Source organism: Magnetococcus marinus MC-1 (genome assembly GCF_000014865.1).
In the GTDB taxonomy this organism is placed as follows: Bacteria; Pseudomonadota; Magnetococcia; order Magnetococcales; family Magnetococcaceae; genus Magnetococcus; species Magnetococcus marinus.
In genome coordinates this window covers 3,375,001-3,599,900 of the sequence record NC_008576.1, presented here as the reverse complement: position 1 = coordinate 3,599,900, position 224,900 = coordinate 3,375,001, and the positions used below count along the sequence as shown (strand labels likewise).

228 protein-coding genes and 8 pseudogenes (1 of these 236 running past the window's edge) are annotated in these 224,900 nt (G+C 54.5%); 166 read left to right on the top strand and 70 right to left on the bottom strand.

Annotated features, from left to right (window positions below):
• The 3 genes in view from MMC1_RS14860 to MMC1_RS14850 are tightly spaced (at most 53 nt apart) and all read left to right on the top strand, a layout consistent with a single transcriptional unit that may run on beyond the window.
• Positions 1 to 349, top strand: the 3' portion of a protein-coding gene (locus MMC1_RS14860) for a site-specific DNA-methyltransferase (RefSeq protein ID WP_011714463.1). The gene continues 986 nt to the left of window position 1, outside the view; the window shows 349 of its 1,335 coding nt (coding positions 987–1,335); its start codon lies off the left edge, out of view; it ends in the stop codon at positions 347 to 349.
• A 53-nt stretch (positions 350 to 402) separates the two neighbouring features.
• The gene (locus MMC1_RS14855) at positions 403 to 618 is read left to right on the top strand and encodes a cold-shock protein (RefSeq protein WP_011714462.1); all 216 of its coding nucleotides are present in this window, start codon (positions 403 to 405) and stop codon (positions 616 to 618) included.
• Positions 619 to 647: 29 nt separating this feature from the next.
• A complete protein-coding gene (locus tag MMC1_RS14850) occupies positions 648 to 923 on the top strand; it encodes an HU family DNA-binding protein (protein ID WP_011712917.1) in 276 nt (91 codons plus the stop codon).
• Between the two features lie 54 nt (positions 924 to 977).
• Here MMC1_RS14850 and MMC1_RS20430 read toward each other — a convergent pair whose 3' ends face one another.
• Positions 978 to 1,655, bottom strand: a complete 678-nt coding sequence (locus MMC1_RS20430; RefSeq protein WP_011714461.1) for a DUF3489 domain-containing protein — start codon at positions 1,653 to 1,655, stop codon at positions 978 to 980.
• Positions 1,656 to 1,666: 11 nt separating this feature from the next.
• The gene (locus MMC1_RS14840; RefSeq protein WP_011714460.1) at positions 1,667 to 1,864 is read right to left on the bottom strand and encodes a hypothetical protein; all 198 of its coding nucleotides are present in this window, start codon (positions 1,862 to 1,864) and stop codon (positions 1,667 to 1,669) included.
• Between the two features lie 96 nt (positions 1,865 to 1,960).
• Between MMC1_RS14840 and MMC1_RS14835 the strand changes: the two genes are divergently transcribed.
• The 4 genes from MMC1_RS14835 to MMC1_RS14820 are packed head-to-tail and all read left to right on the top strand — an operon-like array spanning position 1,961 to position 6,041.
• On the top strand, positions 1,961 to 2,485 hold the full coding sequence (locus MMC1_RS14835) for a hypothetical protein (RefSeq protein WP_011714459.1): 525 nt from the start codon (positions 1,961 to 1,963) through the stop codon (positions 2,483 to 2,485).
• On the top strand, positions 2,482 to 4,338 hold the full coding sequence (locus MMC1_RS14830) for a phage terminase large subunit family protein (RefSeq protein WP_011714458.1): 1,857 nt from the start codon (positions 2,482 to 2,484) through the stop codon (positions 4,336 to 4,338). Before MMC1_RS14835 ends, MMC1_RS14830 begins: the two co-directional genes overlap by 4 nt.
• A 3-nt stretch (positions 4,339 to 4,341) precedes the next feature.
• On the top strand, positions 4,342 to 4,557 hold the full coding sequence (locus MMC1_RS14825) for a phage head-tail joining protein (protein ID WP_011714457.1): 216 nt from the start codon (positions 4,342 to 4,344) through the stop codon (positions 4,555 to 4,557).
• Complete coding sequence (locus MMC1_RS14820; RefSeq protein WP_011714456.1) at positions 4,557 to 6,041, top strand: phage portal protein; 1,485 nt, start codon at positions 4,557 to 4,559, stop codon at positions 6,039 to 6,041. The genes MMC1_RS14825 and MMC1_RS14820 overlap by 1 nt, the downstream gene beginning before the upstream one ends.
• 19 nt (positions 6,042 to 6,060) lie before the next feature.
• Here the strand turns inward: MMC1_RS14820 and MMC1_RS14815 are convergent, their stop codons facing one another.
• Together MMC1_RS14815 and MMC1_RS14810 are read right to left on the bottom strand one after the other, a co-directional pair.
• Positions 6,061 to 6,348: a HigA family addiction module antitoxin gene (locus MMC1_RS14815; protein ID WP_011714455.1), complete on the bottom strand. Its 288-nt coding sequence runs from the start codon at positions 6,346 to 6,348 to the stop codon at positions 6,061 to 6,063.
• Between the two features lie 12 nt (positions 6,349 to 6,360).
• Complete coding sequence (locus tag MMC1_RS14810; RefSeq protein ID WP_011714454.1) at positions 6,361 to 6,639, bottom strand: type II toxin-antitoxin system RelE/ParE family toxin; 279 nt, start codon at positions 6,637 to 6,639, stop codon at positions 6,361 to 6,363.
• A gap of 42 nt (positions 6,640 to 6,681) precedes the next feature.
• Here MMC1_RS14810 and MMC1_RS14805 point away from each other — a divergent pair, with 42 nt between their 5' ends.
• From MMC1_RS14805 to MMC1_RS14760, 10 genes are read left to right on the top strand one after another with little or no spacing between them, the layout of a single operon-like run.
• Positions 6,682 to 7,914 carry a S49 family peptidase gene (locus MMC1_RS14805; protein ID WP_041641268.1) on the top strand — a complete coding sequence of 411 codons (1,233 nt, stop codon included), beginning with the start codon at positions 6,682 to 6,684 and terminating at the stop codon, positions 7,912 to 7,914.
• Positions 7,915 to 7,928: 14 nt separating this feature from the next.
• Entirely contained in the window at positions 7,929 to 8,594 is a 666-nt protein-coding gene (locus MMC1_RS20425) for a head decoration protein (RefSeq protein WP_011714452.1), read from the top strand.
• A gap of 2 nt (positions 8,595 to 8,596) precedes the next feature.
• Positions 8,597 to 9,610, top strand: coding sequence for a major capsid protein (locus MMC1_RS14795; RefSeq protein ID WP_011714451.1), 1,014 nt, complete (start codon positions 8,597 to 8,599; stop codon positions 9,608 to 9,610).
• A gap of 2 nt (positions 9,611 to 9,612) precedes the next feature.
• Entirely contained in the window at positions 9,613 to 9,930 is a 318-nt protein-coding gene (locus MMC1_RS14790) for a head-tail joining protein (RefSeq protein ID WP_011714450.1), read from the top strand.
• On the top strand, positions 9,930 to 10,190 hold the full coding sequence (locus tag MMC1_RS14785; protein WP_041640933.1) for a hypothetical protein: 261 nt from the start codon (positions 9,930 to 9,932) through the stop codon (positions 10,188 to 10,190). The genes MMC1_RS14790 and MMC1_RS14785 overlap by 1 nt, the downstream gene beginning before the upstream one ends.
• An 11-nt stretch (positions 10,191 to 10,201) precedes the next feature.
• Positions 10,202 to 11,119 carry a hypothetical protein gene (locus tag MMC1_RS14780; RefSeq protein WP_011714449.1) on the top strand — a complete coding sequence of 306 codons (918 nt, stop codon included), beginning with the start codon at positions 10,202 to 10,204 and terminating at the stop codon, positions 11,117 to 11,119.
• Positions 11,120 to 11,121: 2 nt separating this feature from the next.
• Entirely contained in the window at positions 11,122 to 11,493 is a 372-nt protein-coding gene (locus tag MMC1_RS14775; protein WP_011714448.1) for a hypothetical protein, read from the top strand.
• A 1-nt stretch (position 11,494) separates the two neighbouring features.
• Positions 11,495 to 11,905: a phage tail terminator protein gene (locus MMC1_RS14770; RefSeq protein ID WP_011714447.1), complete on the top strand. Its 411-nt coding sequence runs from the start codon at positions 11,495 to 11,497 to the stop codon at positions 11,903 to 11,905.
• A gap of 5 nt (positions 11,906 to 11,910) precedes the next feature.
• Positions 11,911 to 12,651 carry a phage tail tube protein gene (locus MMC1_RS14765; protein WP_011714446.1) on the top strand — a complete coding sequence of 247 codons (741 nt, stop codon included), beginning with the start codon at positions 11,911 to 11,913 and terminating at the stop codon, positions 12,649 to 12,651.
• Positions 12,652 to 12,656: 5 nt separating this feature from the next.
• Entirely contained in the window at positions 12,657 to 13,049 is a 393-nt protein-coding gene (locus tag MMC1_RS14760; RefSeq protein ID WP_011714445.1) for a hypothetical protein, read from the top strand.
• Between the two features lie 68 nt (positions 13,050 to 13,117).
• Here the strand turns inward: MMC1_RS14760 and MMC1_RS14755 are convergent, their stop codons facing one another.
• Both MMC1_RS14755 and MMC1_RS14750 read right to left on the bottom strand, forming a co-directional pair.
• Complete coding sequence (locus MMC1_RS14755) at positions 13,118 to 13,348, bottom strand: toxin-antitoxin system HicB family antitoxin (RefSeq protein ID WP_011714444.1); 231 nt, start codon at positions 13,346 to 13,348, stop codon at positions 13,118 to 13,120.
• Positions 13,336 to 13,770, bottom strand: a complete 435-nt coding sequence (locus tag MMC1_RS14750; RefSeq protein WP_011714443.1) for a putative toxin-antitoxin system toxin component, PIN family — start codon at positions 13,768 to 13,770, stop codon at positions 13,336 to 13,338. Before MMC1_RS14750 ends, MMC1_RS14755 begins: the two co-directional genes overlap by 13 nt.
• Before the next feature lie 104 nt (positions 13,771 to 13,874).
• Between MMC1_RS14750 and MMC1_RS14745 the strand changes: the two genes are divergently transcribed.
• The 8 genes from MMC1_RS14745 (at position 13,875) to MMC1_RS14710 (ending at position 23,223) form a co-directional block, all read left to right on the top strand.
• Complete coding sequence (locus MMC1_RS14745; protein ID WP_011714442.1) at positions 13,875 to 17,426, top strand: phage tail tape measure protein; 3,552 nt, start codon at positions 13,875 to 13,877, stop codon at positions 17,424 to 17,426.
• Positions 17,427 to 17,433: 7 nt separating this feature from the next.
• Positions 17,434 to 17,799 (top strand): hypothetical protein, encoded by a 366-nt coding sequence (locus MMC1_RS14740; RefSeq protein WP_011714441.1) that lies wholly within the window; start codon positions 17,434 to 17,436, stop codon positions 17,797 to 17,799.
• Between the two features lie 2 nt (positions 17,800 to 17,801).
• Positions 17,802 to 18,836, top strand: coding sequence for a hypothetical protein (locus tag MMC1_RS14735; RefSeq protein ID WP_011714440.1), 1,035 nt, complete (start codon positions 17,802 to 17,804; stop codon positions 18,834 to 18,836).
• Positions 18,837 to 18,841: 5 nt separating this feature from the next.
• Positions 18,842 to 19,816: a hypothetical protein gene (locus MMC1_RS14730; RefSeq protein ID WP_011714439.1), complete on the top strand. Its 975-nt coding sequence runs from the start codon at positions 18,842 to 18,844 to the stop codon at positions 19,814 to 19,816.
• Positions 19,791 to 20,312 carry a hypothetical protein gene (locus tag MMC1_RS14725; RefSeq protein WP_011714438.1) on the top strand — a complete coding sequence of 174 codons (522 nt, stop codon included), beginning with the start codon at positions 19,791 to 19,793 and terminating at the stop codon, positions 20,310 to 20,312. The genes MMC1_RS14730 and MMC1_RS14725 overlap by 26 nt, the downstream gene beginning before the upstream one ends.
• 11 nt (positions 20,313 to 20,323) lie before the next feature.
• Positions 20,324 to 20,710 carry a hypothetical protein gene (locus MMC1_RS14720; protein ID WP_011714437.1) on the top strand — a complete coding sequence of 129 codons (387 nt, stop codon included), beginning with the start codon at positions 20,324 to 20,326 and terminating at the stop codon, positions 20,708 to 20,710.
• 147 nt (positions 20,711 to 20,857) lie between these two features.
• The gene (locus MMC1_RS14715) at positions 20,858 to 21,850 is read left to right on the top strand and encodes a hypothetical protein (RefSeq protein ID WP_227665260.1); all 993 of its coding nucleotides are present in this window, start codon (positions 20,858 to 20,860) and stop codon (positions 21,848 to 21,850) included.
• Entirely contained in the window at positions 21,847 to 23,223 is a 1,377-nt protein-coding gene (locus tag MMC1_RS14710) for a hypothetical protein (protein ID WP_011714435.1), read from the top strand. Before MMC1_RS14715 ends, MMC1_RS14710 begins: the two co-directional genes overlap by 4 nt.
• Before the next feature lie 358 nt (positions 23,224 to 23,581).
• Here MMC1_RS14710 and MMC1_RS22250 read toward each other — a convergent pair.
• Positions 23,582 to 24,159: pseudogene (locus tag MMC1_RS22250) on the bottom strand (transposase family protein); the annotation flags it as partial.
• Between the two features lie 582 nt (positions 24,160 to 24,741).
• On the opposite strand from MMC1_RS22250, the gene MMC1_RS14700 reads away from it, so the two are divergent.
• From MMC1_RS14700 to MMC1_RS14675, 5 genes and pseudogenes are all read left to right on the top strand, one after another.
• On the top strand, positions 24,742 to 25,809 hold the full coding sequence (locus MMC1_RS14700) for an NAD-dependent epimerase/dehydratase family protein (protein WP_011714433.1): 1,068 nt from the start codon (positions 24,742 to 24,744) through the stop codon (positions 25,807 to 25,809).
• 26 nt (positions 25,810 to 25,835) lie between these two features.
• Positions 25,836 to 26,894: an NAD-dependent epimerase/dehydratase family protein gene (locus MMC1_RS14695; RefSeq protein WP_011714432.1), complete on the top strand. Its 1,059-nt coding sequence runs from the start codon at positions 25,836 to 25,838 to the stop codon at positions 26,892 to 26,894.
• Between the two features lie 328 nt (positions 26,895 to 27,222).
• Complete coding sequence (locus tag MMC1_RS14685) at positions 27,223 to 28,041, top strand: glycosyltransferase family 2 protein (protein ID WP_011714430.1); 819 nt, start codon at positions 27,223 to 27,225, stop codon at positions 28,039 to 28,041.
• 521 nt (positions 28,042 to 28,562) lie between these two features.
• Positions 28,563 to 30,161, top strand: a pseudogene (locus tag MMC1_RS14680) (IS66-like element ISMasp5 family transposase).
• Between the two features lie 96 nt (positions 30,162 to 30,257).
• Positions 30,258 to 31,712, top strand: a complete 1,455-nt coding sequence (locus MMC1_RS14675) for a glycosyl transferase (protein ID WP_011714427.1) — start codon at positions 30,258 to 30,260, stop codon at positions 31,710 to 31,712.
• A 173-nt stretch (positions 31,713 to 31,885) separates the two neighbouring features.
• On the opposite strand, the gene MMC1_RS14670 is transcribed toward MMC1_RS14675, so the two are convergent.
• Positions 31,886 to 32,911 (bottom strand): integrase core domain-containing protein, encoded by a 1,026-nt coding sequence (locus MMC1_RS14670; RefSeq protein ID WP_011714426.1) that lies wholly within the window; start codon positions 32,909 to 32,911, stop codon positions 31,886 to 31,888.
• A 43-nt stretch (positions 32,912 to 32,954) separates the two neighbouring features.
• Between MMC1_RS14670 and MMC1_RS14665 the strand changes: the two genes are divergently transcribed.
• A complete protein-coding gene (locus MMC1_RS14665; protein ID WP_011714425.1) occupies positions 32,955 to 33,923 on the top strand; it encodes an Rpn family recombination-promoting nuclease/putative transposase in 969 nt (322 codons plus the stop codon).
• 429 nt (positions 33,924 to 34,352) lie between these two features.
• On the opposite strand, the gene MMC1_RS14660 is transcribed toward MMC1_RS14665, so the two are convergent.
• The 4 genes from MMC1_RS14660 to MMC1_RS21480 form a co-directional block, all read right to left on the bottom strand.
• On the bottom strand, positions 34,353 to 35,480 hold the full coding sequence (locus tag MMC1_RS14660; RefSeq protein ID WP_011714424.1) for an IS91 family transposase: 1,128 nt from the start codon (positions 35,478 to 35,480) through the stop codon (positions 34,353 to 34,355).
• Positions 35,481 to 35,495: 15 nt separating this feature from the next.
• Positions 35,496 to 36,089 (bottom strand): tyrosine-type recombinase/integrase, encoded by a 594-nt coding sequence (locus tag MMC1_RS14655; protein ID WP_081436302.1) that lies wholly within the window; start codon positions 36,087 to 36,089, stop codon positions 35,496 to 35,498.
• Positions 36,026 to 36,340, bottom strand: coding sequence for a site-specific integrase (locus MMC1_RS14650; protein WP_011714422.1), 315 nt, complete (start codon positions 36,338 to 36,340; stop codon positions 36,026 to 36,028). The genes MMC1_RS14655 and MMC1_RS14650 overlap by 64 nt, the downstream gene beginning before the upstream one ends.
• A 535-nt stretch (positions 36,341 to 36,875) precedes the next feature.
• A complete protein-coding gene (locus MMC1_RS21480) occupies positions 36,876 to 37,625 on the bottom strand; it encodes a UPF0149 family protein (RefSeq protein ID WP_011714421.1) in 750 nt (249 codons plus the stop codon).
• A gap of 16 nt (positions 37,626 to 37,641) precedes the next feature.
• Here MMC1_RS21480 and MMC1_RS14640 point away from each other — a divergent pair, with 16 nt between their 5' ends.
• Entirely contained in the window at positions 37,642 to 38,223 is a 582-nt protein-coding gene (locus MMC1_RS14640; protein ID WP_049757696.1) for a hypothetical protein, read from the top strand.
• Here the strand turns inward: MMC1_RS14640 and MMC1_RS14635 are convergent.
• From MMC1_RS14635 to MMC1_RS14620, 4 genes are read right to left on the bottom strand one after another with little or no spacing between them, the layout of a single operon-like run.
• The gene (locus tag MMC1_RS14635) at positions 38,211 to 38,627 is read right to left on the bottom strand and encodes a hypothetical protein (RefSeq protein WP_011714420.1); all 417 of its coding nucleotides are present in this window, start codon (positions 38,625 to 38,627) and stop codon (positions 38,211 to 38,213) included. The two genes, MMC1_RS14640 and MMC1_RS14635, sit on opposite strands and share 13 nt — an antisense overlap.
• A complete protein-coding gene (locus tag MMC1_RS14630; RefSeq protein WP_011714419.1) occupies positions 38,627 to 39,964 on the bottom strand; it encodes a recombinase family protein in 1,338 nt (445 codons plus the stop codon). The genes MMC1_RS14635 and MMC1_RS14630 overlap by 1 nt, the downstream gene beginning before the upstream one ends.
• Positions 39,961 to 40,395: a DUF2924 domain-containing protein gene (locus MMC1_RS14625; protein WP_011714418.1), complete on the bottom strand. Its 435-nt coding sequence runs from the start codon at positions 40,393 to 40,395 to the stop codon at positions 39,961 to 39,963. The genes MMC1_RS14630 and MMC1_RS14625 overlap by 4 nt, the downstream gene beginning before the upstream one ends.
• Positions 40,385 to 40,600: a hypothetical protein gene (locus tag MMC1_RS14620; RefSeq protein WP_011714219.1), complete on the bottom strand. Its 216-nt coding sequence runs from the start codon at positions 40,598 to 40,600 to the stop codon at positions 40,385 to 40,387. The genes MMC1_RS14625 and MMC1_RS14620 overlap by 11 nt, the downstream gene beginning before the upstream one ends.
• A gap of 178 nt (positions 40,601 to 40,778) precedes the next feature.
• Between MMC1_RS14620 and MMC1_RS14615 the strand changes: the two genes are divergently transcribed.
• From MMC1_RS14615 to MMC1_RS14520, 20 genes are all read left to right on the top strand, one after another.
• Positions 40,779 to 41,165 (top strand): helix-turn-helix domain-containing protein, encoded by a 387-nt coding sequence (locus MMC1_RS14615; protein ID WP_011714417.1) that lies wholly within the window; start codon positions 40,779 to 40,781, stop codon positions 41,163 to 41,165.
• Position 41,166: 1 nt separating this feature from the next.
• Positions 41,167 to 41,817, top strand: coding sequence for an ImmA/IrrE family metallo-endopeptidase (locus MMC1_RS14610; protein ID WP_011714416.1), 651 nt, complete (start codon positions 41,167 to 41,169; stop codon positions 41,815 to 41,817).
• A gap of 74 nt (positions 41,818 to 41,891) precedes the next feature.
• Entirely contained in the window at positions 41,892 to 43,133 is a 1,242-nt protein-coding gene (locus tag MMC1_RS14605; RefSeq protein WP_011714415.1) for a hypothetical protein, read from the top strand.
• Positions 43,130 to 44,239: a hypothetical protein gene (locus tag MMC1_RS14600; RefSeq protein ID WP_011714414.1), complete on the top strand. Its 1,110-nt coding sequence runs from the start codon at positions 43,130 to 43,132 to the stop codon at positions 44,237 to 44,239. Before MMC1_RS14605 ends, MMC1_RS14600 begins: the two co-directional genes overlap by 4 nt.
• Positions 44,240 to 44,502: 263 nt before the next feature.
• Positions 44,503 to 45,156: a sigma-70 RNA polymerase sigma factor region 4 domain-containing protein gene (locus tag MMC1_RS14595; protein ID WP_011714413.1), complete on the top strand. Its 654-nt coding sequence runs from the start codon at positions 44,503 to 44,505 to the stop codon at positions 45,154 to 45,156.
• Positions 45,140 to 45,943: a hypothetical protein gene (locus MMC1_RS22040; protein ID WP_011714412.1), complete on the top strand. Its 804-nt coding sequence runs from the start codon at positions 45,140 to 45,142 to the stop codon at positions 45,941 to 45,943. Before MMC1_RS14595 ends, MMC1_RS22040 begins: the two co-directional genes overlap by 17 nt.
• On the top strand, positions 45,940 to 46,842 hold the full coding sequence (locus tag MMC1_RS14585; protein ID WP_011714348.1) for an ATP-binding protein: 903 nt from the start codon (positions 45,940 to 45,942) through the stop codon (positions 46,840 to 46,842). The genes MMC1_RS22040 and MMC1_RS14585 overlap by 4 nt, the downstream gene beginning before the upstream one ends.
• 5 nt (positions 46,843 to 46,847) lie before the next feature.
• The gene (locus MMC1_RS14580) at positions 46,848 to 47,492 is read left to right on the top strand and encodes a hypothetical protein (protein WP_011714411.1); all 645 of its coding nucleotides are present in this window, start codon (positions 46,848 to 46,850) and stop codon (positions 47,490 to 47,492) included.
• Positions 47,493 to 47,503: 11 nt separating this feature from the next.
• A complete protein-coding gene (locus MMC1_RS20415; protein ID WP_011714410.1) occupies positions 47,504 to 48,166 on the top strand; it encodes a hypothetical protein in 663 nt (220 codons plus the stop codon).
• Positions 48,163 to 49,845: a DEAD/DEAH box helicase gene (locus MMC1_RS14570; protein WP_011714409.1), complete on the top strand. Its 1,683-nt coding sequence runs from the start codon at positions 48,163 to 48,165 to the stop codon at positions 49,843 to 49,845. Before MMC1_RS20415 ends, MMC1_RS14570 begins: the two co-directional genes overlap by 4 nt.
• Positions 49,845 to 50,270, top strand: a complete 426-nt coding sequence (locus tag MMC1_RS14565; protein ID WP_011714408.1) for a DUF6511 domain-containing protein — start codon at positions 49,845 to 49,847, stop codon at positions 50,268 to 50,270. The genes MMC1_RS14570 and MMC1_RS14565 overlap by 1 nt, the downstream gene beginning before the upstream one ends.
• Before the next feature lie 14 nt (positions 50,271 to 50,284).
• Positions 50,285 to 51,007 carry an ORF6N domain-containing protein gene (locus MMC1_RS20410; protein WP_011714407.1) on the top strand — a complete coding sequence of 241 codons (723 nt, stop codon included), beginning with the start codon at positions 50,285 to 50,287 and terminating at the stop codon, positions 51,005 to 51,007.
• The gene (locus MMC1_RS14555) at positions 51,004 to 51,780 is read left to right on the top strand and encodes a PD-(D/E)XK nuclease family protein (protein WP_011714406.1); all 777 of its coding nucleotides are present in this window, start codon (positions 51,004 to 51,006) and stop codon (positions 51,778 to 51,780) included. The genes MMC1_RS20410 and MMC1_RS14555 overlap by 4 nt, the downstream gene beginning before the upstream one ends.
• The gene (locus MMC1_RS14550; protein WP_011714405.1) at positions 51,777 to 53,915 is read left to right on the top strand and encodes an AAA family ATPase; all 2,139 of its coding nucleotides are present in this window, start codon (positions 51,777 to 51,779) and stop codon (positions 53,913 to 53,915) included. The genes MMC1_RS14555 and MMC1_RS14550 overlap by 4 nt, the downstream gene beginning before the upstream one ends.
• A 352-nt stretch (positions 53,916 to 54,267) precedes the next feature.
• On the top strand, positions 54,268 to 54,768 hold the full coding sequence (locus MMC1_RS14545; RefSeq protein WP_011714404.1) for a crossover junction endodeoxyribonuclease RuvC: 501 nt from the start codon (positions 54,268 to 54,270) through the stop codon (positions 54,766 to 54,768).
• The gene (locus MMC1_RS14540) at positions 54,765 to 54,980 is read left to right on the top strand and encodes a hypothetical protein (protein WP_011714403.1); all 216 of its coding nucleotides are present in this window, start codon (positions 54,765 to 54,767) and stop codon (positions 54,978 to 54,980) included. Before MMC1_RS14545 ends, MMC1_RS14540 begins: the two co-directional genes overlap by 4 nt.
• Complete coding sequence (locus MMC1_RS14535; protein ID WP_011714402.1) at positions 54,973 to 55,371, top strand: DUF6362 family protein; 399 nt, start codon at positions 54,973 to 54,975, stop codon at positions 55,369 to 55,371. Before MMC1_RS14540 ends, MMC1_RS14535 begins: the two co-directional genes overlap by 8 nt.
• A 134-nt stretch (positions 55,372 to 55,505) precedes the next feature.
• Complete coding sequence (locus MMC1_RS14530) at positions 55,506 to 55,796, top strand: integration host factor subunit alpha (RefSeq protein WP_011712974.1); 291 nt, start codon at positions 55,506 to 55,508, stop codon at positions 55,794 to 55,796.
• A gap of 226 nt (positions 55,797 to 56,022) precedes the next feature.
• Positions 56,023 to 57,432, top strand: coding sequence for a transposase (locus MMC1_RS14525; RefSeq protein WP_011711816.1), 1,410 nt, complete (start codon positions 56,023 to 56,025; stop codon positions 57,430 to 57,432).
• 68 nt (positions 57,433 to 57,500) lie between these two features.
• Positions 57,501 to 58,190: an endonuclease gene (locus MMC1_RS14520; RefSeq protein ID WP_011714401.1), complete on the top strand. Its 690-nt coding sequence runs from the start codon at positions 57,501 to 57,503 to the stop codon at positions 58,188 to 58,190.
• A 72-nt stretch (positions 58,191 to 58,262) separates the two neighbouring features.
• Here the strand turns inward: MMC1_RS14520 and MMC1_RS14515 are convergent, their stop codons facing one another.
• Both MMC1_RS14515 and MMC1_RS14510 read right to left on the bottom strand, forming a co-directional pair.
• The gene (locus tag MMC1_RS14515; RefSeq protein WP_041641264.1) at positions 58,263 to 58,493 is read right to left on the bottom strand and encodes a hypothetical protein; all 231 of its coding nucleotides are present in this window, start codon (positions 58,491 to 58,493) and stop codon (positions 58,263 to 58,265) included.
• Between the two features lie 150 nt (positions 58,494 to 58,643).
• Positions 58,644 to 59,393 (bottom strand): hemerythrin domain-containing protein, encoded by a 750-nt coding sequence (locus MMC1_RS14510; RefSeq protein ID WP_011714400.1) that lies wholly within the window; start codon positions 59,391 to 59,393, stop codon positions 58,644 to 58,646.
• Positions 59,394 to 59,769: 376 nt separating this feature from the next.
• Here MMC1_RS14510 and MMC1_RS22400 point away from each other — a divergent pair, with 376 nt between their 5' ends.
• The 5 genes from MMC1_RS22400 to MMC1_RS14490 all read left to right on the top strand — a co-directional run bounded on the left by MMC1_RS22400 (position 59,770) and on the right by MMC1_RS14490 (position 62,085).
• Complete coding sequence (locus MMC1_RS22400; RefSeq protein WP_265101278.1) at positions 59,770 to 59,892, top strand: hypothetical protein; 123 nt, start codon at positions 59,770 to 59,772, stop codon at positions 59,890 to 59,892.
• Positions 59,885 to 60,277, top strand: coding sequence for a D-Ala-D-Ala carboxypeptidase family metallohydrolase (locus tag MMC1_RS14505; protein WP_173361576.1), 393 nt, complete (start codon positions 59,885 to 59,887; stop codon positions 60,275 to 60,277). Before MMC1_RS22400 ends, MMC1_RS14505 begins: the two co-directional genes overlap by 8 nt.
• Positions 60,278 to 60,279: 2 nt before the next feature.
• On the top strand, positions 60,280 to 60,468 hold the full coding sequence (locus MMC1_RS14500; protein WP_011712977.1) for a hypothetical protein: 189 nt from the start codon (positions 60,280 to 60,282) through the stop codon (positions 60,466 to 60,468).
• Positions 60,465 to 60,764, top strand: coding sequence for a hypothetical protein (locus tag MMC1_RS14495; RefSeq protein ID WP_011712978.1), 300 nt, complete (start codon positions 60,465 to 60,467; stop codon positions 60,762 to 60,764). The genes MMC1_RS14500 and MMC1_RS14495 overlap by 4 nt, the downstream gene beginning before the upstream one ends.
• Positions 60,765 to 61,485: 721 nt before the next feature.
• Entirely contained in the window at positions 61,486 to 62,085 is a 600-nt protein-coding gene (locus MMC1_RS14490) for a hypothetical protein (protein WP_011712979.1), read from the top strand.
• A gap of 1 nt (position 62,086) precedes the next feature.
• Here the strand turns inward: MMC1_RS14490 and MMC1_RS14485 are convergent, their stop codons facing one another.
• Entirely contained in the window at positions 62,087 to 62,395 is a 309-nt protein-coding gene (locus tag MMC1_RS14485) for a type II toxin-antitoxin system RelE/ParE family toxin (protein WP_011712980.1), read from the bottom strand.
• Entirely contained in the window at positions 62,392 to 62,643 is a 252-nt protein-coding gene (locus MMC1_RS14480) for a type II toxin-antitoxin system ParD family antitoxin (protein WP_011712981.1), read from the bottom strand. The genes MMC1_RS14485 and MMC1_RS14480 overlap by 4 nt, the downstream gene beginning before the upstream one ends.
• A gap of 131 nt (positions 62,644 to 62,774) precedes the next feature.
• On the opposite strand from MMC1_RS14480, the gene MMC1_RS20405 reads away from it, so the two are divergent.
• The 4 genes from MMC1_RS20405 to MMC1_RS14460 all read left to right on the top strand — a co-directional run bounded on the left by MMC1_RS20405 (position 62,775) and on the right by MMC1_RS14460 (position 66,003).
• Positions 62,775 to 63,653 carry an HNH endonuclease gene (locus MMC1_RS20405; RefSeq protein ID WP_011714399.1) on the top strand — a complete coding sequence of 293 codons (879 nt, stop codon included), beginning with the start codon at positions 62,775 to 62,777 and terminating at the stop codon, positions 63,651 to 63,653.
• 91 nt (positions 63,654 to 63,744) lie between these two features.
• Entirely contained in the window at positions 63,745 to 64,296 is a 552-nt protein-coding gene (locus MMC1_RS14470) for a hypothetical protein (RefSeq protein ID WP_011714398.1), read from the top strand.
• Positions 64,289 to 65,635 (top strand): site-specific DNA-methyltransferase, encoded by a 1,347-nt coding sequence (locus MMC1_RS14465; RefSeq protein WP_011714397.1) that lies wholly within the window; start codon positions 64,289 to 64,291, stop codon positions 65,633 to 65,635. Before MMC1_RS14470 ends, MMC1_RS14465 begins: the two co-directional genes overlap by 8 nt.
• Before the next feature lie 92 nt (positions 65,636 to 65,727).
• Positions 65,728 to 66,003 (top strand): HU family DNA-binding protein, encoded by a 276-nt coding sequence (locus MMC1_RS14460; RefSeq protein WP_011713686.1) that lies wholly within the window; start codon positions 65,728 to 65,730, stop codon positions 66,001 to 66,003.
• 63 nt (positions 66,004 to 66,066) lie between these two features.
• Here MMC1_RS14460 and MMC1_RS20400 read toward each other — a convergent pair whose 3' ends face one another.
• The 3 genes from MMC1_RS20400 to MMC1_RS14445 are packed head-to-tail and all read right to left on the bottom strand — an operon-like array spanning position 66,067 to position 67,425.
• Positions 66,067 to 66,765, bottom strand: coding sequence for a DUF3489 domain-containing protein (locus tag MMC1_RS20400; RefSeq protein WP_011714396.1), 699 nt, complete (start codon positions 66,763 to 66,765; stop codon positions 66,067 to 66,069).
• A 52-nt stretch (positions 66,766 to 66,817) separates the two neighbouring features.
• Positions 66,818 to 67,201, bottom strand: a complete 384-nt coding sequence (locus MMC1_RS14450) for a hypothetical protein (RefSeq protein ID WP_011714395.1) — start codon at positions 67,199 to 67,201, stop codon at positions 66,818 to 66,820.
• Between the two features lie 26 nt (positions 67,202 to 67,227).
• Complete coding sequence (locus MMC1_RS14445) at positions 67,228 to 67,425, bottom strand: hypothetical protein (RefSeq protein WP_011714328.1); 198 nt, start codon at positions 67,423 to 67,425, stop codon at positions 67,228 to 67,230.
• A gap of 96 nt (positions 67,426 to 67,521) precedes the next feature.
• On the opposite strand from MMC1_RS14445, the gene MMC1_RS14440 reads away from it, so the two are divergent.
• Entirely contained in the window at positions 67,522 to 69,378 is a 1,857-nt protein-coding gene (locus tag MMC1_RS14440) for a phage terminase large subunit family protein (protein ID WP_011714394.1), read from the top strand.
• On the opposite strand, the gene MMC1_RS14435 is transcribed toward MMC1_RS14440, so the two are convergent.
• A complete protein-coding gene (locus MMC1_RS14435) occupies positions 69,379 to 69,606 on the bottom strand; it encodes a hypothetical protein (protein WP_041641154.1) in 228 nt (75 codons plus the stop codon).
• A gap of 94 nt (positions 69,607 to 69,700) precedes the next feature.
• On the opposite strand from MMC1_RS14435, the gene MMC1_RS14430 reads away from it, so the two are divergent.
• Positions 69,701 to 69,913, top strand: a complete 213-nt coding sequence (locus MMC1_RS14430) for a phage head-tail joining protein (protein ID WP_011714393.1) — start codon at positions 69,701 to 69,703, stop codon at positions 69,911 to 69,913.
• Positions 69,913 to 71,397 carry a phage portal protein gene (locus tag MMC1_RS14425; protein ID WP_011714392.1) on the top strand — a complete coding sequence of 495 codons (1,485 nt, stop codon included), beginning with the start codon at positions 69,913 to 69,915 and terminating at the stop codon, positions 71,395 to 71,397. The genes MMC1_RS14430 and MMC1_RS14425 overlap by 1 nt, the downstream gene beginning before the upstream one ends.
• A 66-nt stretch (positions 71,398 to 71,463) precedes the next feature.
• On the opposite strand, the gene MMC1_RS14420 is transcribed toward MMC1_RS14425, so the two are convergent.
• Positions 71,464 to 71,859, bottom strand: a complete 396-nt coding sequence (locus tag MMC1_RS14420; RefSeq protein WP_041642833.1) for a response regulator — start codon at positions 71,857 to 71,859, stop codon at positions 71,464 to 71,466.
• Positions 71,860 to 71,992: 133 nt separating this feature from the next.
• Between MMC1_RS14420 and MMC1_RS14415 the strand changes: the two genes are divergently transcribed.
• Genes MMC1_RS14415 through MMC1_RS14375 form a run of 8 tightly spaced genes read left to right on the top strand, consistent with a single transcriptional unit; the run spans position 71,993 to position 77,282 of the window.
• Complete coding sequence (locus MMC1_RS14415) at positions 71,993 to 73,294, top strand: S49 family peptidase (RefSeq protein ID WP_011714390.1); 1,302 nt, start codon at positions 71,993 to 71,995, stop codon at positions 73,292 to 73,294.
• Positions 73,295 to 73,311: 17 nt separating this feature from the next.
• Positions 73,312 to 73,977: a head decoration protein gene (locus MMC1_RS20395; RefSeq protein WP_011714389.1), complete on the top strand. Its 666-nt coding sequence runs from the start codon at positions 73,312 to 73,314 to the stop codon at positions 73,975 to 73,977.
• Between the two features lie 2 nt (positions 73,978 to 73,979).
• Complete coding sequence (locus MMC1_RS14400) at positions 73,980 to 74,993, top strand: major capsid protein (protein WP_011714388.1); 1,014 nt, start codon at positions 73,980 to 73,982, stop codon at positions 74,991 to 74,993.
• Positions 74,994 to 74,995: 2 nt separating this feature from the next.
• Positions 74,996 to 75,313, top strand: a complete 318-nt coding sequence (locus MMC1_RS14395; RefSeq protein ID WP_011714387.1) for a head-tail joining protein — start codon at positions 74,996 to 74,998, stop codon at positions 75,311 to 75,313.
• Positions 75,313 to 75,573 carry a hypothetical protein gene (locus MMC1_RS14390; RefSeq protein WP_041641263.1) on the top strand — a complete coding sequence of 87 codons (261 nt, stop codon included), beginning with the start codon at positions 75,313 to 75,315 and terminating at the stop codon, positions 75,571 to 75,573. Before MMC1_RS14395 ends, MMC1_RS14390 begins: the two co-directional genes overlap by 1 nt.
• An 11-nt stretch (positions 75,574 to 75,584) precedes the next feature.
• A complete protein-coding gene (locus MMC1_RS14385) occupies positions 75,585 to 76,502 on the top strand; it encodes a hypothetical protein (protein ID WP_011714385.1) in 918 nt (305 codons plus the stop codon).
• A 2-nt stretch (positions 76,503 to 76,504) separates the two neighbouring features.
• Positions 76,505 to 76,876, top strand: a complete 372-nt coding sequence (locus MMC1_RS14380; protein WP_011714384.1) for a hypothetical protein — start codon at positions 76,505 to 76,507, stop codon at positions 76,874 to 76,876.
• Position 76,877: 1 nt separating this feature from the next.
• Positions 76,878 to 77,282, top strand: coding sequence for a phage tail terminator protein (locus tag MMC1_RS14375; protein ID WP_011714383.1), 405 nt, complete (start codon positions 76,878 to 76,880; stop codon positions 77,280 to 77,282).
• Here MMC1_RS14375 and MMC1_RS14370 read toward each other — a convergent pair.
• The gene (locus MMC1_RS14370) at positions 77,255 to 77,452 is read right to left on the bottom strand and encodes a hypothetical protein (protein WP_041640935.1); all 198 of its coding nucleotides are present in this window, start codon (positions 77,450 to 77,452) and stop codon (positions 77,255 to 77,257) included. The genes MMC1_RS14375 and MMC1_RS14370 overlap by 28 nt on opposite strands.
• 65 nt (positions 77,453 to 77,517) lie before the next feature.
• Here MMC1_RS14370 and MMC1_RS20390 point away from each other — a divergent pair, with 65 nt between their 5' ends.
• The gene (locus MMC1_RS20390; RefSeq protein WP_011714382.1) at positions 77,518 to 78,258 is read left to right on the top strand and encodes a phage tail tube protein; all 741 of its coding nucleotides are present in this window, start codon (positions 77,518 to 77,520) and stop codon (positions 78,256 to 78,258) included.
• A gap of 5 nt (positions 78,259 to 78,263) precedes the next feature.
• Positions 78,264 to 78,632, top strand: coding sequence for a hypothetical protein (locus MMC1_RS14360; protein ID WP_011714381.1), 369 nt, complete (start codon positions 78,264 to 78,266; stop codon positions 78,630 to 78,632).
• A gap of 95 nt (positions 78,633 to 78,727) precedes the next feature.
• Here MMC1_RS14360 and MMC1_RS14355 read toward each other — a convergent pair whose 3' ends face one another.
• On the bottom strand, positions 78,728 to 79,282 hold the full coding sequence (locus MMC1_RS14355; RefSeq protein WP_011712937.1) for a 3'-5' exoribonuclease: 555 nt from the start codon (positions 79,280 to 79,282) through the stop codon (positions 78,728 to 78,730).
• Positions 79,283 to 79,362: 80 nt separating this feature from the next.
• Between MMC1_RS14355 and MMC1_RS14350 the strand changes: the two genes are divergently transcribed.
• The 16 genes and pseudogenes from MMC1_RS14350 to MMC1_RS20380 all read left to right on the top strand — a co-directional run bounded on the left by MMC1_RS14350 (position 79,363) and on the right by MMC1_RS20380 (position 99,432).
• Positions 79,363 to 82,914, top strand: coding sequence for a phage tail tape measure protein (locus MMC1_RS14350; RefSeq protein ID WP_011714380.1), 3,552 nt, complete (start codon positions 79,363 to 79,365; stop codon positions 82,912 to 82,914).
• A 7-nt stretch (positions 82,915 to 82,921) separates the two neighbouring features.
• Positions 82,922 to 83,287, top strand: coding sequence for a hypothetical protein (locus MMC1_RS14345; protein ID WP_011714379.1), 366 nt, complete (start codon positions 82,922 to 82,924; stop codon positions 83,285 to 83,287).
• A 5-nt stretch (positions 83,288 to 83,292) separates the two neighbouring features.
• Positions 83,293 to 84,327 carry a hypothetical protein gene (locus MMC1_RS14340; RefSeq protein ID WP_011714378.1) on the top strand — a complete coding sequence of 345 codons (1,035 nt, stop codon included), beginning with the start codon at positions 83,293 to 83,295 and terminating at the stop codon, positions 84,325 to 84,327.
• Positions 84,328 to 84,332: 5 nt separating this feature from the next.
• Entirely contained in the window at positions 84,333 to 85,307 is a 975-nt protein-coding gene (locus MMC1_RS14335) for a hypothetical protein (RefSeq protein WP_011714377.1), read from the top strand.
• Positions 85,282 to 85,803 (top strand): hypothetical protein, encoded by a 522-nt coding sequence (locus MMC1_RS14330; protein ID WP_011714376.1) that lies wholly within the window; start codon positions 85,282 to 85,284, stop codon positions 85,801 to 85,803. The genes MMC1_RS14335 and MMC1_RS14330 overlap by 26 nt, the downstream gene beginning before the upstream one ends.
• A gap of 11 nt (positions 85,804 to 85,814) precedes the next feature.
• The gene (locus MMC1_RS14325) at positions 85,815 to 86,201 is read left to right on the top strand and encodes a hypothetical protein (protein WP_011714375.1); all 387 of its coding nucleotides are present in this window, start codon (positions 85,815 to 85,817) and stop codon (positions 86,199 to 86,201) included.
• Positions 86,202 to 86,204: 3 nt separating this feature from the next.
• Positions 86,205 to 87,341, top strand: coding sequence for a hypothetical protein (locus tag MMC1_RS14320; RefSeq protein WP_011714374.1), 1,137 nt, complete (start codon positions 86,205 to 86,207; stop codon positions 87,339 to 87,341).
• On the top strand, positions 87,338 to 88,714 hold the full coding sequence (locus MMC1_RS14315) for a hypothetical protein (protein WP_011714373.1): 1,377 nt from the start codon (positions 87,338 to 87,340) through the stop codon (positions 88,712 to 88,714). The genes MMC1_RS14320 and MMC1_RS14315 overlap by 4 nt, the downstream gene beginning before the upstream one ends.
• Positions 88,715 to 89,451: 737 nt before the next feature.
• Positions 89,452 to 91,050 carry an IS66-like element ISMasp5 family transposase gene (locus tag MMC1_RS14305; protein WP_011714370.1) on the top strand — a complete coding sequence of 533 codons (1,599 nt, stop codon included), beginning with the start codon at positions 89,452 to 89,454 and terminating at the stop codon, positions 91,048 to 91,050.
• A gap of 281 nt (positions 91,051 to 91,331) precedes the next feature.
• Positions 91,332 to 93,347: an SPOR domain-containing protein gene (locus MMC1_RS14300; protein ID WP_011714369.1), complete on the top strand. Its 2,016-nt coding sequence runs from the start codon at positions 91,332 to 91,334 to the stop codon at positions 93,345 to 93,347.
• Between the two features lie 384 nt (positions 93,348 to 93,731).
• Positions 93,732 to 94,355: a penicillin-binding protein activator LpoB gene (locus MMC1_RS20385; protein WP_011714367.1), complete on the top strand. Its 624-nt coding sequence runs from the start codon at positions 93,732 to 93,734 to the stop codon at positions 94,353 to 94,355.
• A gap of 5 nt (positions 94,356 to 94,360) precedes the next feature.
• Positions 94,361 to 95,722 carry a DUF6844 domain-containing protein gene (locus tag MMC1_RS14285; RefSeq protein WP_011714366.1) on the top strand — a complete coding sequence of 454 codons (1,362 nt, stop codon included), beginning with the start codon at positions 94,361 to 94,363 and terminating at the stop codon, positions 95,720 to 95,722.
• Positions 95,706 to 96,947: a hypothetical protein gene (locus MMC1_RS14280; protein ID WP_011714365.1), complete on the top strand. Its 1,242-nt coding sequence runs from the start codon at positions 95,706 to 95,708 to the stop codon at positions 96,945 to 96,947. The genes MMC1_RS14285 and MMC1_RS14280 overlap by 17 nt, the downstream gene beginning before the upstream one ends.
• A gap of 97 nt (positions 96,948 to 97,044) precedes the next feature.
• Positions 97,045 to 97,997, top strand: a pseudogene (locus tag MMC1_RS14275) (IS5 family transposase).
• A gap of 94 nt (positions 97,998 to 98,091) precedes the next feature.
• Positions 98,092 to 98,436 (top strand): annotated as a pseudogene (locus MMC1_RS22555) (lysozyme inhibitor LprI family protein); the annotation flags it as partial.
• Between the two features lie 63 nt (positions 98,437 to 98,499).
• Complete coding sequence (locus MMC1_RS20380) at positions 98,500 to 99,432, top strand: SUMF1/EgtB/PvdO family nonheme iron enzyme (protein WP_227665329.1); 933 nt, start codon at positions 98,500 to 98,502, stop codon at positions 99,430 to 99,432.
• A gap of 347 nt (positions 99,433 to 99,779) precedes the next feature.
• Here the strand turns inward: MMC1_RS20380 and MMC1_RS22240 are convergent, their stop codons facing one another.
• A complete protein-coding gene (locus MMC1_RS22240; RefSeq protein ID WP_265101277.1) occupies positions 99,780 to 100,010 on the bottom strand; it encodes an integrase in 231 nt (76 codons plus the stop codon).
• Positions 99,979 to 100,806, bottom strand: a complete 828-nt coding sequence (locus MMC1_RS21725; protein ID WP_227665344.1) for a hypothetical protein — start codon at positions 100,804 to 100,806, stop codon at positions 99,979 to 99,981. Before MMC1_RS21725 ends, MMC1_RS22240 begins: the two co-directional genes overlap by 32 nt.
• A 39-nt stretch (positions 100,807 to 100,845) precedes the next feature.
• On the opposite strand from MMC1_RS21725, the gene MMC1_RS20370 reads away from it, so the two are divergent.
• The 4 genes and pseudogenes from MMC1_RS20370 (at position 100,846) to MMC1_RS14240 (ending at position 102,925) form a co-directional block, all read left to right on the top strand.
• A complete protein-coding gene (locus MMC1_RS20370) occupies positions 100,846 to 101,778 on the top strand; it encodes an Rpn family recombination-promoting nuclease/putative transposase (protein WP_011714360.1) in 933 nt (310 codons plus the stop codon).
• Positions 101,775 to 101,951: pseudogene (locus tag MMC1_RS22235) on the top strand (hypothetical protein); the annotation flags it as partial. The gene MMC1_RS20370 and the pseudogene MMC1_RS22235, both read left to right, overlap by 4 nt.
• Positions 101,952 to 102,040: 89 nt before the next feature.
• A complete protein-coding gene (locus MMC1_RS21330) occupies positions 102,041 to 102,526 on the top strand; it encodes an IS5 family transposase (RefSeq protein ID WP_227665247.1) in 486 nt (161 codons plus the stop codon).
• 132 nt (positions 102,527 to 102,658) lie between these two features.
• A complete protein-coding gene (locus tag MMC1_RS14240) occupies positions 102,659 to 102,925 on the top strand; it encodes a hypothetical protein (RefSeq protein WP_041641261.1) in 267 nt (88 codons plus the stop codon).
• A 323-nt stretch (positions 102,926 to 103,248) separates the two neighbouring features.
• Here the strand turns inward: MMC1_RS14240 and MMC1_RS14235 are convergent, their stop codons facing one another.
• A complete protein-coding gene (locus MMC1_RS14235) occupies positions 103,249 to 104,274 on the bottom strand; it encodes an integrase core domain-containing protein (protein ID WP_011714358.1) in 1,026 nt (341 codons plus the stop codon).
• A 42-nt stretch (positions 104,275 to 104,316) separates the two neighbouring features.
• On the opposite strand from MMC1_RS14235, the gene MMC1_RS14230 reads away from it, so the two are divergent.
• Entirely contained in the window at positions 104,317 to 105,261 is a 945-nt protein-coding gene (locus MMC1_RS14230; RefSeq protein WP_011714357.1) for an Rpn family recombination-promoting nuclease/putative transposase, read from the top strand.
• Positions 105,262 to 105,822: 561 nt separating this feature from the next.
• Here the strand turns inward: MMC1_RS14230 and MMC1_RS22230 are convergent.
• The 6 genes from MMC1_RS22230 to MMC1_RS20365 all read right to left on the bottom strand — a co-directional run bounded on the left by MMC1_RS22230 (position 105,823) and on the right by MMC1_RS20365 (position 110,302).
• The gene (locus tag MMC1_RS22230) at positions 105,823 to 106,698 is read right to left on the bottom strand and encodes an SEC-C metal-binding domain-containing protein (protein WP_011714356.1); all 876 of its coding nucleotides are present in this window, start codon (positions 106,696 to 106,698) and stop codon (positions 105,823 to 105,825) included.
• Positions 106,699 to 106,700: 2 nt separating this feature from the next.
• Positions 106,701 to 106,976, bottom strand: coding sequence for a hypothetical protein (locus tag MMC1_RS14220; RefSeq protein ID WP_011714355.1), 276 nt, complete (start codon positions 106,974 to 106,976; stop codon positions 106,701 to 106,703).
• Between the two features lie 116 nt (positions 106,977 to 107,092).
• The gene (locus tag MMC1_RS14215; protein ID WP_011714354.1) at positions 107,093 to 107,512 is read right to left on the bottom strand and encodes a hypothetical protein; all 420 of its coding nucleotides are present in this window, start codon (positions 107,510 to 107,512) and stop codon (positions 107,093 to 107,095) included.
• Entirely contained in the window at positions 107,512 to 108,837 is a 1,326-nt protein-coding gene (locus tag MMC1_RS14210) for a recombinase family protein (protein ID WP_011714353.1), read from the bottom strand. The genes MMC1_RS14215 and MMC1_RS14210 overlap by 1 nt, the downstream gene beginning before the upstream one ends.
• A 2-nt stretch (positions 108,838 to 108,839) precedes the next feature.
• A complete protein-coding gene (locus tag MMC1_RS14205; protein ID WP_011714352.1) occupies positions 108,840 to 109,265 on the bottom strand; it encodes a DUF2924 domain-containing protein in 426 nt (141 codons plus the stop codon).
• Positions 109,266 to 109,594: 329 nt separating this feature from the next.
• The gene (locus MMC1_RS20365; RefSeq protein ID WP_049757694.1) at positions 109,595 to 110,302 is read right to left on the bottom strand and encodes an XRE family transcriptional regulator; all 708 of its coding nucleotides are present in this window, start codon (positions 110,300 to 110,302) and stop codon (positions 109,595 to 109,597) included.
• A gap of 136 nt (positions 110,303 to 110,438) precedes the next feature.
• On the opposite strand from MMC1_RS20365, the gene MMC1_RS14190 reads away from it, so the two are divergent.
• The 15 genes from MMC1_RS14190 to MMC1_RS14125 all read left to right on the top strand — a co-directional run bounded on the left by MMC1_RS14190 (position 110,439) and on the right by MMC1_RS14125 (position 122,103).
• Positions 110,439 to 111,158, top strand: a complete 720-nt coding sequence (locus MMC1_RS14190; protein ID WP_011714350.1) for a hypothetical protein — start codon at positions 110,439 to 110,441, stop codon at positions 111,156 to 111,158.
• A gap of 430 nt (positions 111,159 to 111,588) precedes the next feature.
• Positions 111,589 to 111,828: a helix-turn-helix domain-containing protein gene (locus MMC1_RS20360; protein ID WP_049757693.1), complete on the top strand. Its 240-nt coding sequence runs from the start codon at positions 111,589 to 111,591 to the stop codon at positions 111,826 to 111,828.
• Positions 111,829 to 112,172: 344 nt separating this feature from the next.
• Positions 112,173 to 112,667 (top strand): hypothetical protein, encoded by a 495-nt coding sequence (locus MMC1_RS22225; RefSeq protein ID WP_041642810.1) that lies wholly within the window; start codon positions 112,173 to 112,175, stop codon positions 112,665 to 112,667.
• Positions 112,664 to 113,566: an ATP-binding protein gene (locus tag MMC1_RS14175; RefSeq protein ID WP_011714348.1), complete on the top strand. Its 903-nt coding sequence runs from the start codon at positions 112,664 to 112,666 to the stop codon at positions 113,564 to 113,566. Before MMC1_RS22225 ends, MMC1_RS14175 begins: the two co-directional genes overlap by 4 nt.
• A 5-nt stretch (positions 113,567 to 113,571) precedes the next feature.
• Positions 113,572 to 114,213, top strand: a complete 642-nt coding sequence (locus MMC1_RS14170; RefSeq protein WP_011714347.1) for a hypothetical protein — start codon at positions 113,572 to 113,574, stop codon at positions 114,211 to 114,213.
• Positions 114,214 to 114,224: 11 nt separating this feature from the next.
• Entirely contained in the window at positions 114,225 to 115,907 is a 1,683-nt protein-coding gene (locus MMC1_RS14165; protein WP_011714346.1) for a DEAD/DEAH box helicase, read from the top strand.
• Positions 115,907 to 116,332: a DUF6511 domain-containing protein gene (locus tag MMC1_RS14160; protein ID WP_011714345.1), complete on the top strand. Its 426-nt coding sequence runs from the start codon at positions 115,907 to 115,909 to the stop codon at positions 116,330 to 116,332. The genes MMC1_RS14165 and MMC1_RS14160 overlap by 1 nt, the downstream gene beginning before the upstream one ends.
• A 10-nt stretch (positions 116,333 to 116,342) precedes the next feature.
• A complete protein-coding gene (locus MMC1_RS14155; RefSeq protein WP_011714344.1) occupies positions 116,343 to 117,056 on the top strand; it encodes an ORF6N domain-containing protein in 714 nt (237 codons plus the stop codon).
• Entirely contained in the window at positions 117,053 to 117,829 is a 777-nt protein-coding gene (locus MMC1_RS14150) for a PD-(D/E)XK nuclease family protein (protein WP_011714343.1), read from the top strand. Before MMC1_RS14155 ends, MMC1_RS14150 begins: the two co-directional genes overlap by 4 nt.
• Positions 117,826 to 119,988, top strand: a complete 2,163-nt coding sequence (locus tag MMC1_RS14145) for an AAA family ATPase (RefSeq protein ID WP_011714342.1) — start codon at positions 117,826 to 117,828, stop codon at positions 119,986 to 119,988. The genes MMC1_RS14150 and MMC1_RS14145 overlap by 4 nt, the downstream gene beginning before the upstream one ends.
• A gap of 361 nt (positions 119,989 to 120,349) precedes the next feature.
• Positions 120,350 to 120,850, top strand: a complete 501-nt coding sequence (locus MMC1_RS14140; RefSeq protein ID WP_011714341.1) for a crossover junction endodeoxyribonuclease RuvC — start codon at positions 120,350 to 120,352, stop codon at positions 120,848 to 120,850.
• Entirely contained in the window at positions 120,847 to 121,065 is a 219-nt protein-coding gene (locus MMC1_RS14135) for a hypothetical protein (protein ID WP_011714340.1), read from the top strand. Before MMC1_RS14140 ends, MMC1_RS14135 begins: the two co-directional genes overlap by 4 nt.
• Complete coding sequence (locus tag MMC1_RS14130; RefSeq protein WP_011714339.1) at positions 121,058 to 121,465, top strand: DUF6362 family protein; 408 nt, start codon at positions 121,058 to 121,060, stop codon at positions 121,463 to 121,465. Before MMC1_RS14135 ends, MMC1_RS14130 begins: the two co-directional genes overlap by 8 nt.
• Before the next feature lie 130 nt (positions 121,466 to 121,595).
• A complete protein-coding gene (locus MMC1_RS22395) occupies positions 121,596 to 121,718 on the top strand; it encodes a hypothetical protein (protein ID WP_265101276.1) in 123 nt (40 codons plus the stop codon).
• Positions 121,711 to 122,103 (top strand): D-Ala-D-Ala carboxypeptidase family metallohydrolase, encoded by a 393-nt coding sequence (locus MMC1_RS14125; RefSeq protein WP_011714338.1) that lies wholly within the window; start codon positions 121,711 to 121,713, stop codon positions 122,101 to 122,103. The genes MMC1_RS22395 and MMC1_RS14125 overlap by 8 nt, the downstream gene beginning before the upstream one ends.
• Positions 122,104 to 122,105: 2 nt before the next feature.
• Here the strand turns inward: MMC1_RS14125 and MMC1_RS14120 are convergent, their stop codons facing one another.
• Positions 122,106 to 122,381, bottom strand: coding sequence for an HU family DNA-binding protein (locus MMC1_RS14120; protein WP_011714337.1), 276 nt, complete (start codon positions 122,379 to 122,381; stop codon positions 122,106 to 122,108).
• A 102-nt stretch (positions 122,382 to 122,483) separates the two neighbouring features.
• On the opposite strand from MMC1_RS14120, the gene MMC1_RS14115 reads away from it, so the two are divergent.
• Genes MMC1_RS14115 through MMC1_RS14105 form a run of 3 tightly spaced genes read left to right on the top strand, consistent with a single transcriptional unit; the run spans position 122,484 to position 123,558 of the window.
• Positions 122,484 to 122,672 carry a hypothetical protein gene (locus MMC1_RS14115; RefSeq protein ID WP_011712911.1) on the top strand — a complete coding sequence of 63 codons (189 nt, stop codon included), beginning with the start codon at positions 122,484 to 122,486 and terminating at the stop codon, positions 122,670 to 122,672.
• Positions 122,669 to 122,965 carry a hypothetical protein gene (locus tag MMC1_RS14110; RefSeq protein WP_011714336.1) on the top strand — a complete coding sequence of 99 codons (297 nt, stop codon included), beginning with the start codon at positions 122,669 to 122,671 and terminating at the stop codon, positions 122,963 to 122,965. Before MMC1_RS14115 ends, MMC1_RS14110 begins: the two co-directional genes overlap by 4 nt.
• On the top strand, positions 122,962 to 123,558 hold the full coding sequence (locus tag MMC1_RS14105) for a hypothetical protein (protein ID WP_011714335.1): 597 nt from the start codon (positions 122,962 to 122,964) through the stop codon (positions 123,556 to 123,558). Before MMC1_RS14110 ends, MMC1_RS14105 begins: the two co-directional genes overlap by 4 nt.
• A 1-nt stretch (position 123,559) precedes the next feature.
• On the opposite strand, the gene MMC1_RS14100 is transcribed toward MMC1_RS14105, so the two are convergent.
• Together MMC1_RS14100 and MMC1_RS14095 are read right to left on the bottom strand one after the other, a co-directional pair.
• Positions 123,560 to 123,868, bottom strand: a complete 309-nt coding sequence (locus tag MMC1_RS14100; protein WP_011713690.1) for a type II toxin-antitoxin system RelE/ParE family toxin — start codon at positions 123,866 to 123,868, stop codon at positions 123,560 to 123,562.
• Positions 123,865 to 124,116: a type II toxin-antitoxin system ParD family antitoxin gene (locus MMC1_RS14095; protein WP_011712981.1), complete on the bottom strand. Its 252-nt coding sequence runs from the start codon at positions 124,114 to 124,116 to the stop codon at positions 123,865 to 123,867. Before MMC1_RS14095 ends, MMC1_RS14100 begins: the two co-directional genes overlap by 4 nt.
• A gap of 131 nt (positions 124,117 to 124,247) precedes the next feature.
• Here MMC1_RS14095 and MMC1_RS20355 point away from each other — a divergent pair, with 131 nt between their 5' ends.
• The 3 genes from MMC1_RS20355 (at position 124,248) to MMC1_RS14080 (ending at position 127,132) form a co-directional block, all read left to right on the top strand.
• Positions 124,248 to 125,126: an HNH endonuclease gene (locus MMC1_RS20355; RefSeq protein ID WP_011714334.1), complete on the top strand. Its 879-nt coding sequence runs from the start codon at positions 124,248 to 124,250 to the stop codon at positions 125,124 to 125,126.
• Positions 125,127 to 125,217: 91 nt separating this feature from the next.
• A complete protein-coding gene (locus MMC1_RS14085; protein ID WP_011714333.1) occupies positions 125,218 to 125,781 on the top strand; it encodes a hypothetical protein in 564 nt (187 codons plus the stop codon).
• Positions 125,774 to 127,132, top strand: coding sequence for a site-specific DNA-methyltransferase (locus MMC1_RS14080; protein WP_011714332.1), 1,359 nt, complete (start codon positions 125,774 to 125,776; stop codon positions 127,130 to 127,132). Before MMC1_RS14085 ends, MMC1_RS14080 begins: the two co-directional genes overlap by 8 nt.
• A 33-nt stretch (positions 127,133 to 127,165) precedes the next feature.
• Here MMC1_RS14080 and MMC1_RS14075 read toward each other — a convergent pair whose 3' ends face one another.
• The 4 genes from MMC1_RS14075 to MMC1_RS14060 form a co-directional block, all read right to left on the bottom strand.
• Positions 127,166 to 127,354, bottom strand: coding sequence for a hypothetical protein (locus MMC1_RS14075; protein WP_011714331.1), 189 nt, complete (start codon positions 127,352 to 127,354; stop codon positions 127,166 to 127,168).
• Between the two features lie 99 nt (positions 127,355 to 127,453).
• Positions 127,454 to 128,131: a DUF3489 domain-containing protein gene (locus tag MMC1_RS20350; RefSeq protein WP_011714330.1), complete on the bottom strand. Its 678-nt coding sequence runs from the start codon at positions 128,129 to 128,131 to the stop codon at positions 127,454 to 127,456.
• A gap of 52 nt (positions 128,132 to 128,183) precedes the next feature.
• Positions 128,184 to 128,567, bottom strand: a complete 384-nt coding sequence (locus MMC1_RS14065; RefSeq protein WP_011714329.1) for a hypothetical protein — start codon at positions 128,565 to 128,567, stop codon at positions 128,184 to 128,186.
• 26 nt (positions 128,568 to 128,593) lie between these two features.
• On the bottom strand, positions 128,594 to 128,791 hold the full coding sequence (locus tag MMC1_RS14060; protein ID WP_011714328.1) for a hypothetical protein: 198 nt from the start codon (positions 128,789 to 128,791) through the stop codon (positions 128,594 to 128,596).
• Positions 128,792 to 128,887: 96 nt separating this feature from the next.
• On the opposite strand from MMC1_RS14060, the gene MMC1_RS14055 reads away from it, so the two are divergent.
• Genes MMC1_RS14055 through MMC1_RS14045 form a run of 3 tightly spaced genes read left to right on the top strand, consistent with a single transcriptional unit; the run spans position 128,888 to position 132,447 of the window.
• Positions 128,888 to 130,744: a phage terminase large subunit family protein gene (locus MMC1_RS14055; RefSeq protein WP_011714327.1), complete on the top strand. Its 1,857-nt coding sequence runs from the start codon at positions 128,888 to 128,890 to the stop codon at positions 130,742 to 130,744.
• Positions 130,745 to 130,747: 3 nt separating this feature from the next.
• A complete protein-coding gene (locus MMC1_RS14050; protein WP_011714326.1) occupies positions 130,748 to 130,963 on the top strand; it encodes a phage head-tail joining protein in 216 nt (71 codons plus the stop codon).
• Complete coding sequence (locus MMC1_RS14045; RefSeq protein ID WP_011712990.1) at positions 130,963 to 132,447, top strand: phage portal protein; 1,485 nt, start codon at positions 130,963 to 130,965, stop codon at positions 132,445 to 132,447. Before MMC1_RS14050 ends, MMC1_RS14045 begins: the two co-directional genes overlap by 1 nt.
• Before the next feature lies 1 nt (position 132,448).
• Here the strand turns inward: MMC1_RS14045 and MMC1_RS14040 are convergent, their stop codons facing one another.
• Entirely contained in the window at positions 132,449 to 132,778 is a 330-nt protein-coding gene (locus MMC1_RS14040) for a hypothetical protein (RefSeq protein WP_041640931.1), read from the bottom strand.
• Positions 132,779 to 132,869: 91 nt separating this feature from the next.
• On the opposite strand from MMC1_RS14040, the gene MMC1_RS14035 reads away from it, so the two are divergent.
• From MMC1_RS14035 to MMC1_RS13985, 10 genes are read left to right on the top strand one after another with little or no spacing between them, the layout of a single operon-like run.
• The gene (locus tag MMC1_RS14035) at positions 132,870 to 134,102 is read left to right on the top strand and encodes a S49 family peptidase (RefSeq protein WP_011714325.1); all 1,233 of its coding nucleotides are present in this window, start codon (positions 132,870 to 132,872) and stop codon (positions 134,100 to 134,102) included.
• Positions 134,103 to 134,116: 14 nt separating this feature from the next.
• Complete coding sequence (locus tag MMC1_RS20345; RefSeq protein ID WP_011714324.1) at positions 134,117 to 134,782, top strand: head decoration protein; 666 nt, start codon at positions 134,117 to 134,119, stop codon at positions 134,780 to 134,782.
• A 2-nt stretch (positions 134,783 to 134,784) separates the two neighbouring features.
• On the top strand, positions 134,785 to 135,798 hold the full coding sequence (locus tag MMC1_RS14020; protein ID WP_011714323.1) for a major capsid protein: 1,014 nt from the start codon (positions 134,785 to 134,787) through the stop codon (positions 135,796 to 135,798).
• Between the two features lie 2 nt (positions 135,799 to 135,800).
• Complete coding sequence (locus MMC1_RS14015) at positions 135,801 to 136,118, top strand: head-tail joining protein (RefSeq protein WP_011714322.1); 318 nt, start codon at positions 135,801 to 135,803, stop codon at positions 136,116 to 136,118.
• Positions 136,118 to 136,378 (top strand): hypothetical protein, encoded by a 261-nt coding sequence (locus tag MMC1_RS14010; protein WP_041641259.1) that lies wholly within the window; start codon positions 136,118 to 136,120, stop codon positions 136,376 to 136,378. The genes MMC1_RS14015 and MMC1_RS14010 overlap by 1 nt, the downstream gene beginning before the upstream one ends.
• A gap of 11 nt (positions 136,379 to 136,389) precedes the next feature.
• Positions 136,390 to 137,307 (top strand): hypothetical protein, encoded by a 918-nt coding sequence (locus MMC1_RS14005; protein ID WP_011714320.1) that lies wholly within the window; start codon positions 136,390 to 136,392, stop codon positions 137,305 to 137,307.
• A 2-nt stretch (positions 137,308 to 137,309) separates the two neighbouring features.
• Positions 137,310 to 137,681 carry a hypothetical protein gene (locus MMC1_RS14000; RefSeq protein ID WP_011714319.1) on the top strand — a complete coding sequence of 124 codons (372 nt, stop codon included), beginning with the start codon at positions 137,310 to 137,312 and terminating at the stop codon, positions 137,679 to 137,681.
• A 1-nt stretch (position 137,682) separates the two neighbouring features.
• Positions 137,683 to 138,093 (top strand): phage tail terminator protein, encoded by a 411-nt coding sequence (locus MMC1_RS13995; protein WP_011714318.1) that lies wholly within the window; start codon positions 137,683 to 137,685, stop codon positions 138,091 to 138,093.
• Positions 138,094 to 138,098: 5 nt separating this feature from the next.
• A complete protein-coding gene (locus MMC1_RS20340) occupies positions 138,099 to 138,839 on the top strand; it encodes a phage tail tube protein (protein WP_011714317.1) in 741 nt (246 codons plus the stop codon).
• Positions 138,840 to 138,844: 5 nt separating this feature from the next.
• Positions 138,845 to 139,237, top strand: a complete 393-nt coding sequence (locus MMC1_RS13985; protein WP_011714316.1) for a hypothetical protein — start codon at positions 138,845 to 138,847, stop codon at positions 139,235 to 139,237.
• Positions 139,238 to 139,305: 68 nt separating this feature from the next.
• Here the strand turns inward: MMC1_RS13985 and MMC1_RS13980 are convergent, their stop codons facing one another.
• Positions 139,306 to 139,620 (bottom strand): helix-turn-helix domain-containing protein, encoded by a 315-nt coding sequence (locus MMC1_RS13980; RefSeq protein ID WP_011713001.1) that lies wholly within the window; start codon positions 139,618 to 139,620, stop codon positions 139,306 to 139,308.
• Positions 139,613 to 139,939 carry a type II toxin-antitoxin system RelE/ParE family toxin gene (locus MMC1_RS13975; protein WP_011714315.1) on the bottom strand — a complete coding sequence of 109 codons (327 nt, stop codon included), beginning with the start codon at positions 139,937 to 139,939 and terminating at the stop codon, positions 139,613 to 139,615. The genes MMC1_RS13980 and MMC1_RS13975 overlap by 8 nt, the downstream gene beginning before the upstream one ends.
• Before the next feature lie 46 nt (positions 139,940 to 139,985).
• Between MMC1_RS13975 and MMC1_RS13970 the strand changes: the two genes are divergently transcribed.
• From MMC1_RS13970 to MMC1_RS13925, 10 genes are all read left to right on the top strand, one after another.
• Positions 139,986 to 143,537, top strand: coding sequence for a phage tail tape measure protein (locus tag MMC1_RS13970; RefSeq protein ID WP_011714314.1), 3,552 nt, complete (start codon positions 139,986 to 139,988; stop codon positions 143,535 to 143,537).
• 7 nt (positions 143,538 to 143,544) lie between these two features.
• Positions 143,545 to 143,910, top strand: a complete 366-nt coding sequence (locus MMC1_RS20335) for a hypothetical protein (protein WP_011714313.1) — start codon at positions 143,545 to 143,547, stop codon at positions 143,908 to 143,910.
• 2 nt (positions 143,911 to 143,912) lie between these two features.
• Entirely contained in the window at positions 143,913 to 144,947 is a 1,035-nt protein-coding gene (locus MMC1_RS13960) for a hypothetical protein (protein WP_011713664.1), read from the top strand.
• Complete coding sequence (locus MMC1_RS13955) at positions 144,947 to 145,921, top strand: hypothetical protein (protein WP_011713006.1); 975 nt, start codon at positions 144,947 to 144,949, stop codon at positions 145,919 to 145,921. Before MMC1_RS13960 ends, MMC1_RS13955 begins: the two co-directional genes overlap by 1 nt.
• The gene (locus MMC1_RS13950) at positions 145,896 to 146,417 is read left to right on the top strand and encodes a hypothetical protein (RefSeq protein ID WP_011713007.1); all 522 of its coding nucleotides are present in this window, start codon (positions 145,896 to 145,898) and stop codon (positions 146,415 to 146,417) included. The genes MMC1_RS13955 and MMC1_RS13950 overlap by 26 nt, the downstream gene beginning before the upstream one ends.
• An 11-nt stretch (positions 146,418 to 146,428) precedes the next feature.
• Entirely contained in the window at positions 146,429 to 146,815 is a 387-nt protein-coding gene (locus tag MMC1_RS13945; RefSeq protein ID WP_011713008.1) for a hypothetical protein, read from the top strand.
• A 3-nt stretch (positions 146,816 to 146,818) separates the two neighbouring features.
• Complete coding sequence (locus MMC1_RS13940; RefSeq protein ID WP_011714312.1) at positions 146,819 to 147,955, top strand: hypothetical protein; 1,137 nt, start codon at positions 146,819 to 146,821, stop codon at positions 147,953 to 147,955.
• A complete protein-coding gene (locus tag MMC1_RS13935) occupies positions 147,952 to 149,328 on the top strand; it encodes a hypothetical protein (protein ID WP_011714311.1) in 1,377 nt (458 codons plus the stop codon). The genes MMC1_RS13940 and MMC1_RS13935 overlap by 4 nt, the downstream gene beginning before the upstream one ends.
• The gene (locus MMC1_RS13930; RefSeq protein ID WP_011714310.1) at positions 149,309 to 149,530 is read left to right on the top strand and encodes a hypothetical protein; all 222 of its coding nucleotides are present in this window, start codon (positions 149,309 to 149,311) and stop codon (positions 149,528 to 149,530) included. The genes MMC1_RS13935 and MMC1_RS13930 overlap by 20 nt, the downstream gene beginning before the upstream one ends.
• Before the next feature lie 161 nt (positions 149,531 to 149,691).
• A complete protein-coding gene (locus tag MMC1_RS13925) occupies positions 149,692 to 151,155 on the top strand; it encodes an IS4-like element ISMasp2 family transposase (RefSeq protein WP_011711719.1) in 1,464 nt (487 codons plus the stop codon).
• 93 nt (positions 151,156 to 151,248) lie between these two features.
• Here the strand turns inward: MMC1_RS13925 and tnpA are convergent, their stop codons facing one another.
• Complete coding sequence (tnpA, locus tag MMC1_RS13920; protein ID WP_041641258.1) at positions 151,249 to 151,545, bottom strand: IS200/IS605 family transposase; 297 nt, start codon at positions 151,543 to 151,545, stop codon at positions 151,249 to 151,251.
• Between tnpA and MMC1_RS13915 the strand changes: the two are divergent.
• Both MMC1_RS13915 and MMC1_RS13910 read left to right on the top strand, forming a co-directional pair.
• A pseudogene (locus MMC1_RS13915) lies at positions 151,544 to 151,927 on the top strand (IS3 family transposase); the annotation flags it as partial. The gene tnpA and the pseudogene MMC1_RS13915 overlap by 2 nt on opposite strands.
• A 29-nt stretch (positions 151,928 to 151,956) precedes the next feature.
• Positions 151,957 to 152,331: pseudogene (locus MMC1_RS13910) on the top strand (ATP-binding protein); the annotation flags it as partial.
• Between the two features lie 86 nt (positions 152,332 to 152,417).
• Here the strand turns inward: MMC1_RS13910 and MMC1_RS13905 are convergent.
• The 5 genes from MMC1_RS13905 to MMC1_RS13885 are packed head-to-tail and all read right to left on the bottom strand — an operon-like array spanning position 152,418 to position 165,963.
• On the bottom strand, positions 152,418 to 155,264 hold the full coding sequence (locus MMC1_RS13905) for an ATP-binding protein (protein ID WP_011714306.1): 2,847 nt from the start codon (positions 155,262 to 155,264) through the stop codon (positions 152,418 to 152,420).
• A 10-nt stretch (positions 155,265 to 155,274) separates the two neighbouring features.
• The gene (locus MMC1_RS13900; RefSeq protein WP_011714305.1) at positions 155,275 to 158,172 is read right to left on the bottom strand and encodes a DUF1156 domain-containing protein; all 2,898 of its coding nucleotides are present in this window, start codon (positions 158,170 to 158,172) and stop codon (positions 155,275 to 155,277) included.
• Positions 158,173 to 158,183: 11 nt separating this feature from the next.
• Positions 158,184 to 161,696: a helicase-related protein gene (locus MMC1_RS13895; protein WP_011714304.1), complete on the bottom strand. Its 3,513-nt coding sequence runs from the start codon at positions 161,694 to 161,696 to the stop codon at positions 158,184 to 158,186.
• Entirely contained in the window at positions 161,690 to 165,070 is a 3,381-nt protein-coding gene (locus MMC1_RS13890) for a TM0106 family RecB-like putative nuclease (RefSeq protein ID WP_011714303.1), read from the bottom strand. The genes MMC1_RS13895 and MMC1_RS13890 overlap by 7 nt, the downstream gene beginning before the upstream one ends.
• On the bottom strand, positions 165,067 to 165,963 hold the full coding sequence (locus MMC1_RS13885; RefSeq protein ID WP_011714302.1) for a helix-turn-helix transcriptional regulator: 897 nt from the start codon (positions 165,961 to 165,963) through the stop codon (positions 165,067 to 165,069). Before MMC1_RS13885 ends, MMC1_RS13890 begins: the two co-directional genes overlap by 4 nt.
• 478 nt (positions 165,964 to 166,441) lie before the next feature.
• Here MMC1_RS13885 and MMC1_RS13880 point away from each other — a divergent pair, with 478 nt between their 5' ends.
• The 3 genes from MMC1_RS13880 to MMC1_RS13870 are packed head-to-tail and all read left to right on the top strand — an operon-like array spanning position 166,442 to position 170,327.
• On the top strand, positions 166,442 to 168,253 hold the full coding sequence (locus tag MMC1_RS13880; protein WP_407081014.1) for an AAA family ATPase: 1,812 nt from the start codon (positions 166,442 to 166,444) through the stop codon (positions 168,251 to 168,253).
• 2 nt (positions 168,254 to 168,255) lie between these two features.
• The gene (locus MMC1_RS13875; RefSeq protein WP_011714300.1) at positions 168,256 to 169,392 is read left to right on the top strand and encodes a sensor histidine kinase; all 1,137 of its coding nucleotides are present in this window, start codon (positions 168,256 to 168,258) and stop codon (positions 169,390 to 169,392) included.
• Positions 169,386 to 170,327 carry a response regulator transcription factor gene (locus tag MMC1_RS13870; RefSeq protein WP_011714299.1) on the top strand — a complete coding sequence of 314 codons (942 nt, stop codon included), beginning with the start codon at positions 169,386 to 169,388 and terminating at the stop codon, positions 170,325 to 170,327. The genes MMC1_RS13875 and MMC1_RS13870 overlap by 7 nt, the downstream gene beginning before the upstream one ends.
• Before the next feature lie 69 nt (positions 170,328 to 170,396).
• Here MMC1_RS13870 and MMC1_RS13865 read toward each other — a convergent pair whose 3' ends face one another.
• Entirely contained in the window at positions 170,397 to 171,860 is a 1,464-nt protein-coding gene (locus MMC1_RS13865; protein ID WP_011714298.1) for an IS4-like element ISMasp2 family transposase, read from the bottom strand.
• A gap of 391 nt (positions 171,861 to 172,251) precedes the next feature.
• On the opposite strand from MMC1_RS13865, the gene MMC1_RS13860 reads away from it, so the two are divergent.
• From MMC1_RS13860 to MMC1_RS20330, 3 genes are all read left to right on the top strand, one after another.
• Positions 172,252 to 173,073, top strand: a complete 822-nt coding sequence (locus MMC1_RS13860) for a hypothetical protein (RefSeq protein ID WP_011713026.1) — start codon at positions 172,252 to 172,254, stop codon at positions 173,071 to 173,073.
• Between the two features lie 58 nt (positions 173,074 to 173,131).
• The gene (locus tag MMC1_RS13855; protein ID WP_011713027.1) at positions 173,132 to 174,547 is read left to right on the top strand and encodes a hypothetical protein; all 1,416 of its coding nucleotides are present in this window, start codon (positions 173,132 to 173,134) and stop codon (positions 174,545 to 174,547) included.
• 321 nt (positions 174,548 to 174,868) lie between these two features.
• Positions 174,869 to 176,065, top strand: coding sequence for a sigma 54-interacting transcriptional regulator (locus MMC1_RS20330; RefSeq protein WP_011714297.1), 1,197 nt, complete (start codon positions 174,869 to 174,871; stop codon positions 176,063 to 176,065).
• 187 nt (positions 176,066 to 176,252) lie between these two features.
• Here the strand turns inward: MMC1_RS20330 and MMC1_RS13840 are convergent, their stop codons facing one another.
• From MMC1_RS13840 to MMC1_RS22210, 9 genes and pseudogenes are all read right to left on the bottom strand, one after another.
• Positions 176,253 to 176,744 carry a hypothetical protein gene (locus MMC1_RS13840; RefSeq protein WP_041641255.1) on the bottom strand — a complete coding sequence of 164 codons (492 nt, stop codon included), beginning with the start codon at positions 176,742 to 176,744 and terminating at the stop codon, positions 176,253 to 176,255.
• Positions 176,745 to 176,781: 37 nt separating this feature from the next.
• Positions 176,782 to 177,117: a hypothetical protein gene (locus MMC1_RS13835; RefSeq protein WP_011713031.1), complete on the bottom strand. Its 336-nt coding sequence runs from the start codon at positions 177,115 to 177,117 to the stop codon at positions 176,782 to 176,784.
• A gap of 44 nt (positions 177,118 to 177,161) precedes the next feature.
• Positions 177,162 to 177,707, bottom strand: a complete 546-nt coding sequence (locus MMC1_RS13830) for an integrase core domain-containing protein (protein WP_011714295.1) — start codon at positions 177,705 to 177,707, stop codon at positions 177,162 to 177,164.
• Positions 177,708 to 177,773: 66 nt separating this feature from the next.
• Positions 177,774 to 179,285 (bottom strand): group II intron reverse transcriptase/maturase, encoded by a 1,512-nt coding sequence (ltrA, locus tag MMC1_RS13825; RefSeq protein WP_011714294.1) that lies wholly within the window; start codon positions 179,283 to 179,285, stop codon positions 177,774 to 177,776.
• Positions 179,286 to 179,941: 656 nt separating this feature from the next.
• Positions 179,942 to 180,508 (bottom strand): group II intron maturase-specific domain-containing protein, encoded by a 567-nt coding sequence (locus tag MMC1_RS22220; protein WP_227665239.1) that lies wholly within the window; start codon positions 180,506 to 180,508, stop codon positions 179,942 to 179,944.
• Entirely contained in the window at positions 180,509 to 181,315 is an 807-nt protein-coding gene (locus tag MMC1_RS22215; protein WP_407081013.1) for a reverse transcriptase domain-containing protein, read from the bottom strand.
• Between the two features lie 701 nt (positions 181,316 to 182,016).
• A complete protein-coding gene (locus MMC1_RS13815) occupies positions 182,017 to 182,556 on the bottom strand; it encodes a helix-turn-helix domain-containing protein (RefSeq protein WP_081436301.1) in 540 nt (179 codons plus the stop codon).
• Between the two features lie 390 nt (positions 182,557 to 182,946).
• Positions 182,947 to 183,225, bottom strand: a pseudogene (locus MMC1_RS13810) (transposase); the annotation flags it as partial.
• Positions 183,226 to 183,698: 473 nt separating this feature from the next.
• Complete coding sequence (locus tag MMC1_RS22210) at positions 183,699 to 184,154, bottom strand: integrase core domain-containing protein (protein ID WP_227665234.1); 456 nt, start codon at positions 184,152 to 184,154, stop codon at positions 183,699 to 183,701.
• 527 nt (positions 184,155 to 184,681) lie between these two features.
• Here MMC1_RS22210 and MMC1_RS13795 point away from each other — a divergent pair.
• The 5 genes from MMC1_RS13795 (at position 184,682) to MMC1_RS13770 (ending at position 201,210) form a co-directional block, all read left to right on the top strand.
• Positions 184,682 to 185,638, top strand: a complete 957-nt coding sequence (locus tag MMC1_RS13795; protein WP_011714292.1) for an Rpn family recombination-promoting nuclease/putative transposase — start codon at positions 184,682 to 184,684, stop codon at positions 185,636 to 185,638.
• A 474-nt stretch (positions 185,639 to 186,112) separates the two neighbouring features.
• Complete coding sequence (istB, locus tag MMC1_RS13790; protein ID WP_011714291.1) at positions 186,113 to 186,832, top strand: IS21-like element helper ATPase IstB; 720 nt, start codon at positions 186,113 to 186,115, stop codon at positions 186,830 to 186,832.
• Between the two features lie 411 nt (positions 186,833 to 187,243).
• The gene (locus MMC1_RS13780) at positions 187,244 to 188,977 is read left to right on the top strand and encodes a ShlB/FhaC/HecB family hemolysin secretion/activation protein (RefSeq protein ID WP_160162719.1); all 1,734 of its coding nucleotides are present in this window, start codon (positions 187,244 to 187,246) and stop codon (positions 188,975 to 188,977) included.
• Positions 188,978 to 189,159: 182 nt separating this feature from the next.
• Positions 189,160 to 199,797, top strand: coding sequence for a beta strand repeat-containing protein (locus MMC1_RS13775; protein WP_041641252.1), 10,638 nt, complete (start codon positions 189,160 to 189,162; stop codon positions 199,795 to 199,797).
• 225 nt (positions 199,798 to 200,022) lie between these two features.
• Complete coding sequence (locus tag MMC1_RS13770) at positions 200,023 to 201,210, top strand: response regulator (protein ID WP_143711435.1); 1,188 nt, start codon at positions 200,023 to 200,025, stop codon at positions 201,208 to 201,210.
• A gap of 1 nt (position 201,211) precedes the next feature.
• Here the strand turns inward: MMC1_RS13770 and MMC1_RS13765 are convergent, their stop codons facing one another.
• Positions 201,212 to 203,758 carry a response regulator gene (locus tag MMC1_RS13765; protein ID WP_041641250.1) on the bottom strand — a complete coding sequence of 849 codons (2,547 nt, stop codon included), beginning with the start codon at positions 203,756 to 203,758 and terminating at the stop codon, positions 201,212 to 201,214.
• Here MMC1_RS13765 and MMC1_RS13760 point away from each other — a divergent pair, their 5' ends adjacent.
• A complete protein-coding gene (locus MMC1_RS13760; RefSeq protein WP_011714286.1) occupies positions 203,759 to 204,562 on the top strand; it encodes a response regulator transcription factor in 804 nt (267 codons plus the stop codon).
• 573 nt (positions 204,563 to 205,135) lie between these two features.
• Complete coding sequence (locus MMC1_RS13755) at positions 205,136 to 205,801, top strand: cytochrome b/b6 domain-containing protein (RefSeq protein WP_011714285.1); 666 nt, start codon at positions 205,136 to 205,138, stop codon at positions 205,799 to 205,801.
• On the opposite strand, the gene MMC1_RS13750 is transcribed toward MMC1_RS13755, so the two are convergent.
• Positions 205,787 to 206,761 carry a DUF3592 domain-containing protein gene (locus MMC1_RS13750; RefSeq protein ID WP_041641249.1) on the bottom strand — a complete coding sequence of 325 codons (975 nt, stop codon included), beginning with the start codon at positions 206,759 to 206,761 and terminating at the stop codon, positions 205,787 to 205,789. The genes MMC1_RS13755 and MMC1_RS13750 overlap by 15 nt on opposite strands.
• Before the next feature lie 355 nt (positions 206,762 to 207,116).
• On the opposite strand from MMC1_RS13750, the gene MMC1_RS13745 reads away from it, so the two are divergent.
• From MMC1_RS13745 to MMC1_RS13730, 4 genes are all read left to right on the top strand, one after another.
• Positions 207,117 to 207,281 carry a rubredoxin gene (locus tag MMC1_RS13745; RefSeq protein WP_011714283.1) on the top strand — a complete coding sequence of 55 codons (165 nt, stop codon included), beginning with the start codon at positions 207,117 to 207,119 and terminating at the stop codon, positions 207,279 to 207,281.
• 135 nt (positions 207,282 to 207,416) lie between these two features.
• A complete protein-coding gene (locus MMC1_RS13740) occupies positions 207,417 to 208,304 on the top strand; it encodes a DMT family transporter (RefSeq protein ID WP_011714282.1) in 888 nt (295 codons plus the stop codon).
• Between the two features lie 64 nt (positions 208,305 to 208,368).
• Positions 208,369 to 208,695, top strand: a complete 327-nt coding sequence (locus MMC1_RS13735; protein ID WP_011714281.1) for a hypothetical protein — start codon at positions 208,369 to 208,371, stop codon at positions 208,693 to 208,695.
• 190 nt (positions 208,696 to 208,885) lie between these two features.
• Positions 208,886 to 212,167, top strand: coding sequence for an ATP-binding protein (locus MMC1_RS13730; protein ID WP_011714280.1), 3,282 nt, complete (start codon positions 208,886 to 208,888; stop codon positions 212,165 to 212,167).
• Positions 212,168 to 212,312: 145 nt separating this feature from the next.
• Here MMC1_RS13730 and MMC1_RS13725 read toward each other — a convergent pair whose 3' ends face one another.
• The gene (locus MMC1_RS13725) at positions 212,313 to 212,864 is read right to left on the bottom strand and encodes a GNAT family N-acetyltransferase (protein WP_011714279.1); all 552 of its coding nucleotides are present in this window, start codon (positions 212,862 to 212,864) and stop codon (positions 212,313 to 212,315) included.
• Positions 212,865 to 213,125: 261 nt separating this feature from the next.
• Positions 213,126 to 213,983 carry a DUF4197 domain-containing protein gene (locus MMC1_RS13720; RefSeq protein ID WP_011714278.1) on the bottom strand — a complete coding sequence of 286 codons (858 nt, stop codon included), beginning with the start codon at positions 213,981 to 213,983 and terminating at the stop codon, positions 213,126 to 213,128.
• Positions 213,984 to 214,107: 124 nt separating this feature from the next.
• Between MMC1_RS13720 and MMC1_RS13715 the strand changes: the two genes are divergently transcribed.
• The 4 genes from MMC1_RS13715 to MMC1_RS13700 all read left to right on the top strand — a co-directional run bounded on the left by MMC1_RS13715 (position 214,108) and on the right by MMC1_RS13700 (position 217,178).
• The gene (locus MMC1_RS13715; protein ID WP_011714277.1) at positions 214,108 to 214,752 is read left to right on the top strand and encodes a histidine phosphatase family protein; all 645 of its coding nucleotides are present in this window, start codon (positions 214,108 to 214,110) and stop codon (positions 214,750 to 214,752) included.
• 222 nt (positions 214,753 to 214,974) lie between these two features.
• Positions 214,975 to 215,631: a DUF502 domain-containing protein gene (locus MMC1_RS13710; RefSeq protein WP_041642779.1), complete on the top strand. Its 657-nt coding sequence runs from the start codon at positions 214,975 to 214,977 to the stop codon at positions 215,629 to 215,631.
• Positions 215,625 to 216,824: a potassium channel family protein gene (locus MMC1_RS13705; RefSeq protein WP_041641248.1), complete on the top strand. Its 1,200-nt coding sequence runs from the start codon at positions 215,625 to 215,627 to the stop codon at positions 216,822 to 216,824. The genes MMC1_RS13710 and MMC1_RS13705 overlap by 7 nt, the downstream gene beginning before the upstream one ends.
• A gap of 3 nt (positions 216,825 to 216,827) precedes the next feature.
• A complete protein-coding gene (locus tag MMC1_RS13700) occupies positions 216,828 to 217,178 on the top strand; it encodes a DUF6394 family protein (protein WP_011714274.1) in 351 nt (116 codons plus the stop codon).
• Between the two features lie 141 nt (positions 217,179 to 217,319).
• On the opposite strand, the gene lptG is transcribed toward MMC1_RS13700, so the two are convergent.
• Together lptG and lptF are read right to left on the bottom strand one after the other, a co-directional pair.
• Complete coding sequence (lptG, locus tag MMC1_RS13695; RefSeq protein WP_011714273.1) at positions 217,320 to 218,435, bottom strand: LPS export ABC transporter permease LptG; 1,116 nt, start codon at positions 218,433 to 218,435, stop codon at positions 217,320 to 217,322.
• 2 nt (positions 218,436 to 218,437) lie between these two features.
• Entirely contained in the window at positions 218,438 to 219,616 is a 1,179-nt protein-coding gene (gene lptF / locus MMC1_RS13690) for an LPS export ABC transporter permease LptF (protein ID WP_011714272.1), read from the bottom strand.
• Between the two features lie 196 nt (positions 219,617 to 219,812).
• Between lptF and MMC1_RS13685 the strand changes: the two genes are divergently transcribed.
• From MMC1_RS13685 to MMC1_RS21715, 3 genes are all read left to right on the top strand, one after another.
• On the top strand, positions 219,813 to 221,348 hold the full coding sequence (locus MMC1_RS13685) for a leucyl aminopeptidase (protein WP_011714271.1): 1,536 nt from the start codon (positions 219,813 to 219,815) through the stop codon (positions 221,346 to 221,348).
• Positions 221,349 to 221,355: 7 nt separating this feature from the next.
• The gene (locus tag MMC1_RS13680) at positions 221,356 to 221,829 is read left to right on the top strand and encodes a DNA polymerase III subunit chi (protein WP_011714270.1); all 474 of its coding nucleotides are present in this window, start codon (positions 221,356 to 221,358) and stop codon (positions 221,827 to 221,829) included.
• A 246-nt stretch (positions 221,830 to 222,075) separates the two neighbouring features.
• Positions 222,076 to 222,612, top strand: coding sequence for a hypothetical protein (locus MMC1_RS21715; RefSeq protein ID WP_011714269.1), 537 nt, complete (start codon positions 222,076 to 222,078; stop codon positions 222,610 to 222,612).
• A 128-nt stretch (positions 222,613 to 222,740) separates the two neighbouring features.
• Here MMC1_RS21715 and ispF read toward each other — a convergent pair whose 3' ends face one another.
• Together ispF and ispD are read right to left on the bottom strand one after the other, a co-directional pair.
• Positions 222,741 to 223,220, bottom strand: a complete 480-nt coding sequence (gene ispF, locus MMC1_RS13670) for a 2-C-methyl-D-erythritol 2,4-cyclodiphosphate synthase (protein WP_011714268.1) — start codon at positions 223,218 to 223,220, stop codon at positions 222,741 to 222,743.
• Complete coding sequence (ispD, locus tag MMC1_RS13665) at positions 223,217 to 223,945, bottom strand: 2-C-methyl-D-erythritol 4-phosphate cytidylyltransferase (RefSeq protein ID WP_011714267.1); 729 nt, start codon at positions 223,943 to 223,945, stop codon at positions 223,217 to 223,219. The genes ispF and ispD overlap by 4 nt, the downstream gene beginning before the upstream one ends.
• Before the next feature lie 82 nt (positions 223,946 to 224,027).
• Between ispD and MMC1_RS13660 the strand changes: the two genes are divergently transcribed.
• On the top strand, positions 224,028 to 224,852 hold the full coding sequence (locus MMC1_RS13660; protein ID WP_011714266.1) for a cytochrome C assembly family protein: 825 nt from the start codon (positions 224,028 to 224,030) through the stop codon (positions 224,850 to 224,852).
• Positions 224,853 to 224,900: the final 48 nt, after the last annotated feature.

Genomic DNA, 224,900 nt, shown 5'->3' with positions numbered 1-224,900 from the left:
AGATGGAGCAGAGTTTCTCTCCACCGTATGGGATATCCAGGGACTCTCCGGTGACGAACGGCCCGACCATCCCACCCCCAAGCCTCTGGACTGTTTCGCCATTCCCATGCGCCAGCATGTGGAACGGGGCGGCCTCTGTTATGAGCCCTTCAGCGGTTCCGGCTCTCAGATCATGGCTGGGGAGATGACAGGACGGCGGGTGCATGCCATGGAGATCTCACCGGTCTACGTAGATGTGGCGGTGAAACGGTTTATCCGGGCGACGGGGAAGGTCGTCTATCTGGATGGTTCAGGTGGGAAGAGCTTCGAGGATGTGGCGGCGGATCGTGGAATTGAATTGGAGAGGTGATTACGTTTGATGTTAAGATGCGTCCCTCTTTCAATCCTCATGGAGTAGTACGCATGGCTGATCGCATTACCGGTACAGTGAAATGGTTTAATAATGACAAGGGGTTCGGTTTTATCGCCCCTGATAATGGTTCCAAGGATGTTTTTGCTCATTTTTCTGAGATATCTTCTGGCAGTGGGTTTAAGTCTCTTGAAGAGGGACAAAAAGTTGAATTCAACGTGGAACCAGGGGATAAAGGTCCGAAGGCCGTGAAAATCACCTCTCTTTGAACCAAAGGGGTTCCTTTAGGAGCAAATGGATGAAGATGGCAGAGTTGAAGAAAGCCGTAGCTGAAAAAGCTGAAATGAGTCAGTCAGATGCTAATCAGGTGATCAAGGCGTGTTTTGAAGCCATTTCAGATGCACTGGGTAATGGTGAAACAGTGCAACTTCCTGGTTTTGGAACATTTTCCCTTGGTGAACGTGCTGCACGCACAGGCCGTAATCCTCAGACAGGTGCTGAGATTCAGATAGCGGCATCCAAGAGCGTGAAGTTTAAAGCGGGCAAGGCTTTGAAGGACTCTCTGAACGGCTGATCTTAAGTGGCCGTTGAACCGCCCGGTCTTTGCCGGGCCGGTTCTCCATCAACCTCATTTGATAAAGTAGGTGCTCACTCCGTCGATCTTTTCACGGGTTACATCAAGGCCCAGTTTCCTTTTTAGGATGCCAGAAATCGAGCCTCTGATTGTGTTGGATCCCCAGCCCGTCTCAGTAGATAGTTGCTCCAACGTCGCTCCGCCGGGCCGCTGCATCATCTCAATCATTTTGGCCTGTTTTGAATTCGCCCTGGTCCCTCTGGATCGGGGCGTTTTGCGTTGAGCTGTTTCAATACCAGCTTGATAAGCGGCTTCCAAAGCGCTCTGGACGCCCCAGACGCTGACGTTGTGGAAGTCGAGGCTGTCAGCATTGCGGGTCTCCAGCGTATCGATGAAAAGGTGATCCAGGGCGATCTTGCTAAAGATCTCTGCCTTAGGGTCCTCCGGGAGATCTGTTTCCTCAGGCATGGCATCGATGATCTGATTTTCGGCAGAAGATGGGGCAGGAGGCTCCTGGCCAATAGCCTGGTATGCGGCGCTGGTAAGGACCCAGTTGGGGTAGGGAGGGTTGTTGCTTACGTTTTCGATTAACCCTTTGGCTTCAAGGGCGTTGATTACCTTGCCTTGCGCTCCTCCCCGAATGCGTTTCGGTAGGGGATTAATGGAACCGCCCTGGCGTTGTGCAGCAGCCTTAAGAATGGTTCGTTGGGTTTCGGTAAGTTGGATGATCATCGTGACGCTCCTTACAGCCAGTTGTCGCTAATGCGGGGAAGAAGGTCTCCTTCGTTCCCTATGAAGTATTCGATCCCCTCAAAAGCCTCCGGTTGGTCGATGATCACCCCGCCGGTAACGCGCAGTGCCACCCCGTGTTTGCGGGTGAGTTCAGCTAACCCTTCGGCAAAGGCTTCAAGGCGCTGCTCTTGGTTCAGTTTCTCGTTCATAATCAATCTCCTGTGCGATTTGCTTTGGTGATTACATGAAGCCATACAGCTACCCTCTTATCCAGTAGAATCTGCATCAAAAACAATCGAGTAGATATGCTTCTGAGCCAGTCGGAATGGGCGCGTCAGCAGGGCTTTTCGCGCCAATATGTCAGCAAGCTGGTGAAGAAGGGGGTGGTGCGACTGGTCGATGGCAAGGTGGACCCTGTACAAGCTTCGCAGGGCCTTGAGTCGGTCCGAGAGCCTGCACGACCTGTCCAGCGGAAGGTGATGGAGAGTCGGGGACCTGTATCGGCAGTGAGTAGTGCAGATGAGGGCGCTGACCTGTTACCCCAGGGGGGCCATGCCGGACTGCCCACCATGCTGCTAAAAGCGCGGATACGCAGTGAGTTGAAGCGCGGCAGCCTGCTGGAGATCAAGGAGAAGATTGAAGCTGGCAAGTACGTGGAAGCCGATGAGGTGAAGATAGCAGCCTTCAATCGGGCACGTCTGGTTAGGGATCAGCTTTTGAAACTGCCTGATCGTTTGGCCGCTGAGCTTGCTGCAGAGGCTAACGCCTCTGTGGTGCACGGGACTTTGGTCAAAGAGATCCGCGCAGCGCTGGAGGGGATTGACGAATGATGCCCTCAGCAAAACAGATCTATGACGATGCGTTTATGCAGGGTCTCAAACCGGATCCTCTGCTGACAGTCTCAGAGTGGGCAGATGCCAATAGAATGCTCTCCTCGGTGGCCTCGGGTGAACCAGGGCCATGGCGCACAAGCCGCACCCCGTATCTAAAAGAGATCATGGATTGTCTCTCACCCTCCTCATCTGTGGAGCGGGTGGTGTTTATGAAGGGGGCTCAACTGGGGGGCACAGAAGCTGGGCTTAATTGGATTGGCTATGTGATCCAACAGGCCCCAGGGCCCATGCTGTTGGTACAGCCCACGGTTGAAACCGCCAAGCGGAATTCAAAACAGCGTATTGATCCCTTGATTGAGGGAAGCGCTGCCCTTCGGCAGATCGTCAAGGATCCCCGATCCAGGGACTCTGGCAATACCGTGCTCTCAAAGGAGTTCCCAGGGGGGATTCTGATGATGACCGGTGCCAACAGTGCGGTTGGTCTCCGTTCCATGCCCATCCGCTTTCTGTTCATGGATGAGATTGATGGGTATCCAGGGGATGCTGATGGGGAAGGGGATCCCGTAGCGCTGGCGGTTCAGCGTACCGTTACCTTTGCCAACCGCAAAATTCTGATGGTCTCGACACCGACTATCAAAGGCTATTCAAGGATAGAAGCAGCCTATGCTGAAAGTGATCAGCGTAAGTTCTACGTACCATGCCCCCACTGTGGTGAGTTTCAGGTGCTGGTCTGGGCTCAGGTGAAATGGAACAAGGGTGAGCGGCAGGCTGCATTTTATGAGTGTGAATTCTGTCATGCCCCCATCCAGGATTACCAGAAAAGCCAGATGTTTCGTGAGGGGGTATGGTTGGCTGAAGGGGATGGTGATGGGAGAACGGCAGGGTTTCACCTTTCATCTCTCTATTCCCCTCATGGATGGACCTCATGGGGGGATGTGGCGGTAGAGCATGGTCAAGTCTATAAAGATCCGCCCCGCTTGAAAACATGGACCAACACCAAGCTGGGCGAGACCTGGGAAGAGGATGCAGATCGTGTCGATGGTGAAGGGCTCATGGCGCGCCGAGAGGCATGGGGTGAACTGCTCCCTGCTGATGTGGCTGTGCTCACAGCTGGTGTGGATGTTCAGGATGATCGTCTTGAAATTGAAATCGTAGGTTGGGGACGGGATGAAGAGTCCTGGTCCATCGATTACCGGGTACTGTGGGGGGATCCCTCTTCCCCAGCGGTGTGGGAGGATCTGGATAATCTGCTCCGATATCCACGCCCACATAGTCGGCAACTACCGGATATGACCATCCGGGCCGCTGCCATTGATACCGGTGGTCACCATACCCTGAAATCCTATGCCTTCTGCCGATCTCGACAAGGAAGGCGGATCTGGGCCATCAAGGGACGTGGAGGAATGGGCGTGCCCATCTGGCCCCGCAAGCCCTCCACCAAGAACAAGGGCAAGGTGCCCCTTTTCATCGTGGGCGTGGATGCCTGCAAAGAGGCGATCCTCTCCCGCTTACGCATTGAAGAGCCAGGACCGGGCTTTCTGCACTTTCCCATGCAAAGGGATGCCGACTATTTCAAGCAACTCACCGCTGAATCGGTGGTAACCCGTTATCATAAGGGTCGCCCCATCCGGGAGTGGAAGAAGCGGGACTCTGACCGCAACGAGGCCCTGGATTGTCGTGTCTATGCCATGGCGGCTTTGCAGGGGTTGATTGCCATGGGGTTTCGACTGAACCGGGATGTTGAAAAGCTTGCGGAACACCCGTTGAAGAATGCCATAGCCGAGTCGGGTGCCTCACAGCCCAAACGCATCAAACCGAAACGACGGGTCATTCAATCGAGTTGGATGTGAATCATGGCGACAATTGCAGAACTACAGATCCGCCGGGACAAGCTTTTGGAACGGCTAGAATCTCTCCAGACCCGCGTCAGCCATGGGGATAAGACCGTACAGTTTGACCTCAGCCAAGCCCGTGAAGCGTTGGATCTATTGGACCGAGAGATTGCCCGTAATGGTGGTAGCCGTCGTATCGCCCGACACCTGCGTGTGCGCAGCAATAAGGATCTGTAATGAAGCTGTTTAAGCGCCTGTTTGGTGGTCCTCCCAAGCGCCGGGCAGGATATGAGGGTGCAGCATCGGGTCGGCGGTTGGGCAATTGGCAGCCCGAAGAGTCTGGGGTCAATGCCCTGCTGTTTCGGGATGCGACGCTCATGCGCTCCCGGTCACGGGATCTTATTCGCCGTAATGCCTGGGCGGCCAATGCGGTGGACTCCCTGGTGGGGAACCTGGTGGGCACCGGTATCAAGCCCCAATCCACGGTAGAAAATCCTCAGATTAAAGCGCAGATCCAAGCATTATGGCTCGCCTGGACCCGTGAGGCTGATGCCCACGGCATGCTGGGCTTTTATGGCCTCCAGGCTTTGATTGCCCGCGCTATGATCGAGGGGGGCGAGGTGCTGGTACGGCTGCGCAATCGGGATACCCGCGATGGCCTCATTGTACCACTACAGTTGCAACTCTTGGAACCAGAGCATCTCCCCGCCAGCGATAGCCGGGATCTACCCAATGGTCACCGGGTAAGGGCTGGGATCGAATTCGACAAGATCGGTCGCCGGGTCGCTTACCACCTGTTTCGGGAACACCCCGGTGAGCAGCCCATGCTGTTCAAAGCGGGAGATGTGGCCCGCGTGCCTAGCTCAGAGGTGTGTCACATTTTCAAACCTCTGCGCCCCGGTCAGCTAAGAGGAGAACCCTGGATGGCTCAGGCGCTGGTTCGCCTCCATGAGTTGGATCAGTACGACGATGCGGAGCTGGTGCGGAAAAAGACCGCCGCGCTCATCGCCGGCTTCATCACCAAACCTGACCCCGAGTTGGGCGTTGGCGGTGAGGATGGTCAGGATCCTGATGAACAGGGGGCCGTCCCCGTCACCTGGGCTCCCGGTACCATGCAGGTACTCTTGCCTGGTGAGGATGTAAAGTTCTCTGACCCAGCCGATGTGGGTGGTCAGTATGGAGAGTTTATGCGCACCCAACTGCGCGCTGTAGCTGTGGGGCTGGGTCTGACCTATGAACAGCTCACCGGGGATCTCAGTGGGGTCAACTACAGCAGTATTCGCGCCGGTATGGTGGAATTTCGCCGCCGAATGGAGCAGATCCAGCGCATGGTATTGATCCATCAGTTTTGCCGTCCGGTATGGGAGCGATGGATGGATCAGGCTGTTCTGTCAGGCGCACTTCAGCTTCCCGATTACAGCAAACGCCGTCGTGAATATCAGGCGGTAAAATGGATTCCCCAGGGATGGCAGTGGGTGGATCCTCAGAAAGAGTTCAATGCCATCATCTGGGCCATCCGCGCTGGTCTGCTCAGTCGGGCCGAAGCGGTCTCCACCTACGGCTATGACATTGAGGAGATTGACCGGGAGATCGTAGCCGATAACAAGCGTGCCGATGAACTGGGGCTTGTGTTTGACTCTGATTCCCGACGAACTTCCCGGTCGGGAGTATCACGGGATAAGAATCAGAGTGATAAAGATCTGGTGGACCTGGAAACGTAGACGAGTTGGAACCCTTACCTTAGGCGGCATGAGGAGCGATCTCATTTGAGATGGACTCGCCTACAGATGTTTCTGCAAGAGATAGATCATAGGCCTGTTGCAGGTTCATCCAAAACTGGGGTGTTGTACCAAAATATCGTGCTAACCGCAGCGCTGTCTCAGCGCTGATGCCTCGCCGTCCACGAATAATTTCACTGATTCGGGTAGCGGGGACACGCAACGCAATGGAAAGCGCATTGGCACTCATGCCCATGGGTACAAGGAACTCCTCTTTGAGGATTTCACCAGGGTGGGTTTTGACGCGCATGGCAAACCTCACTTAGTGGTAGTCAACAATCTCAACTTGGTGTGCGCCATCATCTTTCCAAACAAAGCAGATGCGCCACTGATCATTGATGCGGATCGAGTGCTGTCCCACCCGATCATGCTTCAACGCTTCCAATCGGTTCCCGGGTGGAATACGCAGGTCATTCAGTTGCACCGCAGCATCCAACATATCCAGCTTGCGTAAGGCAATTTTGGAGAAGGCAACAAACTTCTTCACCCTTTCCCCTGCATAGAGCGACTCAGTCGCTTTGTCTCGGAAGCTAATGATCATGCTTATACCTTATAACGGACAACGTTAAACGGCAACAGTTCAATGAATCAGACACTACTACCCCAATTCGCATCCCGAATCCTCGGGACGCCGCTTATGGTCGACCGTGCCCGCTTGGAGACTATCCTCTCGGTGATCGGTCCCCGCATCGGCTTGGAGCCAACGGCCATGCCCAGCGGCTTTGAGCCCAAGGACCATAGCTCTGATTTGATGGTCACCCCCAATGGAATCGCCGTCGTGCCTATCCACGGCACCCTGGTAAAACGGGCGGGGGCCATTGAGGCGGCATCGGGGCTCATGTCCTACGCCTCCATTGAAGAGAAGCTGCTGGATGCCGCTACCGACCCAGCCGTGCGAGCAATCCTGATGGATATCGACTCCCCTGGTGGTGAAGTGGGTGGGGTGTTTGATCTGGCCGCCATGATCAGCGAAGCGGGGCAGGGCAAGCCCATCTGGGCGCTGGCCGATGACGCTTTCTCTGCTGCCTATCTTATCGCCTCCCAGGCGCACAGGATCATCGTGCCCCAGACAGCTGGGGTGGGCTCCATCGGCGTCATAGCTGCTCATGTGGATGAGTCGGAGAAGGATGCCAAAGAGGGGCGCAGCTACACCACCGTGTTTGCTGGAGCCCGTAAAAATGACTTTTCCACCCACGCCCCGCTGTCGGATGCGGCCCGTTCGAACCTGCAACAGGAGGTAGACCGTCTCTACGGCATGTTCACCGGCATGGTGGCATCGGGGCGGGGCATGCCAGAGGCTGTGGTCAGGGCCACAGAGGCCGGACTCTTCTTTGGCGACAATGCCGTTAAAGCTGGCTTGGCTGACCAAGTTGGCACCATCCGCGATGCTTTGGCGGGGCTCACCGCCCTTATTGAATCTCCCAAACGAACATTCATGCACAAATTGGAGGCCCCTATGCCCACCGATGATACCCCTGTGTTGGATCAGCCCATGGCTATCACCACCCCACCTGAACCCCCATCCAACGTGGTCGACCTGGACCAGGTCCGTGCCGAACACGGCAAACAGATGCGCGATGAGGCTCAGGCCATTGTGGATCTCTGTGCCCTGGCGGGCATGCCCCACTTGGCAGGTGGTTACATCGCCGAAGGTACCGCTGCTGAGGCGGTACGCAAAGAGCTACTGGCCAAACGGGCTGAGGCTGAAGAGATCCATTCCGAGGTGATGCCCGGTGATGGCACCCGTATGCAGCCCAGCCAGAGTCTTGAAACCAACCCGGTGGTGGCCTCCTGCCGCAAACTCGCCGGTCAATAAGGAGGTAATCAACCATGCCTGCGATTCAACAAGCCAACAATCTTGGGGATGTGCTCAAGTTTGAAGCCCCCAACCTTTATTCCCGAGAGACCGTCACCGTGCTGGGCGGGGTGGGTACCGAACGGGTGCTGCCTGTGGGCACCGTGATTGGTCGCCGTACCAAATCCGAGGTAGCCGCTGCGGCCGATGCGGGTAACTCCGGGGATGGCACCATCGGGACCGTTACCCTGGGATCCCAGGCCGTGCCCGGTGTCTACAGCCTCACCTGCATCATCGCCAGCGCTGACAGCGGCACCTTCCAGGTAGTGGATCCCAATGGTCACCGCCTGCCCGATGTGACCGTGGGTGTGGCTTATGACACCTCCCACCTGAAATTCACCATCGATGATGGGGCTACGGATTTCGTGGTGGGGGATCACTTCACCGTGCTGATCACCGGGGATAGCAACGTGGTGGCCATGGACCCCGCAGCGGTGGATGGAAGCGCTGATCCCATCGGCATCATCGCCCAGCGTGTGGTTGCCCCAGTGGGTCAGAATGTGCCAGAGGTGGCCATCCTTCGCTACGCCATCCTGGCTGACCATGCTGTGGTCTGGCCCGACACCATCAACGAAACCCAGAAACTGGAAGCTATCGCAGCCCTTGAGGCCCGTGGCATCCTCATCCGTCAGGGAGTATGATCATGGCTCTTGCCGCAAATCCATTCAATAATGATGCGTTCGGTACCGTCGCCCTGACGGCAGCCATCAACATCCTACCCAATCGCTATGGCAAACTGGATGGCATGGGCATCATGCCCGCCCGTCCTGTGCGCCTGCGTCAGATTGCCATTGAAGAGCGCAATGGAGTGCTCTCCCTGCTGCCTACCGCAGCAGTAGGATCCCCTGGAAGTACCGGTAAGCGCGGAAAACGGCGTATCCGCTCCTTTGTTATTCCCCATATCCCCCATGATGATGTGGTGCTCCCTGAAGAGATTGCCGGGGTGCGTGCCTTCGGCAGTGAAGGGGAGCTTGAGGCGGTCTCCGATGTGCTGGCCATGCATCTGCAATCCATGCGGGATAAACATGCCATCACTCTTGAGCACCTGCGTATGGGGGCTTTGAAGGGAGAGATACTCGATGCCGATGGCTCGGTAATCTACAACCTCTTTGATGAGTTCCAAATCAGCCCTAAAACCATCAACTTTGAGTTAGACGATGCCACCACCGATGTAAAGGCCAAATGCCTGGAACTGAAACGCTATCTGGAGGATAACCTCCGAGGTGAATTCATGACCGGGATCCATGTGCTGGTTTCTCCAGAGTTTATGGATGCCCTGACCGGCCATGCCCGCGTCGAAAGCGCCTATCAGCTGTGGCAGCAGGGGGTGATGCTGCGTAGTGACATGCGCCATGGGTTTGAGTTTGGAGGCGTTGTGTTCGAAGAGTATCGGGGCCAAGCGACGGATCCCGGTGGGACTGTGCGGCGCTTTATCGCTGCAGGGGAGGGGCATGCCTTCCCCGTAGGAACCGCCCAAACCTTCTGCACCTATTTTGCCCCTGGCGATTTCAATGAGAGCGTCAACACCCTGGGGCAGCCGCTCTATGCCAAGCAGGAGCCCCGTAAGTTTGAACGGGGCTCTGATCTGCACACCCAGTCCAACCCGCTGCCCATGTGCCACCGCCCTGGCGTGCTGGTCAAACTGACCGCCAGTTGATCATGGCTGCCTGGGATGACGGGCTGAATGGTCTCAATGCAGCCTGTATTGAGGTCTTTGGCCAAGCCATCATCCACACCCCCGCTGGCGGGGAGCCATCTGAGCTCTCCGCCATTTTTGATTCCAGCCGTGAGATCACCACCATTGATGCCGTTGGGGTGCCGGTACAGAGCTATCGACCGGTCATTGAGGGGCGAGAGGCCGACTTTGCCACACGTCCTGCGGTGGGTGATGGGGTGGCTGTCGGTGGGATCAACTACCGCGTCATGGATGTGCAACCCCGTGGGGATGGCTGGTTGGTACTGATTCTTCGGAGGTAATGGTGTCTCTGTTTAAGAAGGTGTTTCCCGAACTGGTGCATGAGGCGGAGAGCCTGCTCATCCGCCGTATCGCCTATGACCTGGATGGCAACCCTGAATACATCGGGCAGGCCAATCCAGGGGCCCTGGATGCTGATGACGCATGGTTTGTCCGCCGCATCGCCTATGAGGGGGGCAATCCGGTCTCCATCCTGTTTGCCGAAGGCTCCACCAAGTTTAACAAGCGCTGGGATCTGCGTGGATCCTATGACTATCGATAGGAGCAACCATTGTGTACGCACGTTATGATTACAACGCTGGAGCCAGCATCAGCAACCTGCTGTCGGATATTGTGGCGCTGCTGACCGGCACCACCGATAAGGCGACGTTGTCGGCATCCTGCAATCAGGCCTCTACCCAGATTATCTCTCAGGTGGCCGCCGGATGGACCCTGCATGATGCCAGCGCCGGAACCAACATGCAGTGCCTGAAGGCCCCGCTGGCGGATGATGCCAGCGCCTTCAAATATCTGTGTGTGGATCTGAACACCACCGGCTATCTGTTTCCCAAGGTGTATGAAGCGTGGGATGCAACGGGTCATGCTGGGACCAATATGGCGAGCACCAGTGACAGCACCAGCTACAACCAACGCATCGATACGAGCAATGGCGGGTCGCTCTATATCTGGGCCTCAGCACGGTTTGTCATGTTTGCAAGCCAGACGGCAGCAGGGTGGGCCAGTACCACCAAACCTGGTCCATCCGGTATTGTGGAACGAACCCGATACTTGCCCTGGGATACCCCCGCAGCCGGGTGGCCACCCTTTTTGTGGTGCAACCTCGGATATGCCATGTATGGCACTTTGGGTTATTCACCCCGACAGATGCAGAAGGATGAAACACCTGTCACAGGTAATGCTTCCTCACTAACCGCTGGAACGGTCTGTTTCTCAACATTGGCCATGCCTTCGGGCAGTGACCAGAAGGTACCGGATGGTGCCGGTGGTTCCACCATCCCAGCCTGGCCTTTGATGGGCCACAACGTTAACCAAATGCCCCTGATGTACGGTGAGATCTCCTCGCTGTGCGATATCTGGGTGATCCCCGACAATATGGCGGCAACCCACGATGTGCTCTCCATGGATGGCAAGCAGTACTCGGTGGTGCAGACCAACGGAACCACCGAATCCATGATCATTCGTAAGGGCTGATCATGGCTGATCTGAATGATCCCGGTTTTGCCCTGGATGGGGCCTATTGGCCTCTCCCATCTGTGGGTGGTGTTCTTGAGCGATACGGCAGCCATTCTACGCTTCTGGATCAGGTCATCTCCTATGTGGGAGGCCATCTTGAGCCCAGGGCAACCTCAAGTATCGCCTATCCATCAGGCATTCCCCTGATCAGTCTGCTCAACGTACCCATTCCTCCGGCCAGTCACTGTCAGATTTTGACCCAGATTACCCCTGCCTTTCCTCATCGGTTTGGCCCCAATGATTGCTTGGGTGATGTTAGCGCTACAACCCCCAGCATAGGTCCATGTAAGCCACCGCTGATCTCTGTGCTTCCCCCGCTGATAAGGATCTGAGGTGCAAAATTATTTGCAGGTTGAAGGGCTGATCGTTCAGCGGTTGAAGGATCAGCTTGAAGGGATCCGTGTGCTCTCATCCTGGGGTGTGCCAGTGATCAGGGAAGAGCCGGATCTTCCGCCCACGGTGATCATCTTTCTGGAAGAGGACAAGCCGGGGCCAATCCAGGGTAATCAGCAGAAGGTTGAGCAGACCTGGCTCTGTCTGGTGGTGGTGCGGGATGCAGAAACCGATGCGGGCGCATTGATCAGTCGGGTGATCAATACGGTGGTGGGTTGGACTCCGGATAGAACCCTCTTCAAACCCTTTCAGCGGACAGCCTCGGCTTATTCACCGGACTACTCACCCAATGGAATCTTCTACTTTCCGTTGGCGTTTGAGACATCGTTTCTATTCAAAACAACGGAGTAAAGACTGTGGGCAAAAAAACACATACCCTCATCGGCGGTGGAGAATGCTTCATCGGCCCCTTTGGTGGCGGCGCGGGCATGCGCTTTTTGGGCGAGGCTTCAAAAGTCGAGTTGAGTTTCAGTGAGGAGAAGAAAACTCTCAAAAACTACTCCACCCCTGGCGGCGGCACCGCCGACACCGTCTCCCTCATCACCGATGTGCAGCTTGTAATCACCGCCCACGGCTTTGATGTGGACTCCCTGGCCATGGCCACCTTTGGTGAGTCGGGATCCATTGCCGGAGGCACCGTCACTGATGAATCCCACGTCGCCTATCGGGGTGGGTACCTCCGTGCCAAGGAGGGCGTGGACCTCTCTGCGGTTTCTCTTACCAATGACGCTGTACCCCTGGTGGAGGGTACCGATTATGAGGTCAAAGGGGGTGGTGTGCGTATTCTGGAGGGGGCCACCAATGTGGTGGATGGGGACACGGTCCTTATGACCTATACCCACGCCTCCTCGGCCAGCGTTGAGGCGATCCTCAATGCCGGTAAGGAGTACATCATGGCGTTCGATGGTTTTAACCAGGCCTTTGATGGCAAACCGGTGGTGCTGGATGTCTATCGAGTGAAGAACACCCCATCCTCCCTGGGACTGGTCACCGACGACTTTGGCAGCATTGAATTTACGTTCGACGTGCTCAAAGACGACGGCAAAATCGGTGCAGGCGTCTCTCAGTTCTTCAAACTGATGCAGATTGAGGGGTGATGGCCATGGGACGTCTGATTGCCAAAACGGCAGGTGAACTCGCTTATCACGTTCGAAAGTTTACTGTGGGTGAGATCTACGAGTTCTTTAACAAGGCTGTCGATGCCCAGGCCACAGAGCCCGACTGGGTAGGTAACGTGCTGTTTGAAGAGGTCACCATCCAAGATATCCTCACCTTCAGCGATCTGACCACAGAGCAGATCCATGCGATGGAACCGGAGGTGTTGGAGACCATCATCACGGCGATCAAGGAGGAGAACCCCCATTTTTTTGCCGCCTGCCAGCGTCTGGAAGAAGCCGGGAAGCGGCTCAATCAGGTGCTGACGACAGCAAGCGAAGAGTCGGACAGTTCAAGCGGGCCATCTTCACCCTCATCAAACTCGGACACCCCGGTGTGATGGATTACACCTGGGAGATGTTCCTGGATGCGCTGGACTTTGAAGCGAACCTCCAACGATAACAAGAGCTACTTGGACTGCTTTGTAAACGCGCGGTCTAACTTGTCCAGGATGGATAGACCTGCATCAACAGAGCCTCTGGCAGCCATGACACGAAAACGTGACTCCAGGTCAAACTGTGCCAAGGCAACCGTTGAAAACTCTTCCATTAACTTGTTGAGGCTGACATTTCTCTGCTTAGCCAGCTCTTTCAAGCGTTGATGTTTATCATCAGGCAAACGGATGGTTAATGTTCCCATGAGGCGTTCCTCCGGAGTAGTTCAGCAGGTGTCACAATCTGCAGGTGGGGGAATTGCAACTCGGGTGCTGCAAAATCCTTGATATTGTGGGTCACGATCATGGATGCACCACCTGCCAAAGCCAGTTCAATGATGTGATTGTCTCCCTCATCTTTAAGGTTGGGTCGCCATCCAAAATAGATGTTTGTCCAACGGGAGACACCCATAAGAGCTTCTAAAAGTGCCTTTCGTTCCTGAGGCAAAACCGGGCATTTTTCGAACAGTTCCTCCCGACCCAAGAGCGACTCATATTCTGCAAACAGTGCTGCGCCCATGATTGGGTAGTAGTGCCTTTGTAAACATCCTCGCAGAACAGCTCTGCTAGCCCCTTTTGGGCTGAGTAATGCGGCGACAAAAACGCTGGTATCCAAAATAATATCCATACCTAGATGATAGCGTATATGCTGTCGCTTAGTCCAGCACGGTTCCAGTTGACGATTCAGGCTTAAGCCATACAGGTTGTCTTACAAGAGGATATTTGTAGCTCATGGCCAGAACTACTGCCGCCTTGTCGTTCGTTATCCGAGCCAACGATGATGAACTGCGTTCTGCTGTCACCCGTATGCAAAGCGACTTCCGTCAGGGCGTGCAGTCCATGGCCTCGGCTGCCCAGACCCAGGCGCAGCGTATCAATGGGGCACTGTCGGACATCGATGGTTTTCGCAATCTGAAACGGCAGATCCAGGAGAGTGAAGATCAATGGCAGGCGGCCACCCGTGAGGTGGCCCGTCTTGCGGTGCAGATGCAAGAGACTGAAACCCCCACCCGCGCCATGACCCGTGCCTTTGAGCAGGCCAAGCGTAATGCCCGTGCTCTTAAGGATCAGCTGGATGCCCAGCGGGAATCCCTCCATGCTTTGCGGGGTAACTTGCGTCAGGCCGGAGTAGACACCAGCCGTCTCAGTGAAAGCCAGGAACGCCTCCAGCGGGATCTGCGATCGGCTACCCGTGAGGTTCAAGCGCAGAGCCGCGTGAACCGCGCCTTTGCCACCATCGGCGTGCGCTCCATGCGCGAGGTAGAGAGCGAAGTCCAGCGGCTGGAAAACGCCTATCGGGAACTGGCCCGCTCCGGTCGGGTTTCTGCGGCGGATCTAAATCGTGCTCATCAGCAGATGCAGAGCCGGGTGCGGACCCTGCGCGGTGAGATGCATGGCCTGAACAGTACCATGGGCGGCATGGCCGGTACGGTACGGAATCTGGTAGCGGCCTACGCAGGGTTTGAATCTATCCGAGCGGCCTTCGGCTTTATCAAGGATTCCATCCTTACCTATGCCGCCTTCGATGACACCATGAGGCAGGTGGCGGCGACGTCGGGCGCAACGGCAGAAGAGCTCACCCTATTGACCGAGCTGGCCAAGGAGATGGGCTCCTCCACCCGTTTCTCGGCCACTCAGGCAGCGGGTGGTCTGAAAGCCATGTCCCTGGCGGGGCTCTCGGCATCCCAACAGCTTCAAGCTCTACCAAAAGTTTTGGAGCTCGCTGCTGCGGGTTCGGTTGATCTGGAGACCGCAGCGGGGATCGCTACCGCCTCCATGGCCCAGTTTTGGTTGCAGGCCGGTGAGCTTGGGCATGTAAATGACATCCTGGTCACTGCCTTCACCAACTCCGCCACCAACATCCAGGATCTGGGGCTGGCGCTGCAATATGCGGGACCGGTAGCCAAAGCTGCGGGGAACAGCTTTGAAGAGACCGCCACCGTTCTGGCCCTGCTGGCCAAGAACGGCTTCTCTGGGGAAAAAGCGGGTACCGCCCTGCGTGCTGCCTATGCTCGTCTGCTGGCCCCGGTGGATAAAGCCCAAGAGGCCATCAACCGTATGGGCCTTCAGACCCATGATGCCACCGGCCAACTGCTGCCCATGACTGGTGTGCTGCGCAACCTGAAGGTAAGTGGGGCCGATGCCGCCGACATGATCCAGATCTTCGGGGTGGAAGCCGCGCCTGCGTTGACCGCTGCCGTAGGCATGTCCTCCCAGGCCTTTGAGGCGTTGGTGGCCAAGTTTAATGAAGTGGGTGGCGTCGCCGGACGTGTAGCTACCGAGATGGAAGCGGGCATGGGCGGGTCCATCCGTTCCCTGGAGTCCGCATGGGAGGGGGTGAAGATTGCGGTTGGTGAGGCCATAGACAAACACAGTTCATTGAATCTCCAGGATCTCACCGCTGCCATCAATGAAAACAAGGATGCCATCGTCGAACTGGCCCTGGCTGGTGTGGATCTGGCTGCCATGCTGGGTCGAGTGGCTCTGATGGTTGGCGAGTTCATCCTAGCGTGGAAAGAGGTCATCGGCGTGCTGGGTGGGGCGTATCTGGCCATCAAAACCCTGCGTGTGGCCATGGCAGCACTCACTGCACTTCAGACCGCTCAGTGGTTTCTAACCGTTACCCGTGCTGCCTCTGGCTTGGTAGCCGTGGTAGGCGCTCAGGGATTGGTTGGCGCATTGGCGCTGGCCCGCACCCGTCTGCTCTCTCTTATCTCCATCAATCTGGCCGGGTTCTTTATCCGGGGTGCTGCCGCTGTTGGCAGTCTACTCGCCGTGCTTACCGGTCCGGTGGGGCTTGTAGCTGGCGCTACCGCTGCTGTGGGGGCTCTGGGCTATATGGCCTACTCCTGGTTGAAAACCAAGGATGCCCAGGATGAGGCGGTTGCATCGGGTCAAGCAGCGGTTGAAACCCAAAAGCAGGTAGCGGATCGCCTCAAACAGATCGGCCAGCAGCTAGGGATCAATATCCCCGATATGGAGACCTTCAACCGTCTACAGCGGGAAGGCACCATCATCGCCGACAAAAGCACCGGGGGATGGCGCTTGGCGGCACAGGCTGCCTCGGAGGCAATCCAGACCCAACGGCGTGCAGCCCAGGAAGCGGCCAACCAGCTATCCAACTTGACCCGCCAGCGGACATCTGCCCAGCGCAAACTGGCTGCTTTGGAGCAGCAGCTGGCTGAAGAGCAGAAGCGTCAGGCCCGTGAGGTGCTTACCGAGAAGATCCGTACTGCTGAACAGTCGGTCCAGGCCACCGAGCGTGCCCTGCAACAGAGCCTGACTGCTGAGAAGCGATTGGCCGATCAGATCCAGGGCATCGAAGAGAAAAAGCGCAACGCCCGTATCTCCACCGAGGATAAGGTGCGCTCGCTGTTGGAACGCAACATGTCCGACCGGGAGAAAGAGACCTCCCGCGCTGCAGCCGCTTCCCAAAAACTGGCTGAAGCTCAGAGGCTTCTTTCCCAAACAACGCTTTCCGAGCAGGACATTAAATGGGCCGAATCCCTGGCCCGTGGGGCCCAGGATGCCTTCTCCAGTTTGAATGATACCTCCACCGCCATCCGGGGTGTGCAGGATGCCGGGGATGTGCTGGATCAACTCTATCAGCGCCAGGAGGAGAGTGCACGAAAAGCGCTTTCTACCCAGAAAGATCAGACCACATCTCTTACCGAGCAGTTGGAAACAGCACGTGGTCAGGTGGATCTGCTCAAACAGGCTATGGAAGCCCTTCCTGACCGGGTCACCAAATCAGTCGAGCTTCAGGCCCAGGTTGAGCAGGCCCAATCTGCACTCTCAGCCATCGAAAAGCAGATGGCGGCGTTAAAAGACAAGACCATCACCGTAACCGTGCAAACGGTAGAGGCCAGACAGGCAGGGGGTATGATCGGTCTGAACCGGGGTGGTCGTCTCCCCGGCTATGGGGGTGGGGATCGGATTCACGCCTTGTTGGAAGCCGGTGAGATTGTCATTCGCAAAGAACGCTCCCGGGTCTTCCGTGATCTACTGCTGATCATCAACTCCGCGCCCATGGATACGGTGCGGCGCATCCTGCCCAACCTTCCCAGGTTTCAAACCGGGGGGATGGTGGGGCTTCCGGAGATCCCAGCGCTTCCTCAGCTCTCCTTTGCTGGAGCCGGTGGAAATCAACAGCCCTCAGTAGAGGGGATCGTTCAGCTTGATCTGACCATGAACAGCAGACCAGCGGCCTCCATCACTAGCCCCCGGCAACAGGTGCGGCAACTGGTAGATGCCCTCAAGGAACTGCAGCGCGGTACCTTCTGATATCCCGATGAAACAACTTGGTGATTTAACACTACCTGAGTCGATCCAGTGGAGCGACCGTCGGGCATGGGCCCCTGTTTCTATGGAGACAGCCCGCACCCTGGGCGGCACCCCTGTGCTCTGGTCCCAACCCCTGATCAAAGGCAGGCCCATCACCCTGGAGGCCGCAGATGGGGTGACCTGGCTGGATCAATCCACCGTGATGGCCATTGAGGCCATGGCTGCGCAATCCGGGGCGGTTTTCCCGCTTATCTGGAGGGCAGAGAGCTATCAGGTGATGTTCCGCCATCACGAACCACCGGCCATCCAGTTCCAACCCCTCTGGCCGCACCATGATCTCTACACCGGTACCATCAAGTTAATGGAGATTTGAAATTGCCCATCCAAACATCAGAACTACGCTTCTACAAATCCACCACCGTCAGCGATACCACCAGCAATGGGGGCCGCATCTCCGCCAGTGAGATCGCCGATGGGGTGAAGAACAATGTCTGGCCCGACGTGCCACAAGGGGAACGACTGGCCGGATCCACCAAATACCGCAAGGTGTTCTTCAAAGTCGCCAACGATGCTGATATCAAGCTGATTGATCCGCGCATCTATGTGGAGACAGCCACCCCAGGGGATGACCGCATTCTGATCTTTCCCGGCACCCAAACCGATACCCAGGGGATGCTCACCGGATCAGAGCGGCTCTATGGGGCAGGAACGCTGGATGCCAATGTCTCCATCGGGGCCACCAGTATCGATGTCAACACCGAGTCGGCCACCGATGCCATCTTCCAGAACGGGGACCTGATCCGCATCTCCGATCAGGACCATGTGGATGATGCCTCCGGTAACGTCGAGTTTATCCGTCTGGCCAGCAGCGGTGGGGTGACCTGGAATGGGGACAAAGCCACGCTGACCTTTGAGGCCGGACAGAGCTTGCAGAGCGCCTATGCCTCCAGCAATACCCGCGTTGCTTCAGTCATTGAGCCCGAGGATATCGAGGCAACCTGGGGTAGCTGGACCGGATCCACCGTTGCGGGTACATACGACGGATCCGGTCCAACGACAGCGCCCACCAATATTATACCGATTCTCGATTCAATCGGCAGCATTGAACAGACCTGGACCCTGACCTTCAGCGATGCCAACAGCTTTAGCTGCGTGGGGGATACGCTGGGTAGTGTGGGCAGCGGCTCCATCTCTGGGGGTGATTTTGCTCCCAATAACCCTGATTTCAGCCGTCCCTATTTTACGCTGCCTGTGGCGGGTTGGGGCGGGGCTTGGTCCAGTGGGGAAACCATCACTTTCAAAACCCATCCCGCAGCCGTGCCCATCTGGTGGAAACGTATTGTCCCCGCCGGGGCCAATAGCTTATCAGCGGACAAGGTGGTGGTCGCCATTACGGGCGAGAGTGCGTAATCGCCATGGGTGAAATCAGCACTTCGCTTACGATTCAGTTTTCAGCGCCTGAACTGGATGAGCCCTTTGAACTGGTGGTCAACGATGATGACCAAGGGGGCTCTGCGCCAGTTCAGGTGGCTTTCAGCCGTCTAACCTCAGGCGTCTGTGGCTGGGGGCGTATCTGCTATAGCATGAGTCAGATCACGCCCCTTGAGGTGATAGAGCCTGGCAAAAAGCGCGTAAAGCTCTACTGCTCCAAGCGCGTGGCGGCTACTGCCCGGCTCATCATCAGCGGGGGTGAGGCGCGTCTGATCGGGCGTCGTTCTGAAACGGTGGTGGAAACCATCACCTGGTCCAAAGAGCATACCAAGAAACTGCGCTGGCTCTATGACCACCCGGTGTTGGAAATCATCGAGCAGACCTCCTTTCGCAACAAGCAGGGGGATCTGGTCACACCACCCCGCTATGACCGCCAAAGGGGCGCGTTTCATGCCGCCCAAGAGGTGATCGGGGCTCTGGTGGTGCGCTACACCGTAGGTTTTTCCCTCTACGAAATCACCTATGGCAATGGAGAGGAGAGCGTCTCAACGGCTCAGTTTGTTGAAATGCAGAATGCCTGGCAATCCGGCAACGTGGAATCGGCAGAGGTCCCACCGGTACGCATCATCGCCCTGTCCGACTGGCATGCCACCCAGGTATCCTTCCCTCGTAAGTTTTGGCCCTCGGGAGCCCCCAGTGTCAGCCTGCGCCAGGCTTCCCCCTCGGGTAGTAGCGATAAGGACGAACTCGCAGAGGAAGAGGAGCCCAGCAGCGAGGGGTTCTACCAGGAGGTTCCGGGGACCCGTCAAACGGTGCTGGAGAAGATCTATCACCCGGATGATCCCGAGCAGTTTATTGAGGTGAAAAAGACCCTCTATCTGGAGGCGCGGGATACGGTTACCGGCAAGGCGCTTAAAATCAGGTTTCTCAATCATGCCTCTTCAACCACCAGCCCTTGATCTGGGCTTTCTGGATGAGCTGTCGGCCTTCCGATGGGTCAGCGCCAATATCTGCATCACCATCATTGATGAATCCTCGCCCTATGCAGGGATGCAGCTTCAAACCTTCAACGAAGATTTAACCTTGTTGAGACATGCGCTATCAACCTCCAACGCCCAGGTGGGGTGTATGGAGTTAAAGTTCAGGCCCTCATCCCTATTGATCCCTGTTGGGGCCGATTTTCCCCCCGAGGTGCATCGGCTGATTCGCGAAAGACCAACGCTGGAGGATTGGAATGCGTTGATACAGAGCATGACACCCACGCCTAAGCGGGTGGTGATCTCCTGTGATGCCTCAGGATCCACCAACGGATTTGGCGATGTCCGGATCCGAGACAGCCTGTCCGCATGGATTGCCCAGCTGGAAAACAGGGGGGTGACGGTGATCACCCGTGAATACCGTGGTGAGCGGTGGTTGCTCCAGCTCATCGAAGATATGTCAGCCTTGACCGCATAAAGGAGAGTCTTATGGCCCTGCGTTTTAACGATACCCTGCGCAACTCGCTTATGAATAATCTGAAGAGCTACATCGATGGGATCTGCTTTGTCTATCCTGGCACCCGCCCGCCCAATCCCGATTTCCCCACATCGGAGTTGCCCCTGGTGCGTTTTACGCTGCAGTATAATAGCGCCACCGACGGAATGATCAGCTTGAGCAACGCACCGGTAGCCAGTGAGGTTGAAGGGACCGGCACCGCTACCTGGTTTCGGCTGGAGGATGGCAACTACAAGATTGATGGGGATGTCTCTGTTGAGGGGGGCAGTGGTGATGCCATCCTGGATAATGTGGGGCTGACCGCTGGGGAGATGGTAACCCTTAAGCAGATGGATTTCTCCATTCCCAACCCTGCCTGATCCATGCCCCTCTCTGCTGCTGTCCAGTGCCCGTGGTCCATCCTTCAAGAAAAGGCCCTTGATGCGCCCTATGGTTTGACCTTGGGCCGATCCCTCTCAACATCCTGGTCTATCCAGGTTTCCCATGGGGTAGGGGGGTGGTCATCGTTGCTACTGTCCCGGCAGCTTGAAGCCGCCTTCGATTATCTACCTCCATCATTTGCGCTCAACACCCAACTGCCCATTGCCCTGACAGCCGATCTAAACCGGGCCAGGCGCTTTACGCTTGGGCATGAGCTTAAGCTCGCCTTAAGCAGCCGCCTCAGTGCCAGGGTACAGGATGCCCGGGCAAGTTTCACACTCCCCATAGAGCGCACAATACGCCTTCAGGCGGATGCCTATGGCATGCGCTGTTCGGTGGCGTTGGGGTTTTCCCTCACGGCCCGTGCCGAGAACGGCAGCCGGGACATCTCCGTCACCGGCGAGATCCCCCTCTCCCTCAGCAGCACCATCACGGCAGCGCGACATACAGCCCGGGCCTCTGGCGTCGTCACCATTGAATCCCCTGCTATCCTCTTTACCGCCCAAAGTAGCACTCTGCAAGCTGCACCGGCACTTCCCATCCAGTTGAAGGGGCATATCTCCTTTGCCCCTAAATCCAGGCAGGTGACCAGCCTCTATGCCATACGCTTTCCCGTTACGCGTTATTTGGCCGCAGGGTATCGGTGTGGAACGTTCATTGAACAACACCTGGAAGCTTCGTGGGTCATTCAGGTCACGGGCTCATGTCGCACGCCATGGGCGCTGGGTGAATTTGTTTGGCCGCAGTCCCTTACCGCTTTGTGGAAGGTTCAGGTTGGGCGGGGGTTGGATGCCCGTTACGGTGCCCCTATCGACCGCGCGCTCTCTGCCCCCTATCAGGATGCTCTGCTCAAGACCTTACAAGCGGGCTATGCGCTCATGGGACCGGTGCAGCAAAGTTTGGCTTGCCAATGGTCTGCTACCCAGCCGGTGCATGCATCTCTCACAACGGGCTATCAGCTTCAAGCGCGGGACTCAGCTCATAGGGCTATGACCGCATGGTGGGATCTGCTGGCGGATCAGCCTCCTGTGCAGACCTCCTCGGGTGTCCGAGCCTATCATTTAGGTTTGCCCTTATGACAATTCTTTCCGCATCCCTAGCCATTGCCGAGGGGGACTACGCCTGGACAGGCACCATGGAGCTGGCGGATCCCGCCTCATTCCAGCGTATTCAGATCGATGATCCGGTAACCCTGGAACTGGGTGGTGAGATCTTCCAGATGATGGTGGATAATAAGACTCTCTCTCGTGATGGGGTGAGTCGTCCCAGGTTGGTTGTGTCGCTGATTAGCCCCACGGCTCGTTTTACTATGCCAAGAGCCATGCCCATGGAAGGGATGTGGGAGAGCCCTGTTTCTGCCCGTGTGGCCGCCGAAGAGGCCGTAGGAAAATCCATTCTATGGGATCTGGTGGACTGGACCATTCCCGGTGGGCGGTTGGCAGTCTATGATGCTGCGCCCTTAGATGTGGTGCGCACGATTGCAGAGGCGGCTGGTGGGGTGGTGGAGACTACGCCCGGAGGTATTCTGCGGGTCCGTCACCGCTTTCCGGTGGCGGTTCCCCAGTGGGGCCGGGTCACTCCGGACCACATTCTCACCGACTCTGCCGATAATCTCTCCTGCAGAGAGTCCCACCGTGCCCGCTACCGTGTGAATCGGGTCACAGTACGCGGGTGGTTGCCCAGCGGTGGTCATCTCTCTGCTGAGCTGGATCGACGGGTGGATGGGCTTAATCAGGGGCACACCACCTTTCACTCCGGCGGATCTGCCCACCTGTTGGTAAACCATGGGCCCAAGACCAGCATACAGAGCATTTCAGCCTCATCAGGCGCACTGCTTCCCAATGCGGATCAATCCTACACCATCAGTGAAGATCTCATGTTTGATGGGTCCAATAGCGCCACGCTCTCCCAACCCGCACAGTCCATCCAATCGGTGATTTGGTTGGGCAATGATCTGGGTGCTCTGACACTGGCTACAGATGGTATGGCCGTTACGGCGGCCAGTTCAGGTGTTGCTATAGCTAGGGTGACCTTCACCGTGCGTTCCCGATCTTGGAGCCTTACGGCCCCAGAAGTCGTAGCTGGCTTGGACTCTTTTCCCGTGCAGGTGCGCATCACTGGCCAGTCTGGTGATCAGGTAGGGGATGGAGAGATCGTCTGCCAGCGGGGCGATGGTGAACACCCCGGCGAAGATATCTCCGATCCGCTATTGGCTACCACTGAGGCCAAACTCTCCCGAGGCCGGGCTGAGATTGATGCAGGTGAGGATCTTCAGGAGATCTCACTGACCTGCGTTCACCGACCTGGTGTTATGCCTGGTCAGATCATTGAAGTGCATGATGCCCTGATGGGCCGATCCTGGCGGGGCAAGGTAACCGGCGTTGCCCATGAGGCCATCGGCCCGCGCATCACCACGTCCCTGGAGGTTCAACGTGTCGCACCCAGTGCATGATCTTCGACACCTTATCGCCAGCAAGCGGTCCGTATCCGGGCGAGTGGTGGCCGTCACCGGCGGCATGGTCCGCGTGGCTACCGCACGTGGAGTTGTTCAAGTAATGGGGCGTGACCTTGCTGTGGGTGACCGTGTTCTGGTGGAAAATGGCATTACACGGCCAGTTTCCCAATCAACACAACAGGTCACCCACAAGGTTTAACCACATGCCGGAGCCAGCTCGTACCTGTTGGGGAGCTCTGTGTCCGGGGGTGGGTATCTCGATTGTGAAAGAGCAAATTTTTCCGAAGGCCAGCATATCACGCTGATGGGAAAATAGCTGTTATTTCAAAGAGGGTGATGTTTTTGGGAGGGACAGGGCTTTTGCCGTCAGGCGTTTGAGAAAACCAGTAGCACTCTTGGCGGATTTATCATCACACACCTCCAGATAGACCCAGCGGCTGGCTCGGTCTATGGCGACGAACAGATAGCGACGAGAGGATTCATTTGGCATCTGAGGGAGGTGTTTATAATCCACATGGACGTAGCCTGGCTCATAATCCTTGAAAGTTTTTATGGGTTTCTTCTCACCTTCAGGTTGAGGAATCAGGTCTCGTAAGCGTGAGACGCCATGGCGACGAAGGCATCGGTCCAGACCTGAGCGGCTAACATCGGGATTGACGAATTCACGCATAACGACCAAAAGATCATCCAGGGGAAGAAGGAATGTTTGACGCAGCTCACAGCTATCGCTTCCTGTTCGGGTGACAAGGTAGTCTGCAAATGATGAGGCGTGTGGGATCGATCCTCCGTGTCGGTTCGCCCCTTCCAACGCCGCACAGTATCCGTTGTGATACCAAGCTCTGAAGCAAGCACGGTAACCGGCAGTGTTGAATCCTGAATTTGCTTACGTGTCCTTGGTGTCGTTGTCGCGTTGGCGTGTAATCGGATGTTCATGACTGTTTCCCTCTGATAGCTCCTGATCCCAGCGCTGCCATGAAGGCTCGAGCTTGGAATAAAGGATAGCTCAGATAGTAAATGGAATCATCCGGGATTTTGCATCTACCCACAAATCAGCAGGGACATAAATTTTGTTTTTCCGATACATGAACCCCGTACCACCGTTACCGGCCCAGTAGCCGCTTGATACCGGGGTCTCTGAACGGTTACACTTGCAGAATCAGTCGTAAGCAGGGATTGTGTCCAAACAATCGGGTGCGGTACATATCTTGCTAAGGTGATTGCTGAACGGAGAAAGGGAAACCCCGTACCACCGTTACCGGCTCCAGTAGCCGCTTGATATCGGGGTCTCTGAACGGTTACTGGAGGATTGTCTTAAGAGTGATGCGGTTACTGGAAATGCTCTCCATAGTAGAGAATATGATAGAGGCAAATCAGCTTGAAGTCAGCAGAGATCAGAAGGTGTTTTTTTTGTTTCTCTCGCCCATAGGGCGTAACGTTACTGAATGCCGCTTCACTACCCTTGACTGGTCCGATCAGTTCTGATGAGGATCTTTTGGTCGGAAAGCGCCTTAATATATGTTTAGAACCCTTTTTATACCCGGCGGTGCAGGGTTTGTTGGATCCAATCTGGCCATCCTGTTTAAGCAGGCCTATCCGGATCGTCACGTGGTGGTGATGGATAATCTCAAGCGTCGTGGGAGTGAATTGACGCTGCCGCGTCTGGCCGAACACGGGGTTACGTTCCTACATGGAGATGTCCGGGTTAAAGAGGATGTCGAGGCAGTCGGCCCGTTTGACCTGCTCATTGAGTGCTCTGCCGAGCCCTCAGTCCATGCCGGTTATGGGGAGTCTCCGGCCTATTTATTGAGCACCAACCTGACTGGCGGACTCAACTGTTTTGAGGCGGCCCGTCAACATCAGGCTGCGGTGCTGTTTCTCTCTACCAGCCGGATTTATCCCATAACCCCCATGCGCGCCCTGCCCCTGAAACCCATGCAGACCCGCCTGTATCTACCCCAAGGCGTGACCGGTACAGGCTGGTCTGATCAGGGCATTGCCGAGGATTTTTCACTGGCAGGCGCCCGCTCTCTGTACGGCGCCAGCAAGCTCAGTTGTGAAACCGTACTGATGGAGTACGCCGAGGCCTATCAGCTGCCCGCTCTGGTCTACCGCTGCGGCGTGCTGGCCGGTCCTTGGCAGATGGGAAAAGTGGACCAGGGTTTTGTTACCCACTGGGTAAGCCGTCACCATTATGGCACCCCCTTATCCTATGTGGGGTTTGGCGGCGAGGGGCTCCAGGTGCGTGATCTTTTACACATTGCCGATCTGTTCGAACTGATACACCTGCACCTGCCCAAGCTGGAATCCGGCACATGCCCGATCTTTAATGTTGGTGGCGGGGTGGATGTCAGCGCATCACTGCAGGAGATGACGACCATTTGCCAAAACCAAACCGGCAAAGAGATCGTCATAGGCCGACAACCGGAAACCCGCGATGCGGATATCCCATATTATGTAAGCGACACCCGCAAGATTAAGGAAATCCTGGGGTGGCAGCCCAAAAGGTCTGTCGAGACCATCGTGGCGGATATCCATCAGTGGATCTGTAGCCACGAAAAGCAGTTGAGTCAAATCTTTCTTTAAAAAAAACAGTAAATAAAGGGAGTTCCATGTCAGTTATCTTGATTACCGGATCCGCTGGCCTGATCGGCTCTGAGGCCGTGCGCTTTTTTTCTAGCCAAGGCTTTGAAGTGGTGGGTATCGACAATGATATGCGTCAATACTTCTTCGGTTCCGAAGCCAGTACACGCTGGTCCCAGGAAAAACTTCAGGCCAGCGTACCCCGTTATCAACATGAGTCGCTGGATATCCGCAACTATGAGGCCCTGGAACAGCTGTTTGCCCGCTACGGAGATAATATTTCCGGCATCATCCACACCGCGGCGCAACCATCCCACGACTGGGCCGCAAGGGAGCCTTTGACCGATTTTTCCGTCAATGCCGTGGGTACCCTGAATCTGTTGGAGTTAACCCGTCTGCACTGTCCCAAAGCTGTGTTTATTTTTACCAGCACCAACAAGGTCTATGGCGACACCCCCAACCGCCTGCCTCTGGTGGAGGAAGAGACCCGCTGGACCATCCGCGACACCCACCCCTACGCAAAAGATGGCATTGATGAACTGATGAGCATCGACCAGAGCACCCACAGCGTTTTCGGGGCCTCCAAAGTGGCGGCGGATGTGATGGTGCAGGAGTATGGCCGCAATTTTGGCCTCGCTACTGGCTCCTTCCGGGGCGGCTGTTTAACAGGCTCGGGGCACTCGGGGGCAGAGTTGCATGGCTTTTTGGCCTATTTGATGAAGTGCGCCATGGAAAAGCGCCCCTATACCATCTTTGGTTACAAGGGCAAACAGGTGCGCGACAACATTCACTCTAGCGACCTGATTCACGGCTTTTGGCACTTTTTTCAAAACCCACGCCCCGGCGAGGTTTACAACATGGGGGGCGGGATGGATTCCAACTGCTCCATGCTAGAAGCCATTGAGTTATGCCAACAGATTACCGGCAATATCCTGGATTTCAGATACAGCGAAACCAATCGAACCGGTGACCATATCTGGTGGATTTCTGACCTGAAAAAGTTCAAGGATCACTATCCCCAGTGGCAACTTGAATTCAACGTAGAGCACATTCTTCGCGAGATTGAAGGGGGCTTGAAAACACGCTGAGGAGAGTGGCCCGCCACCCTCATGCCCAACCTTAACCCGAGACAAACGCCTGCCGCATGCCGGGTTGCGATGGCCCATGACCGAGAACATGCAGCGGCCTGCTTGGTCAAGGGCAAATGGCTGCAAAAGGCCAAAGCGGGCGGTCCTCCCCTGGATCTGGGCCAGAGCCCCCCCGCCAGGATGCCCAGTGTTGGATTCGTGCCATCAAGGGTGACGCCACATCCTGGGCCATGGTTGCTGCCACCTGCTCTGCGCCCCCTGTGGCGTGCGCCTTGGCTGTTTGGTAAGCAGAAAAACACTATGAAAACCATGCTTTAGGAGAAGTGTAATGCCTGTTCAGGTGCAATACCGTAAGGAGTGGGAGGAAGCAGGGATTACGGACATGCTCTCTGTGATCATTCCCACCCATAATGAGGAAGGGTGCATTCAATCCACGGTGGAAAAGCTGATTGCCGTTCTGCAGGCTGAATCCATTGCCCATGAAATTCTGGTGATCAACGATAATAGCAGCGACCGCACCGGGGAGATTCTTGTGGCCATGACCCCCTACTGCCCCACCATGCGGGTCATCAACAACACCCCACCCAATGGTTTCGGTTTTGCCATTCGTCAGGGCTTGTTGGCCTTCAATGGCGAAGCGGTGGCCCTCTACATGGCAGATGCCTCTGACGCCCCGGAGGATCTGGTGCGCTTTTACCGCAAGCTGCAAGAGGGTTACGACTGCGTGTTTGGCAACCGCTTCACCAAAGGTGGCCGGGTCTACAACTACCCCTGGCCAAAGCTGGTATTAAACCGGCTGGGCAACCTGTTTATTCGCCTGTTGCTGCGCACCGGCTACAACGATACCAGCAACGCCTTTAAGCTTTATCGCCGCCATGTGATTGCCGGGCTGCATCCGCTGCTCTCCTATCAGTTCAACATCACCATTGAACTGCCCCTTAAAGCGATCATCCGGGGCTACAGCTTTGCGGTTGTTCCCAACTCCTGGGAGAACCGCAGCCATGGCATCTCCAAATTTAAAATCAAGGAGATGGGATCCCGCTACCTGTTCATCGTGTTTTACTGCCTGATTGAAAAGATTTTCATGCAGGGAGAGTTCTCCAATCTGCCGACTGAATCCGAACAGTGCCAAAATTGGACTAAGTGACGCCATGAATGTTGCCCCATCACTTCTGGGTAGCCCCAAGGCTCTGAGTAAAGCGGTAGCAACACGTTTGGCCCCCTGTCCGGGCTTTGTTTATGGGAGCTTCAAGAGTTTATGGGCGCTACAACCTTGGCCAAAATATCACTTCTAAAAACAATCTGAGGCCGCGTAAGATGAATCGTAACCGTTCAGAGACCCCTCGTTCAGTGAGGATGTTCACCGTCTGAGAAGGAATTAACTGCTGGGGCTGGCACCAATTTTGTTTGATCTTGGCAAAGAATATCCTTGACACGATTTTCGTCGAAAACGTGAAATTTCAAAAGGAGAGTGCGATCCGATCTGTTTTGCCCATCAAAGCCTTGAGGGGGAATTGTGGCGGGTTTCAGCTGTAGGCCAACCCCGGAGACGAGCGTATTTTTACACTGGCTCCAATGGGGCGCAGAAGCTCAAAAATCTCTTCCTGGAAACTCGTGTTATCATGTTCATGTTGATTCATTCACCGGCGATGATATGGCGCACGAACTATGAAGCTTTCGGATCACGACCTGCTCCAGATTGATGAGGAATATCTCTCCTCGCTATCGTCTGCAGAATTGCTGGCCGTCAGCCGGAAAATGTTGGAGGATCTTAAGGAATCTCGTGAGCGTTTGAACCGGACACCTGATAACAGCTCCCAGCCGCCCAGCAGTCGTCCGGCGTACCTTGGAATTCCAGTTGAGGAGGATGAAGCGCATCTGGATGAGGATAAGGAAGACGCTTCGCCGGATAAAAAGAAGGGGGCCGATGATGAGGGTGGAGATGATTCACCAGGGCCTTCCGGTAATTCTACTCCCCCTGCTCCAGGAAAGGGCAAGCCGGATTCTTCAAGCGAGAAGCCGAAAGGTAGGGCTGGGAAGCCGATCGGCGCCAAAGGCTTCGGCCGTACCCAAACAATTCCGATTCGGAGTACCGTGGTTCATCGAGCGGAAACGTGTGCTGCCTGCGATGCCGCTCTTCCCTTGGATGCTCGATTTATAGCTCGAATCGGCTATGTGACCATCGATCTGATAAGGGGTGGCCCGGATCAGCCTGGATTGAGGCTGGAGGGAACCAAGCACCTTTTTGGGGAAATTGCCTGTAGATGCGGCCATATTTCATGTACCGGGCCCGGCACAGGGGATCGACTTGAGATTGCAGGACGCAAAACTGCCACCAGTTTGAGTGAATGGCGTATTGTCGGCCCCATGTTGGCAGCTTTCATTGTTGCGCTCGCAAAACGGATGCGGTTGTCTCGCTCCAAGGTCCAGGAGTTTTTAATCGATTGGTTCGGCCTGGAGTTGAGTGTCGGGACCATCGACAATTGCATACGTGAAGTCGGGCTGGCTGCCAACCCTGTTCAGGATGAACTGATTGCTGAACTTCGTGCATCTGCTCTGGCTCATGTAGACGAAACGCCTTGGAAGCAAAAAGGTCAAGCTTTGTGGCTTTGGGTTTTCGCGACGGCCAATACAGTCTTGTTTTGTGTGGGACCTCGGACACGGCAAATGGTCATGGATATCCTGACCGAGGAATTCGCGGGCTGGCTGATGAGCGACGGACTCATGAACTACCGGACTTTTTCAAAGCGGCTGCGTTGCTGGGCACATCTGATCCGGAAGGCCAAAGGGTTGTCGGTAAGCCTGGATAAAGAGACCAAGCGATTCGGCTCCAGGGTATTGGAAGTCCTGGAATACATGGTCGAAGAGGTCAAAGACGGATCGGATCCGCCTGCTGCCGCGTCGATTTTGGAAGATTTCCAGGGATACTGCGAAATGTACAGAGATTATCCCCCGTCCGAAAAGGTTCGCAGTCTTTCCGTTGAGCTTCTCAATGACTGGGATGTCATCTGGCTACCCTAGAGATCTCCGGGGTTGCCACTGACAAACAATGATGCTGAACGTGCGCTGCGCCACTGGGTCATCGCGCGTTTGATCAGCCACGGAACTCGTACGGCAGAAGGGAGCCAAGTATTGGGTGTGCTGGCTAGCGTCATCGAAACTTGTCGATTGCGGAACGTGTCCCCCTGGGACTATCTTGCTAAGGTGATTGCTGAACGGAGAAAGGGAAACCCCGTACCACCGTTACCGGCTCCAGTAGCCGCTTGATATCGGGGTCTCTGAACGGTTACGATGAATCAGACGTCCACCAGAATTTCAACAGAGCTTGGGACATCCCCACTTATCAGATGAGGATAAATCTCGATGGGAATCACTCAGAAGAATTCTTTACAGGAAAAGGTCTTATGGGCTCTGTTAGCCGCTTCGTTATTACATGCTTTTTATGTTCTTTATTTAGGATTTGAACTTCCCATCTTAGGGTTGCACGGCTTTCGTCAGACTCAAACAGCTATTTCTGCATACTATATGGTTCATGAAGGGGCCTGGCTGCCCTACATGACCCCTATACTCGGAACGCCTTGGATGATTCCGTTAGAGTTTCCTCTTTATCAATGGATCGTTGCTGTTTTGCACATCGTTAGCGGCATTGAAATGGATCAAGCAGGTCGACTTGTCAGCTTTTTCTTTTTCCTTCTTATTCCTCTCCCCGTCATTACGATCTCTCGCTATTTGAACTTTCCCAAACAATTTCCGCTTTTGTTTGCCATATTTTTCTATTTCACCCCCCTTTATCTCTTTTGGGGGCGGACATTTTTGATCGAAGTTCATGCCGTTTTTCTAGCAGTGTTATGGTTGGCGGCTCTGACGAGATATCTTGATCAAAGAACGCTGTTTCGTTTGCTGATTGTGATCGTTGTTGGTATCTTGGGTGGCTTGGTCAAGGTGACGACCTTTGCCGCATTTGCTTTATTTGGAGCGGCTCTGTGCTTGCATTATCTCATCAAAAAAAGTTTTCTGAAAAAACCTATTCAAACGCTCATTTCACACTGGCCGCTTATTGTGATTTTTGCATCGCAACTGGTTGCGATTCTTGTTTGGGTATCTTGGTCTGATTCGATCAAGGTTCAAGGGGAAATCACCAAAGCCTTAACCAGTGACCTGCTGACGGCATGGAATTTTGGCAGTTGGGAACAGCGTACAGAGTTGCAAAATTGGTATGAGGTGTTGATCCGAAGAACAGTTCGTTCAACGATTGGGTGGGGTGTTTTATTGGTTCCCCTGCTTGTTCTTCCAATTGTTTTCCAACGTCGAGTGATTATGGGAGTTGCTGTTACTCTGCTTCTCTATATCACTCCGTTTTTAATTTTTACCAATCTCCATATTGAGCATACCTACTATCAGGTGGCCAATGCTCTTTTTCTCGTCGCAACTCTCGCTGTGTTGATAGCCTATCTTTCAACCGATCCAAAACATCAACGTTTATTTCTGGCTGCTTTAGTGGTTGTGGTTGGATCTCAGATTCATAGTTTTTATTCAAGCCAATTCTACCGAGCGATGAATGTGGAAGAAAGTCACTACTATGAGAAGGAGATCGGTGACTATCTAAAAGATCATACCCCTAAGGACTCAGTTATCGTGATCCACGGTACAGCTTGGACTTCTGCAATTCCCTACTACTCTGAACGTAAAGGGATTATTTTTGTCGCTTGGATATCTGATGAACTCATAGTCGATTTTCACCAAGATTCATCTATTTTGGCAGGAGAGTTCCCTGTCCCTCGCGTAAATGTTATCTGCACCCAAATTGGCCTTGGCTGATGCATCGATGGAGCGATTTTTCTGGTCTGGTGGAACAAAACCTGGGAGAATCGACGGGGTATAAGGTGCTTGAAAGTGCCTGGATTCTGCTGAATTTTGGATCTCAGGCATAGGACATTGGAACGCCAGGTCAATGCGCTCTTTGAAAATCAGGAACCGATAGCTGGCAGATGTCAGGCAGCGATGCGTTCGTATCGGTGGTGCAGACCGCCGAGAACAGGGAATACGATAACGTCGCCTGACTCTTTGTGCTGAATCGGACGGTGAACCGGGGAATCTTTGGCCAAACCCAAATGGGTCCGCTGGTGGTAATAATCCACATACTCCCCAAGCCGCTGTCGCAGGTGTTCTTCGTTGAGCACGATGATGTGGTCAAAGCACTCTCTACGACAACTACCGATCATCCGTTCTGCGATGGCATTTTGCCAAGGCGATCCTGGGGCTGTGATCAGCGTTTCGATCCCCATGGCTTTGAGTGAGTGCTGACTGGCCATGAAGAGTGGATCGCGATCATGCAGCAGGAAACGCGGGGCTGAATCCCAGGGAAACGCTTCGCAGATTTGTTGAACCACCCAAGCTGACGTTGGATTGGTTGTAACATTGAAATGGATAATCCGGCGGCGATCGTGGTCGATCAGAATGAGGACGTGCAGCACCTTGAAAAAGATTGTCGGTATGGTGAAGAAGTCCATGGCCACGATCTGATTTACGTGGTTATCAAGGAAGGTCCTCCAGGTCTGTGAAGGGGGCTTGTCAGGTTTGAGCATGTACTTTGAGACTGATGTCTCTCCTATATCGTAGCCCAATTTCAGTAACTCACCATGTATGCGTGGTGCACCCCAAAGTGGATTCTCCCGACTCATCTTACGGATCAGATCACGCACCTCCTTCGGAATACGAGGACGACCAGGGCGTTTAGGTTGCGATTTCCATTTCCAGTAGAGCTTAAAGCCCTGTTTGTGCCACTTGACCACGGTTGCTGGCTTAATGATCACGAGGGCACTCTTCCAACCCGACCACCGCCGAGAAAGCCAGACCCAGAACAACTTATCCCGACGTGAAAACGTTGGCCGCTTTGGTTTTTGTCGTTGAAGAATATTGATTTGGTGGCGAAGAGCCAGAATCTCCAGTTGTAGGGCTGCACTAGACCTGAACAATCCCGTGATGATGTGGATGAGTTCTGTTAATGTGCTGAGCATATGTAGCTCCTTGATATAATGCCCTGAATGGAACACTTCCCGCATGACGAAGATAACTCAGCCGCACGATCGGTTTCTGAAGGCATTGTTGAGTGATCCAGATAAGACTGGAACTTTGCTTCGGGAGCGTCTGCCAAAGGAAGTAGCAGAGTTACTGTCATCAGAGCCGCCTGTCTTGGTGGATGGGACCTTCATCGATGGTGAGTTTCGGGAGCATTTAACGGACCGGCTTTTCAAGGTTAAGACTCAAGAGGGGAAGGCGGCATACATTTACGCGCTGATTGAGCACAAGAGCTATGCAGACGAATGGGTTGCCTTCCAACTTTTGCGCTATATGGTCAGGATCTGGGAGCGGTTTCTGAAAGAAGGGCAGCAGAAGCTACCTCCGATTGTGCCTCTGGTGGTTTATCATGGGGCTCGTGAGTGGACGGTCCCAAACCAGTTTTCAGCATTGCTTGAAGCAGATAAGGGTTTGTTACACCATCTGCTTGATTTCAGCTTTGCGGTGACGGATTTAGGGCGCATCGCGGATGATGACCTGTCTCAGGATACTCATTTGCGAGCTGCTCTGATGGCGATGAAGTATGCGTTTCAGGGTGCCGAAGGTGTGGTTGTGATTCCACAGATAGGGAAGGGTGCCCAAGGGGATCCTGAGTTTGCCAAGTTGGTGTTGAGATATCTGATTCAGACGTACAGGGGAATGACAATGGCAGATGTACAGGCATATGCGGAAGAGGCTTTTCCTGGAGAAGCGGAGCACTATGCATCGCAGTTTGCGCGTGAGATGATGTCTAAGGGCCGTCAAGAGGGCCGTCAAGAGGGCCGTCGAGAGGGTCGTCAAGAGGGTCGTCAAGAGGGTGAATCTTCACTTCTTCTTCGCCTGCTTCATCGCCGTTTTGGAGACGTGCCTTCTTGGGCGGAGTTAAAAGTAGCGAATGCTACAATTGATGAACTGGAGACCTGGGGTGAGCAAATTTTTGATGCGGAGACGCTGGAAGCCGTATTCAAGTAGGGTCAGGGCTCGTGAATTTATTTGATCGGGCGAGCGAACCTTTAAAGCAAACTTTTAGAGGTCGAATTGGAAGCTGTATTTGATGTTTTGTTCATAAATATCAATGCGATGTAACGAATTAAGGCTTTTTGCGGCGCGCAGCCGACGCAAAAACCTGGTTGGACTGAACGCGGTCCTGGGATAAAAGGTCTTATGGAGTTTTTACCGGCAGCGTAGATGTAGCGGAGGTCAGAGCTGGCCTATTGTGGTGGCGGTGGAATACCACGCGGTCTGTATGATCTGCCCACGAGACCTGTTTTCTACCTGAAAAGGCAACGTGAAGACGTGTAGCAGCAAGGGGCGTGGAGCTACAGGCATAGATTCCCCGTCTCTTCGGTCAGCGGGAAGAGTGGGAAGTTCCTGCAGTTGCTGTTTGGCCCACAAGGCTGATCAGGGAGATCTGGACTGCCTATTGATGCGCTGCAGAAGAACCAATCTCCCTTGATTACAGGCCGGGCAAACGGCATCGGCATGGACCCGGTTGGGTTTTTGATCCGGTGCTGCGTCAGAACGGATTTCAGGATCAGCCTCTTGGGCCTTTTGCACAGGGACAGAATGTTCGAGTTCAAGGAGAAGGCGAACTCTTTTAGCGGCGGAACGCTTAGAGGGATGCCAAAGGCCGAAGTATCGTATTTTATGGAATCCTCTGGGAAGTACATGCTGCAGAAATCGACGCAGGAATTCCTGCCCGGGGATGTCGCAGTATCGCCAACGCCGCTGCTTTCGGTCTTTATAGCGGATGGTAACGGTCTGTTCGTTGAAAGCAACGATGCGCTCCCTGTTGATGGCAATGCGGAAAGCGTATCGGGCGAGATAGTCAACAATAGCCTGTTCACCGGTTCCCCATGGGGTACAATGGACGACCCAATCCTGTTGCCACGCCTGTTGTGGCCAAGCTATGTCCGGACGTATCATTTTGAAGGTGCTCATGACCTTACCCCTGATCATGCGGGCCAGAGCCTTGGTAGGGATCAGAAATCCATTTTTGGCGGCGTACCAAGTTGCGCCGTCCTCTGAGAGTCCACCACCAGTTACCAGGCAATGGGCATGAGGATGGTAGATAAGTTGCTGTGTCCAGGTGTGTAAAAGAGCGAGCACTCCGACAGTACCACCCACATGTTTTGGATCTTTGGCCAGTTCGATGATAGCCTCGGCGGCGGCTTTCAAGAGGATGGCGTAGCAGTCGGTCTGGTTGGCCCTAAAAATAGCCCTCAGCGGTTCAGGTACGGTAACCGTGATGTGGAAATATGGGATGGGCAGCATTTCAGCCCGGCGCTTATCGAGCCACTGACGGGTTTGGTTGCCATGGCACTTTGGGCAGTGCCTGTTCTTGCAGGAGTGATAGGCGTAGATTTTTGTACCGCAAGAATCACAGCTGAACAGATGTCCTCCAAGAGCCTCGGTCCGGCAAGAGGTGATATCGTCGAGGGTACGGTGGTGTGAGGGGAGCATTGTAGCGCCATGGACAGCCCGGTAATCCCCTTCGAAATGACGAATGACGTCGGCGAGTTCGATCATGATCGTTCCTCCGCATCAAAGGTCGGCCATGATGGTATCAAGGGTAGAGCGCAGCTTCTTACGTGTCGGTTCAGTCAGATGGGAATAGATGAGTGTGGATTTGATACTGGAATGCCCCATAAGGATCTGAGTTGTACGCAGATCCACGTCATTTTCCATCAAACGTGTAGCGTAGCTGTGACGCAGGACGTGAGGGGTGATTTCTGATGGGAGGCCGGCCTCACGCAAAGCATCCTTGAACGTCCGGTACAGAACGCAGGAGTGAACAGCGTTGGTCCCTCCTTTGTTGGGGAACAGGAATCGTGGATGACGATGCTCCCTCCAGAGGGAACGCAATCCATACAGAGTAGAGGTGGGTAGAGGGATTAACCGTTCCTTGTTCCCTTTACCGATGATGCGCAGAAGCTGTTTTTGGCCATCAATGGATGAAACCTCAAGCGGGCGGACCTCGTTGATACGTAGCCCACAGGCGTACATCAGGGAAAAACATCCGCGTTGAACTGGACTGTGGATGGCAGCCAGAAGGAGCAGGACCTGATTATGGGTCAGAACTTGGGGAAGTCGCTTTTGTCGGGGTTGTCGGATCTTTTTTTTCCGAACAGAGGCCAATCCCGGCCAAGGGTCTGTTCATAGAGGAATTTGACACCATGCCAATTGGTTTTGAAGGTCCCTTTGGCAACACCGCTTTCCCGTAAATCCATAAGGTAGGTGCGGATCTCTTCCTCGGTAAGTTCCTCAACACCCTTCCAGGTCCGCGCAACCAGACGGTCAACGGCCTTCATATAGGTCTCACGGGAACGGTCCGTCAATCCGGCCATTTCCAGATCATCAATCATGCGCTGGCGGAGTGATTTCGTCATGGTCGTATCCTTCCATCAATTTGGTGAGACTGGCAGAGCCAGTTGATGAAAGGAATTTTACGGCATATGCTTGATGGGTGGGGAAAAGATGATCAGGCAGGAGGTTTTGCTACGGTGAAGCCGTTCAGTCCAACTTGTTTTTGCTAGAGTTCTCGGGTAGCGAGAGTGACCCTCTTGCGAAACAAAAATGCCTAAAAAATAGGCGGAGAAGGTTTGCTAAAGGGTGGCGTTTGGTCAACCAAAAAACCCTCATCCAAATGGATCGAGGGTTTTTTGTTGCCTAAATATCCGTAATAAATTCAATACTTAGCGATGGTTTACGTTCCTCTGTTTCTCCTCTCTCTGATCCGATATTCTCTCTTCTCCGCCATATTCTCCAAAAGCCGAGGACTTTGACAGGTCGGTCTTCAGATCTGAGGACCTCAGAGAATCAATGCTTTACGCGCCACTGAGCTGAGGACTTTTCAAAAAACACTCTCTATGCAAGTAACACTTGACCGCAGAATAAGTGGCGCTACTGGGTTGCTGTGTAAGGTTAGTGGACTGAATTTGCAGGGTTTCCACAGCATTTCTTGAACTTCTTTCCACTGCCACACGGGCATGGCTCATTGCGCCCGACCTTATTGCTGCGTACAGGCTTCTGTGGCTCATGCCCTCCAAGCCCAAAACGTGACTTTTTTTGCGCCAATTCTGCCAGGGATTCTAAAGAGGGGCCCAGTAGGGCAATGGGGCCAGCGATGATAAATTCATCACGGCTGATGTCACTGTCCACCGTAGCTTTTCCTGGAGGGGCCTCTGAAAAAATCTCTTTGGCAAGTTCTGTATCAGAAGCAGCCTGGATCATGCCGATACAGGATTCAATCTCCTCCTGATCATCATCATCAATATTGGGATCATTATCGTTGAGCCAAAAGTCCGCACGCATACTCAACGCCATGGAGACACCGTGGGCCCACTCACGGAGTAGCCAGATATCCTCTTCATCAATTTCATCGAATTCAAAGGGGAAAATGAGATTGCCTTCGTTATACTGTCGCATGATGTCATTATAGGACTCTACTACCAATTTAACGAACTGGCTTAACTGATTGTCTGAAGCTGCTGTGGGTTGCTCTTTACCGAAGATGTACGGGAGCCACTCATTTGGCATGAACACATCTGGTGTGATGGCCATGCCATAAAGAAGGCCATGGATGCCAAATTCTGTGAGCATATCCTCTGCGGAGTCGATCAATAGATCCACGGCCTGCTCTAGTTTTTCTGTTTTACCTGTGAAACCTTGCATCAAACGGACTCCTATTATGGACTATTCACAAATCATCGCTGCGTTGAAAGAGGCAAGCCTGTTTGACCTTTATAGGCTTTCAGCTGGTATCAACGCCATGATGGACGACCCAATGCGTATCAGGGCTGTCAAACGAAACCTTCGGTCAGGTCAGGTAATACATTATTACCTCGATAACGATAATATGGAAGTGGCCGCTCGTGTGTTGGAGGTTTCACGGAACAAGGTAAAGGTCGAAGACCTTGAGGGAGGGAAGCGCTGGGCCATTCCTTTCTACATGATCAATCTGCAGGGTGCAGATACTGAAATCCGTACCTGTGGGCCGGACGTGAAGCTGGATAAGAATCACCTAAAAACGGGAGAGTTTGTTGGGTTTCGTGACAATCAGGAGCAGGAGCGTTACGGACGCATTATCCGCAGAAATCAAAAGACGGTGACACTGGAAACGGATGATAGTGGTCAGTGGCGTGTTCCGTACTCACGGCTTTTTAAAGTGGTGGATGGTGATGCAGCATCAATGGAAGCCCCAAATCTGATTGAGGGTGAGGTTGTCTCTGATGCGCCTCACCCTATGCAGAGCTTCTTTCAGGATGAGTGAGGGAATGAAAAACCCAATGCCTCACGCTGTAGTGGCCATTCATCGGAGAAGCCTCGCATAAGATCTGAAAGGGCCAGTGATTTTGGCTGACGGCCTTCTGTAATGGCTTCCACGATGTCGGGTGCCAGTTGCGTCAATCGAATGGTTTTGTTCATAAAGGCTGGGTCGATTTTTTCACGAGAAGCCAGCTCTTTGGCAGAGCGTACCTTGCCAGTCTCAATCTCTTTCTGCCATTTGAAAGCACGGGCCAGGGCGCGGACCATCGCTTCATCCTGCTTTGGTTTGGAAAAGGGTAGCTTCACGCCATCGGGGATAATAATCTGCCGACGTGATCCTCGACGCTTGAGATCAATGGGCATGGTGACAATGATGGTCTTTTTGTCGTCTGTGAGCGTCATATCCATTATGCGGCTTCCTGTGTGTTGAGTTCATCTACCAAGCTGGAGAGCCCTTCCACCCGGAGGTGCACCTGAAGCTGCTCGTTTGAGAGCATTACCTTCCGGACCAGCAACTGTAGAAGCCGAGCCTGTTCCAGGGGGAATAGCTCCTCCCACACCGGCTCCAGACTTTGAAGGGTGTTGATGATGCTGTTCTCAGTGCAATTGGACTCTGCGGTGTCGTTGGCAGTTTGCCAAGTTTTGGCGACCAACTCCGGTGAGCGGATCATGTTCTCGATATGGCCCAGCACCAGTTCCTCGATCTCACCAGCGGCGATGTTGCCCATGGGGCAGGCGTCGTAGCTTTTCTTGATGGCAGTGGTGCAGGTGTAGTAGCGGTACATCTTCCCCTTCTTGCGGGTGTAGGTAGTGGTCATGGCCCGACCACAATGTTCACAAGTAATGATGCCCTTGAGGGGGAAGGGGGTGTCGGCGCGGGTTTTGGTTGAGCGGGGCCGCTTGTTCTGGTTCAATACTGATTGCGCTTTCTCCCATTGGCGCAGGGTGATAATAGGATCGTGCTCACCGGGGTAGGTCTCCCCTTTAGTAACGACTTCCCCCAGGTAGGTGCGGTTGCCCAGAATGCGGTAGAGGTAGCCCTTGTCGATAGGTTTTCCTTCACGGATCCGCCCCGATTTTGCGGTGTAAGATTTGGTGTGCCGCCCTTGCTCACCAAGCTCTTTGACCAGCAGGGTGGTGGAGCCTGTTTTGGCGAAGCGATCGAAGATGTGCCTGACCAGGTCCGCCTCCTGCGGGTTGATTACCAGCTTGCGGTTCTCAACGTCATAGCCCAGGGGAGGGTGGCCACCCATCCACATGCCTTTTTTGCGGGAAGCCGCCAGTTTGTCCCGGATCCGCTCGGATGCTACCTCCCGTTCAAACTGCGCAAACGATAAAAGCACATTAAGCGTCAGCCGCCCCATGGAGGTGGTGGTGTTGAAGGATTGTGTGATGGAAACGAAGGTGACACCGTGCTGATCAAAGAGCTCCACCATCTTGGTGAAATCCACCAGAGAGCGGGAAAGCCTATCTATTTTGTACACGCAAACACAGTCAATGCGGCCAGCTTTGATGTCGTTCAATAGCTGATTGAGGGCAGGGCGGTTCATATTCCCGCCGGAGAAACCTCCATCGGAGTAGTGGTCCGTAACCAGCGTCCAACCCTCAGCTTTCTGAGAGATTATATAGCTCTCGCAACTTTCACGCTGTGCGTCCAAGCTATTGAATTGATGATCTAATCCTTCTTCTGTGCTCTTGCGGGTATAGATAGCGCAGCGGATCTTTTTGGTTGGTTTATTCTTCATTTCTTGCCTCCAAGCCAGAAAATCTTCCCGTTCCACCGGGTGCCAGTAACGGCCCGGGCTGCTGCGGAGAGGCTCTTGAACTTGCGCCCCTGATATTCAAAGCCATCATCAAGAACCGTACAGCTGTGCTCCACCCCCTTCCACTCCCTGACCAGCCGGGTGCCAGCCACCGGCAGGCCGTCATTGCGTATGGGGTTGGGGGTTCGGTCCATGGTCTTCTCTTCAGCAGCCTGTGCCTCCAGTTTGGCCTTGGTAGTTTCGGACAGTCCGCCCCAAGCCAGCTCCTGGATGCGGTAAGCCAACCCCCGGATCAGATAGGTGCGGTTATAAGGTGGGGCGCTGCTCTGACAGAGGTTCTGCCACATCTCCTTGAGCTCATCGGTGGACTTCTCCGGGAGCGCTGCCACCCGCTTCAAAACGTCACTGGTCATGGTGTTCATCTCCTTGTTTTTGTGGGATGCTTTGGTCACCATATACGCTCTGTTCGGAAACGGAATCCAGAGGTTTCTGCTGTTTATTCAAGGATGTGCGACTGTTTCTTTTCTCCAAGAAACGCAGTACGCCGTTGGCTAAAATTTCTGCGATTTCGTCCAAGCGTTCTTCCGCTGTTAGGAGGTCTGGATGGATGCCCCTCATGCTTTATCTCCCGGAATATTCAGGTGGGGACGATCAAAGCCCCTTTCTCATATATACTCCGAAAAATCTGCAATCGTCCCATGCCTGGGCAATTTTCACTTTGTGATTGACAGCAGATAGTCGTGATGTTTACCATAAACTAAACGAAAGCACATTGAAGTGCATTGGGAGAAGTTACATGCCAGGAAACCCACAGTTCGGAATGTTCATTAGAAGCATGCGTGAGGAGAAGAAAAAGCGAGACCCCGCTTACTCCTTACGCAAGTTTGCAGAAGCCGCTGGAATCAGCGCCACCTTTATGAGCAAGGTGGAGAATGGTGAATTTGATCCGCCTGCACCGGATAAAATCAAAAAGATGGCGGAGCTTCTGGAGGTTAATTCTGATGAGCTCCTGGCAATGGCCGGGAAGGTAGATCCTGACCTGTCGGGTATTATTCGTGATCAGCCCAGAGCGATGGCAGACTTTTTAAGGACTGCACGAGATCTGAATCTTGGCCGAAAAGAGATAGAGGCGTTAACAGATAAGCTTCGTGCAGAGCGAGGCCTGGATCCAAGCGAGGAGTAGGATGAGGGTTCCTTATCTTCATAAGGCGGATATTGAGGCGGCAGCCAATGAGTTGCTTATGAGCTACCATTACAAGTTTGGAATGGAAGAGGCTCCGCCTGTGCCTGTAGAGGAAATCCTAGAATCCTTGTTGGGGTTGGCTTTGGAGTTTGGCGATCTTGATGCCCTGCTTAATAAAAAGGGGGTGCTGGGTGCGACTTGGGTGAATGAGCGTCGTGTGGTGATCAATGAGATGTTGGATCCAACAGAGGATCCCTCTGTGGAGGGGCGCTACCGTTTCACTCTGGCCCATGAACTGGGTCACTGGCAGTTGCATCGCCACCTGAGTTTTGGTGAGGATGGGCAGACCATTTTATGCCGTTCGAAATCCAAGAAGGATCCCATGGAGTGGCAAGCGGACTGTTTTGCTGGCTATCTGCTGATGCCCAAGAAGGATGTGATCCGTTCATGGGAGGAAGTGTTTGGTACCCATGAACCTTATGATGCATCGGATGAGCTCTACAATATGCAGAGCCGCTTTGATGAGGCTGGTGAAGCGTCAGAGGCGGGGTTAGTGGTTGATCTGGCCAGGGATCTGGCCGAGGTGTTTCAGGTATCCGGTTTGGCGATGCAGATTCGCCTCGTTGATATGGGGTTGCTGAAGCTGCGATAGGGCACACATATATTTTTTGTTTGCGAGGTTTAGTGTTCATTAAACAATAATAAAAGCAGAGATAGGAGAGGTCCATGGGCACCATAGAGGAAGTGCTTGAGCGGGCGGCTGCACCTAAAGTAGAGTTTTGGGATGATGAGCTGGAGATCGGTCTGCAGCACTTGCTCCCCGAATTGGAATCTGAACGGTCCATGGCGGAGTGGGTGGACAAACTAACTGGGCGTCAACTTGCCATGCTGTGTCGCTGCACCCATACCATCACCAGGGACTCGTTACCTGATCGTCGAGAGGCGCTGAAGGCTCTGGGTGAGGTGTTATCCCCTTACCGGCTAGTTGATCACTTTGCCTACCGCAAATCTAAGGCGGCCATTACCGAGTATGCCATGGCGACGTTAGATCAGCGAACCCTTCGTGACTGCCAGATCAACGATACCACGTATGACACCAAATCGCTGCTGTTTGCGCTATTTAGCCAGAATCCCAATGGGCTTAAGGATGTGTTCCTACTGGATAAACTGCAGAAAAGTGGCTTTGCCTGTATGCAGTTGTCTGGTCCAACGGATTGTAAGAATGATATGCCGTTTGAAGGGTTTCTGCAGCCAGAGCGTATCTGTGAGATTCTGACTGAATACGACCTCAAGAAGGATGATCAGCGTACTTGTGACTTTAAGGGCATGCTGGTAGAGGATGGCCGCCCCATGCTGTTCATCCGCCGTGCTGAAAAGCCAAGCAAGATTGTGCAGAAGGTGGGCATTGTCCACGGCTTTCATCCAGAATGGATCATCCTGGATTTTGAAGCCAGCGCCCGTGGGGTAAGGATATCATCCTCCAGTCCTTCTGTTCCCCTTGAGATCGCCAATAGGATCGCGACCGCCTATTTCAGACAAGGTTGTAAATATGAGAACTTGAGGCTGGGCGACGACGTAAGCCAGATTAAACGCTTTTTTGAGCAGTTGGTAAGGGGTACCCCCTATGGGCTGTCATTGGTTGAACTTCAGCTGCAAGCCTCTCCCTTCAAAGGGGAGGGTAAGCTGCGTTTGCGGGATGACAAATCCATCAGCCGCCCTGTAGCGCATCTTCAACATGTGTTCGGAAATATCTTTACCCCCTTTGAGAATATTGACTATATCCAGGTGCTCTATCAGGGTAAACGGGTGCGGATGCAGTTTGAACCGATTCTGGGGTGTGATGACATGTTCACTGTGCGCTATTCGGATCAGCCCCTGTCCATCCGTGAACGGATCGCTTTTGAAAAATTGCTCTCTTCACGTTTTGGCTTCCACATGGTCTCCATTGAGAAGAAGCACAGATCATGAAGATGCTGATGCTTGAAAGCGGCTGGAGTGTGGATCGCCCATCGGACGCGCTTTTATTGGAAGTGGCCAAGTTGGAAGAGATGGGGGTGATCACATCAGATCTTTACACCTACGTCCTCTGTTCCAATCCTGAGGATCGTGACTACCCCCCGCCAAATCATCTATGTAGTGGCAGAGTCCGCTTGGTGGATAGCCTGGATGAGGGGGCAGATGATTACCGCTGCCCGGAGTGCAATCATCCGGTCTATCCTGAGTATGACGAGAAACAGACCTTTCAGGAGCTGTGCTATCGGGTGGATCAGGAGGGAGCACTCTCCTTTCTGCAAGAAGAGATTGAGGCCATCGGCTCCATGCGTGCCCTGACGGACGGAGTCTATCGATGTGACCATGCCGATGGTGAGGTGATCATCTGTGTAGTCGAGGTGTGTGAGCATCCCAAGTACCTGTCACGGGACTATGTGGCCTCGACACCGACGGTGGTGGTTGCTCTGCATGACCGCAATGCTGAGCTGCGGCTTCTTGAAGATCCGTGGTTGATCAAGACATCACTATCACAGTTGATACGAGGGGATCAGGACCTTGCCTCATTGATGCGTGATGCCTTGCATGCGCAGCCACCTGTGTTGACGCATACCTCGGTGCCGATCTACAACAAAGTGATTACACCCCTTTATCATCATCAAGCGGAGCAGGTCGAGCCGGAGGTTGTATACCAAGTCCAATACAGGCCTGATGAGATACGGGTCAATGGTCAGATGGTAGTCGGTCTAAAAGCAGCAGCACAGATCAGGGTTTTTGAAATCCTATGGAAACAGTTCCTCAAGGGGATGTTAGAGGGAAAGCTGGTTGATGATTTCAAAATCATGACCCTCGAGAAGATCACCGATGCTGTGCAACTCAAAGTTCCTGAAGAGGTGGTGGATGCCGTTATTGTCAGACGATCTATCAACCGCCTGCGCAACATGATGATGGATGCAGTGAAAAAACAACAGGGACTCCCCATCCAACAAGATAGCATAATTGAGAATATAAAAACGGCACGGGGGGCTCAGGGGTACCGAATCAATCCGCTATTGGTCCTACCCAGGGCATCACAGACCTCCTAAACGTTTTTTATTGTCAGTTGAGCTACCCCATAACCCCGGCCATTTGGTCGGGGTTTTTTCATGCCGTGGCCAGAGTCCCAAAATCCGTGTTTTTTGGTCAACTGACTCGCAAATTTTCCAACTGACTCGCGATGGTCTATAAGGCATTGAAAAATAGAGGGCGAAAAACCGCAACTGTCTCGCAAAAATTTCAAGTGACCTCAAAAAACAGTTTCCAACACGGGATAATTGTCTCCAACAGCAACGCAGAAACGGAGGCGACCATGTTATCCAACAACAGCTACAACGGCCTGGATCCGCAAGCGATCAAGCTGATCCGCTACAAGGCCAATCAATTGGCAGAGATGCCCTGCTTCAGAGCTTGGGACGCAGAAGATGTCGAGCAGGAACTGGCAATCGCATCTCATCTGAGTGAATCAAATTTTGATGCCGATCTCAGCACCAAACGGACATTCCTGAACAAGGTGATACAAAACCGCTGCGCAACCATGGTGAACAAGGCATCTGCCCCCCACCGATTTCCAGGTGATGACTCACTCTCGTGGGAGACCCTGACCGATCTGGATCGTGAAGGGGCTATCGGTCATGTGGGAAGCCTCGAGGGTCCAGAAGCGGTAGAGATCCGCCTCGATTTTCACCATCACTACCAGCGCCTACCTGATGTGCAGAAGCGTCTGTGCAATCTGCTTCCCTATTACGGTACCCACGTGCTTTCAAAAAAGATGGGGTGCAGTAAAACCACATTATATCGGCATATTGCCGACCTGAGACGCTCGTTCTGTCAGTTTGGTTTTCCAAAAAAAGCGCGGCCTCGTGGGACGATTTCAACAAGAGCTGAGTATATATCAGATAAAGGGGTGCGTCACAAAAAACACACCACACAAACGGGGGGACAGGGCCATGGAAGCGGAAATTGATCTTTGGCGTGCGGTATTGGCTCAAGCCATCAGCGACACCACCAAGCTTCTGGAAAAAGGGAAGAAGAAGCCAAAGCTTTGGAACAACCACCTGTTTCGACAGGATGTCATCCATCTGTGCAGGTGGTTTAGAAGTCGGTCGAGGCATCCTGGCAGTTTCAGGTTCATCTGCGAGGTGGTGGAGCTCGATCCAGAACAGGCGCTGAACAGAGTTGAAGTTCACTTTTTACAGCACATGGTGCTTCCACGGTGGAAGCCCGAACCCAAAGAAGAAAAGAAGGAGAAAACAGTCATGAAAACAGAGATGAATCCCACTTTGAGTGAGTTACGCAGCATGCCCATAGGCGAACTGGCAGAACTCTCTCCTGAACAGTTGGCCAATCTGCAACAACAGGCGGCAAAAGCTGTGGAGTCGGCCAAGTTGACCAAGGAGTTTCTAGAAGGCGTCATCTCACGTCGTTACGCAGATAAAGCTGATCTTCTGCGCAAAGAGGCTGGTAAGGACTTTGGCACGGTGCGCTTTATCGACGGCGATGTGCAGGTAACGGCAGAGCTTCCAAAGCGCCCGCATTGGGATCAGAAGCGCCTTTCAGATTTGTTTGACCGGATCCGCAAGGCGGGTGAAGACCCCAACGAGTACATGGATGTCGACTACAAGGTGCCCGAGACCAAGTTCAAAGCCTGGCCTTCCCAGATTCGCAGCGCTTTTGAAGGGGCACGCACCGTCAAGGCTGGCAAGCCCACATTCAAGCTGTCTTTGAGGAATGAGCAGGAGGCTACGGTATGAGCGGCCTCCCCATCATCAGCGCCGACCAGCGCATGGCAGAGCAACGGGGCATCAAGGGGGTAATTCTAGGCCCCAGCGGCATTGGCAAGACATCTTTGCTGTGGTCCGTCGATCCGAATTCCACCCTGTTTTTTGACCTAGAGGCCGGCGACCTGGCCGTGGAGGGGTGGCCCGGGGATACCATCCGCCCACGCACCTGGGACGAGTGCCGCAACTTTGCAGTGTTCATTGGCGGCCCCAACCCTGCGCTGAGGGATGATCAGCACTACAGTCAGGCGCACTACAACGCTGTTTTACAGAAGTATGGCGACCCCGGGGTCATGGCCAAGTACCAGAGCATTTTCGTGGACAGCATCACCGTGGCTGGACGGCTCTGCTTCCAATGGTGCAAGGGACAGCCCCAGGCGTTCTCGGAGAAAACCGGAAAACCAGATTTGCGGGGCGCTTACGGGCTGCACGGCCAGGAGATGATCGCCTGGATCACCCACCTCCAGCATACCCGGGGCAAGAACGTCTGGTTCGTCGGCATCCTTGATGAGAAGACCGACGACTTCAATCGGCGTTACTACACCCCGCAGATTGAAGGATCAAAAACCGGTCTGGAACTGCCCGGTATTGTAGATCAGGTGATCAGCATGGTGGAGGTCAAACCCGAGGAGGGTCCGTCTTATCGAGCCTTCATCTGCCAGACACTCAATCCATGGGGATACCCGGCTAAAGACAGAAGTGGTCGCCTCACCATGGTGGAGGAGCCCCATCTGGGTCGCCTCATGGAGAAAATACATCAACCCGGCAAACCGGCAGCGGAAAGGCTTAGCTTCGAACGCCCTGAGAAAGTGACCGAAGCCGCCCCCGCCACCGGCGCCCCCGTCGACATGGCAATGAACACAGGAGCATGACCATCATGGATAACAACTGGAACGATTTCAACAACGCTGAGAGTCAGCAAAGTTTTGACCTGATTCCCAAAGGGACCATTGCGCCGGTGCGCATGACCATCAAGCCAGGCGGTTATGATGACCCCAACCGGGGTTGGACAGGTGGGTATGCTACGCGTAATGCCGACACTGGGGCTGTTTTCCTCAAGGTAGAATATGTCATCACTGAGGGCAAATACGCCAAACGGAAGGTGTGGAGCAACATCGGCCTATTCAGCCAGAAAGGCCCAGAATGGGGCAATATGGGACGCTCCTTTATTCGCGGGATCCTCAACTCTTCCCGTGGCCTCAAGGATAAGGACAACACCCCTCAAGCCCAACAGGCCCGGCGCATTAATGGACTGGCAGATTTAGATGGGATTGAGTTCTTGGCCAAAATCGACGTGGAAAAGGATCAGAGGGACGATTCGGATAAGAATACCATCAAGTTTGCCATCACTCCTGATCACAAGGAGTACCAGGGATTCAGCGGTGGCGGTTCATCCGCACCGGTAGCGCCTCCTGCACCGGCCAACCAGGGGTGGCAGCCCAATGCGCAACAGCCCCAGTCTGCCCCTCTGCAGCAAACGGCCCCTGCGGCTCCGACCCAAACGCCAAGTTGGGCGCAGTGAGGGGGTGAAAGATGGCTAAGCTAAATATGGTGGGAAAAGTGATCGGGCGTCTTGTCGTCCTTTCACCTTTCAACACTTCCAAGCCAGGAAGGCATTGGAAATGCCGTTGTGAGTGTGGATTTGAAACCATCCAAAGCACTTCGAAGCTAAACGAAGCCGTAAAGAAAGGAAAGAATATCGGCTGTAAGTGTGCGAGAGAGGCTTCCATTCTCAAGGCAGCAAAAGCAGCCGTTCAAATACTTCGAAAACACGGTTTGAACCATTCCAAACTTCATTGGATGTACGACAACATGATGAAACGGTGTTATCGGCCAGAGACAAATCGCTATGAGCGATATGGCGGGCGCGGCATCGGTGTGTGTCAAGAGTGGCGTGATGACCGTTCTGCTTTTTATACCTGGGCACTAGAACAAGGATGGGAAGTAGGGCTCTCTATCGACCGAATCGATGTGGACGGTGATTACACTCCTACAAACTGCCGTTTCATTCCAATCGAAAGGCAAGCCAGCAATACGTCCAGGAATCGTTATTTGGAGTGGAATGGTAAGCGTCAAACCGTTTCTGACTGGGCGCGGGAACTTGGGGTTCGACCTCAGGCATTGCAACACCGCGTTGATCGTGGCTGGAACCTTCATCGCATGTTTACACAGCCATTCAGGAGGATCCATCAATGATCCTTCGCCCTCGACAGGAGACTTTTGTCCGCAGATCGGTCGATGCCCTTTACGAACATGGTGACACATTGGCTGTTGGTCCTACCGGCATGGGCAAGAGCATATGCCTTTCAGCTGTTGTTGGTCGTGTGATTTCCAAAAGTGGTGGGAAAGCCTGTGTCTTGGCTCATCGGGACGAACTTACCCAGCAGAATGTGATGAAATTCACTAAGGTTAATCCAGGGCTTTCCACCTCTGTAGTGGATGCCCGTGGCAAATCGTGGCGCGGGCGCGCCACCTTTGCCATGGTGCCCACTCTTGCCCGGCAGAAAAATCTGGATGCCATGCCAGATCTGGATTTGCTGGTAATTGATGAGGCCCACCATGCGGTGGCCAACAGTTACACCCGCATTATTGATTCGGCTAGAGGAATAAACCCAAACTGCATGATTTATGGTCTGACTGCCACCAGTGGTCGTGGTGATAAAAAGGCTCTCAGACCGATCTTTTCTAATGTTGCTGACCAAGTGCGGCTTGGAGAATTGATCCAGTCTGGCCATCTGGTTAAACCCCGTACATTCGTTGTCGATGTAGGCACTCAGGATGCGTTGAAAAGCGTACGGAAGACAGCAGACGACTTTGATATGGCCGAGGTGTCCCAGATCATGAACAAGGCCCCGGTCACCGAGGCTGTCATCAAACATTGGAAGGAAAAAGCCGGCACCCGAAAGACCATCGTATTCTGCTCCACCGTGGATCATGCCCAGAACGTCACAGATGCTTTCAACAATGCGGATGTTGAAGCCGTGATGATTCATGGCGAGCTGTCCCCGGCAGAACGGAAAGCCAACCTGGCCCGATTCGAAAAAGGCTCAGCCATGGTAGTGGTCAACGTGGCTGTGTTGACTGAGGGCTACGATCATCCACCTACATCCTGCGTAGTTCTGCTTCGGCCAAGCTCGTACAAATCCACCATGATCCAGATGGTGGGACGCGGGCTGCGCACCGTAGATCCTGCCCTGTTTCCTGGGCTGGTCAAGACCGACTGTATTGTCCTGGATTTCGGCACTTCATCTATCCTTCACGGCTCCCTGGAGCAGGACGTTAACCTGGATGGAAAGGAGATCCTGGGAGCGGCTCCCACCAAGGAGTGTCCCGAATGTCAGGCTATCGTGCCCTTGGCAGTCAGGGAGTGCTCTCTTTGTGGGTATGTGTGGGAATCGGAAGTTACTGGAGAAGGGCCGGAATCCATCACCGACTTCATCATGTCCGAGGTGGACCTGCTCAAACGCTCCAGCTTCCGCTGGGTTGACCTGTTCGGAGATGATGCCGCCATGGTGGCCAACGGCTTCCACGCCTGGGGTGGGATCTTCTTCCTCAATGGCAACTGGCACGCTGTGGGTGGAGCCAAGGGCCAGCCCACCAAGTTGCTCTCTATCGGTGAACGTACCATCTGTCTTGCTGCCGCCGATGACTGGCTCAATGAGAGCGAAACCGATGAGTCGGCACATAAAACCAAATCCTGGCTCAACCAACCCCCAACGGATAAGCAGCTTCAATATCTGCCACCAGCCATGCGCATGGATATGGGGCTGACCCGTTACCACGCATCAGCGCTGCTGACCTTCCGTTTCAATAAAGCTGCCATTCGCAGTTTGATATTTGAAGCGGACCGACAGGCGCTGGCGGAGGTGGCGTGATGGCCATGGCATGGACACGCCGAAAGAGCACCTGGCACGACCCGGATTGGGGATGGATCAAGTTGCCGCCTGGTTTGCGCACCCGCCGGGTAGGGCTGGCAGCCTTGAACTGTAAGGAGCGGTCACTCTTTCAGCGTCATTTAAAACGTCACTCCTCACACGTTCTGATCTGGCTGTTACGCAAGGTTAGAGCTGTGCCGGAGGATCTGATTTTGGAGGTTCACAACATGGTGGATGCCACTGAGTTGGAAAAAGCTGCCATGGCCGCCGCACTCCCCTCTCTTGGGGAGTATGTGGCCAGCATTGGTATGCAGCGCCCTTTGGCGGAGTACAGCAAAGAGGAAGTGCTCACGATGGTGGAGGTGGTTATCACTGCCTACCAAGATTACATGGCCAGCGCCAAGCCGGATGAGATTCCGTTTTAACCGAAGGAGACCCGATGATGACGATTCAAAACGAAATGCAGATGGTAACCGTCGGTGAAACAGCTCTATCGGTTATCGAATATAAAGGCAGCCGTGTTGTCACCTTTGCCATGGTGGATCAGGTTCATCAGCGGCCAGAAGGGACGGCCAAACGCAACTTTCACGACAACCGTCCTCGATTTGAAGAGAACGTTGATTTTGCCAAAATATCGAAGGACGAATTTCGTACCGACCTATGGGAATCCTTTGGATTCAGCAAGTTTGCATCTTCTGGAATTCTCCTGACCCAGACAGGCTACCTCATGCTGGTAAAATCCTTCACGGACGACTTGGCATGGCAGGTCCAGCGAGAACTGGTAAATCGCTACTTTCAGGCGGCACCCACCTCCACGGCCCACCAGCTCTATCTGATGGCCAAGGCCAACTGGGAACAGGAGCAGAGACTGAGCCAGATTGCGGAGCTGCAGCATAATCAACAGCAGCAGTTGGATGCATTGGCGCAACGCCAATCAGACATGGACGGCGATACCGGGTATATGACCGCATTGGCCTATTGCCGCAAAGAGAGTATCCCTGCACCTCTCGCTTATGCCAAGCAACTGGGCATAAAGGCATCTGAGATGTGTCGGAACCTCGCCATTCGTATGGGACAGGTCCCCGATGAGCGCTGGGGGTCGGTCAATAGTTATCCCATAGAGATCCTCCGTGAATGCCACCAGGGTATGAAAGGGGCATGACCATGTTGGATTATAACCACAATGGAGGAGAGTTCGCCTCTGCCATCAATCACCTGATCGATGTCGCTCTGGAAGACGAAAACCACCAACAGACACCTCGCACCTACCTGGGCGCATCCCGTTTAGGAGTGGCTTGTGAACGGGCGCTGCAGTTTGAGTACGCCCATGCTCCCAAGGATACGGGGAAGGATTTTGATGGGCAGCTCCTGCGCATTTTCGCCGCTGGACACCTGTTTGAGGATATGGCGATTCGCTGGCTGCGCATGGCTGGATTCGAGCTCTTCACCACCAAGGGTAATCGCCCTAATGGCGAGCAGTTCGGCTTCGAAGCCGCTGGCGGTCGGATTCAGGGCCACGTAGACGGGATCATCGTGTCTGGCCCAAACAGCATCACCATGGGTTACCCCTGTCTATGGGAGTGCAAGTCCCTCAACAATAAATCCTGGAATGACACTGTAAAGCGCGGGTTGGCCCTCTCCAAGCCGGTATACGCAGCCCAGGTCGCCATCTATCAGGCATATATGGAGCCCCAGGTAGGGGGCATCTCGGCCAACCCGGCGCTGTTCACCGCCATCAACAAGGATACGTCCGAAATCCATCACGAACTGGTGCCTTTTGATGCCCCACTTGCGCAGAAGATGTCCGATCGCGCTGTGCGCATTATCAAAGCCACAGAGGCCCATGAGCTACTACCCCGGATCAGCCGGGAATCGACACACTTCCAGTGCCGTATGTGTAGCTGGGCAGATCGCTGCTGGAGTCTATCAGCATGAATAATGGGGCTCCATATCTCGATTTCAATGATGCCGGTGGGCAACAGGAGTTTTCCTCTGTTGCAGAACAGCATCATGAAAAGGAGGAGATCAAAGCACGTTTGCAGAGCCAGATTGAGTCGGTGCTGTATCACCTTCTGCCTGCCGGGAAGGTTCGTCATGGGCAGTTCTTCATCGGCGATGTGGAGGGCAACCCCGGTGAAAGTATGAAGGTAGAACTGACCGGCGAAAAGGCTGGGGTCTGGTACGACCATGCCGCAGGTTCGGGTGGCGACATCCTGGACCTGTGGGCCCGGTCACGAGGCATGGACACCCGCACCCAGTTCCGTGACGTCATGGATGATGTGCGCGGCTGGCTGGGAGAGTCCGTGAGATTACCACCTGTTTCGATGCAACCAACTCAACGGCGTGAACCCCCCATGGATGAGCTGGGGCCCCATACCGGTAAGTGGGACTATTTCGATACCAATGGCCAACTACTGGTCTGTGTCTACCGTTACGATCCTCCGGGCCGCCGAAAGCAGTTCCGCCCTCTGGATGTGCGCACCGGCAAGTGGCAGTCGCCAGCGGTGACGCCCCTCTACAACCTACCTGGAATCATGCAAGCCGCTGAGGTGGTGCTGGTCGAAGGGGAAAAGAGCGCCCAGGCGCTCATCGAAGCGGGAATCCCGGCCACCACCTCCATGGGCTCCAAGGGACAGATCAACCGTGCCGATTGGAGTGTTCTCCAGGGAAAGCGGGTAATCATCTGGCCCGACCGGGACAAGGCAGGATGGGAGTACGCCCAATTGGCTTCACAGGCCGCCAGAAACGCGGGTGTTCGGGAAGTATCCATTCTCACTCCACCGGAGGAGAAACCTGAAAAATGGGATGCCGCTGATGCCATGGCTGAAGGGATGGATGTGCGTGCTTTCATCCATGGAACACCACGTCAGAAACCACAGACCCGGAAACGCCGCATCCGACTGATGGATTGGACCTTCGACCGTTATGACGGCCCACCCCCGCCACGGGAGTGGTTGGTTGAGGGTGTTCTTCCCCTCGGAGTGCCCGGCATGGTCGCCGCCATCGGTGGAGCAGGAAAAAGCATGCTGTTGTTGGACCTTTGCATCAAGGTGGCTCAGATACATACAGGGAATCCCATTCCCACAGAGGCGCTGGGAGGTCCTTTGGTCCCTATTGAAGGTACAGCGGTCATGCTCACCGCTGAGGACGATCAAGATGAGATCCACAGACGACTCAATCTGCTTGTTGGAGATCTTCCAGATCCCAGAAGGCTGATTGTGATTCCACTGCCCAATGCAGGTGGTGCTATGCCCCTTGTCGCCATGGGTCGTGAAGGCCCTGTACTCACTGATGCCTACGAGGAGATGCGTCAGGAGCTATTGGAAATCCCAGACCTGCGATTAGTGGTCATCGATCCACTCCAAAGCTTTGCAGGCGGAGATGTCAATAGTGACCCCGCCGCAGGGTCCATGTTCTTTGCTGGGTTGGGCCGCATTGCTGCTGAAACAGGGGCAACCACATTAGTAGCGCACCATTTCAAGAAAGTGGGTAGCAAACCCATTCACAGCGCCAGTGAAGCCAGAGAAGCAATCCGTGGCACCACTGCCCTAGTTGACGGTGGGCGCTGGTCTTACGCCCTATGGGAAGCCTCACAGGATGAATCCATCAAGATCTGCACCCAATTGCAACGCAGTTATGAACGTGACTCTGTGTTCAATGGTGCGGTGGTCAAAAGCAACTGGCCAGTTGATAAAGCAGTTAGGGTCTATGTTCGCGAATCATCGACAGGGTTACTACAAGATCGTTCAGTTGACCTCGCTATGCGCATCAGTGGCAATGAAGATTTAAGTAAAAGTCTTGTCATGGCTCTGGGTAAAGCAGCATCCAATGGCCAACCATTCACGAAAACTGGCGGCAATGGTGTCTTTGAACGCAGATCAGAGCTTCCAGGCGACTTACAGGCGTTTTCCAAGCATAAGATAGCAGAGTTGATTGACTCCTTATTGCGAACAGGACGGCTAGTGCAGTGCGTAGCACCGGGTAGTCATATCAAAAAATGGCTCGATGTTCCGGGGGGTGAGTTTGCACTTGGCGTCGGTGAATTTCAGCTGGGATCTGGAGCTGAATGATGAGGAAAAATGCGTTCCCGGAACCTACCCATTCCCGGAAAAATCCGGGAACCGGGAACGTTAACATATTGAATTGTATAGGGTACACCGTTCCCGCCGGGAACGTTCCCGGCCATTCCGGGAAGATGTTTAACTTATTGATTACTTAAGGAGAAATCAGCTCGTTCCCGGTTCCCGGCTTTCCCTATATATAAATATATAGATGGGGGTGGTATGGAAACCCACCCCCCATCATGAATGACTGTTCAACAATTCCGCAGCCCGGCAAAGGGAGCGGATTCAAATCGGACGGTGGTGAGCTCCGCCAAGACCTGCACCACCGTCCTGACCACATCAGCCAATGGAGGAAGATATGGCTACTCAGAGTTTGCCCCATCGGGGCACAGATGAAAACAGGACAGTGTTGGCCCTGGATCTTGGTACCCAGTTGGGGTGGGCGCTGCACCACCCCGATGGGACCATCACCAGCGGCACGGTGTCGTTCAAGCTGGGCAGGTTTGAAGGGGGCGGTATGCAGTGGGTCAGGTTCAAAGCCTGGCTAGATGAGATGCACTTCACCAGCGATGTAGGACAGATCCTGTTTGAGGAGGTGCGCAGGCATATCGGAACGACAGCAGCCCATGTGTATGGCGGGTTCCTGGCCCATCTCACAGCCTGGGCAGAGCACCACGAGGTGCCCTACATGGGGGTACCCGTGGGCAGCATCAAAAAATCTGCTACGGGCAAAGGCAACGCCAGCAAGGAGCAGGTTATCCATGCCATGAAGCATCTGGGCTATGCTCCGGAGGATGACAACGAGGCCGACGCTTTGGCCCTGCTGCATTGGCAGATCGACCAGGGAGGTGCGCGATGAACGGCGGACCCAACCAACCCCGCAGCCCCTTGGCCCGGTTTCAGAGCAGCCAGGTGGATGTGGATGAGCAGAAGCGATATGGTTGGAATCGTCATGGAATCCTGGTGATCTCCGAGGATGACAACCGCCTGACCTGGCCAGAGCGGGAGCTGGTCAAGCAGCTGGGGGATCGCCTCTACGGGCATCGCCGTAAGGGGGTGTGCCATGCCTAAGAGGAAGTGGGATGCGCCTGCTGTGGCCAAACGGATGGAAGAGGCTGCCAACACCATGAAACGCCTGCCGGAGGATGGGGTGCGTCCCCGTGGGCACAGCTCCTCTTGGCCTCCCTTCTTGCGTGAGTATTGGGAAAGCTATGGAATGCAGGACGTGAAGGTTCGTCTGGGGCCGCCCACCCCAGACGCCATCGACCGCATGGATGAAGCTCTGTCGTGGCTGCACACTCTGGAGCCAGATCAGGCCAAGTTGGTGTGGTTGCGGGCTGAAAAGGTGCCGTGGAAGTTCATCATGGCTCAGCTCGGTGTCTGCAGGGAGACTGCGCGTCAGCGCTACTTGATCGCCATGGCCACTCTTTCAGCCAAACTCAATCAACAAAAAAATGCCTAGGCATTTTAGTGGGTAGGCCACATTGGCAATATTTGCTATAGTTCACATCATAATCGGGGGCGTATGCGGAAACGCTACCCTCCGATATTTTTTTGAGATTTCACCTCTACGAAGAAAACGCGGGAGAATTAGCCGTGACCATGACCAAAGCGGATATCGTTCAGACTGTTTACCATCGGCTTGGTCTGTCCAAGAAAGAGTCTGCTGACGTCGTGGAGTCGGTTTTTGAGCTTATCCGCAGCCAACTGGAAAGTGGTGAGCCTGTTAAGATCTCCGGCTTTGGTGGCTTCAGTATACGGGATAAAAAACCCCGCCAGGGTCGCAACCCAAAAACAGGGGAAGATGTGGAGATATCAGCGCGCCGCGTTGTAACTTTCAAGGCCAGCCAGATCCTGTTGGATCGTGTGAATAAGGGCCCGAGCTGAAGAGCCGGTTTTATCGCATGGGAAAACCTGGATTTATACTCGATGTTCAAGTTTTCTGCGCTTGACATCTGAGGGGAAAAGGGCAGCAGTGTCATCCCGTCGGACTCTGGATCAAGATTCAATCGAGACCCTTCATTATCTGACGGGCTGGCCTGCTGCCCCTGCTTTATTTTACACTTTCCTCCAGGGATGAACCAATGTCCCGTTTTCCATGGAGGGAAGACGGATGATTTTCAATCGACCTCTGCCATTTATCAGCGCCTTTGTTGAAGAGATTGATGGAGCCCTGCGGGAGCAGCATACGCATTCGGTTGGGATGAGCGTCTGCCAGCGGAGCTGGTTTGGTTTCTGCATCATGGCGATCATGCTGACCAACTCGATCTGCTGGGCACAGTTTGAGCGGGCTGGGTTGGGACGCTACGGCCTCGGGGCACTGGCTTGGATGTTTCGGAGTTCCAAGATTCCCTGGGAGCGGCTGTTTCAGATGAGCGTTCGGGTTGTTTTGCGTCGCCATGGGATCACGCATGGTGTGCTGGTGGTCGATGACACGGACAAAAGGCGGGCCAAGGTCACGACCCGCATCTCACATGTCCACAAGATGAGGGACAAGAGCAGCGGCGGTTATCTTTTTGGCCAGCAAATTGTCTTTTTGCTTTTGGTGGCCGACATGGTGACGATTCCGGTCGGGTTTGCGTTTTATCGTCCAGACCCGGCACGGACGGTTTGGCGCAAGGAAGTCAAAGCGCAGAAGCGCAAAGGGATTCTGAAAAGCAAGCGCCCAGTTGAACCGGCCAGGAACCCGGACTATCCGACAAAACCAGAATTGGCACTGCGATTGTTGCGGCAGTTCAAGCAGTGGCATGCTGTGGTGCAGGTCAAGGCGATCCTGGCTGATGCACTTTATGGAGCTGCTGATTTTGTAGACCAAGGGTCATCCCTGTATGCTGGCATCCAATGCGTCAGTCAGTTGAGGAAGAACCAGAAGGTCCGTTTCCTGAGCCGGGATCTGACTGTTGAGGAATTTTTCCAGCGCTATCCCGGTGTAACGGGGAGGCTCCCGGTCCGAGGTGGAGAGAACAGGGCCATCGTGTTTCGCAGCGCCCGCATCCATGTGAAAGCACATGGCGTGAAGCGCTTTGTTATTGCATTGAAATATGACGGAGAACAAGATTATCGATACCTGTTTGCCTCCGACTTGACGTGGCGAACGGAAGATATCCTGAAGGTGTTCACCTTGAGGTGGCTGATCGAGGTGTTTTTCCAGGACTGGAAGGCCCACGAGGGCTGGGGGAATCTGACCAAGCTTCAAGGTGACGAAGGATCAAGCCAAGGCCTGATCCTGAGCCTGATGGTTGATCATTGTCTCCTGGTCCAACCAGACCAACTGGCCCAGTTGAAACACAAACAACCCGCGTTCACTGTGGGAAGCCTGATCAATCACATCAAGGCCGACAACCTAGTGGCACTCATTCACGATCTATTGAACGCAAATGCACCAGAGCAGGAATTGACCCAATTGGCCGACGTACTGGCTAAACAGTTCAGGCTGAACCTCTCGGAAAAACACATGGTTGGGCGTGATCTGGGGCGGCAGGCCCCATCAGCGTCGCTCAAGTATAAAACTGCGTTGGCGTGACACCTTGAACGGCTGTCAAGCGCTGAAAACTTGAACATCGAGTTATAGCTTTGACACTCTCACTGCTGATGACCATCTCGGCCATCGCCCAAGCTGCTGATCCTCAAATCCCCCATCGCATTGCTTCGTTCAGCGAAGCTAAAAAGCTTCTCCCCAAAGTCTTTGAAGGCCACCGCACTACATTTTACTGCGGCTGTAGCTATACCAAGCATAAGGAAGTTCGGTCGGGAGCATGCGGCTATCAGCCCCGCAAAAATCCTAAGCGGGGTAGTCGCATTGAATGGGAACACGTTGTTCCTGCTCACGCCTTTGGCCATACCCGTCAGTGCTGGCGAGAGCCAATCTGTACAACCAAAAAAAGCAAAGCTTACAAAGGCCGTAGATGCTGCGCCAAGGTTGATCCCGTCTTTGAAGCGATGGAGTCTGATCTCCACAATCTGGTCCCTGCAGTAGGCGAACTCAACGGCGACCGCAGCAACCGGTCATTTTCTATGGTCGCAGGTGAGCCCAGAGCCTACGGAGCCTGTGATTTTGAGATCGACTGGGACACCGACCGTGTTGAGCCCCGCCCCGAAGTGCGTGGTGATATTGCTCGGACCTATTTCTACATGAATGCCTCATACGGGCTGCCAATCAGCAAAAAGCAGAGGCGGCTCTTTGACGTTTGGAACAGGGAAGATCCAGTCGATGACTGGGAACGTGAACGGAATCGTAGGATAGAACGGATACAGGGTAACGCAAATCCCTTTATCCAGTAGTCAGCAAGAGCACACTGCACATTAGCCCGCCCCAGGGCAATTTGGAGGTGGGTTTTCTGATCGAAGAGGGGTTTAATAATCAGGTTCAATCTTGAAAAGACGATGGAAATTAGCAGTTTGCATCACTTTGAAATTGATATCATCTAATACTTTAATCTTGATTGATCCTTGTTTTTTCGCAACTTTCTCGCGGAGCAGAAGTAACTGGCCAAGTGTTGAGCTGTCTAGAAGGTCGGAGTAGCCTCCGATTTTGATCAGTATTGTGCTGCCATTGTGAACAGCATCTGAGATTTCGTCCAGCATGTTGATGTTGAAAGCGGATAACTTTCCAGGGATGGTGAGTGTTAAGTTCTCTTACTCCCAGGAGGCTTGATTTTGGCTATCCGTAGTAGTCTTTCACACAAATGAGTTTTGCCAAAGATGATTGAGCAACAGAAGTATCAGGACGTTCATCTATGGAGTTTGCTGTGCGATTTGGTAAATATTAGATGTTGAAAGTTGGCCAGTAATCTCTAAGGCGATACCTCTTTCTGGCTCAATCCGTATAACAGTGCAAGGGCGGCTGTTTTTCTGATCCAGTGGCATGAGTTGAATTTTGGCTTTGGTTTTTTCCTTAATCCAAGCAGGTATCGGCGGAGGAATATGCAAGAACAAGCTTGACTGGCTAATGTTTTCTAATCTGCCTGTCATGCCCCCCCCTCCCTCAAATTCGATTAATGCTCGGCCTGATAACTTAAACCTAGCATTCCTTGGCTTAGGGGCTACTTCATTAGAAGTCATGAAATCAACAGCCATGCGATCCACTCTCAAAATATGGTCGCTTAGCCACTCTGTAAGCATATCAAATAGTTTTGGTGCCTGCTTAATGCAAGTACCCGCAGAACAGCTTTCTAATGACTTTTGCAATTCGCTGTTCGTTTTTACAAACCGCGAATGGGCTAATTTGTGGCTATTGAGCTGAGGATAATTATTGCTGGCTAATAGCCTTTCTTCAAAACTAAGATGTTCTTGAACATATGCCTCTAGCTCAAGTGCACTGACTCTAATGCTTTCTTCGTCTGCGCCAGCTTGAATTGCATGACTAACCCCAATTGCCAACAGAAAAAGCTGTTCGTGCTGCTTGTCAATGCTAGGGACGTTTAATTTCAAATCTTGTTCAAAATTAAGCGTGCCAGATTTACATGGGATAATGAGATCAGACATTTTGAAACCTGTTAAGATCTTCGAGCTAAACGCAATAGGGCAACAGTGCGCATCATATCAATTTTTTCTTACATAAGTGTATTGAATCTTTATTCAAGGCCAATCAGCCGGTCTTATTTTTTTATGTCTACCAGATGCGGCACGCCCTAACGCACATCCATTCACTTGAACTCTAATTGAGAGGAAGTGCGGGGAACCGCAAAAAAAAAGTGCAAATAGAAAAGATCCTATTGACCACTGGAAACGTGACTGGAATCGACAAATCGATCAGAGTTGAGGGGAAAGCAACTTCCTTTGGCCAGCAATTAATACGAGCACACTGCACATTAGCCCGCCCGGGGAAACTCGAGGCGGGCTTTTTGTGGGGAGAATCTGAATGGGTACATCACTGTTGATGGGTGGGTCACTGATCGCATCATTGATCTTTGGATTGATTGCTGTGGCTATCCTCGGGGTGATGTTACGCATGCTGGTTGGCGGAGTAGATGATCATGTCTGAACAAAGTTGGCCCCATTTCAGTCACACAGAGCTTGAATGTCACTGCGGCTGCGGCTCCCAAGAGATGGACCCAGAATTTATGGAGCGCCTGGAGGATCTGCGGGGGGCATACGACAAGCCCATGCCCGTCACCAGCGCATACCGTTGTCCCAATCATAACGCCTCCGTTTCCAAAACTGGCCCCAGCGGTCCCCACACTACCGGGATGGCTGTGGATATTCAGGTTGCCGGTGAGGATGCCCACAAGCTGATGACCTTGGCCCTTTACCACGGATTCACAGGGGTGGGCGTTCGGCAAAGAGGCCCTCATCAAGCCCGCTTCCTCCACCTGGATACTCTGGAAGCCGATACCAACCGCCCCCGTCCTACGATCTGGAGTTATTAATCATGCCCATTCAGCAAATGATCAACACCATTCTCAACCGGGTGCGTGAGCCCTCCTCTTGGGGTGGCTTCGCAATCTTACTGGCCATGTTTGGTCTATCCCAAGAGGAGACCAGCGCTATTACCGAATTGCTGGCTGCTGCTGCTGCTCTTGGGTCGGTGTTTATTTCTGAAAAAGGGGATCGTTCGTGAGCCCACAAGAAGTGACGGTTGAACGCCGTCGTGGCCTGGAACGGCATGTCCAGACCGTGTTGACCATGGGTGTCGCTGCACTGATGGCATGGCAGTTGAGCACCATCGAGCAGATGCGTGTTGAACTCGCTATCCTCAGTGGTCGGGTGGATGCTCTGGCAGCGCGGGTGGACGAGGCGTCCTATGAGCGCTATCGGGCCACTGATGCTCACCGCGACTTTGCCCTGCGTGACCAAGCCATCAAGGCGCTGGAGGGGCGGGTGGATCTGGTTGAAGAGATTTGTGACGGCAAATAGATTCTGGATCTCGTAGTCGCCGCTGGCCCGACCATGTAAGCCTCGTTGCACCAATTAACACAGCTTCAGAGAGACTTTTACAAAGTTCTCTTAGTTCTCCTTACCCGTATATGCCCAGCAAGAGTAGCACAGTACAGAAAAGATAGATGCCCAAGTCGATAGTTAAGGAGTAGCGAAGTTGCACCATGGCGCTTGACCCTTAAACATTAACAGCTTCTTACAGTTGACCAAATAGAGTTCGGATCCCGCGAACGCCGTGACTCTGACCACGGAAGCCCCATCTGTTTTACTGGACCTGAGGATTGATAGAAGGCGGTGGCAAAACTGAATGTGGGTTGAGGTGAAATGCCTTCTCACCAATCCAGATTATAATAAACAGGTCCTCCGTTCTTTCCATACATGGGCTTGGGTACACAGAGTTCACGCACGCTGCAGGATCCAACCTCGGCTATGTAAACCAGCAAGCGCCGTGGGTCAGGACCGTCAGAGCCCCTTTACACGTAATGGATTCAGGGAGGTAGGAGCAGACATCTAGCGGTGCTATGGAGACCCTTCGATTAATGTCCACGCCCAGCCAGCCAACAGTCCCTGTTCCTGTCGAATTACTCATGTGGGCCTAGGAACGTGGCCTCACGCGCGCTGCAGGGTAAGCTCTATCTAGGTGCGTTGTATTAGCAATACAAGGTTAGAACCAACTTTTTTTTGAGAAAATTCAGAAGCGATGGATTTAAATATAGAAATTAACAGAGGACAGGTTGATAGGGCTACGACCAACTTAGCCAAACAGGCTTGCTACGCCACCGCCCTAGCTCTGACCCGCACAGCACAAGATGCTCAAGCAGAGGTACGCCGCCGTCTGCCAGAGCGCTTCACCATCCGCACCGGATGGGTAGCTAAAGGCATCCGGATCAAACCGGCCAAGAAGAGTGATCTGCAGGCCTCTGTTCGGGTGCTGGATCCTTTCATGGCACTCCAGGAGACCGGTGGGGCCAAACGCTCCCAATCTGGGGATTCGCTGGCCATCCCATATGGTGCCCGTCCCAATCCCAAGTCCGTGACCCGGCCAGGGAAGTTTCCTGGTGCTCTGCTGAAGAAGCCCAATCACTTCATCGCGCCCTTGCATGATGATCCCTCTACCCACGCTGTGTGGCGTCGTAGAGGTCGTAAGGGGCGTAAGCTGAAGATGATGTACCGCTTTGTGGATCGAGTTGAGATCAAGCCCCGCTTTGGATTCATGGATACGGTCAAGGGTGTGGTTGAGTCGCGTTTTCAAAAGAACTTCAACGAAGCCATCACCGAGGCCATGGCTTCAGCCCATTAACTTAGCGATCCTCATCCAATATGGCATTCAGATCCCGTTTGGTATGCAGCACACGTTGAATTTCTGCTGGTGAAGGGTAGGGGTCATAAACGATCACATATTCAAACCCATGGACGACTAAAAACCTCACATCGCGGGAAGTGATATCGGTACGCTCTTGACCCGCGAATGGATATTCACCAAGTAGCCGGGTTGCCTTTTTAATAGCCTCTCGTAGCGCTCGAGCAGCCATGGGGTTTTCATTTCCAAGATCTTTGGCGGCCCCTTGAAGATCTCGCCGTCCTTGAGGAGTAAAAACGGCAGGCTTCATTTTGAAACACGATCAATAATTTCATCCATTTCTTCCAGAACCTGATCTGCCGTATAGGTCCCTTCACGTTGGGCCTCTTCTTTAACGGCATCAAGCATGGCATCAAACTTGGTGCGGCGTTCCTCATCCTCTTTAAGGCGACGTAGGGCCTGGCGTACTACCTCGCTGACGCTATTGAAACGACCGCTCTCGACACAAGAGCGGGCGAAGGATTCCAGTTCGGGGGTCAAACTAACGTTGGTGGCCATGAACACCTCCTATGTCAAAGTTTGACACTAGGGTACAAGAAACAGTCTCCAATATCCAGATTCATTCAAGTTCAACCTGATCCAGGCCTCGTAGAGAAATTTACGGGGCATTTTTGTATTGGGGGAAGCTCATGAACGAAGAGAAACCAGCACGCAAGGTCTGTAAAAAGTGTGGCAAAGATAAGCCCATTGCTGACTTCCCGTCGCGTTTCTACAAAGACAAGCAGAAACTTTATATCAGTGGGCATTGTGCTGAGTGTGAACTCGAAAGGTGCAGGCTTAAGAGTAGAAAGCGCACAAAGGTGCAACGGCAGGCAGAACGGCGCCGGATCAATGAGAACAAAGGCCGACAATATCATACTATTGACGAGGTCCAGGCAGAAGCATTAGAGCGGCAAGAAGCCAGACATGCCAAACGGGATGCGACTGAGGCTTGGAACCGCTGGGTATATCAGACAGCTCCAGATTGGTGGCTGAACGCCTTCTATGCGTCGAAGGGTACTCCCTGGTCGGATCATCGTTTATCTGTCGCAGATCGATATCGGATTCGCTATCAAAGAGATCCTGAGTTCAGAACCAATGAACGTGTACGTAGTCAGGCTTACAAGCATGACAACCCAGAGAGAGTATCGCAGTGGAGCGGTGGTCAAAGCCGTGTGATGGATCAACATGACGGTACCATGGAGAAAGGGTCTGCCATGGCATTGCTGAAAGAGTTTGATGAGTGTCCATACTGCGGTGAGGATTTAATAGCTTCAAATAGCACGCTTGACCATATGGATCCCATTGCAAGTGGTGGTATCCATGGTGTGAGTAACTTGGTTGTGGCATGTGACCAGTGCAATAGATCAAAAGGATCCACACCCTTTATGGATTGGGTCGAGACGCTTTCACAACCCTATCGAGATAATGCCTTGATGACCTATTGGCAGAAGCAATTGTTGGCCCCTGGAAAAATCGCACGGGACCTGGAACGCTGTAAAATCGATGGGTTCCGTGTGAGCGCTTGAGTTGCCTAGCGACAGTAATAAAAACGGGTTCGCGGTTCGCACTTAGGTTCGCACCCATCCACCACAGCACTGAGGAATAGATGAGAGCGCAATGGGCGTTTCCATTCGGCAGTACGCCAAATTGCGCGGCGTCTCTGATGCCGCTGTACGTAAGGCGATCAAGGCCGGGCGCATCAGCAAGGAGCCGGATGGCACGGTAGATCCGGCCAAAGCAGACGCGGCCTGGGAACGGAACACCAACCCCGCTCAACAGCGCGAACCTCCTGCGAGCCAAGTTGCGAACCCCAATGCGAACCCGGGGTACGCACCCCCTGCGAACCCGCCCCAGAGGTTCGCATCCCAAACACCACCGTCACCACCTCTGAAACAGGGGGCTCCGGACTACCAGACCAGCCGGGCCATTCGGGAGGCCTACAGCGCCCGCTTGGTCAAACTGGATTTTGAGGAGCGCTCGGAACAGCTGGTCAGCAGTGACGAGGTGAAGGTATCCGCATTCAATCTGGCCCGCCGGGTTCGGGATCGGCTCTTTACCATCCCCCACCGGCTCTCCTCCGTGCTGGCATCCGAAAATGATGCCGGGGTGATTGAGGAGAGGTTGGATCAGGAACTGAGAAAAGCCCTTGAGGAATTGAAGCATGAATGAGATCCCTGCCATGGCCGAACGGATTGAACTGTGGCCAACGGATCGGCTGTTGCCCTATGCGGGCAACGCCCGTACCCACAGTGATGAGCAGGTCGCCAAGGTGGCGGCCAGCATGGTGGAGTTTGGCTTTACCAACCCCATCCTGGTGGACGGTAAGGATGGCATCATTGCCGGTCACTGCCGTCTCTCTGCCGCCCAGCGCATTGGCCTAGCACAGGTGCCAGTTGTGGTGTTGGATCATCTCTCTGATGCTCAGCGCCGTGCCTATATCCTGGCGGACAATAGGCTGGCGCTGGATGGTGGCTGGGATGAGTCGATCCTGGCGGCAGAGCTTGCTCGGCTTCAGGAGGATGAATTCAATCTCTCCCTGGTGGGATTCACCGATGAAGAGATGCGGGACCTGCTGGACGGCTTTGCAGATGATATGGATGGTGATGGCAGTGGGACTGCTGCGGGGGCCGATGAGGTAGTTCCTGAGCCTCCAGCCAACCCGGTTTCCAAAACCGGGGATCTGTGGATCCTTGGGGAGCATCGCCTCCTATGCGGTAGCAGCCTCAATCCCGATGATGTGATTCGGTTGATGAACGGTGAGCGGGCCATCCTCTTCGCCACGGATCCTCCCTATCTGGTGGATTACGATGGTACCAATCATCCCGGTTCCAAAGAGAGCCGTAAGCGGGAATCCCTCAATAAGGACTGGTCGGATAGCTACGGCGTGACTTGGGATGACTCCTCCCAAGGGCCTGAGCTCTATGAGGGGTTTATCCGCGCCGCCATCGACCACGCCATTGAGCCCAACGCGGCTTGGTACTGCTGGCATGCATCTAAACGGCAGGCAATGCTGGAAGCGGTATGGGAAAAGATGGGTGCCTTTCAGCACCAGCAGATCATCTGGAACAAGGAGAAAGGTGTCCTCACCCGCTCCAAGTACCTGTGGAAGCACGAGCCCTGCTTGATGGGCTGGATCAAGGGCAACATGCCGCCCAAGATCAACGGCGCCGAGTTCCTTTCCACCGTCTGGGACATTCGTGGGCTCTCCGGTGAGGAGCGACCTGACCATCCCACGCCCAAACCACTGGACTGTTTCGCCATTCCCATGCGTCAGCATGTGGAACGAGGCGGCCTCTGCTACGAGCCCTTCAGCGGATCTGGTTCCCAGATCATGGCCGGGGAGATGACTGGGCGGAGGGTGCATGCCATGGAGATCTCACCGGTCTATGTGGATGTGGCGGTAAAGCGGTTCATTCAAGCCACGGGGAAGATCGTCTACCTGGATGGTTCCGGCGGGGAAAGTTTTGATGAGATCGCCGCCCAGCGCGGTATCGATCTGGACCCCTGATTCAACAGCTCTTTTCAGATAATGATGGAAAACGTAAAGTGGATCGATTGAGTTTATCCATCCGAACCACTCTTTCCCCCAGGGAGAGCCCCATGAATCTGACTGAACTGAAGAAGGCTGTTGCTGAATCCTCCGGCCTGAGCCAGGCCAATGCCGACAAGGCGATCAAAGCCACCTTTGCCGCTATGACCGATGCACTGAAGGGCGGTGATGGTGTGAGCATTTCCGGCTTTGGCGCGTTCCAAATCGATGAGCGGGCTGCTCGCACAGGTCGGAACCCTAAAACCGGGCAAGAGATTAAGATCGCGGCCTCGAAGAATGTGAAGTTCAAAGCCGGCAAGGTGCTCAAAGATGCCGTAAACGGCTGACCGGCGTAGTAGCAGAACCGCCCGGTCGATGCCGGGTGGGTTCTGGTGGTATTCGGTTGGAGTTCAGCCAATATGGTAGGTGGTCCCCCCATCGACCTTGTCGCGGCTGACATCAAGGCCCAACTTCTTCTTCAGGGTGCCGGAGATCGCGCCCCTGATCGTACTTTTATTCCATCCCGTCTCGGCGGCGATTTGCTCCAATGTGGCTCCGCCAGGCCGCTGCATCATCTCAATCATTCTGGCCTGTTTCGAGTTCGCCCTGGTCCCTCTAGATTGGGGCGTTTTGCGTTGTGCTGCTTCAACCCCAGCCTGGAAGGCGGCTTCCAAAGCGCTCTGGACGCCCCAGACGCTGACGTTGTGGAAGTCGAGGCTGTCGGATTTGCGGGTTTCCAGCGTGTCGATGAAAAGGTAATCCAGGGCGATCCTGCTGAAAATCCCAGCCTCAGGATCATTCGGGGTCTCTGTTTCCTCGGGCTTCTCTCCTGCTGTTTCCTCAGTCATGGCGTCGATGATCTGGTTCTCGACGGGAGGTAGAGCAGGAGGCTCCTGGCCAATAGCCTGGTATGCAGCGCTGGTAAGGACCCAGTTGGGGTAGGGTGGGTTGATGCTTACGTTCTCGATCAAGCCTTTGGCTTCCAAGGCGTTGATCACCTTTACCGATGCGCCCCCTTTGATCCGTTCTGGTAAAGGATTGATCGACCCGTCTGGGCGCTGGGCAGCGGCTTTAAGAATGGTCTGTTGAGTATGAGTGAGGTTAATCATCTCTCTTCTCCTGTTTGTTTTGGCCTGGTTTGTCGCTGAAGACCACTTCTCTTCATCGAGTGGGGTGCTGGATCGCATGCACGGCGTCGTCAATCCAGCTTTTATAGCTTCTGTTTGCCATTCTCTTGGCCAGATGGTCGGTAATGGCTTCAGGGGTAGCTGGCCCGCCCTCAATGAAGCTTAGGTCATCGGCAAGGTGGCGTCCGAAAACGCTGTCCAGAAGGTCTCTGGTATCCTGTGCGTCGAGATTGTAGCTGTTTGCAAAGAAGTGGCTGGCGGCCAGCCAAGTCATCTCTTGGTCATAGCCGTTATGTCTGGATGTCCCCCAGAATCCCCAACTTGGATTGTTGGTAGGTAGAGGCATGATCTGGAGATTGTCCCGGTTGGCTGCCGTTTCAAGGATGGTCCGTTGGGTCGGGCTCAGTTGGATGGTCATGTTCGTTCTCCGTTGTGAGGTTGGTCTCAAAGCCAGTTGTCGCCAATGTGGGGAAGTAGGTCCCCCTCGTTTGCTGTGAAGTATTCGATCTCCTCGAAAGCCTCTGGTTGGTCGATGATCACTCCGCCGGTGACGCTGACGGCTACTCCGTACTTGCGGGTGAGTTCTGCCAACTCTTTGGCAAAGGCTTCAAGGCGTTGCTCATGATTCAGTTTCTCGTTCATTTTCAAGCTCCTAGATGTTCGCTTTTGTAGGATCTATATAGCCATAGATCCAAAGCCTCTATCCAGCATAAAACGATGCAATTTCAATAAACTAAGATGGCTATCTCAGCGGCAAGGATCTACGAGGATGCATTCCTTCAGGGGTTGATGCCCGATCCGCATCTGACGGTCTCTGAATGGGCTGATGAACACCGCATGCTCTCTTCGGTGGCCTCGGGTGAACCGGGGCCATGGCGTACCGATCGCACCCCCTATCTGCAAGAGGTGATGGACTCTCTTTCACCCAGCTCACCCATTGAGCGGGTGGTGGCGATGTTTGGCAGTCAGCTGGGCAAAACCGAGTGTGGCCTGAACTGGGTGGGTTATGTGATCCACCATGCACCAGGGCCCATGCTGATGGTTCAGCCCACGGTAGAGATGGCTAAGCGCTACTCCAAACAGCGGGTGGGACCGCTGATCGAATCAAGTTCTGAGATCCGTGAGCGGGTAAAACCGGCTCGGTCACGGGATTCCGGCAACACGGTGCTCTCCAAGGAGTTCCCCGGTGGAATCCTGTTGATGACCGGAGCCAACAGCGCGGTGGGGCTCTCTTCCGCGCCCATCCGTTACCTGTTTATGGATGAGGTGGATCGCTTTCCGGGTGATGCCGATGGCGAAGGGGATCCGGTGGCGCTGGCCATTCAGCGCACGGCGAACTTCTCCAACCGCAAGGTGCTGCTCACCAGCACACCCACCATCAAAGGATTCAGCCGCATTGAAGCGGCCTATGCCGAGAGCGATCAGCGTCAGTTCTGGGTACCCTGCCCAGAGTGTGGTGAGTTTCAAGTGCTGACATGGGCCCAGGTGAAATGGCCTCATGGGGAACGCAAGCTGGCGTATTACCTCTGTCCACACTGTGAATCACAGCTGGCTGACCATCAAAAGGGCTGGATGCTGGAAAACGGCGTCTGGCGAGCGGCGGCTGCTGGGGATGGGAAAACCGCAGGCTTTCACCTCTCCTCCCTCTATAGCCCCCATGGCTGGACCTCCTGGGGGGATATTGCGGTGGAGCATGGTCTGGTGCACAAGGATCCATCTCGATTAAAGACCTGGGTCAACACTAAAATGGGGCAGTGTTGGGAGGAGCAAGGTGACCGTATCGATGACGAAGGGCTCATGGAGCGTCGAGAGGCGTGGGGTGCACTGCTCCCTGCTGATGTGGCTGTGCTCACAGCTGGTGTGGATGTGCAGGATGATCGTCTTGAAATTGAAATCGTAGGTTGGGGACGGGATGAAGAGTCCTGGTCCATCGACTACCGGGTGCTGTGGGGGGATCCCTCTTCCCCAGCGGTGTGGGAAGATCTGGATAATCTGCTCCGATATCCACGCCCACATAGTCGGCAACTACCGGATATGACGATCCGGGCCGCTGCCATTGATACCGGTGGTCACCATACCCTGAAGTCCTATGCCTTCTGCCGATCCAGGCAGGGCCGAAGGATCTGGGCCATCAAGGGGCGTGGTGGTCAGGGAGTACCCATCTGGCCCCGCAAGCCCTCCACCAAGAATAAGGGCAAAGTACCCCTTTTCATCGTGGGTGTAGATGCCTGCAAAGAGGCGATCCTCTCCCGTCTACGCATTGAAGAGCCAGGTCCCGGCTATCTGCACTTTCCCATGCAACGGGATGGGGACTACTTCAAACAGCTCACTGCCGAATCGGTGGTGACCCGTTATCACAAGGGCCGCCCCATTCGGGAGTGGAAGAAGCGGGATTCCGATCGCAACGAGGCCCTGGATTGCCGAGTGTACGCCATGGCGGCACTACAGGGGCTGATTGCCATGGGGTTTCGGCTCAACATGGCGGTTGAGAAGATCGCTGAACACCCTCTTAAAGATGCGATGCCTGAGCCCGGCAAAGTGCAGCAAAAGAAGATCAAACCTAAACGCCGGGTTATTCAATCCAGTTGGGTCTAATCAATGTTTCCGGTAGGCCGAAAGAGCACGCTCAAGAGGTCCGGGTGATGTGGTTGACTTTTCTTTCTCTTCCGTCGGAGGTTTTGTCGTTGGCTTGGAAAAGGCTGCGCCCAGAGCGGCTAAAGGTAACTTGGCCTCTTGCTGGTTCAGAGGAATAGGCTGAATGCCGCTCTGCTTGCGGAGTTGACTAAGCAGTGTAGTTAGATTGGATTTGGCTGACTTTGTCATGGTGGTGTTCCTCGTAGTCTGTTTTTCATACTTATCGGCAGCTAAAAGCGTTTTCAAAGAAATCTGTTCATAGAATTGTGGAAGGCTAATAAATATGGCTGACGTAGATGAACTACAGATCCGCCGGGACAGGCTCTTGGAGCGGTTGGAGTCCCTTCAAACCCGCGTCAGTCATGGGGATAAGACGGTTCAATATGATCTGACCCAGGCCCGTGAGGCGTTGGATCTTCTGGATCGGGAAATCAATCGCAGCAGTGGTCGTCGTGTCGCCCGACACCTGCGCGTGCGCAGCAATAAGGATCTCTAATGAAGCTGTTTAAGCGCCTGTTTGGTGGTCCTCCCAAACGCCGGGCAGGATATGAAGGGGCCGCATCTGGTCGGCGGCTGGGCAATTGGCAACCGGAAGAGGCCGGGATCAATGCCCTGCTGTTTCGCGATGTCACCCTTATGCGTGCACGCTCACGAGACTTGGTGCGCCGTAATGCCTGGGCATCCAACGCTGTAGACTCTCTGGTTGGGAGCCTTGTGGGTACCGGCATCAAGCCTCAATCCACGGTGAAAGACCCCCAGATCAAAGCCCAGATTCAGTCTCTATGGCTGGCCTGGACAAAAGAGGCCGATGCCCACGGCATGTTGGGCTTCTATGGCCTTCAGGCTTTGATTGCCCGCGCTATGATCGAGGGGGGCGAGGTGCTGGTACGGCTGCGCAATCGGGATGCCCGTGATGGCTTGTTAGTCCCCCTTCAACTCCAGGTGTTGGAGCCCGAACATCTCCCTGCCAGTGACAGCCGGGATCTGCCCAATGGCCACCGAGTCAGGGCTGGGATTGAGTTCGACAAAATAGGTCGCCGTGTCGCTTACCATCTGTTTAGGGAACACCCCGGTGAACAGCCCATGCTGTTCAAAGCGGGGGATATGGTCCGGGTGCCAGGCTCAGAAGTGTGCCACATCTTTAAACCGCTACGCCCTGGTCAGCTTCGGGGTGAACCCTGGATGGCTCAGGCGCTGGTGCGACTCCACGAACTGGATCAGTACGATGATGCGGAGTTGGTACGCAAAAAGACCGCCGCGCTCATCGCCGGCTTCATCACCAAACCTGACCCCGAGTTGGGCGTCGGCGGTGAGGACGGTCAGGATCCCGATGAGAACGGATCTGTCCCGGTCACCTGGGCTCCCGGCACCATGCAGGTACTCTTACCCGGTGAGGATGTGAAGTTCTCAGACCCTGCCGACGTGGGCGGTCAATACGGGGAGTTCATGCGCACCCAACTCCGCGCTGTGGCGGTGGGCTTGGGATTGACCTATGAACAACTCACCGGCGACCTCACTGGGGTGAACTACTCCTCCATCCGTGCTGGCATGGTGGAGTTTCGCCGTCGTATGGAACAGATCCAGCGCATGGTCTTGATCCATCAGCTTTGCCGCCCTGTATGGGAACGGTGGATGGATCAGGCTGTTTTGTCGGGTGCTTTGCAGCTTCCCGAGTACAGCAAACGCCGCCGTGAATATCTGGCGGTGAAGTGGATACCCCAAGGGTGGACCTGGGTGGATCCACAAAAAGAGATGAACTCCATCATCTGGGCGATCCGGGCTGGTCTGCTCAGTCGGGCTGAAGCAGTCTCTACCTACGGCTATGACATCGAAGAGATCGACCGGGAGATCGTAGCCGATAACAAGCGTGCCGATGAACTGGGGCTGGTGTTTGACTCTGACTCACGGCGTACTTCCCGGTCGGGAGTATCACGGGACAGCAAGCAGAGTGATAAGGAGTTGGTAGATCTTACCGAATAAGCTCTGTCAATAAAAGTGACTGGCGGTGCCCCCAGGCCCCACAAACGATCATCGCCCAGTATTAGCTCAGTAGGTTTCCTGTTGAATTTCAGAGTCTAAGACGGATCGTATGGTTTTGAGCAAGTTGTCCGAATCAATAGGCTTTACAATAGAAGCTACAGCACCAAAATCCTTGGCTGTTTGCAGATAGTCGGGACCACCTGAAAATGAGCCTCCTGTTGACATGGCAATGACCTTAAGGTGAGGCCATCGCCACTTGGTCTCTCGAATGAGTTGAAGACCTTCCTTTTCAGGCATGATGATGTCTGTAAGTACAAGATCAAAATGATTGTGCTCCATCATTTTCGTGCCTTCATTCCCATCGGAGGCGGTGAAAACGAAGAAACCATAATCTTCAAGCATGTCTTTGAGGAGCGTTTGGGTGATGAGGTCATCCTCAATGAGAAGAATGTTTTTTTCCATGATCGAATCCTTAAATAGCTGATTTTCTATATGCCTTATCAGCAGAACGTAAAGTATTTGAAAGCAGGTTTGCAACACAAATGTTCAATCCTTAACCCCGCTCTGGCGGGGTTTTCTGTTTGTAGAGGTTATCATGACCAATCTATCCCATATGGCATCCCGAATCCTCGGGACACCGCTCATGGTCGATCGCGCCCGCTTGGAGACTATTCTCTCGGTCATTGGTCCCCGCGTCGGCTTGGAGCCAACGGCCATGCCCAGCGGCTTTGAGCCCAAGGATCACAGCTCTGATTTGATGGTCACGCCTAATGGAATCGCCATCGTGCCCATCCACGGCACCCTGGTGAAACGGGTGGGGGCCGTCGAGGCTGCTTCGGGGCTCATGTCCTACGCATCCATTGAAGAAAAACTGCTGGATGCCGCCACCGACCCAGCCGTGCGAGCAATCCTAATGGATATCGACTCCCCTGGTGGTGAGGTTGGGGGCGTGTTCGATCTGGCCGCCATGATCCAGGAGGCGGGGCAGGGCAAGCCCATCTGGGCGCTGGCGGATGATGCTTTTTCCGCCGCCTATCTCATCGCTTCCCAGGCTCATCGCATTATTGTGCCCCAGACTGCGGGGGTGGGCTCCATCGGCGTCATAGCTGCTCATGTGGATGAGTCGGAGAAGGATGCCAAAGAGGGGCGCAGCTACACCACGGTGTTTGCTGGGGCCCGCAAGAATGACTTCTCCAGCCACGCTCCGCTGTCGGATGCAGCTCGCTTCAACCTGCAACAGGAGGTCGACCGCCTCTACGGCATGTTCACCGGCATGGTGGCATCAGGGCGGGGTATGCCAGAGGCTGCGGTCAGAGCCACTGAAGCGGGACTCTTCTTTGGAAGTAACGCTGTGAGCTCTGGTCTGGCCGATCAGGTCGGCACCATCCGGGATGCCCTGGCTGGCCTGTCAATAACTATTGATGCGTCCAAAAAGACCCATTCTCACCGAGCGGCACTGCCGCGGGAACCTGTGTATATGGAGGAAACCATGCCCATGGAAGAAAATCCGGCGGCTGAAACATCTGTTGTCACGTCACGACAATCCAAACCTGACCTTCACGCCAAATCCGACATAATGTCGGATTTGACTGACCAATCTGCGGTATCCAACGTTGTGGACCTAGACAAGGTCCGTGCCGAGCATGGCAAACAGATGCGCAATGAGGCTCAGGCCATTGTCGATCTCTGTGCCCTGGCGGGCATGCCTCACTTGGCAGGCGGCTATATCGCCGAAGGAACCTCTGCTGAAGTGGTGCGCAAAGAGCTACTAGCCAAACGGGCCGATGCTGAGGAGATCCACTCCGAGGTGATGCCTGGCGATGGCACCCGTATGCAGCCCAGACAGAGTCTTGAAACCAACCCGGTTGTGGCCTCCTGCCGCAAACTCGCCGGTTAATAAGGAGGTAATCAACCATGCCTGCGATTCAACAAGCCAACAATCTTGGGGATGTGCTCAAGTTTGAAGCCCCCAACCTTTATTCCCGAGAGACCGTCACCGTGCTGGGTGGGGTGGGGACCGAACGGGTGCTGCCTGTAGGTACCGTGATTGGTCGCCGTACCAAATCCGAGGTAGCCGCTGCGGCCGATGCGGGTAACTCCGGGGATGGCACCATCGGGACCGTTACCCTGGGATCCCAGGCCGTGCCCGGTGTCTACAGTCTCACCTGCATCATCGCCAGCGCTGACAGCGGCACCTTTCAGGTAGTGGATCCCAATGGTCACCGCCTGCCCGATGTGACGGTCGGAGTGGCCTACGATACCTCCCACCTGAAATTCACCATTACAGATGGTGCTACCGACTTTGTGGTGGGGGATTACTTCACCGTGCTGGTCACCGGGGATGGCAACGTAGTGGCCATGGACCCCGCAGCGGTGGATGGAAGCGCTGATCCCATCGGCATCATCGCCCAGCGGGTAGTGGCCCCAGTGGGTCAGGATGTGCCCGAAGTGGCGATCCTTCGTCACGCCATCCTGGCTGACCATGCTGTGGTCTGGCCTGAATCCATCAATGAAACACAGAAACTGGAAGCCACGGCGGCCCTTGAGGCCCGGGGCATCCTTATCCGTTTGGGAGTATGATCATGGCTCTTGCCGCAAATCCATTCAATAATGATGCGTTCGGTACCGTCGCCCTGACGGCAGCCATCAACATCCTACCCAATCGCTATGGCAAACTGGATGGCATGGGCATCATGCCCGCCCGTCCTGTGCGCCAGCGTCAGATTGCCATTGAAGAGCGCAATGGAGTGCTCTCCCTGCTGCCTACCGCAGCGGTAGGATCCCCTGGAAGTACCGGTAAGCGCGGAAAACGGCGTATCCGCTCCTTTGTTATTCCCCATATCCCCCATGATGATGTGGTGCTCCCTGAAGAGATTGCCGGGGTGCGTGCCTTCGGCAGTGAAGGGGAGCTTGAGGCGGTCTCCGACGTACTGGCCATGCACCTGCAATCCATGCGGGATAAACATGCCATCACCCTGGAGCACCTGCGTATGGGGGCTTTGAAGGGAGAGATACTCGATGCCGATGGCTCGGTAATCTACAACCTCTTTGATGAGTTCCAGATCATCCCCAAGACCATCAACTTTGAGTTGGATGACGCCACCACCGATGTGAAGGCCAAGTGCCTGGAGCTGAAACGCTATCTGGAGGATAACCTCCGGGGTGAGTTTATGACCGGGATCCATGTACTGGTCTCTCCAGAGTTTATGGATGCCCTGACCGGGCATGCCCGCGTCGAAAGCGCCTATCAGCTTTGGCAGCAAGGTCTGATGTTGCGTAGTGATATGCGTCATGGGTTTGAGTTTGGCGGAATCCTGTTTGAAGAGTATCGGGGCCAAGCTACCGATCCCGGTGGGACTGTGCGACGCTTTATCGCTGAGAGTGAAGGGCATGCGTTTCCTACAGGGACCAGCCAGACATTCTGTACCTATTTTGCCCCGGCTGACTTCAATGAGTCGGTTAACACCCTGGGGCAGCCGCTCTATGCCAAGCAGGAGCCCCGTAAGTTTGAACGGGGCACCGACCTGCACACCCAGTCCAACCCGCTGCCCATGTGCCACCGCCCTGGCGTGCTGGTCAAACTGACCGCCAGCTGATCATGGCCATCTGGGATGACGGGCTGAATGATCTAAACGCAGCCTGTATCGAGGTCTTTGGTCAAGCCATCATCCACACCCCCGCTGGCGGGGAGCCTTCCGAGCTCTCCGCCATTTTTGATTCCAGCCGTGAGATCACCACCATCGATGCCGTTGGGGTGCCGGTGCAGAGCTATCGACCGGTCATTGAGGGGCGAGAGGCCGACTTCCTTTCTCGTCCTGCGGTGGGTGATGGGGTAGCGGTCGGTGGGATCAACTACCGCGTCATGGATGTGCAACCCCGTGGGGATGGTTGGTTGGCGCTAATTCTTCGGAGGTAATGGTGTCTCTGTTCAAGAAGGTGTTTCCCGAACTGGTGCATGAGGCGGAGAGCCTGCTCATCCGCCGTATCGCCTATGACCTGGATGGCAACCCTGAATACATCGGGCAGGCCAATCCAGGGGCCCTGGATACCGATGAAGCATGGTTTGTCCGGCGCATCGCCTATGAGGGGGGCAATCCGGTCTCCATCCTGTTTGCCGAAGGCTCCACCAAGTTTAATAAGCGCTGGGATCTGCGTGGATCCTATGACTATCGATAGGAGCAACCATCGTGTACGCACGTTATGATTACAACGCTGGAGCCAGCATCAGCAACATGCTGTCGGATATTGTCTCGCTGCTGACCGGCACCACCGATAAGGCGACCTTGTCGGCATCCTGCAATCAGGCCTCTACCCAGATTATCTCTCAGGTGGCAGCCGGATGGACCCTGCATGATGCCAGCGCCGGAACCAACATGCAGTGTCTGAAGGCCCCGCTGGCGGATGATGCCAGCGCCTTCAAATATCTGTGTGTGGATCTGAACACCACCGGCTATCTGTTTCCCAAGGTGTATGAAGCATGGGATGCAACGGGTCACGCTGGGACCAATATGGCGAGCACCAGTGACAGCACCAGCTACAACCAACGCATCGATACGAGCAATGGGGGGTCGCTTTATATCTGGGCCTCAGCACGGTTTGTCATGTTTGCCAGCCAGACGGCAGCAGGGTGGGCCAGTACCATCAAACCTGGTCCATCCGGTATTGTGGAACGAACCCGATACTTGCCCTGGGATACCCCGGCCGCCGGGTGGCCGCCGTTTCTGTGGTGCAACCTCGGATATGCCATGTATGGCACTTTGGGTTATTCACCCCGACAGATGCAGAAAGACGAGACCCCTGTCACAGGCACATCAGCGTCACTAACCGCTGGAACGGTCTGTTTCTCAACATTGGCCATGCCTTCGGGCAGTGACCAGAAGGTACCGGATGGTGCCGGTGGTTCCACCATCCCAGCCTGGCCTTTGATGGGCCACAACGTTAACCATATGCCCCTGATGTACGGAGAGATCTCCTCGCTGTGCGATATCTGGGTGATCCCCGACAATATGGCGGCAACCCACGATGTGCTCTCCATGGATGGCAAGCAGTACTCGGTGGTGCAGACCAACGGACCCACCGAATCCATGATCATTCGTAAGGGCTGATCATGGCTGATCTGAATGATCCCGGTTTTGCCCTGGAGGGTGCCTATTGGCCTCTCCCATCTGTGGGTGGTGTTCTTGAGCGATACGGCAGCCATGCGGCACTTCTGGACCAGGCCGTCTCCTATATGGGAGGCTATCTGGAGCCAAGGGCAACCTCCAGCATCGCCTATCCATCAGGTATCCCCCTGGTTGGTCTTCTCAACGTACCCATTCCTCCGGCCAGTCACTGTCAGGTATTGACCCAGATTACCCCTGCCTTTCCCCATCGGTTTGGCCCCAGTGACTGCGCCGATGGCGTTGGTGCGGCAATCCCCAGCATAGGTCCATGTAAGCCACCGCTGATCTCTGTGTTACCGCCGTTGATAAGGATCTGAGGTGCAAAATTATTTGCAGGTTGAAGGGCTGATCGTTCAGCGGTTGAAGGATCAGCTTGAGGAGATCCGCGTGCTCTCATCCTGGGGCACGCCGGTGATTCATGAAGAGGCAGAATTACCCCCTACGGTGATCATCTTTCTGGAAGAGGACAAGCCGGGGCCAGTCCAGGGTAATCAGCAGAAGGTTGAGCAGACCTGGCTCTGTCTGGTGGTGGTGCGGGATGCCGAGAGTGATGCCGGGGCACTGATCAGCCGGGTGATCAACACAGTGGTGGGGTGGACGCCCGATAGAGCAACGTTCAAACCGTTTCAGCGGACACAGTCGGTTTATTCACCAGACTATTCGCCCAACGGGATCTTCTACTTCCCGTTGGCCTTTCAAACCTCTTTCATCTTCAAAAACTGATGCTGCAGTAGCTCAAAAAAGGCATCGCCCCAATCCTTGCGGAAATCGGGGCGATGTTTGGGCTTCTGCTGCTTTTTCTTGTTGGGGATCATCTGCTGCGGGATCTGGGTGACCACCCGCGCGATGGCATTTCGCCGCTTGGGCGGTTCAGGCTTTGGCGTCTTGGCCATGGTCTTTCTCCTATGAATATGTGGAATGGCTCCTATGGCCACCACAATACACAAAGGTTGGAAAAATGAGCAAAAAAACGCACACACTCATCGGCGGCGGCGAATGCTTCATCGGCCCCTTTGGTGGCGGCGCAGGCATGCGCTTTTTGGGCGAAGCTTCCAAAGTCGAACTCAGTTTCAGTGAGGAGAAGAAAACTCTCAAAAACTACTCCACTCCCGGTGGGGGTACCGCCGACACCGTCTCCCTCATCACCGATGTGCAGTTGGTGATTACGGCCCATGGCTTTGATACCGAATCCCTGGCCATGGCCACCTTTGGTGAGTCTGGGTCTGTTACGGGCGGTACCGTTACGGATGAATCCCATGTGGCCTATCGGGGTGGGTATCTCCGGGCCAAAGAGGGGGTGGATCTCTCTGCCGTCTCCCTCACCAATGGCGGTACACCCCTGGTCGAGGGTACTGACTATGAGGTCAAAGGGGGTGGGGTTCGGATTCTAGAGGCCGCTGAAAATGTGGTGGATGGGGATACGGTACTCATGACCTACACCCATGCCTCCTCGGCCACGGTTGAGGCAATCCTCAATGCCGGTAAAGAGTACATCATGGCGTTCGACGGATTCAACCAAGCCTTCGATGGCAAGCCTGTGGTGTTGGATGTCTATCGGGTGAAGAACACTCCATCCTCCCTGGGGCTGGTCACCGACGACTTTGGCAGCATTGAATTTACCTTCGACGTATTGAAAGACGACGGCAAAACTGGCGCAGGCGTCTCCCAGTTCTTCAAACTGATGCAGATTGAAGGGTGAAGACCATGGGACGTCTGATTGCCAAGACAGCAGGGGATCTCACCTACCATGTGCGCAAGTTTACCGTGGGTGAGATCTACGAGTTCTTCAGCAAAGCGGTGGATGGGCAGTCTGCAGAGCCTGACTGGGTGGGCAACGTATTGTTTGAAGAGGTCACCATCCAAGATATTCGCACCTTTACCGATCTGACCAAAGAGCAGATCCACGCTATGGAGCCAGAAGTTCTGGAGACCATCATCACGGCCATCAAGGAGGAGAACCCCCATTTTTTCGCCGCCTGCCAGCGTCTGGAGGAGGCCGGGAAGCGGCTCAATCAGGTGCTGACGACACCAAGCGAAGAGTCGGTCAGTTCAAACGGGCCATCTTTACCCTGATAAAACTGGGACACCCCGGTGTGATGGATTACACCTGGGAGATGTTCCTGGATGCACTCTCCTTTGAATCCTCACTCTCAGATAGTTAGCGTGATTCAACTGTTCATATTCTCTTGAAGCATGTTGCAAAACATAGCGCCTTGTCCAATGGCATCATCAAGGGCGATGTGGGTATGAGGGATGGGATCAAACCATTGCTGTGGGATGGTTTTCTTGTTGATTTGTCGAAAGGGCTGTTTTGTTACTGCCATGGTGTAGGTCTTAATGTCCAGTGCGGCATGCGAAAAGGGGCATTCTCCTGTGAACTGTACCAGGTACCAGTATACAAACATGAAATCATAACTAGCTGGGTATGCAACAAAAACTGGTTTGCCAGGTAACGATTTTAGCCATGCCACATACTCAGGCATGGCCTTTTCAGGTTTCTGTAAATTTGTTCGGCAGGCAGCCCATGCTTTTGGCTGGCTTTTCCACCAATCCATGGTTTTAGGGTGTTCTTGAGCGTCGGGAAGAGTTTCCAAGTTTGCTGAAAAGGTTCCTACTAATGTTTTGTCCGCAAGGTATGCTGCAGACCCAAAGCTAAGCATTGAGTATGAACCAGGAATGGGGCCATCAGCCTCAATATCTGTACTGACATAAACCTCTTGCATATCTGCATTCTCCTCTTAGTCGACAGCTAACCGCTAACTATAGCTGTTAATAGTTCCTAAGGCTATCTAAGGTCAGAAAAATGGCGCGTACCCAGGAGGCTCTTGAATTCATCATCAGAGCTAATGATGATGAACTGCGTTCTGCGGTCTCACGTATGCAGAGCGACTTTCGTCAGGGTGTGCAGTCCATGGCCTCGGCTGCCCAGACCCAGGCGCAGCGTATCAATGGGGCACTGTCGGACATCGATGGTTTTCGCAATCTGAAACGGCAGATCCGGGAGAGTGAAGATCAATGGCAGGCCGCCACCCGTGAGGTGGCCCGGCTTGCGGTGCAGATGCGGGAGACCGAAACACCCACCCGTGCCATGACCCGCGCCTTTGAGCAGGCCAAGCGTAATGCCCGTGCTCTTAAGGATCAACTGGATGCCCAGCGGGAATCCCTGCATGGTCTGCGGGGTGATCTGCGTCAGGCTGGGGTGGATACCAGCCGCCTCAGTGAAAGCCAGGAGCAACTCCAGCGGGATCTGCGCGCCTCTACCCGTGAGGTGCAGGCCCAAAGCCGCGTGAACCGCGCCTTTGCTGCTATTGGCGTGCGCTCCATGCGGGAGGTGGAGTCTGAGGTCCAGCGGCTGGAGAATGCCTATCGGGAGCTCTCCCGTTCAGGGCGGGTGTCTGCGGCAGATCTGAACCGCGCCCACCAACAGATGCAGAGCCGTGTCCGCACCCTGCGCGGTGAGATGCAGGGGTTGAAAGGTGCCATGACCGGAATGGTGGGTACCGTGCGCAATCTGGCAGCAGCGTATGCCGGGTTTGAATCTATCCGAGCGGCCTCCGGCTTTATCAAAGATTCCATCCTCACTTATGCCGCCTTTGACGACACCATGAGGCAGGTGGCGGCGACGTCGGGGGCAACGGCAGAAGAGCTCACCCTATTGACCGAGCTGGCCAAGGATATGGGATCTTCCACTCGCTTTTCTGCCAGTCAAGCGGCCGGTGGTCTCAAGGCCATGTCTCTGGCTGGTTTGACGGCATCTCAGCAACTGCAAGCCCTACCAAAAGTTTTGGAGCTGGCGGCAGCCGGTTCGGTGGATCTGGAAACCGCAGCGGGGATCGCCACCGCCTCCATGGCTCAGTTTGGGCTACAGGCCCGTGATCTGGGCAATGTAAACGACATCTTGGTCACCGCCTTTACCAACTCGGCAACCGATATTCAGGATCTGGGGCTGGCCCTGCAATACGCCGGTCCCGTGGCCCGTGCGGCTGGAAACAGCTTTGAAGAGACCGCCACCGTGCTGGCCCTGCTGGCCAAGAACGGCTTCTCTGGGGAAAAAGCAGGGACCGCGTTGCGAGCCGCTTATGCCCGTCTATTGGCCCCTGTGGATAAAGCCCAAGAGGCGATCAACCGTTTGGGCTTGCAGACCCGTGATGCCACTGGTCTGCTTCTACCCATGACCCAGGTACTGCGTAACCTCCGTGCAAGTGGTGCCGATGCGGCTGACATGATCCAGATCTTTGGGGTGGAAGCGGCTCCTGCGCTTACTGCTGCGGTGGGTATGTCTTCCCAGGCGTTCGTGGAGCTGGTCGCCAAGTTCAGCGAGGTCGGTGGTGTGGCTGCCCGGGTGGCCACCGAGATGGAAGCGGGCATGGGCGGCTCGATCCGTTCCCTGGAGTCTGCCTGGGAGGGGGTGAAGATTGCCGTTGGTGAGGCCATCGACAAGCACAGCAGCCTCAATTTTCAAGAGCTCACCTCCGCTATCAATGAAAACAAGGATGCCATCGTCGAACTGGCCCTGGCCGGAGTGGATCTGGCCGTCATGCTGGGGCGTGTGGCCCTGATGGTTGGCGAGTTCATCCTGGAGTGGAAAGAGGTCATTGGTGTGCTGGGTGGGGCGTATCTGGCCATCAAAACACTGCGTGTGGCCATGGCAGCACTCACAGCACTACAGACCGCTCAGTGGTTTCTAACTACCACCCGTGCCGCGTCTGGCTTGGTAGCCGTGGTAGGCGCTCAGGGATTGGTTGGCGCATTGGCGCTGGTCCGCACCCGTCTGCTTTCTCTTATCTCAATCAATCTGGCCGGGTTCTTTATCCGGGGTGCTGCCGCTGTTGGAAGCCTGCTCGCCGTGCTCACAGGCCCTGTTGGGCTTATAGCTGGGGCGACGGCGGCTGTGGGCGCACTAGGCTACATGGCTTACTCCTGGTTGAAAACCAAGGATGCCCAGGATGAAGCCGTAGCATCGGGACAGGCAGCCGTTGAAACTCAGCAGCAGTTGGCGGCACGCCTTAAGCAGATCGGTCAGCAGCTGGGGGTCAACATCCCCGATATGGAGACCTTCAACCGTTTGCAACGGGAAGGCATCATCATCGCCGATAAAAGCACCGGGGGGTGGCGCTTGGCGGCACAGGCTGCCTCGGAGGCAATCCAGACCCAACGTCGCGCAGCCCAAGAAGCGGCCAACCAGCTATCCAACCTGACCCGCCAGCGGACATCTGCCCAGCGTAAACTGGCTGCTCTGGAGCAGCAACTGGTCGAAGAGCAGAAGCGCCAGGCCCGTGAGGTACTCATCGAGAAGATCCGTACTGCTGAACAGTCCGTTCAGGCCACGGAACGCGCCCTGCAACAGAGCCTGACTGCTGAGAAACGACTGGCCGATCAGATCCAGGGCATCGAAGAGAAAAAGCGCAACGCCCGTATCTCCACCGAGGACAAAGTGCGCTCGCTGCTGGAACGCAACATGTCCGACCGGGAGAAAGAGACCTCCCGCGCCGCCGCAGCTTCCCAAAAGTTGGCTGAGGCCCAACAGCTGCTCTCCAAAACAACCCTCTCCGAGCAGGACATCAAGTGGGCCGAATCCCTGGCCCGAGGGGCTCAGGATGCCTTCTCCAGTTTGAATGATACCTCCACCGCCATCCGGGGTGTGCAGGATGCGGGGGATGTACTGGATCAACTCTATCAGCGCCAGGAGGAGAGTGCCCGAAAGGCGCTTTCTACCCAGAAAGATCAGACCACATCTCTTACCAAGCAGTTGGAAACAGCACGTGGTCAGGTGGATCTGCTCAAACAGGCTATGGAAGCCCTTCCTGACCGGGCCACCAAATCAGTTGAGTTGCAAGCCCAGGTTGAGCAAGCCCAATCAGCACTCTCAGCCATCGAAAAACAGATGGCGGCGTTAAAAGACAAGACCATCACCGTAACCGTGCAAACGGTAGAGGCCAGACAGGCAGGAGGTATGATCGGCCTGCAACGGGGTGGACGACTCCCCGGCTATGGGGGTGGTGACCGCATCCATGCCCTATTGGAAGCCGGTGAAATCGTCATTCGCAAAGAGCGCTCACGCATTTTCAAGGATCTGCTGTTGACCATCAACTCCGCCCCCATGGATACCGTGCGGCGCATCCTGCCCAACCTTCCCAGGTTTCAAACCGGGGGGATGGTGGGATTGCCGAAGATTCCAGCACTTCCGCAACTCTCTTTTGCTGGAGCCGGTGGAAATCAGCAGCCCCCAGTAGAGGGGATCGTTCAGCTTGATCTGACCATGAACGGCAGACCAGCCGCCTCCATCACCAGCCCCCGGCAACAGGTGCGGCAACTGGTAGATGCCCTCAAGGAACTGCAGCGCGGTACCTTCTGATATCCCGATGAAACAACTTGGTGATTTAACACTACCTGAGTCGATCCAGTGGAGCGACCGTCGGGCGTGGTCTCCTGTGGCCATGGAGACAGCCCGCACCCTGGGGGGCACCCCTGTGCTCTGGTCCCAACCCCTGGTGAAAGGCAGACCCATCACCCTGGAGGCCGCAGATGGGGTGACATGGTTGGATCAAGCCACCGTGATGGCCATTGAGGCCATGGCCGCCCAGTCCGGGGCGGTTTTCCCGCTTATCTGGAGGGCAGAGAGCTATAAGGTGATGTTCCGCCATCACGAACCACCGGCCATCCAGTTCCAACCCATCTGGCCGCACCATGATCTCTACACCGGTACCATCAAACTCTTTGAGGTGTAAGCGCAATGCCCATACAGACTTCAGAACTTCGTTTCTACAAATCCACCACCGTCAGCGATACTACCAGCAATGGAGGCCGCATCTCCGCCAGTGAGATCGCCGATGGGGTAAAGAACAACGTCTGGCCCGACGTGCCACAAGGGGAACGACTGGCCGGATCCACCAAATACCGCAAGGTGTTCTTCAAAGTCGCCAATGATGCGGATATCAAGCTGATTGACCCGCGCATCTATGTGGAGACCGCAACTCCAGGGGATGATCGCATTCTGATCTTTCCCGGCACCCAAACCGATACCCAGGGGGCGCTCACCGGATCAGAGCGGCTCTATGGGTCAGGAAGGCTGGATGCTAGCACCTCCATCGGGGTCACCAGTATCGATGTCAACACCGAGTCGGCCACCGATGCCATCTTCCAGAACGGGGACTTGATCCGCATCTCCGATCAGGACCATGTGGATGATGTCTCCGGTAACGTCGAGTTTATCCGTCTGGCCAGCAGTGGTGGGGTGACCTGGAATGGGGATAAAGCCACGCTGACCTTTGAGGCCGGACAGAGCTTGCAGAGCGCCTATGCCTCCAGCAATACCCGCGTTGCTTCAGTCATTGAGCCCGAGGATATCGAGGCAACCTGGGGTAGCTGGACCGGATCCACCGTTGCGGGTACATACGACGGATCCGGTCCAACGATAGCGCCCACCAATATTATACCGATTCTCGACTTTATCGGCAGCATTGAGCAGACCTGGACCCTGACCTTCAGCGATGCCAACAGCTTTAGCTGCGTGGGGGATACGCTGGGCAGTGTGGGCAGTGGCTCCATCTCTGGGGGTGATTTTGCCCCCAATAACCCTGATTTCAGCCGTCCCTATTTCACCCTGCCTGTGGCGGGCTGGGGCGGGGCTTGGTCCAGTGGAGAAACCATCACCTTCAAAACCCATCCCGCAGCCGTGCCCATCTGGTGGAAACGTATTGTCCCCGCCGGGGCCAATAGCTTATCAGCGGACAAGGTGGTGGTCGCCATTACGGGCGAGAGTGCGTAATCGCCATGGGTGAAATCAGCACTTCGCTTACGATTCAGTTTTCAGCGCCTGAACTGGATGAGCCCTTTGAACTGGTGGTCAACGATGATGACCAAGGGGGCTCGGCACCAGTGCAGGTGGCTTTCAGTCGTCTAACCTCGGGTGTCTGTGGTTGGGGGCGTATCTGCTATAGCATGAGTCAGATCACGCCCCTTGAGGTGATAGAGCCCGGCAAAAAGCGCGTAAAGCTCTACTGCTCCAAGCGCGTGGCGGCCACCGCCCGGCTCATCATCAGCGGGGGTGAGGCGCGCCTGATCGGGCGTCGTTCTGAAACGGTGGTGGAAACCATTACCTGGTCCAAAGAGCATACCAAGCAGCTGCGCTGGCTCTATGACCACCCGGTGTTGGAGATCATCGAGCAGACCTTCTTTCGCAACAAGCAGGGGGATCTGGTCACACCACCCCGCTATGACCGCCAAAGGGGTGCGTTTCATGCCTCCCAAGAGGTGATCGGGGCCCTGGTGGTGCGCTACACCGTAGGCTTCTCCCTCTACGAAATCACCTATGGCAATGGAGAGGAGAGCGTTTCAGCCGCTCAGTTCGTGGAGATGCAGAATGCCTGGCAATCCGGCAACGTGGAATCAGCAGAGGTCCCCCCTGTACGCATCATAGCCCTGTCCGACTGGCATGCCACCCAAGCCTCCTTCCCCCGCAAGTTTTGGCCCTCGGGAGCCCCCAGCGTCAGCCTGCGCCAAGCTTCCCCCTCAGGTAGTAGCGATGAGGACGCCCCCGCAGAGGAAGAGGAGCCCACCAGCGAGGGGTTCTATCAGGAGGTTCCAGGTACCCGTCAAACGGTGCTGGAGAAGATCTATCACCCGGATGATCCCGAGCAGTTTATTGAGGTGAAAAAGACCCTTTATCTGGAAGCGCGGGATACGGTTACCGGAAAGGCCCTCAAAATCAGGTTTCTCAATCATGCCTCTTCAACCACCAGCGCTTGACCTGGGTTTTCTGGATGAGCTGTCGGCCTTTCGGTGGGTCAGCGCCAATATCTGCATCACCATCATTGATGAATCCTCCCTCTATGCAAGAATGCAGACTCAAACATTCAACGAAGATCTGGTCCTGTTGAGACATGCGCTATCAACCTCCAACGCCCAGGTGGGGTGTATGGAGTTAAAGTTCATGCCTTCATCCCTATTGATCCCTGTTGGGGCCGAATTTCCCCAGGAGGTGCATCGTCTGATCCGCGAAAGGCCAACGCTGGAGGATTGGGAGGCGTTGCTACAGAGCATGACACCCACGCCTAAGCGGGTGGTGATCTCCTGTGATGCCTCAGGTTCCACCAATGGATTTGGCGATGTCCGGATCCGGGATGGCCTGTCGGCATGGATGGCCCAGCTGGAAAACAGGGGGGTGACGGTGATTACCCGTGAATACCGTGGTGAGCGGTGGTTGCTCCAGCTCATCGAAGATATGTCAGTCTTGACCGCATAAAGGAGAGTCTTATGGCCCTGCGTTTTAACGATACCCTGCGCAACTCCCTGATGAATAATCTGAGAAGCTACATCGATGGGATCTGCTTTGTCTATCCTGGCACCCGCCCGCCCAATCCTGACTTTCCCACATCAGAGCTGCCCTTGGTGCGTTTTACGCTGCAGTATAACAGCGCCGCCAACGGCGCAATCACACTGAGTAACTCTCCGGTGGCCAGTGAGGTGGAAGCGACGGGCACCGCTACCTGGTTTCGGTTGGAGGATGGCAACTATAAGATTGATGGGGATGTCTCTGTCGAGGGGGGCAGTGGAGATGCCATCCTGGATAATGTGGGGCTGACCGCTGGGGAGATGGTAACCCTCAAGCAGATGGATTTCTCCATTCCCAACCCTGCCTGATCCATGCCCCTCTCTGCTGCTATCCAGTGCCCGTGGTCCATCCTTCAAGAAAAGGCCCTTGGTGCGCCCTACAGCTTGACCTTGGACCAAACCCTTTCAACCTCCTGGTCCATTCAGGTTTCCCGTGGGGTAGGGGGGTGGGCACCGTTACTGCTGTCCCGGCAGCTTGAAGCCTCCTTCGATTATCTACCTCCATCGTTTGCGCTCAACACCCAACTGCCCATTGCCCTGACAGCCGATCTAAACCGGGCCAGGCGTTTTACGCTTGAGCATGAGCTTAAGCTTGCCTTGAGCAGCCGCCTCAGTGCCAGGGTGCAGGATGCCCGGGCCAGCTTTGTATTGCCCGTTGAGAGCACAACACGCCTTCAGGCGGATGCCTATGGTATGCGCTGTTCGGCGGCATTGGAGTTTTCCCTCACCTCCCTGGCTGAACACGGTAGCCGGGACATAGTTGTCATGGGAGAGATCCCCCTATCTCTCAGCGGCACCATTAAGGCAGCGCGACATACAGTCCGGGCCTCTGGCGTCATCACCGTTGAATCCCCTGCTATCCTCTTTACCGCCCAAAGTAGCACTCTGCAAGCTGCACCGGCACTTCCCATCCAGTTGCAGGGGCATATCTCCTTTGCCCCCAAATCCAGGCAGGTGACCACTCCCTATGCCATACGCTTTCCCGTTACGCGCCCTTTGGTCGCAGGGTATCGGTGTGGAGCATTCATCGAACAACACCTGGAAGCTTCGTGGGGCATACAGGTCACGGGCTCATGTCGCATGCCCTGGGCGCTGGGTGAATTTGTTTGGCCGCACTCTCTTACCGCTTCGTGGAAGATTCAGGTTGGGCGAGGAGCGGAGGCCCGTTACGGTGCTCCCGTTGATCGTGCGCTTTCGGCTCCCTACCAGGATGCTCTCCTCACGACACTACAGGCGGGCTATGCGCTGATGGGTCCGGTGCAGCAAAGTTTGACTTGCCAATGGTCTGCTACCCAGCCGGTGCAGGCATCTCTCACAACGGGCTATCAACTTCAAGCGCGGGACTCAGCTCATAGGGCTATGACCGCATGGTGGGATCTGCTGGTGGACCAGCCTCCCGTGCTCGCCTCTTCTGGCGTGCGCGCCATCCACTTTGGGTTGCCGCTATGAGCGTGATCTCTGCATCCCTGGCCATCGCCGAAGGGGACTACGCCTGGACTGGCACCATGGAGCTGGCGGATCCCGCCTCTTTCCAGCGCATCCGCATTGATGATCCGGTAACCCTGGAGTTGGGTGGGGAAACCTTCCAGATGATGGTGGATAACAAGACCCTCTCCCGGGATGGGGTGAGCCGTCCGCGCCTGACCGTCTCTCTCATCAGCCCAACGGCCCGCTTTGCCGCGCCCCGGGCCACGCCCATGGAGCGTGCCTGGGACGCTGCCATCCGCGCCCGAGAGGCCGCCGAGGAGGCGGTGGGCGAAGCCATTCAGTGGGATCTGGTGAACTGGGTCATTCCCGCCGGACGGCTTGCGGTCTATGACGCCGCGCCGTTGGATGTGGTCCGGACCATTGCCGAGGCCGTCGGCGGGGTGGTGGAGACCACGCCCGGGGGCATTCTCCGCGTCCGGCATCGTTTCCCGACGGCGGTTCCCCAGTGGAGCCGGGTCACCCCGGATCACATCCTCACCGACGCCGCCGACAACCTCTCCTGCCGAGAGTCCCATCGCGCCCGTTATCGGGTAAACCGGGTAACGGTACGGGGATGGCTGCCCAGCGGTGGCCACCTTTCTGCTGAAGTGGATCGACGGGTGGATGGGCTAAACCAGGGGCGTACCAGCTTTCATTCCGGCGGCACCGCCCATCTGCTGGTGAACAACGGATCCGAGACCGACATCCAGGGCATCAGCGCATCCGCCGGCACGCTCCTGACGAACGCCGATCAATCCTTCACCATCGCCGAGGATGTCACCTTCGACGGAACCAACAGCGCCACGCTCTCCCAGCCGGCCCGGGCCATCCAGTCGGTGATCTGGCTGGGCAACGACCTGGGCGCGGTCACCCTGGCCCCGGACGGCATGACGCTCCTGGCCAGCCGCGCCGGCATTGCCATCGCCCGCATCACCTTCACCGTGCGCGCCCGATCCTGGCGGCTCTCAGCTCCCAGCCGGGTGGCGGGGCTGGACTCCTTCCCGGTACAGGTGCGCATCACCGGTACGTCCGGCGACCCAGTGGGCGACGGCGAGATCATCTGCCAGCGCGGCGACGGGGAGTTTCCGGGCGAGGACATCTCCGATCCGCTCTTGGCCACCACTGAGGCCAAGCTCTCCCGGGGCCGGGCCGAAATCGACGCCGGCGAGGACCTGCAGGAGGTATTGCTCACCTGTGTTCACCGCCCCGGGGTGAGCCCTGGCCAGATCATCGAGATCCACGACGCCCTCATGGGTCGCTCCTGGCGGGGCAAGGTTACGGGCGTTGCCCACGAAGCAATCGGCCCCCGCATCACCACGTCCCTGGAGGTAGCTCGTGTCCCAGCCCGTTCATGATCTGCAACAACTCATCGCCAGCCAGCGGCCCGTATCCGGGCGAGTGGTGGCCGTCACCGGCGGCATGGTTCGCGTGGCCACGGCGCAGGGGGTGATGGAGGTGTCCGGAAGTGGATTGGCGGTAGGAGAGCGAGTCGTGGTGCGGGATGGGAAGGCCGCCCGGATTCAAGGCCAGCAAACCGTCCCGGTCCACTTCGTATAGAAATGTTCCAGCCCGGACCGCGCGTTTAACCAGTTGGGAACTCAAGCGGTTCGATTGGGCGTCAAGGGTCTCAATTTTCAAAGATCAAAGGGAAAACGAACGTGACTTCCTTCGGTAGAGTTGTGTCCGTTTCCTGGCCTGACTCTATCACGGATTGGAAAAAACGGAAGCGTTTTCATGGGTGATGAGGTTTTTGGGAGGGACACCCCTTGTTCAGTGAGGATGTTCACCGTCTGAGAAGGAATTGACTGCTGGGGCTGGTACCAATTTTGTTTGATCTTGGCAAAGAATATCCTTGACACGATTTTCGTCGAAAACGTGAAATTTCAAAAGGAGAGTACGATCCGATCTGTTTTGCCCATCAAAGCCTTGAGGGGGAATTGTGGCGGGTTTTCAGCTGTAGGCCAACCCCGGAGACGAGCGTATTTTTACACTGGCTCCAATGGGGCGCAGAAGCTCAAAAATCTCTTCCTGGAAACTCGTGTTATCATGTTCATGTTGATTCATTCACCGGCGATGATATGGCGCACGAACTATGAAACTTTCGGATCACGACCTGCTCCAGATTGATGAGGAATATCTCTCCTCGCTATCGTCTGCAGAATTGCTGGCCGTCAGCCGGAAAATGTTGGAGGATCTTAAGGAATCTCGTGAGCGTTTGAACCGGACACCTAATAACAGCTCCCAGCCGCCCAGCAGTCGTCCGGCGTACCTTGGAATTCCAGTTGAGGAGGATGAAGCGCATCTGGATGAGGATGAAGATGACGCTTCGCCGGATAAAAAGAAGGGGGCCAATGATGAGGGTGGAGATGATTCACCAGGGCCTTCCGGTAATTCTACTCCCCCTGCTCCAGGAAAGGCCAAGCCGGATTCTTCAAGCGAGAAGCCGAAAGGTAGGGCTGGGAAGCCGATCGGCGCCAAAGGCTTCGGCCGTACCCAAACAATTCCGATTCGGAGTACCGTGGTTCATCGAGCGGAAACGTGTGCTGCTTGCGATGCTGCCCTTCCCTTGGATGCTCGATTTATAGCTCGAATCGGCTATGTGACCATCGATCTGATAAGGGGTGGCCCGGATCAGCCTGGATTGAGGCTGGAGGGAACCAAGCACCTTTTTGGGGAAATTGCCTGTAGATGCGGCCATATTTCATGTACCGGTCCCGGCACAGGGGATCGACTTGAGATTGCAGGACGCAAAACCGCAACCAGTTTGAGTGAATGGCGTATTGTCGGCCCCATGTTGGCAGCTTTCATTGTTGCGCTCGCAAAACGGATGCGGTTGTCTCGCTCCAAGGTCCAGGAGTTTTTAATCGATTGGTTCGGCCTGGAGTTAAGTGTCGGGACCATTGACAATTGCATACGTGAAGTCGGGCTGGCTGCCAACCCTGTTCAGGATGAACTGATTGCTGAACTTCGTGCATCTGCTCTGGCTCATGTAGACGAAACGCCTTGGAAGCAAAAAGGTCAAGCTTTGTGGCTTTGGGTTTTCGCGACGGCCAATACAGTCTTGTTTTGTGTGGGACCTCGGACACGGCAAATGGTCATGGATATCCTGACCGAGGAATTCGCGGGCTGGCTGATGAGCGACGGACTCATGAACTACCGGACTTTTTCAAAGCGGCTGCGTTGCTGGGCACACCTGATCCGGAAGGCCAAAGGGTTGTCGGTAAGCCTGGATAAAGAGACCAAACGATTCGGCTCCAGGGTATTGGAAGTCCTGGAATACATGGTCGAAGAGGTCAAAGACGGATCGGATCCGCCTGCTGCCGCGTCGATTTTGGAAGATTTCCAGGGATACTGCGAAATATACAGAGATTATCCCCCGTCCGAGAAGGTTCGCAGCCTTGCCGTTGAGCTTCTCAATGACTGGGATGTCATCTGGCTACCCTTGAGATCTCCGGGGTTGCCACTGACAAACAATGATGCTGAACGTGCGCTGCGCCACTGGGTCATCGCGCGTTTGATCAGCCACGGAACTCGTACGGCAGAAGGGAGCCAAGTATTGGGTGTGCTGGCTAGCGTCATCGAAACTTGTCGATTGCGGAACGTGTCCCCCTGGGACTATCTTGCTAAGGTGATTGCTGAACGGAGAAAGGGAAACCCCGTACCACCGTTACCGGCTCCAGTAGCCGCTTGATATCGGGGTCTCTGAACGGTTACACCTCACCGGGGTGCGCCCCTCTATCCCACAAAAAGTCTACCCAAAAATGGCTGTTCCACTTGGAGGCCGTATACTGTTCCTATCAAATCATGCTGTTATGCCTGAACGGCTATGTTTTTGGGGAAAGCCCTGGTAATAACAGGTGTTGTTTTTTTGTCAGAATAGTGTTAAGCACTTATCTCCTACTTAGATGCCTGATCCTGGGCGTGGGGCTGTTATCCCTGTCTTCAACGAGCTGACATACCAAGGGTGCTGGGATGAAGCCAAGACTCACTTGTACCTTTTTTCTGCTTAGATGCCTGATCCTGGGCGTGGGGCTATTATCCCTGTCCGCCTGTGTAACGAACACTGCGTTAAGAGAACAGCACGCGACCGTCCAGCATGCCGGTTATGCCGCGGCGGCCCATGTCTTCCTTGATGAGAAAGGCAATGTCAAAGTCGATGCGGTCGATCTGCATGAATTGCTGGTTGTAGGCAAGTCGCTCCATGATGCTGGCATGTGGGCCAAGAGCAATGCGGTTCTGGCACAGGCCGCGAAGGCCTTGACGTGGAAGGAGGATACCATCGATACACCGGAGGAGGCACTCCGTTTCGTTGGAACCATTTTGACCAACGACACCTTTGGGGCTTACGTTGGCAAGATCTATGAAGGTGTCATGTTGGACTACTACATGGCGATCAACTTCGTGATGCTGGGTGACGAGGTCCAGGCACGGGTGCATTTCAATCGCCTTGCCGAACGCCAGGGGAATGCCGAAATCCAGTTGCGTGCCTATACTAAATCTCTGAAAGACACAGATACCTTGCCGGAAAACAAAAAAGACCGCGAGTTGGTCAGCAAGTCGATCAAAAAATCAGACGTGAATTTCCACAAGGGTCTCGAAAAGTTGCCGGAAAATCTGATGGCGGCGCAGATTCGAGTACCTTCCGGCGACCTGATGAACGCGGTATTCCGCAAGACCTCCTCAGCGCGTAGCGATAAGTACAGTGACAAGGCCAAGGACGCCATCAATGCCGTGCAGGCAATGGCCCCGGACACAGAAACCCGCCGCTTTGCCGAGACCCTGGAACGCAGCTTCCTGGAAACCAAGGACGAACATGTGTTTGTGCTTTACGAGTATGGGATTGGCCCTTCCATCGATGAATTTCGGGTCAATTTGCCGCTATTTTTGGTGAACAGCAATGTGCTGTACTCTGGCGTTGCGTTGCCGGAGTTCGTCCCGGGTCAGGGTGTCAACCCAGGCCTGCTGGTGATGCAGGACAAGAGCAGCGCCGAACTTGTCCAGGTCACCGATCTCAATCGGATTGCCTCGCTTGAATTCTCTTCATCTTACGACGCCAAGGTCGGAAAGGAGATTACCCGCGCGATCCTGAAAACGGTGGCCCAGGGTGTACTGAACAAGCAGATTGACGAAGAGGCCAGTGGATTGGCTGGTCTGCTGATGAAGGCCACAGTTGCCGTCGCACAGGCCGCTCTGACTCAGGCGGACACCCGCTGCTGGTCAAATCTGCCGAACCAGATACAGATGGCGGTGCTGAAAAAAGCAGGTGTTTCCGACATCGTCATGAGCACCAAACAGGGCCGGCAACTGGTGTCGGTGCCCTCGCTGCCTGGGGACCAGTTGGTGTATATGCGCCAGCAATCCTCCGGTGGCGATCTGAAGGTGTTTTCTCAACGATTGCCTGCCCGCTCTCTGTCTGTGGAGATTGATACGGCTAACCCACTCAGCCCAGCTGAAATAACAGGCGCTGCTTCAGTAAATGAAATTGTAGAGTTACCATCAGCAGAATCGGCTTCTATCCAAGACAAAATTGCAAACCCAAAACAGCAGTTTGGCAAACCGAAGCCTGTGGAACTTTCTGAAGACGAGAAGCCTGACGGAGTAAATGCGTCTCAGGGAGTGATAATGCCAAATACTCCTGAGGATTCTCCGCAAAGTCCAAATGGTGTGAAGGAAGCTAACCCAGAGTTGGATGGCCAGGATGTCAAAGTGCCCCATGCGATATATATCGGGGCATACTCTCAGGCTAGCGTGCTCAAAGAAATGGGCAGCCGCATTAAGCATTTAGGGCTTAGTTTCTATGTTCAGCCAATCCCAGGAAGATCCTTAACCCGTTTGTTTGTTGGACCTTTCAACGATCGTGCAGAAGCTGATGTTGCCAAACATACAATAGAAAAATCGTTGACTGACACTGCGGGGATAAAAATTTATCCAGTTTCAGTTATTAAGGACAGAGTAAATGCCGAAAAAATGGCTGTGTTGTCAAAGTAGCCAAGATGATCGTGTTCGGAACTCTTGCTGTGCTGATCAACCTGCTGAACCGTTCGACTGTCAGTGAGACGATCAAAACAGCCTTCGTAGAACGCAATAATGCGACTGACCGGCATCAAAACGCCCACAAGGGACGAAAGACACTTTGTTTCTCAAAAGGTTGGGATGTCCACAATGCCGTCATGGTCTTCGTAGCATACATCTACAATTTCTGCTGGCCTATCTGCACCCTCAGGATGAGAGTGGATGAGGGTAAATACGAGGAAAAAACACCGACTATGTCTGCCGGACTGGCTGATCACGTTTGGACCGTTGTGGAGTGGGTCTCTCGCCTTGTGATGCCGATTAGGTCATAGGGCACCACCAAAGAATTGAGGATTCATCATGCAAAACATCAAACTGATTTTTCTCGCAACTGGTGCTCTGTTGGCCGGTTGCGTATCCAATGCTGTCGTGTCAACCAACCCAAACTCACCTTCTGCCACCGGTAACCTGGATGGTTATGAGTCCTTCAGTATCACCAGTATCGATCTGGGGTATGCCGCGAACAAGGCTGTCCAGCAATTTCTTGAAGCACCAGAGTCGATCAAGCCGGGGGGCGGTCGCTATGTGATCGTTGTCGACCAGGTGGTGAATGACACGTTGAACAATTTTGATATCCGTCGCTTGACAGCACAGATCAAACGCAAGTTGCGCCAATCTAACCGTTTCCGCTTCTCCAATGCCTTGGGGGCGGACCAGACCCGTGCAGTGCTGGATGAGCGTAAGTTGCAGGACTCGAAATTGTTCGACCAAAGCACAGTGGCACAGGATGGAACTCTTGCCGCCCCCGACCTGTACCTGACTGGAAAAATTGTCGTGGCTACCACGCGTTCAGCAGACGGCGACAGGCAACAGTTGAATTATGCCTTCATGCTGGAGGTGGTCGATAAGGTGCGTGGCTACGTGCTGTTTGACAGCTATGTTGAGATCGACAAAACAGGTTCCAACAAGAACTTTGCGTGGTGAGTCTGATGAAAACCCTGATTGCTATGGCCTTTTCTGCCGGTATGGTTATCTCCCCTGTGGTTACGGCAGATACCTGCCAGTCCAATGGGAGTGTCGCAAATGCGAGTGAGATGCTGGACAAACAGGTCCGCGCCTTCAACGGCAGTTCTTTCGGCTCGGACTTGATAAAACGCGCCGAAGCCGGTCGCCTAGTTCTGCTCAAGAGTGATGTGATGTCGGTTGATAAAAGCGTGGACAGTCCTCAGTTCACGCAGTCGCGAGATTTCGCTTACGCCAAGGCGCTGGCCAATGTGCAGGCGAAATTCATCTTGAAGAAGCAAACAGAGTCTCAGGCGCAGATTGTCTCCGAGCGTTACGATGCCTCGCCGGCGAGTGCCGAGTACGGATTTCCCAATGATGATGCAGGTAGTAGAAACATTCGTATCGGTGACAAATCTGTCAAACTGGTCGAAGCCAAGTTAGACAATGCCCTGCGTGCGGAGGGCGTGTCTGAGCAGGAAATCCGCAGTGCCTCGCGCGAGAAAAAGGTCGATCTATTCCGGGAATCCCTGGCACACGCAGCGGCAAGAAGAGCTTTTGGTGCTGCCACCGGGCTGATACCGGTCAAGTCATTTGAAACTGTCGATTGCAATGGTCGTGCGGCGGTTTTGCTAGTTGCGGTCTATTCGGAGAAAAACCGTAACTTCGTGAATGCCATTTTGCACAGCGAATCGATTGTTGCTGCCCCAGAGCTGGCCAGTGGCGTTCCGTTCGAGACGCAGGTCGGGAATGAAATTGACGATGGCTCCGTGGTCTACGAATGGGGGATACGCAAGCTTTACGACAGCCACGGTTACCCGGTACTGGCCAGCTATGGCCAATGGGGTTATGCCCCCCACCAGGGAATGCCAAAGGCGAATGAACGACGCAAGCGCAGTGCCCTGACACAGGCGGATGCCGGCGCTTACGAGCAGATGACACTGTTCCTGGACAGTCAGGCGAATTTCAGCAACGAGACCTCGAGCAGTGAATTTGCAAACAGTTTCGTGCGGGTCACCGAGACGGCTGAAGGGGTGCAAAAAACCGAAGAGGAAGTGTCGGAGATCGTCACCAAGAGTATCGAGAGCTTTCGGACCAAGGGAAAGGTGAAACTGGCCGGTCTATCTAACCCGATACACTGGGACCTGGCTTATCCGCATAAAGGCGCACAGGCCAGAGTCGTGGGTTCAGTCCTTTACTGGTCGCCGCACGCCGAGGATGCGATCAATATTGCGACAGGCAAACGGGCCAGGCGTGTGATCTCGAATAAAGAGGAAACGCCCGCACCGGGAGTGGATCATTCCATGATTGGCGGCAGCAAGGTACGAAACAATGTCGATGATTTCTAGACTATTGATCATTGCTTGCTTATTTGTCTCCTCAGCGCAGGCGGACGTGATTGTTAGCTCCATTGGTGCCGGGGGAAGCGGGTTAAACAAGGAGGAGGCGGTGTTGATGGCCTTGGAAAATGCTGTTGGCAAGGCCTTTGGATTTAGCCTGGAAGGCGCACTGGTGCGCAGCCTAAAGGATAACGCCACCTATGGTACCGAAGGAAATAGCGAAGAGATTGTGTCGCGTCTCAGTCGGTCCGTGGTCAGACAGACTCGGACGCCGGACAATGCGCCGGTGACCGGGTATGAGGTACTGGATGTCTATGAGACCCAAACCGGTTGGGAGGCGCATGTCAGATTGTATTACAAGGCATACAAAAAGCTGGGGGATCCGGACAAGCGGCGCACACTGGTCGTGTCTGCAACTGATACCCGTGCGGCCACCTTGGCCGAGGCCATCGAGGCTTCATTGATGGCCAGTCGTCGATTCGATGTGCTCAAAAGGGATGATGCTGGTGCATTCGCGGCAGAAAAAGCCTTTATCCGGGGCAGTGACGCGGAGCAGGGTGAGCTTGCCCGCCTGGGCCGGGGAAAGGGTGCGGACTATCTGGTACTGGTCAAGACCAGCAAGTATTTCAGCCACCTGAATGATGTGAAGCACATCCAGGCGACCGGTGAGCGCTTGTACCACTCAGAAGCGGGTTTTAACTACGACATCGAGGTTGTGGAGTTTTCCAGTCGTGAGATGAAGTGGCGGAAACGAGGCAAGGTCTCCGCGTCCACAGACAAGCCGATCTCCGATGCCAGCAGTCTGCTTGCGGGACGTATCACGCGTCTGGCGGATTCGATTGGCAGCGACCTGATTGGTGCCATCTATCCGCCACGGATAGTGCGGGTGATGGGCGATAGGGCGGTGCTCAACCGCGGTGAGGGGGCCGTCAAGCTGGGTCAGCAAGTCACGATCTACGCCCTTAAGGAAGCATTGATCGATCCCCAGAGTGGCGAGTCGCTGGGAGGGATGGAACAGCGGATTGCCAGCGCGGTTGTCGTGGAGCTCAAGCCCAAGTTTTCAGTGCTCGAGCTGAGCGCTGGAAGCCTGCAGCACAGTGAGGATTACATTGTCAGGTGGTCGCAATCCAGCGCCCAGGCCCCCAGCAGAAGGCACGGGGTTCACTCGGAGCGTATCAAACAGAAGGAGGCGCTTGAAAAAGCGCGTTCGCTTGACGATGCGTTCTTACGCTGATTGTTGACGCTTGCGATGGGCTTTGTTGCATGAATCCAACCGTTTGAACGGATTGTGATATCCTGATGCCAAAAACATCGGCCAGGGAGCGGGCATGATGAAGGGGCATGGGAGCGGTAAGCGTCGCTATCGGGTGCGGAACTGGTCAGCCTATCACGACGCGCTGGTGAAACGAGGTCGGCTGACTCTGTGGTTTGATGAAGAGGCGATCGCTGGGTGGCATGTAAAGGAGCCGCCCAAGAAGCGCGGTGGGGTTTCGGTCTACACGGATACCGCCATCCTGTGCGGCTTGACGCTGCGGGTATTGTTCAAGCTTCCGCTACGGGCGCTGCAAGGGTTGGTTGGCTCCGTGATTGATATGCTGGGGCTGCCCTTGCTGACGCCGGATTACAGCACATTCTGCCGCCGGCAGAAGGGCCTGAATGTTCCGTTGCCGCGCCAGGGTAAGCGGAAGCCGCTGCACATGGTGGTTGATTCCACAGGGCTGAAGGTGTTCGGTGAAGGGGAATGGAAGGTGCGCCAGCACGGCTGGTCGAAGCGGCGGACCTGGCGCAAGCTGCATCTTGGCGTGAACGAAGCCAGCGGTGAACTGGTGGCGGCGACGTTGACCGCCAACGATAAGGGCGATAGCGAGATGTTGCCTGACCTGTTGGATCAGTGTGCGGATGATCTGGTCCAGGTTTCAGGCGATGGCGGCTACGATACGTGGAGATGCTATGAGGCCATCGCCGCGAGGGGAGCGCGAGCGGCGATTCCACCGCAACGCAACGCCAAAATAAAGCAGCACGGCAACCGCCATGCACCGCCGCTTCCACGCGATGAGGCGTTGCGTCGGATTAGACAGGTCGGGCGAACTCAGTGGAAAAGGGAGAGCGGCTATCACAGACGAAGCTTGGCAGAGACCGCCGTGGCCCGGATCAAGGGGATCTTCGGCGGCGCGTTGATGGCCGCCTGTTCGAGAATCAGAAGGGCGAGGCTATGGCCCGCTGTCGGACTCTGAATATAATGACCGCTTTGGGCATGCCGGATAGCTATCCGGTCACCGAGTAAAATATTGGGGAAAGGGGGAAATACCTCTTCCTCTCCGATTCATGCAACAAAGCCATGCCCCAAAAGAAGTCACCGATTCAGGAGAGTAATCACTATGGACAGAATGATAAATACACCAGTAGTAATATCAATGGTCCTGGCGGCTGGGATGATGGGGGTTCAGGCATCAGAAGCCGCAAGTTTCGATTGCTCCGAAGCAAGGGCGCCAATTGAAAAATTGATATGTTCGGACACGAAACTCTTTGAGTATGATGGGAGACTGGGTGACGCATACTTGATAGCAAGAAAATCTTCAGATACTCCTGATAAGGTTAGAGATGGACAGAGGGAGTGGATTAAGACCAGAAATAAGGCATGTCCGGTGTTAACAGAAGATTTAGGCGACTCCCGATTGAAACGGATTCTCGTGGGATGTCTTGTCCCTCATTATGAGGCAAGAATTGGTGAGTTGGAGAAAATCTCTGAACCATCAGTGGCTGAAGCAGATGGGGAAACCTCATCAATGACTGAAATTGCCCGAACGGAGCGAGAGTTAAAGGAGAAGGAAGCGCAGGAGGCGGCGGAGGCTGCACAGCAGGAAGCGGAGCGAGATCGTTTGGAGGATGCCCTGCGAGTGAAGCGAGAGTTGAAGGAGATAGAGGCACGCCCAGCAGTGGAGCGTGCCCGGTTGCAAGCGGAACAGGATCGGTTGGAACGGGATCGCAAGAAGCGGGAAAAGGAAGCGAAGCGCGAGGCGGAATTAGCTGAAGGCTATAACGCTGAACAGAAATGGGTAGGTGAAGACTTCCAAACCGGGATGGAATTCGTGTGGGTGTCCGGCGGTTCATACGAGATGGGCGACACAGGGGGTTATCAAAACGAGATACCTGTGCATCGCGTGACGTTGGACGGTTTCTGGTTGGGCAAGTACGAGGTGACCCAGGCGCAGTGGCGGGCGGTGATGGGGAGCGATCCGTCAACCCTCAAGGGGGATGATCATCCAGTGGAGAACGTATCCTGGAATGATGTACAGGAATTCATCCGGAAGCTGAACGCTCGTGGAGGCGGCAAATACCGGCTACCTACGGAGGCGGAATGGGAGTATGCGTGCCGGAGTGGGGGCAAGGACCGGTTGTATTCAGGAAGTGAGGATTTGGACAAGGTGGCCTGGCATGATGAAGAATATCACCCTGTGGGTGGCAAGGCGCCCAACGGTTTGGGCCTCTATGACATGAGCGGGAACGTGTGGGAATGGGTGCAGGATGTGTACGACGAGCATGCCTATGACAAGCATGCTCCCAAGAGTCCGATATATGAGGGAAGCGGCTCCTACCGCGTGGGTCGCGGCGGTTCTTGGCTCCACGGCGCCGGGGACCTGCGTTGCGCCAATCGCAACAACTACGACCCGGGCGACCGCAGCAACTTCCTGGGCTTCCGACTGCTGAGGACGCCGTAGGCGTTAGTTTCTGGTTTTTTAGGCTCTTGCGGTTTTTGGGTGCCTGGGGGGGCAGAGGCATGGACATGAGGCTCTATAAGGTTTTTCAGGTCAACCAAAGGGAGCCTTGGCCATGTCCACCAGCCTGCTGTCCCTCTCGTAAATGTTATCTGCACCCAAATTGGCCTTGGTTGATGCATCGACGGAGCGATTTTTCTGGTCTGTTGGAACAAAACCTGGGAGAATCGAGAGGGTATAAGGTGCTTGAAAATGCCTTGATCCTGCTGAGTCTTGGATTTCATGCACAGTGGATCGGAACGTCAAGTCAATACGCTCTTTGAAAATCAGAAACCGATAGCTGACAGATGTCAGGCAGCGGCGCGCTTGTACCGATGGTGCAGACCGCCGAGAACTGGGAATACGATAACGTCGCCTGACTCTTTGTGCTGAATCGGACGGTGAACCGGGGAATCTTTGGCCAAACCCAAATGGGTCCGCTGGTGGTAATAATCCACATACTCACCAAGCTTTTGTCGCAGATGCTCTTCATTGAGCACGATGATGTGATCAAAACACTCTCTGCGGCAACTGCCAATCATCCGTTCTGCTATGGCATTTTGCCTGGGGGATCCTGGGGCAGTGACCACAGTTTTGATTCCCATTGATTTGAGTGAGTGCTGACTGGCCATGAAGAGCGGGTCGCGATCGTGCAGAAGAAAGCGCGGAACTGGATCCCAGGGAAACGCTTCGCGGATTTGTTGAATGCCCCAAGCTGATGTTGGATGTAGTTACGTTGAAGTGAATGATGCGTCTACGATCGTCGTCAATTAAAATCAGGATGTGCAGCACCTTGAAAAAGATGGTCGGTACGGTGAAAAAGTCCATGGCAATGATCTGATTCGCGTGGTTATCAAGAAAGGTTCTCCAGCTCTGTGACGGAGGATTGTCGGGTTTAACCATGTACTTTGAGACCGATGTTTCCCCGACATCATACCCCATTTCAGTAACTCGCCGTGCATGCGTGGTGCTCCCCAGAGTGGATTTTCGCGGCTCATTTGTCTGATCAGTTTTCGTATCATCGCTGGGACCTTTGGTCTGCCGGGCTGTCTCCTTTTGGACAGATACCGCCAGTACAGCTTGAAACCTTTCTTGTGCCACTTGATCACTGTGTCCGGCTTGATGATCACCAGCGCGTCTTTCCAGCCCGGCCAGATTCGAGACAGCCAGATCCAGAAGATGCGGTCCCATGGTTTCAATTTGACACGCTTTGGGTGTTTTCTCTGTAGGACGTTGAGTTGGTGGCGCAAAGCCAGGATTTCTATCTGAAGCGCCACCTGAGATTTGAACAATCCCGTGATGATGTGGATGAGTTCTGTTAGTGTGCTGAGCATGCATAGCTCCTTGAAATAAAGCCCTGAACGGAATTGTTCCCGTATGACCAAGATAACTCAGCCGCATGATCGGTTTCTGAAAGCACTATTGAGTGATCCAGACAAGGCTGGAACTTTGCTTCGGGAGCAGTTGCCAAAAGAAGTGACGGAGTTGTTGTCATCAGAGCCACCTGAGTTAGTGGATGGGTCATTCATTGATGGCGAATTTCGGGAACATTTAACAGACCGTCTTTTCAGGGTGAAGAGCCGGGAAGGAAAAGCAGCGTACATCTACACGTTAGTTGAGCATAAGAGCTATAACGACGAGTGGGTTGCATTTCAATTGCTGCGTTATATGGTCAGGATTTGGGAACGTTTGATTCAAAAGAAAATGCAGAAGCTGCCTCCGATTGTGCCGCTGGTGGTGTACCATGGGGCGCGTGAGTGGAAGGTTCCCAACCATTTTTCTGCATTGATTGAAGCAGATGAAAGCTTGCTGCCTCATCTGCTTGATTTCAGTTTCGCGGTGACGGATTTAGGCCGGGTCGAAGATGATGCCTTATCTGAAGACACACGTTTGCGTGCCGCCTTGATGGCAATGAAGTATGCATTTCAGGGTGCCGAAGGTGTGGTTGTGTTTCCACAGATAGGGAAGGGGACCCAAGGGGATCCTGATTTTGCCAAGTTGGTGTTGAGATATCTGATTCAGACGTATAGGGGAATGACGATGGCAGATGTACAGGCCTATGCAGAAGAGGCTTTTCCAGGAGAAGCGGAGGAGTATGCTTCCCTGTTTGCCCGTGAGATGATGTCGAAGGGTCGTCAAGAGGGTCGTCAAGAGGGGGAAGCAGCACTGCTTCTGCGCCAATTACACCGGTGTTTCGGTGAGCTTCCTGCTTGGGTGGAAGAGAAAATCCAGAATTCTGGTGTGGAGCAGATTGAAGTATGGACCGATAGAGTTTTTGATGGTGAATCGTTAGAGTCTGTTTTTAAATGAGGAAATGTATTGTTCGATCATTTTTGTCAACCAAAATCAGGGGTCGAACTTTCTCTGCTGTGGGCGAAAATTCTCCAGAGACGGTTCGTTTCGGGCCTAGAACCCTCCAGGTGTTTTGGATTTTGCGTACAGGTGCGCCATGGCGCGATCTTCCACCAGATTATGGCGATTGGAACAACACTCAACGCCGTTTCTGCCGGTGGCGCGACAAAGGGATCTGGGAGAAGCTGCTTGACCAGATGATTGAAGACCCTGATTACGAGTGGTTGATGATCGATGCATCTCACTGCAAGGTGCATCCGCATGCAGCTGGGGCCAAAGGCGGCAATCAAGAGATGAGTCGCACAAAAGGGGGCTCAACAGTAAGATACATTTGGCCGTGGATGCGCATGGTATGCCGGTCAGAGCGATTATCACGAAGGGTACCCGAGCTGATTGCTCACAAGCTCAAGCCTTGATATCGGGTTTTGAAGCAGAGTGCTTGCTGGCTGACAGGGGTTATGACAGCGACGCTATAGTTGAGCAAGCTTGCGAACAGGGAATGAAGCCAGTGATCCCGCCGCGCAAAAACAGGAAAACTCCACGAGTGTATGATGTGGATCTCTATAAAATCCGTCACTTGGTAGAGAATGCATTTTTGCATTTGAAAAGATGGCGAGGCATCGCCACCAGATACGCCAAGAACGTAGATTCATTCCTGGCGGCGGTACAAATCAGGTGTATTGCCATCTGGGGCGCAATCTTGTGACGACACTATCTAGTTCAATTCAACCGCTGACCCGGAAAATGGGAATGCGTCATGGACAATGGCTTGTCAATTTGGCAGAATTAAAGCCGTGCCATGTGGCACTTGGGATGTTCCAGATTAAGGGAGATCATTGTGCGCAAAACAACCACCGCCATCATCGTGGCAGCATCACTGTGCCTGGTCGCAACAAGTGCATTCGCCGGACGTGACCATAAAAGCATCATCCTAGAAGCCTGGGGCCAGGGCCTGACGAAGATGAAGCTTTCGGGCTATCCCCTCTCGAGAGCCACGGTAGCCAAAGACCGAGTTGGCTACGAGGTTGTGATCTTTAATAGCCTGAACGGCCGCGATACCGTTGTTTGCAAGCACGAGGCCAGCAAGTGGTTGTGCGTGAAGTGACCGGCTAGCCCGCATATCTCACCGCCCCTCGGATGATGACGGTCTGAGCCACGCGGTTTGACGATTGTGGAGACTGGAGGTGCGCGGGGTTGTCCTGATCCGGCCTGTGCCTCTCGAAAATGTCGTCCGCACCACAATTGGCACTGATTCTGGCAGCGGCATAGCGATTTTTCTGGTCTGATGGAGTGGAATCTGGAAGAATCTACAAGTGATGAAGGGCTTGGTGTGTTTGGATTCTGCCAGAATTTGGATTTTAGGCACAGAGGGTTGGAACGCCAGGTCAATGCGCTCTTTGAAAATCAGAAACCGATAGCTGACAGATGTCAGGCAGCAACGCGCTCGTACCGGTGGTGTAGACCACCGAGAACTGGGAGCGCAATGATGTTGCCAGACTCTTTTGGCTGGACTGCACGGTGTATCGGGGAATCTTTGGCCAAACCCAGATGGGTCCGCTGGTGGTAATAATCCACATACTCCCCAAGCCGCTGTCGCAGGTGTTCTTCGTTGAGCACGATGATGTGGTCAAAGTACTCTCTGCGACAACTACCGATCATCCGTTCTGCGATGGCATTTTGCCAAGGCGATCCTGGGGCTGTGGTCAGCGTTTCGATCCCTATGGCTCTGAGAGAGTGCTGACTGGCCATGAAGAGTGGATCGCGATCATGCAGCAGGAAACGCGGGGCTGAATCCCAGGGAAACGCTTCGCGGATTTGTTGAACCACCCAAGCTGACGTTGGATTGATCGTAACATTGAAATGGATAATCCGGCGGCGATCGTGGTCGATCAGAATGAGGACGTGCAGCACCTTGAAAAAGATAGTCGGTATGGTGAAGAAGTCCATGGCCACGATCTGATTTACGTGGTTATCAAGGAAGGTCCTCCAGGTCTGTGAAGGGGGCTTGTTAGGTTTGAGCATGTACTTTGAGACTGATGTCTCTCCTATATCGTAGCCCAATTTCAGTAACTCACCATGTATGCGTGGTGCTCCCCAGAGTGGATTTTCCCGCGACATTTGCCGAATTAGGTCCCGCACTTCCTGCGGGACGCGAGGACGGCCAGGGCGTATTGGTCGCGACTTCCGTTTCCAATAGAGCTTGAAGCCTTGCTTGTGCCATTTGATGACGGTGGCTGGTTTTATAATCACGAACGCGTGTTTCCACCTAGGCCAGATCTGAGATAGCCAAACCCAAAAGATCCTGTCCATATGGCGTAGGGTAGGGCGCTTGGGGCGTTGGCGTTGTAAGACATTAATCTGGTGGCGCAGGGCGAGGATTTCCAGTTTCAGGTCTGCACGAGACTTGAATAACCCCGTGATGTAGTGGATGAGTTCTGTTAGTGTGCCGAGCATGTTATACCCTTGGGAAAATGCCTTGAATGGAATGACCACTGTATGACGAAGATTACCCAGCCGCACGATCGGTTTCTGAAGGCATTGTTGAGTGATCCAGATAAAACCGGAACTTTGCTTCGGGAGCGTTTGCCAAAGGAAGTAGCAGAGTTGCTGTCATCTGAGCCGCCTGTCTTGGTGGATGGGACCTTCATTGATGGTGAGTTTCGGGAGCATTTAACGGACCGGCTTTTCAAGGTTAAGACTCAAGAGGGGAAGGCGGCATATATTTACGCGCTGATTGAGCACAAGAGCTGTGCAGACGAATGGGTTGCCTTTCAACTTTTGCGCTATATGGTCAGGATTTGGGAGCGTTTTCTGAAAGAAGGGCAGCAGAAGCTACCTCCGATTGTGCCTCTGGTGGTTTATCATGGGGCTCGTGAGTGGACGGTCCCAAACCAGTTTTCAGCATTGCTTGAAGCAGATAAGGGTTTGTTACACCATCTGCTTGATTTCAGCTTTGCGGTGACGGATTTAGGGCGCATCGAGGATGATGACCTGTCTCAGGATACTCATTTGCGAGCTGCTCTGATGGCGATGAAGTATGCGTTTCATAGTGCGGATGGTGTGGTTGTCATTCCGCAGATAGGGAAGGGTACACAAGGGGATCCCGAGTTTGCCAAGCTGGTGTTGAGATATCTGATTCAGACGTACAGGGGAATGACAATGGCAGATGTACAGGCATATGCGGAAGAGGCTTTTCCAGGAGAAGCGGAGCACTATGCATCGCAGTTTGCGCGTGAGATGATGTCTAAGGGTCGTCAAGAGGGCCGTCAAGAGGGCCGTCAAGAGGGTGAATCTTCACTTCTTCTGAGACAGCTTCATCGCCGATTTGGAGAAGTACCTAGTTGGGCGGAGTTAAAAGTAGCGAATGCTACAATTGATGAACTGGAGACCTGGGGTGAGCAAATTTTTGATGCGGAGACGCTGGAAGCCGTATTCAAGTAGGGTCAGGGTTCGTGAATTTATGTGATCGGGCGAGCGGACCTTTAAAGCAAACTATTAGAGGTTGAGATGGAGGATGTTTTTTCTGTTTTATTGATAAATATCAATGCGATGTGACTTGTTTTTGCTAGAGTTCTTGGGTAGCGCGTGTGACCCTCTTGCGAAACAAAAATGCCTAAAAAAATAGGCGGAGAAGGTTTGCTAAAGGGTGGCGTTTGGTCAACCATAAGAAATCGTTATAGATTTCTCTCTATAAGCCACTCGCAAGAGTGGCTTTTTTTGTACCCAAATTCAACAACAATACCAAAGCTTAGCAACCTGTCCAAATTGCCAAGCCCCGTAGTGCAGGTCGGGGTAGGGTGCCATCCATCTCTTTTCCCGGTCTTTTCCTCTCTCTGTCTCTGTCGCCAAGGACTTTTTAAAATCCGACCTCCGTTGAAGGTCGGGGAGAATGCTCATAAATATAAAGAGATATGAAATCCGACCTTCATTGAGGGTTCACATTCCTTTCGCTATCAACCGTAAACAAGTCGCGCGGAAAACAAATTAAACAAAGCTTAACCTTCAGTTTAAACAACACTTCTTGAATTTCTTGCCGCTACCACAGGGGCAAGGATCGTTACGGCCAACGTTAGCAGAACCTCGATTAAACGTGGTGGATCCCAATGGATACGGGTAGGGCTTACGAGGACCCACTTCCTCTTCCATCTCTTTGATGCCCAACTTTCCATAATGTGGTTTGGGCGTAGAGCGCTTTTCCCTCAAACCAAGCGATATCTCTGCATCTTCCAGGTCTCCGGGAAGCGCAAGAATGGTACGTTTTTTAATGTAGACCTCGCGAATTAATTCAATAGCTTCTATGGCCTGAAGATCAAGAAGAGCTGAGATCAAAAAGCCATTGAATTGCTTGGAATTGACTTCATACTTAGTAAGAGTCTCTGCGATAGCATGGATGGCCTTTTCTCTTTCCGATGAGAGCTCTTTTGCCACATTGGCAATGTGCTCAGAGACATGCTGACGTAGATCGCTTGATCTGTTTCTATCCTGAAGAAGAGGGATAAGGATGTTAATTACATCGGGACCCATCATTTTGAATACATCGCTTGCCTCGTTGACGATCCAGTCGAAATCCTGCCAAACAAGGAAGTTTTCAAAAAGTGTGTTTACGGATACAACAGCCTTCAATTGTCCTAAAGCACGCCAAGCATGAATAGGTGCCCATGATGTAGCATCGTCTAGATCGCTGGATAATATGCCTTCATCGGTGGCCAGTCTTGTAAGCTCGGAGATGTGTTCTTGTGACAAGCCATGCTTACTATAATTAATCCACTTTGATGGATTCCGGTCACTCCAGGGTGGATAATGGCATTCACCGAGGGATAGAAGAATATCAACAGGCGAAGTGTAAGAGCCGATTCTGCTTTTTCCTGTAGAGGCCATATTTATTTATTCTCACTGCAAGACGCATTAATGGGCAGTTTGGGCAACTGCATGAGCATGGCTCCATACCGCCGCCGATCAAAAGGCTGCCGGTGATTCTTCACCATGAAGAGCTCATGCATGAAGATTTGCGCCATCAAACGTCGAGCCTCAATAACCTCAAACCCTGACCGGATGAGTCGGGCCAAAGCGCTGCGGGCTTCAGGAAATTGGTCGGATGTGATCTGCTGGTTGATGGCATCTAAGGCATTGTCCATCATGGCTGGATTGGTCTGCATAGCTCCCTCCGATTCTTTATGATCGTTATGAGGGAACTATGTTGAAACAATCGAGGAAGAGGGTCAACAGTAGGCAACAGAGCGTGCGGTAAAGTTTTTTCGTAAAAGGGATATTTTTACGTATGCATACCGAACAGAATCCTCTGCTCCTCCCAAGCGTGGGGTATGGTCTGACGCAGGGATTCAAGACTGACCTGATTCGGTGCTGTTCCTGTCATTATGGCATTCACGATATCCGGAGCCAGAGCGTTGAGTCGAAGGGTCCGAGAGAGCAAGGAGCTGTCGACCCCTTCCTTTTCGGCCAACTCTTTGATGGTCCCAATCTCGCCCTCTTCCAACTGTTTCTGCCAGCGCCGCGCTTTGATCAGTGCCCTCACCAACGGGTCATCCAGCTGTGCACTAGGCAGCGGGGCAGGGGAAGGCGCGATATGCTCTCCGTCGGAGGTGACGATCATTTTTCTTCCGCCGTGGCGGCGCAACCGCATGGGGATATGAATGTGCAGGGTGGTTCCATCCTGTGATAAAGTCATATCCATTATGCGGCCTCCAATTCATGAACGAGAGTGTGAATGCCCTCGACGTTAAGAAACAGATCGGCCCCCTGTTCTGAGAGGTCGATGGACTTGACCAAGAGCTTAAGCAATCGGTTCTGTTCCAGGGGAAAGAGCTCATCCCACACAGGAGAGAGGGAGGCCAGAAGTCCGATGATCTCATGCTCTGGAATGGCAGGCTCCTGGGCTTTGACCATGGAGATGGTCTTGGCCAGTACCTCCGGGCTGTTGACCAAGTTTTGAACCTGTGCAAGCACCAAGCGCTCGATATCGCCAGCGGGTACGTTGGGCAATGGGCAGTTTTCAGTGACCCCTTTTCGAGCACCGCTGCAACTGTAGTAGCGATATTGAACCTGGCCGTTTTTCTTGGTCTGGGTTGGCGTCATGGCCATGCCGCAGTGTTTGCAGTGTACCAGACCCCGGAGTGGGAAAGGTGTTTGCCCTTTTGGGATAATGCTGTTGGGCCGGTTGTTCAACTTGATGGTCTGCTGGACCTTGTTCCAGAGCTCCTGACTAATGATGGCCTCATGCTGCCCCGGATAAATGTTGCCTTTGTGAACGACTTCACCGATGTAAACCCGGTTTTTCAGGAGTCGGTTGAGGGTGCTCTTGTTAAAGGGAGTCCCAATCCGAAGCTTGCCAGACCCGTTGGTCCAGGTCTTGTTGGTGATGCCCTTATCCGCCATACCCTTGAGAGTAATGGTAGGGGAGCCGCATTCACTGTAGCGTTGGAAGATGAAGCGGACCTGGTCGGCCTCCTGTTGGTTGATCACCAGAGCGCGGTTTTGGATATCATATCCGAGAATAGGGTGTCCCCCCATCCACATGCCCTTGCGCCTTGAGGCTGCAAACTTATCCTGGATGCGCTCTGCCGCGATCTCACGCTCAAACTGCGCAAAGCTCAAGAGGATATTTAGGGTCAGTCTACCCATAGAGGTGGTGGTATTGAAGGACTGGGTGATGCTGATGAAGGTGACCCCGTGTTTGTCGAATAGGTCGATCATCTTGGTGAAGTCGACCAGGGAGCGGGAAAGCCTATCAATTTTGTACACGCAAATACAGTCCACTTTGCCGTTTTCAATGTCTTGTAGCAGGCGAGTCAGGGCAGGGCGCTTCATCGTTCCGCCGCTGAAACCAGGGTCGTCATAGGCATCCGCAAGCTCAATCCAGCCCTCAGCTTTCTGGCTGGTTATATAGGAGGAACAGGATTCACGCTGGTTCTCCATCGTATTAAAATCCTTATCTAGCCCCTCTTCCGTAGATTTGCGAGTATAGATGGCGCAGCGTATTTTTTGATGTTTTGCCGTCATTGTTATTTACCTCCATTGATCCCGAAAAAGGCAGGTCCACTCCAGTGTGTGCCGGTAATGGCCTTGGCTACGGCTGAAAGGCTGCGGTATTTGCGCCCCTGATACTCAAACCCCCTGTCTAGAACCGTGACGAAATGTTCCATGCCCTTCCACTCCCGTATAAGGCGCGTGCCTGGAGTGAGCGAAGTGGTGTCAGACCTGTTTTTTGTGGCTTGTTCTGCCGTCGCAGATGCCAGGGTATCAAGCAATTGGTTGGTCGCTTCTGGAATGCTTCCATACGCAAGCTCCTGGATCCGATAGGCCAACCGGCGAACCAGGTAGGATTTGCCAGCCTGGGGAGGATCCGTATTAAAGTAGCTCCGCCACATGGCATTGAGCTCTTTGGTGGGCTTTTTGGGCAAGGCTACGATTTCAGCCAATACATTCATGAACAGCCTCCTGCTTTCCCAGAGTTTTTGTTCTCTTCATGAACGCTCTGTTGGCCCTGCTTATCCAGTCTAAAACGCTCTCTGTTTCTGATGTCTGCTCGGGTTGCTTGATAGTGTCGGATGATGCCAGCAGCCAGCAGCTCCGCAACATATAGAAGCGAATTATCAGGGTGAGATGTGTGGCAATCTGTACGCATATATGAATACCCCAGTATTGAGTTCGTAAGCTGAGGCTATCACGGGAATAAAACGGAAAACAAACACCTGCGAGAGGTGAATGAGAAGGGATGTTGTGGAGGTGAAACAAAGTGGAATGAGGTTTCTTAAAATCAGATTTCCCGCCCGACCCAAACGACTCTGCCGACAATCTTCCAAAGTTCCCGCTCTTCACGGGTAACCTGGACGGATTGGTATTTGGGGTTGTCACTAACGATCAGAATGCGTCCTGGTAGGATTTGAAGGCGTTTGACGTACAGATACTCTTCAGAGCGTAGGACGAATACCTTGCCATCTACCACCTCACGCTGTCCCATATCCAGTAGAAGCACATCCCCATCATCAAAGGTGGGGTACATGCTATCTCCTTGGGTTTGGATAACACCCAGCTTACAGGGATCAAGCCCCTTCTGGCTTAACCAGGAGGTTTGGAACGCCAGGTGGTCCAGTACATCTTCCTGAATCACCTCTTCGCCCAGTCCTGCACTGGCATGCACGGAGTAGATCGGGATGAGGGCATACCCCTCGGATGTGGTGTGTCCTGAGGGCGCGCTGCCATCTGCGCTTGAGTGGCTACTGTTTTCCCTGAGATCTTTATATTGGGGGTTGCCCCAACGACGGGGTTGCTCGCCGCTGTGAAGCCACTCAGGGCGCACATCAAGAGCCCCGGCAATAGGCACAATCTGGCCGGTGCCTTCATAGAAGCCGGTCTCAAGTTTATGAATGAGGCCCTGGCTCACGCCTGCCTTATCCGCCAGTTTTTTCTGGGACAGGCCTAACGCGAGCCGAGCATCTTTCAGTCTGTGTCCTAAGGTATCCATGAGCAGCAGTGTGCCAGAGTTTTGAGGATGAGTCAAAGTGAAACGTATTTGACAACTATTTATCGATGGTGATAGCTTGAAGGCCATCTGCTGTACGATTGGAAAATAAACAAATTAGAAAGGACGGGTGGTCTGGATGGCTCTGCCTCCCAAACAGTATTATACCATCAAGGAAGTGGTAGAAAGATGGGACTGTTCGGAAAACGATCTGCTTTCTTATGGTATGGAAGGGATCCTTGAACTGTCATTTTGGGTGCCCTATTGCCATGTGGACATCATGGATTCGGAAGAGGGTGCCAATGGTGAACGATTTTCATATCCCATAGAAACACGCTTTGTATCTGGCTTGCTGCCTCTATTGCCCAGAGATATTGGTATCATTTGGTCCTATGGAGAGGCTGGAGTGACCTATCTGCCAGATACAGATGATGGTTATTCACGCAGGATTAAGCACTTCTCTGTGCCAGGGATGGAGTGTGAGGTAGACACCCCTTTTCCTGTTAACAGAGATGATATAAAGCTTTCTGGTGTTGCAGTGCATCGTTTTGAGGCGGTTTACATGCAGGAACAGGTATCAGAAGGCATTCCCCAGGAAGTGAATGATGAGCCCTCTTTACCAAGCCATCCTCAGGAGGCAAAGGATCCGTTTTCTGGGCGGCATGGGCAATCAACGCGTCATAGAGAACGCATCCGTGCCTTGGCGGCCTACATTTGGCGTGAAAACCCGCAGAAACCTTCCCATGAGATCTACCGAAATGATGGTGTGAAGGCCGTGGCGTGTGAGGGGGTCGGTTACTCGGATCGAACACTGAGGCGCTGGCTAAGCGATGTTGCCCCTGAGGGGGTTGCTATCTGAAGCGCGTATAGAGGATCTAAGATGCTGTATTGAAAGCTCCTGGTAGACTGCCAGGAGCTTTTTTGCGTCTTGTGCCTGTCGCGGTCTCTCAGATTTTTGGGGTGTGTCCGCGAAAATCAGCCGAGTTGAGATAGTCCAAATTTGTAAATACTAGAAAATATAAAGAAGTGGTTTTTTGTCCGCGGTCTCTCACCCTCTCTGCGGTCTCTCAGAAGGCGTTTGAGAGACCGCGAACTGTAACTTTTTCGTGAAGTTGTGAAAGCGCGTATTAAAAAATATGCATAAAAACAATATGAAGAGGTATGTGTATTTCGCGGTCTCTCACTAAAAAAGTGAGAGACCGGACTCTCGCGAGTGTCCGTTATCTTTTCACGAAAAGGTGGTGTAAGGTTCTCTCCAACAGCAATGAACAAGCACTGGAGGAATACAAATGTACATACCCTGTAACCAAAACCAGCCCATTCAATTGATCTCACCCAAACAGGCTGCCTCGATGCTGGGTATTGAGGTGACCACACTTTCCAACTGGCGCGTCTCCAAACGCTACCCTCTCTCATATGTTCGTATCGGTCGCAAGATTATGTACCGCCTGCAGGACGTTGAGCAGTTCATACAGTCCCGTGCGGTCAATGTTCAAGGCCACAGCTCGGCGTTTGGCGCAAGTGCATGATGACCATTGTCGCGATCACCCATCAGCAAACCATCCCGTCAGGTGAAACTGACCTCTGGCGTGCCGTACTAGCCATGGCCCTTAGAGACGCAAAGAGGCTTCTGAAGAAGGTTGAGCACAACCCCAAGCACTGGAATGAGCAGCTGTTTCGACAGGATGTCATCCATCTGTGCAGGTGGTTTAGAAGTCGATCGAGGCATCCTGGCAGTTTCAGGTTCATCTGCGAGGTGGTGGAGCTCGATCCAGAACAGGCGCTGAACAGAGTTGAAGTTCACTTTTTACAGCACATGGTGCTTCCACGGTGGAAGCCCGAACCCAAAGAAGAAAAGAAGGAGAAAACAGTCATGAAAACAGAGATGAATCCCACTTTGAGTGAGTTACGCAGCATGCCCATAGGCGAACTGGCAGAACTCTCTCCTGAACAGTTGGCCAATCTGCAACAACAGGCGGCAAAAGCTGTGGAGTCGGCCAAGTTGACCAAGGAGTTTCTAGAAGGCGTCATCTCACGTCGTTACGCAGATAAAGCTGATCTTCTGCGCAAAGAGGCTGGTAAGGACTTTGGCACGGTGCGCTTTATCGACGGCGATGTGCAGGTAACGGCAGAGCTTCCAAAGCGCCCGCATTGGGATCAAAAGCGACTCTCGGATCTGTTCGACCGGATCCGCAAAGCCGGTGAAGACCCCAACGAGTATATGGATGTTGACTACAAAGTGCCGGAATCCAAGTTCAAGGCTTGGCCCTCCCAGATCCGGAGTGCTTTTGAAGGGGCACGCACCGTCAAGGCTGGCAAGCCCACCTTCAAACTGTCGGTGAAGGATGAGCAGGAGATCGCGGCATGAGCGGCCTCCCCATCATTAGCGCCGACCAGCGCATGGCGGAGCAACGGGGCATCAAGGGGGTAATTCTGGGCCCCAGCGGCATCGGCAAGACATCGCTGCTGTGGTCCGTCGACCCTAATTCCACCCTGTTCTTCGACCTGGAGGCCGGAGACCTGGCCGTGGAGGGGTGGCCCGGGGATACCATCCGCCCACGCACCTGGGACGAGTGCCGCAACTTTGCAGTGTTCATTGGCGGCCCCAACCCTGCGCTGAGGGATGATCAGCACTACAGTCAGGCGCACTACAACGCTGTTTTACAGAAGTATGGCGACCCCGGGGTCATGGCCAAGTACCAGAGCATTTTCGTGGACAGCATCACCGTGGCTGGGCGGCTCTGCTTCCAATGGTGCAAGGGACAGCCCCAGGCGTTCTCGGAGAAAACCGGAAAACCAGATTTGCGGGGCGCTTACGGGCTGCACGGCCAGGAGATGATCGCCTGGATCACCCACCTCCAGCATACCCGGGGCAAGAACGTCTGGTTCGTCGGCATCCTTGATGAGAAGACCGACGACTTCAATCGGCGTTACTACACCCCGCAGATTGAAGGATCAAAAACCGGTCTGGAACTGCCCGGTATTGTAGATCAGGTGATCAGCATGGTGGAGGTCAAACCCGAGGAGGGTCCGTCTTATCGAGCCTTCATCTGCCAGACACTCAATCCATGGGGATACCCGGCTAAAGACAGAAGTGGTCGCCTCACCATGGTGGAGGAGCCCCATCTGGGTCGCCTCATGGAGAAAATACATCAACCCGGCAAACCGGCAGCGGAAAGGCTTAGCTTCGAACGCCCTGAGAAAGTGACCGAAGCCGCCCCCGCCACCGGCGCCCCCGTCGACATGGCAATGAACACAGGAGCATGACCATCATGGATAACAACTGGAACGATTTCAACAACGCTGAGAGTCAGCAAAGTTTTGACCTGATTCCCAAAGGGACCATTGCGCCGGTGCGCATGACCATCAAGCCAGGCGGTTATGATGACCCCAACCGGGGTTGGACAGGTGGGTATGCTACGCGTAATGCCGACACTGGGGCTGTTTTCCTCAAGGTAGAATATGTCATCACTGAGGGCAAATACGCCAAACGGAAGGTGTGGAGTAACATCGGCTTATTCAGTCAGAAGGGCCCGGAATGGGGCAATATGGGGCGCTCTTTTATTCGCGCGATCCTCAACTCTTCCCGTGGCCTCAAGGATAAGGACAACACCCCTCAAGCCCAACAGGCCCGGCGCATTAATGGACTGGCTGACCTGGATGGGCTTGAGTTCTTGGCCAAAATCGATGTGGAAAAGGATCAGAGGGACGATTCGGATAAGAACACCATCAAGTTCGCCATCACCCCGGACCAAAAGGAGTATCAGGGCTACAGTGGTGGTGGTACTCCAGCACCAGCAGCACCCCCAGCTAACCAGGGGTGGCAACAACCTGCTCAACAACAAGCACCTCAACAGCCACAGCAGCAGGCTACTTCCACACCCCCTACCCAAACGCCCAGTTGGGCGCAGTAAGGGGGTAAACCATGCGTTTACGACCAAGGCAGAAACAGTTCGTGGAGCGGTCAGTGGCCGCTCTCCACGAACATGGGAACACTCTGGGGGTTGCTCCTACCGGCGCAGGCAAGACGGTAATGCTCTCCGCTGTAGTGGGCAACATGATATCCGACTCTGGGGAGAAGGCATGTGTTCTTGCGCATCGGGATGAGCTAACCCGACAGAATGTGATGAAGTTCACCAAGGTTAATCCTGGGCTCTCTACCTCTGTGGTAGATGCCCGTGGCAAATCGTGGCGCGGTCGCGCCACCTTTGCCATGGTGCCCACTCTTGCGCGGCAGAAGAATCTGGATGCCATGCCTGAGCTTGGCTTGTTGGTCATTGACGAGGCGCACCACGCCGCCGCCAACAGCTACCGGCGCATCATTGATACCGCTCTGGATCGTAATCCGGATTGCTGCATTTACGGTCTAACTGCCACCCCCAATCGTGGTGATAAAAAGGCGCTACGCCCCATCTTCAGCAATGTCGCGGACCAAGTGCGGCTTGGCGAATTGATCCAGTCTGGCCATCTGGTTAAACCCCGTACATTCGTTGTTGATGTAGGCACTCAGGATGCGTTGAAAAGCGTACGGAAGACAGCAGACGACTTTGATATGGCCGAGGTGTCCCAGATCATGAACAAAGCCCCGGTCACCGAGGCTGTCATCAAACATTGGAAAGAGAAAGCGGGCACCAGAAAGACCATCGTCTTCTGCTCCACCGTGGATCATGCCCAGAACGTTACAGATGCTTTCAACAATGCGGATGTGGAAGCGGTGATGGTCCATGGAGAACTCTCCACAGGAGAGCGCAAAGCTGCCTTGGCTCGGTTTGAAAAGGGCTCAGCCATGGTAGTGGTCAACGTGGCTGTGTTGACTGAGGGCTACGATCATCCACCTACATCCTGTGTAGTTCTACTTCGGCCAAGTTCGTACAAATCCACCATGATCCAGATGGTGGGACGCGGGCTGCGCACCGTAGATCCTGCCCTGTTTCCTGGGCTGGTTAAGACCGACTGTATTGTTCTGGATTTCGGCACTTCATCCATCCTCCACGGCTCCTTGGAGCAGGACGTTAACCTGGATGGAAAGGAGATCCTGGGAGCGGCTCCCACCAAGGAGTGCCCCGAGTGCCAGGCCATCGTGCCTTTGGCAGTCAGGGAGTGCTCTCTTTGTGGGTATGTGTGGGAATCGGAAGTTACTGGAGAAGGGCCGGAATCCATCACCGACTTCATCATGTCCGAGGTGGACCTGCTCAAACGCTCCAGTTTCCGCTGGGTTGACCTGTTCGGAGATGACGCCGCCATGGTGGCCAACGGCTTCCACGCCTGGGGTGGGATCTTCTTCCTCAATGGCAACTGGCACGCTGTGGGTGGAGCCAAGGGCCAGCCGACTAAGCTGCTCTCCATAGGTGAACGTACCATCTGTCTTGCTGCAGCCGATGACTGGCTCAATGAGAGCGAAACCGATGAGTCGGCACATAAAACCAAATCCTGGCTCAACCAACCCCCAACGGATAAGCAGCTTCAATATCTGCCGCAGGCAATGCGTATGGATATGGGGCTGACCCGTTACCACGCATCAGCGCTGCTGACCTTCCGCTTCAATAAAGCTGCTATTCGCAGTTTGATCTTTGAAGCTGACCGGCAGGCGCTGGCGGAGGTGGCGTGATGGCCACAGCATGGACACGCCGGAAGAGCACTTGGCACGACCCGGATTGGGGATGGATCAAGTTGCCGCCTGGGTTGCGCACCCGCCGGGTTGGGCTGGCAGCCTTGAACCGTAAGGAGCGGTCACTCTTTCAGCGTCATTTAAAACGTCACTCCTCACACGTTCTGATCTGGCTGTTACGCAAAGTCAGGGCCGTGCCAGAGGATCTGATTTTGGAGGTTCACAACATGGTGGATGCCACTGAGCTGGAAAAAGCTGCCATGGCCGCCGCACTCCCCTCTCTTGGGGAGTATGTGGCCAGCATTGGTATGCAACGCCCTTTGGCGGAGTACAGCAAAGAGGAAGTGCTCACGATGGTGGAGGTGATTATCACTGCCTATCAGGAGTACATGGCCAGCGCCAAGCCGGATGAGATTCCGTTTTAGGAGAGCCCTAATGAACACGCATAACCACAACGCGATGATCAGCATCGGAAATAGTGAGTTTCCCATCGTTGAGTATCAAGGAAGGCGGGTCATCACCCTAGCTATGGTAGATCAGATTCACCAGCGCCCAGTGGGGACCGCGTCCAGAAACTTCGGCGCAAATCGAGAACGCTTCCTAGACAGAGAAGACTTCTACCTTGTTGATTTCTCTAAAAAAGACGAATTTCGTTCCTTTGATATTGAGATCCCCACACGGGGGCTGACCCTCTTGACCGAGTCTGGCTATCTCATGTTGGTGAAATCCTTCACCGACGATCTGGCCTGGAAGGTTCAGAGAGAGCTGGTCAATCGCTACTTCCGAACTGCACCCACCTCCACGGCCCATCAGCTTTATCTGATGGCCAAGGCCAACTGGGAACAGGAACAGAGGGTAAACCAACTAGCCCAGTTTCAGCACAACCAACAACAGCAGTTGGATGCCATTGCCCAACGCCAATCAGACATGGACGGCGATACCGGGTATATGACCGCATTGGCCTATTGCCGCAAAGAGAGTATCCCTGCACCTCTCGCTTATGCCAAGCAACTGGGCATAAAGGCATCTGAGATGTGTCGAAACCTCGCCATTCGTATGGGACAGGTCCCCGATGAGCGCTGGGGGTCGGTCAATAGTTATCCCATAGAGATCCTCCGTGAATGCCACCAGGGTATGAAAGGGGCATGACCATGTTGGATTATAACCACAATGGAGGAGAGTTCGCCTCTTCCATCAATCACCTGATCGATGTCGCTCTGGAAGAGGAAAACCGCCAACAGACGCCTCGCACCTACCTGGGCGCATCCCGTTTAGGAGTGGCTTGTGAACGGGCGCTGCAGTTTGAGTACGCCCATGCTCCCAAGGATACGGGGAAGGATTTTGATGGGCAGCTCCTGCGCATTTTCGCCGCTGGACACCTGTTTGAGGATATGGCGATTCGCTGGCTGCGCATGGCTGGATTCGAGCTCTTCACCACCAAGGGTAATCGCCCTAATGGCGAGCAGTTCGGCTTCGAAGCTGCTGGCGGTCGGATTCAGGGCCATGTAGATGGGATCATCGTATCTGGCCCAAACAGCATCAGCATGGGTTACCCCTGTCTATGGGAGTGCAAGTCCCTCAACAATAAATCCTGGAATGACACCGTAAAGCGCGGGGTGGCCCTCTCCAAGCCGGTATACGCAGCCCAGGTCGCCATCTATCAGGCATATATGGAGCCCCAGGTAGGGGGCATCTCGGCCAACCCGGCGCTGTTCACCGCCATCAACAAGGATACGTCCGAAATCCATCACGAACTGGTCCCATTTGACGCTTCCCTGGCCCAAAGGATGTCCGACCGGGCGGTGCGGATCATCAAAGCTACAGAGGCCCATGAGCTACTACCCCGGATTAGCCGGGAGTCGACACATTTCCAGTGCCGTATGTGTAGCTGGGCAGATCGCTGCTGGAGTCTATCAGCATGAATAATTGGACTCCATATCTCGATTTCAATGATGCGGGTGGACAGCAGGAGTTTTCCTCTGTTGCAGAACAGCATCATGAAAAGGAGGAGATAAAAGCACGTTTGCAGAGCCAGATTGAGTCGGTGCTGTATCACCTTTTGCCTGCCGGGAAGGTTCGTCATGGGCAGTTCTTCATCGGAGATGTGGAGGGCAACCCCGGTGAGAGCATGAAGGTTGAGCTGACGGGAGAAAAGGCCGGGGTCTGGTATGACCATGCTGCGGGTTCGGGTGGCGACATCCTGGACCTGTGGGCCCGGTCACGAGGCATGGACACCCGCACCCAGTTCCGTGACGTCATGGATGATGTGCGCGGCTGGCTGGGAGAGTCCGTGAGATTACCACCTGTATCGATGCAACCCACTCAACGGCGTGAACCCCCCATGGATGAGTTGGGGCCCCATACCGGTAAGTGGGACTATTTCGATACCAATGGCCAACTACTGGTCTGTGTCTACCGTTACGATCCTCCGGGCCGCCGAAAGGAGTTTCGGCCCCTGGATGTGCGCACCGGCAAGTGGCAGTCGCCAGCGGTGACGCCCCTCTACAACCTACCTGGAATCATGCAAGCCGCTGAGGTGGTGCTGGTCGAAGGGGAAAAGAGCGCCCAGGCGCTCATCGATGCGGGAATCCCGGCGACCACATCTCTAGGCTCCAAAGGGCAGATCAACCGCGCTGATTGGAGCATTCTCCAGGGTAAACGGGTAATCATCTGGCCCGACCGAGACAAGGCAGGATGGGAGTACGCCCAATTGGCATCACAGGCAGCCAGAAACGCGGGCGTTCGGGAAGTGTCCATTCTCACACCGCCAGAGGGAAAATCTGAAAAATGGGATGCTGCTGATGCCGTGGCTGAGGGGATGGATGTGCGTGCGTTTATACACCACGCACTTCGACAGGAGCCAAAAGGTAGAAAACGTCGCATCCGATTGATGGATTGGACGCTGGATCGCTATGAGGGGCCACCCCCTCATCGTGAATGGCTGATAGAAGGCGTTCTGCCACTGGGGGTGCCCGGTATGTTTGCAGCCATTGGTGGCGCAGGGAAAAGCATGCTGTTAATGGATCTGGCTGCCAAAGTGGCGCTTTCCGAAAGTGGAAACCCCATCCCGCTGGAAGCGCTTGGTGGTCCGATAGTGCCTGCAACCGGCACCGCTGTCATGCTAACCGCAGAGGATGATCACGCAGAGGTGCATAGACGTCTCTTTGAGGTGTTACCAGGACGGCCCAATCCCAAACGGCTGATTATTGTGCCCATGCCCAATGCGGGCGGTACGTTGCCGCTGATAAGCATGAGTCGTGAGGGACCAATCCTGTCGGAAGAGTTTCATGACATTAGGGAGGAGCTTTTGGAGATCCCCAACCTCCGGCTGGTGGTCATTGATCCGCTGCAGAACTTTGCAGGGGGTGATGTTAACAGTGACCCCGCCGCTGGGGCGCTCTTCTTTTCTGGTTTGGGACGTATCGCTGCCGAGACCGGTGCTACCGTACTGGCAACACACCATTTCAAGAAAAACAGTGGTAAGACCATCGGAACTGCTGCAGAGGCGCGAGAGGCCATTCGTGGCACCACGGCGCTTGTCGATAGCGGTCGGTGGTCCTATGCCCTCTGGGAGGTTGAGGATTCTGAAGCCAAAAAGGTTTGTAAACTGATTGGCCAGCGCTTTCAGAGAGAGAGTGTCTACCGAGGCGCTGTTGTAAAGAGCAACTGGCCTACAGACAAGACGGTACGGATCTATGCCCGTAATCCCAACAGTGGGCTCTTGTCTGACCGGACGATGGATCTTGAGCGACTGGGATCAAAGCAGCCTGAGCTGATGGATCTATTGGTTACAGCCGTGGGAAACGCTGCATCTGGTGGGCAGCCATATACCAAAACAGGGGGCAACGGGCTCTACGAACGGCGCTCAGAGTTGCCAGATGATCTGCGCAGCGTCGGAAGAGACAGGTTGGTGCATATGACTGACCTGCTACTACAGCTGGGGAAAATTGTTCTCTGCGTTGCTGGGGACAGCAAATTGAAAAAATACCTGGATGTTCCCGATGGTGAATTTGCTGTTGGCGTCGGCCAATTTCAGGTCGGTGCGGGCTCCCAGAGTCACAGCATACAGGGGGGTGAATAGTGGATTTTGCAGTGCATAAAAACGTTCCGGGAAAACATCCGGAACGGCCAGGAACGAATCGTTCCGGATGTCCATCCGGAACATTTATGTATATGAATTATTTAAATAAAAAACGTTCCGGGAAAAGTCGTTCCGGAAACGTTCCTAGGAACATTTATCGTGTTGATTTTAATAAAGAAAAACGTTCCTAGGAATTCCTATGTATATACATACATGGGGTGGTCCCCAAGACCCACCCCCATGATGAACAGATATGTACAACCCGGTACCCGAAAAAAAGGGGTCTGTTTCAGACGGACGGTGGTGAGCTCCGCCAAGACCTGCACCACCGTCCTGACCACATCAGCCAACGGAGGAAGATATGGCTACTCAGAGTTTGCCCCATCGGGGCGCAGATGAAAACAGGGCAGTGTTGGCCCTGGATCTTGGTACCCAGATGGGATGGGCACTGCGCCACCCAGATGGGACCATCACCAGCGGCACGGTGTCGTTCAAGCTGGGCCGGTTTGAAGGGGGTGGTATGCAGTGGGTCAGGTTCAAAGCCTGGCTGGATGAGATGCACTTCACCAGCGATGTAGGACAGATCCTGTTTGAGGAAGTACGCAGGCATATCGGAACGACAGCAGCCCATGTGTATGGCGGGTTCCTGGCCCACCTCACCGCCTGGGCAGAGCACCACGAGGTGCCCTACATGGGGGTGCCCGTGGGCAGCATCAAAAAATCAGCTGCCGGTAAAGGCAACGCCAGCAAGGAGCAGGTGATTCACGCCATGAAGCGTCTGGGGCACAATCCAGCCGATGACAACGAGAGTGACGCACTTGCCCTGCTGCACTGCGTGCTAGGGCAGGGAGGCGCGCGATGAACGGCGGACCCAACCAACCCCGCAGCCCCTTGGCCCGGTTTCAGGGCAGCCAAGTTGATGTGGATGAGCAGAAGCGAAATGGTTGGAATCGCCACGGCATCCTGGTGGTGTCGCACGATGACAATCGCCTCAGCTGGCCAGAGCGGGAGTTGGTCAAGCAACTGGGGGATCGGCTTTATGGCCAAAATCGTCGCAAGGGGATGTGTCATGCGTGAGCAGAAATGGGATGCTCCAGCTGTAGCAAAACGGTTAGAAGAGGCAGCGTTCACGATGAAGCGGTTGCCTGTGAAGGGACTCAAGCCTGAGGAGGTTCGTTCTGCTTGGCCGGAGGTGATCCATGAATTTTACGATGCCTACGGCTGGGGTACGGCAGAGGCTAGGCTGGGACCACCTTCCCCATCTGCCATCGACCGCCTTGATGAGGTGATGGGGTGGTTGGAATGGCTTGAGCCGGATCATCGGCGCTTGGTTTGGTACCGTGCCGAAAGGGTGCCTTGGAAATTGCTCATGCGGCGATTTGGTCGCGCCAGATCAACGCTTGCAGCACATTGGAAGTCAGCCATTTTCCAAGTCGTGGCTGTGCTTAACCAAGGAAAACGTGTCCGGACGTTTTAGTTCCAGACACGATCGGCAGATTTTGGTAGTATTAGCGCTATAGTCGGGCAGAAGACCCGCATCGCACGAAACACGAGAAACCCACCCCGGGGCAACCTGGCGGTGGGTTTAGCCGTTTATGGGGGTAGAGATGGGAACTTCACTGCTGATGGTGGCTACGGTGGCTGGGTCGCTGATCATCGGGCTTTTTGCCGTGGCCATGACGGGCGTGCTGTTACGCATCCTGCTCGGAGGGGGTGAAGAGCATGTCTGAACAGCATTGGCCACATTTCTCCCATGCTGAACTGCAATGCCATTGTGGCTGTGGCCGGTCGGTGATGGACGAGCGTTTCATGGCTCGGCTTGAAGAACTCCGCATGGCCTATGGCAAACCCATTATCGTCAACAGCGCATACCGCTGCCCCAACCACAACGCATCTGTATCCACAACCGGATCCAATGGACCTCACACCACCGGCAGGGCTGTAGACGTACAGGTCTCCGGTGAAGATGCCCATACCCTGATGGCGTTGGCCATGCACCATGGGTTTACCGGCATCGGGGTTAGCCAGAGAGGCCAGCACAAGTCCCGTTTCATCCACCTGGACACCCTGGATGCAGCACCTGGTCAGCCTCGGCCAACAATTTGGTCGTACTGACCTCAGTAGTCAACGCGCTTGCGCATATCCAGCCCAGGCTTGAAGTGCACGGCTGTTTTGGGCTCTACATTCACTTTTTCACCTGTCTTTGGGTTTTTAGCAGTGCGGGGCTTTCTGGCTCTTGGCTCAAATACGCCAAAGCCTCGAAGCTCAACTCTTTCCCCTTTGGCTAATGCCTTACCAAGTTCATTGAAAACCATGTCGACGACCATAACTGCGGATTGCTTGTGCAAAGTGTTTTGCTCAGCTACTGCCAAAATGAGTTCAGATTTAGTCATGATTGATCCAGTTTGTTGGATTGATTAACGAATACAGTGCCTTCAGATGTATATCGAAGCATCTGCCGGTTTGCAATAGATTCTGTCTTGGAGGTAGAAGAGATGCCCATTTCCCTGCTGGTAAAAACCGTTCTTGGTCGTGTGAAAGAGCCCTCGTCCTGGAGTGGCGTGGCCGTTCTTCTGGCCATGTTTGGACTAAGCCATGAGCAGACGGGAGCCATAACCGAGTTGCTGGCAGCTGGGGCGGCTCTGGCTTCGGTATTCATCGCGGAAAAAGGGGATCGTTCGTGAGCCCACAAGAAGTGACGGTTGAACGCCGTCGTGGCCTGGAACGGCATGTCCAGACTGTGTTGACCATGGGTGTAGCTGCACTGATGGCATGGCAGTTGAGCACGATCGAGCAGATGCGTGTTGAACTCGCCATCCTCAGTGGCCGGGTGGATGCCCTGGCTGCGCGGGTGGACGAGGCGTCCTTTGAACGCTATCGGGCCACTGATGCGCACCGTGACTTTGCTCTGCGTGACCAAGCTATCAAAGCTCTTGAAGGGCGGGTAGATCTGGTGGAAGAGGTCTGCCACAAATGATCCGTGTCGAGGCCGACACAAGGCGTGTTGCGCAAGCCGCAGACAACCTTGCCAAGCAGGTCAGATATGCCACCGCCCTGGCGCTGACCCGCACGGCTCAGGATGCCCAGGCTGAAGTGCGCCGCCGTCTGCCAGAGCGCTTCACCATCCGAACCGGATGGGTTGCCAAAGGCATCCGGGTGAAACCGGCGAAGAAGAATGATCTGCAAGCGTCGGTACGGGTGCTGGATCCTTTCATGGCCCTGCAGGAGACCGGTGGGGCCAAGCGCTCCCAAACCGGGGATGCTCTGGGCGTTCCTGTGGGAGCCCGTCCCGACCCCAAGTCAGTGACTCGACCAGGGAAGTTTCCTGGTGCTCTGCTGAAGAAGCCCAATCACTTTATCGCGCCCTTGCATGATGATCCCTCTACCCACGCTGTGTGGCGTCGTAGTGGTCGTAAGGGGCGTAAGCTGAAGATGATGTACCGCTTTGTGGATCGAGTTGAGATCAAGCCCCGCTTTGGATTCATGGATACGGTCAAGGGTGTGGTTGAGTCGCGTTTTCAAAAGAACTTCAACGAAGCCATCACCGAGGCCATGGCTTCAGCCCATTAACTTAGTGATCCTCATCCAAAATGGCATTCAGATCCCGTTTGGTATGCAGCACACGTTGAATTTCTGCTGGTGAAGGGTAGGGGTCATAAACGATCACATATTCAAACCCATGGACGACTAAAAACCTCACATCGCGGGAAGTGATATCGGTACGCTCTTGACCCGCGAATGGATATTCACCAAGTAGCCGGGTTGCCTTTTTAATAGCCTCTCGTAGCGCTCGAGCAGCCATGGGGTTTTCATTTCCAAGATCTTTGGCGGCCCCTTGAAGATCTCGCCGTCCTTGAGGAGTAAAAACGGCAGGCTTCATTTTGAAACACGATCAATAATTTCATCCATTTCTTCCAGAACCTGATCTGCCGTATAGGTCCCTTCACGTTGGGCCTCTTCTTTAACGGCATCAAGCATGGCATCAAACTTGGTGCGGCGTTCCTCATCCTCTTTAAGGCGACGTAGGGCTTGGCGTACTACCTCGCTGACGCTATTGAAACGCCCGCTCTCGACACAAGAGCGGGCGAAGGATTCCAGTTCGGGGGTCAAACTAACGTTGGTGGCCATGAACACCTCCTATGTCAAAGTTTGACACTAGGGTACAAGAAACAGTCTCCAATATCCAGATTCATTCAAGTTCAACCTGATCCAGGCCTCGTAGAGAAATTTACGGGGCATTTTTGTATTGGGGGAAGCTCATGAACGAAGAGAAACCAGCACGCAAGGTCTGTAAAAAGTGTGGCAAAGATAAGCCCATTGCTGACTTCCCGTCGCGTTTCTACAAAGACAAGCAGAACCTTTATATCAGTGGGCATTGTGCTGAGTGTGAACTCGAAAGGTGCAGGCTTAAGAGTAGAAAGCGCACAAAGGTGCAACGGCAGGCAGAACGGCGCCGGATCAATGAGAACAAAGGCCGACAATATCGTACTATTGACGAGGTCCAGGCAGAAGCATTAGAGCGGCAAGAAGCCAGACATGCCAAACGGGATGCAACTGAAGCTTGGAACCGCTGGGTATATCAGACAGCTCCAGATTGGTGGTTGAACGCCTTCTATGCGTCGAAAGGTACTCCCTGGTCGGATCATCGTTTATCTGTCGCAGATCGATATCGGATTCGCTATCAAAGAGATCCTGAGTTCAAAACCAATGAACGTGTACGTAGTCAGGCTTACAAGCATGACAACCCAGAGAGAGTATCGCAGTGGAGCGGTGGTCAAAGCCGTGTGATGGATCAACATGACGGTACCATGGAGAAAGGGTCTGCCATGGCATTGCTGAAAGAGTTTGATGAGTGTCCATACTGCGGTGAGGATTTAATAGCTTCAAATAGCACGCTTGACCATATGGATCCCATTGCAAGTGGTGGTATCCATGGTGTGAGTAACTTGGTTGTGGCATGTGACCAGTGCAATAGATCAAAAGGATCCACACCCTTTATGGATTGGGTCGAGACGCTTTCACAACCCTATCGAGATAATGCCTTGATGACCTATTGGCAGAAGCAATTGTTGGCCCCTGGAAAAATCGCACGGGACCTGGAACGCTGTAAAATCAATGGGTTCCGCGTGAGCGCTTGAGTTGCCTAGCGACAGTAATAAAAACGGGTTCGCGGTTCGCACTTAGGTTCGCACCCATCCACCACAGCACTGAGGAATAGATGAGAGCGCAATGGGCGTTTCCATTCGGCAGTATGCCAAGCTGCGCGGCGTCTCCGATGCCGCTGTACGTAAGGCGATCAAGGCCGGGCGCATTAGCAAGGAGCCGGATGGCACGGTAGATCCGGCCAAAGCAGACGCGGCCTGGGAACGAAATACCAATCCCGCTCAGCAGCGCGAAATTTCTGCAAATGGGGGGGCGAACCCCAGTGCAAACCAGACTGCGAACCCTGGGTACGCACCCCCTGCGAACCCGCCCCAGAGGTTCGCATCCCAAACACCACCGTCACCACCCCTGAAACAGGGCGCACCGGACTACCAGACCAGCCGGGCCATTCGGGAGGCCTACAGCGCCCGCTTGGTCAAACTGGATTTTGAGGAGCGCTCGGAACAACTGGTCAGCAGTGACGAGGTGAAGGTATCCGCATTCAATCTGGCCCGCCGGGTACGGGATCGGCTCTTTACCATCCCCCACCGGCTCTCCTCAGTGCTGGCATCCGAAAATGATGCCGGAGCGATTGAGGAGAGGTTGGATCAGGAACTGAGAAAAGCCCTTGAGGAATTGAAGCATGAATGAGATCCCTGCCATGGCCGAACGGATTGAACTGTGGCCAACGGATCGGCTGTTGCCCTATGCGGGCAACGCCCGTACCCACAGTGATGAGCAGGTCGCCAAGGTGGCGGCCAGCATGGTGGAGTTTGGCTTTACCAACCCCATCCTGGTGGACGGTAAGGATGGCATCATTGCCGGTCACTGCCGTCTCTCTGCCGCCCAGCGCATTGGCCTAGCACAGGTGCCAGTTGTGGTGTTGGATCATCTCTCTGATGCTCAGCGCCGTGCCTATATCCTGGCGGACAATAGGCTGGCGCTGGATGGTGGCTGGGATGAGTCGATCCTGGCGGCAGAGCTTGCTCGGCTTCAGGAGGATGAATTCAATCTCTCCCTGGTGGGATTCACCGATGAAGAGATGCGGGACCTGCTGGACGGCTTTGCAGATGATATGGATGGTGATGGCAGTGGGACTGCTGCGGGGGCCGATGAGGTAGTTCCTGAGCCTCCAGCCAACCCGGTTTCCAAAACCGGGGATCTGTGGATCCTTGGGGAGCATCGCCTCCTATGCGGTAGCAGCCTCAATCCCGAGGATGTGATTCGGTTGATGAACGGTGAGCGGGCCATCCTCTTCGCCACGGATCCTCCCTATCTGGTGGATTACGATGGTACCAATCATCCCGGTTCCAAAGAGAGCCGTAAGCGGGAATCCCTCAATAAGGACTGGTCGGATAGCTACGGCGTGACTTGGGATGACTCCTCCCAAGGGCCTGAGCTCTATGAGGGGTTTATCCGCGCCGCCATCGACCACGCCATTGAGCCCAACGCGGCTTGGTACTGCTGGCATGCATCTAAACGGCAGGCAATGCTGGAAGCGGTATGGGAAAAGATGGGTGCCTTTCAGCACCAGCAGATCATCTGGAACAAGGAGAAAGGTGTCCTCACCCGCTCCAAGTACCTGTGGAAGCACGAGCCCTGCTTGATGGGCTGGATCAAGGGCAACATGCCGCCCAAGATCAACGGCGCCGAGTTCCTTTCCACCGTCTGGGACATTCGTGGGCTCTCCGGTGAGGAGCGACCTGACCATCCCACGCCCAAACCACTGGACTGTTTCGCCATTCCCATGCGTCAGCATGTGGAACGAGGTGGCCTCTGCTATGAGCCCTTCAGCGGCTCCGGCTCTCAGATCATGGCCGGGGAGATGACTGGGCGGAGGGTGCATGCCATGGAGATCTCACCGGTCTATGTGGATGTGGCGGTAAAGCGGTTCATTCAAGCCACGGGGAAGATTGTCTATTTGGATGGTTCCGGCGGGAAAAGTTTTGAGGATGTAGCCTTGGAACGGGGTATTGATCTGGAAGCAGAACCGCCCGGCTGATCCGGGTTGGCTCTGGTTGGTGGTGATCGTGATTTAGGCTTGAGCGTCTTCTACTTCAATCTCTTGAAGCATGTCGCTGAGCCAGCCAAGGTCTCCGTTGCGGCGGTGGATCTCCAAGATCTGCTTGGTCAGGGCGGCCAGCTTCTCAGGAATCTCTGAGTTGTCTTCAACCTCTCGCATGGTGGCGTTCACTTTGGCGTGGATGGTGTCAATCTTAGTCATGGTGCTTCTCCAAGCTGTTGTTTTCTCTTGGATTACACTATCGCTCTAATCGCAGCTATCATCAACTTAAACAGAGCAAAATCAGTCGGTTAATCGTCGTTATTCCGTGATGCGGTAGGTGGTGATTCCATCGACCTTTGCGCGGGTGACGTTGAGCCCCAGCTTTTTCTTCAGAGTGCCGGAGATCGCGCCCCTAATTGTGTTGGAACCCCATCCAGTCTCTTCAGTGATTTGATCCAAGGTAGCTCCTTGGGGGTGCTTCATCATCTCGATCATGGTGGCCTGTTTGGAATTCACCCTGGTTCCTCTAGATCGGGGCGTTTTGCGTTGTGCTGCTTCAACCCCAGCCTGGAAGGCGGCTTCCAAAGCGCTCTGGACGCCCCAGACGCTGACGTTATGGAAGTCGAGGCTGTCAGAGTTTCTGGTCTCGAGCGTGTCAATAAAAAGGTGATCCTGGGCGATCTTGCTGAAGATTCCAGGCTTGAGATCTTCCGGGGTATCTGTTTCCTCAGTCATGGCGTCGATGATCTGGTTCTCGACGGGAGGTAGAGCAGGAGGCTCCTGGCCAATAGCCTGGTATGCAGCGCTGGTAAGAACCCAGTTGGGGTAGGGTGGGTTGATGCTTACGTTCTCGATCAAGCCTTTGGCTTCCAAGGCGTTGATCACCTTTACCGATGCGCCCCCTTTGATCCGTTCTGGTAAAGGATTGATCGACCCGTCTGGGCGCTGGGCAGCGGCTTTAAGAATGGTCTGTTGAGTATGAGTGAGGTTAATCATCTCTCTTCTCCTGTTTGTTTTGGCCTGGTTTGTCGCTGAAGACCACTTCTCTTCATCGAGTGGGGTGCTGGATCGCATGCACGGCGTCGTCAATCCAGCTTTTATAGCTTCTGTTTGCCATTCTCTTGGCCAGATGGTCGGTAATGGCTTCAGGGGTAGTTGGCCCGCCCTCAATGAAGCTTAGGTCATCGGCAAGGTGGCGTCCGAAAACGCTGTCCAGAAGGTCTCTGGTATCCTGTGCATCGAGATTGTAGCTGTTTGCAAAGAAGTGGCTGGCGGCCAGCCAAGTCATCTCTTGGTCATAGCCGTTATGTCTGGATGTCCCCCAGAATCCCCAGTTTGGATTGTTGGTAGGTAGAGGCATGATCTGGAGATTGTCCCGGTTGGCTGCCGTTTCAAGGATGGTCCGTTGGGTCGGGCTCAGTTGGATGGTCATGTTCGTTCTCCGTTGTGAGGTTGGTCTCAAAGCCAGTTGTCGCCAATGTGGGGAAGTAGGTCCCCCTCGTTTGCTGTGAAGTATTCGATCTCCTCGAAAGCCTCTGGTTGGTCGATGATCACTCCGCCGGTGACGCTGACGGCTACTCCGTACTTGCGGGTGAGTTCTGCCAGCTCTTTGGCAAAGGCTTCAAGGCGTTGCTCATGATTCAGTTTCTCGTTCATTTTCAAGCTCCTAGATGTTCGCTTTCGTAGGATCTATATAGCCATAGATCCAAAGCCTCTATCCAGCATAAAACGATGCAATTTCAATAAACTAAGATGGCTATCTCAGCGGCAAGGATCTACGAGGATGCATTCCTTCAGGGGTTGATGCCCGATCCGCATCTGACGGTCTCTGAATGGGCTGATGAACACCGCATGCTCTCTTCGGTGGCCTCGGGTGAACCGGGGCCATGGCGTACCGATCGCACCCCCTATCTGCAGGAGGTGATGGACTCTCTTTCACCCAGCTCACCTATCGAGCGGGTGGTGGCGATGTTTGGTAGTCAGCTGGGCAAAACCGAGTGCGGGTTGAACTGGGTGGGGTATGTGATTCACCACGCACCAGGGCCCATGTTGATGGTTCAGCCCACGGTGGAGATGGCCAAACGCTACTCTAAACAGCGGGTGGGACCGCTCATCGAATCAAGTTCTGAGATCCGGGAGCGGGTGAAACCGGCTCGATCCAGGGATTCCGGTAACACAGTGCTTTCCAAGGAGTTCCCCGGTGGGATCCTGTTGATGACCGGAGCCAACAGCGCGGTGGGGCTCTCCTCCGCGCCGATTCGGTATCTCTTCATGGATGAGGTGGACCGTTTTCCAGGTGACGCTGATGGCGAGGGGGATCCTGTGGCGCTGGCGATTCAGCGCACAGCGAACTTCTCTAACCGCAAGGTACTGCTCACCAGCACACCCACCATCAAGGGCTTCAGTCGGATTGAAGCAGCTTATGCTGAGAGTGACCAGCGCCAGTTCTGGGTACCCTGCCCAGAGTGTGGCGAATTCCAGGTTCTGACATGGGCCCAGGTGAAATGGCCTCATGGTGAGCGAAAAGCGGCGTTTTACCTCTGCCCCCACTGTGAAGCAGAACTGGCTGATCATCAAAAGGGCTGGATGCTGGAAAACGGCGTCTGGCGAGCGGCGGCAGCAGGGGATGGTAAAACAGCAGGCTTTCACCTCTCCTCCCTCTACAGCCCTCATGGTTGGACCTCATGGGGGGACATTGCGGTGGAGCATGGTCTGGTGCACAAGGATCCATCTCGATTAAAGACCTGGGTCAACACTAAAATGGGGCAGTGTTGGGAGGAGCAAGGTGACCGTATCGATGGCGAAGGGCTCATGGAGCGCCGAGAGGTCTGGGGCGAACTGCTCCCTGCTGATGTGGCTGTACTCACAGCTGGCGTTGATGTTCAGGATGATCGTCTTGAAGTTGAAATCGTAGGCTGGGGCCGGGATGAAGAGTCCTGGTCCATTGACTATCGGGTATTGTGGGGTGATCCCTCATCCCCAGCTGTATGGGAAGATCTGGACAACCTGCTCCGTCACCCCCTTGGTCACAGTCGGCAGTTGCCAGATATGACCATCCGGGCCGCTGCCATTGATACCGGTGGTCACCATACCCTGAAGTCCTATGCCTTCTGCCGATCCAGGCAGGGCCGAAGGATCTGGGCCATCAAGGGGCGTGGTGGTCAGGGAGTACCCATCTGGCCCCGCAAGCCCTCCACCAAGAATAAGGGCAAAGTACCCCTTTTCATCGTGGGTGTAGATGCCTGCAAAGAGGCGATCCTCTCCCGTCTACGCATTGAAGAGCCAGGTCCCGGCTATCTGCACTTTCCCATGCAACGGGATGGGGACTACTTCAAACAGCTTACTGCCGAATCGGTGGTGACCCGTTATCACAAGGGCCGCCCCATTAGGGAGTGGAAGAAGCGGGATTCCGATCGCAACGAGGCCCTGGATTGCCGTGTCTATGCCATGGCGGCACTACAGGGGCTGATTGCCATGGGGTTTCGGCTCAACATGGCGGTTGAGAAGATCGCTGAACACCCTCTTAAAAATGCGATGCCTGAGCCCGGCAAAGTGCAGCAAAAGAAGATCAAACCCAAACGGCGGGTTATTCAATCTGGATGGATGTAAACCATGGCGACACTCTCAGAACTACAGATCCGCCGGGACAAGCTTTTGGAACGGCTAGAATCTCTCCAGACCCGTGTCAGCCATGGGGACAAAACCGTTCAATATGACCTCAGCCAAGCCCGTGAAGCGTTGGATCTGCTGGACCGAGAGATTGCCCGTAATGGTGGTAGCCGTCGTGTCGCCCGACACCTGCGCGTGCGCAGCAATAAGGATCTCTAATGAAGCTGTTTAAGCGTCTGTTTGGTGGTCCTCCCAAACGCCGGGCAGGATATGAGGGTGCAGCATCTGGTCGGCGTCTGGGTAACTGGCAGCCGGAAGAGGCCGGGATCAATGCCCTGCTGTTTCGCGATGCCACCCTTATGCGTGCACGCTCACGAGACTTGGTGCGCCGTAATGCCTGGGCATCCAACGCTGTAGACTCTCTGGTTGGGAACCTTGTGGGTACCGGTATCAAGCCCCAATCCACGGTAAAAGACCCCCAGATCAAAGCCCAGATTCAGTCTTTATGGCTGGCCTGGACAAAAGAGGCCGATGCCCACGGCATGCTGGGCTTCTATGGCCTTCAGGCTTTGATTGCCCGCGCTATGATCGAGGGGGGCGAGGTGCTGGTACGGCTGCGCAATCGGGATGCCCGTGATGGCTTGTTAGTCCCCCTTCAACTCCAGGTATTGGAGCCCGAACATCTCCCTGCCAGTGACAGCCGGGATCTACCCAACGGGCATCGGGTAAGGGCTGGGATTGAGTTTGACAAGATCGGTCGCCGGGTCGCCTACCATCTGTTTCGGGAACACCCCGGTGAACAGCCCATGCTGTTCAAAGCGGGGGATGTAGTCCGGGTGCCAGGCTCAGAAGTGTGTCACATTTTCAAACCTCTGCGCCCCGGTCAGCTAAGAGGAGAACCCTGGATGGCTCAGGCGTTGGTCCGCCTCCATGAGTTGGATCAGTACGACGATGCGGAGCTGGTGCGGAAAAAGACCGCCGCGCTCATCGCCGGCTTCATCACCAAACCTGACCCCGAGTTGGGCGTTGGCGGTGAGGATGGACAGGACCCGGATGAACAGGGGGCCGTCCCCGTCACCTGGGCTCCCGGCACCATGCAGGTCCTGCTACCCGGTGAGGATGTAAAGTTTTCCGATCCGGCAGACGTGGGCGGTCAATACGGGGAGTTCATGCGCACCCAACTCCGCGCTGTGGCTGTAGGGCTTGGGCTGACTTATGAGCAACTCACCGGCGACCTCACTGGGGTGAACTACTCCTCCATCCGTGCTGGCATGGTGGAGTTTCGCCGCCGCATGGAACAGATCCAGCGCATGGTCTTGATCCATCAGCTTTGCCGCCCTGTATGGGAACGGTGGATGGATCAGGCTGTTTTGTCGGGTGCTTTGCAGCTTCCCGAGTACAGCAAACGCCGCCGTGAATATCTGGCGGTGAAGTGGATACCTCAAGGGTGGACCTGGGTGGATCCACAAAAAGAGATGAACTCCATCATCTGGGCGATCCGGGCTGGTCTGCTCAGTCGGGCTGAAGCAGTCTCTACCTACGGCTATGACATCGAAGAGATCGACCGGGAGATCGTAGCCGATAACAAGCGTGCCGATGAACTGGGGCTTGTGTTTGACTCTGACTCACGGCGTACTTCCCGGTCGGGAGTTTCGCGGGACAGCAAGCAGAGTGATACAGAGCTTGTGGATCTGAATGCATAAATTAAGCGTTTTGAAGATGGCTCACTGCTTTGTGAATGCTTAGGACGTTTTCATCAAGGTTCATCATGATACAAATTCCACGATTGTATACCTCAATCTCTACAACATCGTCGGTGAGAATAATTCTGAGGTGATCGTATTCAAGAGGATCTCCCAGGTGTTTTTTGCCATAAGAACCACCGAGATTAAGAAGATTTACCTCGTGCATCTGCTTAATAAACTCAGACGGGATGTTTGAAGACTTCCATGTTTTTAGTGGTAAATCAGAAGGTTTCATCCCTGGTTTCAGAAGCCCCCAACGATATTCAATAGCTTTTAAATCCTGAAGCATCAGCACATCTCCTCAATTGATAGATCATTGAGATTATGCGCGTATTTCAGATGCGCAGCAATCTCGATATGGCATGTCTGAAGGAATTACCATGACACAAAACATGTTGCCCCATCTGGCATCCCGGATTCTCGGGACGCCGCTTATGGTCGACCGCGCCCGTTTGGAGACCATCCTCTCGGTCATTGGTCCCCGCGTCGGCTTGGAGCCAACGGCCATGCCCAGCGGCTTTGAGCCCAAAGACCATAGCTCTGATTTGATGGTCACGCCTAATGGAATCGCCATCGTGCCCATCCACGGCACCCTGGTGAAACGGGTGGGGGCCGTCGAGGCTGCTTCGGGGCTCATGTCCTACGCATCCATTGAAGAAAAACTGCTGGATGCCGCCACCGATCCAGCCGTGCGAGCAATCCTAATGGATATCGACTCCCCTGGTGGTGAGGTTGGGGGCGTGTTCGATCTGGCGGCCATGATCCAGGAGGCGGGGCAGGGCAAGCCCATCTGGGCGCTGGCCGATGATGCTTTTTCCGCAGCCTATCTCATCGCCTCCCAGGCTCATCGCATTATTGTGCCCCAAACTGCGGGGGTGGGCTCCATCGGCGTCATAGCTGCTCATGTGGATGAGTCGGAGAAGGATGCCAAAGAGGGGCGCAGCTACACCACCGTGTTTGCTGGAGCCCACAAGAATGACTTCTCCAGCCATGCCCCGCTGTCGGATGCAGCTCGCTTCAACCTGCAACAGGAGGTCGACCGCCTCTACGGCATGTTCACCGGCATGGTGGCATCTGGCCGCAACATCAGTGAGACAGCGGTTAGGGCCACTGAGGCAGGGCTCTTCTTTGGCGACAATGCCGTTAAAGCTGGCTTGGCTGACCATGTCGGCACCATCCGCGATGCCCTAGCGGGGCTCACCACCCTTATTGAATCTCCCAAACGAACATTCATGCACAAATTGGAGGCCACTATGCCCACCGATGATACCCCTGTGTTGGATCTGCCCATGGCTACCACCACCCCACCTAAACCCCCATCCAACGTCGTCGACCTGGATCAGGTCCGTGCCGAGCATGGCAAACAGATGCGCAGTGAGGCTCAGGCTATTGTCGATCTCTGTGCCCTGGCTGGCATGCCTCACTTGGCAGGCGGCTATATCGCCGAAGGTACTGCTGCTGAGGCGGTACGCAAAGAGCTATTGGCCAAGCGGGCGGATGCTGAGGAGATCCATTCCGAGGTGATGCCTGGTGATGGCACCCGTATGCAGCCCAGACAGAGTCTTGAAACCAACCCGGTGGTGGCCTCCTGCCGCAAACTCGCCGGTCAATAAGGAGGTAATCAACCATGCCTGCGATTCAACAAGCCAACAATCTTGGGGATGTGCTCAAGTTTGAAGCCCCCAACCTTTATTCCCGAGAGACCGTCACCGTGCTGGGTGGGGTGGGGACCGAACGGGTACTGCCTGTAGGTACCGTGATTGGTCGCCGTACCAAATCCGAGGTAGCCGCTGCGGCCGATGCGGGTAACTCCGGGGATGGTACCATCGGGACCGTTACCCTGGGATCCCAGGCCGTACCCGGTGTCTACAGCCTCACCTGCATCATCGCCAGCCCTGACAGCGGCACCTTCCAGGTAGTGGATCCCAATGGTCACCGCCTTCCCGATGTGACGGTGGGGATGGCCTATGACACCTCTCACCTGAAATTCACCATAGATGATGGAAACACTGACTTTGTGTTGGGAGATCACTTCACCGTGCTGACCACCGGGGATGGCAACGTGGTGGCCATGGACCCCACAGCGGTGGATGGCTCTGCTGATCCCATCGGCATCATCGCTCAGCGGGTAGTGGCCCCTGTAGGCCAGGATACCCCAGAGGTGGCGATCCTTCGTCACGCCATCCTGGCTGACCACGCTGTGGTCTGGCCCGACACCATCAACGAAACCCAGAAACTGGAAGCTATCGCAGCCCTTGAGGCCCGGGGCATCCTTATCCGTCAGGGAGTATGATCATGGCTCTTGCCGCAAATCCATTCAATAATGATGCGTTCGGTACCGTCGCCCTGACGGCAGCCATCAACATCCTACCCAATCGCTATGGCAAACTGGATGGCATGGGCATCATGCCCGCCCGTCCTGTGCGCCTGCGTCAGATTGCCATTGAAGAGCGCAATGGAGTGCTCTCCCTGCTGCCTACCGCAGCGGTAGGATCCCCTGGAAGTACCGGTAAGCGCGGAAAACGGCGTATCCGCTCCTTTGTTATTCCCCATATCCCCCATGATGATGTGGTGCTCCCTGAAGAGATTGCCGGGGTGCGTGCCTTCGGCAGTGAAGGGGAGCTTGAGGCGGTCTCCGATGTGCTGGCCATGCATCTGCAATCCATGCGGGATAAACATGCCATCACTCTTGAGCACCTGCGTATGGGGGCTTTGAAGGGAGAGATACTCGATGCCGATGGCTCGGTAATCTACAACCTCTTTGATGAGTTCCAAATCAGCCCTAAAACCATCAACTTTGAATTGGATGACGCTACCACCGATGTGAAGGCCAAATGCCTGGAGCTGAAACGCTATCTGGAGGATAACCTCCGGGGGGAATTCATGACCGGGATCCATGTGCTGGTTTCTCCAGAGTTTATGGATGCCCTGACCGGCCATGCCCGCGTCGAAAGCGCCTATCAGCTTTGGCAGCAGGGGCTGATGTTGCGTAGTGACATGCGCCATGGGTTTGAGTTTGGAGGCGTTATATTCGAAGAGTATCGGGGCCAAGCGACGGATCCCGGTGGTGCCGTGCGGCGCTTTATCGCTGCAGGGGAGGGGCATGCCTTCCCCGTAGGAACCGCCCAAACCTTCTGCACCTACTTTGCCCCTGGCGATTTCAATGAGAGCGTCAACACCCTGGGGCAGCCGCTCTATGCCAAGCAGGAGCCCCGTAAGTTTGAACGGGGCACCGACCTGCACACCCAGTCCAACCCGCTGCCCATGTGCCACCGCCCTGGCGTACTGGTCAAACTGACCGCCAGCTGATCATGGCTGCCTGGGATGACGGGCTGATTGGTCTCAATGCAGCCTGTATCGAGGTCTTTGGCCAAGCCATCACCCACACCCCCGCTGGCGGGGAGCTTTCCGAGCTCTCCGCCATTTTTGATTGCAGCCGTGAGATCACTACCATCGATGCCGTTGGGGTGCCGGTGCAGAGCTATCGACCGGTCATTGAGGGGCGAGAAGCCGACTTTGCCACACGTCCTGCGGTGGGTGATGGGGTGGCGGTCGGTGGGATCAACTACCGCGTCATGGATGTGCAACCCCGTGGGGATGGTTGGTTGGCGCTGATTCTTCGGAGGTAATGGTGTCCCTGTTTAAGAAGGTGTTTCCCGAATTGGTGCATGAGGCGGAGAGCCTGCTTATCCGCCGTATCGCCTATAACCTGGATGGCAACCCTGAATACATCGGGCAGGCCAATCCAGGGGCCCTGGATACCGATGAAGCATGGTTTGTCCGGCGCATCGCCTATGAGGGGGGCAATCCGGTCTCCATCCTGTTTGCCGAAGGCTCCACCAAGTTTAACAAGCGCTGGGATCTGCGTGGATCCTATGACTATCGATAGGAGCAACCGTCGTGTACGCACGTTATGATTACAACGCTGGAGCCAGCATCAGCAACATGCTGTCGGATATTGTCTCGCTGCTGACCGGCACCACCGATAAGGCGACGTTGTCGGCATCCTGCAATCAGGCCTCTACCCAGATTATCTCTCAGGTGGCCGCCGGATGGACCCTGCATGATGCCAGCGCCGGAACCAACATGCAGTGTCTGAAGGCCCCGCTGGCGGATGATGCCAGCGCCTTCAAATATCTGTGTGTGGATCTGAACACCACCGGCTATCTGTTTCCCAAGGTGTATGAAGTATGGGATGCAACGGGTCACGCTGGGACCAATATGGCGAGCACCAGTGACAGCACCAGCTACAACCAACGCATCGATACGAGCAATGGGGGGTCGCTTTATATCTGGGCCTCAGCGCGGTTTGTCATGTTTGCCAGCCAGACGGCAGCAGGGTGGGCCAGTACCATCAAACCTGGTCCATCCGGTATTGTGGAACGAACCCGATACTTGCCCTGGGATACCCCGGCCGCCGGGTGGCCGCCGTTTCTGTGGTGCAACCTCGGATATGCCATGTATGGCACTTTGGGTTATTCACCCCGACACATGCAGAAAGACGAGACCCCTGTCACAGGCACATCAGCGTCCCTAACCGCTGGAACGGTCTGTTTCTCAACATTGGCCATGCCTTCGGGCAGTGACCAGAAGGTACCGGATGGTGCCGGTGGTTCCACCATCCCAGCCTGGCCTTTGATGGGCCACAACGCCAGCCATATGCCACTGATGTACGGTGAGATCTCCTCGCTGTGCGATATCTGGGTGATCCCCGACAATATGGCGGCAACCCACGATGTGCTCTCCATGGATGGCAAGCAGTACTCGGTGGTGCAGACCAACGGACCCACCGAATCCATGATCATTCGTAAGGGCTGATCATGGCTGATCTGAATGATCCCGGTTTTGCCCTGGAGGGTGCCTATTGGCCTCTCCCATCTGTGGGTGGTGTTCTGGAGCGATACGGCAGCCATGCAACGCTTCTGGACCAGGCCATCTCCTATATGGGAGGCTATCTGGAGCCAAGGGCAACCTCCAACATCGCCTATCCATCAGGTATCCCCCTGGTTGGTCTTCTCAACGTACCCATTCCTCCGGCCAGTCACTGTCAGGTATTGACCCAGATTACCCCTGCCTTTCCCCATCGGTTTGGCCCCAGTGACTGCGCCGATGGCGTTGGTGCGGCAATCCCCAGCATAGGTCCATGTAAGCCACCGCTGATCTCTGTGTTACCGCCGTTGATAAGGATCTGAGGTGCAAAATTATTTGCAGGTTGAAGGGCTGATCGTTCAGCGGTTGAAGGATCAGCTTGAGGAGATCCGTGTGCTCTCATCCTGGGGTATGCCGGTGATTCATGAAGAGGCAGAATTACCCCCTACGGTGATCATCTTTCTGGAAGAGGACAAGCCGGGGCCCATTCAGGGTAATCAGCAGAAGGTTGAACAGACCTGGCTCTGTCTGGTGGTGGTGCGGGATGCCGAGAGTGATGCCGGGGCACTGATCAGCCGGGTGATCAATGCGGTGGTGGGTTGGACTCCGGATAGAGCCCTCTTCAAACCGTTTCAACGGACGCCATCCGCTTATTCACCGGACTACTCACCCAATGGAATCTTCTACTTCCCATTGGCGTTTGAGACATCGTTTCTATTCAAAACAACGGAGTAAAGACTGTGGGCAAAAAAACACATACCCTCATCGGCGGTGGGGAATGCTTCATCGGCCCCTTTGGTGGCGGCGCAGGCATGCGCTTTCTGGGCGAGGCTTCCAAAGTGGAGCTGTCTTTTTCGGAGGAGAAAAAAACCCTGAAAAACTACTCCACTCCCGGTGGAGGCACCGCCGACACCGTCTCCCTCATCACCGATGTGCAGCTTGTAATCACCGCCCACGGCTTTGATACCGAATCCCTGGCCATGGCTACCTTTGGTGAGTCGGGATCCATTGCGGGAGGCACCGTCACCGATGAATCCCATGTAGCCTATCGGGGTGGGTATCTGCGTGCCCAGGAAGGGGTGGATCTCTCAGCCGTTTCCCTCACCAATGGCGGCACCCCCCTGGTGGAAGGTACTGACTATGAGGTCAAAGGGGGTGGCGTACGCATTCTGGAGGGGGCCACCAATGTGGTGGATGGGGACACGGTCCTTATGACCTATACCCACGCCTCCTCGGCCAGCGTTGAGGCGATCCTCAATGCCGGTAAGGAGTACATCATGGCGTTCGATGGTTTTAACCAGGCCTTTGATGGCAAACCGGTGGTGCTGGATGTCTATCGAGTGAAGAACACCCCATCCTCCCTGGGACTGGTCACCGACGACTTTGGCAGCATCGAATTTACCTTCGACGTATTGAAAGACGACGGCAAAACTGGCGCGGGCGTCTCCCAGTTCTTCAAACTGATGCAGATTGAGGGGTAAGGAACATGGGACGTCTGATTGTCAAAAGAGCGGGAGAGCTCACCTACCACGTGCGCAAGTTCACCGTGGGTGAGATTTATGAGTTCTTCAACAAAGCAGTTAACGCACAGACCGCAGAGCCAGACTGGGTGGGGAACGTGCTATTTGAAGAGGTCACCATCCAAGATATCCTCACCTTCAGCGATCTGACCTCAGAGCAGATCCATGCGATGGAACCGGAGGTGTTGGAGACCATCATCACGGCCATCAAGGAGGAGAACCCCCATTTTTTCGCCGCCTGCCAGCGTTTGGAGGAGGCCGGGAAACGGCTCAATCAGGTGCTGAGGACATCCAACGAAGGGTCGGACAGTTCAAGCGGGCCATCTTTACCCTCATCAAGCTCGGACACCCCGGTGTAATGGATTACACCTGGGAGATGTTCCTGGATGCACTCTCCTTCGAAAACAGCCTTAACGAGAAGCCGTAATTACTGAGGAACCAGCTTGATCTCCAATTTACAGCCAACCGCTTTGGCATATTTACGCAGAGTGGCAATAGATGGAGAGTGTTTATGATCGCCCAGGGAAGATTCCAGACGGGATACGGCACTTTTGGTGGTGCCCATTCGTTTGGCAATCTCTTCCTGGGTAAGTCCTGCTTCCTTGCGGGCCGACAGGAAGGTTCGTAAAGCCTGGAACTCATCTTCCAAAGCATCATAGGCCTCACTAAAGCCCGGCTTCAGTCGGGCGTGGGTTAACTCGTCCTTAATATTGAGGGGAAGAGGGTTGTAGCCATCAGCCATTTTTTACCTCCTTGAGACGTTTCTGCGCAGTACGCAGCTCTTTCGCAGGGGTCTCTTGGGTTTTCTTGATAAACGAGTGAAGAATCACAATGTTCTGCCCTTTGACCGTGCAGTAAAACGCTCGACCAATGCCCTCTGACCCTTTGCAGCGCAATTCAAACAATCCTTTTCCCATGGCACGGGAATGGGGCATGCGCAGGTCCATGCCGAACTCCTCCAGCAGTTGGACCAAGCGAAGAAAATCAGCGTGAATACCAACAGGCCAGGAGCGGATCTCCTGCTGCACGTTCACATTGTAAAAAGTGATCGACCATTTCATCCCTAAGAGTTAGCATATTTGATAACTTTAACCAACAGGAATCCTGATGGCCAGAACCACGGCGGCGTTGGAGTTTGTCTTACGCGCCAATGATGATGAACTGCGCTCTGCGGTCTCACGTATGCAGAGCGACTTCCGTCAGGGCGTGCAGTCCATGGCCACGGATGCTCAGATTCAGGCGCAGCGGATCAATAAGGCTCTGGCTGACATCGATGCTTTTCGTAATCTGAAACGGCAGATCCAGGAGAGCGAAGATCAATGGCAGGCGGCCACCCGTGAGGTGGCCCATCTCGCGGTGCAGATGCGGGAGACCGAAACCCCCACCCGTGCCATGACCCGCGCTTTTGAGCAGGCCAAGCGTAATGCCCGTGCTCTTAAGGATCAAGTGGATGCCCAGCGGGAGTCCCTGCATGGTCTGCGGGGTGATCTGCGTCAGGCTGGGGTGGATACCGTCCGTCTTAGTGAAAGCCAGGAACGACTTCAACGGGACCTGCGCACTGCCACCCGTGAGGTTCAAGCGCAGAGCCGCGTGAACCGCGCCTTTGCCACCATCGGCGTCCGATCCATGCGGGAGGTAGAGGACGAAGTCCAGAGGCTAGAGAATGCCTATCGGGAACTGGCCCGATCTGGGCGTGTATCTGCGGCAGATCTGAATCGAGCTCATCAGCAGATGCAGAGCCGTGTCCGCACCCTGCGCGGTGAGATGCAGGGGTTGAATGGTGCCATGACCGGAATGGTGGGTACCGTGCGCAATCTGGCAGCAGCGTATGCCGGGTTTGAATCCATTCGTGCGGCATCCAACTTTATCAAAGACTCCATCCTTACCTATGCCGCCTTTGACGACACCATGAGGCAGGTGGCGGCTACATCTGGCGCGACATCAGAAGAGCTGACCCAACTGACCGAGTTGGCCAAGGAGATGGGAGCCTCTACCCGATTCAGCGCCACTCAGGCAGCGGGTGGTCTCAAAGCCATGTCCCTGGCGGGGCTCTCGGCATCCCAACAGCTGCAAGCCCTACCAAAAGTTCTGGAGTTGGCTGCAGCCGGTTCGGTGGATCTGGAAACCGCAGCAGGCATCGCCACCGCCTCTATGGCCCAGTTTGGGTTGCAGGCCCGTGATCTGGGCAATGTAAACGACATCCTGGTCACCGCCTTCACCAACTCCGCCACCAACATTCAGGATCTAGGTCTTGCTCTACAGTACGCAGGACCTGTGGCGAAGGCCGCTGGAAACAGCTTTGAAGAGACCGCCACCGTGCTGGCCTTGCTGGCCAAGAACGGCTTCTCTGGGGAAAAGGCGGGTACCGCGCTGCGTAGCGCCTATGCCCGTCTGCTGGCCCCGGTGGATAAAGCCCAAGAGGCCATCAACCGTATGGGCCTTCAGACCCGTGATGCCACTGGCCAACTGCTGCCCATGACGCAAGTGCTGCGCAACCTGAGGGCAAGCGGGGCCGATGCCGCCGACATGATCCAGATCTTTGGGGTGGAAGCTGCGCCTGCGTTAACCGCTGCCGTAGGCATGTCCTCCCAGGCCTTTGAGGCGTTGGTATCCAAGTTTGAACAGGTGGGCGGTGTCGCCGGGCGTGTGGCCACAGAGATGGAAGCGGGCATGGGCGGATCCATCCGTTCCCTGGAGTCCGCCTGGGAGGGGGTGAAGATTGCGGTTGGTGAGGCCATCGACAAGCACAGCAGCCTTAATTTTCAAGAGCTCACCGCCGCCATCAATGAAAACAAGGATGCCATCGTCGAGTTGGCTCTGGCTGGTGTGGATCTGGCTGCCATGTTGGGCCGTGTGGCTCTGATGGTGGGTGAGTTCATCCTGGCGTGGAAAGAGGTCATCGGCGTGCTGGGTGGGGCGTATCTGGCCATCAAAACCCTGCGTGTGGCCATGGCAGCACTCACAGCACTTCAGACCGCTCAGTGGTTTCTAACCGTTACCCGTGCTGCCTCTGGCTTGGTAGCCGTGGTAGGCGCTCAGGGATTGGTTGGCGCATTGGCGCTGGTCCGCACCCGTCTGCTTTCTCTTATCTCAATCAATCTGGCCGGGTTCTTTATCCGGGGTGCTGCCGCTGTTGGAAGCCTGCTCGCCGTGCTCACAGGCCCTGTTGGGCTTATAGCTGGGGCGACGGCGGCTGTGGGCGCACTAGGCTACATGGCTTACTCCTGGTTGAAAACCAAGGATGCCCAGGATGAGGCGGCGGAATCCGGCAAGGCAGCGGTTGAGACCCAAGAGCAGTTGGCTGCCCGCCTGAAGCAGACCGGGCAGCAACTGGGGATCAACATTCCCGACCTGGAGACCTTCAACCGTCTACAGCGGGAAGGCACCATCATTGCCGACAAAAGCACCGGGGGTTGGCGACTGGCCGCAAAGGCCGCTTCCGATGCCATTCAGACTCAACGTCGCGCGGCCCAAGAAGCCGCCAACCAGCTTTCAAATCTTACCCGCCAGCGGACATCTGCCCAGCGCAAACTGGCGGATCTTGAACGACAACTGGCCGAAGAGCAGAAGCGCCAGGCCCGTGAGGTACTCACCGAGAAGATCCGTACTGCTGAACAGTCCGTTCAGGCCACGGAACGCGCCCTGCAACAGAGCCTGACTGCCGAGAAACGACTGGCCGATCAGATCCAGGGCATCGAAGAGAAAAAGCGCAACGCTCGTATCTCCACCGAGGACAAAGTGCGCTCGCTGCTCGAACGCAACATGTCCGACCGGGAGAAAGAGACTTCCCGCGCTGCAGCCGCTTCCCAAAAACTGGCTGAGGCTCAGAGGCTTCTTTCCCAAACTACGCTTTCCGAGCGGGATATCAAATGGGCCGAATCCCTGGCCCTAGGGGCCCAGGATGCTTTTTCCAGTCTGAATAATACCTCCACCGCCATCCGGGGTGTGCAGGATGCCGGGGATGTGCTGGATAAGCTCTATCAGCGCCAGGAGGAGAGTGCACGAAAAGCACTCTCTACTCAGAAGGATCAGACTGCCTCCCTCACCGAGCAGTTGGAAACAGCACGTGGCCAGGTGGATCTGCTCAAACAGGCTATGGAAGCCCTTCCTGACCGGGTCACCAAATCAGTTGAGTTGCAAGCCCAGGTTGAGCAGGCCCGCTCCGCACTCTCTACCATCGAAAAGCAGATGGCGGCGTTAAAAGACAAGACCATCACCGTAACCGTGCAAACGGTAGAGGCCAGACAGGCAGGTGGTATGATCGGTCTGAACCGGGGTGGTCGTCTCCCCGGCTATGGGGGTGGGGATCGCATCCATGCCCTGTTGGAAGCCGGTGAAATTGTCATCCGCAAAGAGCGTTCACGCATCTTCAAGGATCTGCTGTTGACCATCAACTCCGCCCCCATGGATACGGTCCGGCGCATCCTGCCCAACCTTCCCAGGTTTCAAACCGGGGGGATGGTGGGATTGCCGAAGATTCCAGCACTTCCGCAACTCTCTTTTGCTGGAGCCGGTGGAAATCAACAGCCCCCAGTAGAGGGGATCGTTCAGCTTGATCTGACCATGAACGGCAGACCAGCCGCCTCCATCACCAGCCCCCGGCAACAGGTGCGGCAACTGGTAGATGCCCTCAAGGAACTGCAGCGCGGTACCTTCTGATATCCCGATGAAACAACTTGGTGATTTAACACTACCTGAGTCGATTCAGTGGACCGACCGGCGGGCATGGTCTTCTGTGGCCATGGAGACAGCCCGCACCCTGGGCGGCACCCCTGTGCTCTGGTCCCAACCCCTGATCAAAGGCAGACCCATCACCCTGGAGGCCGCAGATGGGGTGACCTGGCTGGATCAAGCCACCGTGATGGCCATTGAGGCCATGGCCGCCCAATCCGGAGCGGTTTTCCCGCTTATCTGGGGAGCAGAGAGCTATCAGGTCATGTTTCGCCATCACGAACCACCGGCTATCCAGTTTCAACCCCTCTGGCCGCACCATGATCTCTACACAGGTACCATCAAGTTAATGGAGATTTGAAATTGCCCATCCAAACATCAGAACTACGCTTCTACAAATCCACCACCGTCAGCGATACCACCAGCAATGGGGGCCGCATCTCCGCTAATGAGATCGCCGATGGGGTGAAGAACAACGTCTGGCCCGACGTGCCACAAGGGGAACGACTGGCCGGATCCACCAAATACCGCAAGGTGTTCTTCAAAGTCGCCAATGATGCGGATATCAAGCTGATTGACCCGCGTATCTATGTGGAGACCGCAACCCCAGGGGATGACCGCATTCTGATCTTTCCTGGTACCCAAACCGATACCCAGGGGATGCTCACCGGATCAGAGCGGCTCTATGGGGCAGGAACGCTGGATGCCAACGCCTCCATCGGGGCCACCAGCATCGATGTCAACACCGAGTCGGCCACCGATGCCATCTTCCAGAACGGGGACTTGATCCGCATCTCCGATCAGGACCATGTGGATGATGCCTCCGGTAACGTCGAGTTTATCCGTCTGGCCAGCAGTGGTGGGGTGACCTGGAATGGGGATAAAGCCACGCTGACCTTTGAGGCCGGACAGAGCTTGCAGAGCGCCTATGCCTCCAGCAATACCCGCGTTGCTTCAGTCATTGAGCCCGAGGATATCGAGGCAACCTGGGGTAGCTGGACCGGATCCACCGTTGCGGGTACATACGACGGATCCGGTCCAACGATAGCGCCCACCAATATTATACCGATTCTCGATTCAATCGGCAGCATTGAACAGACCTGGACCCTGACCTTCAGCGATGCCAACAGCTTTAGCTGCGTGGGGGATATGCTGGGTAGTGTGGGCAGCGGCTCCCTCTCTGGGGGTGATTTTGCCCCCAATAACCCTGATTTCAGCCGTCCCTATTTCACCCTGCCTGTGGCGGGATGGGGCGGGGCTTGGTCCAGTGGGGAAACCATCACCTTCAAAACCCATCCCGCAGCCGTGCCCATCTGGTGGAAACGTATTGTTCCCGCTGGGGCCAATAGTCTCTCAGCGGACAAGGTCGTCGTCGCCATTACAGGTGAGAGTGCTTGATGAGCGAGATTTCAACCAGCCTGACCATCCACTTTTCAGCGCCTGAACTGGATGAGCCCTTTGAACTGGTGGTCAACGATGATGACCAAGGGGGCTCTGCGCCGGTGCAGGTGGCTTTCAGCCGCCTAACCTCAGGCGTCTGTGGCTGGGGGCGCATCTGCTATAGCATGAGTCAGATCACGCCCCTTGAGGTGATAGAGCCCGGCAAAAAGCGCGTAAAGCTCTACTGCTCCAAGCGCGTGGCGGCATCCGCCCGGCTCATCATCAGCGGGGGTGAGGCGCGCCTGATCGGACGTCGTTCTGAAACGGTGGTGGAAACCATCACCTGGTCCAAAGAGCATACCAAGCAGCTGCGCTGGCTCTATGACCACCCGGTGTTGGAGATCATCGAGCAGACCTTCTTTCGCAACAAGCAGGGGGATCTGGTCACACCACCCCGTTATGACCGTCAAAGAGGGGAGTTCCATGCCTCCCAAGAGGTGATCGGGGCCCTGGTGGTGCGCTACACCGTAGGCTTCTCCCTCTACGAAATCACCTATGGCAATGGAGAGGAGAGCGTTTCAGCCGCTCAGTTCGTGGAGATGCAGAATGCCTGGCAATCCGGCAACGTGGAATCAGCAGAGGTCCCCCCTGTACGCATCATAGCCCTGTCCGACTGGCATGCCACCCAAGCCTCCTTCCCGCGCAAGTTTTGGCCCTCGGGAGCCCCCAGCGTCAGCCTGCGCCAAGCTTCCCCCTCAGGTAGTAGCGATGAGGACGCCCCCGCAGAGGAAGAGGAGCCCACCAGCGAGGGGTTCTATCAGGAGGTTCCAGGGACCCGTCAAACGGTGCTGGAGAAGATCTATCACCCGGATGATCCCGAGCAGTTTATTGAGGTGAAAAAGACCCTCTATCTGGAAGCGCGGGATACGGTGACCGGCAAGGCCCTCAAAATCAGGTTTCTCAATCATGCCTCTTCAACCAATTCCCCTTGATCTGGGCTTTCTGGATGAGCTGTCGGCCTTCCGATGGGTCAGCGCCAATATCTGCATCACCATCATTGATGAATCCTCCCTCTATGCAAGAATGCAGACTCAAACATTCAACGAAGATCTGGTCCTGTTGAGACATGCGCTATCAACCTCCAACGCCCAGGTGGGGTGTATGGAGTTAAAGTTCATGCCCTCATCCCTATTGATCCCTGTTGGGGCCGAATTTCCCCCCGAGGTGCATCGGCTGATCCGCGAAAGGCCAACGCTGGAGGATTGGGAGGCGTTGCTACAGAGCATGACACCCACGCCTAAGCGGGTGGTGATCTCCTGTGATGCCTCAGGTTCCACCAATGGATTTGGCGATGTCCGGATCCGGGATGGCCTGTCGGCTTGGATTGCCCAGCTGGAAAACAGGGGGGTGACGGTGATTACCCGTGAATACCGTGGTGAGCGGTGGTTGCTCCAGCTCATCGAAGATATGTCAGTCTTGACCGCATAAAGGAGAATCTCATGGCCCTGCGTTTTAACGATACCCTGCGCAACTCCCTGATGAACAATCTGAGAAGCTACATCGATGGGATCTGCTTTGTTTATCCGGGAACCCGCCCGCCCAATCCTGACTTTCCCACATCAGAGCTACCCCTGGTGCGTTTTACGCTGCAGTATAACAGCGCCGCCAACGGCGCGATCACTCTGAGTAACTCTCCGGTAGCCAGTGAGGTGGAAGCGACGGGCACCGCTACCTGGTTTCGGTTGGAGGATGGCAACTATAAAATCGATGGGAATGTATCCACCGAAGAGGGGGGTGGGGATGCCATCCTGGATAATGTCACACTTACCTCCGGAGAGATGGTAACCCTCAAGCAGATGGATTTCTCCATTCCCAACCCAGCTTGATCCATGCCCCTCTCTGCTGCTATCCAGTGCCCGTGGTCCATCCTTCAAGAAAGCGTACTTGGTGCGCCCTACAGCTTGACCTTGGGCCGATCCCTCTCAACATCCTGGTCCATCCAGGTTTCTTGTGGGGTAGGGGGGTGGGCACCGTTACTGCTGTCCCGGCAGCTTGAAGCCACCTTCGAGTATCTACCCCCATCGTTTGCGCTCAACACCCAACTGCCCATTGCCCTGACAGCGGATCTCAACCGGGCCAGGCGTTTTACGTTTGAGCATGAGCTTAAGCTCGCCTTGAACAGCCGCCTCAGCGCCAGGGTACAGGATGCCCGTGCAAGTTTCACACTCCCCATAGAGAGCACCACACGTCTTCAGGCGGATGCTTATGGCATGCGCTGTTCGGCGGCGTTGGGATTCTCCCTCGCTTCTCGTGCTGAACACGGTAGCCGGGAAATCTCCATCACCGGCGAGATCCCCCTATCTCTCAGCGGCACCATCACGGCAGCGCGACATACAGTCCGGGCCTCTGGCGTCATCACCGTTGAATCCCCTGCTATCCTCTTTACCGCCCAAAGTAGCACTCTGCAAGCCACACCGGCACTGCCCATCCAGTTGCGGGGTCACATCTCCTTTGCCCCCAAATCCAGGCAGGTGATTACACCCTATGCCATACACTTTCCCGTTACGCGCCCTTTGGCCGCAGGGTATCGGTGTGGAGCGTTCATCGAACAACACCTGGAAGCTCCGTGGGGCATTCAGGTCACGGGCTCATGTCGCATGCCCTGGGCGCTGGGTGAATTTGTTTGGCCGCACTCTCTTACCGCTTCGTGGAAGATTCAGGTTGGGCGAGGAGTGGAGGCCCGTTACGGTGCTCCTGTCGACCGCGCGCTTTCTGCCCCCTATCAGGATGCTCTCCTCAAGACCTTACAAGCGGGCTATGCGCTCATGGGACCGGTGCAGCAAAGTTTGACTTGCCAATGGTCTGCTACCCAGCCGGTGCATGCATCTCTCACAACGGGCTATCAGCTTCAAGCGCGGGACTCAGCTCATAGGGCTATGACCGCATGGTGGGATCTACTGGTGGACCAGCCTCCCGTGCTCGCCTCTTCTGGCGTGCGCGCCATTCACTTTGGGTTGCCGCTATGAGCGTGATCTCTGCATCTCTGGCCATCGCTGAGGGTGACTACGCCTGGACCGGTACCATGGAGCTGGCGGACCCTGCCTCCTTCCAACGCATCCGTATCGACGATCCCGTGACCTTGGAGTTGGGTGGGGAAACCTTCCAGATGATGGTGGATAACAAGACCCTGTCACGGGACGGGGTGAGCCGCCCGCGCCTGACCGTCTCCCTCATCAGCCCCACGGCCCGCTTCGCCGCGCCTCGGGCCACGCCCATGGAACGGACGTGGGACGCCGCCATCCATGCCCTGGACGCCGCCGAGGAGGCGGTGGGCGAAGCCATTCAGTGGGATCTGGTGGATTGGATCATCCCCGCCGGACGACTCGCAGTCTACGACGCCGCGCCGTTGGACGTGGTCCGAACCATTGCCGAGGCCGCCGGCGGAGTGCTGGAAACCACGCCCGGAGGCGTGCTCCGGGTCCGTCACCGCTTTCCGGTGGCGGTGCCCCAGTGGGGCCGGATCACCCCGGACCACATCCTCACCGACGCCGCCGACAATCTATCCTGCCGGGAATCCCACCGCGCCCGCCATCGGGTGAACCTGGTGACCGTGCGGGGGTGGCTCCCCAGCGGCGGCCACCTGTCGGCGGAAGTGGACCGGCGCGAGGACGGCCTCAACCGGGGCCGGACCAGCTTTCATTCCGGAGGCACCGCCCATCTGCTGGTGAATCATGGTCCGGAGACCACCATCCAGGGCATCACCGCATCTGCCGGCACGCTCTTGTCCAACGCCGACCAGTCCTTCACCGTCACCGAGGACGTCACCCTCGACGGGACCAACACCGCCACGCTCTCCCAGCCGGCCCAGTCCATCCAATCGGTGATCTGGCTGGGCAACGACCTGGGCGCGCTCAACCTGGCCCCGGACGGCATGACGCTCCTGGCCAGCCGCTCCGGCGTCGCCGTCGCCCGGGTCACCTTCAGCGTACGCACCCGACCCTGGCGGCTCTCGGCCCCCACCCAGGTGGCCGGACTGGACTCCTTCCCGGTGCAGGTGCGCATCACCGGCATGTCCGGCGATTCAGTCGGAGACGGTGAAATCGTCTGCCAGCGCGGCGACGGGGAGTTTCCCGGCGAGGACATCTCCGATCCGCTCCTGGCCACCACTGAGGCCAAGCTCTCCCGTGGCCGGGCCGAGATCGACGCCGGCGAGGACCTCCAGGAGGTTTCCCTTACCTGCGTTCACCGGCCCGGGGTGAGCCCCGGCCAGATCATCGAGATCCACGACGCCCTTATGGGCCGCTCCTGGCGTGGCAAAGTCACCGGCGTCACTCATGAAGCCATCGGTTCCCGCATCACCACTTCCCTGGAGGTTCAGCGTGTCCCAACCCGTTCATGACCTGCAACGCCTCATCGCCAACCAACGGCCCGTCTCCGGGCGGGTGGTGGCCGTCACAAGCGGCATGGTTCGCGTGGCCACCGCGCAGGGGGTGATGGAGGTATCGGGGGACGGGCTGGCTGTGGGGGATCGGGTCGTGGTGCGAAACGGTGTGGCGGTCAAAATCCAAGGAACTGCTGCTCAAACGATGTATTTTGTTTGAAGTCAGGCAGATCAAGTCAATGTTACCACCTCAAGTTTCGCAGTTCGTTGACCGATCAATTGGACTGATATTTGCCAACCAAGTCAAGGGCAAAGCTGCCTCGTGTATGCTATAATTCTGGTGTCGAATCAGTCAGATAGCTCAGGGACGAGGCCAGCTTCATGAATCAGCATAACAGGGAACAGGCTACTGTGCCTACCCCCATGATTGACGAGATCAAAACCCAATCCTTTGGAGTATTCGGCGTAGATAACGCTATCGTCGATTTTCTCCAGGAAATTGGCTTCCAGGCGATATTCAATCGGCGCGGATGGAGCAAACGAACGGGGAAGGATCTTCCGACGCTGATCATGTTACTGATCCTGCATCCTCTGTTGAAGGTGCCATCCATTCACCTTTTTTGCCGCGACCACTTTCTGTCGGTCTTCGCGGTAGGCAAGGATACCTTCTACCGGTTGCTCCAACGCCAATTTCCATGGCGGAATGCGCATTGGGCGCTAATCAAAAAGTTACTACCCCAGTGGCGAACGCTGGATCTCGGCCCCGGCTACCTTGTTGCCGATACCACCGTCAAAGAGAAGCGTGGTGATCGTATTGAAGGTGTTTGCTGGCATCATGACCACAATACCGGCCGCTCAGTTGCAGGTTTTGAAGCAGCCCACTTGGTCTGGGTTAACAAGCAGGGAACCTTGCCACTGGATGCCGCTTTGCGTTTTTCAAAGCGGCCTCTGATCAGCAATCTGCTCCACATCCTCAGTTACCGGTTCGATTGTCGCTCACATCTTGGACGGCGTTACCGTGAGGCGGCCAAGATGTCTAAGCTTGATCAGACTGTCGACATGGTTGCCAGAGCCATTCAAGCTGGGATTCCGGCCCAGTATTTTCTCGCCGATGCTTGGTACTCATCGGTTAAGTTCGTCAAGAAAATCCTGGATCTGGGCGTGGTCCCCCTGATCCGATGGAAGCGCAACAACACCAAGTTCCTATTCCAGGGCGAGAGACTGACCAGTGCCGAACTTTACACCCGGTTTGCCAAGGGCAAGATCAGGAAAGCTAAGGGGTCCAAGCGCTTCAAAGGAACCTTCCTAGATGCAGAGCACCCCGAAATCGGCCTTATACGTCTGTTCTTCGTCCGGCTGATCGATCCGAAAACCGGCTCGAAGGAGTGGGCCGTCTTTCTGACCACAGACCGGTCAATGGGGCTGTCAAATATGATCGAGCACTACGCCAACCGCTGGGGAATCGAAGTTTTCTACAAGGAATCCAAACAGCACCTTGGTTTCCTTAATGAATCCGTCCGATCCTTCGAAGCAGTCATCGCCTGCCTACACCTAGCTGCCATGCGCCATGCTGTTCTCTCCAGCATGGTGGCGATCAAAGGCAGCCAGCGGGATCAACTCGCCCACAATCTGGCCGCTTTGACCTATGCCCGAAAGCTCTGGCATACCTTCCGCGCCATCTTCAATGATGCCCTTGGCCGAACATCCATTCTTGAAAATCACCAAAAAAACGAGGTAATTGAACTCTTTGAACAGGAGGTCGAGGCTTGGCTCAGCAAGGCATTGATGCTCGATCCCCTTGGTTCACAACGTCAAATTCTGGCCGAAACGAACTGCGAAACTTGAGTTACCACCAGCTGAAGCTGGTGGCTTGAGAGGCGCACTGGAAGTGCGAGTTCCGGCTAAAGCCGGCTTCAAGCCGGGCGCCTGGAAGTCGCCTCATTCCGACTCGAAGTCGGCCACCTTGAAATTGTCGTCCGCCTCCGTGTGGCCGTCGATGTACTCCTTGATCATATCGTCGGTCACGTTTCCCGTCGTGCATGCGAAATACCCACGCGCCCACATCCGCTGTCCCCAGTACTGCTTGCGCAAAACCTGAAACTCCCGCTGCATCTTGTACGAGGTCTTCCCTTTCACCCGCTGCACCAGTTTGCTCACAGGAATCTGCGGTGGGTGCGATACGAGAATGTGCACATGGTCGGGCGACACGACCCCAGACAGCACCTCGACGCCCATGGCCGATCACATGAAAGCTTCGCTGGTGACCGACGCCTTGAGGATGGCCTGCTTCAAGCGAAAGCCCGCGGCAGGCCTGCTGGTTCATAGCGACCGAGGCAGCCAATACGCCTCCAATCTGTTCAGAAAGCTGTTGCGGGAGAAGGGCTTCACTCAAAGCATGAGCCGATCTGGGGATTGCTGGGACAATGCGCCTGCCGAGAGCTTCTTCGGCACGCTCAAAACCGAATTGATCGCAGATCGCGTTTACGATTCGCGCCAAGAGGCCGTGCAAGCGATTTTTGAGTACATCGAGGTTTTCTACAACCGACAGAGGAAGCATTCATCAATCGGCTACATGACACCTGCTCAGTTTGACAAGCAGTGCAAGATTCCCGCTTAAAAACCGTCCACAATAGGGTTGCCCCATCAGCCTCTCACTGCGTACGTAAGGGCAAACGCTGCCGCTATTTCAGTGTGGTGGACTTGGTCAACCGGCTTGAAAGAGAACAGGCCGACGGTTTGGCGGGCCGCTTGGCCAATCAGCTGGTGAAGATGGATCTATTGGTGCTCGATGAGTTGGGCTATCTGCCCTTCTCCAAGAACGGCGGCGCACTGCTCTTTCACCTTATCAGCCGTCTTTACGAGCAGACTTCGCTGATCGTAACCACCAACCTGACATTTGGCGAGTGGTCCAAGGTCTTCGGCGACGCCAAGATGACCACGGCGTTGCTGGATCGCCTGACGCATCACTGCGATATCATTGAGACTGGAAACGAGAGCTGGCGAATGAAACAACGCGGATGATTTTCCGCGCCTATCGGGGGGTCAAAATTGAACGCCGATAGGGGGTCAATTTTCAATGCCGATTGACACTCCGTCCTCCAACACGATCAATCCTCAAATTCGGCTGATCCAAACCGAAGAACGTTGCAGTTTTCCTTCACCGCCCGCTGGACGGCATCATCGAATCCATCCCTGCCTTTGGCCTGGATCTCCACCGAGATTTCCACCTCCACACCCAGGCGGGAGGTGAACTGCTGGACCACCTCGTCAACGATGGTGGCAAAATCCATTTTGGCCTTCACCGGATCCAGTTTGACGGTACCATAGAACTGTTTCTTGGGGGTTGATGGCGATGGTGTGGGAGTTCCGGATGATCCGCCATTCTGGTCAGGACGACCTTGACCTCCCTTGGGATGAGTTGCTGCCCCCCCGGTGGACGTGCCATCAACTGGCTGCGGGGGCTCTGCTTGCCGTTTGGCTTCCTGCTCCTTGCGGACCAGTTCCTGGAATGCCGCAGCTGCTCCACGTTCGATCAAAAGCGCCGCTTCGTCCAAGGAGGTCAGGCCGGACTTGCCAAAGACGAATCCAAGATAGCGCTCACCATCCTTCCCCATGGCAAAGCCGAAGAAATCCTCCGACTCCACGCCCTGGGCCATGGCGTTCTTGAACACGTCGCTGTTGATCAGGCGCGGCAGGTAGAGGTAATGGCAGGTGTCCTGCCAGACCTTCAGGGCGGGGACTTCAGCAACGCCCTCCTTGAAGTACCATTGCCGCAAGGTATTGCTCAGGTGGATGGAAGACCACTCGGTGATGAGCCATTCCTCCTCGATGGCCTTCTCCTCGATGGCTTTGACCAAACTGGAAGCCGCAGGCGATATGGAAACCACCTCCCACTCCAGTTTGGGCTTGCCACGAACGAACTCTTCATGGGGGTTGATGATCCAGCGGTAGGCTTCCCGGAGCAGACGCTGGAGGGATTGCTCGGCTTCATCGCGCTGCTGCTTGGCCTGTCGTACCTGCAGGGTATCAAGCACCAACCGGTCGTTATCGATGTCCGTGACGATGGAATTCCAAGCCAACCAGCCTTTCGCCTGGTCCCAGGCCCGGGAGACGACGTCATGGTCGGCCGCCAAAAACAGCAGGCGGTTCTGTTTCTGCCTTGGTTGCTCCCCACGGTTACGGAGGATCTCTTCCGCCGCCATGAACGCCATGTTGGACTCGCCTTTATGGTAGGACGCGCCCATGGGGGGGAGGATGACCAGCCTGGGAGCCGATCCGTAATCGTCAGGGATATCCGCGCTCGGCGTAAAGACGTGGACACCCGCAAAGATACCCCCTCTGCCAATGACTTTCTCAAGCCGGGATCGGAGCACAGGGACCACATCATCCCTATCCGTGAACCGCTGTTTGCGGGATTCCATCTCGCGCCGCAAGTTGGGTGTCAGGCCAAACCAGAAGCGGGCGTTTTCGGTGTTGAGGTAGTTGAGCCGATCCAACAGTCTCTTGAGAACATCCTTGTAATGCCCCAAAGGCTGGTCAGGGCGACCGACACCCAACAGGATCCGCTCCTGTTCCACCCCCTTGGACATACGTCCAGCCCCACCCGGGGCAGTGGCCAGAAAGACGGTACGAGCCACACGCCGGGCCGCCTGGATCCGACCAAAACGGGCCTCTTCGCTTTCGATGTAGGCGGGCTTGGACTTCTCGCCGTCGATGTCCTGATCAATCACCGGATCCCACCCCTGAGGCAGGTAATCCAGGCATTTGTTGCGCACCATGGGGTCGAAGAGCGGCAAGGCTCCCGGCATCACCAACGGGTCGCTGTTGCCATCCTTCCAAAGGCGGTGAACTACCTGGGCGAGTAGTTGCAGAACGCCCCGGGTTCTCTGGAATCCCTGGAGTGTGGACCAATCTTCGTAAAGGCGGTCGAAAATCTCCGGGTGGATGGGATAGGCCTGCCGCATGCGCTCCAGGTACTGGGATTCCTGGGTCTCATTGGGGAGGTCTTCCTTGTTGGCCACGTAGAACTCGCCAAAGGCGCGGCAGGTGCTTTCCATGCCGGACTGGTTCTCGATGTGGTCAAACAGGCGGCGGCGGACGATGCTGAACGCCTCATCCTTGGAAACCGGCTTCCAGATCTTGTGCAAACGGCGGAAGTAGCTCTCCAGCTGCGCCAGAACGACCTGGCCCCGACCTTCTCCGGCATTGGTGGAGTCAGGAAGGGAGGCGAGCATCACCGCCTTGGGCACCGACTTGATGCCTTCGGTCAGGGCCTGGATGAAGGTCATGTTGGTTTCGAATGAACCGGCGGGATAGGTCTTCCCTTCCTGGAACTGCCGGTAGAAGGCCACCAGCTCGTCCATAAGGATGACGCAAGGAGCCGCCCGGGATAGCAGTTCGACCACGGTGTCCTTGTCTGGCGAGGTGCCGGACTCATCGGCGCTGCGCACCAGGGCATAGGCTGACTCTCCGCCCAACTGCAGGGCCAGTTCCCCCCAGATGGTTCGGCAGGAGATGCCGCCATGGGTCTTCGGTTCGGACACGCTCAGGTTGATGCCATCGATCACGGCCACTCGGGCAGGTTGTAGAGCTGTGACGCCGATCTTGTCCAGCAAGGGGGGGATGCCATGCAGGTCGCTGGCGGAACTCTTCCCCTGGGCTAGGTGATAGACCGCCAGCATGGTGTGGGTCTTGCCACCACCGAAGGCCGTTTGCAGTTGGATGACGGGGTCGCCTCCCTGGCCGGCCAAGCGGCGTACCACGCTGTCCAGCAGCAGCGCCATACCCTCGGTGATGAAGGTTCGGGAGAAGAACTGCGCCGGGTCCTGGTACTCTTTTGATGCCTTGCCCTGGTGGACCTGGGAGATATCCGCTGCGAACTCAGACTCCTGGAAGGTGCCTTTGAGGACATCCTGATGGGGAACGGCAATTTCACGCCAAGGGGTAATCGTCATGTTCCTCTCCTCAATCTCCCAGGTCCAGGGTGCATTGGGTTCCGAGATGGCCAACCTCGTGGGAAGCGGCGGCGATGCCGTGCCAAGAGGTGATCAACTCATTGTAGGCCCGGGCGTCATCAGCCCATTTCTTCCGCTCGCACAGGGTGTAGAGGTGGTAGGCCAGTTGGCGGATGGCCTCGGCGCGTTCGGGCATGCGGGCTAGAAGACCGCCGGAGACGGATTCACCATCCTTGTTCAAGGCGCGGATCAAATGATGGAGCGCCTCCCATACCGGGGTGCGGTTGTCCTTCTTGGGATCCCAATCGTCCGGGTACTCATCCCATTTGAACAGGCGCACTTTCCCGCCACCAGATTGGACAACACCGGCTTCCTGAACCCCATCGACACTGGTGCCTTTTGCACGGGAGAGTGTGTCCGCCTCGCCGAAGGGGCCAGCCTTCCAGCCATACTGGTCAAACCAGGTAGAGCAGAACAGAGTGTCGTTGTCGAAGCTGCCTGAGTCTGGTGTCAGGAAGTCAGTTATCTCTCGGTTGATAAGGATCAGGGCGTCATGCACGGACATGGGATTGCCGTCCTGGTTGAGTACAGCCGCGTATTTGGAGTACACAGCCATACCAGGGCCGATGGATGCCTGAGCCAGATCGACCGGAGCCACAGGAGAAGCCCCTTCCTTGCCTCCGATCATGGTTTCTAAGGCTTCCGGCAAGATTTCGCGCAACTCCCGTTGAAACTGACGGCGGGAGATAGATTCGGCACTATTATCTCTTTTGCGGCAAACTAAAATAATAGAGGAAGCTAAAGCGTTTGCTCCAATCCCAATTGAACGTGCACCTCGTTCTGTCCGCATCGGCCAAGTGCCAGTAATACCGAACCCAGCCTGAATCACTGCTTCCAAAAATGTTTCCCAACCAGTAGAAGTTGTACCTGTTTCCTTTGTTTCTGACTGTTTGAAAGCGTAGTAGATTGTGACTGGAAAACTTGGATGAGCCTGATTTGCGAAATTATTGATTGCGCAAATCATACCATTCATGAAAAAAGCTTCTGCTTCCTCTTTAGATCCATGACGGTAAGGCGTTGCCACTAACTCCTCTGCTTTTGGGACTGCCAATGTAGAGTATAAAGATGGAAATATTGATTTAAGTGCCCTGCGGGACCACACATAGAAAAAATCAGATAAATCTGCATAGCCAATATTGTCATAGTATGGCGGGTCTGTTGACACGACCCTATCGCTTAGATTAACCGTTCGGGCGTCAAATTGAATAGCATTCCCATCTACACTTCCACATAATGATGTCTTGATAACTTTTGAAACCGCAGGGACAATTTTCTCAAGCGACCCGCTTGAATTTGCGAAGGGGTTAGCCTCCCCAAAATCCCACGTCATTGGTATTGCTTGCCTTCGGAACGTACTTACAATAAGCTCATTTTTAGGAGATGAACTCCAAGTGCAAATTGTTGATAAACTTTCAGAAACTTTATCGACAATAAATCCCAAATATACTGCCACAGCATCTCCATAAGCCCCGGCTCCGAAACCTCCTTCATCTATTCCCATACCATCATCGGCCATTCCTGTAATTTTTGCATCATTGACGGCCTTCACGCGTGCCTCTTGCACTAGATTGGAAAACGTCGTCAGAGCAACTAACTGACGGGGGGTAAAGAGATCGCTATACACATCCAAACCATAATTAGAAACGTTGACTCGGCATTTACCATGTAGCTTGACATCTGGACTCCACTCAGGCTTTGCACTATTCGCAATTATCTCGAGTTCAGGTGTAGCGGACAGATAGATCCGACCACGGACACCTTCAGCAACAATAGCCATTAGCCTGGTGCCAATCCTTCCTGCAGAACCTTCATCACGGATATAATTGTAATCAATTGGCGCGTCAGAAAAAATGCAACGGAAACCTCCTCGTTTACCAGCCGAAGTCCCCCTAGCAGAATCTTTCGACGGAGTCCCTTTTTTTACTGAAAAATAATAGCTATTAGCATCTACAACAGGTTCAATATAGGCTTCCTTGCCTTTCTTGGTTGAGAGCAAAAAGCTTGAAACCAGCGGTACTGCAATATGAGAAAAGGCAGGGTTCGGACTTCTTACCGTCCGCGCCCACAACCAGGCAATGACGGTGAGTTTCTGTCCAACTATCCCCTTCAGGTCTGGCCGTTCCTTGGCCATCTCGGCGGTGATCTCCACCTGCGGGTAGAGGTGACCAATGCGTTTGAAGGCCTCCTCCCGCATCCAGTGGCCATAACGACGCACATCCTCGGCCAGTCCAGTGGCTCCAGGCCAGTCGCTCTCCATGCGGCCCTGCTTCTCGCCTTCTGGAATCGGCCCCACTGGTTTGCGCCCGGCAAATTTGGGCGGAATCTCGATCATCGCCTTATTGATGAGCACAGCCACCGGGTTGAGGTCGGAGGCGTGAGACTCCATTCCCAACCTCTGCGCCTCCAGGGGTATGGCCCCACCACCGGCAAATGGATCGTGGAAAGCGGGAAGCTTGTCCGGATCGAATCCTGACTTGCCCTTGTTCAGCTCACAGGTCTCCCGCCATGATTTCCGAATAGCGGCCCGCGCCTTATTCAGCACCTCCTCATTGTTGGTGTTTTCCCACAGCACCAGTTCACGAATGATCTTGAACAGCTCCTCCCGTTCGGCATCCGCCTGGGCCTTGGTCTTGCCGGCGTAATAGCCTCGTTCTCCACCCGGATCGTTGACCATCTGCGCGAACAGAACCGCCCTTGCCGCCGCCAACGGCCGCCGCGCCCACCACAGATGCAATGTGGAAGGATGCCCATGCCGGATGGACTTCTCCCGCGCTGCTGCCGCGTTGATGTCGTCCAATGGCAGGGCAACTTCGATCAGTTTCTTGGGGGCTTTGATGTTCTGGCTCATGGCCTTCGTCCTTATACCGTCTGGCTCGCCGGGGTGGCCCGGGAGAGCAAATCCGTCAATTGATAGTTGATGCTCGCCACCCCAAACTCTGGCTCCTGATGGAACGGGTTGCGAACGTAATAGGGGCCTTCATGGGTGTCGCCATCCACGATCACAATGGCCAGCCAGAACTTCTCCTGCTGGTTCATGCCCATGATGATCTCATTGCGGGTTACCGTGATGGTGCTTTGGCCTTTGGCACGACCTTTAACCTCGATGTGCCGGTCCTGAACCATCTTCCCATCCACCGTTGGCGGGCGAGCGGTAATATCCCAGCCGCAGTTCTCAGCGGATACATCAATAATCTGATGGCCCATGGACCGCTCGGCTGCCGTCACCGCATCCATGGCGATCTTTTCCACCCGGCTGCGGGCAATGGCGTCCGCGGTGAAACCGGGTTCCCCGCGACGCTGAGCCAACAGGCCCTGGGGGATCACCAGCATGCCACCCACCACCACCGGCGTGCTGGAAACCACGTGGCGCATGGTGGCTAGCTCTTTCTTTCGCTGTTCCAGGCGAGCGGTCAGCTCGTCCACCCGCTTTTTGGCATGATCCGGCTGCATGCGGGGTTGCTTTCCGGCGGCCACGTCATCGCTCAGCTTGATGTAGCGGTCCGACCAGTGGTTGATCTCCTTGACCAACCGCTCATTGACGGCGGCCAAAATCCGATCCGCCTGCCGCTCCCGCCGGGAACGAACCTCTTCGTAGTGATCCGGGACCAGCTTGCGTGAAGCGTGGTCCAGCGCCAAGGCTTCCAGATTGGCGTTGATCCATGGGGCGGTCAGAACATCGAGAATCAACTCCTGTTCGGAGGAATCGAGCGGTTGGAAATCCAGGTGGGGAGCCCATCCCGCGTTGACGGCGCGGCCATCCTCGTACACCCCAACAAACTGAAGCCTACGTGAAACCACCCGAGGCTGATCTCCCGCGCTCTCCCGCACGTTGTGGTCCACCAGGAACAGCACCCGGGGTTCCGTTCCCTCGTCGTTGGGATCGATGAGCATCGTTCCCTGCTTCAACTTGGGGCGGTGCGCCTCCAGAACCAAGTCCGTTACCGAGGACATCAGGGGATGGGCTGGATGAACCAGATCCGCCATGGGCTTGCCGGGATGGCGCACCTGCTGTTTCTCGAAGCAGATGCGTTCATACTTCCGCAGCACAGGTGTACGGGTCTCCCCGATGACGCGATCCCGCTCCCGGATAGTCGCCGGGACGTGGCGGATCTCGAATCGACCGCTCTCACGTGGTCGCATCTCTCCGCCCAGGATCTGGAAGGCTTCGGTGAAGAAGGTGCGGATAAAGAATGGCTGGAGCTTGCGGGCTTCGGCCTTCTCCATTTCTTCCTTCACCGCATAGAGCTGCTCCAGGGACATGTGTTCCTCGCACAGGGCATTGCGCGCCATGATCCCCTTCAGGTGATCGGTATCCAGCGCGCCATCGATGACCTGGCTGAGCCGGGCTTTCACATCGGGCCTTTCCCCGTAGCGGATGGCCTCGATGAGCAGCTCTTTCAGGGAGGTGTTCTCGAAGGCTTCACCAAGGATGTCAAACACCCGGCCACCCAAGGCGGCGCGCTCTATCTCCAGCTTTTCGAGCAGTTTTGTAAAGACCTCACCTTCACGGGTTCCATGAGCGACGATATTCCAGAGATGGCAGACCTCCGTCTGGCCGATGCGGTGAATCCGCCCGAATCTCTGCTCCAGGCGGTTCGGGTTCCAGGGTAGATCGTAATTGACCATCAGGTTGGCGTTCTGGAGGTTCACACCTTCGCCGGCGGCGTCGGTGGCCAACAGGATCAGGACATCCGGATTGTTACGGAACTCCTCCTGAATCTTACGGCGATCATCCCGGTTGACGCCGCCGTGGATCACCACCACGGCGCCCGGGGCTCCCAGCAGGCTGCCGATCCGCTCCCGCAGGTAGTTGAGGGTATCCTTGTGTTCGGTGAAGATGATCATCTTGCGGCGGTGGCCGGAAGCGGAAAACATCTCCGGCTTTTCCTGCAACAGCGAGGAGAGTTCCTCCCACTTACGATCCTTGCCGGAATGGACCACCAGCTTGGCCTGCATCTCCAGAAGCCTGAGCGTTTCGATTTCTGCTTCCAATTCCTGGATGGTCTGGGCGGCGGTGGCCTGATCCACAACCTTTTCCGCCCAATCCTCGTATTCACCACCGCTCAGCTCTTCCTGGGCTTCGTCCAGATCCTCCGGAATGTCCACATGGTACTCGGCCAGGGTCTCCGCCACCTTATGCCCGCGCGCCACCAGCCGCTCATCATCCAGGCGGCTTTCGAGCCGTTTGCGGCGGCGTTTGATGGACTGGTAGATGGCTTCGGGGCTGGAGGCTAGGCGGCGTTGCAATTGGGTCAGGGCGAAGCCGACGGTGCCCTTACGCTTGCCATCTAGATTGTCCGCCCGGTTCATCTCGTTGCGGACATAATCCGTGACATCGGCGTAGAGCCTGGCTTCCAGGTCTGAAAGCTCGTACATGACCGTGTAAGCGCGCCGCTCCGGGAAAAGTGGCGTGCCGTCAAACTTGAGCAACTCCTCTTTCACCATGCGGCGCATCAGGTCGGATACGTCCACCCGGTGCGCGCCTTCCCGGAATTTGCCGTAGAAGCGATCCCCATCCAACAGGGAGAGGAAGAGTTGAAAATCGGTCTCCTTGCCGTTGTGCGGGGTGGCCGTCATCAGCAGGAAGTGCCGGGAAACGGAGCCAAGCAGCTTGCCCAGTTTGAAGCGCTTGGTCTCCTTGACCTTCTGACCATAATAGCTGGCCGACATCTTGTGCGCCTCGTCGACGATGATCAGGTCCCATTCGGAGTGGGCCAGCTTTTCCTGGAACTCGTCATTGCGGGAGAGCTGATCCAGCCGGGCGATAAGCCGGTCGTGTTCATCAAAGGCATTGCCGGAGAGCGAGACCTGATCCAGTTCCCGGCTGAAGACGGTGAATTCCACGCCGAACTTCTCATACATCTCGTCCTGCCACTGCTCCACCAGACTGCCCGGGGCAACGATCAGGATCCGCTTGGCGTCAGACCTCATGAGCAGTTCCCGGATCAGCAGGCCCGCCATGATGGTCTTGCCGGCCCCTGGATCATCCGCCAGCACGTACCGAAGCGGCTGCCGGGGCAGCATTGACTCGTAGACAGCGGAAATCTGGTGTGGCAGGGGCTCCACGTTGGAGGTGTGAACCGCCATCATGGGATCGAACAGGTGGGCCAATTGGATCCGGAACGCTTCCACCCCAAGCTTGAAGTCGGGACCCGGCGCATCGAAACCCCAAGGCCGTCCTTCCTGCGCCAGTTCCAACCGCCCTTCATCAGAGCGGAACAGCATCTGTTCCCCGAGTCGGCCCTGGCTGTTTTTGTAGTAGACCGTAAGGGCATCGTGACCAACGGGTTCAATGCTGACCACCCGGACGATCTCGTTGCTTTCGATGCCACGGATCTGGCAGTTCTTTTTGATGTCTTCAAGTTTCAGCATGTGGCCCGTTCCGTTTCCGCCATTGGCCGTTCAGAGTATTGCCGCGCCCAGCACAGCGTGTTCACCAACCGCATCTGTTCCACCGTTTTGCAGGGAATCTCCAGCAGGTTCGGGTTGGCCACGATCAAGGCCAGCGTCCGCGCCCGGGAGATGGCCACGTTGAGCCGGTTCTTGCTGTAGAGGAACTCGATGTCCCGGGGCAGGTCCTCCGCGCCGGAGGTCACCATGGAGATGATGACCACCTCTGCCTCCTGGCCCTGGAACTCGTCCACGGTCCCCACCTGCGCGCCCTCGGGGAGCACCTCCCGGAGATGGTTCACCTGAACGTTGTAGGGGGTGACCACCAGGATGTTGTCGAGTCCGAGGGGACGTTCCTGCCCATCGCGGTCCCTGTATCGCTGGGCGGTCAGGCTGGCGATCAAATCCCGGACGATTTCGCCTTCCATCTCACTTTTCTGGGAGCACCCCACATGCCGGGCCTCGATGAACCGGATGCCGTTGGGCTGGAGCGCCGGGTGTGCGGATTCGGAGAGAATGAGCGCCTGGTTCCGGGTGCCCGGCTCGGGGTGCAGCCGTCCGTCGTAGACCGCATCGGAGATGAACCGGCAGACGTTCTCGTGCATCCGCCACGTCGTGCCCAGGAAGATCCCCCGGTCCGCCGGAATGGTGGACTCGCCTTCCAACAGGTAGTCCAGAATGGACATGCCGGAAAGCCCGGGGTGGACGCCCTGGATGGGCTGTCCCAGTTGCATCTGGTCACCCACCAGGACGATGTTTTTGGCGCTGAGTCCCATGGCCACCAGATTGGCCAGGGAGACCTGCCCGGCTTCGTCGATGAAGAGGTAATCCAGGGCCTCGTCGATCTCATCCCGGGCAAACAGCCAGGCGGTCCCGGCGATCAGGTCCGAGTCCAGGTTGATGTTCTTGCTGTCGTAAACATTCTCGACCATCTCCCCCTGGAACAGGGAGTCGGCATTCTGGGCCGTCGATTTCTTCTGGCCCCGGAAAGTCAGCCCTTCCTGGATGGCCGCCTTCTCGATTCCCGAGAGCAGGTTGTTGATCGCCTTGTGGGAGTTGGAGGAGATGCCGATCTTTTTCCCACTCCTCAGCAGCTCCACGATCACATGGGAGGATGTGTAGGTCTTCCCGGCTCCGGGCGGCCCCTGGATGAACAGGTAGCTCTCCTGCAGGCCGGAGACCGCCCGGATCGTGGCGGTCAGCAGGTTGTCGTCTTCCGGGACGATGGGGCTGCCTGCCACATGATTGGCAATGGAGGGCATCTCCCGCCGAAGGAAAGCCGTCAGTGCCTGGAACCGTCCATTCTCTGCGATGATGGCGTCGGCAAACCGGTACACCGCATTGCGCAGCACCTTGTTGTCGATGGGACCGGTGGGGGTGATGGAGAGCGCCTCCGGCAGCGGTCCTCCTTTCGCACCCTTCTTGATCCGCACCCGTTGGGACCGCATATCCAGCTCCACGATCTCCCCGGCGCGCTCCAGGGTATCGGCGCGAAGGCAGGAATCCCCGGCCCGCAGCTTGGTTTCCTGGGGCGGGAACCGGTAGGTGAAGACCGTGGATCGCTTGTCCTTGTAGGGGGGCTGTTTTCGATCCGCCCTCAGACTTCCCAGGCACTCGGCGTCATCCACCAGATCCTCGTCGGCCCGGTCCTGGCGGTCGAACATGGCCCACCACTGGGGCTTGGCCTCCCGGCGGTGAAACTCCAGCAGTTGCGCCACCAGTTCCCGGAATTCATGGTCGGGACGCTTCTCGCCGCCGGTCAGGCTCTGCTCGTAGCGCTGGCGCGTCTCCTCCGCTTCCAGTTGGGCCGCCAGCTTCTCCTCGGGTGGGACCTCTGCCGTCAGGTCGAACCATGGCAGGTCGTCCGGCCGCAATCCGGCCAGCAAGTCCCGAAGCAGCAGGGTGGAGCGGCAATCGTCCTCGTTGTAGTCGCTGATCTGCTGCAGGAGGCCGGCGGCTCGGGTTTTCCGCCAGGTCTCGTACACCACGATGCTGTCGCCAGCGGTGGCCACCTCAGCGCTGCGCTTCTCCATGTAGAACGTTTCCAGGTTCTTGATGGAGTAGCTGGGCTCGGAAACCCGGATTGCCTCCCGCACCACCTTGTACAGGTCCACCAGCTTCCGGCCACGCAGCAGGTCATCCACCTCACCCTCGCGGGCGCCGTACCGGGAGGCCAACCGCTTGAGGGCGGTCTCCTCGTAGTGGTTGTAATGGTAGACGTGCGCGCTGGGATGTTCCCGAAGATGCGCCACGAGAAAATCCATCACCGCCTGGAAGGTCCGCTTCTCTTCCTCATGGTCATGGGCCCAGAAGGGCTTGAAGACGGGCCTGCCCTCGCTGACGAAGTAGAAGCCGAACAGATACTCCAGCCCATCCGGGTAGAGGGGGTCCCCCTCCATGTCGAAGAACAGGTCTCCCTCGGCAGGCCTCGGCATGCGGGCGAATCCCCGGCCCGGGACGGATGGAAGGGTTTCCACCCGGTTCTCCCCGGTCTCCCGCTTGGCAACCTGAAGCCGGGCCTGGGCGCGCAGCTTCTCCAGCGTTTCCTGGGCCAAGCTGGGTACGGTGGCATCATCGTCCATGTGGGCCAGGGCCTGAACCGTGGCGATTCCGGCGGACTCCAGCTTCAGGATCTGGCTGCGCCGGATATTGGCCACCTGGCTCAAGTGGTCTTCACGCTCCCACTGCTCTCCGCAGAGGTCGCGCCACTTGCACAGCTCACAGAACCCGCAGGGCTCGGACCTGGATCTTTCCGGGGGTTCGGAGACGTACTCCTCGAACCGCCGCCGAATGATGCCGTGGTAGTAGGCGAAGTCGTCAAAGCGCAGATGGACCTGGGAGAGATCTCCCAGCACCAGCGACATACCCTGAGGCCGCGTTCCTTGCATCTTTGCGATGAAATCAGAATAGAGGCAGAGCTGGATGACAAACTTTGGCTTTGGGTGTTTAGTCAGCTTGGTATCTACTGCCTCATAGCTGAAAGGGCCCAGCCCTGAGGGACGATCTGTTTTTTGCAGAAAATCAGCATAGCCATGCCATTGGCCATCCAAAAATCCAGCTTGATAAATAATGTCTGGCCCATCCGCCATCACATCGGCAGTCATCTGAACCCGATCAGTCAAGCCCCCTTCACTGGGGATCTCAACGACGCTGAGCCCTGACCGCTTCAGCGACTCCAGATACTCAGCCTCATGCTCGTGGCCACGTTCTTGGATGAGCCTATCCTGCGCACTCACCTCAGCACGGGGCAGCCGCTCGTCCAGATCCATCAGATCCAAGAACGTGCTGTGCCGACATCCCAGAAACCCGTTTAGGTCCGAGGCGGCAAACAGAATATGGCCGGAGTGCCGTCTCACGAATGCCCCTCCTCGGAGAGGCTATAGGCTTTTTCCACCTCTTCTTGGTTGAGCAGGACAATCTGCTGATGCCGAGGCTGGCGAACGTTGGGGTCGATATCCAGCCCCATACGCTTGAGGAAGTAGAAGAGGAACCCACGCCGCACCGGAATTACCAACTCACCATTCTCCATACCATAGTCCAGCTCGATAGCGATGCGCTGAGTCTCAGTCAGTTTTGGGTGCGGCCCAATCCGCACATCAATGAACTCTTGCCACTCCACATCCTCGGTCGGATCCAGATCATGTTCCTTAGTCAGGCGAATGCTGACAATCCGTGCCAGCACAAAATCCTTGAACGCCTCACCACGATGACACCATGCTCGCACATGCCACCTGTAGCCATCGAAGGCCAAGGCGTGGGGTGTGATCCAACGCCACTCTGGCTCCGGCGCATTCATGGACTGATAACGCACCTGAACGGCCAACTTCTCCCGGATCGCTCCAACCACCTTTCGCAACCGCATGGGATCAATACCACGACGTGGTTGCGGCAGCACGTCATAGGAGGGGATGCTGTACAGCCAACACTCCTCCTCGGTCATAATTCCCGAGGAGAGCGAGAGCATGTTGGCCAGGTAGCGATCGGAATCCGGGTTCAGGAATTTGGGCTTGAAATCCTTGTCGGGGTAGTAGCACTTCGCTCGGATGTCGTAGTGGATATTTTCCGGTGCGACTTCCTGGTACTTGCCCAGGTCAGCCGATGCCTGCGGCACCGAGACGCCGAACTTCTCAATCAGATCTCTCCGATTGATCCGCCCCTCCCAGAAGAGCCGGAATTCAATGAACTCCATTCTGCGCTCTACACCCCAGCGCAACTCTTTCCCGGATTTCGCTTTTTTCTCTTCTGACATCTCTGTCACCAATAAACCGTAAAGAAACTGTATTGACCAAACGATCAGAAATGGTATAGTTTATAATCTATCACATCGAAGTTAGACCGTCAATGGTACTCAATCGATTATAGTGACTAAGAGGGGCGAAGTCATGCTTGAAAAGCGTTTAGGTGCGTAGATCCAAACATTCACTGGCAAGCAGTTCTGGCCCATGGACGCCCGCTCGGAAGAGGTAGATATTGGCTTTCTTATTGGTGCGATGGTGGTGTGGTTTCTTAACGCCACCCTCATTCACCCCATAGCGACATTTATATTCGGCGTGCAGACGAGCACGTATCCATTGGCTTTTATCCTTTTTTGATAGCAGGCTCCCTTGGGAGCTGCACTCAGTGACAGGTGTCAGACCATGAATGCTAGAGAAGAGATCGTTCCAGCTTATGGCAACCACATCCTTTTGGGAGCTGAATTTTCAGGAGGCTTTCTTGAAGGGGGGAAATTGGAATTCCTCCCAGGTCTCAACTGCGTCATTGGAGGACGCGGGACCGGCAAGACCACCATTTTGGAGTTTATTCGTTACACCCTGGGCTTGATGCCTGAGCTGCAGCGCAACAGTCGCTCTCGCGCTCACTCCGTTGTACAGAACAATCTGGCCAATGGCAGAGTAAAGCTTGGAATTCAAACAGCCCATGGTATGCGTTACACCGCTGACCGCCCATGGAATGATGAGTGCCAGGTTCTCAATGAGAGAGGAGAGATCACCACCATCTCTCTGGATCGTGACCGCATCTTCAAAGCCGATATCTACAGCCAGAATGAGATTGAGCAGATCGCTACAGATACTGGCTTTCAACTGAAGCTGATCGATCAGTTTGAAGAGGAGAGTATTCGGCGCATCAACGGCGATATCAGCAAGCTGATGCGTGATATCAACCATAGCGCAGGTGAACTGCTCCAGATCAACCGCCAGATGCAGGATCTGGCTGAAACCGCATCAGAGCTCGCTGCCATTGAAGAAAAGCTGAAGGGCTTTGAACAGCTCTCAGATGGGCCTGACGCTGAGGCCATCAATGCCGCCCATGCCCATAAGGCACTGCGGGATCGGGAATCCCAATCGCTCAATGCACTCCAGACCGAAATCGATGCCTTCTCCTCCCGCTATCAGAAGGGAATGAGCGCACTGATGCAAAAACTCAATGCGCATTTCAATCCGGAATACCTGGAAGGGCCCAACGAGGCGGTTTTTGAAGCAGCCTCAAGCCATGTGCAGTATATGCTCGATGAGATGATTAAAAACCTCCCCATCATTGAGGAGCTCTGCCAAATCGCGGGCACCGAGCTTTCTCAGCTTGATGAGGAGCTAAAGCTTCGCCATGGAAAGCAGGAGCAGGAATACCGGGATATGGTAGAGCGATCTCAGGAAGAGCAAGGGCGTGCTGCTGAGCGCAACCAGATCCAAAAGCGCCATCTGGAGGTGACAGAGGCCAGACGCCAGTTTGAGGAGCTCAAAAAGCAACAGGCTGAGCTGTCAGAGACGCACCGCACTATGACTTCGAAGCTTTCGGATCTGCGGGATGAGCGGTTTTTGCTACGCCGAAAGGTGGCTGACCGTCTGACCAACCAGCTTGACCCCATGATACGGGTCACCATAACCCAGTCTGGCAATCGGCAGGCGTTCGCGGACCTCCTCTCCGAAGGGCTCAAAGGCTCGGGGCTGAGATACGCATCCATTGTGGACAAGGTGGTTCAGAATCTTTCCCCTGAAGAGGTTAGCACCATCATCCACCGACGGGATGTAAAGAGGCTATCAGATGTAGCAGGTCTGGATGAGATCCGCTCCGCCCGTGTGATCGACCTGCTTTCTGATAATGGCTTTGCCAATCGGCTTGAAGTAGTGGAGTTGGATGATTTGCCACGGATTGAACTGCAGGATGGGGAAAAGTACAAAGATGCCACCGCGCTTTCAACTGGCCAGCGCTGCACCACGATCTTGCCCATTTTGTTGCTAGAGAGCGATCGCCCCCTACTGATTGATCAGCCAGAGGACAATCTGGATAACGCCTTTATCTTCGATACCATCGTCAAATCCATCAAAAAAGCCAAAGCTACGCGCCAGCTTATCTTTGTGACTCATAACCCCAACATACCGGTTCTGGGAGAGGCGGAGCGGGTCTTTGTACTCTCATCAGATGGTAGGCGGGGACGCATCCAATGCGCTGGTAGCGTTGATGAGGTAAAGGGTGAGATTGAGACACTGCTTGAAGGTGGCCGCGAGGCGTTCCTGCAGCGCAAGGAAAGGTACGGTCACTGATCATGATGGATACCATTAAACCGGAGACAGGCTTGGATGGGCTTCTACAAGCATTTTGCTCCTCCAATTGGCCCACCGTAAGGGATGCTGTGGATCAAGGGGGCGGTCTACTCCGCTACGCCGCCATGGAGCCATTCGTACACGCCAGGCTGGGCGAGCAGATGTTTAGTTTAGCCCGACATGAGAAGTGGGAGGTCCGCAAAGCCCTGGCCCATGCCATCCTCTTTCTCCGTCATGAGACCTTTGACAGGATCATTGCTGTATTGGAGGAGGATGACAATGCCTGGGTGAAGAGCGCTGCGAAACGGACCATGGATCGGCGCCAGGAGATCTCCAAAACCGACCTGCTCAAGGATGAGCATGGGGATCTTATGCTGGAGTGGCTTTCAGATCTTGAGGAAAAGCATGGGGCCCATGCTCGGGGAGCCGCCAAACGGGTCGCGGAAAAGCTCCAGAACCAGTTTGTGAGGGAGTTCAACCACGAAATGGTCAAAGTCATCTCGCCCATGGATGTGAGCCTTACCTTGTTGAAAACAGCCCTGGAGCAGAAGCGGCTCAACCGGGCATTGATCCAAAAGCATACGACAATGGCCAAAGAGCGCCTTGAGTTCATGATGGCCATCTTGAACTCCTTTCGAACCCTTACCCAGACGACTGAGCTGGAGTTTCAAAATGAGAACCTGATCTCAGTCGTTGATGAGGCGATTCATCTGATAAGGGATCGCAAGCCTGAAAACAGTGCGCTTCACGTTGAGCTCTCTGTCCCTAAATGCATCATGCTGGATATCAATCGTTATCTACTTCTGCAGGCGCTATCCAATATCCTTCAGAACAGCATTGATGCATGCATTGCTTGTGACCGCGCACCGGCCATCAAGGTCCATGCTACTGTGGTGAACAGGTCGAGGGTGATGCTCTCCATTACTGACCAAGGGACAGGTATGTCAGAGCAGGATGTCAGGAGCGCTTTTCGGCTCTTTGCCACCACCAAGCCGGATGGCACAGGGTTTGGTCTCACCATCGCCAAGAAGATCATTGAATCTGACCATGCAGGCCTCATTCAGCTCTCTAGCCAAAAAGGGAAAGGCACCACGGTAACCATCTCTCTGCCAGTTAAACAGGAGGATCTGAAATGGTGAGTAACAGAGCGAAAAACAAGCATGTGGCGCTGATTGTTGAGGATGACCTGAATCTGGCAGAAGCGTTGGGCGATCTCCTCAAATCCCTTGGCCATGACTTCATCCATGCCGAGACCCAGGAAGAGGGGCTGCGGTTGATGGAGGAAGGGCAGTTTTGCTTCGCCATCCTTGATCTTCAGATCAAAGTGGATGCCGATGCCATCTACCCTATGGTTGAGGCGGGTGCTCAGCTTCAGCGCCAGATTCGAGATCGCTACCCTCATCGGAATGACAATGATCAACACCATCTCCAGATCCTGGCCATGAGTGGTCACGCCAAGGAGATGTTCAACGTGATTGGAATGCTGCAGAACGGGGCGGATGACTTCATTCTCAAACCGCTTGGAGAAAACAATCCACCACTTCACATCAAGATCCAGGAGTGTTTGGTCAAAAGTGGTCGGGAAAACCATGCGGATTGTGCTCACATCATGGAGCTGGCCAGAGGCAAGCCAAGCCGGAGTAATTCCCGGCCTGTCGCACCCAAGCGAAAAACAGAACGCTCTGATATCAGCCTAACGATCCCTGGCCAAATCGAGGGCAAACGGACAGAGGTCGCTATTAACGGTGTTTCACAGCACTTGCCTGATGCCCAGCTCCTTTTACTCATGCGCATGGTGGCTGGTAGAGCACAGGATGACTCAGGCTGGGTTCACAAGCAGGATCTGGGCTCCAGAGATGCCGATGGCTTTAAGGGGATGTCCAACCTCAACAGCTCTCTGAAGCCGCTGCTCCCTGGTGGAATGTCCTTTTATGAGAACGACAAGATGGGCAGTTATCGGATCAAGCCCGAGATTATCATTGGTGAGATTGACCATACCCAGCTTGCTTTGCATAGTCAGCGGGAGATCCGGCAGCTATCAGCTATAATTCAGAAGATGAGGTTGGCGGCATAATATTTTGTCTTTTTGAATCAAATCAGAAGCCTCACTGTGGAGATGAATAATGAACACAAGCGATATAACTCAAGTTTCGCAGTTCGTTTCGGCCAGAATTTGACGTTGTGAACCAAGGGGATCGAGCATCAATGCCTTGCTGAGCCAAGCCTCAACCTCCTGTTCAAGGAGTTCAATTACCTCGTTTTTTTGGTGATTTTCAAGAATGGATGTTCGGCCAAGGGCATCATTGAAGATGGCGCGGAAGGTATGCCAGAGCTTTCGGGCATAGGTCAAAGCGGCCAGATTGTGGGAGAGTTGATCCCGCTGGCTGCCTTTGATCGCTACCATGCTGGAGAGGACAGCATGGCGCATGGCAGCTAGGTGTAGGCAGGCGATGACTGCTTCGAAGGATCGGACGGACTCATTAAGGAAACCGAGGTGCTGTTTGGATTCCTTGTAGAAAACTTCGATCCCCCAGCGGTTGGCGTAGTGCTCGATCATATTTGACAGCCCCATTGACCGGTCTGTGGTCAGAAAGACGGCCCACTCCTTCGAGCCGGTTTTCGGATCGATCAGCCGGACGAAGAACAGACGTATAAGGCCGATTTCGGGGTGCTCTGCATCTAGGAAGGTTCCTTTGAAGCGCTTGGACCCCTTAGCTTTCCTGATCTTGCCCTTGGCAAACCGGGTGTAAAGTTCGGCGCTGGTCAGTCTCTCGCCCTGGAATAGGAACTTGGTGTTGTTGCGCTTCCATCGGATCAGGGGGATCACGCCCAGATCCAGGATTTTCTTGACGAACTTAACCGATGAGTACCAAGCATCGGCGAGAAAATACTGGGCCGGAATCCCGGCTTGAATGGCTCTGGCAACCATGTCCACAGTCTGATCAAGCTTAGACATCTTGGCCGCCTCACGGTAACGCCGTCCAAGATGTGAGCGACAATCGAACCGGTAACTGAGGATGTGGAGCAGATTGCTGATCAGAGGCCGCTTTGAAAAACGCAAAGCGGCATCCAGTGGCAAGGTTCCCTGCTTGTTAACCCAGACCAAGTGGGCTGCTTCAAAACCTGCAACCGAGCGGCCGGTATTGTGGTCATGATGCCAGCAAACACCTTCAATACGATCACCACGCTTCTCTTTGACGGTGGTATCGGCAACAAGGTAGCCGGGGCCGAGATCCAGCGTTCGCCACTGGGGTAGTAACTTTTTGATTAGCGCCCAATGCGCATTCCGCCATGGAAATTGGCGTTGGAGCAACCGGTAGAAGGTATCCTTGCCTACCGCGAAGACCGACAGAAAGTGATCGCGGCAAAAAAGGTGAATGGACGGCACCTTCAGCAGAGGATGCAGGATCAGTAACATGATCAGCGTCGGAAGATCCTTCCCCGTTCGTTTGCTCCATCCGCGCCGATTGAATATCGCCTGGAAGCCAATTTCCTGGAGAAAATCGACGATAGCATTATCTACGCCGAATACTCCAAAGGATTGGGTTTTGATCTCGTCAATCATGGGGGTAGGCACAGTAGCCTGTTCCCTGTTATGCTGATTCATGAAGCTGGCCTCGTCCCTGAGCTATCTGACTGATTCTACATCAGAATTATAGCATACACGAGGCAGCTTTGCCCTTGATTTGGTTGGCAAATATCAGCCCAATTGATCGGTCAACGAACTGCGAAACTTGAGGATATAACTTTATCAACAATGATAGTCATGGGGATCTTATACACGGCCATCCTGCCATATCTTCTGCTTTTTCTTGTTGTGCGTGAGATTTTCCGATATGCGACAAAATGATCTCTACGATTTTTTAGAAAGAATCTGTCCCCCAATCTGGTTGCAGTTGAATGACTAAGCCACGTTTGATTTTTTCCCTGGGAAAATCTCATAGCTGTGTCACCAGCTTAGAACACCCCATAAGAGCCAAGAAGGAAGGCATACAGCAATGGATAGAAATAAACCATTGAAAATTATCCTAAGCAGCATAGCGCTGATTCTTTTTATGGGTGGCCCTTGGATCAATGAAGCCTTTCCTTTTTGGGGTAACTTACTCAAAGGATCGCAAGTTGCCTCAGAAACAGTTCGATTAGGTTATGTCAAAGGGGCATTATCTGAAGATCAGATTATCCATTTAACTGAGATGATTCAAAAAGCTGGAGATATCGCTAGTGTGCGTAGAAATGTAGGCCGGATGAATCTTCCACAAAAAGCAGTGCTGGATACGTTTATTCGAATTGCTGTTAGACAAGGGAAAATCCCTCGGAAGGAGGCAGAAACTCTCTTGAGAAATTTGGGGGACGTGCCAGGCTTTCGAAGTACTCTTGCCAAAACACTAGGGGTCAGCGCTGCCAAAACCAAGGGGCATCTCAACGAGATAAGGATTGCGAGTGCTGCGGTTGACAATGGTTTCAATGTAGTTCGGATTGGCGGTCGTTTTGATGACGGGATTAAAGGGGGGGCAACTGATATCGATATCCTTCTTTCCAGGGGCGATAAGCTTATTCCCATTGAAGCTAAAGCATACGATGACATAGTTTTTTCCAGTTTAGCTACCATCCGTGGCGATATGAACTCACTGGTGGCTTTCAGAGGATCATCTGACTTCCCTGGGGCTATTCATCCCATTTTTAGTTTTACGAATAGACCCTCGAATTCTAATGTACTCAGGGCAATTGATAAGGAAACTAAAAAACGTGGTATCCATGTCATCTACGGCTCTGCCCAAGAGCAAACAATGCAGTTGCAGCATCTAATGGATATCCTGTGATCGTGCACATAGAGGGCAACGGTTGAATTGAGATGTTTTTGAATAAAAGAGGTGAATTGTGAAGGTGATAACAAGATCATTTTCAGTGGTAGCATTGTTTGCGACGCTACTCATTCCAGCTGTTACATTTTCAGCTGAAGTTGGCACGTTCAAGCACTTTTATACCGATCCAAATTTAATTGGCTGGATCGTTGCTGGAGTGTTGGCGGTAATAGCCGGTCTCGTAATTTATTTTACCGGAGGCACAGCCTCTCCAATTGTTTTATCCATTGGAACAAGCATCGGAAATATGGCAGGGTTATCAGGCATTGCAGCAACCAATTATGGGCTAGCCTTGCTTGGTGGTGGAGCCATTGCTTCTGGCGGTTTGGGGATGGCTGGAGGAGTAGCACTTCTGACGGCTGCTTTAACCTTCAGTACTGAGGTTGTGATAGACTTTACTCTCTCTCAAGTTTTTGAATCTTACAGTTACAGTAGGCTTGTTGAGCAAAGCCAGCATTTGCCAACATTACCACCTCCCAGACGAAGTAAAGGCCCGGACTCTTACCAAAAAGCAATGAAAGCTCTGAAGCATTTTGACGAGGAAAATCCTATATTTGGTGAACAAAATCAGGCTGTTTTTCATGATGCCATAATAAAAGTGAGGGAAAACATTGAGGGGTTAGAGGGAAAAGAAGCAGTGCAGGTGCGTACATTGTTGGCCTACCTTTATTTTGTTACCCATCAATATCACGAGGCTGCTGAATACGCCGATCACGCCATCAAGTATGCAAACACGCTTCAGATGAATGGGACGTTACCTGCCTTTTTGTTTGCAACTGCATCACTCTACCAAGAGTCAGTGGATTTCTTAGATATCAATGAAAACTACTTTAAGCACTCAATTTTGTCGGAGCCAGATAATGATCTAATACCGCTTCTTTTTTCAGTATATTTATCCCACGTCGGCCTAAGGTATAGAGGTGAGACCGCCGTTTTTTTTGAACAAATAATGAAAATAGCGCAACTACCCGCTCTTGAAGAATACAGCGATCAGACATTTTTCATTGTTCTGGTTAACTACGTAAAAAGTTTGAAACTTGAACAACAGAGAATTTCTTCTTTAGCCTTGTCGCAAAACACGACCATTCGTTCTGATGTAACAACATTGGGTAGAGTTCAGAAGGCGTTAATTGAGTACAGGAGGCTGATAGATGGGGCGCAGGCCATTTTAGTTGTTCTTTCAAGCTTGGAAGAGCTAGATTCTGAAATTGAAGAACAAATTGAAGAGATGAAGACTTTGATAGCCAATTATCATAATGATACCAAGCGATTAGTTGAAGACGTCGCTGCATTAAAAGCTCACCAGGAGGGGACTTTACAGCAGGAGCATAAAACCACTCGCTTGTTTCTACTTTTACTTCTGCTAACAATCATTGGTGTAGTTTCCTTCCGAATTTTCTTTATGAACAGAAAACTGAAGAACACCCCATAAAAACAAACACCAAGGCAAGATTCTGCTCTCCAACACAGCAAATATTTTTTGAAAATGATTTTGAACCATTGGGTAAGGTCTTGCTGGGCATCTGGCAAGACCTTTTTTGCGTCTTGCTGAGGTCATGCCGGACCAGCCAGACGTCATGCATGAACACCATGACGTCATGCCAGACTAGCCGGACGTCATGCCGGACCGACCGGACGTCATGCATGAACACCATGACGTCATGCTGTTCATGCCTCCGCCATGCCTCCGCCGTGGCATGAACAAACACCGGACCACTACCCTGAACACGTCAAATCAACGTGAGAGGGTACCGTGTCCAGCAAACCGCACCAGATCATCGGCAACAGCACCGCTCTGAAAGCGACCTTGGCCAAAGCCAAGAAGGTCGCCAAGACGGTGCTGCCCGTGCTGATCACCGGTGAGAGTGGTACCGGCAAGGAGCTGTTTGCCCAATTCATCCATGACCAGAGCCGCAGAGCTCAGAAACCGTTCGTCGCCGTCAATTGCGCCGCCATACCTGCGGAATTGCTGGAAGCGGAGCTGTTTGGGTACAAGAAAGGCGCGTTCAGTGGGGCAACCAGCGACAAAGACGGCCTGTTTGTCCAGGCCAGCACCGGAACCCTGTTTCTGGATGAAATCGGGGATATGCCACTGCCACTCCAGGCAAAGATCCTTCGGGTGTTGCAGGAAGGAGAAGTCCGGCCCGTCGGAGCCAAGGCCGTACAGAAGTTGGATGTTCGGATCCTCTCCGCCACCCACCGTGACCTGACCCAAATGGCGGCGGACAGGAAATTCCGCGAGGATCTGATCTTCCGTCTCAAGGGATATGCGATCCAACTCCCCGCCCTCGGAGAGCGTGGGCATGACATCGTCAAGCTGGCCCGGGCATTCCTAAAATCCCGAGAGGATTTCGCCGGGATCGGCTTGAGCCGTGATGCCCAAACGCTCCTGATGGCCTATCATTGGCCGGGCAATGTGCGGGAGCTGCAGAACATCATCCTGGCCGCAGCGGTGGATGCCCGTAGGAATATTTTCGCTGAGCACCTGGCTGAACACCTGCCGGATGCCATCGACGTCGAAGATCCAAGCATGTCAGTGAGGGAGCGGATCATTTCAGCGCTCCAGGAATCGGGCAGTTTGGCTTTGGTCGACCTGCAGAGCAGGCTGAAGACTCCCAAACCCACGATTCACCGACACCTGACCAGCATGGTGGCTGAGGGAGATGTGTCGCGGTCTGTCGTCTCTGGCCAGACGCTCTTTGCCTTGGCAGAACCCAATGTTGAAGGCGATGTACCCCAGCTCACTCAGCGCCAGGAGCAGGCCGTTGCCCTCACGCGAGAGCATGGCCGAATCACCCGGCAGGAGTTGGCGGAGGCGCTGGGAATCTCCATCCGAACCGCGAGTCGTGAGCTGTCCACGTTGGTGGCCGTTGGGGCACTGGCCCCTGATGGCCAAGTTGGCCGCATGGCTGGTTACCACGTTCAACGAAACAGATTGAAGAGCCGTTGAAGCATTGTGCCGGGCAACTCGAATATAGTGCTGGCAAGCCCTTTCTTCTTCCTGATCCCGCCAAATTTGAAGTCGGAAATCATCTTGTTTCCGCATGCGGGGCAGGCCATCAACTTTCCGCCAATATTCTTCGGGATCCTGAGCGACTGACCACATTTAGGGCACTGTTTTTTTATGTGATCTGCCATCAAGACACCTTTGCATGATTGGAGTTTTCCGCTTTCTTAAGGAGATCAAGTAAGCTTGCTCTTATCGAATCGTGGGTATATTCGTCCTCAGGGTGGGGTGTTTGCCCGGGTTGCTGGAAATGCGGACGTTCCTGGTACACCTCTCCCCAGCGGACATCCACTTGACGCACAAACTCGAACAACACCGATTCGTTACCCAAAATGGTTTGGATGATCTCTGCCAATGCCAGCAAAGGTTGCTCCAAATGTTTCTCCACGATGGGCGTGGTGTTTTTTACCCTGCGAACCAAAACCGATATCAGGGCGCCCGATGGGTCGGGGCAGTTATCCCTGATATACGCGTCAATGTGATTGATGGCCTGTTCCTGCCTAGAAATTGGCGAGGCGCCTTTCATTACGCCACTTCCAGCCGCCCGGCCGATGGCGCCAGCCATGGTAAATTTCTGTTGGGAGAGGATCTCTTTTTCAGTTTCTTTATCACGATCACCCATGTGGTACACCCTCTGAGATATCAGCAGGCAAAACGACTCACTTGCCAACCATCTTCACAGCGCGAAATGGCGAGTCGTCGCTTGCGTGGATGAATAGATGACCTCCCAGGCCTTCTGCCGTCAACTTAGCCCACCCCCGACCGCAAGCCTCATCACTGTCATTTTGTCCCTGCCATGAGAACTCAATGATGGGCTCACCATCAAGCGCACCCCTCCGACAATCCAGCCAGCCCTGCACGGCACCAAACTGGAAGCTTCCCATATCTTCCTTGTCGAAGGTGATGTGAGCGGGGGCGACCAAGTCCAGATAATCTTCCCCCCATTCATCCATATGAACGATCCGCCACTTACCCATAAAGGGGTTCTTTGCCATCACACACCTCGCTGAAAAATCAAATAATGAAAACGGGCAGCCGATCAGGCAGCCTCCCGGTAGTAGGATCGGATAATCCCTCCAAGATCCTCCCGGCACCGGACATCACCCGTTTGAGTCGGCTTGAAATTCACCTGTAGCACGTTGTTGCCGATATCAACACCCTGGTGAGGACGATCGGTGTTGTGATGATACACCCATCGGCGGCAGATGTAGTCCAGCTGTCGGCGGCTGACACAGATAAAGAACTCCAGACACTCCCGCTTGAAGCTGGCTATCCAGGACTCCGCGAATGCGTTCGCCTGGGGTGATTTTGGCGGGATTTGGATCACCCGAGCTCCCTCGGATTGCCATACCTCATTGAAGGAGGCAGTGAACTTGGTGTCGGCGTCACGGATCAGGAATTCGGGGCTGATGCCCTCGTCATCGCACCACATCAGCATGTTCCGGGCCTGCTGCGTCACCCAGGCGCTGTCCGGCGAATAGGATGGCGAACTGCAGAACACCCGGCGGCTTTCCAGGTGGATGAAAAATAGCACATATGCGGTCTTCACACCGGTCAGGGTGAAGATGTCGTCGGGTAGGGACATGGGGTTACCCCCACATCCCCCCCTAAGAACCGTGCGTGCGACTTTCACCGCACACGGCTCAAGCCTTCAAAAGGCACCTTGCGGCACCCAGCCCGAGCCAGGGGTGGATTTGGCTACCCGTTTCACAAGGTAATCCTTCCAGGCTGGATCATAGGGATTGAGATCCTGTCTGACCTTGATGTGACGAATGATGCCGAGTGATGTTGCTTTGAAGAGCAACACTCTCACGCCAGCATAGGTCTCCCCGAAGAATGCCCAGTTATTTCCCCCTTCCGTGGTGAAATATTTTGAGCGGACCCACTTTTTCGATTTCTTGGGATGTCTTCGGACTGCCCAGGCCCAGATAGCTTGCCATATTGCATGGTCAACGCGGGCAAAAACCCTTCCACTCACTACATGCCGGTGATAATTCGCCCACCCCCTGATGATTGGATTCAGAAGGAGAATCAATCCACCGGCTGTAGAGCTTTTGTGACTTTTGATGATTTCCCTGACCTTTTCCAAGAGATTCGAAATGCTCTTCCTGGAAGGTTTGATCAGGAGTTTATCTCTGTACTTCCTGATGTTTTGGCCAAGGAAATCAAAGCCGTCCGTTATGTATGTGATACTGGTTTTTTCAGCGGAAAGAGCCAATCCTCTTTCCGATAAAAAGTTCTGCACCAGTGGTTTGACCTCATTTTCCAGCAGCTCTGGTGAACTTCCGGTGATGATGAAATCATCCGCATACCGCACCAGATTAATACGGCAGGCTTTTCTTCGGGGAGAAATTTTGCTTCCGAATCGAGCCTGAAGGGCATCTTCGAGCCCATCGAGTGCCATATTCGCCAAAACAGGTGAAATGATGCCACCTTGTGGTGTTCCGGCCTCTGTTGCGTGGAAGGCTCCTTTGTGTACAACTCCGGCTTTGAGCCAGGCGTTCAACATCTTTTTGTCTGTTGGGATGTTATCCAACAGCCATTGATGGTTGATGTTGTCGAAACAGCCTTTGATGTCCCCTTCAAGGACCCACCGACCAGCCAATTTCCTGGATAGTACGGCAAAACATTTTTCAATGGCATCTGCCGTCGAGCGATGTCTACGAAATCCATAGGAGTTGACATCAGCACGGCATTCCGCCACAGGGTCAAGAGCCATTTGATACAGTGCCTGCATGGCTCTATCTCTCATGGTGGGAATCCCGAGTGGTCGTTTCTTACCGTTGGCCTTTGGAATGTACACTCTTTTCAAGGCGCTGGCCTTGTAGCCTTTACGCCTCAAATGTTGAACAGCTTTGGCTTTGCTCCCCGGGGTTTTCCAGAGACTGCCATCCACACCAGGAGTATTCTTCCCCCGGTTTTCCGTGACGCGCTTGACGGCCAGTGCCCTGGCAGCCAATGATTTGGTCAGAATGATCTGCAAAGCTTTGACTTTGCCGATTCTCCCTTCCTTTTCAGCCTTCACGATTCTTGCTTGAAGTCGGGACACATTTCGGTGAACCTGTTTCCATTCGATGGAGTTCCAGTTCTTAAAACCGGGGCTGCACAAGCTCCGAGGAGAATTGTCCCCTCGGGCTTCCTTAATCTGCATTGCCTCGTTCATACCGTTCCTCAGGTGATTCGTGAATGAAGACCCGTCCGAAGTCTGCACCCTCTCGGGTCGGGTATAACCCTATCCCCCCGATTACAGAAGGGGCATTCGCTTTTTCGGACATCATCTGCCCTGATACCTGTCAGTTTGCTTCGCAGCTCACTTTCCTGTCATCCAGGAGGTATGAGGGTTTACCCTTTTCCGTTGTAGAAACTGGGTGGGGTAGATCCCGCCTGTCTGCCGGGGAGAATTGATCTGCGATGGGCGTACCAAAATCACCCATCTCTCTCCCGTACCGTTTTGGTCCAAGCTTGTCAGCATCTTTAGCTTGTTCTTTCTTAACGACATTTATCAGCGATTCACATGTGTTGATCGTACCACCCGAACCTTGATACTTAACCGCCTGATGCTGGCAGTAACCACCTTACCTCACGGCTTGGTGGCAGGTGACAGTACCGTTGTCCCTGGAGCTTCACACATGTGATTGCTCACCATGCATGTCCAGGTAGGTTACCGATAGCAGAATATCGGGTTGAATCAATTGTCCTTTCCTGTTCAACTGTTTATACAACGACTTAAGGTCGCACGTCGGGTAGGGACATGGGGTTACCCCCACATCCCCCCCTAAGAACCGTGCGTGCGACTTTCACCGCACACGGCTCAAGCCTTCAAAAGGCACCTTGCGGCACCCAGCCCGAGCCAGGGGTGGATTTGGCTACCCGTTTCACAAGGTAATCCTTCCAGGCTGGATCATAGGGATTGAGATCCTGTCTGACCTTGATGTGACGAATGATGCCGAGTGATGTTGCTTTGAAGAGCAACACTCTCACGCCAGCATAGGTCTCCCCGAAGAATGCCCAGTTATTTCCCCCTTCCGTGGTGAAATATTTTGAGCGGACCCACTTTTTCGATTTCTTGGGATGTCTTCGGACTGCCCAGGCCCAGATAGCTTGCCATATTGCATGGTCAACGCGGGCAAAAACCCTTCCACTCACTACATGCCGGTGATAATTCGCCCACCCCCTGATGATTGGATTCAGAAGGAGAATCAATCCACCGGCTGTAGAGCTTTTGTGACTTTTGATGATTTCCCTGACCTTTTCCAAGAGATTCGAAATGCTCTTCCTGGAAGGTTTGATCAGGAGTTTATCTCTGTACTTCCTGATGTTTTGGCCAAGGAAATCAAAGCCGTCCGTTATGTATGTGATACTGGTTTTTTCAGCGGAAAGAGCCAATCATCTTTCCGATAAAAAGTTCTGCACCAGTGGTTTGACCTCATTTTCCAGCAGCTCTGGTGAACTTCCGGTGATGATGAAATCATCCGCATACCGCACCAGATTAATACGGCAGGCTTTTCTTCGGGGAGAAATTTTGCTTCCGAATCGAGCCTGAAGGGCATCTTCGAGCCCATCGAGTGCCATATTCGCCAAAACAGGTGAAATGATGCCACCTTGTGGTGTTCCGGCCTCTGTTGCGTGGAAGGCTCCTTTGTGTACAACTCCGGCTTTGAGCCAGGCGTTCAACATCTTTTTGTCTGTTGGGATGTTATCCAACAGCCATTGATGGTTGATGTTGTCGAAACAGCCTTTGATGTCCCCTTCAAGGACCCACCGACCAGCCAATTTCCTGGATAGTACGGCAAAACATTTTTCAATGGCATCTGCCGTCGAGCGATGTCTACGAAATCCATAGGAGTTGACATCAGCACGGCATTCCGCCACAGGGTCAAGAGCCATTTGATACAGTGCCTGCATGGCTCTATCTCTCATGGTGGGAATCCCGAGTGGTCGTTTCTTACCGTTGGCCTTTGGAATGTACACTCTTTTCAAGGCGCTGGCCTTGTAGCCTTTACGCCTCAAATGTTGAACAGCTTTGGCTTTGCTCCCCGGGGTTTTCCAGAGACTGCCATCCACACCAGGAGTATTCTTCCCCCGGTTTTCCGTGACGCGCTTGACGGCCAGTGCCCTGGCAGCCAATGATTTGGTCAGAATGATCTGCAAAGCTTTGACTTTGCCGATTCTCCCTTCCTTTTCAGCCTTCACGATTCTTGCTTGAAGTCGGGACACATTTCGGTGAACCTATTTCCATTCGATGGAGTTCCAGTTCTTAAAACCGGGGCTGCACAAGCTCCGAGGAGAATTGTCCCCTCGGGCTTCCTTAATCTGCATTGCCTCGTTCATACCGTTCCTCAGGTGATTCGTGAATGAAGACCCGTCCGAAGTCTGCACCCTCTCGGGTCGGGTATAACCCTATCCCCCCGATTACAGAAGGGGCATTCGCTTTTTCGGACATCCTCTGCCCTGATACCTGTCAGTTTGCTTCGCAGCTCACTTTCCTGTCATCCAGGAGGTATGAGGGTTTACCCTTTTCCGTTGTAGAAACTGGGTGGGGTAGATCCCGCCTGTCTGCCGGGGAGAATTGATCTGCGATGGGCGTACCAAAATCACCCATCTCTCTCCCGTACCGTTTTGGTCCAAGCTTGTCAGCATCTTTAGCTTGTTCTTTCTTAACGACATTTATCAGCGATTCACATGTGTTGATCGTACCACCCGAACCTTGATACTTAACCGCCTGATGCTGGCAGTAACCACCTTACCTCACGGCTTGGTGGCAGGTGACAGTACCGTTGTCCCTGGAGCTTCACACATGTGATTGCTCACCATGCATGTCCAGGTAGGTTACCGATAGCAGAATATCGGGTTGAATCAATTGTCCTTTCCTGTTCAACTGTTTATACAACGACTTAAGGTCGCACTTTGGAGAAAAAGTCGCATGCCAGAGTAGTTTCAAGGTGGGCCTTGATGAAGGTGTCCCAGGGTAGAGGTGGTGTCGGTTTACTCTTCTCTGGTTCTGGGTGAATGCCTGCCTCATTAAGAATGCGTTTGACCGAGTTGGCTCCAGCATAGAGGCCAAGCTTTTTGAGCTCTCCGACGATCCGTCGATAGCCCCATTGGAGATTCTCCTTGGCCATGCAGATCACTGTGTCCCTCAACTCCTGAGTCAGTCGTGGCCTGCCGAAAGGCTTTCCTGATGAGGATTGGTTGAGCCAGCGACGATAGGTGTTGGGCTTGACGATCATGATCAGATCGTTGATCTGGTGATCAAAGTCAGCCCCCAGTCGCAACAGTTCAGATTTTTCCTCAGGTGAGGCGATAACACGCTGGCTGGGAAGTCGTTCCTGGAGTATTCTGACCTGGGCTTTGAGCAGCCGGATCTGCGCGTTATGACGAGGGCTGAAAAACTGGGAGATCAGCCCCCAGATAAGGAGTGATAGTGAGTTCATGTGCACCAAAACGACCGGATCAGGTTTTTTCAAAAAAAGATGGCGGTGCAATGATATACCCAGATCCTACAAATTGGCACCCCGCTCAAAATGGCCGGGAATTGGGCCAGATGATTTTTGAATATTTTTCCCACCAGATTACAGATTCCTGCCCCCTAAAGTTCGGACTTCCAGTCTCTACATTCGGGCTTTTTCCCCTCAAGTTCGGACCTCTTGTAAGTCCCCCAAGGCACCATATGCCAGTGTGGGCCTCCAAATATCACAAATAATACGCAAACATAGTGTGAAATGAGGGTGTTTGAGTTCCTTTGAAAACATCATGTTATTGTGTGCCAAGTCTCCAGAGACGGTTCGTTTCGGGAGCCGAACCCTCCAATCGATCATCAACTACTCGTAATCAGGGTCTTCAATCATCTGGTCAAGCAGCTTCTCCCAGATCCCTTTGTCGCGCCACCGGCAGAAACGGCGTTGAGTGTTGTTCCAATCGCCATAATCTGGTGGAAGATCGCGCCATGGCGCACCTGTACGCAAGATCCAAAACACCGCATTGATAAAAAGGCGGTTGTCCTTGGCTACTCCTCCCCAGCTTCCAGCCCTTCCAGGCAAATGGGGCTCAAGGCGTGACCATAGTTGGTCTGAAATATCGTGCCTACGGTAAGATGCAGTCATGTCAAAGCCTCCTTGCTTTGACTCCTATTCTACATCAGCTTATCTCGTGTCGACAGTATCTAACATCACCCCTCTACAGCAGGAGGCTTTCCGGCTACTCAGCATCTCGCCTTAATGTGTCCAGTGACGCGCACCGTGTTCAAGTAAATTACAGCTTGATATCAATGTATTATACATTTTTTAAACAGAAAGTCCGGTCTCGTAAACCTCATCTGCACCAAAACTGGCCCTGAGTTGGAGAGCAGCGTAGCGATTTTTCTGGTCGGATGAGGTGAAATTTGGGAGAATCAGGGGCGGAATAGATGCTTGGTGTGGCTGGATTCTTCTAAAAATAGGATTTCAGGTACGGAGGATTGGAACGTCAAGCCAATGCGCTCTTTGAAAATCAGAAACCGATAGCTGACAGATGTCAGGCAGCGATACGTTGGTACCGATGGTGCAGACCGCCGAGAACTGGGAGGGCAACGATGTTGCTAGACTCTTCTGGCTGGACTGCCCGATGGACTGGGGAATCTTTGGACAGTCCTAAATGGGTCCGCTAGTTGGTAATAATCCACATACTCCCCAAGCCGCTGTTGCAGGTGTTCTTCGTTGAGCACGATGATGTGATCAAAGCACTCTCGGCGTAAACTGCCGATCACTCTTTCGCAGTAGGCGTTTTGCCAGGGCGAGGCCTTTGCCGTGATCACAGTTTCAATGCCCATTCTTTTGAGCGCATATTGGCTGGCCATGAAAAGCGGATCGTGGTCGTGCAATAGGAATCGTGGTGCTGTATCCCAAGGGGACGCCTCCCGAATTTGCTGGACAACCCAAGTTGATGTTGGATTGGTGGTAACGTTGATGTGAATGATACGCCGCCACTCATGATCAATAAGAATCAGGACGTGCAGCACCTTGAAAAAGATTGTCGGTATGGTGAAGAAGTCCATGGCCACGATCTGATTTACGTGGTTATCAAGGTAGGTCCTCCAGGTCTGAGCATGTACTTTGAGACCGATGTTTCCCCGACATCATACCCCAATTTAAGTAACTCGCCGTGAATGCGTGGTGCTCCCCAGAGTGGATTTTCCCGCGACATTTGCCGAATTAGGTCACGCACTTCCTGCGGGACGCGAGGACGGCCAGGGCGCATTGGTCGCGACTTCCGTTTCCAATAGAGCTTGAAGCCTTGCTTGTGCCATTTGATAACGGTGGCTGGTTTTATAATCACTAACGCGTGTTTCCACCTAGGCCAGATCTGAGATAGCCAAACCCAAAAGATCCTGTCCATATGGCGTAGGGTAGGGCGCTTGGGGCGTTGGCGTTGTAAGACATTAATCTGGTGGCGCAGGGCGAGGATTTCCAGTTGCAGGGCTGCACGAGACCTGAACAACCCCATGAAGTAGTGGATGAGTTCTGTTAGTGTGCCGAGCATGTTATACCCTTGGGAAAATGCTTTGAATGGAATGACCACTGTATGACGAAGATTACCCAGCCGCACGATCGGTTTCTGAAGGCATTGTTGAGTGATCCAGATAAGACTGGAACTTTGCTTCGGGAGCGTCTGCCAAAGGAAGTAGCAGAGTTACTGTCATCAGAGCCGCCTGTCTTGGTGGATGGAACCTTCATTGATGGCGAGTTTCGGGAGCATTTAACGGACCGGCTTTTCAAGGTTAAGACTCAAGAGGGGAAGGCGGCATACATTTACGCGCTGATTGAGCACAAGAGCTATGCAGACGAATGGGTTGCCTTTCAACTTTTGCGCTATATGGTCAGGATCTGGGAGCGGTTTCTGAAAGAAGGGCAGCAGAAGCTACCTCCGATTGTGCCTCTGGTGGTTTATCATGGGGCTCGTGAGTGGACGGTCCCAAACCAGTTTTCAGCATTGCTTGAAGCAGATAAGGGTTTGTTACACCATCTGCTTGATTTCAGCTTTGCGGTGACGGATTTAGGGCGCATCGCGGATGATGACCTGTCTCAGGATACTCATTTGCGAGCTGCTCTGATGGCGATGAAGTATGCGTTTCATAGTGCGGATGGTGTGGTTGTCATTCCGCAGATAGGGAAGGGTGCCCAAGGGGATCCCGAGTTTGCCAAGCTGGTGTTGAGATATCTGATTCAAACGTACAGGGGAATGACAATGGCAGATGTACAGGCATATGCGGAAGAGGCTTTTCCAGGAGAAGCGGAGCACTATGCATCGCAGTTTGCGCGTGAGATGATGTCTAAGGGTCGTCAAGAGGGCCGTCAAGAGGGCCGTCAAGAGGGCCGTCAAGAAGGTGAATCTTCACTTCTTCTGAGACAGCTTCATCGCCGATTTGGAGAAGTACCTGGTTGGGCGGAGTTAAAAGTAGCGAATGCTACAATTGATGAACTGGAGACCTGGGGTGAGCAAATTTTTGATGCGGAGACGCTGGAAGCCGTATTCAAGTAGGGTCAGGGTTCGTGAATTTATGTGATCGGGCGAGCGGACCTTTGAAGCAAACTTTTCGAGGTCGAATTGGAAGCTTTTTTGCTGTTTTGTTGATAAATATCAATGCGATGTGACTTATTTTTGCTAGAGTTCTTGGGTAGCGAGTGTGACCCTCTTGCGAAACAAAAATGCCTAAAAAATAGGCGGAGAAGGTTTGCTAAAGGGTGGCGTTTGGTCAACCAATAACCTCAGGTTCTAACGAATCTGGGGTTTTTTGTTGTCTGAAATCTGCTAATAAATTCAATGGTTAGCGATAGATCGCCACTCTCTGTTTACGCCCTCTCTGCCCCACTATTCTCTCTTCTCCCCCACATTCTCTAAAAGCCGAGGCGTTTGACAGGTCGGTTTTCTGTTAAACGGCATCCAATAATGACCCCTTTGAGGGGAAAAACGGCGTGCAAAAATGCCCCCATAATCGTTTTTTAGGCGGCCATCATGCGACGTCATGAACTGATCGATGGTCTCAAGAGGCTGAAGTTGCACGGTATGGTGGCAGCCTTTGATGAAGCGGTGGTGGTGGATGAACGGCGAAACAGAACGATTCATGAAATTCTGGGCGCATTGATTGAGGCTGAGCAGGTAGAACGAAAGGTCCGATCTATCCACGATCAGATGTCAGTCGCTAAATTCCCTTCGCAGAAAAATCTGGATAGCTTTGATTTTACGGCCTCATCAGCTAATGAAGGGCGAATCCGCACGCTCTATGATGGGGAATTCCTTGATGGTGCAGGCAATATCATTTTAGTCGGCGGGACAGGAACCGGAAAGACTCACTTGGCGATTGCCGTTGCCGCCAACTGCATTCGTCTGGGCAAGCGTTGTCGTTACTTCAGCGTGGTCGATCTGGTCAACAAACTGGAACGTGAGCAAGCTGATGGTTTAGCTGGACGACTTGCTGAAAAGCTATTACGCACCCATCTGTTGGTACTGGATGAACTGGGCTATCGACCTTTTTCTAAAACTGGAGGCGCGTTGCTGTTCCATCTGATCAGCAAACTTTATGAGCAGACCTCCTTGATCGTCACCACCAATCTGACCTTCGGTGAATGGCCCAAGGTATTCGGGGATGCCAAAATGACCACGGCACTGCTGGATCGTCTCACCCATCATTGCGACATTATCAAGACCGGAAATGAGAGCTACCGAATGAAATAAAGGGGGTGAAAATCTCCCTTCCCACCGGGGTCAATATTGCGCGCCGATGGGGGGTCAGTATTCAATGCCGATTGACACATCTTCAGGCCGATAAAAAGTTGATGTCCAGCACATTGTTGCCCTATCTCACTACCTCCAATCTTCGTCTACATTTGGATAGGACTCTCCAAACAGCTCTTTAGAGCCTCCATCTCTATCCAGATCACCTCTATTGCGTGTTTACCATTGTTAACAGACAGCGATTTGAAAATCCCTAGGTGGTTCCTCAATATCACAGATTGAAAATAGTGGTTGCATAGGCATGCCATGTATCTGTGATCGGCACATGAGACAATGTTGAGCGTTTGCCGTTCTTTGGGTTTTGACATGTCGTCTCTGACGAAAGTATTTGATATGCCGAAGAATGATTCTATGGTTCGTCGATGTATGATCGCCGGTTTGGTCGCTTGCATCTGCCCCATTCCCGCATCCTTTGCTCAGTCCATACCCAGTGCAGGTCAACAATTGAACCAGATGGAACAGCAGCAGTTGCAGCAAAGCCTGCCTCAAGATATTCCAGAGGTTACGCCAGAAGAGTCCGCACCAGTACAGCGTGGAAATCAGACTGTCAAAATTCAGGTTAACCGCTTTCAGTTTCAAGGCGCATTAACCCTGGCTGATGAGCAAGCTTTACAGGCGTTACTGGCCCATACAAAAGGCAAAAGGTTGAATTTTAATGAGTTAGAAGGGCTAACGCGGCTGATCAATCACTATTTTAGTGATCGTGGTTACAAATTAAGCCATGCCACATTACCCCCTCAAGATATCACGGATGGTGTCATCACCATCCAGATTCATGAGGTTCGTTTAGATGATGTGGATGTGGAGGGGCATGATCTTCGGATCCCAGAAGAGTTGATCAAACGCCGTTTTACCAGTGCTAACCCCGTTGGCGGTTTGATTGCCGATCAAAAGGTGGAGCGTGGGGTGCTGTTGCTCCAGGATCTGCCGGGTATCAAGCCCTCCGTCAATATGGCTGCGGGCTCCAAGCCGGATACCACCAAAATGGTGCTGGATGTGGAGCAGGGAGATCTGCTTAAACCCAAGCTGTTTGTGGATAATGGCGGTAACCGACTCACTGGCCGCGTGCGGATGATGGGGTTGTTGGATGTGAACAGCGCCTTGAAGCGCGGCGATCAACTCTCCCTCAATATTATGAAATCCATGGGAGAGGGCTATTTCAACTATGCCTCCATGAACGCGAATCTCCCCGTTGGTGATTCTGGATGGAAGGTGAGTGTCGGTGGCAACCTGTTAAGCTATAGAGCAGGCGGCTCCTTTGAAACGCTACGACAGATCGGCCATGCCGCCCAGTTGACTTTGGGGGCCTCCTACCCGCTGCTTTTAAACCGTAGCCAAACCCTCAATCTCACCACCGGCTTTGTGTATAAAAAGCTGGATGATGAGTCCCTGGGTAGTGCCACCAACGATAAAAAACTGGCCATTTTTAAAGCAGGTATGAATGGTAGTGTGACCGACACGTTTTGGCGTGGTGGGTTCACTTCAGGCTCCATGAGCTATGAGGTAGGGGATCTGGATCTGAGTGGTTTGACCTCGGCCTATGATGCCGATCAATCCTCCACAGGCCCTCATGCCCATGGCGGCTATGGCAAGCTTTCTGTGCGCGTGCGACGCATCCAGCGGGCTGGTAAAAATCTGACTTTTCTAGCCGATCTCTCCGGCCAATATGCCTCAAAAAACCTGTCCACCTCAGAAAAGTTTCAACTGGGTGGTCCCTCTGGTATCCGTGCCTATCCCGTTGGGGAGGCCTCCGGTGACCATGGAATGATGGTGAACCTGAATGCGCGCTATCTGGCTGCTGAGGATACCCCGCTTGGACGTGTGCAGCTGACCGCGTTCTATGACTGGGGGAATGTCCATCAATATGCCGACCCTGACAATCTCGTCCTCTCTACACCCAACAGCTACAGCCTCTCCGGATATGGTCTGGGTGTTCTGGTGGGAACCGCTGGCAAGTCGGAGTTCAACCTACAGCTGACCCGAACCCTTGGTGACCATCCAGGGCGGGACAGCAGCACCAATCTGGATGGTGATGGAACCCAGTATGACACGCGTATGTGGCTCTCCTACTCCCATGCTTTTTAATGTCTCAGACCAGCATGCCCATTCAGATGATCAATCAAGGGTGATTTAAGATGCATATAGATCATAAAAGAGAGTGTTCTGTCCAAAAAACAGCTATTTTTCCACGTAGACGTGGGCTTTTATCCCTTCTCACCCTGCTTTTGCTGCCCACCCCAAGAACCGATCTTTGGGCTGCACCAGCAATGGATGCTCTGCCAACGGGAGGAAACATCACCGTTGGCGAGGGGAGTATCTATCAATCGGGCGTCAATATGGTCATTGAGCAGACCAGCAGTAAGCTGATCGCCAATTGGGAGAGCTTTCAGATCGGGGCGGATGCCCAGGTGACGTTTCAGCAGCCAAGTGCCTCAAGTATTGCCTTAAACCGGGTCATGAGTGCTGGGGCCAGTGAGATCTTTGGACGCTTGAACGCCAATGGTCAGGTTTTTCTCATCAACCCATCAGGGGTGATTTTTGGCCAGAATGCCCGTATTGAGGTAGGTGGTCTGGTGGCTTCCACTCTTGACCTCTCCGATGACGATTTTATGCAGGAGAATTATCGCTTTTCTGCTGGTGAGAGCACAGGAAGCATCGAAAACTGGGGCAGCTTGAATGCGGCTGAAGGGGGATATATTGCCTTGCTCTCACCCAGGGTGCGCAATGAGGGGGATATCTCAGCCCCAAAAGGCACAGCGGTCCTGGCGGCTGGGGATGAGGTCAGTGTGGATCTTTATGGAGACAGTCTGATCAAGCTAACGGTGCATAAAGGGACCCTGGATGCCCTGGCGGAAAATAAAGGACTGGTGATGGCTTCCGGTGGAGTGGCGCTGCTTTCTGCCAAAGGGGTTGATGCGGTGCATCGGGCGGTGGTCAACAACAGCGGCACCGTGGAGGCTGGGGGGATCACCACCCAGGGGGGGCGTATCTTTTTGACCGCCGCTGGTGGGGATGTGACCAATGCTGGAACGCTGGATGTGACCTCTGAACAGGCCAAAGGGGGCAGCATCACCATGACCGGTGAGACCACCACGATCGCCAGTGGGGCCAGGCTGAATGCCTCCGGTGCTACTGGGGGGGGTGAGATTCAGGTGGGGGGCAGTTGGCAAAACAGTAATCCGGATGTGGCCCAATCCCAGCAGACGGTTGTGGAACAAGGGGCAGAGCTAAAGGCTAATGCAACCGACAGCGGGGATGGTGGAACCGTCGTGGTGTGGTCCGATATCCACAATGTTGAAGGTAAGACCCGTGTGCATGGGGTGGTGGAGGCCAAAGGGGGAGAGCAGGGTGGTGATGGGGGCCAAGTTGAGACCTCTGGACACCATCTGGATGTGACCGGCATTCAACTGGCACTGGATGCGCCAAAAGGGGCCGGTGGTTTGTGGTTGCTGGACCCCAACAATATTGAGATTACCAACGCTACGTCCAATTTGGATGACTCTTCCGCTCCAACCTATACCTCGACTGACGATGGTTCCCAAATTGATGTGGCCACCATCGAAGCTCAGCTTAATGCTGGGGTTGTTGTGAAGATTCAAACGGCCTCAGCGGGTACCAATGCAGAGGATGGTGACATCATCATCAATGCCGACATCAGCAAAACGTCAGGGGATGATGCAAGCCTGATCCTGTACGCCTACGGCAATATTGTGATGGATGGACACAGCATTACCTCCATATCCAATGAATTGGGTGTGGCTTTCTATGCCGATTACAACAGCTCCAGCGACGGTGCTATCGTCATCAGCGGTGACAGCAGCATTACCACCAACGGCGGTTATTTTGCGGCTGGCGGCCAGTCTGACTATTCGGGTAATGCCATGGGTGGGGCCGATTATGCCAACGGGTTTTACTTAGACGGTACCATTTCCACCGGTGGAGGCAGTGTCACGATCTATGGACAGGGTAAGAGTGGGGGGACAGGTCGGGGCATCCTGATTGAAGGCGACAGCACCATTGATGCCGCCGGAGGCAGCATAATGATGGTTGGAACGGGGGAAAAAGCCGAAGGCGTTTTGATAAAGAGTAGCACCGGTAGCGCATCGGCCCCTAGCACCCGCATCATCACCAGTGGTGATGGTGTCATTGCCATTGTCGGTATGGTGGCGGATAACGGTGCCAACGCCTCTGCCGACGAGTCTGGCGTCGCCTTTGGGGATGACAGTGTCATTGGTGCCCATTTACAAGCCGAAGATGGCATGATTGTCCTAACAGGAACCGGGGGGGATTTCAGCCCTGGGGATGTGACCAGTGATACCGCCAACGCTTCAGGGGTTCGAATTAATGGCTCTTTGATCGAAACCACCGGCGATGGCAGCATCGGCATAAACGGGACCGGTCCTACGGCTGATGCTGGGGATGGTGGCGACCGCAACGGGGTACATCTTGAAGATGATACCGTGATACGTACCGGTAGCGGAGTGGGGGGCAGTGGCCTAATTGCCATCATCGGCTACGCTTATGGTTTGGGGGAGGGGGTCGATACCAATGATGGGGGGACCCAATCCATCATTTCCGGTTCTGGTGGCGTCGTCGTGGCCGGCCAGAACTACACGGGTAGTGCTGACGGTCTACAACTCTCCGGAACCATCAATGCTGTGGGTGGAACCATTGAATTGTCTGGTATCGGTGGCGATGGAACCGATCTGGCCGATGGTGGCATAGGTGTTTACGCCTCCGGGTTGACGCTGGGCTCGGATGACACCACCAGCATCACCATTACCGGTACCGCTAAAAGTGGCGATGCAGAAGGGCTCTTTTTTACCAATACCACCACATTGGATACCTCCGCTACCGGCTCCATCACCATTACCGGCTATGGCACCGGGGTGGAGCAGGGCTTTCAAAGCAATGACACCAATACCGTCATCACGGCCGGTAGTGGGGGGTTGACCATCATTGGGGATGATGCCGAAGGCAATGGTTATGTCTATTTAAAGGGCGCCTATACAACGGAAGGTGGGGATATCACCATTACTGGCAGCGGTACCAATGGTAAGCAGGGAATCTATGCCTATAACGCCACCTTCGACACGCTGACAAGTGGTCAAATTACCTTCACCGGAACCTCTGCGGATTCTAATGGCATTACTCTTGACGGGGTGACCGTTGGCTCCGATGCCACGGATTCCATTACCCTGACTGGAACCAGCTTAAGTAACGCTGGTAACGGGATCTTTATTGATTCGGGTAGCAGCTTTGATACGTCGTCTGATGGTTCGATCACCATTACCGGTTACGGTTCAGGTGACAATGAAGGGTTTCAAAGCAACATTAGTAGCAACAGCTTTACGGCGGGCAGTGGTTTGACCATCACTGGGGATAACACCTACGGCAACGGTGCGGTAAATATCATCGGCACTTTCACCACCGAAACGGGCGATATTGTGATCACTGCGGCTGGGGAGGATGGTCAAGAGAGTATGTATGTTTCGTATGCCACCATCAATACGATCAGCAGTGGAACGATTACCCTTACCGGTGTCAGTGCGGATGATGATGGTATCTATATTAAAAATTCCACCTTTGGCTCAGATGCCACCAGCGCAATCACCATTACCGGTACCAGCGAAAGTGGCAATAATGAGGGGGTCTATGTCTACTCAGACAGCTCTTTTGATACCTCATCCAGCGGCACCATTACCATCACCGGCTACGGGACCGGTGACCAAGAGGCGGTGCAAAGTAATGACAGCGATAACAGTTTTACGGCAGGTAGTGGTGGCCTGACCATCACCGGTGATGATGCCCAAGGCAACGGCGCTGTTTATCTTAAGGGAACCTTCACCGCCGAAGCTGGCGATATTGTGATCACTGCGGCTGGGGGGGGTGGCAAAGAGGGATTCTATGGCAGCAGTGCGACCATCAATACCCTGACCAGCGGCAACATTACCATTGTTGCCAGTTCTGCCGATGCCGAAGGTTTCTACGCCAACGCTGTTACCATCGGTTCTGATACCACCGACAGCATCACCATTACCGGAACCAGCAACAGCGGCGATAATGAGGGCATCTATCTGGTTGGCGAAACGGATATTGACACCTCATCCAGCGGCAGCATCACCCTAACCGGCTATGGTTCAGGCGGTGATCAGGGGTTCCAAAGCAACTACAACGGTATCACCGTTACCGCCGGTAGCGGCGGATTGACCATCACCGGTGATGATACCCAGGGCAATGGCGCGGTTTCGCTGCGGGGGACATTTTCCTCGGAAGGGGGGGATGTCGTTATCACCGGCGTTGGTACCAACAATTTTGATGGCATTTATGGCAACGATGTCACCATTGACACAACGGGCACCATTACCCTCACCGGCACCTCAGACGATGGTAATGGCATTAACCTCGCCTACACAAACATCGGTTCTGACTCCACCAGCAGCATCACCATTACCGGAACCAGCTTAAGTGGCGACAATAAGGGTGTTTACCTGGAAAATTATAGCACATTAGAGACCTCTGCCAGTGGCAGTATAACCATAACGGGCTATGCCGCCGGTGCATGGCATGGCTTTGAAAGTAATACATCCACCAACAGCTTTAGTGCCGGTAGCGGTGGATTGACCATTGTGGGGGATGATACCTACGGTAACGGAGGTGTTTACCTGCTGGGGACCTTTACCGCCGATGGGGGAGATATTAGCATCACCGGTGAAGGGGCCAATGGTATCGAGGGTATCTATGCCGAAGATGCCACCATCAACACCACCACCAGTGGTGCGATCACCCTGACCGGAAGTTCGGCAGATTTTGATGGTATCTATCTCACTGGTGTCTCCATCGGTTCGGACAGCACCGACAGTGTTACCATTACCGGTACCAGCTTAAGTGGAGATAACGAAGCGATCTTTGTCACTGGCAGCAGCTCATTGGAGACCTCATCCAGCGGCAGTATGACCCTGACCGGCGCTGCGGCCGGGGCTTGGCAGGGGTTTCAGAGTTACTCTACAGGCAACACATTTAGTGCCGGTAGCGGTGGGTTGACCATTGTAGGGGATGATACCTACGGCAATGGAGGCGTCACCCTGGTGGGTAGTTTTACAGCCGATGGGGGAGATATCACCATCACCGGCAAAGGGGCCAATGGGTTGGAAGCTATCTATGCCGAAGATGCCACCATCAACACCACAACCAGTGGTTCCATCACCCTGACCGGTAGTGCGGCGGATTCGGATGGTATTTATCTCTCCTCTGTCTCCATCGGTTCCGACACCACCGACAGTGTTACCCTGACCGGCACCAGCCTGAGTGGTGATAACAGAGGTATCTATCTAACCTCCGCCACGAGCATGGATACCTCTGCCAGTGGTAGCATGACCATCACCGGCTACGGTTCCGGCTCCAAACAAGGATTTCGGAGTCACCATGTCGACAACAGCATGACCGCAGGCAGCGGTGGACTGACCATTGTTGGGGATAATACCTACGGTAATGGCGGGCTCTATCTTAGGGGGACCTTCACTGCTGAGGGGGGGGATATCTCCATTACCGGAGCGGGGGCCGATGGTCTAAACGGGATCTATGGGGATAATGTTACCATTAATAATATCACCAGTGGTTCCATTACACTGACGGGTACTTCGTCAGACAGCGATGGCCTGTCCGGTTCGGAGATGGTCATCGGCTCGGATGCTACCGACAGTGTCTCCATCACGGGTTACAGTACCGCTGACTTCTATACTGGAATCTATTTTGGCCCCTCCAATACGGTTGAATCCGCTGCGGATGGAAGCATAACCGTGACGGGTGCGGGTACTGGGGTGTTTGGCTACGGTGTTACCTTTGATGACAGCACCAGCACCTTTTCTGCGGGTAGTGGTGGTTTGACCATAGAGGGGGATGCCACTCAAGGTAATGGGGCGCTCTTTTTGGCGGGAAGCTTTACGGCAGTAGGGGGGGATATTGTCGTAACTGGTGACGCGACGAGTATACTCGCGGGTATTCATGCGATAGCCGCGACCATGACCACCACCACAAGCGGTAATATCACCCTGACCGGCACCTCGGAAGGAGGGGATGGTATCTATTTTGGTTCCTCTTCGGCATCGACGCTGACCACAGCGGCCAGCGGAACCATGACGGTAACTGGGACGGGGAGTGTCGGGGGTGAAGGGGTGGCGATCCACAACACCACACTCTCCGCTGGAAGCGGTGGATTAACTGTGACAGGTACAGGTGGTGACTCTGGTCACGGGGTCTACCTTTGGGAAGACACCACCCTACAGGCCACCAGTGGCGATATCTCCATTGTGGGTACGGCCGGTAGCACCTCGGCCAATGGTGTGACCATTGATAGCGATGATGGCTTAGTTGTTGTTCAAACGGTTACGGCTGGCCATATTACCATCACCGGTTCATCGACTATGGATGATGGTATTGAGGTGCGCTCCGATACCGGTCACACCGCTACCATCTCTGCGGCGGGTTCAGGGAATACCACCCTGGAGGGAACGGCGTCCAATAGCGATGCCGATGATCGGGGTATTGAGCTCAACGATGTCGCCATCACCACGGAATCGGGTGATATTACCCTTACCGGGCAATCCGCCAGCAGCAGTGAAGGGATTGGAATATCCGAAGGCAATGTGAGCATCTCCTCAACGGATTCAGGGAGCATTACCCTGATCGCTGATCGGGTGGATCTGACAGGCTCATCCAACAGTATCAGTAGTAGTGGCGTGTTGCTCATTCAACCCTATAGCGCCAGTAGCGCCATTGAGATTGGTGGTTCAGGTGGTGATCTTAATCTGGCCGCCAGTGTCTTTTCCGATACCCTCGCCGATGGCTTTAGCTATATCCAGATTGGGGATTCTGACAACAGCGGCGGAATCACTGTGGCAGGTGCAACCTCTGTGGCGGATAGTCTGCGTCTGATCCAGGGCAGCGGTAACATTACCCTCAATGACAGCCTGACCATCAGTACCGCTGGCGATTATCTACAACTGCACACCACGGGGAGCGGTTCCCAAGGGGGGGGCGGGGCCATTGTGGCGGATAACTTGGAGTTGTTGGGTAGCGGTGGGAGCTATGTCTTGACCGCTGCTACCAGCAGTACGGGTAATAATGTGGCCACTTTGGCGGCGGATACTGGCAGCGTCACCTATAAGGATCAGGATGCCCTGACGATCAACAGTGTCAATACCACAACAGGTATTACGGCCACGGGTCGCATCGCCATTACCACCATGAGCGATGCCGATGCGGCGGATCTGACCCTCTCTGGGGATCTGTCCACCACCGATACCAGCACTACGGCCATTGTTTTGAATGCAGGAGAAGATGAAGCTGCGGGACAAACCACCCTGGCCGATAGTCGGGCTGATATCCTGTATGACTATGTTATCATCTCTACCGGAGCTGATGGAGTTGTCACCTTACTGACGGGCAGTATCAATGGCAGCAGTGCCTTGGCCACGGCGCTTGGGTCGGGCAGTGGTCGCTTCCGTTATGGCAGTGATGAGACCACAACCAACTACATGACGGCACTGGAGAGTGGCGTTAACGTCGTCTACCGTGAGCAGCCAACCTTGACCCTCACGCCAGATGCCTATGAGACCAGTTATGGGGATGGAGTGAACCCCACGGCGTTCTCCATGAGTTCAGGAACCTTGGAAAATGGCGACTCCTTTATAGATCCTGACAGCTACACCATTGCCTCAACGGGTAGTTCCAGCAGCAATGTGGGCAGCTATGACCTCTCTTTCTCCAGCTTGTCGTCTACCAACAGCTTGGGCTATGCCTTGAGTGGCGCCACCCGTACAGATGGGCACACCATTTCTACGGCCGCGTTGACCATCACCGCCGAGAATGACAGCAAGACCTATGATGGCGATGCCTACAGCGGCGGTAATGGGGTGAGCTACAGCGGCTTTGTCAATGATGAAGAGAGTGCGGTGCTGGGGGGATCCCTTAGTTACGGCGGAACATCGCAGGATGCCACCGATGCCGGAAGCTACACCATTATTCCCAGCGGTTTGACTTCATCCAACTATGCGATCACTTTCAATAATGGCACCCTCACGGTCAATAAGGCCGCTTTGAGTGTAACCGCCGAGAACGACAGCAAGACCTATGATAGCGAGGCTTACAGCGGCGGTAATGGGGTGAGCTACAGCGGCTTTGTGGGGGATGAGGATAGCGCGGTGTTGGGTGGCTCCATTAGTTACGGCGGAACATCGCAGGATGCCACCGACGCCGGGAGTTACAGCATCACGCCCAGCGGTTTAACCTCGGATAACTATAATATCTCGTTCAATAATGGCACCCTGACTGTCAATCAAGCCGCATTGAGTATCACTGCCGAGAACGACAGCAAGACCTATGATAGCGAGGCTTACAGCGGCGGCAATGGGGTGAGCTACAGCGGCTTTGTGGGGGATGAGGATAGCGCGGTGTTGGGTGGCTCCATTAGTTACGGCGGAACATCGCAGGATGCCACCGACGCCGGAAGTTACAGCATCACGCCCAGCGGTTTGACTTCATCCAACTATGCGATCACTTTCAATAATGGCACCCTCACGGTCAATAAGGCCGCTTTGAGTGTGACCGCCGAGAACGACAGCAAGACCTATGATAGCGAGGCTTACAGCGGCGGCAATGGGGTGAGCTACAGCGGCTTTGTGGGGGATGAGGATAGCGCGGTGTTGGGTGGCTCCATTAGTTACGGCGGAACATCGCAGGATGCCACCGACGCCGGGAGTTATACGATTATTCCAAGCGGCTTAACCTCTTCAAACTATGAGATAACATTCAATAATGGCACCTTGACGGTCAATAAGGCCGCTTTGAGTGTGACCGCCGAGAACGACAGCAAAACCTATGATAGCGAGGCTTACAGCGGCGGTAATGGGGTGAGCTACAGCGGCTTTGTGGGGGATGAGGATAGCGCGGTGTTGGGTGGCTCCATTAGTTACGGCGGAACATCGCAGGATGCCACCGACGCCGGGAGTTATACGATTATTCCAAGCGGCTTAACCTCTTCAAACTATGAGATAACATTCAATAATGGCACCTTGACGGTCAATAAGGCCGCTTTGAGTGTGACCGCCGAGAACGACAGCAAAACCTATGATAGCGAGGCTTACAGCGGCGGTAATGGGGTGAGCTACAGCGGCTTTGTGGGGGATGAGGATAGCGCGGTGTTGGGTGGTTCTCTCAGCTATGGTGGAACATCGCAGGATGCCACCGACGCTGGAAGTTACAGCATCACGCCCAGCGGTTTAACCTCGGATAACTATGAGATCTCGTTCAATAATGGCACCTTGACGGTCAATAAGGCCGCTTTGAGTGTGACCGCCGAGAACGACAGCAAGACCTATGATAGCGAGGCTTACAGCGGCGGTAATGGGGTGAGCTACAGCGGCTTTGTGGGGGATGAGGATAGCGCGGTGTTGGGTGGCTCCATTAGTTACGGCGGAACATCGCAGGATGCCACCGACGCCGGGAGTTACAGCATCACGCCCAGCGGTTTAACCTCGGATAACTATAATATCTCGTTCAACAATGGCACCTTGACGGTCAATAAGGCCGCTTTGAGTGTGACCGCCGAGAACGACAGCAAAACCTATGATAGAGAGGCTTACAGCGGCGGTAATGGGGTGAGCTACAGCGGCTTTGTGGGGGATGAGGATAGCGCGGTGTTGGGTGGCTCCCTCAGCTATGGTGGAACATCGCAGGATGCCACCGATGCGGGAAGCTATACGATTATTCCAAGCGGCTTAACCTCTTCAAACTATGAGATAACATTCAATAATGGCACCCTGACTGTCAATCAAGCCGCTTTGAGTGTGACCGCCGAGAACGATGGCAAGACCTATGATGGCAACGCCTACTCTGGCGGTAATGGGGTGAGCTACAGCGGCTTTGTGGGGGATGAGGATAGCGCGGTGTTGGGTGGCTCCCTCAGCTATGGTGGAACATCGCAGGATGCCACCGATGCGGGAAGCTACAGCATCACCCCCGGCGGTTTGACCTCATCCAACTATGCGATCACCTTCCATGATGGCACCCTGAGCGTCAATCAGGTGGGTTTGACCGTCACCGCCAATGATGACAGCAAAACCTATGATGGAGAGGGGTATACGGATGGCAATGGGGTTGTGTATAGCGGTTTTATTGATGATGAAGACAGTTCGGTGCTGGGGGGCGAACTGACCTATACGGGAACCTCTCAAGGGGCGGTTGCTGTGGGTACCTACGCCATCATGCCCAGTGGCTTAAGTGCGACAAACTATAGCTTTAGCTATGTGGCGGGCTCCTTGAGCGTGCTCCCCAAAAGCTATGAGACCAACACGCCTGATACTGAGGCGGATCTGGTGGTGGCCGCACCCACCCAGCTGGAAGAGATCGCCCTTTCCATCCCCCAAACAACCCAGTCTATAGGTGAGCAGGATCAAATCTTCTCGGTTGTCTCAGGCAATGAAACCGTCGTTTTTCTAAAAGATGCTCAAAATGGTGACATTGGTGGCGGCATGGAGGATCCCAAGCCGGTACAAGTGGTGGCCTATCGCGCCGATACACCACCCCGTGTGGAGGATGGATTTAGCGTCCAAGCGGGACAAAATGCCATTCGCTTGCGGCCCCTTAACCGTGTGGATCAAGAGATCACCAGCCCTGGTGAGGCGGTTTTTGCACTTGGTTTTACGGTCCAGGGGGCGCAGGGAGAGGTTTCATTCTCGGTTAATCAGACCCAGCAGGGGATTGTGATCAAACCCAATGGCCAAGCCGCAGCCACCCTGCTGGAGGGTCGACGTGACAAGGTGATTGGGGTTGCGCTGTTGCAGTTGCGGCAACAGGGCTCGGTTGCGCTTGAGCAGCTGAAAACGATCTATCTGGATCTGCCATAATCAGGCATGGCCGGTCATGTTCATCGTCGCAGAGCCGGAACTCACCCAGCGGATCATTGTAGGGCGTTAGCGTTGATTTTCGGGGGGCAGGTTTAGCTGCCAGCTACGATGCAAACTTTGCAAGCGCGCAACGGTGGATTGTTAACAACGGTAAACGGCGCTTCTGTTGCTTAAATTTTGGTGTACACTGATCCCCTACCGTTTTGTTTGAGGAGGTCCGTTCTGTTGAAGCCGCAAGGGTGCGACATATTGGTGGTTGGGGATGCGGAGAAACTCAGCTGGCCCCAGCTATTGGAACCGTTGCAGCTCTCCTGGTGCCAGTGTGAACCAGGGGGGCTTCCTGCTTATCACGCGGCTGTGAATCACATCCAAGTCATTCTGGTCTGCTATCCCTATGGGTTGGAAACGGTGACAAAGTGGCTGACTTCCTGCCCTGCCACTGCTCATCCACCTGCTATGGTTTATCTGGATCACCATTTTCAGCGTGAGCACGCTTTGGCAACCCTGCAACAGGGAGGGGTGGAGTATCTGGATGTCCAGATGCCCAAACGTTTCATCGTTCAAAGGCTGAGTATGATTTTGGCGGTGCGTAAGCATGCCCAGGCTATCCAGCCTGAGGCAGAGGCACCTCGATTGGAGCCAGCCCGAACCCGTCTGCGTACGCTGGTGGTGGAGGATGGAGGGGTGGCCGCAGCGGTATTACAATCCTTTTTACAGCAGGAGGGGCACAAGGTCACCATGGCCTATACGGGATCCCAGGCCATGGCTTCGATCCAGCACCATTTTTTTGATTGGATCTTTCTCGATATTCACCTGCCTGACATGTCAGGGTTGGAGCTTTATAAACGTCTGCGTCAACGTCTGACATTTGGGGTGGGCATCACCGCCACAACCGGTGATTTGGATGAATACAATACAGAGGATTATCTCAAAATGGGCTTTGATGGCCTATTGCGCAAACCGGTTAATCCTGAAGCGTTGCGCGCCTGCCTAAGTCAGGGCTGCCGTTTAGAAAGTAGTGCCTTGCCGGAGCATTCGGTGGTCATGGAAATGACCCCCAAACTGCTGGTGGATGGCCAGCGCGCACGGCGCATTATCCAATTTTATGATCGCGCCACACGCAAGCGTTTGGCGCATATCTTTGATGAGGAAATGGTTTCTCAATTTCAAGCTTTGGGCGAAGCGGTGCAGAAACTGGATCGTCCCTCCCTCGGTTTTATCTGCCACCGAATGGTGAGTAGCGCGGCCAGTTTTGCGTGTCATCGGCTAACCGTTTTGGCCAAACAGATGGGGCAAGAGGGGGGCTGGAAAGCGCAAAAGGAGTTGGAGGCTGATCTGCTAAATTTGGAACATGCCTATCATGCCACCCGGCAGGCATTGACCCATGTGTTTGATCTTGAGGGTGAACTTTAAATTACTGAGCCTGCTGCCATCCTCGCAGGCCTTCCAGGAGTTTTTCCAAATTCCCAATCAAGGTGTTGGCCTCAATTTTAGAGGATCCATTCCAGGTTTTTCCCAACAGTTGATAAAGCGTTTCTGCTTGATGGGCCAAGGGTATGGCCCCAATGTAGTCAGCAGATGTTTTGAGGCCATGCAGTTGGCTTCTGAACCCAACATGATCGCTGTTTAGCAGGGCGGATCGCAAAAGGGATTGGGTTTGCTGATGATCTTTTGCAAAGGTTTCCAGCAGGTGAAGATAGAGCGTTTCGCGACCAACCACCCGTTGTAGACCGATGGTCACATCAATGCCCTCCAAAGCCGGAAGCTTTTTGGTGGAAGCGGCATCAGGGGTGGGTGGTTGTAATGGTATAGTAGGGCGAGGCGAAGTGGTGGTGGGCAGCCAGTGATGCAACAGCTCAAACAGTTGAGCCCAATCCATAGGTTTGAAGATCAGTTCATTCATACCAATCTCCAGGCAGGCTTGGCGTATCCCAGCGTCAGAATGTGCGGTCATGCCGATCACAGGTAGCGTTGGATAGTTGCGGCGCAAGCGACGGGTGCAGGAGAGGCCATCCATAACAGGCATCTCCACATCCATCATAACCAGATCCACCGGGTGCTGAGCCAACTGATCCAGGGCGCTCTGTCCGTTTTCGGCATGCCAGACCACCAAACCAGCCTCCTCAAAGAACAGTTGGAGAACATGGGTGTTGAGTGGATTATCCTCCACCAGCAAGATGTGACAACCACTATGATGGGTAGCAAGGGGGTGACGTGGCTCCTTCGGCGCTTGTGCAACGGCTGGCGAGGTGTGAAGGGTGTCAATCTCTGTTTCAGAGACCGGGCAATAGGGGATGCGCAGGGTAAAACGGCTGCCTTGGTTGGGGGTGCTTTCCATGGCGATATCCCCTTCCATCAAGGACAAAATATGGCGGCAGATTGCCAAGCCCAGGCCGCTGCCCCCATAGCTGCGGGCGATGCTTGGATCCGCTTGATTAAAGGCTTCAAACAGACTCTGCTCTTGGCTGGTGTCCATGCCAATGCCGCTGTCGCTGACGATGATGGTCAGCCTGGGCGGCGTGGATGCATCGCTCTCCAGCCGAGCTTCCAGCGTGATATGCCCCTGGAGGGTAAATTTGTAAGCGTTGTCCAGCAGGTTGGTGATGACCTGTTCCATGCGCACCGGGTCCAGATTGGCCCAGGCGGGAAGATCTTTCGCCATGCTTAAAGAAAAGTGCAGTCCCTTCTTCGCTATCCTGGGCGCAAAGCTCTCTTCCATGCGCTTGAGTAAGGTTGGTAGATGGGTAGGCTGGGGGGCCAGAGTCAGCTTTTGAGCCTCCATTCTGCTGTAATCCAGAATGTCATTGAGCAGGGTGAGCAGGGCGTGGGAGGCGCTGCCTAAATGTTCCAATAAATGGAGCTGTTGAGCCTTTAACTCCGTTTGGCGGAGCATGACGACATAACCAAGGATGGCGTTCAAAGGGCCACGAATCTCATGGCTGACCTGGGCAAAAAAGGTGTTTTTGGCCTGGGCTGCGACCCGGCTGAGATCCAACTCATGCTCAACCTGCTTTTGTGCCTGTTGGGCTTTCAATATGCGGATGCGGTTCCAGCCAATGGCAAAAATAAGCAAAATGGCCAGTACAGCGGCGGTGCGAATCAGGATGATTGGATCTACTAAAGGTTGCGGGATGGCGTCGATCCAGCGGGAGAAAATAACCGCTCTCTCGCTCATGGGAAAATAGTCTATGGCCTTGTTGAACAGTGGTGTTAGCGCAGTATGACGCCTGCTCAAGGCGATATGGATAGGCTGCTCCAAATCAAAACGACCTGAGATCTGAAGGGTATGGCGCTGCTCTTTGACCAGGGAGTAGCTGATGGCATAAGAGACGCTGGAAAAGCCAAACAGTTGACCTTTTTCCACGGCGTCCAACCCCTCATCCAAATTATTAAATGTTTTCAGGTGAATGGATGGGTAGTTATCGCGCAAACGGGATTCGGTGGCTGTATTGCGGATCACCCCAATCGTCCGATCTCCAATCTCTTCAATATGCTGTAGGTAAGGTGTGTTGCGCAGGGTGGCAATAACCGGGGAAAAGGTATAGTAACTGTGGCTGAAATTCAAAAATTGACGACGTTTGGCGGATTGACCGGCAATCAAAAGCAGATCAATCTCCCCGGCGCGCAGTTTGTTGATGCAGGTTTCCCAATCCGGTGTGGATTGAAAATGGATGTCGATCCCCAATAGTTGGGAAAGCTTGCGGGCGATTAATGGGGTGATACCTACGGGGGCTCCTTCATCGGAGATGGCCTCAATGGGCATCCAATTTGGATCGATACAATATGTAAGTTTTTGGTTTTCTTTTAAGAGTTGCTGTTCTGCGGGGCTCCACTCTACACGATTGGACAGCGTGGTTGCGCCCACTTCAGGCTCTGCCCATGCAACGCCCACACACAGACAGTACAAAGTAAATAGCCAAATTTGAATGCTCTGGTGTATACCTAATCGTATGGTGATCATGTGAATATTAACCATCAACTGACATCATCATCCATGGCAGATCGACCTTATCCCGTTCCAGATGCTGGCGTTAAAAGGCCTGAGCCCCCTGCTCGGGTTCTCTTGGCAGAGGATGATCCCCTGCTGATGGAGATGTTGGCACTTACGTTTGACCAAGCAGGCTACCATGTGGAGCGTGCTCTGACTGTGGCTAGTCTGCGCACACTTTTAATGCAGCATTCGTTTGATCTTGTCATTGTTAATTGGCATCTGCAACGCGAAAATGGGTTGCACGTTTTTTTGCAGCACAACCTGCAAAAGGGGACGCCTTGCCTGTGTATGTGTGACGATGAAGAGCTCTCTGTTCGTAATCTGGCGCTGGCGTACGGGGCGGCTGATTTTATGGTCAAGCCTTTGGATGAGCAGGAGTTGCTGGCTAGAAGTCGACGTCTGATCACTCTCTATTCCCAACGCTCCCAGATCCAAGCTTTGCATGCTGTACGCTTCTGTTTTCAGGGATTGACCTTGGATTTGCAAAACGGCTCTTTGAGCAGTCCAACGGAGAAGAGTATCAAACTAACCTCGGCGGAGTTTAAATTGCTTACTCAGTTTGTCCGCCACCCTTACATCTCCTTGCAACGGGAAAAATTAACCGAAGAGGTGCTGGGGCGTCCATGGCGATTTGGTGACCGCAGCTTGGATGTGATCGTCAGCCGCTTGAACAAGAAATTATCGCCCTATTTTGAGGGTCGCCAAGCTGTTCGGTCGGAGCGGTTTGTAGGCTATGTTTTTGAAAGTCAGGTCGATCTGTTTAATGATGTGTAGGTCCAAAAAACTCTGTCCGAGCCTTATTTAGAGCAGATTTTGATTGGTCAGGGGAGCATTTTAGGCTCTGGAATGATGGCTGAGAGGATTTCTGGAGCAACTGTTTGTAGAAGAGTGCTACGTGGACGCGCTCTTGATGACAATGATCACTGATTTAGCGCAGCAGATATCGAAGGTTCCTCAGGCAGGAGACCTTGCTTTTTGAACCTTGGAGGGGACATTTCAGCCGTGCTGGCGATCGTAACGGTGATGCAGGCCACCCAAAAATGGGGTAGCTTTGAACGCACCGTCAGTCAGTAACTGAATGGGTCTGTGGATTGGAGTGTCCTTGTTCAGCCCAAGGTGCGTGCGTGATCCGTGAAAATAGATTAGATACTCATCAAGCAGCTTTTTCAGATGGGCCGGACTGATTACAATTACATGATTGAAAGGAAGCCGAAGGCACCTTTCGCTGCTTGGGCAGATGCGGAGACTTCAATCTTTAACGTGAACCGCCGTGGTACGGAACCGTATGCCCGGTGGTGTGGGAGGTCGGCGGGGGTGCCCCCGCCTCCTACCCGAGAGGGGCTTATTATGTCGCAACCATACATAAAGGTGTGGGATCTGCCCACGCGACTGTTCCATTGGAGCTTGGTGGCGGTTGTCGCAGGCTCGTTCTACACGGTAAAAACCTCACAAATGGCACTGCATGCTTACTTGGGCTATGGGGTGCTTACCCTGGTGCTCTGGCGGCTAGGATGGGGCCTTTGGGGGTCAAGCACCAGTCGCTTTAGCCAATTTGTGCGCGGTCCCCGGGTGGTGCTGGCTTATCTGCGTAGCTTGCTTGCGGGGCAACCCCATGGGCATTACGGGCATAATCCGGCGGGTGCGATGATGATTGTCGCCTTGTTGCTGGTCTTGTTGTTACAAGGGCTGGGGGGACTGTTTGCCAGCGAGAATACCTTCCTGTTTTTTGATGGTCCATTGGTGCATTGGGTGGGGGCAGCTTGGAGTGAAACCCTAACCTTTTGGCATAAAAGCAGCGGTTCTCTCCTTATGGTGTTGGTGGGGCTGCATGTGCTGGCAAATCTGCTCTATCTTCTGCTGTTTCGGCAAAATTTGGTGCGTCCCATGCTCACCGGGTTACGTCCCCCAATGCCTTCTGGCGAAACCGGGGCGACCCCACAGGCCCCGCTGGGGCGGGCGCTGGTAACATTGTTGATTGCTGGGGCATTGGTCGTGGGGTTATTGCAATTTTAAAAGGCGACGACGACGACGACCCAGGTGGAGTGCGAGAAACAGGCTACTTATGCCTGCTATGACCCAGAGAGGATGGTAGAGGGGTCGAACCAAGGCATAAGCTTGCTCGGGGTCGTCGGGGTTGACCCGTGCTTCGATCACCTGACCAATGGGGTAGTAACGCCGCAAATAGTGTTCGGCCCGAGCTCGGCTGCTAAAATTGGGGGGCGCTTGGGCCAACAGCCCGCCCATACTCCAGCGCTGATTTTCCCAGACATAGCGAAACTGCACCTGGGGTTGGTAGGTCACGTTTTGACCCAACCAACTGGGGGTATGGTGGGTGAGCATATCCACCGCATTATAGGTCACCACGCCAGGTGTGGTCTGCCAATGGCTATACAACGCATAGGTGTGTTGAAGGGCACCCCCCATGCCATGCACCAGCATCCACAGGGCCGCCAAGAGAAGGGCACCAATCAACAGGGGCGAGGGAGGGGTGAGGGCGTTGTTTCGCCCTGGCGGGACGTTCTGGGAAACCACTGGCGTGATCTCCCCCGTACACGAAGGGCAGAGATGGTCCCCCGCATGGGGATCGCGGTAAGCGGGGTGCAACAAACCGCTGTGGCGCCACCAAGGGGCGGTTAGACGCAGGAGCTGGTGGTTACGGCTAATGCTGCCACCCTGGCTGTGCAAGATGACCCAGGCGATGTTACGGTGGCAACGTGCGCAACTGGGGGCGGGTAGATCCCAGCCATCCACACGGCCATGATAGTCGGCCCGCAGCAGACGATTAAGACGGCGGACGCGGCGGTGCAGGGTGGGTAGTTCGAGTATGGCCGCCAGCAGGGGCAGGCCAGTCCAGCAGAGCATGACGGAGAGCCCGCCTAAAATCGGATCGCGCAGGTAAAAATGGTGCCCGCCTAGCCAGCCACTGGAGAGCAGCCAAAAATAAGCGGTGGATGGGGATTTCTGCACGAGCATAGTGGTTGATTGGCTCCTGGGTATAAGTGGTGTGTCCGCCAGCGGGGTTAGGAGATCCGCAGGGTAGGCCAAGGGTCGTCTGAGTGGAGCATTTGGGGCGCCGTGGTGTAAGACCTGTCCCGCCATTGTTGAAAGGTGAGGCTTTTTTTTCAAGGGTGAAATCTAAAAAATGTGGAAATAAGTGCAACAGATGGATAAAACAGAGATAAACTTTTTAACGGGGGAACGCGCCGTGCCGCCAAGCGGTCTACCACGAGGGTGTGTCTATAATTGGTGTGGATAGGAGCCCCAAAACACGCTGCAAATTTTGACCGTATGGTGCGGTCGTTTAAGCATACAATCTTGGAGAATAGCGATGAAAAAGTGGGTTTGCAATGCCTGTGGATTTGAGTATGACGAAGCCGTTGGTCTGCCTGAAGATGGCATTCCAGCGGGCACGGCTTGGGCCGATGTGCCAGCCGATTGGGTCTGCCCGGACTGCGGTGTCGGTAAAGATGAGTTTAGCATGGTCGAGGCATGAGCCCCTGTGCCAACAGGTAGTGGGTTAAAAAAAGCTGCTGAGACACTAAGGTTTCAGCAGTTTTTTTTTGGTTGAATGAGCATGGCAGGATGGCAAACTCAAAGGCAACAGCGCGGTGTTATGTGAGGCAATGGCATGCTCCAAAATAATAGTTACCAGCGCGGGGTGGTGTTGATGCTGCTCAGTGCGGTTATTCTCAGCAGTATGGGGCTATTGGTGCGCGGTATGACGCAAGCCCAGGATTGGCAGGTGGTGTTATGGCGGGGGATATGGGCGACCACGGGGATGGGGCTGGTGTTGCTGGTGCAGAACCGTGGTGGGAGTTGGCAGCGCATCCGTGAGGCGGGTTGGTTGGCACTATTGGGTGGAGTGTTTCAAGGGGGGGGCTCCATTGGGTTTATCCTCTCCATGTTGCACACAACGGTGGCCAATGCCATGTTTACCATGAGTAGCATGCCGCTCTTTACGGCGCTGCTGGCTTGGCTGGTGTTGCGCGAGCCCCTGCATAAAATCACGCTGTTGGCCATCGCCGTGGCCATGGCGGGGGTGGGACTCATGGTGTGGGATGGCATGAGCTATGGTGGCGCGCTGGGGAATCTGCTGGCGTTGGGGGCCGCGCTGTGTGCCGCCTGTTTGGTGGTGGTGTTGCGCTACGGGCGTGGGCGTAATATGTTACCAACCCTGATATTTGGTGCCCTCATATCGGTTATGGTGGGGGGCGTGATGGTGCCGGGCAGTTGGATGATCCCTTGGCGGGATTGGCTGCTCTGTCTGCTGTTGGGGGGTGGGGTGACGGTGGCGGGGCATCTGCTGTTTCTGCTGGCCTCACGGGATTTGAGTGGGGCTCAGTTAACCCTGGTGGGGTTGGTGGAGTTTGCCTTAGGTCCGCTGTGGGTCTGGTGGTTCATGGGTGAAGAGCCATCAGGCTGGAGCCTGCTCGGGGGAGCGGTGGTGTCGCTGGCGGTGGTGTGGCATACGGTGTGGGGAGCTGCCTGGGTTAAGCCGCTGCCAGGCCCTGCTTAAATGTCGGTTGGGTGACTAAGCAAGTTTTTACCATGAATGATGGCTTATAAAAGGAGTGCTGAAGGTGAGTAAACATCCGGGTGCCATTGGACGTGTAGCCTTAAAAAAGGAGTATGTGCGGGCCCCTGTGCCCATGGCGCAAAGGTTTGTGACCCCGACCTTTATGGTGCTGCTGCTGGGGGTGGCCGGTGGTGCGGTGGCGCACCTGTTGGGGCGGCCTATGCCGACTTTATGGTATCCGCTGCTGGGGGTGCTGTTGGCCGTGGTTGGTATGGGGCAGCTCCTGTTGGTGCGTAAAGTGGTGGGACGCATTTTGCAGACGGTACAGGCCAAAATGGTTTTTACCGGGAGCTTGATGCTTTTGGCCGCGGCCCTGTGGTTTGGTGTGTGAAGGGAATAAAGTGGGGGGCTTGGGTGTGATAAGGATCATTTTGCTTAGGGCTGCGCCTAAAATCATGTAACATATTGTCGTAGGTTGGCCTCTTTATTATTGGTGGAGGCTGTTTTTTCTCAAATATGTGTGTTGCCTTGTTGGTGGGTCACAGGCGGGCTGCTGACAGGGGTGTGTGGGGGCGTTTCCAATGGGTTGTTTGGATTGCGGGTTTGATAATCGTGAAGGGGTTCGTTTCTGCACGCAGTGTGGGTTGCCCCAAGCCGCCTTTTGCCCGCGTTGTCACTTCGCAGCGGCAGAGGGCGACCGCTTTTGCGGTGGATGTGGCTTGCGTCTACAAATGGGACAGGGTGTTTTGCCCAGCAGTGAGGGGGGGGCAGGCAAACTTCTGACGGCGGTCTCAGCCAGTTCTGGCAAAGGGGTGCTGCCGGCCAACCAATCCATGGAGTCGGAACGCAAACATGTCACCGTGCTGTTTGCCGACATCTCCGGCTTTACCGCTATGAGCGAAAAGCTGGATCCAGAAGAAGTAACTCAAATCATGAACGGCTGCCTGAAAATGTTGGCCGATGTTGTGACCCATTATGAAGGCTATGTGGATAAGTTTATTGGTGACTGTATCATGGCGCTGTTTGGGGCCCCCGTCACCCATGAAAATGATCCCGAGCTGGCCTTGCGCGCAGCCCTGGATATGCAGCAGGGCATGCTAAACTATAATAAAAATCTACCGGTTAAGCTGGATAAACCGTTAACCCTGCATATCGGTATTAATACCGGTATTGTGATCGCTGGTGGCGTGGGCTCCGATCAAAAAATGGAGTACACGGTGATGGGTGATACGGTTAATTTGGCCTCGCGTTTGGAGTCCAAGGCGGCCTCCGGTGAGACTTTCCTTTCCGGCTATACCTATAATATGACCCGCAGCCTGTTTGAGTTTGACCGTCTGGAACCCATGATGGTTAAGGGTAAACAAAAACCGGTGGAGGTCTATCGACTCAAAGGGCTCAATAGAGGCCGTGGGGATGACCGTAAGGCGCACCTGCCACTGGTGGGCCGGGCCGAGGAGATGCGTCAGCTTTCCGAACGGGTCGAGCGATTGGTCGAGGGCAAGGGGCAGGTGGTGTTCCTGACCTCGGAGCAGGGGTTTGGTAAGAGCCGTATTCGATTAGAAATTCGTAAACAACTGGTCGATATGGGTCTGACCTTGTTGGAAGGGGCCTGCCACTCGTTCTGCCGCTCAACCCGCTACCATGTGGTGGGGGAGCTGCTCAAACAGCTGTTCGGCATCAATGCGGACGATGGGGATGCGGTGGCGCTGGAGAATATGGAAGCGGCCTTAACCACCCTGTTAGAGCTACCCCCCGATCTGAATCAGGAGTCGGCCCGGGCACTGGTCTATATTGCCTCACTGCTGGGTTTGAAGGTGGACAACCAGCGTTATGAAATTCCCTTGGAGCAGATGGACCCCCGTGAGGTTAAGGCAGAGACCTTCCGGGCGATTGCTTGGCTGTTTACCAAAATGGCGAAAAAGCGCCCCCTGGTTATAACGGTGGAGGATCTGGATAACGCCGACAGTGCTTCCATGGAGCTGCTCACCTTCCTGCTGGAGGATCTGCGCAGTGTGCCCGTGATGTTCCTGCTGTTGATGCGGGCGGGGGGCGAACGGGATGCCAGTAAGCTTACCACCACCTGCAAACGGGTATGGGGTGCCGATTTTCTGGAGGTTGCTTTCAGCCAGTTCAGTGAGGAGGAGTGCGGCTTGCTGATTCAGCACCTCTTGGGTTCGCATCAAATCCCTGCCGAGCTCTATTCACTGGTGATGAACCGTACCGATGGCAACCCGCTATTTATTGAAGAGGTGGTGCAAAGTCTGGTAGATGGTCAGGTGGTGGAAAAACGTTCCGACGGCTCCATTGGCCTGTTGAAAGATCTGGCGGGGGTCTCTATCCCTGGCTCGGTGCATAGCTTAATCCTGGCCCGGATTGACAAGTTGCAGACCAAGTTGAAAGATCTGTTGCAGATGGCATCGGTCATTGGCAACGTGTTCCGTCTGGATCTGCTGCAAGCGGCCTTTCCAGTGGCGGATTTGGACCAGCGCTTGCGCCTGCTAGAAGAGATGGGGATTCTCTATGAGGTGCGCAGTTTCCCCGAAGTAGAGTACAGTTTCCGCAATGGTTTGATTCAAGAAGCGGTCTACGCCACCATGCTCAAGCAGAAGGTGCGTGAGCTGCACCTTAAAGTGGCCGATCTAACCGAGACCCTCTATGCCGAGCGTTTGGAGAACCATCTGGAGTCTCTGGCGCGGCACTTGGAACTGGCGCAGGCTTGGCCCCGTGCCTATCGCTATCTGGTGCGCAGTGGCGATAAAGCGCGGCTGGCCTTTGCCAATTTGGAGGCCAAAGGGTATTACCAGCGCACCGTGGAGGTTGCCGAGCAGAACCCCGAGGTATTGGCGCAGGCAGAGGCCCCTTCGCTGGCCCAGGTCTATACCCACTTGAGTGAGGTTGAGGAGCTGTTGGGGGATATGGATGCGGCTATAAAGGCGCGAGAGCATGGTGTAACCCTGCTCGATAGTGCGGTGGAAAAAGCGGCTGAAACCCGTTTGATTGGTCGTTTGTTAGAAAAACGGGGGGATAAAGAGCAGGCTCTGGAGGTGTACGATCGTGCGGTGGAGCTGCTGGCTGGGTTCCCGGACCATGTGGAGATGGGTCGGGTATTAACCAACCGCAGTTGGGTACTCAACCGCATGAAACAGGGTGCCCGTGCCTTGCACGAGGCGCAGACGGCCATGCAAATTTTTCAGGCGCACGATGCCCGCGGTGATATGGCGCTGTTGTATAACAATCTCAGCGTTTTCTGCGAGCATGCTGGGGATCTGGAGCAGGCTTTGGCGCATAACCAGAAGAGCTTGCAAATGTTTGAGGCGCTGGGTAATGTGCGTCAGCAGGGCAATGTGCATCTCTCATTGGGCTATATCTATAATGGACTGCGGAATTTTGAACAGGCGCTGATCCATTTTGATCAATCCTTTGAGCTTATGGACCGTATTGGCAACCGTTATGGGGCCGCCACCGCTTTGATGTCCAAAGGGCGTTGCCTGTTGGATGTCGATAAAGTGGAGGAGGGGGAGACCGCCCTGCTGCGTGCCTTACGCATCCACAAAGAGTTGAATATTTCTCGTAAAGTGGTGGCTAACCAGTTGGCTTTGGTGCGGCTCTATCTGCGCAATGTGGATCACCATGCTGCTCGGCGCTTCTTGAGTGAAGCCAAAGAGTTGGCGCGGCGTGAGGGTTTTGAATCCGATCTGGCTAAGCTGGCGCAGTTAGAGGGGGACCTTATGGTATTGGAGGGTAAAGATCCCTGTGGTCAATACCAAGAGGCCATCAGCCTGTTTGGTGCCATGGGTCGCACCCGCGAAGCCGAGCAGGTAATCAAAGCCCTGGAAAGATACCGAAGCAGCAATCATCAGTAGCCCTCGTTTAGCAGCAGGGTGTCAACGGACAAGCGGCAGCTCCAGTGGGGTTTGCCGCTTGTTTTGGTTTGGGGGTGCGACGGATGGTGCGGTACCGACCGCGCTTGTTTAAATAAAGGAGCGGCGCGTCAATCGGGGCGTGGGGTTATCCCCCGACTTGGCGGAAGGGTCGTTCATGGTTATCTGGGCGGAGGATCATGGGGTGAAACTGCACCTCACCTTGCCAACCTAAGAGACCTCGGTAGCTGAGCGGGCGCACCCATAGTCTGGGGGCGTGCCCGGTGGCGTTGGCCAGATAGGGCAAAAAGCCAAAGCGCATGAGAAAGTCGGCATGGGTGGCGCTATAGAGCGCCTCATGCCCACGCGCCGTACACGCACGAATGCCATCTTCAACCAGCATGCTACCAATGCCTAAACCGCGATGGTTAGGGTGTACAAACAGCGATGCCATGCCGACAAAACGGGGGCTTTGGGGGGTGTCATCATGCACATCAATGGGCAAAAAGAGGGCGTGTCCCACCAGCGAGCTGCCCTGGTAGACCAAACGAGAAATGCTGCCACCGCTGGATGATGCCATGCTGTGCAGGCTCTCCATGGGTTGCACGTCCGTCATATCTGCCCGATAAAGGGCGTTCAGGGCCGTTCGATCTTGGCGGGTTGCCCAGCGTATACGTAAGCCGTGACATAATGGGGTCATGGGTAAAAATCCTCGCTTTGGCGCCACACAGCTGCCTTCCTTGGCGGTCTGGTGCGTGGGGGCGCAAGATGCCCCAAAGTAGCCCGTTGGAAAACAGACGATAGGGATGCCTCCATGCACCCCTCTGCCGTTAGAGCACGCCAAAATGGCGACAGGCGTCTCCATAAAGGTTTGGTGATCGCAACTTTCCCGCCAAAACACCAAAAAAAACGCGGCATGCCGTGGGGCGTGCCGCGTGTGCGTCTTGGGTGAGGTGTTTAATTAGAGGGTATTCCCAAAATCAAACACTTTTTTCAGCAGGTCGGTACTACGGGCCACGGGATTGGTGCGAATTTTTTGCTCTTCAATGGCCATTTTGGAAAAGAGTCCATCCACACTCTTTTGGGTGACATATTTATCCAGATCAAAATCTTGAGGAGAGATCATTGAGGTTACGCTGCCCAATAAACTGCCTAAGCCACCCCCGCTGTGTTGACCCGCTGAGCCGAGCAGCGAGCTAACGCCACCGGCCCCTTGCAACAAACCAGATACCTGTTTGTAGGTGGCGGTGGCACCAGACTCTCCAGTGGCTTGGGTGACGATGGGCAAAATCGCCTGTTGCAGGGCGGTGCTGCTACTCCTACGAAAGTAGTCGGTGGCGGCATTTTCGCCTCCTTGCAAAATCGCCAAGGCATCGGTCAACGTCATGTTGTTGATCGCCTGGATAAAGATATCCACGGTGGAGGGCACGGCCTGTTCGGCGGCGCGGTTCATGGTGGTAATAAATTTATCCTGTAGCGATGGCCCAACCAAACTGCTGATGGCGCCCAAGGCTTCGGGCATGGGGATTTTTACGCTGGCATCGTCCAAAAATCCCCCTTGTTTACCCAAGTTAGAGACCGCCGTTTTGGCCCCCAGGCGCAGGGCCTCTTTTAAGCCATCCACCATCTCTTGTTGCGAGAGGTTCATAAAAGCGCTGCCGGTGGCTGGGGTGGCGGTGGTGGGTTGAGTGGCCGGTTGGGTCGCCTGTTGGGCCAGAGGGGCAACCTGATTAAGTAGATCCATCCAACCTGCATCAGCCTGTATGGGTAACAGGGTTAAGAGGGCGGCTGACGCCAGTAGGGAGAGATGCTTGTGCATGGTCAAACCTCGTAAAAAAAACGGGATTAAGTTCGATAAAACGTAACTTTGCCTGGAGTTTGAAGTAAAAACCAGTATAAAGTTGCAGCCTTTCTAGGTGGTCCCATGGAAAAGAGTTGAAAATATGCTCACATTATTGGATGCAGCGGATTTGTGTAACAGTTCGTTACTCATGCGGCATGGTCCCCGCTTGATAATCGAAGATGCCACCAAAGCGGAGACGGTGATGCTAACCCCCGAGGGTGAGCAGGCCGCCCGTCAAATGGGGGCTGAGCTGTTTGCCAAACACCCGCCTGCCCACCTCTACCATAGCACCATCGCTCGCTGTGGTCAGACCGCCCACTGCCTGTTGCAGGGGATGGGGCCTGTGGCCGGGCAGGTGGTCAACCATGGGCCGCACCCCATGCTGGCAGCCTGCTATTTACCAGATAGCCGTTATACGTATCAATATTGCCAAAACCAGGGTATGGACACCTTGCAGTTTATCCAGCAGTGGTTTGCAGGGAGTTTGTTGGCCGAGTTGGCGATGCCAGCCCTTCAAGCGGCCCGCAATCAGTTAGAATTTATGCAGGAACAGCATCAACAACTGGGTGGCTTTCAGCTCCATGTTTCCCATGATTGGAATATGATGCTGTTTATTGTTTTCTACCTGGGCTTAACGCCGTCATGGGCGGCGTGGCCCGGTTTTCTGGAAGGGGTGTTGTTAACCTGGGAGAGCCCTGGGGTGCGGTTGCAGTTTCGCCACCACACCGCACGACTTGCCCTATAAAATCGGATGTGTGCGCTAAGGGCAAGGGGGCGAGCCTTTGTATCAACCCAGGGTGTGGAATTGGCCGCTCTGGGTGGATTGTGGAATGGGCTATAGGCATCTTAGGGTAAGTGCCGTATAATCCCTTTGGCTTGGCGGTGTTGCAGGTCGGTCGGCGCATCGGCTTTGCAGGGGATCTCCCCCCGCCATAAACCGGAATAGGTTTCGGAGCAGCATAGGGTGTTGAAGCGATTTCGAGTTCGACTAAGACAAAATTTTCTTGCGGGTCTGCTGCTGGTTCTGCCCGTTGGGGTGACGCTGTTTATTCTACATCTCATGGTTGCCAGTAGCGATCTGCTGCTCAGTTGGTTGCCGGAACGGTTGCAACCCGATCAACTGCTGGGCTTTCACCTGCCTGGGCTGGATCTGTTGCTCACGCTGCTCATGATTTTACTGGTGGGGAGCGCAGCGCGTCACTGGGTGGGACGCTGGTTGGTGCAGTGGAGTGAGCGCTTATTCGGGGCTATCCCCTTGGTGCGCAATCTGCACCACGCCGTCAAACAGTTTGTGGGTACGCTATTGGGACGCCGCGCCAAAAGCTTTAAACAGGTGGTATTGTTGGAGTACCCTCGCCCAGGGCTGTTTGCCATTGGCTTGGTCACGGCCCAGGGACGGGAGGAGATTCTTGAAGTGATGGGGGAGCCGCTCTACCACGTGTTTGTGCCAACCACGCCCAACCCGACCAGCGGCATGCTCCTGTTTGTGCCAAAAAAAGAGGTAATTGAGCTGAATATGAGTGTGGAGGAAGGGCTTAAATTGGTTATTTCCGGTGGTCTGGTTATCCCGAGCAGAAATGCGGCCAGTACCGTTCCCACCCGTCAGGGCGACCGCTCATGTTGATGGGACGTTCCAATATCAACCGCTTTGCCAAACGGCAGCGCGATTTAACCGATGTATTGGGCCGCTTTCGCCCCCCTCTGGTGGCGTTGGTCATGGTCAATACCTTTGGTATCCTCGGTTTTATGATGATCGACGACTACCCTTTCATCGATGCCGTTTACCAAACCGTCTTTACCCTCACCACGGTTGGTTATCAAGAGACCCACCCCATCTCCGATTTAGGTAAAGTATTTGTGGTGGTGCTCATCTTAGTGGGGGTGATGACCTGGACCTATGCCCTGGGTACCGCCATCAGTGTGATGGTGAATGAAAATGTCATTGGTAAGTTTCGGGAGGCCATCATGGTTCAACAGGTGCGGGAGTATCAAGACCACTTTATTGTGGCCGGATATACCGATATTGGTCGAGAAACCATCCGCATGTTGCAACGCCAACGCATCCCCTACGTGGTGTTGGATGATGACCCAGAACGCATCGCCAGAGCCGAAGAGGATATGCTCCATGAACTGCTGCCCCTCAATCCTTTTCATAATGAGAGCTACCGCAAAGCCAATATTGGTCAAGCCAGGGGTATGATTACCGCCTTTGGGGACGATGCGGATAATATTACAGCAGTGGTCACGGGTAAAATTATGGAGGATGAGAGCGGCCACAAGCTGCTCATTATCACCGTGGCTGAGCATCATGAATCCCGCGCCAAGCTGGAAAAAGTGGGGGCCGATGTGGTGATTTTGCCCCACGAACTCATTGGTCAACGTATCTCAGCGTTGGCACTGCATCCGCCCGATCCTGAACACTCTAGCTTTTTGGATCGGGTTGCCTTTGGTGAGTTTCTTAATCTGGATATCCGTGAGGTGCGCATCAACAAGGGTTCGGTGCTGGACGGGGTGGCCATTCGAGATAGTGGCATCCGGAACGCGCTGGGGGCCAACATTATGGGCATCCGCAAGCGGGGTAAGCGCAAGCTATTGCTTATGCCTAACCCTGATATCACCATCCACTTTGGTGATCAGGTGCTTATTATGGGGACCTTGTCTCAGCTTGAGGGGTTGCCTGAGTTTTTGCACCCCGAGCGGGAAGCCATTCACCACGACCCAACCAATTGGGACGCAGATTCTGAACAGCTGGATGATATGGACGAACCCACCGAACCGGTTACGACCCGCTCAAACGCGGCATTGACTCAGGAGTAGAGTATGGATTGGCGTCTTATTTGGACCACTTTTTTTCTGATGATGGCGTTAACCACCACCATCAGCTTTATCTACTATGGTAGTGGTTATGAGCTCATTTTGGCGGTCTCTATGAACTTGGTGGCGACCACCCTTAAGCTGGGTACGCGGCACTCCATTGGTTCTATGATGATGTCGGCTTCGCTGGTTGCGGATTTTCATCTTATTCCCGCCCTTGGGGCCTTCTATATTTTGCACAATCCCACCTTAGCCCACGCCTTGGTGGTGGGTGCGCTGGTGGCCAATACCATCTCTGTGGCCCTGTTGGTGGTGGAAGCGGTGTTGGAACAGTTGCAAAAGGACTCCATGAGCTAATGCGCTTGGCAGGAGCGGTATAGGTGTGCGTGGTAAAACCCGGGCGGCGTGTTGAGCGCCTCACCGGTGGGGGGTATGACAAACAGCAACGGGCTATGGCGTTTTCCATAGCCCGTTGCTGTGCCCAGCTTTGGCATGGGGTTAGATGGGCACATCCTCTTCCAGATGCAGCAGCAAAAAACCACCGATACAGATAAAAAACATCACCGGGGCAAAGGCTGCTAAGAAGGGGGGCAGCCTTTCACCAAAACCCAAGGCGGTAAACAGATCCACCACCACAAACATAAAAAAGCCGGTGATAAATCCCATCAACATGGAGCGAAAGGTCCCCCCCATGCGGTGCAGCCGCAGGGCAAAGGGGAACGCCAGCAAGATGGCCGCTAGGGTGGTGAGGGGGTCTGCCAGTTTACGGTAGAGGGTTACCCAGTAGGGGGTGGCGTCATACCCCTCTCTAGCCAATCGGTCGGCATGTTTCCAGAGCGCTTGTAAAGAGAGCTCTTCTGGCTGCGGTGTCGCGCGTTTAATCTGCTCTTTTTCTAGATTGATCGCCCAAGGCATGCGTGTAAAGGGCTCGCTCTGGGTGGTGTGGCCATTAAAACGATAGATCTGACCATTGTGCAGCACCCAGCCCTCATTTTCCCAGGTTGCTTTGTGGGCATCGGCGCGCATGAGCAGGTCATGTTCTGGGGTAAAGCGGAAAATGGTGACTTCTAGCAGCAAGCGTTTATCGCCATAAGCCCGTTTGGCGTGCAAAATTTGGCCACCATCACGGATCCACAAATTATCCTTACGCACCCCTTCTAAACTGACCATGGATTCATAAAGAGCCGCCTGCTCGGGTAGGTTCATGCGAAAGATGGAGCGTTCAGCGGCGGCATTGGTGCGGGGTACAATTTGATCCAGCAACAGCATTTGCACCCCAGCGACCATGACCCCCCCCAATAAAAAGGGGATTAAAATACGCACCAAAGAGACCCCGCCAGAGCGGATAACCGTCAGCTCATTTAAACGGGTTAATCGGGTAACCACAAACAGGGTGGTAAGTAGGGCAATGGGGGGTAGAAATTGGGTGAAAAAATGGGGCATGCGCAGGAAAATAAGCTCGACCATATCCTGCCAAATGACATGATCGCGCCCTCCAAAGCGGCGAATTTGCTCCGCGCCATCCATAAGGAAAAAAAGCGCGATAAAAATGCTGAAAACTTTGACAAACCCCTGCAAAAACAGTTGCAGTAGATAACGGAACAGGATTGGCATGGTCAGCGCGCCTTTCCGCTCGGGTTGGTCGTTTGCAGCATGCGCTGGGGCAGCATGGCCAGCACCGCGCCCAACCATTGAAACAGCCGGATGGGTCGATCATGGTAGGCCATGTAGGTGACGTAACTGGTAAACAGCAGCAGTGCCAAATTGGGGGACCATGCACCCATAGCGGGGCTGATTAGGCCGCGCTTCGCCATGGCTTCGCCCAAGGTAAGCAGAATAAATTGTAGAATGAGTACCGAAATGGCGACAATAAAGCCAAATCCTCGGCCCGAGCGCTGGTTTTGTTGCATCGCCAGTGGAATGGCCAGAAAACCCAGCAGTAGGGTGGCTAAAGGTATGGCAAAACGGCGGTGCCACTCCCGTTCGGCTTCGCTGGCCAAAAGCGGGTCTTGGGCGATGCGGGCCTGTTCCAGATCGGCGATGCTGTAAGAGCGGATGGCACGGTCGCCAGAGCTGCTTTCTGTCTCAAACGCGATGCCCAACTCCAGATCATAGGTAGAAAAATTAAGCCGCCGGTAGGCGTTGCCGGGGGCCATTTGGTGGCGGCTGCCCTCTTTGAGCAGCAGCGCGGTTTCACCGGTGCTACCCCGGTGCAGCATGCCCGATTTAGCAATGACGGTCACGGGCATGTCGGGGTCCCGTTCATCATGAATGAGCAGTCCTTCCAGCAGTTTACCCCCATGGCTTTGGCGGTTGACGTAGATGGTCAAACCGGGAATGGTGTTATTAAAGGTTTGGGTTTTGATGCTGAAGGTATTTTGACTCAGTAGGGCGACCCGAATATTTTGAAAGAGGGTGTGCGAATCGGGCACTAAAAACCAGTTGAGATAAAGTGAGCAGGCAGTCACGACCACGATGGGTACCGAGAGGGGGTAAAAAATGCGCAATAAGCTGATGCCGCTGGCTTTGATGACGATCAGTTCGCTATCTTGAGCCAGTCGCCCTAGTCCGATCAAAATCCCCACCAGCAGCGCCATGGGTAGGCTGGCGACCAGAAATTTGGGCATAATAAGGAGCACCATTTTCCCCAAGACGGAGACGGAGACGCTTTTATTGACCCAAAGATCCACCAGCATTAGGATCTGCGGCAGCAGTACCAGGGTGGTCAAGACCACCAGCGCGGTAAAGCTGGTTAGGGCACATTCAGTGAGAAGATATCGGGACAGACGCTTCATTATCAGTTATGGTAGATGACCAGAGTCGGTGGCGCACTGCGCTACCCTTTCGTACCTATACGCGTAACACAAAGTGCGCGTAATGTTGTAAGTCGGGCGGTGCAGATTTGGGGCCGGGACTCCGGTTTAGGTTGACGATACACCCACGTACGCACTCTTTGTACCATTCCATGACGAGCTTTACCACAGAGGCAATATGACTGAGCACGCTTTCCAGGTCGTTAGTGAGACATCCACCCCAGATTCATGGCAGGCCGATGCCCTAATTATCGGGGTTTTCGGGGGTGACAAGCCCAAAATGCAGGAGGGTTTGACGGATTTGGATAAAAAAGTGGTAAAGGTCATCAAACAGGCCATCAAGGCTGGATGGTGTAAAGGAAAGTTGGGTGAAACATTGCCCCTGCCCATGCCGGATGGCAGCGGATTGTCGGTGGCACGGCTGTTGTTACTGGGGTTGGGTAAGCCAGAAGAGTTGGATGCCGAGACATTACGTCAAGCTGGGGGCCATTTGGTTAAGGCTTGTGATAGCCATAGTATAGAGAGTGCCATCACGCTGATGAGCGATCTGGCAATGGCGCAAGTCGAGTCGGCTCGCGCACTTTACACCCTTTTAGAAGGGGTGTGGCTGGGGCGGTATCGGTTTGAGCAGTACCGTTCGGCTGATGATGAACCTGTAACCCGTCTTCAGAAACTTTGCTGTGCGACCAGCAAAAAAATGGCGGATGAAACCCAAACGGTGCTGGATAAGGTTGCCGCCGCCGCCGCCGGGGTGTGGTTTTGTCGGGATCTGTGTAACCAACCCGGCAACGTGCTTACCCCCAAGACCCTCGCCGATGAGGCGGTTAAATTGGGTGAGGGCGATGCCATCAAGACCACGGTGATGGATGTCACCCGACTGCGCCGCAAGGGCATGAACGGAATTTTGGCGGTGGGGCAGGGCAGTGACACACCACCCCGTATGATTGTTATGGAGTACCGTAAGGGGGGGGACAAACCGCTGCTGGCGGTGGTGGGTAAAGCGATCACCTTTGATTCGGGTGGTATCTCCCTCAAGCCCGGTGCCAACATGGATCATATGAAATACGATATGAGCGGTGGCGGTGCGGTGTTTGGTTTGATGAAGGCCTTGGCGCAACTCAATTGGCCGGTCAATGTGGTGGGTGTTGTGCCCACGGCGGAAAACATGCCCGATGGCAAGGCGCAGCGCCCAGGGGATGTGATTACCATGTCCAACGGCAAAACGGTGGAGGTGCTTAATACCGATGCGGAGGGACGTTTAATTTTGGCCGATGCGCTACACTATGCCTGTGGCTTAAAGCCTGCGGCAGTGGTGGATTTGGCAACCCTGACCGGGGCCTGTGTGGTGGCGCTGGGGCATCATGCCAGCGGGCTACTGGGTAATGATGACGCCCTGCAAACCGAATTGGAGGCTGCGGGCATAAGCAGTGGTGAGCGCGTCTGGCGTCTGCCGCTGTTTAAAGAGTATCAGGAGCAGATTAAATCCAAGGTGGCTGACATCCAAAATATTGGCGAAAAAGGGGCGGGCACCATTACGGCGGCCTGTTTCCTCTCCCGTTTTGTGGAGGAGGGTATCCCTTGGGCCCACTTGGATATTGCGGGTACCGCATGGGGCGTGCCGGGCAAAAGCTACATTGGTGAGGGTTCCACGGGTAGCAGTGTACGCCTGTTGCTTCAGTGGGTAGAGCGCCGCATGGCGGCCAGCGAGGCCTGAGCGACGCATGGCTAAAACTCAGCAAGACCCGCTTCGCGTGCGCTTTTATCAACTTGCCACGGATAGCCGCGAGCGGGCTTTGCTGAAAATTTTAAATAAGGTTTACGGTATGGGCCTGCGGGTCTGTATTGTGGTGGAGGATCGCCAGCAGGCTCAAGGGTTGGACGAACACTTATGGCGCCATCCTCCAGATAGCTTTTTACCCCATGCAACCAGCGTAGATCCCTTTCCCGAAGCGCAGCCTATCCTGATTAGCGAGCAGCCAGTCGATCCCAATGGTGCCACCGTCGTGGTTATGCTGACCCCCGTTCCGTTGGAGAATTTGGATCAATTTGACACCGTTGTGGATTTTGTGCCAGACGATCCACAAGCCAAACGGGCCAGCCGCCTACGCTACAAACACTATAAAGATGCCCAGTGCCAGATGGAGTATTGGATTCAAACCCCAAAAGGGCAGTGGGAACGCGCGGCGGCATCATAGCCCATCGCGACCTATCCCGGAGGAAAGTGCAAATTTGCAAATAAAAAAAATAAAAATTATATACAATTGGTATATTAAATATGGAAAACTCATAAATAAAATTAAAACGAGATAAACAGCATGATAAATTTCATTGTTGATTGACGCTGTCGTCGCCGTTTGATAGTTTGTAGGCCTCGTTCTAGTCATATGCGTGTTGCTGAGGGTGCTTAAATGGCATAAGCAAGGCGTGCAGGAGGTGGTGTTATGAGTACAATGTCTTTTCCGGGTTTGGATCCGCTTGTGGTTGCTAAAGGCGTTACGCCTACAGCAGTTGATACTCATCTTGGTTTGCCTGTCGGTAGTGTCGCATTTATCTTGTCTCCAACACCGCAACCTGTGCTGCGTCTGGATTCGGTTTGTGAACGGCTCCGGCATCTCGATCTGTTGATGGATTACTTGGGTGTGACGCTGGTAGGTTCAAGCAAATATGGCTCTATGTCGGTCCGTTTTCGGCAGCTTGAAACTGTTCGGCAACGCATCCACTGCTCGCAAAAGGAGTTGGCGAGAGTGTCTGGTGTGTCGATCAAAGAGATTAAGCGGCTGGAAACCCCTGTAGGGGGGAATTCAGCCATCAGGCATAGCACCAGTTGCACCAACGCACGAGCCATTATCGCTGCGATCCAGCGTTTGGCCCCAAGATTTATGCATCCGTTTGAGGCAGAGATTGGGGTGGCTCCTTTGACCAACAAGGGGCGTCAATTTTTTTCTTTGCAGCAGTTGGGAAGGAAGTACGTGAGCTGATAAGCAAGAGGGCTTATCAAAAGGTTGTGTTCAGTCGTTGAAAGAGGCTTTCTCAAAATGTTGAAAAGGCCTCTTTCTCTTTGTGCAGTTACCCCCACTCTTTATTAGGCCGCTGGAGCAAGCCTTTCTCAAGGGCGTTGCAACAATACCACGCACTGCGCCGCAACCCCCTCATTTCGTCCGGTAAAGCCCAGCTTTTCCGTTGTGGTGGCCTTAACATTAACCTGTTCCACGTCACACCCTAGGGCCGCCGCGATCACCGTTTCCATGCGCGGGATATGGGGGGCCAATTTAGGTTGCTGGCAGATGACCGTGGCATCTAGGTTGATCAACTGCCAGCCCTGTTCCTGCATATAGCCGTAGACATGCTTCACCAGTTTGATGCTGGCAATGCCCGCATAGTGGGGGTCATTATCCGGGAAATGGCGGCCAATATCGCCGCGCCCCATGGCCCCCAACAGGGCATCACAGATGGCATGTAGCAGAACATCGGCATCGGAGTGGCCCAGCAAACCTTGATTATGGGGTACCTCTATTCCCCCCAGCATGAGTGGGCGGCCCTCAATCCAGCGGTGTACATCAAAGCCTTGACCTACGCGTATGTTCATACGATCTCCTTGCCTTGAATCAGGGCACGAACGGTTTCTAAATCCTCAGGCCGGGTGATTTTTAATAGGTGTGGGTCCCCCTCAATAGGCAGCACGGGTAAACCGGCCCACTCCATGAGCGAAGCATCATCCGTGGCGGTAAAGCCTGCGGCGCTGGCCTGTTGGTGCAGATCTAACATTAAGGCGGTGGGAAAAATCTGGGGGGTCTGCGCCAACCAGATGGTACGCCGATCCAGGGTGCGCACCACAAACCCCTTATCATCCACCTGCTTGACCGTATCGTGAGCGGGCAGGGCGGTTAGAATGCCTTGCGCCCGGCTGCGGGCTTGGAGCAGTCTGTCTAAGAGAGCTTGGCTTATCAACGGACGGGCGGCATCGTGAATGGCAACCCATGGCACGCCCAACTGCTGCGCCACCAACAGACCATTGCGCACCGAATCTTGTCGTTCTGCACCACCGATAACAGGGGGTTGCAGCTTGGCTAGTGCGGCAAACTGGTGTGACCACACCTGCCAATGGGGATCTCCATTGGCGATAACCGGGATAATATGGCTAATCAGGCGGTGCTGATGGAAGCGACGCATGGTATGTAAAATGACCGGCTGGTCATCAATAAGATGATACTGCTTAGGTAAATCATCTCCAAAACGGCTGCCTCGACCGGCGGCCACCAGCACCAAGGCGCATAATTCTTCTGTGGCAGAAGGGTGTGAATTTTCGTGCATCGTGGTATTCTCCTAAGTTTATGGGGTAAAACTGGGTCGAACAGCGCACGCTGTCAACGGAAAACCGAAGCGGAGTAGTGGGATGCCGGATCTTCTGTACTGGTTGGTGGTTGTAGGTTATAGCATGGCCGCCTTTTTGGTGGTGCGAAATCATCTTCGTGGTATCAAAGAGGCCTGCCTCTCCAGTTGGTGGTGGGGGACCACTGCGTGGTTTGTGCAGTGCTATCTGGTGGTGGGGGCCTTAGTGGCTGGCCACGGGCTTTTTTCGACCGGGTTGGGGCCCTCGCTCTTTTCTATCTCGTTGGTGCTGGGTGGCTTTTACCTGATTGGCTGGCGCATTAACCGCAATGAGGCAAGAGCGGTGGGCTTGGTGTTGTTGCCCATGTTGGTGGTGGTGCTGCTGATTTCCAAACTGTTAGGGGATGATGGTGCAGGGGTTCGGGATATTGGGGATCCCCTATTGGTTTTGCATCTGGCGCTGTCGCTCTCGGCTTACGGACTTTTTTCGATTGCGGTGGTGTTGGCCCTGCTGGATGCTTGGCAAGAGCATGCTCTTAAGAAAAAACAGTTCAATGGACTGTTTCGCGTGTTACCTTCTTTAGACAAACTGGAACAAGATCTCTTCTATATGGTTGCGGGGGGAATGGGGCTGCTGACCCTAAGTATCCTATCGGGCATGGCCTACACCTATCAGCAACTGGATCAATGGTTCATTTTCAACCATAAGGTGGTGTTTACCTGGATCACATGGCTGGTATTTGGGGTGCTGTTGGTGGGGCACCGAGCCTATGGTTGGCGAGGGCGTCGGGCTGTTCGCATGACGGTGTGGGGCTATCTGTTTTTGGTGCTCGCCTACGTTGGGGTTAAGTTTGTGGCAGAGTATGTGCTCAATCGAAGCGTGTCATAGCGCGGGCTAAATGTGAAGATCGGAAAAAACGCCTTGCTTTACGCGAAG

Excerpts from the sequence above, each read along its gene's own strand:
- MMC1_RS14150 (WP_011714343.1), top strand. The coding sequence starts at position 117,053 with ATGACCATGTTGGATTATAACCACAATGGAGGAGAGTTCGCCTCTTCC.
- MMC1_RS14760 (WP_011714445.1), top strand. The coding sequence starts at position 12,657 with ATGGGACGTCTGATTGCCAAAACGGCAGGTGAACTCGCTTATCACGTT.
- MMC1_RS20380 (WP_227665329.1), top strand. The coding sequence starts at position 98,500 with ATGACTGAAATTGCCCGAACGGAGCGAGAGTTAAAGGAGAAGGAAGCG.
- MMC1_RS13865 (WP_011714298.1), bottom strand. The coding sequence starts at position 171,860 with ATGAATCAGCATAACAGGGAACAGGCTACTGTGCCTACCCCCATGATT.
- MMC1_RS14640 (WP_049757696.1), top strand. The coding sequence starts at position 37,642 with ATGGACTATTCACAAATCATCGCTGCGTTGAAAGAGGCAAGCCTGTTT.
- MMC1_RS14600 (WP_011714414.1), top strand. The coding sequence starts at position 43,130 with ATGAAGATGCTGATGCTTGAAAGCGGCTGGAGTGTGGATCGCCCATCG.
- MMC1_RS14345 (WP_011714379.1), top strand. The coding sequence starts at position 82,922 with ATGAAACAACTTGGTGATTTAACACTACCTGAGTCGATCCAGTGGAGC.
- MMC1_RS14515 (WP_041641264.1), bottom strand. The coding sequence starts at position 58,493 with ATGCTGGACGAAATCTCAGATGCTGTTCACAATGGCAGCACAATACTG.
- MMC1_RS14555 (WP_011714406.1), top strand. The coding sequence starts at position 51,004 with ATGACCATGTTGGATTATAACCACAATGGAGGAGAGTTCGCCTCTGCC.
- MMC1_RS13745 (WP_011714283.1), top strand. The coding sequence starts at position 207,117 with ATGAAAAAGTGGGTTTGCAATGCCTGTGGATTTGAGTATGACGAAGCC.
- MMC1_RS13720 (WP_011714278.1), bottom strand. The coding sequence starts at position 213,983 with ATGCACAAGCATCTCTCCCTACTGGCGTCAGCCGCCCTCTTAACCCTG.
- MMC1_RS14165 (WP_011714346.1), top strand. The coding sequence starts at position 114,225 with ATGCGTTTACGACCAAGGCAGAAACAGTTCGTGGAGCGGTCAGTGGCC.
- MMC1_RS13945 (WP_011713008.1), top strand. The coding sequence starts at position 146,429 with ATGGCCCTGCGTTTTAACGATACCCTGCGCAACTCCCTGATGAACAAT.
- MMC1_RS14580 (WP_011714411.1), top strand. The coding sequence starts at position 46,848 with ATGGATAACAACTGGAACGATTTCAACAACGCTGAGAGTCAGCAAAGT.
- MMC1_RS20415 (WP_011714410.1), top strand. The coding sequence starts at position 47,504 with ATGGCTAAGCTAAATATGGTGGGAAAAGTGATCGGGCGTCTTGTCGTC.
- MMC1_RS20355 (WP_011714334.1), top strand. The coding sequence starts at position 124,248 with ATGAACGAAGAGAAACCAGCACGCAAGGTCTGTAAAAAGTGTGGCAAA.
- MMC1_RS14145 (WP_011714342.1), top strand. The coding sequence starts at position 117,826 with ATGAATAATTGGACTCCATATCTCGATTTCAATGATGCGGGTGGACAG.
- ispD (WP_011714267.1), bottom strand. The coding sequence starts at position 223,945 with ATGCACGAAAATTCACACCCTTCTGCCACAGAAGAATTATGCGCCTTG.
- MMC1_RS14630 (WP_011714419.1), bottom strand. The coding sequence starts at position 39,964 with ATGAAGAATAAACCAACCAAAAAGATCCGCTGCGCTATCTATACCCGC.
- MMC1_RS13955 (WP_011713006.1), top strand. The coding sequence starts at position 144,947 with ATGAGCGAGATTTCAACCAGCCTGACCATCCACTTTTCAGCGCCTGAA.
- MMC1_RS13775 (WP_041641252.1), top strand. The coding sequence starts at position 189,160 with ATGGATGCTCTGCCAACGGGAGGAAACATCACCGTTGGCGAGGGGAGT.
- MMC1_RS14300 (WP_011714369.1), top strand. The coding sequence starts at position 91,332 with ATGAAGCCAAGACTCACTTGTACCTTTTTTCTGCTTAGATGCCTGATC.
- MMC1_RS13895 (WP_011714304.1), bottom strand. The coding sequence starts at position 161,696 with ATGCTGAAACTTGAAGACATCAAAAAGAACTGCCAGATCCGTGGCATC.
- MMC1_RS14140 (WP_011714341.1), top strand. The coding sequence starts at position 120,350 with ATGGCTACTCAGAGTTTGCCCCATCGGGGCGCAGATGAAAACAGGGCA.
- MMC1_RS14395 (WP_011714387.1), top strand. The coding sequence starts at position 74,996 with ATGGCCATCTGGGATGACGGGCTGAATGATCTAAACGCAGCCTGTATC.
- MMC1_RS14065 (WP_011714329.1), bottom strand. The coding sequence starts at position 128,567 with ATGACCATCCAACTGAGCCCGACCCAACGGACCATCCTTGAAACGGCA.
- MMC1_RS14505 (WP_173361576.1), top strand. The coding sequence starts at position 59,885 with ATGTCTGAACAAAGTTGGCCCCATTTCAGTCACACAGAGCTTGAATGT.
- MMC1_RS14120 (WP_011714337.1), bottom strand. The coding sequence starts at position 122,381 with ATGACTAAATCTGAACTCATTTTGGCAGTAGCTGAGCAAAACACTTTG.
- MMC1_RS14305 (WP_011714370.1), top strand. The coding sequence starts at position 89,452 with ATGAAACTTTCGGATCACGACCTGCTCCAGATTGATGAGGAATATCTC.
- MMC1_RS14460 (WP_011713686.1), top strand. The coding sequence starts at position 65,728 with ATGAATCTGACTGAACTGAAGAAGGCTGTTGCTGAATCCTCCGGCCTG.
- MMC1_RS14220 (WP_011714355.1), bottom strand. The coding sequence starts at position 106,976 with ATGCAGACCAATCCAGCCATGATGGACAATGCCTTAGATGCCATCAAC.
- MMC1_RS14565 (WP_011714408.1), top strand. The coding sequence starts at position 49,845 with ATGGCCATGGCATGGACACGCCGAAAGAGCACCTGGCACGACCCGGAT.
- MMC1_RS14485 (WP_011712980.1), bottom strand. The coding sequence starts at position 62,395 with ATGAAGCCTGCCGTTTTTACTCCTCAAGGACGGCGAGATCTTCAAGGG.
- MMC1_RS14795 (WP_011714451.1), top strand. The coding sequence starts at position 8,597 with ATGGCTCTTGCCGCAAATCCATTCAATAATGATGCGTTCGGTACCGTC.
- MMC1_RS13795 (WP_011714292.1), top strand. The coding sequence starts at position 184,682 with ATGACGAAGATTACCCAGCCGCACGATCGGTTTCTGAAGGCATTGTTG.
- lptF (WP_011714272.1), bottom strand. The coding sequence starts at position 219,616 with ATGAAGCGTCTGTCCCGATATCTTCTCACTGAATGTGCCCTAACCAGC.
- ispF (WP_011714268.1), bottom strand. The coding sequence starts at position 223,220 with ATGAACATACGCGTAGGTCAAGGCTTTGATGTACACCGCTGGATTGAG.
- MMC1_RS14550 (WP_011714405.1), top strand. The coding sequence starts at position 51,777 with ATGAATAATGGGGCTCCATATCTCGATTTCAATGATGCCGGTGGGCAA.
- MMC1_RS14050 (WP_011714326.1), top strand. The coding sequence starts at position 130,748 with ATGGCGACACTCTCAGAACTACAGATCCGCCGGGACAAGCTTTTGGAA.
- MMC1_RS14325 (WP_011714375.1), top strand. The coding sequence starts at position 85,815 with ATGGCCCTGCGTTTTAACGATACCCTGCGCAACTCCCTGATGAATAAT.
- MMC1_RS14015 (WP_011714322.1), top strand. The coding sequence starts at position 135,801 with ATGGCTGCCTGGGATGACGGGCTGATTGGTCTCAATGCAGCCTGTATC.
- MMC1_RS22210 (WP_227665234.1), bottom strand. The coding sequence starts at position 184,154 with ATGGACTTCTTCACCATACCGACAATCTTTTTCAAGGTGCTGCACGTC.
- MMC1_RS14040 (WP_041640931.1), bottom strand. The coding sequence starts at position 132,778 with ATGCTTCAGGATTTAAAAGCTATTGAATATCGTTGGGGGCTTCTGAAA.
- MMC1_RS14465 (WP_011714397.1), top strand. The coding sequence starts at position 64,289 with ATGAATGAGATCCCTGCCATGGCCGAACGGATTGAACTGTGGCCAACG.
- MMC1_RS13975 (WP_011714315.1), bottom strand. The coding sequence starts at position 139,939 with ATGAAATGGTCGATCACTTTTTACAATGTGAACGTGCAGCAGGAGATC.
- MMC1_RS14615 (WP_011714417.1), top strand. The coding sequence starts at position 40,779 with ATGCCAGGAAACCCACAGTTCGGAATGTTCATTAGAAGCATGCGTGAG.
- MMC1_RS14660 (WP_011714424.1), bottom strand. The coding sequence starts at position 35,480 with ATGATCGAACTCGCCGACGTCATTCGTCATTTCGAAGGGGATTACCGG.
- istB (WP_011714291.1), top strand. The coding sequence starts at position 186,113 with ATGCGACGTCATGAACTGATCGATGGTCTCAAGAGGCTGAAGTTGCAC.
- MMC1_RS21715 (WP_011714269.1), top strand. The coding sequence starts at position 222,076 with ATGAGTACAATGTCTTTTCCGGGTTTGGATCCGCTTGTGGTTGCTAAA.
- MMC1_RS20410 (WP_011714407.1), top strand. The coding sequence starts at position 50,285 with ATGATGACGATTCAAAACGAAATGCAGATGGTAACCGTCGGTGAAACA.
- MMC1_RS14085 (WP_011714333.1), top strand. The coding sequence starts at position 125,218 with ATGGGCGTTTCCATTCGGCAGTATGCCAAGCTGCGCGGCGTCTCCGAT.
- MMC1_RS13715 (WP_011714277.1), top strand. The coding sequence starts at position 214,108 with ATGCTCACATTATTGGATGCAGCGGATTTGTGTAACAGTTCGTTACTC.
- MMC1_RS21725 (WP_227665344.1), bottom strand. The coding sequence starts at position 100,806 with ATGCATGCTCAGCACACTAACAGAACTCATCCACATCATCACGGGATT.
- MMC1_RS14160 (WP_011714345.1), top strand. The coding sequence starts at position 115,907 with ATGGCCACAGCATGGACACGCCGGAAGAGCACTTGGCACGACCCGGAT.
- MMC1_RS13755 (WP_011714285.1), top strand. The coding sequence starts at position 205,136 with ATGTCGCAACCATACATAAAGGTGTGGGATCTGCCCACGCGACTGTTC.
- MMC1_RS14445 (WP_011714328.1), bottom strand. The coding sequence starts at position 67,425 with ATGAACGAGAAACTGAATCATGAGCAACGCCTTGAAGCCTTTGCCAAA.
- MMC1_RS14210 (WP_011714353.1), bottom strand. The coding sequence starts at position 108,837 with ATGACGGCAAAACATCAAAAAATACGCTGCGCCATCTATACTCGCAAA.
- MMC1_RS14205 (WP_011714352.1), bottom strand. The coding sequence starts at position 109,265 with ATGAATGTATTGGCTGAAATCGTAGCCTTGCCCAAAAAGCCCACCAAA.
- MMC1_RS13725 (WP_011714279.1), bottom strand. The coding sequence starts at position 212,864 with ATGACCCCATTATGTCACGGCTTACGTATACGCTGGGCAACCCGCCAA.
- MMC1_RS14610 (WP_011714416.1), top strand. The coding sequence starts at position 41,167 with ATGAGGGTTCCTTATCTTCATAAGGCGGATATTGAGGCGGCAGCCAAT.
- MMC1_RS14540 (WP_011714403.1), top strand. The coding sequence starts at position 54,765 with ATGAACGGCGGACCCAACCAACCCCGCAGCCCCTTGGCCCGGTTTCAG.
- MMC1_RS13870 (WP_011714299.1), top strand. The coding sequence starts at position 169,386 with ATGGTGAGTAACAGAGCGAAAAACAAGCATGTGGCGCTGATTGTTGAG.
- MMC1_RS20430 (WP_011714461.1), bottom strand. The coding sequence starts at position 1,655 with ATGATCATCCAACTTACCGAAACCCAACGAACCATTCTTAAGGCTGCT.
- MMC1_RS14335 (WP_011714377.1), top strand. The coding sequence starts at position 84,333 with ATGGGTGAAATCAGCACTTCGCTTACGATTCAGTTTTCAGCGCCTGAA.
- MMC1_RS14115 (WP_011712911.1), top strand. The coding sequence starts at position 122,484 with ATGCCCATTTCCCTGCTGGTAAAAACCGTTCTTGGTCGTGTGAAAGAG.
- MMC1_RS14785 (WP_041640933.1), top strand. The coding sequence starts at position 9,930 with ATGGTGTCTCTGTTTAAGAAGGTGTTTCCCGAACTGGTGCATGAGGCG.
- MMC1_RS14230 (WP_011714357.1), top strand. The coding sequence starts at position 104,317 with ATGACGAAGATTACCCAGCCGCACGATCGGTTTCTGAAGGCATTGTTG.
- MMC1_RS13905 (WP_011714306.1), bottom strand. The coding sequence starts at position 155,264 with ATGACGATTACCCCTTGGCGTGAAATTGCCGTTCCCCATCAGGATGTC.
- MMC1_RS14315 (WP_011714373.1), top strand. The coding sequence starts at position 87,338 with ATGAGCGTGATCTCTGCATCCCTGGCCATCGCCGAAGGGGACTACGCC.
- MMC1_RS13680 (WP_011714270.1), top strand. The coding sequence starts at position 221,356 with ATGGCTAAAACTCAGCAAGACCCGCTTCGCGTGCGCTTTTATCAACTT.
- MMC1_RS13970 (WP_011714314.1), top strand. The coding sequence starts at position 139,986 with ATGGCCAGAACCACGGCGGCGTTGGAGTTTGTCTTACGCGCCAATGAT.
- MMC1_RS14750 (WP_011714443.1), bottom strand. The coding sequence starts at position 13,770 with ATGGATATTATTTTGGATACCAGCGTTTTTGTCGCCGCATTACTCAGC.
- MMC1_RS14510 (WP_011714400.1), bottom strand. The coding sequence starts at position 59,393 with ATGTCTGATCTCATTATCCCATGTAAATCTGGCACGCTTAATTTTGAA.
- MMC1_RS13840 (WP_041641255.1), bottom strand. The coding sequence starts at position 176,744 with ATGGGTGATCGTGATAAAGAAACTGAAAAAGAGATCCTCTCCCAACAG.
- MMC1_RS13780 (WP_160162719.1), top strand. The coding sequence starts at position 187,244 with ATGGTTCGTCGATGTATGATCGCCGGTTTGGTCGCTTGCATCTGCCCC.
- MMC1_RS14675 (WP_011714427.1), top strand. The coding sequence starts at position 30,258 with ATGGGAATCACTCAGAAGAATTCTTTACAGGAAAAGGTCTTATGGGCT.
- MMC1_RS14825 (WP_011714457.1), top strand. The coding sequence starts at position 4,342 with ATGGCGACAATTGCAGAACTACAGATCCGCCGGGACAAGCTTTTGGAA.
- MMC1_RS20405 (WP_011714399.1), top strand. The coding sequence starts at position 62,775 with ATGAACGAAGAGAAACCAGCACGCAAGGTCTGTAAAAAGTGTGGCAAA.
- MMC1_RS20335 (WP_011714313.1), top strand. The coding sequence starts at position 143,545 with ATGAAACAACTTGGTGATTTAACACTACCTGAGTCGATTCAGTGGACC.
- lptG (WP_011714273.1), bottom strand. The coding sequence starts at position 218,435 with ATGCCAATCCTGTTCCGTTATCTACTGCAACTGTTTTTGCAGGGGTTT.
- MMC1_RS14340 (WP_011714378.1), top strand. The coding sequence starts at position 83,293 with ATGCCCATACAGACTTCAGAACTTCGTTTCTACAAATCCACCACCGTC.
- MMC1_RS14415 (WP_011714390.1), top strand. The coding sequence starts at position 71,993 with ATGACCAATCTATCCCATATGGCATCCCGAATCCTCGGGACACCGCTC.
- MMC1_RS13925 (WP_011711719.1), top strand. The coding sequence starts at position 149,692 with ATGAATCAGCATAACAGGGAACAGGCTACTGTGCCTACCCCCATGATT.
- MMC1_RS14740 (WP_011714441.1), top strand. The coding sequence starts at position 17,434 with ATGAAACAACTTGGTGATTTAACACTACCTGAGTCGATCCAGTGGAGC.
- MMC1_RS14820 (WP_011714456.1), top strand. The coding sequence starts at position 4,557 with ATGAAGCTGTTTAAGCGCCTGTTTGGTGGTCCTCCCAAGCGCCGGGCA.
- MMC1_RS14815 (WP_011714455.1), bottom strand. The coding sequence starts at position 6,348 with ATGCGCGTCAAAACCCACCCTGGTGAAATCCTCAAAGAGGAGTTCCTT.
- MMC1_RS14605 (WP_011714415.1), top strand. The coding sequence starts at position 41,892 with ATGGGCACCATAGAGGAAGTGCTTGAGCGGGCGGCTGCACCTAAAGTA.
- MMC1_RS14810 (WP_011714454.1), bottom strand. The coding sequence starts at position 6,639 with ATGATCATTAGCTTCCGAGACAAAGCGACTGAGTCGCTCTATGCAGGG.
- MMC1_RS13935 (WP_011714311.1), top strand. The coding sequence starts at position 147,952 with ATGAGCGTGATCTCTGCATCTCTGGCCATCGCTGAGGGTGACTACGCC.
- MMC1_RS14635 (WP_011714420.1), bottom strand. The coding sequence starts at position 38,627 with ATGGATATGACGCTCACAGACGACAAAAAGACCATCATTGTCACCATG.
- MMC1_RS14235 (WP_011714358.1), bottom strand. The coding sequence starts at position 104,274 with ATGCTCGGCACACTAACAGAACTCATCCACTACATCACGGGGTTATTC.
- MMC1_RS20350 (WP_011714330.1), bottom strand. The coding sequence starts at position 128,131 with ATGATTAACCTCACTCATACTCAACAGACCATTCTTAAAGCCGCTGCC.
- MMC1_RS14695 (WP_011714432.1), top strand. The coding sequence starts at position 25,836 with ATGTCAGTTATCTTGATTACCGGATCCGCTGGCCTGATCGGCTCTGAG.
- MMC1_RS14280 (WP_011714365.1), top strand. The coding sequence starts at position 95,706 with ATGTCGATGATTTCTAGACTATTGATCATTGCTTGCTTATTTGTCTCC.
- MMC1_RS14710 (WP_011714435.1), top strand. The coding sequence starts at position 21,847 with ATGACAATTCTTTCCGCATCCCTAGCCATTGCCGAGGGGGACTACGCC.
- MMC1_RS14650 (WP_011714422.1), bottom strand. The coding sequence starts at position 36,340 with ATGACGAAATCACTCCGCCAGCGCATGATTGATGATCTGGAAATGGCC.
- MMC1_RS14730 (WP_011714439.1), top strand. The coding sequence starts at position 18,842 with ATGGGTGAAATCAGCACTTCGCTTACGATTCAGTTTTCAGCGCCTGAA.
- MMC1_RS14855 (WP_011714462.1), top strand. The coding sequence starts at position 403 with ATGGCTGATCGCATTACCGGTACAGTGAAATGGTTTAATAATGACAAG.
- MMC1_RS13950 (WP_011713007.1), top strand. The coding sequence starts at position 145,896 with ATGCCTCTTCAACCAATTCCCCTTGATCTGGGCTTTCTGGATGAGCTG.
- MMC1_RS14430 (WP_011714393.1), top strand. The coding sequence starts at position 69,701 with ATGGCTGACGTAGATGAACTACAGATCCGCCGGGACAGGCTCTTGGAG.
- MMC1_RS20395 (WP_011714389.1), top strand. The coding sequence starts at position 73,312 with ATGCCTGCGATTCAACAAGCCAACAATCTTGGGGATGTGCTCAAGTTT.
- MMC1_RS21480 (WP_011714421.1), bottom strand. The coding sequence starts at position 37,625 with ATGCAAGGTTTCACAGGTAAAACAGAAAAACTAGAGCAGGCCGTGGAT.
- MMC1_RS13660 (WP_011714266.1), top strand. The coding sequence starts at position 224,028 with ATGCCGGATCTTCTGTACTGGTTGGTGGTTGTAGGTTATAGCATGGCC.
- MMC1_RS14700 (WP_011714433.1), top strand. The coding sequence starts at position 24,742 with ATGTTTAGAACCCTTTTTATACCCGGCGGTGCAGGGTTTGTTGGATCC.
- MMC1_RS14020 (WP_011714323.1), top strand. The coding sequence starts at position 134,785 with ATGGCTCTTGCCGCAAATCCATTCAATAATGATGCGTTCGGTACCGTC.
- MMC1_RS13885 (WP_011714302.1), bottom strand. The coding sequence starts at position 165,963 with ATGTCAGAAGAGAAAAAAGCGAAATCCGGGAAAGAGTTGCGCTGGGGT.
- MMC1_RS14100 (WP_011713690.1), bottom strand. The coding sequence starts at position 123,868 with ATGAAGCCTGCCGTTTTTACTCCTCAAGGACGGCGAGATCTTCAAGGG.
- MMC1_RS20365 (WP_049757694.1), bottom strand. The coding sequence starts at position 110,302 with ATGGATACCTTAGGACACAGACTGAAAGATGCTCGGCTCGCGTTAGGC.
- MMC1_RS13830 (WP_011714295.1), bottom strand. The coding sequence starts at position 177,707 with ATGTCCCTACCCGACGACATCTTCACCCTGACCGGTGTGAAGACCGCA.
- MMC1_RS14035 (WP_011714325.1), top strand. The coding sequence starts at position 132,870 with ATGACACAAAACATGTTGCCCCATCTGGCATCCCGGATTCTCGGGACG.
- MMC1_RS14125 (WP_011714338.1), top strand. The coding sequence starts at position 121,711 with ATGTCTGAACAGCATTGGCCACATTTCTCCCATGCTGAACTGCAATGC.
- MMC1_RS14105 (WP_011714335.1), top strand. The coding sequence starts at position 122,962 with ATGATCCGTGTCGAGGCCGACACAAGGCGTGTTGCGCAAGCCGCAGAC.
- MMC1_RS14570 (WP_011714409.1), top strand. The coding sequence starts at position 48,163 with ATGATCCTTCGCCCTCGACAGGAGACTTTTGTCCGCAGATCGGTCGAT.
- MMC1_RS20370 (WP_011714360.1), top strand. The coding sequence starts at position 100,846 with ATGACCAAGATAACTCAGCCGCATGATCGGTTTCTGAAAGCACTATTG.
- MMC1_RS14725 (WP_011714438.1), top strand. The coding sequence starts at position 19,791 with ATGCCTCTTCAACCACCAGCCCTTGATCTGGGCTTTCTGGATGAGCTG.
- MMC1_RS20345 (WP_011714324.1), top strand. The coding sequence starts at position 134,117 with ATGCCTGCGATTCAACAAGCCAACAATCTTGGGGATGTGCTCAAGTTT.
- MMC1_RS13685 (WP_011714271.1), top strand. The coding sequence starts at position 219,813 with ATGACTGAGCACGCTTTCCAGGTCGTTAGTGAGACATCCACCCCAGAT.
- MMC1_RS14075 (WP_011714331.1), bottom strand. The coding sequence starts at position 127,354 with ATGACTAAGATTGACACCATCCACGCCAAAGTGAACGCCACCATGCGA.
- MMC1_RS14045 (WP_011712990.1), top strand. The coding sequence starts at position 130,963 with ATGAAGCTGTTTAAGCGTCTGTTTGGTGGTCCTCCCAAACGCCGGGCA.
- MMC1_RS13985 (WP_011714316.1), top strand. The coding sequence starts at position 138,845 with ATGGGACGTCTGATTGTCAAAAGAGCGGGAGAGCTCACCTACCACGTG.
- MMC1_RS14420 (WP_041642833.1), bottom strand. The coding sequence starts at position 71,859 with ATGGAAAAAAACATTCTTCTCATTGAGGATGACCTCATCACCCAAACG.
- MMC1_RS22240 (WP_265101277.1), bottom strand. The coding sequence starts at position 100,010 with ATGATTGGCAGTTGCCGCAGAGAGTGTTTTGATCACATCATCGTGCTC.
- MMC1_RS14585 (WP_011714348.1), top strand. The coding sequence starts at position 45,940 with ATGAGCGGCCTCCCCATCATCAGCGCCGACCAGCGCATGGCAGAGCAA.
- MMC1_RS14060 (WP_011714328.1), bottom strand. The coding sequence starts at position 128,791 with ATGAACGAGAAACTGAATCATGAGCAACGCCTTGAAGCCTTTGCCAAA.
- MMC1_RS14370 (WP_041640935.1), bottom strand. The coding sequence starts at position 77,452 with ATGGCCAAGACGCCAAAGCCTGAACCGCCCAAGCGGCGAAATGCCATC.
- MMC1_RS13705 (WP_041641248.1), top strand. The coding sequence starts at position 215,625 with ATGTTGATGGGACGTTCCAATATCAACCGCTTTGCCAAACGGCAGCGC.
- MMC1_RS14080 (WP_011714332.1), top strand. The coding sequence starts at position 125,774 with ATGAATGAGATCCCTGCCATGGCCGAACGGATTGAACTGTGGCCAACG.
- MMC1_RS22040 (WP_011714412.1), top strand. The coding sequence starts at position 45,140 with ATGGAAGCGGAAATTGATCTTTGGCGTGCGGTATTGGCTCAAGCCATC.
- MMC1_RS14000 (WP_011714319.1), top strand. The coding sequence starts at position 137,310 with ATGGCTGATCTGAATGATCCCGGTTTTGCCCTGGAGGGTGCCTATTGG.
- MMC1_RS14350 (WP_011714380.1), top strand. The coding sequence starts at position 79,363 with ATGGCGCGTACCCAGGAGGCTCTTGAATTCATCATCAGAGCTAATGAT.
- MMC1_RS14620 (WP_011714219.1), bottom strand. The coding sequence starts at position 40,600 with ATGAGGGGCATCCATCCAGACCTCCTAACAGCGGAAGAACGCTTGGAC.
- MMC1_RS14480 (WP_011712981.1), bottom strand. The coding sequence starts at position 62,643 with ATGGCCACCAACGTTAGTTTGACCCCCGAACTGGAATCCTTCGCCCGC.
- MMC1_RS13700 (WP_011714274.1), top strand. The coding sequence starts at position 216,828 with ATGGATTGGCGTCTTATTTGGACCACTTTTTTTCTGATGATGGCGTTA.
- MMC1_RS14525 (WP_011711816.1), top strand. The coding sequence starts at position 56,023 with ATGATTTTCAATCGACCTCTGCCATTTATCAGCGCCTTTGTTGAAGAG.
- MMC1_RS14400 (WP_011714388.1), top strand. The coding sequence starts at position 73,980 with ATGGCTCTTGCCGCAAATCCATTCAATAATGATGCGTTCGGTACCGTC.
- MMC1_RS14545 (WP_011714404.1), top strand. The coding sequence starts at position 54,268 with ATGGCTACTCAGAGTTTGCCCCATCGGGGCACAGATGAAAACAGGACA.
- MMC1_RS14755 (WP_011714444.1), bottom strand. The coding sequence starts at position 13,348 with ATGGGAACATTAACCATCCGTTTGCCTGATGATAAACATCAACGCTTG.
- MMC1_RS14670 (WP_011714426.1), bottom strand. The coding sequence starts at position 32,911 with ATGCTCAGCACATTAACAGAACTCATCCACATCATCACGGGATTGTTC.
- MMC1_RS14130 (WP_011714339.1), top strand. The coding sequence starts at position 121,058 with ATGCGTGAGCAGAAATGGGATGCTCCAGCTGTAGCAAAACGGTTAGAA.
- MMC1_RS14470 (WP_011714398.1), top strand. The coding sequence starts at position 63,745 with ATGGGCGTTTCCATTCGGCAGTACGCCAAATTGCGCGGCGTCTCTGAT.
- MMC1_RS14380 (WP_011714384.1), top strand. The coding sequence starts at position 76,505 with ATGGCTGATCTGAATGATCCCGGTTTTGCCCTGGAGGGTGCCTATTGG.
- MMC1_RS14830 (WP_011714458.1), top strand. The coding sequence starts at position 2,482 with ATGATGCCCTCAGCAAAACAGATCTATGACGATGCGTTTATGCAGGGT.
- MMC1_RS13900 (WP_011714305.1), bottom strand. The coding sequence starts at position 158,172 with ATGAGCCAGAACATCAAAGCCCCCAAGAAACTGATCGAAGTTGCCCTG.
- MMC1_RS14775 (WP_011714448.1), top strand. The coding sequence starts at position 11,122 with ATGGCTGATCTGAATGATCCCGGTTTTGCCCTGGATGGGGCCTATTGG.
- MMC1_RS14595 (WP_011714413.1), top strand. The coding sequence starts at position 44,503 with ATGTTATCCAACAACAGCTACAACGGCCTGGATCCGCAAGCGATCAAG.
- MMC1_RS14685 (WP_011714430.1), top strand. The coding sequence starts at position 27,223 with ATGCCTGTTCAGGTGCAATACCGTAAGGAGTGGGAGGAAGCAGGGATT.
- MMC1_RS14450 (WP_011714395.1), bottom strand. The coding sequence starts at position 67,201 with ATGACCATCCAACTGAGCCCGACCCAACGGACCATCCTTGAAACGGCA.
- MMC1_RS14535 (WP_011714402.1), top strand. The coding sequence starts at position 54,973 with ATGCCTAAGAGGAAGTGGGATGCGCCTGCTGTGGCCAAACGGATGGAA.
- MMC1_RS22230 (WP_011714356.1), bottom strand. The coding sequence starts at position 106,698 with ATGGCCTCTACAGGAAAAAGCAGAATCGGCTCTTACACTTCGCCTGTT.
- MMC1_RS14425 (WP_011714392.1), top strand. The coding sequence starts at position 69,913 with ATGAAGCTGTTTAAGCGCCTGTTTGGTGGTCCTCCCAAACGCCGGGCA.
- MMC1_RS14850 (WP_011712917.1), top strand. The coding sequence starts at position 648 with ATGAAGATGGCAGAGTTGAAGAAAGCCGTAGCTGAAAAAGCTGAAATG.
- MMC1_RS14055 (WP_011714327.1), top strand. The coding sequence starts at position 128,888 with ATGGCTATCTCAGCGGCAAGGATCTACGAGGATGCATTCCTTCAGGGG.
- MMC1_RS13730 (WP_011714280.1), top strand. The coding sequence starts at position 208,886 with ATGGGTTGTTTGGATTGCGGGTTTGATAATCGTGAAGGGGTTCGTTTC.
- MMC1_RS13750 (WP_041641249.1), bottom strand. The coding sequence starts at position 206,761 with ATGCTCGTGCAGAAATCCCCATCCACCGCTTATTTTTGGCTGCTCTCC.
- MMC1_RS13860 (WP_011713026.1), top strand. The coding sequence starts at position 172,252 with ATGGATAGAAATAAACCATTGAAAATTATCCTAAGCAGCATAGCGCTG.
- MMC1_RS14355 (WP_011712937.1), bottom strand. The coding sequence starts at position 79,282 with ATGCAAGAGGTTTATGTCAGTACAGATATTGAGGCTGATGGCCCCATT.
- MMC1_RS13940 (WP_011714312.1), top strand. The coding sequence starts at position 146,819 with ATGCCCCTCTCTGCTGCTATCCAGTGCCCGTGGTCCATCCTTCAAGAA.
- MMC1_RS14435 (WP_041641154.1), bottom strand. The coding sequence starts at position 69,606 with ATGACAAAGTCAGCCAAATCCAATCTAACTACACTGCTTAGTCAACTC.
- MMC1_RS14285 (WP_011714366.1), top strand. The coding sequence starts at position 94,361 with ATGAAAACCCTGATTGCTATGGCCTTTTCTGCCGGTATGGTTATCTCC.
- MMC1_RS20385 (WP_011714367.1), top strand. The coding sequence starts at position 93,732 with ATGCAAAACATCAAACTGATTTTTCTCGCAACTGGTGCTCTGTTGGCC.
- MMC1_RS13875 (WP_011714300.1), top strand. The coding sequence starts at position 168,256 with ATGATGGATACCATTAAACCGGAGACAGGCTTGGATGGGCTTCTACAA.
- MMC1_RS20360 (WP_049757693.1), top strand. The coding sequence starts at position 111,589 with ATGTACATACCCTGTAACCAAAACCAGCCCATTCAATTGATCTCACCC.
- MMC1_RS14805 (WP_041641268.1), top strand. The coding sequence starts at position 6,682 with ATGAATCAGACACTACTACCCCAATTCGCATCCCGAATCCTCGGGACG.
- ltrA (WP_011714294.1), bottom strand. The coding sequence starts at position 179,285 with ATGAACGAGGCAATGCAGATTAAGGAAGCCCGAGGGGACAATTCTCCT.
- MMC1_RS14625 (WP_011714418.1), bottom strand. The coding sequence starts at position 40,395 with ATGACCAGTGACGTTTTGAAGCGGGTGGCAGCGCTCCCGGAGAAGTCC.
- MMC1_RS14330 (WP_011714376.1), top strand. The coding sequence starts at position 85,282 with ATGCCTCTTCAACCACCAGCGCTTGACCTGGGTTTTCTGGATGAGCTG.
- MMC1_RS13980 (WP_011713001.1), bottom strand. The coding sequence starts at position 139,620 with ATGGCTGATGGCTACAACCCTCTTCCCCTCAATATTAAGGACGAGTTA.
- MMC1_RS22400 (WP_265101278.1), top strand. The coding sequence starts at position 59,770 with ATGGGTACATCACTGTTGATGGGTGGGTCACTGATCGCATCATTGATC.
- MMC1_RS14520 (WP_011714401.1), top strand. The coding sequence starts at position 57,501 with ATGACCATCTCGGCCATCGCCCAAGCTGCTGATCCTCAAATCCCCCAT.
- MMC1_RS14155 (WP_011714344.1), top strand. The coding sequence starts at position 116,343 with ATGAACACGCATAACCACAACGCGATGATCAGCATCGGAAATAGTGAG.
- MMC1_RS14170 (WP_011714347.1), top strand. The coding sequence starts at position 113,572 with ATGGATAACAACTGGAACGATTTCAACAACGCTGAGAGTCAGCAAAGT.
- MMC1_RS20425 (WP_011714452.1), top strand. The coding sequence starts at position 7,929 with ATGCCTGCGATTCAACAAGCCAACAATCTTGGGGATGTGCTCAAGTTT.
- MMC1_RS14010 (WP_041641259.1), top strand. The coding sequence starts at position 136,118 with ATGGTGTCCCTGTTTAAGAAGGTGTTTCCCGAATTGGTGCATGAGGCG.
- MMC1_RS14745 (WP_011714442.1), top strand. The coding sequence starts at position 13,875 with ATGGCCAGAACTACTGCCGCCTTGTCGTTCGTTATCCGAGCCAACGAT.
- MMC1_RS14835 (WP_011714459.1), top strand. The coding sequence starts at position 1,961 with ATGCTTCTGAGCCAGTCGGAATGGGCGCGTCAGCAGGGCTTTTCGCGC.
- MMC1_RS14390 (WP_041641263.1), top strand. The coding sequence starts at position 75,313 with ATGGTGTCTCTGTTCAAGAAGGTGTTTCCCGAACTGGTGCATGAGGCG.
- MMC1_RS14840 (WP_011714460.1), bottom strand. The coding sequence starts at position 1,864 with ATGAACGAGAAACTGAACCAAGAGCAGCGCCTTGAAGCCTTTGCCGAA.
- MMC1_RS14135 (WP_011714340.1), top strand. The coding sequence starts at position 120,847 with ATGAACGGCGGACCCAACCAACCCCGCAGCCCCTTGGCCCGGTTTCAG.
- MMC1_RS13765 (WP_041641250.1), bottom strand. The coding sequence starts at position 203,758 with ATGATCACCATACGATTAGGTATACACCAGAGCATTCAAATTTGGCTA.
- MMC1_RS22225 (WP_041642810.1), top strand. The coding sequence starts at position 112,173 with ATGAAAACAGAGATGAATCCCACTTTGAGTGAGTTACGCAGCATGCCC.
- MMC1_RS14490 (WP_011712979.1), top strand. The coding sequence starts at position 61,486 with ATGGATTTAAATATAGAAATTAACAGAGGACAGGTTGATAGGGCTACG.
- MMC1_RS14720 (WP_011714437.1), top strand. The coding sequence starts at position 20,324 with ATGGCCCTGCGTTTTAACGATACCCTGCGCAACTCGCTTATGAATAAT.
- MMC1_RS13815 (WP_081436301.1), bottom strand. The coding sequence starts at position 182,556 with ATGAACTCACTATCACTCCTTATCTGGGGGCTGATCTCCCAGTTTTTC.
- MMC1_RS20390 (WP_011714382.1), top strand. The coding sequence starts at position 77,518 with ATGAGCAAAAAAACGCACACACTCATCGGCGGCGGCGAATGCTTCATC.
- MMC1_RS13835 (WP_011713031.1), bottom strand. The coding sequence starts at position 177,117 with ATGGCAAAGAACCCCTTTATGGGTAAGTGGCGGATCGTTCATATGGAT.
- MMC1_RS14440 (WP_011714394.1), top strand. The coding sequence starts at position 67,522 with ATGGCTATCTCAGCGGCAAGGATCTACGAGGATGCATTCCTTCAGGGG.
- MMC1_RS14095 (WP_011712981.1), bottom strand. The coding sequence starts at position 124,116 with ATGGCCACCAACGTTAGTTTGACCCCCGAACTGGAATCCTTCGCCCGC.
- MMC1_RS20400 (WP_011714396.1), bottom strand. The coding sequence starts at position 66,765 with ATGATTAACCTCACTCATACTCAACAGACCATTCTTAAAGCCGCTGCC.
- MMC1_RS13740 (WP_011714282.1), top strand. The coding sequence starts at position 207,417 with ATGCTCCAAAATAATAGTTACCAGCGCGGGGTGGTGTTGATGCTGCTC.
- MMC1_RS14175 (WP_011714348.1), top strand. The coding sequence starts at position 112,664 with ATGAGCGGCCTCCCCATCATTAGCGCCGACCAGCGCATGGCGGAGCAA.
- MMC1_RS14360 (WP_011714381.1), top strand. The coding sequence starts at position 78,264 with ATGGGACGTCTGATTGCCAAGACAGCAGGGGATCTCACCTACCATGTG.
- MMC1_RS14500 (WP_011712977.1), top strand. The coding sequence starts at position 60,280 with ATGCCCATTCAGCAAATGATCAACACCATTCTCAACCGGGTGCGTGAG.
- MMC1_RS14320 (WP_011714374.1), top strand. The coding sequence starts at position 86,205 with ATGCCCCTCTCTGCTGCTATCCAGTGCCCGTGGTCCATCCTTCAAGAA.
- tnpA (WP_041641258.1), bottom strand. The coding sequence starts at position 151,545 with ATGGGCGTCGAGGTGCTGTCTGGGGTCGTGTCGCCCGACCATGTGCAC.
- MMC1_RS14215 (WP_011714354.1), bottom strand. The coding sequence starts at position 107,512 with ATGGATATGACTTTATCACAGGATGGAACCACCCTGCACATTCATATC.
- MMC1_RS14190 (WP_011714350.1), top strand. The coding sequence starts at position 110,439 with ATGGCTCTGCCTCCCAAACAGTATTATACCATCAAGGAAGTGGTAGAA.
- MMC1_RS14665 (WP_011714425.1), top strand. The coding sequence starts at position 32,955 with ATGACGAAGATAACTCAGCCGCACGATCGGTTTCTGAAGGCATTGTTG.
- MMC1_RS22395 (WP_265101276.1), top strand. The coding sequence starts at position 121,596 with ATGGGAACTTCACTGCTGATGGTGGCTACGGTGGCTGGGTCGCTGATC.
- MMC1_RS14790 (WP_011714450.1), top strand. The coding sequence starts at position 9,613 with ATGGCTGCCTGGGATGACGGGCTGAATGGTCTCAATGCAGCCTGTATT.